We start from the raw sequence: 227,366 nt of genomic DNA, 5'->3' as shown, positions 1-227,366 counted from the left end.
CTGTTCGCCTTGTCTGCCCCGTCGATATCGAAGGGGCATCGCTGTTTTTAATCAATCTCCAGCCATGCACCTAGGGTGCGTGCGCCTATGGCACAGGAATAATTGGCCCGAAACAGATGTGGGAGCAGCCTTGTGCTGCGAAGCGCCGCACGGGCGGCGCTCGATCTCATAGGCGCTGCAAACCTGTCGGCGTACACCTGGAGGCCTTGCCTCATCAAACCAAACACCCAGCATCCCACCCCAAATCCCATGGAAACTCCCCCCCACCCATTCTGGTCTAGTCTGAAGTTATGACCGGACCTGGGCCAGGGACGTGCAATTGAGTGTCCGGGCCGGATCACCATTGGAGTCCTTGGGAGGTGCCCTCATGAGCCTGCTGCTCGAGCCTTACACCCTGCGTAAACTGACGTTGCCCAACCGCATCGCGGTCTCGCCGATGTGCCAGTATTCCGCTGTCGATGGCTTGGCCAACGACTGGCATCTTGTCCATTTGGGTAGCCGCGCCGTCGGTGGCGCTGGGCTGGTGATCACTGAAGCCGTGGCGGTTACCGCCGATGGCCGTATTACCGCCGAAGACCTCGGCCTGTGGGACGACGTCCAGATCGCGCCGCTGCAACGCATTACCCGCTTCATTACCGCCCAGGGTGCTGTGCCGGGCATCCAGCTGGCCCACGCCGGGCGCAAGGCCAGCACCCATCGCCCGTGGCTGGGCAAGCATGGCAGCGTCAAGATCGAGGACGGTGGTTGGCAGCCGGTGGGGCCGTCGAGAATTGCCTTCGACCCTGAACACACAGCACCGCGTGAGTTAAGCAAGGACGAGATCCAGGAAGTTGTAGCCGCGTTCGTCAAAGCGACCGAACGGGCATTGGAAGCAGGCTTCAAAGTGGTCGAAATCCACGCAGCGCATGGCTACCTACTGCACCAGTTCCTCTCGCCCCTGAGCAACCAGCGCCGCGATGAATATGGCAGTTGTTTCGAAAACCGCATCCGCCTGACCCTGCAGGTAACTGAGGCAGTGCGCAAAATCTGGCCGCAGGAGCTGCCGCTGTTCGTGCGCGTTTCAGCGACCGACTGGGTAGAAGACGGCTGGAACCCTGACGAAACTGTCGAGTTGGCACGGCGCCTGCGCTCGCTAGGCGTCGACCTTATAGATGTTTCATCCGGCGGCACGTCGGTCAACGCCGAGATCCCGACCGGCCCCGGTTACCAGACCCGCTTCGCCGAGCGCGTGCGCAAAGAGTCGGAAATCGCCACCGGCACCGTGGGCATGATCACCGAGCCGGCCCAGGCCGAGCACATCCTGCGTACCGGCCAGGCCGACGTCATCTTCCTGGCCCGCGAACTGCTGCGCGACCCTTACTGGCCGCTGCATGCCGACGATGACCTGGGCGGCAACAAGGCCACCTGGCCGGCGCAGTATCAACGGGCTACCAGCCGGGCTAACCCGATTCATGAGTCGGATTTGCGGGATTAGACTGAGTGGTTTGCGGGTGTCTGGCTTTGGGTGTGAGGGGGTGCTGACATCGAGCGCCGCCCGCGCGGCGCTTCGCAGCACAAGGCTGCTCCTACATTTGTTTCGGGCCAGTCACGCCTGTGCCTGCGCGCGCGACCACCTTGTTTGTACGTCTCGATATCAAGGCGGGCGCCAAGGAGCCGCGCGCCCATGGCTCAGGGATAATTGGCCCGAAACAGATGTAGGAGCAGCCTTGTGCTGCGAAGCGCCGCGCGGGCGGCGCTCGATCTCGAGGCGCTACAAATCCACTGACAAGCCCCAACTCAATGCTTGATCATCACATGCCGCACACAGGTGTAGTCCTCCAGCCCATACACCGACATATCCTTCCCATACCCCGAATGCTTCTGCCCGCCATGGGGCATTTCGCTGACCAGCATGAAGTGGGTATTCACCCAGGTGCAGCCGTACTGCAAGCGCGCCGCCAGGCGATGGGCGCGGCCTGTGTCGCGGGTCCACACCGATGACGCCAGGCCGTAGTTGGAATCGTTGGCCCACGCCAGTGCCTGCGCCTCGTCGGTGAAGCGGGTCACCGAGACCACCGGGCCAAATACCTCGTTGCGCACGATCTCGTCATCCTGCAGAGCATCGGCCAGTACGGTTGGCTCGAAGAAGAAGCCGTCGCCCTCAATCGCCTTGCCACCGGTCACCAGGCGAATGTGCGGTTGGGCGATAGCCCGCTCCACAAGGCCTGCGACCTTGTCGCGGTGCTGGGCACTGATCAGTGGCCCCAGTTCCGTGTCCTCGGCGTCCTGCAGGCCGGGCTTGAGGCTGGCCACCGCTTCGCCCAGGCGTTGCACGAATGGCTCGTAGATGCCGTCCTGCACATACAGGCGGCAAGCCGCGGTGCAGTCTTGGCCGGCGTTGTAGAAGCCGAACGTGCGGATACCCTCGATGGCGGCGTCGATGTCGGCATCGTCGAACACCAGCACTGGTGCCTTGCCGCCCAGCTCCATGTGCATGCGCTTCACACTGTCGGCGGTGGCGCTGATGATGTGCGCGCCGGTGGGGATCGAACCGGTCAGCGACACCATGCGCACGTTCGGGTGGGTGACCAGCGGCGTGCCGACGGTTTGGCCACGGCCGAAGAGGATGTTGAGCACGCCAGGCGGCAGCAGGCCCTGCGCCAGTTCGCCCAGGCGCAGTGCGGTGAGCGGCGTCAGTTCGGACGGTTTGATGACTACGGTGTTGCCGGCTGCCAGGGCCGGCGCGACTTTCCAGGCCAGCATCATCAGCGGGTAGTTCCACGGCGCGATCGAGGCGACCACGCCCAGTGGGTCGCGGCGGATCATCGAGGTGTGCCCTGGCAAGTATTCGCCGGCAGCCGAGCCGCCCAGGCAGCGCGCCGCCCCGGCGAAAAAGCGGAACACGTCGGCAATCGCCGGGATTTCGTCATTCAGCGCAGCACTGAAGGGCTTGCCGCAGTTCTGCGATTCGAGCCGGGCCAGTTCCTCGCCATGCTGCTCGATGGTGTCGGCCAGCGCCAGCAATGCCAGGGAGCGGTCCTTGGGGCTGGCTTGTGACCAGCCCTCGAAGGCCTGGTCGGCGGCACGCACGGCGCTGTCGACCTGCGCTTCGCTGGCTTCGTTGATTTGCGCCAGGGCGCTGCCCGAGGCGGGGTTGAGCACGGTCCAGGCCGGCCCCTCGCCGGCGACCAGGTGACCGTTGATCAGCATCTGCGTTTGCATGGAAGACTCCTCCAGGGTCATTTGCCACTGCCCGCGACGCTTTCGCCGCCGCGGGTCAGGTAATAGGCGCCGAGGATCGGCAGCATGGTCACCAGCATCACCAGCATGGCGACCACATTGGTCACGGGCACGTCGCGCGGGCGGCTGAGCTGGTTGAGCAACCAGATCGGCAGCGTGCGTTCGTGCCCTGCGGTAAAGGTGGTCACGATGATTTCGTCGAACGACAAAGCGAAGGCCAGCATGCCACCTGCCAACAGCGCCGAGCCGAGGTTGGGCAGGATGATGTAGCGGAAGGTCTGCCAGCCATCTGCGCCCAGGTCCATCGAGGCTTCGATCAGGCTTTGCGAGGTCCGCCGCAGGCGGGCGATGACGTTGTTGTAGACGATCACCACGCAGAAGGTCGCGTGGCCGACCACGATGGTGAACAGGCCAGGTTCGATGCCCAGGCTCTTGAATGCGGAGAGTAGGGCGATACCGGTGATGATGCCGGGCAGGGCAATCGGCAAAATCAGCATCAGCGAGATGCCCTCCTTGCCAAAAAAGCTGCGCCGGTACAGCGCCGCCGAGGCCAGGGTGCCGAGCACCAGGGCAATCAGTGTGGCCAGGCAGGCAACCTGCAGCGACAGCTTGATGGCTTCGAGCACATCCGGGCGAGCGAAGGCCACGCTGAACCACTTCAGGGTAAAGCCCTGGGGCGGGAAGCTGAAGGCCGCGTCTTCGGTGTTGAAGGCGTAGAGGACGATGATCAGGATCGGGAAGTGCAGGAACAGCAACCCGCCCCAGGCCGCCAGGCGCAAGCCGGTTGATGCGTTTTCAGAGTGCATCGAATGCCCCCAGGCGCTTGACGATGGACAAGTAGACCGCGATCAGCACGATAGGCACCAAGGTAAACGCGGCGGCCATTGGCATGTTGCCGATCGCCCCTTGTTGGGCATAGACCATGCTGCCGATGAAGTAACCGGGCGGGCCGATCAGCTGCGGCACGATGAAGTCGCCCAGGGTCAGGGAGAAGGTGAAGATCGACCCTGCAGCAATGCCCGGGATCGACAGCGGCAAAATCACCTGCCAGAAGGTTTGCCTGGGCCTGGCCCCGAGGTCCGCCGAAGCTTGCAGCAAGGACGGCGGCAGGCGCTCCAGCGAGGCCTGAATCGGCAGGATCATGAACGGCAACCAGATGTACACGAACACCATGAAGCGCCCCAGGTGCGAGGTCGACAGGGTACTGCCGCCAACGCCAGGCACTGTCAGCACCGCCTGCAGCAGGCCGTCCAGGTGCAGCACCTGGACGAACCACTGAGCCACGCCGCCTTTGGCCAGCAGCAAGGTCCAGGCGTAAGTCTTGACGATGTAGCTGGCCCACATCGGCATCATCACCGCGATGTAGAAAAATGCCTTGGTCTTGCCGCTGGTGTAGCGCGCCATGTAGTAGGCGATCGGGAAGGCCAGCACCGCGCTGGCCAGCGAGACTGCCACTGCCATGCCCAAGGTGCGCAGGATGATGTCGAAGTTCGACGGGTTGAACAGCGCCGCGAAATTGCCCAGGGTCAGGTCCGGGGTCACCGCCATGGTGAAGTCGTCGAAGGTATAGAACCCCTGCCACAGCAGGTTCAGCAACGAGCCCAGGTAGATGGCCCCGAACCAGGTCAGTGGCGGGATCAACAGCAGCATCAGGTAGAGATTGGGGCGCCGGTACAACAGGTTGGAGAACCTGCGCAGCGGGCTTGGGTTGGCGCGCGGGGCGTTCATCTCAGCGGCCCTCGTCGAGCACGGTTTCCTGCAGCGCCGTCATCGCTTCACGGGGCCAGCGCGCCAGTACCCGCTGGCCGGCCTGCCAGGTTGGCGGCTGTGCCTGCCAGCGGTCGTTGGCCTGGCTTACTGTCAGCAGCTGGCCGCTGTCCAACTGCAGCTCGAAGCGGGTGGCGCTGCCTTGATACTGCACGTCGTGCAACAGGCCACTGACTTGCACTTCATGGCTGGCAGCGGCCTGTTCGCCCAGGCGGATATGCTCGGGGCGGATGGAAAACGGCGCGGGGCTGCCATTGAGCTGCTCGGCCAACGCGCCGCGCACCACGTTCGAGGTGCCGACGAACTCGGCGACGAAGGTAGTGGCCGGCTTCATGTACAGGTTGCGCGGGGTGTCGACCTGTTCGATGCGCCCGCGGTTGAACACCGCGACCCGGTCGGACATCGACAGCGCTTCGGTCTGGTCGTGGGTGACGAAGATGAAGGTGATGCCCAGCTGGCGCTGGAGTTTTTTCAGTTCGCCCTGCATCTGCTCGCGCAGCTTCAGGTCCAGTGCACCCAGCGGTTCGTCGAGCAACAGCACCCGTGGGCGGTTGACCAGGGCGCGGGCGAGGGCGACGCGCTGGCGCTGGCCGCCGGACAGCTGCGCGGGTTTGCGCGCACCGTAACCGGCCAGCGCCACCATCGCCAAGGCCTCTTCAGCGCGGGCGTGGCGCTCGGCCTTGGCCACGCCTTTGACCTTGAGGCCGTAGGCGATGTTGTCGCGCACGTTCATGTGCGGGAACAGTGCGTAGTCCTGGAACACGGTGTTGACGTCGCGTTGGTAGGGCGGCACGCCTGCAGCTTCGACGCCATGGATGCGGATCGAGCCAGTGTTGGGTTGTTCGAAGCCTGCGATCAGGCGCAGGCAGGTGGTCTTGCCCGAGCCGGAAGGGCCGAGCATGGAAAAGAACTCGCCATCTTCGATGTCGATGCTGACCTGGTCGACGGCCTTGACCTCGCCGAAGGTGCGTGAAACGTGGGTGAACTGGACGGCTAGGGGCATGGGCGGTACTCAGCTGTGCTTGTAGTGCCTGCACCGGCCCTTTCGCGGGGCAAGCCCGCTCCCACAGGGGCCATAGCGACGCTGCCCTTGTGGCAGCGGGCTCGTCCCGCGAAGGGGCCGGTGCAGGCTCATTCGACCTTAGCGTCCACCCATGATCGCAATATAATCCTGCGTCCACCGGCTGTACGGCACGAACTTGCCCCCCTGTGCCTGCGGGGTCTTCCAGAAGGCAATCTTGTCGAAGTTGTCGAAGCCATTGGTCTTGCACCCTTCGGCGCCCAGCAGTTCGCTGCCGGTGCAGGCTGCAGGCACTGCCGGCAACGAGCCGAACCAGGCCGCCACATCACCTTGCACCTTCGGTTGCAGCGACCAGTCCATCCATTTGTAGGCACAGTTAGGGTGCTTGGCCTCGCTGTGCAGCATGGTGGTGTCGGCCCAGCCCGTGGCGCCTTCTTTCGGAATGGTCGAGGCCACCGGCTGGTTCTCCGCTTTCAGGCCGTTGACCATGTAGCCCCAGGAGCTGGACGCGGCCACGCCTTCGTTCTTCACATCGCTCATCTGCACCGTGGCGTCATGCCAGTAGCGGTGAATCAGCGGCTGCTGCTGGCGCAACAGTTCGAGCACCGCCTTGTACTGGGTCTCGTTCAGTTCGTAGGGGTCCTGGATGCCCAGTTCCGGCTTGGCCGACTTCAGGTACAGCGCCGCATCGGCGATGTAGATCGGCCCGTCGTAGGCTTGCACGCGGCCTTTGTTCGGCTTGCCGTCGGGCAGGTTTTGCGGTTCGAAGACCACGCCCCAGCTGGTCGGCGGCTGCTTGAATACCGTGGTGCTGTACAGCAGCACGTTCGGCCCCCATTGGTACGGGGTGCCGTAGGCTTGCTTGTCGACCACGTACCACCCGCCGTTTTGCAGGCGCGGGTCGATGTTCTTCCAGTTGGGGATCAGCGCGGTGTTGATCGGCTGTACCCGCTTGCCGGCGATCAGCCGCAGCGACGCGTCGCCCGAGGCGGTGACCAGGTCGTAGCCGCCCTTGGTCATCAGGCTGACCATTTCGTCCGAGGTGGCGGCGGTCTTGACGCTGACCTTGCAGCCGGTTTCCTTTTCAAAGCCGGTGACCCAATCGTAGGCCTTGTCGCTTTCACCGCGCTCGATGTAGCCGGGCCAGGCGACGATATCCAGGCGCCCTTCGCCGGCTCCCAGGGCTTTGAGCGGTTCGGCGGCCTGCAGGCTGGCGCTGGCGAGCAACGCGCCGGTCATGGCGCCGAGCAATGCGGTCTTGTGCGCTGACATGGTGTTCCCTCTTCTTGGAGATCTAGGTCGGGGCAGTCATCAAGCAAGCAGTGGAGCGATTGTTATAAGCGTAGTGCGATTGCGCGAGGTATTGGCGATATCGAGTCTAGTTGGCTTTTTGCTGGCCAATGCAACATCCGGAAGCAAATCCCCCCGTGGCGATCGCGTGGGCAAGGCTTAATCTGGCCATTCTTTTGCGACGTCTGGAGGCACCTGAATGAACACCCGCGGACTGCTCGACCAACTGCTCAAGTCCGGCCAGCAACTGCTCGAAAAACAGGCCGGCAAAGGCGGCTCAGGCAAGCCCGGCACCAGCGCCGGTGGCCTTGGCGGCCTGCTCTCCGGCGCGGGTGGCGGCGCGTTGGGGGCGGGGGCGCTGGGCCTGTTGCTGGGTAGCAAGAAGGCCCGCAAATATGGCGGCAAAGCCCTGACCTACGGTGGCCTGGCTGCGCTCGGGGTGCTGGCCTACAAGGCCTACGGCAACTGGCAGGCGCGCCAGCCGGGGGCAGGGCAGGCGCCCGAGCCGCAAACCCTCGACCGCCTGCCACCGGCCCAGGCCGAGCAGCACAGCCAGGCGGTGCTGCGCGCCCTGGTGGCAGCGGCCAAGTCCGATGGCCATATCGATGAGCGCGAGCGCGCCTTGATTGAAGGCGAGTTCACCCGCCTGGACACGGACCGCGAACTGCAACACTGGCTGCACGACGAGCTGAACAAACCGCTGGAACCGGCCGAAGTGGCGCGTGCTGCGCAAACACCGGAAATGGCCGCCGAGATGTACCTGGCCAGTGTGATGATGGTCGATCAGGAAAACTTCATGGAGCGCGCCTACCTGGATGAACTCGCCCGGCAGCTGCGCCTGGACCCGGCATTGCGCCAGGAACTGGAGAGCCAGGTGCGGCTCGCCGCAGGCCAATAGCAGGCGGCTTGGCTTGTCCATCAGGCAAGGATGCCTGAATACCCCGCATTTCAGCCGCAAAAGCGTAGGATGCCTGGGCTATACTTCGGCGATTTTTCCCGCTCGTTGTGAATTCCTGAGGGCTGAATGTGAAAAACTGGACCTTGCGCCAACGGATCCTGGCAAGTTTCGCCGTGATCATCGCCATCATGCTGCTGATGATCGTAGCCGCCTACTCGCGGCTGGTGGCGATCGAAAGTGCCGAGGAGGCAGTGGGGACCGACAGCATCCCCGGGGTCTACTACAGCTCGATGATTCGCAGTGCCTGGGTCGACAGCTACGTCACCAGCCAGCAATTGGTGGGCTTGTCCAACCGCCGTGAAATCACCTCGGCGGACCTGGAACTGTTCAAGAGCTTCGAGGACCGCCTCAAGCAGCACATGGCCAGTTACCAGAACACCATCAAGGACAGCGACGACCAGGCCCGCTTCGACAGCTTCGTGCAGCTGGAACAGAACTACATCAAGATCGTCGGCCAGGTGCTGGACACCTACCGCCAGCACAACTATGACGAAGCCGAACGGCTGATCATCGAAGCGCTCACCCCGGCGTGGGTCGATGGCCGCAAGCACCTCAACGACGTGATCGAGAACAACCGTGCCTCGGCCGACGCCGCCACCCACGATATCGTCAGCGCCGTCAGCACAGCCAAGGGCAGCATGATGGTTTCGCTGCTGCTGGCAATCGTTGCCGCCGGGATCTGCGGGTTGCTGCTGATGCGCGCCATCAGCGCCCCCATGCAGCGCATCGTCCACGCCCTCGACAGGCTGCGTTCGGGTGACCTGAGCATGCGCCTGAGCCTGGACCGCAAGGACGAGTTCGGCGCCATCGAAAGCGGCTTCAACGAAATGGCCGAGGCGCTGGCCAACCTGGTGTCCCAGGCCCAGCGGTCATCGGTGCAGGTGACCACCTCGGTGACCGAGATCGCCGCCACGTCCAAACAGCAGCAGGCCACCGCCACCGAGACCGCCGCGACCACCACCGAAATCGGCGCCACCTCGCGGGAAATCGCCGCCACCTCGCGTGACCTGGTACGCACCATGACCGAGGTCACCTCTGCCGCCGATCAGGCCTCCAGCCTGGCCGGCTCCGGCCAGCAAGGCCTGGCCCGCATGGAAGAAACCATGCACCAGGTGATGGGCGCCGCCGACCTGGTCAATGCCAAGCTCGGCATCCTCAACGAAAAGGCCAGCAACATCACCCAGATGGTGGTGACCATCGTCAAGGTGGCCGACCAGACCAACCTGTTGTCGCTCAATGCCGCCATCGAAGCGGAAAAAGCCGGCGAGTATGGCCGTGGCTTCGCCGTGGTGGCGACCGAGGTACGCCGCCTGGCTGACCAGACAGCGGTGGCCACCTACGACATCGAGCAGATGGTGCGCGAAATCCAGTCGGCGGTGTCGGCCGGGGTCATGGGCATGGACAAGTTCTCTGAAGAAGTGCGCCGCGGCATGTTCGAGGTGCAGCAAGTGGGCGAGCAGCTCAGCCAGATCATCCATCAGGTGCAGGCCTTGGCGCCGCGTGTGCTGATGGTCAACGAGGGCATGCAGGCCCAGGCCACCGGCGCCGAGCAGATCAACCAGGCGTTGGCCCAGCTGAGCGATGCCAGCACCCAGACGGTCGAGTCGCTGCGCCAGGCCAGTTTTGCCATTGACGAGCTCAGCCAGGTGGCAGCAGGCCTGCGTGGCGGCGTGTCGCGATTCAAAGTCTGACGACCATGAACGACCTGCAACCCCGCGCAGCGCAGGCAAGCGACGCCAAGGGCGCGTTGTACCTGCAGTTTCGCATCGCTGACCAGCGTTTTGCCCTGGACGTGCACGAGGTGATCGAGGTGCTGCCGCGTCGGCCGCTCAAGCCGATTGCCCAGGCGCCGTCGTGGGTCGCGGGCATCCTTGCGCACCGCGGCGCATTGCTGCCGGTGGTCGACCTGTCGGCACTGAGCTTTGGCCAGGCGGCGGCGCAACGCACCAGCACGCGGCTGGTGCTGGTGCGTTACCGGGGCGACCTGCAGCTTGGGCTGGTCCTTGAACAGGCCACCGAGACCTTGCGCTGCCGCCCCGAAGAATTCCAGCCGTATGGCTTGGACAACGGCGACGCACCGTACCTGGGGCCCGTGCGCCAGGATGCCCAGGGCCTGGTGCAGCGCATCGCCGTTGATGACCTGCTGACTGATGCCGTGCGTGAGCTGTTGTTTGCCGATGAACGCGGGGCCTCTGCGCCAGGAATGCCGACATGATTGAACAGCGTTTCTTCCGCTATCTGCACGAGCGCATCGGCCTGGACGTGGAGTCGGTAGGCGCGCCGATGGTCGAGCGTGCCTTGCGCCAGCGCTGCAGTGCCGTGAACGCCGTGGACCTGGACGACTACTGGCTGCGCCTGCAGCAGTCGGCGGACGAGCAACAGGCCCTGATCGAGGCGGTGATCGTCCCCGAGACCTGGTTTTTCCGTTACCCGGAATCTTTCACGGCGCTGGTGGGGCTGGCCCACAAGCGCCTGGCAGAACTGGCCGGCGCCCGCCCGGTGCGGCTGCTCAGCCTGCCGTGCTCGACCGGCGAAGAGCCTTATTCACTGGCCATGGCGCTGCTCGAGGGTGGCATGAGCCCTGGCACGTTCGTGATCGATGGCATCGACATCAGCCCCCTTTCGGTGGCCAAGGGTGAGCAGGCGGTTTACGGACGCAATGCGTTTCGCGGCAGCGACCTGGGGTTTCGCGAGCGCTTTTTCGATGCGCTCGGTGACGGCCACCGCTTGCATGATCGCGTGCGTCAGCAAGTCAGCCTGCAAGTGGGCAATGTGCTGGACCCGGCCCTGGCCAGCCGCGATGGCCTGTACGACTTCGTGTTCTGTCGCAATCTGTTGATTTATTTCGACGTGGCCACCCAGCAGCGCGTGTTCGAGGTGCTCAAGCGCCTGGCTCATCCGCAGGGTGTGCTGTTTATCGGGCCTGCTGAAGGCAGCTTGCTGGCGCGGCTGGGCATGCGCCCGCTGGGTATCGCTCAATCGTTCGCCTACGTGCGTCAGGAGGGCGCTGTGGCACCGGCCCGCGCACTGCCCGCGCCGCCAGCCAAGCGCGCGCTGCCGCCTTTGCCCCTGCCCGTGTACCCGCCGCCGACGCCGTCATTGGCGCGGCCGTTGCGAGCGCTTCCGTTCACTGCCAAGGCGCCACTGCCAGCGGACAGCAAAGGCGAGAACGAAGCCGAACTGCTGGCCAGTATTGCCCGGCATGCCAACGCGGGCGCCAGTGCGCAGGCGCGTGCCGCCTGCCAGCGCTACTTGAGCCAGTTCGCGCCGACGGCGCAGGTTTACTACTGGCTGGGCTTGCTCAGTGATACCGAAGGCGACGCCGGCCAGGCGCTTACCCACTATCGCAAGGCCCTGTACCTGGAGCCGCAGCACCCCGAAGCCTTGGTGCACCTGGCGGCCTTGCTCGCGGCCCAGGGCGACCTGGCAGGCGCCCAGCGTTTGCAGGCGCGTGCTGCACGGGCGGGACGGGAGCCTGAACGATGAGGGGTGAATCCGCGATGCAACTGCTTGCGCAGGCCGACGAGCGCATCGACGACTGCTGGAACCGCATCGGCGTGCACGGTGACAAACAGTGCCCGCTGCTGGAGCGGCATATTCATTGCCGCAACTGTGACGTGTATGCCGCTGCCGCCACGCGCCTGCTCGACCGTTATGCCCTGCTGCAGGATGACCACGCCGCAGTTGCGCCAGCGGCCGAGGAATCGGTTGGCCGCTCCATGCTGCTGTTCAGGCTCGGCGAAGAATGGCTGGCCTTGGCGACCGCCTGCCTGGCTGAAATCGCCCCCTTGCAGGCGGTGCATTCGCTGCCGCACCAGCGTTCCCGAATGCTGCAGGGCGTTGCCAATGTGCGCGGTGCCTTGGTGCCGTGCCTGTCGCTGGCTGATTTGCTGGGTGTGCAGCCGGCTGCTGGGCAGCAACGCAGCGGTCGCGAGATGCCGCGCATGCTGATCCTGGCTGCCGAAGGGGGGCCGGTGGTGATGGCGGTCGAGGAAATCGACGGCATTCACCGGCTTGACCCAACGTTGCTGGGCAGTGGCCAGGACGCTACCCACTTCACCGCGGCGGTGCTGCAGTGGCGCGGCCGCAGTGTGCGGGTGCTGGACGATCAACACTTACTGTCTGCGGTGCAGCGGAGCCTGTCATGACCCCAGAGCAAATGCGCGACGCATCGTTGCTCGAGCTGTTCAGCCTGGAAGCCGAGGCGCAGACCCAGGTGCTTAGCGCCGGCCTGATGGCGCTGGAGCGCAACCCCACCCAGGCCGACCAACTGGAAGCCTGCATGCGCGCGGCCCACTCCCTGAAAGGGGCCGCACGTATTGTCGGGGTCGATGCTGGCGTGAGCGTGGCCCACGTGATGGAAGACTGCCTAGTGGCGGCGCAGGAAGGCCGCTTGCGGTTGAGCGCCGAGCATATCGATGCGCTGCTGCAGGGGACCGACCTGTTGATGCGCATCGCCACGCCGGGCGACGCGGGCGCCCAAGCGACACTGCCGGTGTTCCTCGCGCAGATGGCCAGCTTGCTGGACCCGGGCGCGGCGCCGGTGTCGGTGCCAATGGCGATGGCCATGCCGTCGCCGACAGCGCCCGTGCCAACCCTGCCTGTCGAGCCCTTGCCGATGGCCCCCGAGCCCATGGACGTGGACGTCGAGCTTGAGCCCGCGCCACGGCGCAAGGCCGGTAAACGCGCCGGCGAAGGCGCTGAGCGGGTGCTGCGGGTCACGGCCGACCGCCTCAACAGCTTGCTCGACCTGTCCAGCAAGTCGTTGGTCGAGACCCAGCGGCTCAAGCCTTACCTGGCCACCCTGCAGCGCCTCAAGCGCATGCATGGCCAAGGGATGCAGGCACTCGATGGTTTGCGCATGCAACTGGAGGACAGTGGCCAGAGCAGCGAGGTGCTCGAAGCCCTGGCCCAGACCCAGCGCTTGTTGGTCGAGACCCAGCAGATTCTGCAGCAGCAGGCCGCCGACCTCGACGAGTTCGGCTGGCAGGCCAGCCAGCGTGCGCAATTGCTCTATGACACGGCGCTGGCCTGCCGGATGCGGCCCTTTGCCGACGTTCTGGCCGGGCAGAGCCGCATGGTCCGTGACCTTGGCCGGTCTCTGGGCAAGCCGGTGCGCTTAGTCATCGAAGGCGAAAAGACCCAGGTCGACCGCGATGTGCTGGAAAAGCTCGAAGCGCCGCTGACCCACCTGCTGCGTAATGCGGTCGACCATGGCATCGAACTGCCAGAGCGGCGCCTGCTGGCAGGCAAGGCGCAGGAGGGCGTGATTCGCCTGCGTGCCTCGCATCAGGCCGGCATGCTCAGCCTCGAGCTGATTGACGATGGCGCCGGCATCGACCTGGAGCGCCTGCGCAGCGCCATCGTCGAACGGGCCATGTCGCCGGCCGACACCGTGGCGCGGATGAGCGAGGCCGAGCTGATCACGTTCCTGTTCCTGCCCGGCTTCAGCCTTCGCGACAAGGTGACGGAGGTGTCAGGGCGCGGGGTTGGGCTGGACGCCGTGCAACACATGATCCGCGAGCTGCGCGGGTCGATCGAATTGACCCAGCTGGCCGGGCAGGGCTGCCGCTTCCACCTGCAGGTGCCGCTGACGTTGTCGGTGGTGCGCAGCCTGGTGGTGGAAGTGGGCGGCGAAGCCTATGCCTTCCCGCTCGCGCACATCGAACGCACGCTGGAGGTGACGGCCGAGCAGATCGTGCAGATCGAAGGGCGTCAGCATTTTTGGCATGAAGGGCGGCACATCGGCCTGGTGGCGGCCAGCCAGTTGCTCAATCGCCCAGCAGGGCAAACCGAGGAAAGCAGCCTGCGGGTGGTGGTGATTCGAGAGCGCGAGCAACTCTACGGGGTGGCCGTGGAACGCTTGATCGGGGAGCGGGTGCTGGTGGTGATGCCCCTTGATCCGCGCCTGGGCAAGGTCCAGGACATCTCCTCCGGGGCGTTGCTCGACGATGGCTCGGTGGTGCTGATCGTCGACGTCGAAGACCTGCTGCGCTCGGTGGAAAAACTGCTCAGTACCGGCAGCCTCGAGCGCATCGAGCGGGGCAACAGTGGCACTCGCGGCCTGGCGCGCAAGCGCATCCTGGTGGTCGACGACTCGCTCACCGTGCGCGAACTGCAGCGCAAACTGTTGGGTAACCGCGGTTACGAAGTGGCCGTGGCGGTGGATGGCATGGACGGCTGGAATGCCCTGCGCGGCGAAGACTTCGACTTGCTGATCACCGACATCGACATGCCGCGCATGGATGGCATCGAACTGGTCACCCTGGTGCGCCGGGACCAGCGCCTGCAATCGCTGCCAGTGATGGTGGTGTCGTACAAGGACCGTGAGGAAGACCGGCGGCGTGGTCTGGACGCTGGCGCCGACTACTATTTGGCAAAGGCCAGTTTCCACGACGATGCGTTGCTGGATGCTGTGGTGGAGCTGATTGGAGGTGCTCAGGGATGAAGATCGCCATCGTCAACGATATGCCCATGGCGGTGGAGGCGTTGCGCCGGGCGCTGGCCTTCGAGCCCGCGCACCAGGTGATCTGGGTGGCGGGCAACGGCGCCGAGGCGGTGCAGCGGTGCGCCGAGCAGCAGCCAGACCTGATCCTCATGGACTTGATCATGCCGGTGATGGATGGGGTAGAGGCGACGCGGCGGATCATGGCCGAAACCCCCTGCGCCATCGTCATCGTCACGGTCGACCGCAAGCAGAACGTGCACCGGGTGTTCGAGGCCATGGGCCATGGCGCGCTGGATGTGGTCGATACACCGGCCCTGGGCGCGGGCGATGCCCGTGAGGCGGCGGCGCCACTGCTGCGCAAGATCCTCAACATCGGCTGGCTGATAGGCCAGCAACGCACGCCGGCCGCGCGCCCGGTTGCCACGCCATTGCGCGAGGCATCCCAGCGTCGTGGCTTGGTGGCAATCGGTTCGTCGGCCGGCGGCCCGGCCGCACTCGAGGTGCTGCTCAAGGGCTTGCCGCCGGCATTCCCGGCGGCCATCGTGCTGGTCCAGCACGTCGACCAGGTATTCGCCGCAGGCATGGCCGAATGGCTCAGCAGCGCTGCCGGCCTGCCGGTGCGCCTGGCCCGTGAGGGCGAACCGCCGCAGCCGGGGCAAGTCCTGCTGGCGGGCACCAACCACCATATCCGCCTGCTGCAAAATGGTCAGCTGGCCTACACTGCCGAACCCGTCAACGAAATCTACCGGCCTTCGATCGATGTGTTCTTCGAGAGCGTGGCACGCTACTGGAGCGGCGATGCGGTGGGTGTGCTGCTCACCGGCATGGGCCGCGACGGTGCCCAGGGCCTCAAACAGATGCGCCAGCAGGGCTTCCTGACCATCGCCCAGGACCAGGCCAGCAGTGCCGTATACGGCATGCCCAAGGCCGCCGCGGCGATTGACGCGGCGGTGGAAATCCGCCCGCTGGAGCGAATCGCCGGGCGATTGATGGAATTCTTTGCAAAATGACGATATGTAATGAATCACGCCGCCTGGTCGGCGGTGATCAGGTGAATAGGCATGAATGATCTACCGATCGAAGGTTTCGCGACCACCAACGAGAACTCGGCGATGGTGCTGTTGGTCGACGATCAGGCAATGATCGGCGAGGCGGTGCGTCGTGGCCTGGCCCATGAAGACAACATCGACTTCCATTTCTGCGCCGACCCGCACCAGGCCGTGGCCCAGGCCATGCGCATCAAGCCGACGGTGATCCTGCAGGACCTGATCATGCCGGGCCTGGATGGGCTGACGCTGGTGCGTGAGTACCGCAACAACCCGGCTACCCAGGATATCCCGATCATCGTCCTGTCGACCAAGGAAGACCCGCTGGTGAAGAGCGCGGCGTTTGCTGCGGGGGCCAACGACTACCTGGTCAAGTTGCCGGACAACATCGAACTGGTGGCGCGCATTCGCTACCACTCGCGTTCCTACCTGACGTTGCTCCAGCGTGACGAGGCGTACCGCGCCCTGCGGGTCAGCCAGCAGCAGTTGCTCGATTCCAACCTGATGCTGCAGCGGTTGATGAACTCCGATGGCCTGACCGGCCTGTCCAACCGGCGGCACTTCGACGAATACCTGGAGCTGGAATGGCGCCGGGCCATGCGTGAGCAGCAGCAGTTGTCGTTGTTGATGATCGATGTCGACTACTTCAAGGCCTACAACGACAGTTTCGGGCATTTGGCGGGTGATGAGGCGTTGCGCCAGGTGGCTGAAGCGATCCGCGGCTCGTGCTCGCGGCCGACCGATCTGCCGGCGCGTTATGGCGGCGAGGAGTTTGCCTTGGTGTTGCCCAATACGTCCCCAGGCGGGGCGCGGCTGATTGCCGAGAAACTGCGCCAGACGGTGTTGGCATTGGGCATACCGCACACGGCGCCAGCGGCGGATTCGCGGTTGACGGTGAGCATTGGCCTGGCGACCCAGACACCGGCGGTGGGCGGACATTGCCGGCAGTTGATTTCGGCGGCGGACAAGGGGCTGTACCTGGCCAAGAATGGGGGGCGTAACCAGGTGGGTATTGCTTGAGGTTGTGGGGATTCGGGGTGTAAGGCGGGAGGTTTTTTGCGCCTGTAAGATCGAGCGCCGCCCGCGCGGCGCTTCGCAGCACAAGGCTGCTCCTACATCTGTTTCGGGCCAGTGAGGCCTGTAATATCTGCGCGCGACCGCCTTAGGAATAATTGGCCCGAAAAATGTAGGAGCAGCCTTGTGCTGCGAAGCGCCGCGCAGGCGGCGCTCCATCTCGCATACGGTGTACCGCCCGGCGGGTCTGCCGCCATGCGTTGGACTCGGTTATACTCGCAGGCTTTTCACCGAATTCGCACGAGAGCCGTCGCCCATGGAAATCCAACCGATCCTGAACACCATCAAGGACCTCACCGAGCGTTCCCAGTCAATTCGGGGGTATCTTTGACTACGATCAAAAGCATGACCGCCTGATCGAAGTCAACCGCGAGCTGGAAGACCCGGCCGTCTGGAACAAGCCTGAGTACGCCCAGGCCCTGGGTCGCGAACGTGCCATGCTGGTACAGGTCGTCGAGACGTTGGACAAGATGGCCAACGGCCTGGCCGACTGCAAGGACCTGCTCGACATGGCCGTCGAGGAAGAGGACGAAAGCGCCGTCGGCGACGTCGTGACCGAGCTGGAAGGCCTGGAAGAAAAACTGGCCCAGCTTGAGTTCCGTCGCATGTTCAGCGGCGAGATGGACATGAACAACGCCTACCTGGACATCCAGGCCGGCTCCGGCGGTACCGAAGCGCAGGACTGGGCCAACATCCTGCTGCGCATGTACCTGCGCTGGGCCGACAAGCGTGGTTTCGACGCCACCATCATCGAGCTCTCCGAAGGTGAAGTCGCCGGCATCAAAGGCGCCACCGTGCACATCAAGGGCGAATATGCCTTCGGCTGGCTGCGCACCGAAATCGGCGTGCACCGCCTGGTCCGTAAAAGCCCGTTCGACTCCGGCGCCCGTCGCCACACCTCGTTCTCGGCGGTATTCGTGTCGCCCGAGATCGACGACAAGGTCGAAATCGACATCAACCCGTCCGACCTGCGCGTCGACACCTACCGCTCTTCGGGCGCTGGTGGTCAGCACGTAAACACCACCGACTCCGCGGTGCGTATTACCCACGTGCCGACCAACACCGTGGTGGCCTGCCAGAACGAACGCTCCCAGCACGCCAACAAAGACACCGCCATGAAAATGCTGCGGGCCAAGTTGTACGAGCTGGAGATGCAGAAGCGCAACGCCGCTTCCCAGGCGCTGGAAGACAGCAAGTCGGACATCGGTTGGGGCCACCAGATCCGCTCCTACGTACTGGATGACTCGCGCATCAAGGACTTGCGGACCGGCGTTGAGCGCAGCGACTGCCAGAAGGTGCTGGACGGCGACCTCGACCAGTACCTGGAAGCGAGCCTCAAGCAAGGGCTGTAAGCCGCACACCACTGCCGCGATGCCTGGCTACCCGCCGGCATCGCGTGCCCTGCCCGAAAAGGGCAACGAATACCTGATGGAAAGAATGACGACATGAGCGACCTCAATAGCGCACCGCAAGACCTGCAACAGGAAGAAAACGCCCTGATCGCCCTGCGCAAGGAAAAACTTGCCGCAGAGCGCGCCAAGGGCAATGCCTTCCCCAATGACTTCCGTCGCGACAGCTACTGCAACGACCTGCAGAAACAGTACGCCGACAAGACCAAGGAAGAACTGGAAGCTGCAGCGATTCCGGTCAAGGTTGCCGGGCGCATCATGCTCAACCGTGGCTCGTTCATGGTCATCCAGGACATGACTGGCCGCATCCAGGTCTACGTCAACCGCAAGACCCTGCCGGAAGAAACCCTGGCCGCCGTCAAGACCTGGGACCTGGGCGACATCATCAGCGCCGAGGGCACCCTGGCCCGCTCCGGCAAAGGTGACCTGTACGTCGAAATGACCAACGTGCGCCTGCTGACCAAGTCGCTGCGCCCGCTGCCCGACAAGCACCATGGCCTGACCGACACCGAGCAGCGCTACCGTCAGCGTTACGTCGACCTGATGGTCAACGAAGAAACCCGCCACACCTTCCGTGTTCGCTCGCAGGTGATTTCGCACATCCGCAAATTCCTGATCGAGCGCGACTTCCTCGAAGTCGAGACGCCGATGCTGCAGACCATCCCTGGCGGCGCAGCGGCCAAGCCGTTCGAAACCCACCACAACGCCTTGGACATGGCCATGTTCCTGCGCATTGCGCCGGAGCTGTACCTCAAGCGTCTGGTAGTCGGTGGTTTCGAGAAAGTTTTCGAGATCAACCGCAACTTCCGTAACGAAGGCGTTTCGACCCGGCACAACCCCGAGTTCACCATGCTCGAGTTCTACCAGGCCTACGCTGACTACACCGATAACATGGACCTCACCGAAGAGCTGTTCCGCGAGTTGGCGCAGCTGGTGCTGGGCAGCACCGACGTGCCGTACGGCGACAAGGTGTTCCACTTCGGCGAGCCGTTCGTGCGCCTGTCGGTGTTCGACTCGATCCTCAAGTACAACCCTGAGCTGACCGCTGCCGACCTGCAAGACGTCGACCGTGCCCGTGACATCGCCAAAAAGGCCGGTGCCAAGGTGCTGGGCCACGAAGGCCTGGGCAAGCTGCAAGTGATGATTTTCGAAGAGTTGGTCGAGCACAAGCTGGAGCAGCCGCACTTCATCACCGAGTACCCGTTCGAAGTGTCGCCGCTGGCCCGTCGCAACGACGACAACCCGGCCGTGACCGACCGCTTCGAGCTGTTCATCGGTGGCCGCGAAATCGCCAACGCCTACTCCGAGCTGAACGATGCCGAAGACCAGGCTGAGCGCTTCCTGGCCCAGGTGGCCGAGAAGGATGCTGGTGACGACGAAGCCATGCACTACGATGCCGACTTCGTCCGCGCCCTGGAATACGGCATGCCGCCAACCGCCGGTGAAGGCATCGGCATCGACCGCCTGGTGATGCTGCTGACCAACTCGCCGTCGATTCGCGATGTGATCCTGTTCCCACATATGCGTCCGCAGGCCTGAGTGATCTGAGAAAGCCGCCTCTAGGGGCGGCTTTTTCTTGCCTGAAGCCTTATGTTGTCTGCACCGGCCCCTTCGCGGGCAAGCCCTCTCCCACAGGAATTGTGCTGCCCTCAGGCGCGATACGATCCCTGTGGGAGCGGGCTTGCCCGCGAAGGGGCCGGTAAAGCCAACACACCGTCCGTGAGGTAACCCCGTGACCCCCGCAATCGCTGAGCAAGGCGCCGCCGGCATCGCCACCGCCGTCGCCGAAAGTGTGCAGTACCAGGGCCGCAAGACCGCCCGCCAAGGCAGCGAGCAGCGCCGCCAGCTGATCCTCGACGCCGCCATGCGCATCGTCGTGCGCGATGGTGTGCGCGGTGTGCGCCATCGTGCCGTGGCCGCCGAGGCGGGTGTGCCGTTGTCGGCCACCACCTATTACTTCAAGGACATCGAGGACCTGCTCACCGATACCTTCGCCCAGTACGTCGAGCGCAGCGCCGCCTACATGGCCAAGCTCTGGGCCAACACCGAGGTGGTGCTGCGCCAGATGCTCGCCCAGGGCGATGGCAGCCCGCAGGCGCGAGCGCGGCTGGCCGACGAAGTGGCAAGCATGACCGCTGACTATGTGTCGCGTCAGTTGCTCAACCGGCGCGACTTTCTGATGGCCGAGCAGGCCTTCCGCCAGGAGGCACTGCTGTGCCCGCGTTTGGCCGAGCTGGTGTGCGCCCACGACCAGATTCTGCTGCACGGCACCCGGCAATTGCTGCAAGTGGTCGGCTCACGGCAACCGGAACAAGACGCCCAAATGTTGACGGCGATTATCGAGCAGATGGAATATCAGGGCCTGCTCAAGGATGCGAACGCGCAAGCCGATGGGCAGATGCTCGCTATGCTTACCCGTTACCTGCACCTGGTGTTGGCATCGGCCTGAGCTGAGACCTTATTTTCAAGGAGAACCTGATGAAAGCCTGGCGTGTGGTGCTGTTGACGCTGTCATTCCTGCTGCTGGGCGGTTGTCTGGTGACCTTCCATGAGCCCTTGCCGAGCAACCAGGCCGCGCCCAAGGCCCTGCTCGGCAAGTGGAGCAGCAAGGACGCCTGGGGCGAACCGCTGAAGCTGTCGATCAGCCGTAGTGGCGGCGGTGCCTACAAGGCGGTGGCCACGGCCAAGGGCAAAGCCCCCGAAGAGTACGTCTTCACCGTCTCGCGCCACGGCAACCGCTGGTACCTCTCAGCCGGCGTGCCCAAGCGCCTGGGTGGCAATTTCCTGATTGGCGGTTTTGAAGTCGTCGATGGCAAGGAACTGGTGGTGTACAACCTGGATGTCGAGCAGGTGCAGCAGGCCGTGAAAAACAAAGAGCTGACCGGGCGCAACACCGAAGTGCCGGAAGACAACGGCGAGGGCGTGCTCATCGACAGCTCCTCGGCGCGGGTGCTGGCCTACCTGGACGACCCGGCCAACTCCGACCTGTTCGTCGAGGTGGCACGCTTCCAGCGCTCCGGCAAGTAATGACCTCTGCCGTCCTTTTCAGGGTTTGAAACTGCAATGCGATCCCGGTAGGAGCAGCCTTGTGCTGCGAAAGGGCCGGTAAGACAACAGATATTTGTTGCCGATAAAGGCCTCTTCGCAGCACAAGGCTGCTCCTACAGGGACCGAGGCCGAGGCAGATAAGGAGTCCCCGGTGGACGAGTACCAGCAGACCATACGCGCGCTGTCAGACCGCATCGTTGCGGCGCAGACCCCCATCCGCGTACTCGATGCGGTGAAATGGGACGACAACATCCGCCACGGCTTCCTCAAGGCCAAGGGCAAAGAGCCACCCGCAGTAGACCGCGCCTATTACCAGTCGCGGCCGCTGTCGTTCGACTCCAGCGCGGTCAAGGCCGAATTCCAGAACATCGAACGTGACATCACTCGCCGGCTCGGGCAGTTCAACCCGGTCGGGCAGATCATGCGGCGCATGTGCAAGGAATACCGCATGGTGGTGCGTATGCTCGAGGCACGCGGCACCGAGGACTTCGGGCTTATCTCGCAGGAGCTGTACGGCGCGGCGTCCGACGCCTTCCACGCCGGTGACCCAACCCTGGCCGACCTGGGCCTGATGCTGTCGGACTACCTGAACAACATCGATGGCCGCGGCGACCTCAAGGACGAGCCAAAGAACCTCACCGCCAAAGAGGCCGTGGACATCCTCCAGCGCCGCCTGAACAAGGTGTTCGGCGAGGCCGAGGAAACCATCCGCGTGTTCGAATCCGACGGTATCGTCGCCGATGCGGCGGCCGGTGCCGACTACATCAAGGTACGTGCCGATGCCATGTTCAACAGCCGCGACGTGCGTGCGCTGGAGGTGCATGAAGGCCTGGTGCATGTGGGGACCACGCTGAACGGCCTCAACCAGCCGATCTGCACCTTCCTGGCCAAGGGCCCACCCTCATCGACGGTGACCCAGGAGGGGCTGGCGATCCTCATGGAGGTGATTGCCTTCGCCTCTTACCCCAGCCGGCTGCGCAAGCTCACCAACCGTACACGCGCCATCCACATGGTCGAGGAGGGCGCCGACTTCCTCCAGGTGTTCGAGTTCTTCCGTGCCCAAGGCTTTGAAATGGCGCAGAGCTACAGCAACGCCAGCCGAGTGTTCCGCGGCTCGGTGCCCAACGGGCTACCATTCACCAAGGACTTGTCCTATCTCAAGGGCTTCATCATGGTTTACAACTACATTCAGTTGGCCGTGAAGAAGGGCAAGCTCGAGCAGATCCCGCTGCTGTTCTGCGGCAAGACCACGCTGGAAGACATGCGCACCTTGCGCCAACTGGTCGAGGAGGGGCTGGTCGAACCGCCCAAGTACTTGCCCGAACAGTTCCGTGACCTCAACGCACTGTCGGCCTGGATGTGCTTCTCCAACTTCCTCAACCACCTGAGCCTGGATCGCATTGAAGCCGACTACGCGAACATTCTCTGAACGCTGCCGCCTGCTGGCCCTTGGCGTGCTCCTGCTGGGCCTGAGCGGTTGCAGCAGCCTGCTGTTCTACCCCGAGCACGGCCAACCGTTCACCCCGGAGCGGGCCAAGCTCGACTACCGTGACGTCAGCCTGACCACTTCGGATGGCGTACGCCTGCATGGTTGGTGGCTACCGGCCAAGGCCGGGGTCGAGGTCAAGGGCACCGTGCTGCACCTGCACGGCAACGGCGGCAACCTGGCCGGCCATCTGGGGGGCAGCTACTGGCTGCCGGAGCAGGGCTACCAGGTGCTGATGGTCGATTACCGGGGCTATGGGTTGTCCCAGGGCAAACCGAGTTTGCCCGAGGTCTATGAAGACCTCGCGGCGGCCATGGCCTGGCTGGACAAGGCGCCCGAGGTCAAGGGCAAGCCGGTGGTGCTGCTGGGGCAGAGCCTGGGCGGCGCCATGGCCATTCATTACCTGGCGGCCCACCCTGAGCAGCGCCAGCGCTTCAGCGCGCTGGTGTTCGATGGCGTGCCAGCCAGCTACCGTGCGGTCGGGCGGTTTGCCTTGAGCACTTCATGGATGACCTGGCCGCTGCAGGTGCCGCTGTCGTGGCTGGTGCCGGACGGCGACAGCGCGATCCGTTCGATCGAGCGCCTGGACAGCCCGCCGAAGCTGTTCTTCCACAGCATCGACGACCACCTGGTGCCGCTGGATAACGGCATCCGCCTGTACCAGCACGCGCCGCCGCCGCGGGTACTGCAGTTGACCCGAGGGGGCCATGTACAAACCTTCGCCGACCCAGTGTGGCGCCAGGTGATGCTGCGCTTCCTCGACGACCCGAGTCATTTCAACGGCCTGCGGCGGCTTGCCGAAGTGCCCAATTACCCTGACGAGAAGAACAAGCAATGAGTGAAGAACGCAACGCCATCCCGCTGATCCTGACCGGCGTCGGCAGCATCATCGTGACGGTGGGGGCTTTGTGGTACTACGGTTACCTGCATTTCGCCAAGCCTGAAGATGCCCTGTTGCTGCAGGATTTCACCATGCTCAAGACCCTGCCGGGCGAAGACTACAAAGCCTCCCTCGACCCTGCACCCCAGGTGGCCCAGTGCGTGGACGGTGTGCTGGTGTTGTTCGATACCCAACAGAAAGGCCTGACCGGCGTGTTGGTCGATAACCGCAAGCGTGCGGTGCGCTGCATGGGGGAGGAGACGCCGCAGCAGGTGCAGTGAGGGTGTGTGGCTGGAGGGCTATGCCATGCACCTCTCGCCCAATAAAAAGCCTTAAGAATGTCGGGGCCGCTCTGCGGCCCATCGCGGCACAAGGCCGCTCCCACACCGACCGCGTTATGCCCCTATTTACAGGGCATGCGCGAACATAGTGGGAGCGGCCTTGTGCCGCGATGGGCCGCAAAGCGGCCCCAATACAGGCGATGGATAACGTAAGTGAACAGCATTCCGCTTAGACAGCGAGGCTTTTCGTTCTACCTGCCAGCCTTACTGCGCCTGGCTTACCGACCGCGGTGCCACCGGCTGGTTGTCATTGGAGATGGTCACCTCCACGCGACGGTTCTGCGCACGGCCCGAGTTGCTGCCGTTGTCAGCCACCGGGTACTCCTTGCCGTAACCCTGGGCGACGATTCGCGCTGGGTCTACGCCAGCACGGATCAGCGCCATGCGCACGGCGCCGGCGCGACGCTCGGAGAGGCTCTGGTTGTAGTTGGCCGAGCCGACGCTGTCGGTGTAGCCCTCTACGATGACCTTGCGCTCCGGGTTCTCCTGAAGGAACTGGGCCAGCTTGGTCACGTTGGGGTAGGCGTTGCTCTTGAGTACGGCCTTGTTGAAGTCGAACAGCACGTCGCCGAAGGTAACCAGCGTACCGCGGTCGGTCTGCTTGGCATTGAGGCTGTCCTGCAGCTTGGCGATCTGTGCGTCGCGGGCATCCAGCTTGGCCTGGGCGCGCTGGGCGGAGGCGTTTTTCAGTTCGCCTTCAGCCGTACGCAGGGCAATGGTCTGCTTGGCGACTTCGACACGCTGGTTGGTCAGGTAGGCGAGCTGGTCGACCTTTTTCTGGTCCTCGCGGTCCATGTAGGCCTTGTCAGCTTTGTTCAGCCAATCCTGAGCATCTTTGGTTTCCAGCGCCGCGACTTTGCTCGACTGCGGGTCGCTCTGCAGCGCAGAGAAGTTGGTGCGGGCCGATTCAAGGTTGGCGTTCGGGTCGTGCGAGCAGGCTGCAAGACCGACGCTCAGGGCCAGCAGGGCGGGAATCATGACGTGTTTGCGCATAGTGTTCATCCTTTGATCGAGTGCGAAGGCTAAGGGTGGCGGGGCAGGGCTCACTGAGCGCTGCGCAGGCCTTCCTCACGTACGTCCTGAACGCCCTGGCGGGCATCCTGCACGGCCTTCTGGGCCTTGGCCGCCTGAGCCTTGCGTTCGGCGAGGCGGGCATCCCATTCGGCTTGTTCGGCCAGACGCTTGGCGTCGTCGTACTTCTTGTCGTGCATGGCGATTTCGGCTTGCTTGAACTTGTCCTGCGCCGCTTTCATTTCCACCGCGGCGAACTCGGTGCCGCCGGCACTGACCGCAGAGTTCACGGCAGACTGGGTAACGGCATACTGCTCGGTGGGCGGGTTGCCCGCACAGCCGGCCAGGACCAGGCTACTGCCCAGGGCCAGCGCGGCCAGCTTGAACCCGCGCACATGAGTGGATGACGGTTTGAAAGTGCGGGTCTTCATGGTGGTCAGCTCCATTGGATCACTCCTGATAACGACGATGTCCGTAGCAGTCCATCGCTGAATCCCTGACAGTTACCGTGCGCTTCAGCTGAACGGTGCACGAGGGCAGTGTGCAGGGTTTTAGCGTGATGGCTATTTGCTCGGACTCGGCCGTTTTTCGATTAGTTCAGAAAAAAATCCCGTAATCGGGCAAAGTTTTCTGACTGATTGGTCAGTGAGTTTTGTGCGGAACTTTCACGCTCAGGCGGGGTATTCCGGGCCTTGCAGGCCCGGAACAGTGTGCATCGTGGCTATTTTTCGCTGTCGTCAGCGGTGCTGCTCAGCTCATGCAAGTGGTGCCGGGACAACGACAGAAAACGCGGGGTGGGGCCGATATCTTCGAACAAAGGGTCGCCTTCTTCATCGGTGGCGATCACTTGGCTCCCCTTTACATAGGGGAAGCTGGCCTCGATTTCCTCGAGGGCCGCCGCCACCAATTCGCCGAGCAGTTCTTCGGCGGTGCGCTTGGGGTACATGTCGATCAGCGCGGCCAGGCGCGCCTCGGACTCCAGGTCCAGATGCAGCACATGGCCGGTACGGCTGAGGGTGCCTGCGGCATTCTGTTCCCAGTGCTGGGCGAGTTCACGGATTTTCATGATGACCTCTGTCAACGCCTCGAAAGGCTGCATTGCATCGGAGTGCTCTGCTTGCACTTTAGTTTGCTTTGCCGATCACGGCTTGCCCTTAGGCTTGCTATCGGCGCGCGGCTGGGGGCACTCTTGGCCCAGTGCTGTTTCCTGAACGAGTGCGCCAAGGCTGCGCTACAGAGAGGGCCAATGACCGATATCGATGTGCGTTTGCGTGAAGATGTCCATGTGTTGGGGGAGTTGCTCGGCGACACCATTCGTCAGCAGCACGGCGAGGCGTTCCTGCAGAAGATCGAGGGCATCCGCCACAGCGCCAAGGCCGACCGCCGGGTGGCTGGCGAGCAACTGAGCTCGACCCTTGGGGACCTGGCTGACGACGATTTGCTGCCGGTAGCAAGGGCGTTCAACCAGTTTCTCAACCTGGCCAACATGGCCGAGCAGTACCAGTTGATCCGACGCCGCGACGCCGACCAGCCAGAGCCCTTCGAGGCACGCGTGCTGCCTGAGCTGCTGGCCCGCCTGAAGCAGGCCGGGCATGGCAACGACGCCCTGGCCCGGCAGTTGGCCAAGCTAGACATTCAGCTGGTACTGACCGCGCACCCCACCGAAGTGGCGCGGCGCACCTTGATCCAGAAGTACGACGCCATCGCTGGCCAGTTGGCCGCCCAGGACCATCGCGACCTGACCCCTGCCGAACGCCAGCAGGTGCGTGAGCGCCTGCGCCGGCTGATCGCCGAAGCCTGGCACACCGAAGAAATCCGCCGCACCCGGCCGACCCCCGTGGACGAGGCCAAGTGGGGCTTCGCGGTGATCGAGCATTCGCTCTGGCAGGCCATCCCCAACCACCTGCGCAAGGTCGACAAGGCGCTGCATGACGCCACGGGGCTGCGCCTGCCGCTGGAGGCCGCACCTATCCGTTTCGCCTCGTGGATGGGCGGCGACCGCGACGGCAACCCCAATGTCACGGCGGCGGTAACCCGTGAAGTGCTGTTGCTGGCACGTTGGATGGCCGCTGATCTGTTCCTGCGTGATATCGATGCCTTGGCCGCCGAGCTGTCCATGCAACATGCCAGCAGCGCGCTGCGGGAGCATGTCGGCGACAGTGCCGAGCCCTACCGCGCAATCCTCAAGCAACTGTGCGACCGCCTGCGTGCGACCCGCGCCTGGGCGCATGCCGCCTTGGGCAGCAGCACGCCCGCCGGTGCCGACGTACTGGTCGACAACCGCGACCTGATCGCGCCGCTGGAGCTGTGCTACCAGTCGCTGCACGAATGCGGCATGGGCGTGATCGCCGAAGGGCCACTGCTCGACTGCCTGCGCCGTGCCGTGACCTTTGGCCTGTACCTGGGGCGCCTGGATGTGCGCCAGGATGCCGCTCGCCACCGTGATGCACTGACCGAAATCACCGATTACCTGGGCTTGGGGCGCTATGCCGACTGGGATGAAGAGCAGCGCATCGCCTTCCTCCTGGCCGAACTGAAAAACCGCCGGCCATTATTGCCTGCGCATTTCCAGCCACAGGCGGATACCGCCGAGGTGCTGGCCACCTGCCGGGAAATTGCCGCTGCCCCGGCCGCCTCGCTGGGCTCCTATGTCATTTCCATGGCCGGCGCCGCTTCAGATGTGCTGGCCGTGCAGTTGCTGCTCAAGGAAGCCGGGCTGACCCGCCCGATGCGTGTGGTGCCACTGTTCGAAACCCTGGCCGACCTGGACAACGCCGGCCCGGTGATGCAGCGCCTGCTGGGCCTGCCTGGCTATCGCACCGGCCTGCGCGGGCCGCAGGAAGTGATGATCGGCTATTCCGATTCGGCCAAGGACGCCGGCACTACGGCGGCCGCCTGGGCGCAGTACCGGGCGCAGGAAAACCTGGTGCGCATCTGCCGCGAGCATCAAGTGGAACTGCTGTTGTTCCATGGCCGTGGCGGCACCGTTGGCCGTGGCGGCGGCCCGGCCCACGCGGCGATTCTGTCGCAGCCGCCGGGTTCGGTAGCCGGGCGATTTCGCACCACCGAGCAGGGCGAGATGATCCGCTTCAAGTTCGGTTTGCCCGGTATCGCCGAACAGAACCTCAACCTGTACCTGGCGGCCGTGCTCGAGGCCACCTTGTTGCCGCCACCCCCACCGCAGCCGGCCTGGCGTGAGGTCATGGACCAATTGGCCGCCGATGGCGTGCAGGCCTACCGCAGCGTGGTGCGCGACAACCCCGATTTCGTCGAGTACTTCCGCCAGTCGACGCCTGAGCAGGAGTTGGGCCGCCTGCCGTTGGGCAGCCGGCCGGCCAAGCGACGCGCGGGCGGCATCGAGAGCCTGCGGGCTATCCCGTGGATCTTCGGCTGGACCCAGACGCGCCTGATGTTGCCTGCCTGGCTGGGCTGGGAAACGGCCTTGAGCAATGCCTTGCAACGCGGCCAGGGCGAGTTGCTGGCGCAAATGCGTGAGCAATGGCCGTTCTTCCGTACCCGTATCGACATGCTGGAAATGGTGCTGGCCAAGGCCGATGCGCAAATCGCCGAGGCCTACGACGAACGTCTAGTGCAACCGGAGTTGCTTCCTTTAGGTGTGCACCTACGCGACCTATTGTCGCAGTCCTGCCAGGTGGTGTTGGGCTTGACCGGGTAGCCGGTGCTACTGGCGCACAGCCCAGAGACCCTGGAATTCATCAGCTTGCGCAACACCTACCTGGACCCGCTGCACCGCCTTCAGGCCGAGTTGCTGGCGCGCTCGCGCGGCCGCGAAGCCGCTCTGGACAGCCCGTTGGAGCAGGCCTTGCTGGTCACCGTGGCGGGCATTGCAGCAGGCCTGCGCAATACCGGCTGAGGTTACGCGCGGGCCGCCAGGCAAGGGTGTACCTTTAGCCGCAATAAGGGGCGAGGAGGGCGGTTGCGCCGAGCGCAACCGCCTACCGGGCAGTGCGCAAGTGGCGCATTCCTGCAACTTTGGGACGCTTGTCTGGCTGCCGGGCGCTGTGTATCTTGAGCAGCCTTCTGACCGATTTATGGTCATACCCGATTTTCCGGACTTGGCCCTGGTTGCCGAATCCATTGAATTTCATAAAAAAATTTGAGGAGCACGAGATGCGCGTAATTCTGCTGGGAGCTCCCGGGGCCGGTAAAGGTACTCAGGCAAAATTCATCACCGAGAAGTTCGGTATCCCCCAGATCTCCACCGGTGACATGCTGCGTGCCGCCGTCAAGGCCGGCACCCCGCTGGGCCTGGAACTGAAAAAAGTCATGGATGCCGGCCAACTGGTTTCCGACGAGCTGATCATCGGCCTGGTCAAGGAGCGCATCGCCCAGCCGGATTGCGCCAACGGCTGCCTGTTCGACGGTTTCCCACGCACTATTCCACAGGCTGAAGCCATGGTCGCTGCCGGTGTCGACATCGATGCCGTGGTCGAAATCGCCGTTGACGATGAAGAAATCGTTGGCCGCATGGCGGGCCGTCGCGTGCACCTGGCTTCGGGCCGCACCTACCACATTCAGTACAACCCGCCGAAAGTGGAAGGCAAGGACGACGTGACGGGCGAAGACCTGATCCAGCGCGACGACGACAAGGAAGAAACCGTGCGTCATCGCCTGTCGGTCTACCACACCCAGACCAAGCCGCTGGTCGAGTTCTACCAGAAGCTGTCGGCCGCCAATGCCGGCAAGCCGAAGTACAGCCACATCGAAGGTGTCGGTTCGGTCGACGCCATCACTGCCAAGGTACTGGCAGCCCTGAGCTGATCCAACGCCTTGCATGACAACGGCCCGCTTGCGGGCCGTTGTCGTTTATACTGACGCTCTTTTCCCTGCCCCTGGAAACCCGTTCGATGACCACCCTGCTGGCCCTGGATACCGCCACCGAAGCCTGTTCCGTTGCCCTGTTGCATGACGGCAAGGTAACCAGCCATTACGAGGTGATCCCACGTCAGCACGCGCAGAAGCTGCTGCCGATGATCAAACAACTGCTGGGTGACTCCGGTGTAGCGCTGAACGCGCTGGATGCCATCGCCTTCGGCCGTGGCCCGGGCGCCTTCACCGGCGTACGGATTGCCATCGGTGTGGTTCAGGGCCTGGCGTTTGCGCTCGAACGCCCGGTGCTGCCGGTGTCCAACTTGGCCGCGTTGGCGCAAGGCGCGATGCGTGAGCAGGGTGTGCAGCAGGTGGCTGCCGCCATCGATGCACGCATGGACGAGGTGTACTGGGGCTGCTACCAGGCAAACGAAGGCGAAATGCGCCTGATCGGCCAGGAAGCGGTGCTGGCGCCCGAGCGCGTGGCGCTGCCCGACGCCAGCACGGGCGAGTGGTTCGGTGCCGGCACCGGCTGGGGGTATGCCGAGCGCCTGGCAGTGCAGGTCGCTGCCAGCAATGCCGCAGCGTTGCCCAATGCCCTCGACATCCTCAGCCTGGCCCGCTTCGCCTGGGCGCGCGGCGAGGCCATCGCTGCCGAGCAGGCGCAACCGGTGTACTTGCGCGATAATGTAGCCACACCCAAGAAACGCTGACGGCTACTCGTCGGTTATCGCCGATGACGATAAAACCTTTCGCGCGAACTGTGGTCTAGTTATCACTCGAGCATTAGCGACGGAACACTGATGCTGCTAAATTGCCATCATTGGTCCTGAGTGCTCACACCATGCGTATCGACGGTTTCTCCTCGCAGTCCTACCCGATCAAGCGCGCTCCGCGCAAAGCGTCGGTGCGCGACGAGGCAATCGACGATGCCGAAGTGATCGAGAATGACGCGCAAAGCGACGCCTCCCAAGAAGCCACCACTCGCCGTCGCAGCGGTGGCCTGCCAGCCCGCCAGCAAGACATGGTCTTCCCCCGCGCCCGTGATCGGCGCACAGCAACGGCGCTGGCCAGTTACCTGAGCACAGCCGGTTTTACCGATTGGGACATGGAAGTACTGGGGCTCGACCTGTACATTTGAGGGATGACTCCCTCTCTTCTGCCTTATTTTCTGGGTTGTCCGTCGTGGAGCGAAAGCGCCTGGCGCGATTACCTGTACCCCGCCGACGCCCGAGCCACTGAGTACCTGGGCCTGTACAGCCAGGTGTTCAATGCGGTCGAGGGCAACACCACCTTCTATGCCAGCCCCGCGCCCGCGACCGTGGCCCGCTGGGCGCAGGTGATGCCGGCGCACTTTCGTTTCACGGCCAAGTTCCCCCGCGAGGTCAGCCATGCCGCGGACCTTCGCGAGCAACTGGACGCGGCGACCACCTTCACCCGGTTGATGGCGCCGCTGGGTGAGCGAGTATCGCCTTATTGGTTGCAACTGCCTGCCATGTTCGGGCCTGCGCGCTTGGCAGAGTTGAGCCACTTTCTGGATGAAGTGGTGGTGCCGGTGGCCGTCGAGGTGCGTAACGACGCCTTTTTTGCGCGGGGTGAGGAGGAGCGGCAGCTAAACCGGCTGCTGCTCGAACGTGGCGTCGAGCGCATCTGCCTCGACCCACGGGCCTTGTTCAGCTGCACATCGCGCGACCCCGCCGTATTGCATGCTCAAGCCAAGAAACCCAAAGTGCCACCGCGCCCCGCAGCCTTCAGCCAGCACCCGCAGGTGCGTTTTATTGGCCACCCGCAACTGGACGCCAACGAAACCTTCCTGACGCCTTGGGTGGACAAGATAGCCAGCTGGATCGAGGAAGGCCGCAGCCCCTACATCTTCTTGCACACCTCGGATAACCGCCTGGCTGCGGCATTGGCCCAGCGCTTTCACCAGCGCCTGATGCAGCGCCTGCCCGGCCTTGCATCATTGCCGGAATTGCCACGCGCCCCTGAGGTCGAACAACTGGGACTACTCTGACCACTCCTTAATGCCTGAGGTTGAGACCATGGATGTGCAAACCCTGCGAGCCGAAGCCTTCAAGGCCCTGCATGAGCGCGACAGCGCGTTCGTCATCCCCAACCCGTGGGATGCCGGCTCTGCCAAACTGCTGGCCAGCCTTGGCTTCGAGGCACTGGCCACGACCAGCGCGGGCCTGGCCTTCAGCCTGGGCCGGCCAGACGCCGAAGGCGCGTTGAGCCTTGACGAAACCCTGGATAATGCCGGCGTGATCGTCGATGCCACGGCGTTGCCGGTTGCCGCCGACCTTGAAAACGGCTTTGGCGACCTGCCTGAGGATTGTGCACAGACCATTCTGCGTGCCGCCGAGGCGGGCCTTGTGGGGGGCTCTATCGAGGACGCCAGCGGGCGCAAGGACGCCCCCATCTATGACCACGGCCTGGCCGTGGAGCGCGTGCGCGCGGCGGTTCAGGCGGCGCGCAGCCTGCCGTTTCCCTTCACCCTCTGCGCCCGCGCAGAAAACCTGCTGCACGGGCGAATGGACCTGGACGACACCATCCTGCGCCTGCAAGCCTTTGCCGAAGCGGGTGCTGATGTGCTCTATGCGCCTGGGTTGCGCACGGTCGAAGAAATTCGCGCAGTGGTACAGGCGGTGGCGCCCAAGCCGGTCAACGTGCTGATGGGGTTGGCAGGCGTGACGCTGAGCGTCAATCAACTTCAAGACCTGGGCGTGCGCCGAATCAGCGTGGGGTCATCGCTGGCCCGCGCAGCGTTAGGGGCTTTCCACCGGGCGGCCCTGGAAATTCGCGATGAAGGCACGTTCGGCTACGGCGAACAGGCGTTGCCTTTTGCGCAGCTCAACGATCTGTTCCGTCGCTGATTGGCCATGCGTGCGTTGCTGGCGCTGCTGGTGGGCCTGTCCTTGATGGCAGGCCTGGCCTGGCACCTTGGCTGGCGCCTGCCCGATGCATGGAACCCCTGGGCGGCGCTGGACGTGCGCCAGCCACCCAACCTGCTCACTGCCTACAAACTGTCGCGCCTGCGCAATGACCCGGCGCTGTGCCGCGAAGCGCTGGCAACCAGTGGCCTGCGTTACCGGGCCCAGGCCGACAGCCCAGCCTCGGCCAACTGCCCGCTGAACAACGTGTGGCGCATCGAAGGCGGTCAGGCGCGGCTCAGCAGCAGTTTTCTCGCCAGTTGCCCGCTGGCAGTGGCCTATGCGCTGTTCGAGCAGCATGGCCTGCAGCCCGTGGCGCAGCGGGTATTGGGGCAGCCGGTGACCCAGGTCGATCACCTGGGCAGTTTCGCCTGCCGCAATGTCTACCACCGCAAACAAGGCCGACTCAGCCAGCATGCCACCGCCAACGCTCTGGATATCAGTGGTTTTCGCTTGCAGGACGGCCAGCGCATCGTGCTGGCGCAGGATTGGCAGGCGGGTGGGCAGAAGGCTGAGTTTTTACGCGAGGTGCAGCAGGTGGCCTGCGAGCGCTTCAGTACCGTGCTGGGGCCCGACTACAATGCCGCGCACCACAACCACTTCCACGTTGACATGGGCCTCTGGCAGATCTGTCGCTGAGCCGCTGTAGACTCAGGCGTAGGCGCGAACGTTGTTGAGCACCACCGGGCGCGCCCAATGGATGTCGAATTCGAGATCGTTCTGCTGTTTGGCCAGGGTGGTTTCGTCGTAGGGCTCGGGCGCCGGGTCCAGCAGGTTGGTCTCGAACTCGGCGATAGGCAGGAACAGTGGGCGTGGGGAGGGGCCTGGGCCCGGCTCGGCAAGCGGCTGGCCCTGGCTCATGACCACCGGGCGCAACCAGCTGTTGCTCAGGTCCAGCTCGCGCTGTTGTTCGATCAGCTCGATGGCACTGAACGGTTCAGGCGCAGGTTCCAGCAGGTTGGCCTCAAGCTCTGCCTTGGGCAGGAACAGCGGCTCGGGTGGCGCGACTTCGGTGTCGTGTACGGCGCAGGCGCGCTGGGCATCGATCAGCGCCAGTGCCCTGGCCCCGCCAATCGGCTCGCCGCTGTGCTGATCGTACTGCACGAACGACTCGCTGATACTGTCCGCGGGTACTTCCTGTTGCTCGGCCATGGCACGGGCAAAGAAATCCTGCCACAGGTGGCTCACGCCCCCGAGTGTCTGGGTATTCTGCTGACCGTAGTGGCCGACAGGCGACAGGTAGGTCAAACCGATGGGAAGAGTATCTGTCATGGCAGTCGCGCGCGTTGTGCTCTGGCAGAATAGCGGGATATTGCCTGTATCGGCCGTGGTTGCCGATTCATTAAGGGCTGGGTTTGATTTTTTAGGTGTGGACGATGGAAGAGCAAGGCACGGGTATCAGGGTCGAAGCGATGTCGGCTGAGTATGCGCAACAGGCCACGGCGTGGGCCGAGCGCCTGGGCCTGCCGCTGCAGGACGATGCCGCCGGCTTCGCTGTGCAGGTGGGCGCTGAAGGCTTGCAGATCCAGCAATTAGGCCCACAGGCGCCTGGGCCCGTGCGGGTGGACTTCGTCGAAGGCCAGGCTGCGCACCGGCGCCAGTTTGGCGGTGGCAACGGGCAGATGATCGCCAAAGCGGTCGGCATTGCTCAAGGTGTTCGCCCGCAAGTGCTCGACGCGACCGCAGGGCTGGGCAAGGATGCCTTCGTGCTGGCCAGCCTGGGTTGCCAGATGACCCTGATCGAGCGCCAGCCGCTGATTGCCGCGTTGTTGGAAGACGGCCTGGCACGGGCCCGTGCCGATGAAGAGGTGGGCCCGATCGTTGGGCGTATGCGCCTGCTGACCGGCAATGCCATCGAGCGCATGCGCGCGTGGGAGGGCGAGCCGCCGCAGGTGATCTACCTCGACCCGATGTTCCCGCACCGGGACAAAAGCGCACTGGTGAAGAAGGAAATGCGTGTGTTCCGGCCGTTGGTGGGGGATGACATGGATGCCCCGGCCTTGCTCGAAGCCGCCCTGGCGTTGGCCAGCCATCGGGTGGTGGTGAAGCGCCCGCGCAAGGCACCGATCATCGACGGGCCGAAGCCTAGCCATTGCCTGGAGGGCAAGTCGAGCCGGTATGACATCTACCCGAAGAAAGCGCTGAAGGCCTGATAACGAAGACGCCTGTAGGAGCAGCCTTGTGCTGCGAAGAGGCCGGTGAATTCACCTTGAATCTTCACGGCTTTCACCGGCCTCTTCGCAGCACAAGGCTGCTCCTACCGTACCGGGTTCGTGCCGGTAGGTTGAATGGATCCCGCTAAGGCCGGAACGCCCGCATGAACACCCCCACCACCTCACGCACATGCGCCTCGGCCTCGTCGCCTTCCAACGGCCCGGCGCACCCCAGCAGCAACCGGTAGTCCGGCGCGCCCTTGACCATGCAGAAGAAGTGCTCTGCCGCGCGCAACGGGTTATCGATGCGCAGCAACCCGCGCTCATGCGCTCCGCGCAGCAGTGCTTCCATACCCGCCAGCACGCGTTTGGGCCCGGCTTCGTAGAAGTACTCGCCAAAACTTGGGTCCGAGCTGCCCTGGGCCATGATCAGGCGGCTGAGCTTGACCGCTTCGTCGCTGCTGATCAGGGCCTGGAAGTTACGCGCAATGGTCAGCAGCACCTCTTCCATCGGTGCCCCCTCGGGGTACTCGAACAGCAGGTCCGGCAGCTGGATCTGGCAGGTTGCCATGACCGCCGAGCAGAACAGCGTCTGCTTGTCGGTGAAGTGGCTGTACACGGTGAGTTTTGAAACACCTGCCGCCGCAGCGACCGCATCCATGCTGGTGTTGGCATAGCCAAGGCTGAGGAACAGTGTCTTGGCCGCTTCGAGGATCGCCTCGCGCTTGGCCAGGTCCTTGGGGCGACCGGGCCCGATGGGTGCGTCGTTGGGCATTGGAGTCTGCATCTGGTTGAAGAGTCGCCCATCTTAACGGGTCGGACGCCATCCGGCCTCAAGGAATGGCCAAACGTTGATGTTGATTTTCTTTCTGGCGCTGGCTTCCCGGCTTCGGTTTGCTGATTTAATATACCCGTCAGTATAAATATTCGATGTGCTCTTCGCGAAAGGATTCATCATGTTGCGCCATGCCTTGTCCATCGCTTTGCCCGCTGCCGTCGCCGTGTTGCTGACGGCGTGCGGCCAGGAAACCGCACCGCCCGCTGCGCCGCGCCCGGCACTGGTGATCCAGCCGCAGCCTGCCGAAGCGGCAGCCGACAGCTACCCCGGCGAAGTGCGTGCGCGCTTGGAGCCGGAACTGGCCTTCCGCATCGCTGGCAAGGTCAGCAAGCGCCTGGTCGAGGAAGGGCAGCGGGTCAAGGCCGAGCAGCCGCTGGCCGAGCTGGACCCCCAGGATGTGCGCCTGCAACTGGAGGCCAATCGCGCCCAACTGGCGGCCGCCGAAGCCAACCTGGCGCTGGTGCGCGCCGAGCGTGATCGCTACCAGAAGCTGCTGGACCGGCAGATGGTCAGCCACTCGCAATACGACAATGCCGAAAACCTCTACCGCGCCGGCATGGCCCGCCTTAAACAAGCCAAGGCCGAGTTCGACGTTGCCGGCAACCAGGCCGATTACGCGGTGCTGCGTGCGCCGCAGGCTGGGGTGATCGCTAAGCGCCAGGTCGAGGTCGGCCAGGTGGTCGCCGCCGGGCAGACCGTGTTCACCCTGGCTGCGGATGGCGAGCGTGAGGTAGCCATCGGCCTACCGGAGCAGCAATTCGCCCGTTTTGCGGTGGGGCAGGCGGTCAGTGTGGAACTGTGGTCGCACCCTGGTGAGCGTTTCGAAGGGCGCATCCGTGAACTTTCGCCGGCAGCCGACCCACGCTCGCGCACCTTTGCCGCGCGCATCGCCTTCACTTCAGCCAAGGCACCGGCCGAGTTGGGCCAGAGCGCGCGCGTGTTCATTGCCCATGAGGGCCTCATCCCACTGGCGGTGCCGCTTTCTGCGGTGACCGCAGAAAACGGCCAGGCCTATGTCTGGCGGGTCAACCCGGACCACCGCCTGGCGCGCACGGTGGTGCGCCTCGGGCCATACGGCACCGACAGCGTCCCGGTACTCGAAGGCTTGAAGCCGGGCGACTGGGTGGTCGCCGCGGGTGGCCATGTGCTGCGCGAGGGGCAGGAGGTGCGCCCCGTGGACCGCACCAACCGTGTAGTGAACCTGACGGCCAAGGAGTAAGTCCCGATGGGTTTCAACCTTTCCGCCTGGGCGCTGCGCAATCGCCAGATCGTACTGTTCCTGATGATCCTGCTGGCTGCCATTGGCGCCATGTCCTACACCAAGCTGGGCCAGAGCGAGGACCCGCCGTTCACCTTCAAGGCCATGGTCGTGCGCACCCTGTGGCCCGGCGCCACCGCCGAAGAAGTGTCGCGCCAGGTCACCGAGCGCATCGAAAAGAAACTGATGGAGACCGGCGAGTACGAGAAGATCGTCTCGTTCTCCCGCCCGGGCGAGTCGCAGGTGACCTTCATGGCCCGCGATTCGCTGCACTCCAAGGACATCCCCGAGCTGTGGTACCAGATCCGCAAGAAGGTCGCGGACATCCGCCACACCCTGCCACCGGAGGTGCAGGGCCCGTTTTTCAATGACGAGTTCGGCACCACGTTCGGCAACATCTATGCGCTGACCGGCGCGGGCTTTGACTACGCGGTGCTCAAGGATTACGCCGACCGTATCCAGGTCCAGCTGCAGCGGGTCAAGGACGTCGGCAAGGTCGAGCTGGTCGGGCTACAGGACGAGAAAATCTGGATCGAGCTGTCCAACCTCAAGCTGGCAACCCTTGGGGTACCGCTGGAGGCTGTCCAACAGGCCCTGCAGGCGCAGAACGCGGTGAGCACCGCCGGCTTCTTCGAAACCCCCAGCGAGCGCCTGCAATTGCGGGTGAGCGGGCGCTTCGACAGCGTCGAGCAGATCCGCCAGTTCCCGATTCGCGTGGGCGATCGCACCTTCCGCATCGGCGACGTTGCCGAGGTGCACCGCGGCTTTAACGACCCGCCCGCACCGCGCATGCGCTTCATGGGTGAGGACGCCATCGGCCTGGCCGTCTCGATGAAGGACGGCGGCGACATCCTGGTACTGGGCAAGGCCCTGGAGGGCGAGTTCGAACGCCTGGCGCGCAACCTGCCGGCGGGCATGGAGCTGCGCAAGGTCTCGGACCAGCCGGCGGCGGTCAAGGCAGGCGTGGGTGAGTTCGTCCAGGTGCTGGCCGAAGCGCTGATTATCGTGCTGCTGGTGAGCTTCTTCTCCCTCGGCCTGCGCACCGGGCTGGTGGTGGCGTTGGCCATCCCGTTGGTACTGGCCATGACCTTTGCCTCCATGCATTACTTTGGCATCGGCTTGCACAAGATCTCGCTCGGTGCCCTGGTGCTGGCGCTGGGCTTGCTGGTGGACGATGCGATCATTGCCGTGGAAATGATGGCGATCAAAATGGAGCAGGGCTACGACCGGCTCAAGGCGGCGAGCTATGCCTGGAGCAGCACGGCCTTCCCGATGCTCACCGGCACCCTGATCACCGCGGCGGGCTTCCTGCCTATCGCCACGGCGGCCTCCAGTACCGGCGAATACACCCGCTCGATCTTCCAGGTGGTGACCATTGCGCTGCTGACCTCCTGGGTCGCAGCGGTGGTGTTCGTGCCGTACCTGGGCGAGCGGCTGCTGCCAGACCTGGCCAAACTGCATGCGGCGCGGCATGGCAGTGATGGGCACGCGCCCGACCCGTATGCCACGCCGTTCTACCAGCGCGTGCGGCGGGTGGTGGAGTGGTGCGTGCGGCGGCGCAAGACGGTCATCCTGCTGACCCTCGCGGCGTTTGTCGGCAGCATCCTGTTGTTCCGTTTCGTGCCGCAGCAGTTCTTCCCGGCCTCCGGGCGCCCGGAGCTGATGGTCGACCTGAAACTGGCCGAAGGTGCGTCGCTGGCCAACACCGCCGAGCGGGTCAAGCAACTGGAAGTACTGCTCAAGCAGCAGGACGGCATCGACAATTACGTGGCCTATGTCGGCACCGGTTCACCGCGCTTCTACCTGCCGCTGGACCAGCAACTGCCGGCCGCCAGCTTTGCCCAGTTCGTGGTGCTGGCCAAGTCGATGGATGACCGTGAGCGCCTGCGCAGCTGGCTGATCACCACCATGGACCAGCAGTTCCCCGAGCTGCGCGGGCGCGTCACCCGCCTGGAGAACGGCCCACCCGTGGGCTACCCGGTGCAGTTCCGGGTGACCGGCGAGCACATCGAGAAGGCCCGTGCGCTGGCCCGCGAGGTGGCCGACAAGGTGCGTGAGAACCCGCATGTGGTGAACGTGCACCTGGACTGGGAAGAGCCGAGCAAAGCGGTGTTCCTTGAGATCGACCAGGACCGCGCGCGCGCCCTCGGCGTCAGCACCGCGCAGTTGTCCAGCTTCTTGCAGAGCTCGCTGACCGGGACCACGGTCAGCCAGTACCGCGAAGACAACGAATTGATCGAAATCCTGCTGCGCGGCACGCACAAGGAACGCAGCGAACTGGCCAACCTCGGCAGCCTGGCGTTGCCCACCGACAATGGCCAGAGCGTGGCGCTGTCGCAGGTGGCGACCCTGGAGTATGGCTTCGAGGAGGGCATCATCTGGCACCGTAACCGTTTGCCGACGGTGACGGTGCGCGCCGACATCTATGACAAGGAACAGCCCGCGACGCTGGTGCGGCAGATCGAGCCGACACTGCAGGCGATCAAAGCCAAGCTGCCGGATGGCTACCTGCTCGAGGTAGGCGGCACGGTGGAGGATTCGGAGCGCGGGCAGAAATCGGTGAATGCCGGCATGCCGCTGTTCATCGTGGTGGTGTTGAGTTTGCTGATGATCCAGCTGCGCAGCTTCTCGCGCACAGTGATGGTGTTCCTGACCGCGCCCTTGGGGCTGATTGGGGTGACGCTGTTCCTGCTGGTGTTCCGCCAGCCGTTCGGCTTCGTCGCCATGCTCGGCACCATTGCCCTGGCCGGGATGATCATGCGCAACTCGGTGATTCTGGTGGACCAGATCGAACAGGACATTGCGGCGGGCATGGAGCGTTGGCAGGCAATCATTGAGGCCACGGTACGGCGCTTCCGCCCGATAGTGCTGACCGCGCTGGCGGCGGTATTGGCGATGATCCCGTTGTCGCGCAGTGTGTTCTATGGGCCGATGGCGGTGGCGATCATGGGCGGGTTGATTGTTGCGACCGCGTTGACCCTGCTGTTCTTGCCGGCGCTGTATGCGGCGTGGTTCAGGGTGAAGAAGGATTCAGCCGACTGAGCAGCCACTGCCCTGTGTAGGAGCAGCCTTGTGCTGCGAAGAGGCCGGTGCAGGCACCCTTGATGTCAGGTGCTTGCACCGGCCTCTTCGCAGCACAAGGCTGCTCCTACAAAGGGGCTGAGCTGCGCCCCAGATGTTGGACACCCGTCCATTATCTGGGGCGCAGTGCAGGCCAGGTGCGCTTAAAGCACGCCGAAGACTTTCTTGGCCAGGCTCGTAGCAGCCTCGGCTGGGTTCTGGCGAATGCTTTGTTCTTGCTTGCCGATCATCTCGAACAGGCCATCCAGCGCCTTTTCGGTCACGTAGTTCTCGATGCTGGCGCTCTTGGCGTCGACCACGCCCAATGCCACCGCTTGCCCGGCAAAGTTGTTGTACTGCTGGGCCAGGCCTACCTTGTCGGTGGCTTGCTTGACGATCGGCAGGAACTTGGCGCGGATCTGTTCGCGGCTGCTCTTGTTCAGGTACTGGGTGGCCGAGTCGTCGCCACCGCTGAGGATGCCCTTGGCATCGGTCACGCTCATGTTCTTGACCGCATCGACCAGGATCGCCTGGGCCTGTGGCACGGCAGCCTCGGCGGCCTTGTTCATGCTGGTTTCCAAGGCGTCGACCTGGTCACCTTTGCCGAACATCTTCATGGCTTTGGCGGCCTTGCCGAGGTTGCCCGGCAGTTCGATGCGCACGTCCGGGTTGTTGTTGAAACCGCCCGGGGTGCTCAGTTGCTTGACGGCAATCTGCGCGCCTTGGGTCAGCGCGTCTTTCAGGCCACCGGTGGCGTCCTTCTGGGACAGGTCACCCAGCGACAGGGCCAGGGCACTGGCAGACAGCAGCAAGCCGGCGCACAGGGTGGTGAAACGCAGGGAAGAGCGAATCATGAAGCTTTCCTTCTGAACAGAAATGTACGGGTGTCAGCGAACCTGATCGACCTTGATGCGCACGGGCTGGGTGTCGCTGCCGTCGAGTTTCACGCCGTGGTGTTCGGTGTTGATGAACAGCAGCTTGCCGTCGAGCTCGATACGCGCGCTGATCGCATAGCGGTGGCCGGGCTTGACCTGGGCCGGGTCATAGGTGAGGTGGAACGGCAGCGGCACGTTGCCTTTAACCGGGCCGGCCTGGCTGGCCAGGGTCACTGCGGGTGCGTCCATCAGCGACACGTCCTGCAAGCTGACGCTGAGGGTGGCGGTTGGGGGCAGGGCGATGCGCTGCAGGTAGAAGACTTCGCCGTCCAGGCTGGCCTGGGTCGATGGGGTGTGGCTGGAGCAGGCTGCAAGCAGGGATGCGCAACACAGCATAAAGAGCTTTTTCATGGAATCTCCGTAGTCCTTGGCGCTGGCTTTTGGCCAACCCCAGGGACTTTAGCGGATTTGCGCGTCAGATGAAGCCTCAGAGGGCCGAAGTTTCCAGGGAGTCGTCACGGTGCAAGGCCACCTGGCGGATCGACAAGCGTAACTCCGCCGACAACACGCGCTTGGCGACCGCTTCTGCCACCTCGGCGAGCTTGTCGTGGTAGCCCAGCTTGCCTTGCGCGTCTGCCTGCAGCACGCCTTGCTCGATCAACGTCTGGATGAAGTGGCGGAACAGGGTCTTGTCGAAGAATTCCGGGGCGTTGAGGCCATGCAGAATCGACAGGCGCTGGGCCATCATCACGCAGAGGTCTTCCAGCGCTTCGGCACTCAAGGTGTGCTGGCCGCTGTTGAGCAACAGCGAAGTGGCCATGTAGAAGCGCTGCAAGGTCTGGGTGATGTTGCGGGCCAGCAACGTCAGCAGTACGAACGGCCGAGAGCTCGGTGCCGGGCGCAGGTAGACATCGTTTTCCTGGCGCAACAGCCCTTGTTCGACCAGTGCTGCCAGCCACTGGTCGATCACCTCGTCCAGCTGCTCCGGCGCCCAGCGCAGGAACAGTTCGGTTTGCAGGTACGGGTACAGCGCCCGGACATACTGGCCAAGCAGTTCGCGGCTCATGCGTGAGCTGCTGAGGAAGAAGCTGGCCAACAAAGCCGGCAGGGCGAAGATGTGCAGGACGTTGTTGCGGTAATAGGTCATCAACACCGCATCGGCTTCATCCAGGTACAAGATGCGGCCCAAGGCGTCCTTCTGCTCGGACAGCAGCTTCATACCCTTCACATGCTCGATCAAGGCCAGGCCATCTCCCTCCGGCAAGGTGGTGTGGGGCGAATACGGCACCTTGCGCAACAGCGACAGATACAGGTCCAGTACGCGGCTCAGAGCACGTTCGTCGAGGGCGTGGCGGCTGGTGGACAGCAGCGCCAAGGCCACCAGGTTGACCGGGTTGATCGCCGCGGCCTCGTTGAGGTGGCGCGCCACGGTGTCGCCCAGGCGTGAAGTGGCCTGGTTGAGCCAGGCCGGGCGGAACTGTGGGCCGTGGTCCTGTTCACGCCAGCCGGGTTGCTGCTCGTCGAGGAAGCCCGCCAGGCGGATCGGCTCGCCGAAGTTGACGTAGACCTGGCCAAAGCGCTGCTTCAGGGCACTGAAGACCTTGAAGATGTCGAAGATCGACTCCTTCTTCTTGCTCGCGCCGCGCAGTTCGCCCAAGTAGGTGCGGCCTTCGAGCACGCGCTCATAGCCGATGTACACCGGCACGAAGACGATGGGCGTGCGCGACGAGCGCAGGAAGCTGCGCAGGGTGATTGCCAGCATGCCGGTACGCGGTTGCAGCATCCGCCCGGTGCGCGAACGGCCGCCTTCGACGAAATACTCCACCGGGAACCCTTTGCTGAACAACGTGTGCAGGTACTCGTTGAACACGGCGGTATAGAGCGGGTTGCCCTTGAAGGTGCGGCGCATGAAGAACGCCCCGCCACGGCGCAGCAGGCTACCGACGACCGGCATGTTGAGGTTGATGCCGGCCGCCACGTGCGGCGGGGTGAGGCCGTTGCGGAACAACAGGTACGACAGCAGCAGGTAGTCGATGTGGCTGCGGTGGCAGGGCACGTAGATCACTTCGTGGCCCGGGGCGATGCCTTGTACCTGCTCGATGTGGTTGACCTTGATGCCGTCGTAGATCTTGTTCCAGAACCAGCTGAGCACCACTTCAAGGAAGCGGATCGCGGTGTAGGTGTAGTCCGAGGCGATCTCGTTGCCATAGCGCAGCGCCTGGGCTTCGGCCTTGGCCAGCGGGATGCCCTCGCGCTCGGCTTCGTCGCTGATGGCCTGGCGTACCTGGGGCGCATGCACCAGGCCTTTCACCAGGTTGCGTCGGTGCGAGATGTCCGGGCCGATCACGGCTGTCTTGAGGTTACGGAAGTGCACGCGCATCAGGCGCTGGGCCATGCGCACGGTGCGCTCGTGGCCCTTGTTGTGCTGCACCAGTTCACGCAGGTGGATCGGTGCAGAGAACTGCACACGCGTCTTGCGCCCCAGGATCAGCACGGTCAGCAGCCGGCGCAGGCGCCCGGTGACCGCCCAGCTGTCGGCGAACAGCAACTTCCAGGGGCTGGACTCACTGGCGGGGCTTTGGCCCCAGAACACACTCACCGGAATGATCTGCGCGTCTTCCTCGGCGTGCTGGGTCACGGCCGCGACCAGGCGTTCGAGGGTGGGCGGGGCGCCGCTTTTGTCCTGGCGGCCCAGCCAGTCGGGGTCGGGCGTCAGGTAAAAGAACGCGGCCGGCTCGTGCAGGGTGCCTACGGCCACCGGCAGCACCGGGCGTGGCAGCCCTGCCTTGGTGCACTCGCGGTCGAGTACTGCCAGGTCGGTCAGCGAGGGCGACGGCAGGGCATAGAACACCGGGCGGCTGCGGTCGAGCTTGAGCGTCAGCGACGACTGGTTGATGGTCTCGGAGCGCACCCACAGGTACAACAGGCGACGCAGGGCGCCGAAGATCAGGCGGCGCAGGGGGGAACGGGTCATGAGGAGTGGGCCCTGGGAGTGATTTTCAGGTGAGTATCCAGCCAATTAGTCTGCCGTATGTGCGTAAGTTCAGCAAAAACCGGCAAAAATCCGGACCGTCATCAATTTTTTTTAATCTGTGTCATATACTCGGCCTGCCACTTGCAGGATATTTCGGCAAGCGGCGTCGGCACGCGGTGATGACTGCGGGCCTACAAGGCGATCTTCACAATAAAAATCCGGAGTAGTTCAGATGTCGTCTCGTGAGACTGGGAATGTAAAGTGGTTCAACGATGCCAAGGGCTATGGCTTCATTCAGCGCGAAGGTGGTGCGGATGTGTTCGTCCATTATCGGGCGATCCGCGGTGAGGGGCATCGTACCCTGGTCGAAGGGCAACAGGTCGAGTACGCCTGCGTGCAGGGCCAGAAAGGCCTGCAAGCCGAGGACGTAGTAGGGCTCTGAGCCTCATGTGGTAAGCCTCAAGCTGCAAGTCCGTGTCACTTGCAGCCTGATGCGATCAGTTTCCAGCGTGTTCAGCTGGTGCGCCAGGTGATTTCCTCTTCACCGTCGGCGCTGATGCGGATCCAGCGATCGGCATCTTCTTCACCGTCTTCCTCGACCCAGCCACCCGGTGCGCAGCGTACTTCGACGCCGAGCGCAGCATGCGCGGCGCGTGCACAGGCGACGTCATCAGCCCACGGCGTCTGATCGCTTTCCAGGTAAAGGCTGTTCCATTTCCCTACAGCCTTGGGTAACCAAGTGACTGGAATGTTACCGGCCTTGCATTTGAAGGTCTGGCCTTTTTGCTGCCATTCGCTGCACGGGCCGACGGCCTCGGCGAGCCAGGCGGCAATCTGCTTGTGGTCGACGTCGGCGTCCTTCAGGTAAATCTCGATATCAGGTTGGCGCATAAGGGCTCCGGGTGTGCTCAGTCTTGGCGCACGAAATAGTCATAACGCATGGAAACCGTGACCTCGAACGGCTCGGCCTGTTCGATCACCAGTGCCCGTTTTTCGGCGCTGGCGCGCCAGCCGTGCGGGGTCATGGCCAACAGGTCGGCACGTGCCTTGGGCGCAGCCAGGCTCAGGCGGAACTCAAGGGTTTCGCTGTGCGCATGGGCCATGCCGTCCGGCACCAGGGCCAGGTGCTTGTCGTCGGCGTACGGGCGCACTTCATCGTAGAGCACTTCACGCAGCTCCATCAGGTGGCCGCTGGTCGGGCCGACCCGCATCAGGCCACCGCCAGGGCTGAGCAGGCGCTTGGCTTCGGCCCAGTCCAGCGGGCTGAACACGCTGGCGATGAACTGGCAGCTGGCGTCGGCCAGGGGCACGCGGGCCATGCTGGCGACCATCCAGGTAACCGACGGATCACGCCGGCAGGCGCGCTTGACCGCTTCGCGAGAAATGTCCAGGGCGTAGCCGTCGGCGTCAGGCAGGGCTTGGGCCAGCTGCGCGGTGTAATAGCCTTCACCGCAGCCGATGTCCAGCCACGCACCAGGCTGGCGCTCGGCAGCGAGCTCGGCCAGGCGACCGGCCACCGGGGCGTAGTGCCCGGCGTCGAGGAAATCGCGACGGGCTTCGACCATGGCTTGGTTGTCACCCGGGTCGCGGCTGTTCTTGTGCTGCACCGGCAGCAGGTTCAGGTAACCCTGGCGGGCGCGGTCGAAGCGGTGGCCGGCAGGGCACACCACGCCATTGTCGAGCCGCGACAGGGCTGCCTGGCAGAGGGGGCAGGCCAGCATCAGGCGAGCAACCGGACCAGGGTCTGGTAGTAGATCTCGGTCAGCAGGTCGAGGTCGCTGGCCAGGATACGCTCATCGACCTGGTGAATGGTGGCGTTGACCGGGCCGAGCTCGACCACCTGGGTGCCCATGGTGGCGATGAACCGGCCATCGGAGGTACCGCCGCTGGTGGACGGGTGGGTATCCCGGTCGGTGACGGCTTTGATGCTGGCCGACACCGCATCGAGCAATTCGCCCGGCTCGGTAAGGAAAGGCAGGCCGGACAGTGCCCAGTCGACGCTCCAGTCAAGCTGATGCTTGTCCAGGATCGCCGCCACCCGCTGCTGCAGGCCTTCGACGGTCGACTCGGTAGAGAAGCGGAAGTTGAACAGCGCAGTCAGCTCACCGGGTACCACGTTGGTGGCGCCAGTGCCGGAATTGAGGTTGGAGATCTGGAAGCTGGTTGGCGGGAAGAACGCGTTGCCTTCGTCCCAATGCTCGGCCGCCAGTTCTGCCAGGGCGGGGGCGGCGAGGTGGATCGGGTTGCGCGCCAGGTGCGGGTAGGCCACATGGCCTTGCTTGCCACGCACAGTCAGTTTGGCGCCCAGCGAGCCGCGGCGGCCGTTCTTGACCACGTCGCCGAGCAGGGTGGTGCTTGAAGGCTCCCCGACGATGCACCAGTCCAGGCGCTCGTTGCGTGCTTTCAGGCGCTCGACCACGGCCTTGGTGCCGTGGTGGGCCGGGCCTTCTTCGTCGCTGGTGATCAGGAAAGCGACCTTGCCACGGTGGTCGGGGTAGTCGCGCACGAAGCGCTCGCTGGCCACCACCATCGACGCCAGGCTGCCTTTCATGTCGGCGGCGCCACGGCCGCAGAGCATGCCATCGGCATCGATCAGCGCTTCGAACGGCTCGTGCTGCCACTGCTGCACCGGGCCGGTCGGCACCACGTCGGTATGGCCGGCGAAGCACAGCACCGGGCCGTCCTGGTTGCCATGGCTGGCCCAGAAGTTGTCGACGTCTTCGATGCGCATGGGTTCGAGCTGGAAGCCCACGGCGCCCAGGCGATTCATCATCTGCGCCTGGCAGTCGGCATCGACGGGGGTGACCGAGGGGCGACGGATCAGGTCGCAGGCCAGTTGAAGGGTAGGCGAGAGCTCGGCAGGGGCCGTCATGGGGAACTCCGGGGCAAGGCAAGGCGGAAAAACGAGGGGCGTTATCTTATATCAAACGAGGGTTGTCGGCACGGGGCAATGGGGCCGCTGGGCGGCCCCGGCCTGTTTCAGGTGGCTTGTGCTTCGACGTTCTTTTCGGCAGGTTTTGGCAACGACGACAGCAACGCCATCACCAATGCCGCCAGGTACGGCAACGACTGCACCAGCAGCATCGCCACCCAGAAGCGCATGTCCGAACTTGGCAGCCCTTGCACCAGATAGATGCCCAGCGCCGCGCCCCACAACAGCAGCATGATGAACAGTTCTTCGCGCGCTTCGGAGAGGGCCACCAGCACACCATGGCTGTCGGCATTCTTGGGCGTGCGGAAGAACGGCATGCTGCTGGTGAAGAACCCGTACAGCACCGCCTTGGCGATGGTGTGCGACAACGCCAGCCCCGCCAGCGCGGCGGCGAAGGCATCCTTGAGGTTGACCCCGACCGCCCGGCGGTACAGGAAGATGATCTTGCCCACCTTGAAGAAGAACAGCGCCAGCGGGGGGATGGCGAAGATCATCAGAGGCGGGTCGACCCGGTGCGGCACGATGATCATTGCCGCCGACCACAGCAGTGCGCCGACGGTGAAGAAGATGTTCATGCCGTCGGCGATCCACGGCAGCCAGCCGGCCAGGAAGTGATAGCGCTGGCCGCGGGTCAGCTCGCTGCCCTTGCCGCGCAGCAGGGCGCCGGCATGGTGCTTGATGATCTGGATGGCGCCGTAGGCCCAGCGGAAGCGCTGCTTCTTGAAGTCGATGAAGGTGTCGGGCATCAGGCCCTTGCCGTAGCTGTTGTGGGCATAGGCGGCCGACAGGCCTTTTTCGAACACCCGCAGGCCCAGCTCGGCGTCCTCGCAGATGCACCATTCGGCCCAGCCCAGCTCTTCCAGGACTGAACGGCGGGTCATGGTCATGGTGCCGTGCTGGATGATTGCGTCACGGTCGTTGCGGGTGACCATGCCGATGTGGAAGAAGCCCTTGTACTCGCTGTAGCACAGCTTCTTGAAGGCGCTTTCGTGCTGATCGCGGTAGTCCTGGGGCGACTGCACCACGGCGATTTTCGGGTCGGCGAAATGCGGCACCATGTGCTTTAGCCAGTTGCGGTCGACGCAGTAGTCAGAGTCGATCACCGCGATCACTTCGGCATCTTTAGCGGTGTGCGGGAGCAGGTAATTGAGCGCGCCGCCCTTGAAGCCGGCCAGGGGCGCGACATGGAAGAACTTGAAGCGCTCGCCAAGCTTTTCGCAGTGGGCCTTCAGGGGCTCCCACACGGCCGGGTCCTTGGTGTTGTTGTCGATCACCAGCACTTCGTAGTCGGGGTAGTCCAGCGCGGCCAGGGCATCGAGGGTCTGCTTGACCATCTCGGGAGGCTCGTTGTAGCAGGGGACGTGCACCGACACCTTGGGCCGGTAGGCGCTGTCGGCCTGCACCGGCAGGAATTCGCGACGGCGCTTGTGTATCCATACCGCCTCGGCCAGTTCGTGGGCTTCTGTCAGCAACACGATGAACACGCCCAGTGCACCCAGCGCTAACAGCACGCCCACGGTGAGGCTGAACCAGGTGCTGTATTGCTGGCTGTAGTCGTAGGCAATCCATACCAGCACCGACCCACACAGGAAGGTGATGAAGGTCAGGAAGGTGCGGCCGCGCTGGCGCAGGGCAGAGCCGTCGATGAACAGCACCATCAGGGCAATCATCGCCAGCACCACCGAGGCGACCGCCAGGGCACGCCACTGCGGGATGGCGACTACCGGGCCATCGAAGTTGAACTTCTGCTGGCGCTCGGCGTTGAACACGCCCCAGTAAGCCCCCACCGAACCTTCGTCACTGGCTTTCCAGGGCTGGTCGTAGGCCTCGATCACAAAGTAGTTGTAACCGCGGCGGTTGAGCGTGTTCACCAGGGTGCGCAGGTAGATGGCCTGGTCAGCCTGGGTAGCATCGGCACCGCCGCGCATGCGGCCATTGCTCGGCCAGCCGACTTCCGACAGCAGCAGCGGCTTGCGCGGGAACTGCTGCTTGAGGTCGCGGGCGCGGTCGAGCACGAACTCCACCGAGTCCTGCATCGGCACGAATTCCCAGTAAGGCAGGATGTGCGCGGCGATCAGGTCGACGTGCTTGGACAGCTCCGGGTGTTCTTTCCAGATGTGCCACTGCTCACTGGTGGTGACCGGCACCTTGACGGCGGCGCGTACCCGGTCCAGGTACTGGATCAGTGCCTCGGGCGTGACTTCTTCGCGGAACAGCGCCTCGTTGCCGACCACCACCCGCACCACGCTGCGCGAGGTGTTGGCCAGTTCGATGGCGGTGGCGATTTCGCGCTCGTTGCGCTCAAGGTCCGGGCTGATCCAGATACCCAAGGTCACCCGCAGGCCGAATTCTTCGGCCAGGCGCGGGATATCTGCCTGGGTGCCCTCTACGGTATAGATGCGGATGCTGTCGGTCAGCTTGCTCATCTGCTCCAGGTCTTGGCGCATCTCGTCGTCGCTGGGGTACTGGCCCTTTTGCGGGCTCTCGCCGAGGCGGAAGGGCGAGTACGAGAAACCAGAGATCTGCTCCGGCCAGGCAGGCGCGGAGACGGGGCGGTTGATCAGCGCCCAGAACCCGGTGAACAGCGCCGCGATGGCCAGGACCACGACCAGGTTGAGGCCGAATTTGCGTGATGACATTGTCGTCCAAGTCTGTCGGATTGAGTGAACATTAAAGCAGGATTGGCCGGCAGTTTCCTAACCATGGAGGCCAGCGGCGCCATTGGCATATAATGCGCGCCGTTTTTAGCGGTATGCGCTTCGGGGTAGCAAGATGAGCACAGAAGATCCACGCTTTGCAGGCGTCGCCCGATTGTATGGCGATGATGGCCTGCAACGATTGAAACAGGCCCATGTGGCGATCGTCGGTATCGGCGGGGTCGGCTCGTGGGCGGCCGAGGCGTTGGCGCGCAGTGGCGTGGGCGAGATTACCCTGTTCGACCTCGACGATGTCTGTGTCAGCAATACCAACCGTCAGGCCCATGCCCTCGAAGGGCAGGTGGGGCGGCCCAAGGTCGAGGTCATGGCCGAGCGCCTGCGGGCGATCAACCCAGCGTGCACGGTGCACGCGGTAGCTGACTTCGTCACCCGCGAGACCATGGCCGAGTACATCACCGAAGGCCTCGACTTCGTTATCGACTGCATCGACAGCGTCATGGCCAAGGCCGCGCTGATTGCCTGGTGCAAGCGGCGCAAGATCGGCGTTGTGACCACCGGTGGCGCGGGGGGGCAGATCGACCCAACGCAAATTCAGGTGGGTGACCTCAACAAGACCTTCAACGACCCGCTGGCTTCGCGGGTACGGTCCACCTTGCGCCGCGACTACAACTTCTCGCGCAATGTCAGCCGTAACTACGCCGTGCCGTGTGTGTTTTCCAGCGAGCAGCTGCGCTACCCCAAGGGTGATGGCAGCGTTTGCCTGCAGAAGAGTTTTGTCGGAGAAGGCGTGCGCCTGGACTGCTCGGGTGGTTTTGGCGCGGTGATGATGGTGACCTCGACCTTTGGCATGGTCGCGGCCAGCAAGGCCGTGGAAAAACTGGTGGCGGGTGCCAGGCGGCCTTCTGAGCGGGTCAAACCCGAGTAACCCTGTTCCCTTTTCGCGGGCAAGCCCGCTCCTACAGGGGCTGTGCACTACTCAGGGCCTGTGCAGTTCCTGTAGGAGCGGGCTTGCCCGCGAAGAAGTCCCACTGTTCAGTGGCTGGAGGTGATTTCTGCCATCCGCAGCAATACCGCATGCAGGCCATTGCTGCGCGAGGGGGACAGTTGCCGCTCCAGGCCTAACTGGCTGAACCAGCCCGGCAAATCCACGTTGGCCAGCTCGCTGCTGGCCAAACCCTGCACCCGCACCAGTAGCAAGGCCAGCAACCCGCGCAACAACCGCGCATCGCTGCTGGCCTTGAATCGCCACTGGCCATCCTGTTGTTCAGCCACCAGCCACACCAGGCTTTCACAGCCATGCACGCGGTTGTGCTCGCATTTGTCGGCCTCACTCAGCGGCTCAAGACGATCACCCCACTGCATCAGCAGCCGCGCACGTTGCTCCCAGCCGCGGGCCTGCTCGAACTGTTCCTGCGCCTCGCGGGCAGCTGTCGATAAACTCATCGCAACATCTCCAGCCCTTGATCCAGCGCCTCGAAAAAGCGCTGCAGGTCATCGCTGTCGTTATACAGCCCCAGCGACACCCGAATCGCCCCCTCAAGCCCCAGCCCTTTGAGCAGCGGCATGGCGCAATGATGGCCGGCACGCACGGCGATGCCTTGCTCGGTCAGCAGATGGGCGATGTCGGCGTTGTGCACCCCTTCGATCACGAAGCTGGCCAAGGCCGTCTGTGGCGAGCCGAGCACGCGGATGCCATCGCGGTCGGCCAGCCCGCGCAGCAAGTGCTGGTGCAAGCTGGCCTCATGCCGTTCGACCGCGTGAGCATCGAGGCTGGCCAGGTAATCGAGCGTGGCGCCCAGGCCGATGACACCCGCGATCGGTGGGGTTCCGGCTTCGAAGCCCAGCGGGGCGGGGCGGAAGCTGGCGCTCTGGTACTCGGCCAGTTGCACCATTTCACCGCCAAATTGCCAGTGGCGCAGCAGCGCCAGCGCCTGGCTGCGACCGTACAGCACGCCAACCCCTTCCGGCCCATACAGCTTGTGGCTGGAAAAGACATAGAAGTCGCACGCCAACTGCTGCACATCATGGCGGCCATGCACCACGCCCTGGGCCCCGTCGACCACAGTCAATGCGCCTTGGGCCCGGGCATGGGCCAGCAAGGCCGACAGCGGCTGCCAGGTGCCCAGCACGTTGGACAGCTGGCTGACCGCCAGTACCCGGGTGCGTGGCCCGATCAGTTGCAGGGCCTGATCGAGGTCGATGCAGCCGTGAATGTCGAGCGGCAAGATGACCAGGCGAAGGTTGCGCCGCCGGGCCAGCTGTTGCCAGGGCAGCAGGTTGGCATGGTGTTCCAGGGCACTGACGGCGATTTCGTCACCGGCTTCGAAGCGGTGCTCCAGGCCATAGGCCAGCAGGTTGAGGGCCGAGGTGGCGCCATGGGTGAAAACGATCTGCCGCGAATCGGCGGCATTGAGCCAGGCGGCAACCTTGTCGCGGCTGGTTTCGAACGCCTGGGTCGCCAGCGCGCCGGGCAGGTGTTGGGCACGGTGCACGTTCGCCGCGCCATGGCCATAGTAATGGCTCAGGGCATCGATCAGGGCTTGCGGTTTCTGGCTGGTGGCGGCGCTGTCCAGGTAAGTCTGGTGCTGCCGTTGCAGGGCGGCGATGGCGGGGAAATCGGCACGCCAGGGGGAGGGCTGGAACATGGTCGCGGGGCCTGGAATGAAAAACGGGTCTGGCATTACGCCAGACCCGATCTTATCACTTCAAACCGAGGAAGGTTCTCAGTTGTGGGCGTGCAGCGCCTCGTTCAGCTCGATGGCCGACTTGTGGGTCTTGCATTCCACCGCGCCGTTCAGCGAGTTGCGACGGAACAGCAGATCGGTCTGGCCGGCCAGGTCGCGGGCCTTGACCACTTTGACCAGCTCGTTGTTCTCGTCGAGCAGGTTCACCTTGGTGCCAGCGGTGATGTACAGGCCGGCTTCAACGGTGTTGCGGTCGCCCAGCGGGATGCCGATACCGGCGTTGGCGCCGATCAGGCAGCCTTCGCCGACCTTGATGACGATGTTGCCGCCACCGGACAGGGTGCCCATGGTCGAGCAGCCGCCGCCCAGGTCCGAACCCTTGCCGACGAAGACGCCCGCCGAAACGCGGCCTTCGATCATGCCTGGGCCTTCGGTGCCCGCGTTAAAGTTGACGAAGCCTTCGTGCATGATGGTGGTGCCTTCGCCGATGTAGGCGCCCAGGCGCACACGGGCGGTGTCGGCGATACGCACGCCGGCCGGGACCACGTAATCGGTCATTTTCGGGAACTTGTCCACCGAGAACACTTCCAGCAGCTCGCCCTTCAGGCGTGCTTCCAGTTGCAGTTCGGCCAGCTCGCCCAGGTCGACGGCGCCTTGGTTGGTCCAGGCGACGTTTGGCAGCAGCGGGAAGATGCCGGCCAGGCTCACGCCGTGCGGCTTGACCAGGCGGTGCGACAGCAGGTGCAGCTTGAGGTAGGCCTCTGGGGTCGAGGTCAGCGCAGCGTCTTCTGCCAGCAGGGTGGCGACCAGCGGCTTGTGGCTTTCGGCCAGGCGGGTCAGCAGGGCAGCCTGGGCGGCATCGACGCCTTTCACGGCTTCAGCCAGCTGCGCCGCTTGCGCGTTGCTGAACGCAATGGCCTGGTTGCCGCCTTCGTAGCCGAGGATCGGGGTAACGGCAGCGATCAGCTCGGCGCTTGGGTTGACCAGCGGTTGTGCGTAGAAGACTTCAAGCCAGGTGCCCTGGCGGTTCTGGGAGCCGACACCGAAGGCCAGGCTGAACAGGGTATTGGACATGGGATTACCTCGTGCGAAATAGGGTGGAAGCGCAGGCGGGCTCAGGCCAGCGCTGCGGCATACGAATCAGGTTTGAAACCAACCAGGGTGCGCTCGCCCAGATCGAGCACCGGGCGCTTGATCATCGAAGGTTGGGCAAGCATCAGCTCGACGGCCTTGGCCTGGTCGATATCAGCCTTGCTGGCGTCGTCGAGCTTGCGGAAGGTGGTGCCGGCACGGTTGAGGATGACTTCCCAGCCGTGCTCGTCGCACCAGCGGTTCAGGCTGTCACGGTCGATGCCTTGGGTTTTGTAGTCATGGAATTCGTAGGCGATGGCTTTGTCTTCGAGCCAGGTACGCGCCTTTTTCATGGTGTCACAGGCTTTGATGCCGTAGAGCGTGTAAGTCATTGTGTACATTGGGGCAAAGGTTCCCCAATTTCTCCATTTTTCGAAGGTCAGTCGCGGGATTATGCGGGAACGATTCGGTGAGCGCCACGGGGTGTGGGCGAATGGGGAGGGGTGAGACTTGTAGCGCCTATGAGACCGAGCGCCGCCCGCGCGGCGTTTCGCAGCACAAGGCTGCTCCTACATTTGTTTCGGGCCAGTGCGGCCTGTGACATTTGCGCGCGACCGCCTTGTTTGTCCGACACGATATCAAGGTGGGCACCAAGGGGCCGCGCGCCCATGCCACAGGAATAATTGGCCCGAAACAGATGTAGGAGCAGCCTTGTGCTGCGAAGCGCCGCGCGGGCGGCGCTCGTTCTCATAGGCGACAACGCACTTCAGCCTTGCCCCCCGTCACCCAAACACATGCATCATTGTGTTACATATTCCCGCCCCGCCTGCGACTATCGTGCAGCGGCCCCGCATTGCCATACGCCGCTAACATATTGTTTCAATGGCGATGTTTCGCCTCGCTACAGTTATTGATTCATAAAGGAAGCTTTCACGGATGCAGTCAGCCTATACCGTCCTCATTTTGCTCACGCTGGTCAGCGTGTCGAAGCTGGTCGGCCGGATGATTCCGCTGCCCCTGCCATTGGTGCAGATTGCCGCTGGCGCGCTGCTGGCCTGGCCCACCCTGGGGCTGCACGTGGCCCTGGACCCCGAGCTGTTCCTCTTCCTGTTCCTGCCGCCGCTGTTGTTCGCTGATGGCTGGCGCATTCCCAAGCGCGAGTTGTGGCGCATTCGCGGGCCGGTGGTGGCGCTGGCCGTGGGGTTGGTGCTGTTTACGGTGGTCGGCGCCGGTTACTTCATTCACTGGCTGTTGCCGAGCATCCCGCTACCGGTCGCCTTTGCCCTGGCCGCGGTGCTGTCGCCTACCGATGCCGTGGCCGTTTCGGCCATTGCACAGGACCGTCTGCCAACCCCGCTGATGCATATGCTGCAGGGTGAGGCGCTGATGAACGATGCCTCGGGCCTGGTGACGTTCAAGTTCGCCTTGGCCGCAGCGATCACGGGGGTGTTCTCGTTGGCCGATGCAAGCTTCAGCTTCGTCCTGGTCGCCCTTGGCGGCCTGGCGGTCGGCGTTGCCCTGAGCTGGCTGATCGGCCGTCTGCGCGCCTGGATGATCGCCCGCGGTTGGGACGACCCCGCCACGCACGTGGTGTTCATGCTGTTGCTGCCCTTTGCGGCGTATGTATTGGCCGAGCGCCTGGGGGTATCCGGCATTCTGTCGGCAGTGGCGGCCGGCATGATGCAGAGCTGGCTTGACCTGCTGCCCCGCCAGACCAGTACCCGCTTGCTCAATCGCAGTGTGTGGTCGTTGCTGGAGTTTGCCTTCAATGGCCTGATCTTCCTGCTGCTTGGCCTGCAATTGCCGGACATCATCAAGGCCGTCGTGAGCCACGAGGCCACCGTGTGGCCGACCTTGGCCTGGCGCTGCCTGGATGTGCTGGCGATCTTCGCAGCGTTGATCCTGCTGCGGTTTATCTGGGTGCAGAGCATCTGGCGGGCCATTGGTGTGGTACGCCGCTGGCGGGGCAAGCCGGCGCTGGTGCTGATGCCCACGGCGCGTTCCTGCTGGCTGCTGACCCTTGGGGGCGTACGTGGCGCCGTGACCCTGGCGGGCGTGATGTCGGTGCCGCTGTTGATCAGTGCGGGCCAGGCGTTCCCCGAGCGTGATTTGCTCATCTTCATCGCCGCAGGGGTCATTCTGCTGTCGTTGATCAGTGCCTGCATTGCCTTGCCGATCCTGCTGCGTGGCGTCACCCAAAGCCCGGACGAGCGGCTGCATCAAGAAGTGCTGGAGGCTTGGCGACGCACGGCCGAGGCCGCGATTCATGCCCTGGAGGCGGAAGAGGTGATCGATGCCAACGCGCCGCAGGATGCCGCGCAGGCGACACTGGCGACCGAGCTCAAGGCACGGTTGATGGCCGAGTACCGGGACGAGCTGGACAGTTACAACGACACGGCGGAGGCACGGGCAATGGCTGAGCAGATGGACCTGCTTGAGCGGCGTTTGCGCTTGCGTGCGCTGCGGGCGCAGCGGCTGGAGTTGTACAACCTGCATCGCCAGCACCTGGTGGGCGATGAGGTGGTGCGGCAGGTGCTGGGTGAGCTGGATATGAGCGAGGCGAACCTGGGCGCTGTCCGGTAGGTCGCAGGGGCTGCTCTGCAGCCCGTGAGAATCCCTGTGGGGGCAACTGTCTTGCGCAATTTCTAAAAATTGACTCATTACGTGGGAGCGGGCTTGCCCCGCGAACACCGGCGAAGCCGGTGCCATGCACCGCGTAGCCCCATTCGCGGGGCAAGCCCGCTCCCACAGGGTCCTCACAAGGTCTGAGCCTGCGCAGTTACCTGTGGCTTGTCGGGGCGCCGAGCCGCTGCGATGGGGCGCAAAGCGCCCCCTGCCTAATCAGCGATTCTGCAGGAACGCGCGAATCCGCTCGGCGGCCTCGATGCACTCGGCCAGCGGCGCAACCAGCGCCATGCGCACTCGGCCAGCGCCAGGGTTCACGCCATCCACTTCACGCGACAGGTACGAACCCGGCACCACGGTCACATGCTGGGCTTCGAACAGGTCGCGGGTGAACGCGGCGTCGCAGCCCGGCACCTTGGCCCACAGGTAGAAGCTGCCATCCGGGCGTTGCACATCCATCACCGGCTGCAGGATATCCAGCACGGCATCGTACTTGGCGCGGTACTGGTCACGGTTTTCGCGCACGTGCGCCTCGTCCTGCCAGGCAGCGATGCTGGCCAGCTGGGTCTGCACGGGCATGGCGCAGCCGTGGTAGGTGCGGTACAGCAAAAATGGCTTGATGATCTCGGCATCGCCCGCGACAAAGCCCGAACGCAGGCCAGGCAGGTTGGAACGCTTGGACAGGCTGTGGAACACCACGCAGCGTTTGAAATCGCTGCGGCCCAGTTCGGCGCAGGCGCTGAGCAGGCCCGGTGGTGGGGCGTCTTCGTCGAAGTACAGCTCGCTGTAGCATTCGTCGGCGGCGATCACGAAATCATGCTCGTCGGCGAGGGCAATCAGCTTCTTCAGGGTGTCCATCGGCACCAGTGCGCCGGTAGGGTTGCCTGGCGAGCACAGGAAGAGGATTTGGCAACGCTGCCAGACATCTGCCGGCACGGCGTCGAAGTCAGGGTTGAAGCCGTTGTTTTCAAGGCACGGCAGGTAGTGCGGGGTGGCGCCTGCCAGCAGCGCCGCACCTTCGTAGATCTGGTAGAACGGATTAGGGCTGACCACCAGGCCATCATCGGCCCGGTTGACCACGGCCTGGGTGAAGGCGAACAGTGCTTCACGGGTGCCGTTGACCGGCAGGATGTGACGGTCGGCATCCAGCCAGCCGGTTGGCACGCCGAAACGGCGCTCGCACCACTGGCCGATGGCCTGGCGCAGCCCTGGCAGGCCGAGGGTGCTGGGGTACACCGCCAGCTTGTCGAGGTTGTCGGCCATGGCCTGGGCGACGAACGCCGGCGATGTGTGCTTCGGCTCACCGATCGACAGCGCGATGGCGCGCTTGTCTGCCGCTGGTTTCACACTGCCCAGCAGGGCGCGCAGTTTCTCGAACGGGTAGGGCTGAAGCTGGGTCAGGGCATGGTTCATCGGCGCAAGGTCTCGTCAATCGTCTAATCGTTAAAAGGTCACGCGGGTCGGGCTGGCGTCGCTTGCCTGGCCAGCCTGCAGCTGCTGGACGATAGCCTCCTGCAGGCGGCTGCACAGCTGCGGGTCGGACAGCGGCTGGTTGTCGGCATCGGTGATGAAGAACACGTCTTCCACGCGCTCGCCGAGGGTGGCGATTTTGGCATTCTGCAACGACAGGTCGAACTCCAGGAAGATGCGGCCGATCCGGGCCAGCAGGCCCGGCCGGTCGGGCGCGGTGATCTCAAGGATGGTCACCGGCCGCTGGGCATCGTTGAGGATGGTCACCTGCGGCGGGAAATTGAAGTGCTTGAGCTGGCGTGGCACCCGGCGCTGAATGATCGTCGGGTAGTCCTCGGGGTTGCGCAGCGCTTCGGTGAGGCCGTCGCGAATCTGCTTGACCCGCTGCGGGTTGTCGCCGATCGAGCCGCCGTCATTGTCGAGCACGATATAGGTGTCGAGGGTGAACTGGCTGCTCGAGGTGATGATGCGCGCGTCATGGATGTTCAGGTTCAGCTGCGACATGGCCGCCACGGTCACGGCGAAGAAGTCGTGCTGGTCGGGGGCATAGATGAAGATCTGCGTACCGCCCTCGAACTCGCGCTGGGTGGTTTCCTTGATCAGCACCAGCGGCCCGCCGTCGGCCGGCTGCTGGAGGATGGCGTCGGTGTGCCAGGCCACATCGGCCGCGTTGTGCTTGAGGAAGTAGTCGTCGCCCAGCTGCGACCAGAGTTGCTCGACGTCGTCCGGGTCGACGCCTTCGCGCACGAGGATGTCCAGCGCGGCGCTTTGGGTCTGGCGGATCTGCTCTTCGCGGTCCAGTGGGTTTTCCAGGCCGCGGCGCAGGGCGCGCTTGGTCTCGGTGTACAGCTGGCGCAGCAGGCTGGCGCGCCAGGAGTTCCACAGGCTGGGGTTGGTGGCGTTGATGTCGGCCACGGTCAGCACATAGAGGTAATCCAGGCGGGTCTCGTCCCCCACATGCAAGGCAAAGTCGTTGATCACCTGTGGGTCGGACAGGTCTTTGCGCTGTGCGGTGGTGGACATCACCAGGTGGTTCAGCACCAGCCAGACGATCAGGCGGCTGTCCCAGGCCGGCAGTTGGTGGCGCTCGCAGAACGTCTGTGCGTCCACCGCGCCCAGCTCCGAGTGGTCACCCTGGCGGCCCTTGCCGATGTCGTGGTAAAGCCCGGCCAGGTAGATCAGCTCGGGTTTGGGCAGGCGGCCCATGAGCTTGCTGGCCAGCGGGAATTTCTCGGAAACCGGCGTGTACTGCAGTTTGCGCAGGTGCTTGATCAGGTTGAGCGTGTGCGCATCGACCGTATAGATGTGGAACAGGTCATGCTGCATCTGCCCGACGATCAGGCCGAATTCCGGCAGGTAGCGGCCGAGGATGCCGTAGCGGTTCATCCGGCGCAGGTTGCGGTGGATGCCGATCTCGCACTTGAACAGCTCGATGAACAGGCTGGTGTTGCGGATATCGTGACGGAAGGTTTCGTCGATCAGGTGCCGGTGCTCGCGCAGCAGGCGCACGGTATCGGCGCGTACCCCTTTGATCTCCGGGTGCTGGGCCATCAGCACGAAGATCTCCAGCATGGCGAACGGCGTGCGTTTGAATACGTTCGGCTTGGCGGCTTCTATATAGCCGTCATGCAGGCGGAAGCGCGCATTCAAAGGTTGGGTGGTGCCACTGTCATCGTCGGCGAGGATGACTTCCTCGAAGTGCTGGATGATCAGGTCGCACAACTGGCTGATGCTCATCACCACCCGGTAGTACTGCTGCATGAACTGCTCGATCGCGCGCTTGGGGTTCTCGTCGCTGTAGCCCAGCAGGGCGGCGATGCTGCGCTGGTGGTCGAACAGCAAGCGGTCTTCCGAGCGCCCGGCCAGCATGTGCAGGGCATAGCGCACCTTCCACAGGAAGTCCTGGGAGGAGGCCAGCAGTTCGTTCTCGCTTTCCAGCAAAAAACCTTCACCGGCCAGGGCGTGCAGGTTCAGCGTGCCGTATTGGCGGCGCGCCACCCACAACACGGTCTGGATGTCGCGTAGGCCACCAGGTGAGCCCTTGACGTTGGGCTCAAGGTTGTACTCGGTGTCGTTGTACTTGTGGTGGCGGGCCTTGAGCTCGGCGCGCTTGGCCAGGAAGAACTCCTTGCTCGGCCACATGTGCTCGGTGCTGGTGACGTCCAGCATGCGCTGGCGCAAGGCTTCGGGGCCGGCGATGGTGCGGCTTTCCATCATGTTGGTGATGACCGTCAGGTCGGCACGCGCCTGCTCGGCACATTCGTCGACGGTGCGCACGCTCTGGCCCACTTCCAGGCCGATGTCCCAAAGCAGGGTGAGGAAGCGCTCGATGGCCTCGCGGTATTGCTCGTGTTCGGCAGCACCCAGCAAAATCAGCAGGTCGATGTCGGAATGCGGGTGCAGTTCACCGCGCCCGTAACCGCCCACCGCGACCAGGGCGATGCCGCTATGGTCGCCCCAGTCGAACTGGTTCCAGGCCTGCTGCAGGATGTTGTCGACGAGCCAGGCGCGGTCCTCGATCAAACGGCGGATTTCGCGGCCTTCGCGAAAACGCCGGTCGAGCACCTCGCCCGCCTGGCGGATGGCTTTCTTGAAGGCGGCGATAGGGCTCGCCTTGAGGGCCAGTTCCGCCTGGAACTGGCCGCGGTCGAACAGCTCGGGATCCACCTGGGGCATTGCGTCGCGTTCCTGTCGTGGGGTGCCTGGCGCGGACTCAGGCCGAGGTGTGCGCGATGGTGTCGTCCTTGCGCAGGGTGAAGATCTCGTAACCGGTCGCCGTCACCACCAAGGTGTGCTCCCACTGGGCCGAGAGCTTGCGGTCCTTGGTAATGGCGGTCCAGCCATCGCCCAGGACCTTGGTGTCGGCCTTGCCCTGGTTGATCATCGGCTCGATGGTGAAGGTCATGCCTTCTTTGAGTTCCATGCCAGTGCCGGCGCGGCCGTAGTGGAGGATCTGCGGTTCTTCGTGGAACACTTTGCCGATGCCGTGGCCGCAGAACTCGCGCACCACCGAGAAGCCGTTCTTTTCAGCGTGCTTCTGGATCACTTCGCCGATGTCGCCCAGGCGGCAGCCCGGCTTGACAAGCTCGATGGCCTTGTACATGCATTCCTGGGTGACCTTGGACAGGCGCTCGGCCCAGACCGGCACGTTGCCGACGTGGAACATGCGGCTGGTGTCGCCGTGGTAGCCGTCCTTGATCACGGTGACGTCGATGTTGAGCGTGTCACCGTCCTTGAGCGGTTTGTCGTTGGGGATGCCGTGGCAGACCACATGGTTGATCGAGGTGCAGATCGACTTGGGGTAACCCTTGTAGTTGAGCGGCGCCGGGATGGCCTGCTGGACGTTGACGATGTAGTCGTGGCACAGGCGGTCCAGTTCTTCGGTGGTGACACCGGGCTTGACGTGCTCTTCGATCATTTCCAGCACCTCGGCGGCCAGGCGGCCGGCGATGCGCATCTTCTCGATGTCTTCTGCGGTCTTGATGGTGACGGTCATTACAGGCTCTCTACGGCGCCGTGCACGGCGCGAACAAACGGGAAAGGCCGGATTCTAGCAGAGCAGGGCGGCAATCGGTCGGGATAAAGCCGGCCATCCTGCTGTCTATAGAGGGCATTTTGGCCTGAAAGCCTGGGTGCTGCAAAAACCGCTGACGGACGCGACAGTATTCGGGTTCCGTTCGCTCGCGGTCTGTGGTATAAAATGCGCCGCTTTCGGGGTCGACCCCGTAAGCACTAAACCCACACACGTGTCGACACGATGACCTGGGTGCCCCGGATTCTAGAATCTGTGGGTTGGTCATTGGGATGCGTGGAGGCCCAACCCGACTTATCAAGGAACTATCATGTCCCAAGTCAACATGCGCGATATGCTGAAGGCCGGTGTGCACTTCGGCCACCAGACCCGTTACTGGAACCCGAAAATGGGCAAGTACATTTTCGGCGCGCGTAACAAGATCCACATCATCAACCTGGAAAAAACCCTGCCAATGTTCAACGAAGCTCTGGCTTTCGTAGAGCGTCTGGCCCAGGGCAAGAACAAGATCATGTTCGTCGGCACCAAGCGTTCCGCCGGCAAGATCGTCGCCGAGCAAGCTGCTCGTGCCGGTTCGCCATACGTTGACCACCGCTGGTTGGGCGGCATGCTGACCAACTACAAAACCATCCGTGCTTCGATCAAGCGTCTGCGCGACCTGGAAACTCAGGCCGAAGATGGCACCTTTGCCAAGCTGACCAAGAAAGAAGCCCTGATGCGTTCGCGCGATCTGGAAAAGCTGGACCGCAGCCTGGGTGGTATCAAGGACATGGGCGGCCTGCCTGATGCCCTGTTCGTGATCGACGTTGACCACGAGCGCATTGCTATCACCGAAGCCAACAAGCTGGGCATCCCGGTTATCGGCGTTGTCGATACCAACAGCAGCCCGGAAGGTGTTGACTACATCATCCCAGGTAACGATGACGCCATTCGCGCTATCGAGCTGTACATGACTTCGATGGCTGATGCCATCATCCGCGGCCGCAACAACGTTGCTGGCGGCACCGAAGTCTACGCTGAAGAAGCGGCTGCACCTGCTGCTGAGTAATTGACGCCTGGCGTCTACTTGGCACGCAAAAAGGGGGCTTTGCCCCCTTTTTGCCACCTTGAAATCCTGCTGTCAGCAACCGCCCCGCACTATGGGCCTGCTGAGATAAAAACAGCGGATTTGCAGAATTGAACGCCCGTGATGAGCGGGTGGAATGGTTGAAAAACTTTCCAAGAGGATTTTGAAATGGCAGCAATTACTGCAGCGCTGGTCAAAGAACTGCGCGAGCGTACCGGCGAAGGCATGATGGATTGCAAAAAGGCCCTGGAAAAGGCCGGCGGCGACATCGAAAAAGCCATTGACGACATGCGTGCCTCGGGCGCCATCAAGGCCGCCAAAAAGGCTGGCAACGTCGCTGCTGAAGGCGCTATCGCCGTCAAGACCGACGGCAAAGCCGCCGTTCTGCTGGAAGTCAACTCGCAGACCGACTTCCTGGCCCTGCAAGACGACTTCAAAAACTTCGTAGCCGAAAGCCTCGAAGAAGCCTTCGCCCAGAAGCTGACCGACGCTGCACCGCTGATCGCCTCGCGCGAAGCAGCCCGTGAAGCCCTGGTCGCCAAGTGCGGCGAAAACGTCAACATCCGCCGCCTGGCGCGCGTTGAGGGTGACGTTGTTGGTGCTTACCTGCACGGCAACAAGATCGGTGCCGTTGTTGTCCTGAAAGGCGGCGACGTCGAGCTGGCCAAGAACATCGCCATGCACGTTGCTGCTTCGAACCCGGAGTTCCTGGATGCATCGGAAATCTCCGCCGAGGCCATCGAGCGCGAGAAGAATGTCTTCCTGCAGCTGAACGCCGACAAGATCGCCGGCAAGCCGGAAAACATCGTTGAGAACATGATCAACGGCCGTATCACCAAGTTCAAGGCTGAAGCTTCGCTGAAAGAGCAAGCCTTCGTCATGAACCCGGAAGTCAAGGTTGGCGAGCTGGCCAAGAAAGCCGGTGCTGAAATCGTTTCCTTCACCTACTTCAAGGTCGGCGAAGGCATCGAGAAGCCAGTCGACAACTTCGCTGAAGAAGTTGCCGCTCAGGTAGCTGCTGCCAAGCAGTAAGACAGACACGTCTGTCGCCCCAAAGAGGCTGCCCGCTCACGCGCGCAGCCTCTTTGTCAAAGCGGGAGCGGTTTTCCAAACCGCTGTTCGCTGACGCAGTCGCTGCGTCACGTTAGAGTTACACGCAGGCTCAAACAGCCCGCCAGAATTTTTTTACAAACGCCGCAGGAGAGATTCGCAATGGCTCAGCAGGGCAGTGGTCATCAGGCTCGCTATAAACGCATTCTACTCAAACTTAGCGGCGAGGCCCTGATGGGCTCGGAAGAGTTCGGGATCGACCCCAAGGTCCTGGATCGCATGGCGCTGGAAGTCGGTCAACTGGTCGGCATCGGTGTGCAAGTCGGTCTGGTGATCGGCGGTGGCAACCTGTTCCGTGGTGCGGCGCTCAGTGCAGCCGGCATGGACCGCGTCACCGGTGACCACATGGGCATGCTGGCGACCGTCATGAATGCCCTGGCCATGCGCGACGCGCTGGAGCGGGCAAACATTACCGCCATCGTCATGTCGGCGATTTCCATGGTAGGCGTGACCGATCACTATGATCGCCGCAAAGCCATGCGCCACCTGAACGCCAAAGAAGTCGTAATCTTCGCTGCCGGTACCGGCAACCCGTTCTTCACCACCGACTCCGCCGCTTGCCTGCGCGCCATCGAAATCGATGCCGACGTGGTATTGAAGGCAACCAAGGTCGATGGTGTATACACTGCAGATCCATTCAAAGACCCGCATGCCGAGAAGTTCGATCATCTGACCTACGATGAAGTGCTGGATCGCAAGCTGGGTGTGATGGATCTGACGGCAATTTGCCTTTGCCGCGACCACAAGATGCCGCTGCGCGTCTTCAACATGAACAAGCCGGGCGCCCTGCTGAACATCGTGCATGGCGGCGCGGAAGGAACCCTGATCGAGGAAGTTCAAAAATGATCAACGCTATCAAGAAAGACGCCCAGGACCGCATGGGCAAGTCCATCGAGGCGCTGGGTCGCCACCTGGCTGCCATCCGCACCGGCCGTGCCCACCCAAGCATCCTGGACAGCGTCAAGGTCACTGCCTGGGGTAGTGAAATGCCGCTGAACCAGGTGGCCGCGATTACCGTCGAGGACGCGCGCACCCTGAAGATCGTTGCGCACGACAAGAACCTCAGCGCTGCCATCGAAAAAGCCATCCTGACCTCCGACCTGGGCCTGAACCCGTCCAGCGCCGGTACCACCATCCGCGTCCCGATGCCGGCCCTGACCGAGGAAACCCGCAAGGGTTACACCAAGCAGGCCAGCGGCGTTGCCGAAGATGCCAAGGTAGCCGTGCGTAACGTGCGCCGTGACGCACTCGCCGACCTGAAGAAGCTGACCAAGGACAAGGAAATCAGCGAAGACGAAGAACGTCGCGCCGCTGACGAGATCCAGAAGCTGACCGACAAGTTCGTCGCCGAAATCGACGCTGCGTTCAAGGCCAAGGAAAAGGACCTGTTGGCCGTCTAAGGCCGAGGTTTTTTAATGGAAAAGACCAAGCCAGCGGCGCCGTCCTCGGTGCCGCGACACGTCGCGATCATCATGGATGGCAACAACCGCTGGGCGAAGAAGCGCTTGCTGCCCGGCGTTGCCGGGCACAAGGCTGGCGTCGATGCCGTGCGTGCGGTCATCGAAGTCTGCGCCGAATCGGGGGTCGAGGTACTGACCCTGTTCGCCTTCTCCAGCGAAAACTGGCAGCGCCCCGCCGAAGAGGTCGGTGCGCTGATGGAGTTGTTCTTCTCGGCCCTTCGCCGTGAGGCGCGTCGCCTCAACGAGAACAACATCAGCTTGCGCATCATTGGTGATCGCTCGCGCTTTCACCCTGAGCTGCAGGCTGCCATGCGTGAGGCCGAGGCACTGACCGCCGGCAACAACCGCTTCATCCTGCAGATCGCGGCCAACTACGGTGGCCAGTGGGATATCGCCCAGGCCGCCCAGCGCCTGGCGCGGGAAGTACAGGCGGGCCATTTGCGTCCGGACGATATCACGCCGGGTCTGCTGCAGACGTGCCTGTCCACCGGTGAGTTGCCGTTGCCTGACCTGTGCATCCGCACCGGGGGCGAACGCCGCATCAGCAATTTCCTGCTGTGGCAGCTGGCCTATGCCGAGCTGTATTTCTCCGACCTGTACTGGCCGGACTTCAAACACGAGGCCATGCGCAATGCCCTGGCCGATTTCGCTTCGCGCCAGCGCCGCTTCGGTAAGACCAGCGAGCAGGTCGAGGCTGGAGCTCGTGCTTAATGCTTAAACAACGCATCATTACCGCGCTGATCCTGCTGCCGGTCGCGCTGGGTGGCTTCTTCCTGCTCAACGGTGGGGATTTCGCCCTGTTCATCGGCTTCGTGGTCACCCTCGGCGCCTGGGAGTGGGCGCGCCTGGCGGGGTTGATGACCCAGCCACTGCGCATTGCCTACGCCGCAGTCGTCGCCGGAGCGCTGATGCTGCTGCACCTGATGCCCGACCTGGCACCCTGGGTGCTGGGTGCGTCAGTGATCTGGTGGGGGCTGGCCACCTGGCTGGTGCTGACCTATCCGCGCAGCAGCGAGCTATGGGCCAGTGCGGCCTGCCGCTTGCTGATCGGCCTGCTGGTGTTGCTGCCGGCGTGGCAAGGCCTGGTGCTGCTCAAGCACTGGCCGCTCGGCAACTGGCTGATTCTGTCGGTCATGGTGCTGGTGTGGGCCGCCGACATCGGTGCCTACTTCTCTGGCCGTGCCTTCGGCAAGCGCAAGCTGGCGCCGCAGGTCAGCCCGGGCAAGAGCTGGGAAGGCGTCTATGGTGGCCTGGCTGTCAGCCTGGTCATTACGCTGGTGGTCGGTATCAGCCGCGACTGGGGTGTTGGCCAGATCCTGCTGGGCCTGATGGGCGCGGCACTGGTGGTCATGGCCTCGGTGATCGGTGACCTGACCGAAAGCATGTTCAAGCGCCGCTCGGGCATCAAGGACAGCAGCAACCTGCTGCCCGGCCATGGTGGCGTGCTCGACCGCATCGACAGCCTGACGGCGGCCATCCCGCTCTTTGCCGTGCTGCTGTGGGCTGCCGAATGGGGTGTGATGTGAGTACGTTGCAGCGCATTACCGTGCTGGGTGCCACGGGCTCCATTGGCCTGAGCACGCTGGATGTGATTGCACGTCACCCTGAGCGTTATTCGGTATTCGCCCTGAGCGGTTACTCGCGCATCGACGAGCTGCTGGCGTTGTGCGTCCGGCATCGCCCGGAGTACGCGGTGGTGCCGAGTGCCGAAGGTGCTGCGCGCTTGCGCGACGGCCTGGCGGCCGTCGGTTGCGCTACCCAGGTGCTGGAAGGCGAGGCGGGGCTTTGCCAGGTTGCCGCAGCGCCTGAGGTGGATGCGGTGATGGCCGCCATCGTGGGTGCGGCAGGGCTGCGACCGACCTTGGCTGCCGTCGAGGCGGGTAAGAAAGTGTTGCTGGCCAATAAAGAGGCCCTGGTGATGTCTGGCGCGCTGTTCATGGAGGCGGTGCGGCGCAGTGGTGCCGTGCTACTGCCGATCGACAGCGAGCACAATGCAATCTTCCAGTGCCTGCCCGGCGACTATGCCCGCGGCCTGAGCCAGGTGGGGGTGCGCCGCATCCTGCTGACGGCATCGGGTGGCCCGTTCCGCGAAACACCGTCCGCCGCATTGGCCGATGTCACGCCGGAGCAGGCGTGCGCGCACCCTAACTGGTCCATGGGGCGCAAGATTTCCGTGGATTCGGCCAGCATGATGAACAAAGGGCTCGAGTTGATCGAGGCCTGCTGGCTGTTCGATGCCTCGCCCGCCAAGGTCGAGGTGGTGGTGCACCCGCAGAGCGTGATCCACTCGCTGGTGGATTACGTGGACGGATCTGTGCTCGCCCAGCTGGGCAACCCGGACATGCGCACGCCGATCGCCAATGCGCTGGCCTGGCCAGAGCGCATTGATTCTGGCGTCGCACCGCTGGACCTGTTTGCCATCGCACGCCTGGATTTCCAGGCACCCGACGAGCAGCGCTTCCCGTGCCTGCGCCTGGCGCGGCAGGCTGCCGAGGCCGGCAACAGTGCACCTGCCGTGCTCAATGCGGCCAACGAAGTGGCTGTCGAGGCATTTCTCCAGCGGCGTATCCGCTTCCCGGAGATCGCGGGTATGATCGAACAAGTGCTCGATCAGGAGCCTGTAGTGCCACTGGCCTCGTTGGACGCGGTATTTGCCGCCGACCAGCGTGCCCGGGAGCTGTCCCGTGAGTGGTTGCGGCGTCACGGTCGATGATGCAGGCCTGCCAGGGCTTGTGCGAAAAGTCGTTCTGCTGAACGTCATCTGGAGAAAGATATGACTGCGCTCTACATGATTGTCGGCACCCTGGTGGCCTTGGGTGTTCTGGTCACGTTCCACGAATTCGGCCACTTCTGGGTGGCCCGACGCTGCGGCGTCAAGGTGCTGCGTTTTTCGGTGGGCTTCGGTACGCCGTTGTTGCGCTGGCATGACCGCCAGGGCACCGAATTCGTGGTGGCGGCGATTCCGCTGGGCGGCTACGTCAAGATGCTCGATGAGCGTGAAGGCGATGTGCCGCCTGCGTTGGCCGACCAATCGTTCAACCGAAAAAGCGTGCGTCAGCGTATCGCCATCGTCGCCGCCGGCCCGATTGCCAACTTCTTGCTGGCCATCGTGTTCTTCTGGCTCTTGGCCATGCTCGGCACCCAGCAGATTCGCCCGGTCATCGGTGCAGTCGAAGCGGGCAGCCTGGCAGCGTCGGCAGGCCTGACCGCAGGTCAGGAAATTGTATCCATCGATGGCAAGGCGACCAGCGGTTGGTCTGCGGTCAACCTGCAACTGGTTCGCCGTCTGGGCGAGAGCGGCACCCTGCAGGTAGGCGTGCGCGACGAAGGCGCCAGCGCCGAGCAGCACTTGCAGATCAAGCTGGACCACTGGCTGAAAGGCGCCGACGAGCCAGACCCTATCCAGTCCCTGGGCTTGCGCCCATGGCGCCCGGTGATCGTGCCGGTGCTGGCCGAGATCGATTCGAAAGGGCCGGCCGCTGCCGCCGGCTTGAAGGCAGGTGACAAGCTGCTGGCCCTCGATGGCGTGGCAGTGAGCGACTGGCAGCAGGTGGTCGACACCGTGCGCGCCCACCCGCAAGCCAAGGTCGTGGTGCGTGTCGAACGCGATGGTGCTGCGCTGGATGTGCCAGTAACCCTGGCCCGCAAGGGTGAGGGCAAGGCCGCGGGCGGTTACCTGGGCGCGGGGGTAAAAGGTGGCGAATGGCCTGCCAACATGCTCCGCGAAGTCAGCTATGGCCCGCTGGACGCGGTAGGTGAGGGCTTGTCGCGTACCTGGAACATGAGCGTCCTGACGCTCGAGTCGCTGAAGAAAATGCTGTTCGGAGAGCTCTCGGTAAAAAACTTGAGCGGACCGATAACCATTGCTAAAGTGGCGGGCGCTTCAGCCCAGTCCGGCGTGGGGGATTTCCTGAATTTCCTGGCCTACCTGAGCATTAGCCTGGGGGTTCTTAACCTGCTGCCCATTCCAGTACTGGATGGGGGGCATTTGCTGTTTTACCTGGTCGAGTGGGCGCGCGGTCGTCCGCTGTCAGATCGGGTGCAAGGTTGGGGGGTCCAGATCGGTATCAGTTTGGTCGTAGGGGTGATGTTGCTCGCCCTGATCAACGATCTGGGTCGACTATAAAGCTTCGCATTGCGAACCTGCCGCCACTTCGCGGCGGGTTGTTTATTGCCAGTTGGAATAAAAGGACTTCATGAAACGTCTGCTGCTAACTGCGGTCCTCTCCGCACTGATGATCGCTGAAGTTCACGCCGAGTCCTTCACCATCTCCGATATTCGTGTCAACGGCCTGCAGCGGGTTTCCGCCGGCAGCGTCTTCGGTGCCTTGCCGCTCAACGTCGGCGATCAGGCCGATGATCGGCGCCTGGTGGATTCGACCCGTTCCCTGTTCAAGACTGGCTTCTTCCAAGACATCCAGCTGAGCCGCGATGGCAATGTCCTGATCATCAACGTGGTCGAGCGCCCGTCGGTTTCCAGCATCGAGATCGAAGGCAACAAGGCGATCAGCACCGAAGACCTGATGAAGGGTCTGAAGCAGTCTGGGCTGGCCGAAGGTGAAATCTTCCAGCGCGCCACCCTTGAAGGTGTGCGTAACGAGCTGCAGCGCCAGTACGTGGCCCAGGGCCGCTACTCGGCCGAGGTCGACGCCGAAGTCGTGCCGCAGCCGCGCAACCGCGTCGCGCTGAAAATCAAGATCAACGAAGGCACCGTCGCTGCCATTCAGCACATCAACGTGGTGGGCAACAACGTCTTCGACGACGAAGAGCTGTCGCAGCTGTTCGAGCTGAAAACCACCAACTGGCTGTCGTTCTTCAAGAACGACGACAAGTACGCCCGTGAAAAACTCTCCGGTGACCTGGAGCGTCTGCGTTCCTACTACCTGGACCGTGGCTACATCAACATGGATATCGCCTCTACCCAGGTATCCATCACGCCAGACAAGAAACACGTCTACATCACCGTCAACATCAACGAAGGCGAGAAGTACACCGTCCGTGACGTGAAGCTCTCCGGTGACCTCAAGGTGCCGGAAGACCAGGTCAAGTCGCTGCTGCTGGTGCAGCCGGGCCAGGTATTCTCGCGCAAGGTGATGACCACCACGTCCGAGCTGATCACCCGTCGTCTGGGTAACGAAGGCTACACCTTCGCCAACGTCAACGGTGTGCCACAGCCGAACGACCAGGACCACACCGTCGATATCATGTTCGTGGTCGACCCGGGCAAGCGTGCCTACGTCAACCGCATCAACTACCGCGGCAACACCAAGACCGAAGACGAAGTGCTGCGTCGCGAAATGCGCCAGATGGAAGGCGGCTGGGCGTCGACCTACCTGATCGACCAATCCAAGACCCGTCTGGAGCGCCTGGGCTTCTTCAAGGAAGTCAACGTCGAGACCCCGCCGGTGCCTGGCACCGATGACCAGGTCGACGTCAACTACAGCGTCGAGGAACAAGCGTCCGGCTCCATTACGGCGTCGGTCGGTTTCGCCCAGAGCGCCGGTCTGATCCTGGGTGGTTCGATCAGCCAGAGCAACTTCCTGGGTACCGGTAACAAGGTCTCCATCGGCCTGACCCGTTCCGAATACCAGACCCGCTACAACTTCGGCTTCGTGGACCCCTACTTCACGGCTGACGGTGTCAGCCTGGGTTACAACGCCTTCTACCGCAGCACCGACTACGACGACCTCGATGTCGACGTTGCCAGCTATGCGGTCGACAGCCTGGGCGCCGGTGTCAGCCTGGGTTACCCGATCAGCGAAACCTCGCGCCTGACCTATGGCCTGAGCGTTCAGCAGGACAAGATCAAAACCGGTAAATACACCGTTGACGAGATCTTCGACTTCCTCGATCAAGAGGGTGACAACTTCCTGAACTTCAAGGCGTCGATCGGTTGGTCCGAGTCGACCCTGAACAAAGGCGTGCTGGCGACTCGCGGTCATTCGCAAAGCCTGACCCTGGAATCGACAATTCCGGGCAGCGACCTGTCGTTCTACAAGCTCGACTACCGCGGCCAGCTGTTCAAGCCAATCAACAACGACTACACCCTGCGCCTGCACACTGAACTGGGCTATGGTGATGGCTACGGCAGCACCTCGGGCCTGCCGTTCTACGAGAACTACTACGCGGGCGGCTTCAACTCTGTCCGTGGCTTCAAGGACAGCAGCCTGGGCCCACGCAGTACGCCTAGCCGTGGTGAAGGCAACCCGGGTGGCAAACCGGGTACCATCGCCGACCCGGATCAGGATCCGCTGCCGTTCGGTGGCAACGTGTTGGTCCAGGGTGGTGTCGAACTGCTGTTCCCACTGCCGTTCGTCAAGGACCAGCGTTCGCTACGCACGTCGGTATTCTGGGACGTGGGTAACGTGTTCGATACCAACTGCGGCAGCAAGCCAGATTGCGAGAAGGTCGGTTTCTCGGGTATGGCCAGTTCGGTGGGTCTGGGTGTGACCTGGATCACTGCACTGGGCCCGTTGAGCTTCAGCCTGGCGATGCCGGTCAAGAAGCCGGACGATGCCGATACCCAGGTGTTCCAATTCTCTCTGGGCCAGACCTTCTAAGGTCGGCCCTTGCATAACGACAACGGTTTATCCAGGAGTGCATCGTGCGTAAGTTGACTCAACTGGCCATTTTGGCCGCGGCGCTGGTCGCCACCCCGGCTTTCGCCGAAATGAAGGTTGCCGTCCTGAACTATCAGATGGCCCTGCTGGAATCGGATGCCGCCAAGAAGTATGCGGTTGATGCAGAGAAAAAATTCGGCCCGCAACTGACCAAGCTGAAAAGCCTGGAAAGCAGCGCCAAGGGCATCCAGGACCGCCTGATCAAAGGTGGCGACAAGATGCAGCAGCAGGAGCGTGAGCGCCTGGAGCTCGAGTTCAAGCAAAAGGCCCGCGACTTCCAGTTCCAGTCCAAGGAACTGAACGAAGCCAAGGCCGTTGCGGACCGTGACATGCTCAAGCAACTCAAGCCGAAGCTGGACGGCGCTGTCGAGGAAGTGATCAAGAAGGGCGGTTTCGACCTGGTTCTCGAGCGTGGCGCGGTCATCGATGTCAAACCTCAGTACGACATCACCCGCCAAGTCATCGAGCGCATGAACCAAGCCCGTTGATATGACCTTGAACATGACGCTTGGCCAGTTGGCCGAAGCCCTCGGCGCCACCCTCAAGGGGCCCGAGGCGCTGCAGATTACCGGGCTGGCCACCTTGCAAGAGGCCGGCCCCGGTCAATTGAGCTTCCTCGCCAACCCGCAGTACCGCAAATTCCTGGATAACAGCCAGGCGGCAGCGGTGCTGCTCAAGGCTGCGGATGCTGAAGGCTTTGCTGGCAATGCACTGATCGTCGCTGATCCGTACTTGGCCTATGCGCGCATTTCCCACCTGTTCGATCCCAAGCCCAAGGCTGTGGCGGGAATTCATCCCAGCGCCGTAGTGGCTGAAGATGCCCAGGTGGATGCCAGTGCGAGCATCGGCCCGTTCGTCGTCATCGAAAGTGGTGCGCAGGTTGCTGCCAATGTCAGCATCGGTGCCCACTGCGTGGTCGGTGCCCGTTGCGTCATCGGTGAGGGCGGCTGGCTGGCGCCACGGGTCACCCTGTACCATGACGTGACCATCGGCAAGCGTGTGGTGATCCAGTCTGGCGCAGTGATCGGTGGCGAGGGCTTCGGCTTCGCCAACGAGAAGGGCGTATGGCGCAAGATTGCCCAGATCGGCGGCGTGACCATCGGCGATGATGTAGAAATCGGCGTCAACACGGCAATCGACCGTGGTGCGCTGTCGGACACGCGCATTGCCGACGGCGTCAAGCTCGACAACCAGATCCAGATCGCCCATAACGTTCAGATCGGTGAGCACACGGCCATGGCCGCCTGTGTCGGGATTTCCGGCAGCACGCGCATTGGCAAGCACTGCACCATTGCTGGCGGTGTCGGCATGGTGGGTCATATTGATGTCTGTGATAACGTTTTCGTGTCCGGGATGACCATGGTGACCCGATCGATCACCGAACCGGGTGCCTATTCTTCCGGCACAGCCATGCAGCCATTGGCTGACTGGCGCAAGAGCGCCGCGCGTATCCGCCACCTGGACGACATGGCCAAGCGTCTCCAGCAGGTGGAAAAGCGCATCGATACCGTGACCTCAGGTGGCCAGCCGGCATCAGAAGGCTGATACCATTCCCTGAGCAAGAGTGAACAGACGCTAGCTGGCTCCTCTTTGGACTGCAAAAGGAGCGCGTGGTCAGCACCTGCGCTCCCTATTCTTATTACAGGCTTCCCCCCGAAATGATGGACATCAACGAGATTCGCGAATACCTGCCTCACCGTTACCCGTTCCTGCTGGTGGATCGCGTGACGGATCTGGACTTCGAGGCCCAGAGCATTCGTGCCTACAAGAATGTCAGCATCAACGAGCCGTTCTTCAATGGCCACTTCCCGGCCCACCCGATCATGCCGGGCGTTCTGATCATCGAGGCCATGGCCCAGGCGGCCGGCATCCTCGGTTTCAAGATGCTCGATGCCAAGCCGGCGGATGGCACCCTGTACTACTTTGTCGGGTCCGACAAATTGCGTTTCCGTCAGCCGGTATTGCCGGGTGACCAGCTTGTGCTGGAAGCCAAGTTCCTCAGCCGCAAGAGCATGATCTGGAAATTCGAGTGCCGCGCCCTGGTCGACGGCAAGCCTGTCTGCTCGGCAGAAATCACCTGCGCGGAACGCTCCCTATGAATTTGATTGATCCTCGGGCCATCATCGACCCGTCGGCCAAGCTGGCCGACGGTGTCGAGGTGGGCCCCTGGTCGATCGTTGGCCCTGATGTCGAAATCGGGGAGGGCACCGTCATTGGCCCGCATGTGGTGCTCAAGGGGCCGACCCGTATCGGCAAGCACAACCGCATCTACCAGTTTTCCTCGATCGGCGAAGACACCCCTGACCTCAAGTACAAGGGTGAGCCGACGCGCCTGGTGATCGGTGATCACAATGTGTTCCGCGAAGGTGTGACCATTCACCGCGGTACCGTTCAGGACCGTGCAGAAACCACCGTCGGCGATCACAACCTGATCATGGCCTACGCCCACATCGGTCACGACAGTGTCATCGGCAATCATTGCATTCTGGTGAACAACACCGCGTTGGCGGGGCATGTTCATGTGGGTGACTGGGCAATTCTGTCCGGGTACACCCTGGTGCACCAGTACTGCCATATCGGTGCACATGCGTTTTCCGGCATGGGCACGGCGATCGGCAAAGACGTACCGGCTTTCGTCACGGTGTTCGGCAGCCCGGCCGAAGCACGCAGCATGAACTTCGAAGGCATGCGCCGTCGGGGTTTCAGCGACGAGGTCATTCATATCCTGCGTCGTTGCTACAAGATCGTCTACCGTCAGGGCCTGACCGTCGAAGATGCGATCAAGGCGCTGGACGAACTGGCAGCCCAGCACCCTGAGGTCGATCTGTTCCGTCAGTCGATCCTGAATTCTGCCCGCGGCATCACCCGCTGACATGGCCCAGCTTTGCGTAGCCCTGGTCGCGGGTGAGGCCAGCGGCGATATTCTCGGGTCTGGCTTGATGCGCGCCCTCAAGGCGCGCCATCCCGACGTCCGCTTTATCGGCGTTGGCGGCCCCTTGATGGAGGCCGAAGGCCTGCAATCCTACTTCCCCATGGAACGTCTGGCGGTCATGGGCCTGGTCGAGGTACTGGGACGGCTGCGTGAGCTGCTCAAGCGCCGCAAGTTGTTGATCCAGACCCTCATCGCCGAAAAGCCCGATGTGTTCATCGGCATCGACGCCCCGGATTTCACCCTCAACATCGAATTGAAACTGCGTCAGGCCGGTATCAAGACCGTGCACTACGTCAGCCCATCCGTATGGGCGTGGCGGCAGAAGCGCGTGCTGAAGATCCGCGAAGGCTGCGACCTGATGCTGACGCTGTTGCCGTTCGAAGCCCGGTTCTACGAGGAGCAGGGGGTGCCGGTGCGTTTCGTCGGCCACCCACTGGCCGATACCATTCCGCTCGAGGCCGACCGACTGGCAGCACGGGCTGCGCTTGGCCTGGGCCCAGGCCCGGTGGTCGCGTTGATGCCTGGCAGCCGCGGCGGCGAGGTCGGGCGCCTGGGGGCGCTGTTCCTCGATGCCGCCGAGCGCTTGCGCGAACGAGTACCGGGTGTGCGCTTCGTGCTGCCCTGCGCCAACGCCGCACGGCGTGCCCAGGTCGAGCAGATGCTCGAAGGGCGCGCGCTGCCGCTGACCCTGCTCGACGGCCAGTCGCACCAGGCCCTGGCGGCCTGCGATGCGGTGCTTATCGCGTCGGGTACCGCCACCCTGGAGGCACTGCTGTACAAGCGCCCCATGGTGGTGGCTTATCGCCTGGCGCCGTTGACCTACTGGATTCTCAAGCGCCTGGTCAAAAGCCCTTACGTGTCGTTGCCCAACCTGCTGGCCCAGCGCGAACTGGTGCCTGAACTGCTGCAGGATGACGCCACCAGCGAAGCCCTGGCGCAAACCTTGGCCCCCTTGGTGGCCGATGGCAGCCAGCAGACCGAACGTTTCGACGAGATTCACCGCACCCTGCGCCGGGATGCTTCCAACCAGGCCGCCGAGGCGGTACTGGCCTTGCTCAAGGACCGCTGAGATGCAAATAGGACTGGATTTCAACCTGGTCGAAGACCTGGTCGCCGGGGTCGATGAAGTCGGCCGTGGCCCGTTGTGTGGCGCGGTGGTGACGGCTGCAGTGATCCTCGACCCGGCACGGCCGATCCTCGGCCTCAACGATTCGAAGAAACTCACCGAAGCCAAGCGCGAGGCGTTGTTCGACGAAATCTGCGAGAAGGCGCTGAGCTTTTGCATTGCCCGCGCCGAGGTCGAAGAAATCGACCGCCTGAACATTCTTCAGGCCACCATGCTGGCCATGCAGCGTGCGGTCGAGGGGCTGCATGTCACGCCCAAGCTGGCACTGATCGACGGCAACCGCTGCCCCAAGCTGGCGGTGCCCGCGGCACCAGTCGTAAAAGGTGACAGCCAGGTACCGGCCATCGCGGCTGCGTCGATCCTGGCCAAGGTGACGCGTGATCGGGAGATGAGTGCGTTCGAGCTGATCTACCCCGGTTACGGCATCGGTGGGCACAAGGGTTATCCGACGCCGGTGCACCTTGAAGCCCTGGCCCGGCTTGGGCCTACGCCCATTCACCGACGCTCCTTTGCGCCGGTACGGGCGGCGTGGGAGGCCCGTGAGGGCATTACTGATTCTTTGATCTAGTGCATGGGGCCGCTTTGCGGCCCTTTCGCGACGCAAGGCCGCTCCTACAGAGGTTACGCGTTTCCTTGTAGGAGCGGCCTTGTGTCGCGATGGGCTGCGAAGCAGCCCCAAATCCTGCCCTCATTTACGCTACAATCCCGCCCTTGTCGTTCTGCTACAGGATCACCCATGTCGGTTCCCTTCGTTCACCTTCGCGTGCACTCCGAATTCTCGCTGGTCGACGGCCTGGTGCGGATCAAACCGCTGGCCAAGGCACTGGCGGGGATGAACATGCCGGCGGTGGCGATCACCGACCAGAGCAACATGTGCTCGCTGGTGAAGTTCTACAAGACCGCCATGGGCGCCGGGATCAAGCCGATCTGTGGTGCCGACCTGTGGCTGGCCGGGCCCGACCCGGAAGCCCCGTTGTCGCGTATCTGCTTCCTGGCGATGAACCCCCAGGGCTATCGCAACCTCACCGAGCTGATTTCGCGTGGTTGGGTTGAAGGCCAGCGCAATGGCCTGGTGATTTTGCAGCGCGAGTGGATCACCCCCGCCAGCGAAGGCCTGATCGCCTTGTCAGCTGGCAAGGAAGGCGACATTGGCGCCGCGCTGCTCTCTGGCCGGGTTGAAGAAGCCGAAGCGCTGTTGCGCGACTGGATGGGCATGTTCCCCGAGCGCTTCTACGTTGAAGTGCAGCGCACCAACCGTGCCCGCGACGAAGAATACGTGCACGCTGCTGTGGCCCTGGCCGACAAGGTCGGCGCGCCGCTGGTGGCGACCAACGATGTGCGCTTCATCAAGCAGGCCGACTACGATGCCCACGAAACCCGTGTCTGCATTGGCGAGGGCTGGACCCTGGACGACCCGCGTCGCCCGCGCAACTACAGCGATCAGCAGTACCTCAAGAGCGCGGACGAAATGGCCGAGCTGTTCAGCGACTTGCCCGACGCCATCGCCAACACTGTCGAGATCGCCAAGCGCTGCAACATCCAGGTTCAATTGGGCAAGCACTTCCTGCCCGATTTCCCGACGCCCAATGGCATGGGCATCGACGATTACCTGCGCCATGTCTCCCATGAAGGCCTGGAGGAGCGCCTGGCGGTGCTCTGGCCCAAAGAGACCACGCCAGACTATGAGGAAAAGCGCCAGGTCTACCTGGACCGCCTGAAGTTCGAGCTGGATATCATCATCCAGATGGGCTTCCCCGGCTACTTCCTGATCGTTATGGACTTCATCAAGTGGGCCAAGAACAACGGCGTGCCGGTCGGCCCAGGCCGAGGCTCGGGTGCCGGTTCGCTGGTCGCCTACGTGTTGAAGATCACCGACCTCGACCCGCTGGCCTATGACCTGCTGTTCGAGCGCTTCCTCAACCCTGAACGGGTATCCATGCCCGACTTCGACGTCGACTTCTGCATGGATGGCCGTGACCGGGTCATCGAATACGTGGCTGATGCCTACGGGCGCAACGCGGTCAGCCAGATCATCACCTTCGGTACCATGGCCGCCAAGGCGGTGGTGCGCGACGTGGCGCGGGTGCAGGGCAAGTCCTATGGCCTGGCCGATCGCCTGTCGAAGATGATCCCCTTCGAAGTCGGCATGACCCTGGAAAAAGCCTACGAGCAGGAAGAGATCCTGCGCGACTTCCTCAAGGGCGACGAAGATGCCCGCGAGATCTGGGAGATGGCCCTCAAGCTCGAAGGTGTCACGCGGGGTACCGGCAAGCACGCCGGTGGTGTGGTCATCGCCCCGACCAAGCTCACCGACTTCTCGCCGATCGCCTGTGACGAAGAGGGCGGCGGCCTGGTAACCCAGTTCGACAAGGACGATGTCGAGGCCGCCGGGCTGGTCAAGTTCGACTTCCTCGGCCTGCGTACGCTCACCATCATCAAGTGGGCGATGGAGACGATCAACCGCGAGCAGGCCAAGCTGAACCTGCCGGACCTGAACATCGACTTCATTCCGCTGGATGACCGCAAGACCTACGAGTTGCTGCAAAAAGCCGAGACCACGGCGGTGTTCCAGCTCGAATCGCGCGGCATGAAGGAGCTGATCAAGAAGCTCAAGCCAGACTGCCTGGAAGACCTCATCGCATTGGTGGCGCTGTTCCGCCCAGGCCCGCTGCAGTCGGGCATGGTGGACGACTTCATCAACCGCAAGCACGGCCGCGCCGAGCTGGCCTACCCGCACCCGGACTACCAGTATGACGGCCTGCAGCCGGTACTGGCGCCGACCTACGGCATCATCCTGTATCAAGAGCAGGTGATGCAGATTGCCCAGGTCATGGCCGGCTATACCCTGGGCGGTGCCGACATGCTGCGGCGGGCCATGGGTAAGAAAAAGCCCGAAGAGATGGCCAAGCAGCGCGGCGGCTTCATCGAAGGTTGCGCGAACAACGGCATCGATGGCGATCTGGCAGGTAACATCTTTGACCTGGTAGAAAAATTCGCCGGTTACGGCTTCAACAAATCTCACTCTGCCGCCTATGGCCTGGTGTCCTACCAGACCGCCTGGCTGAAAACCCACTACCCGGCGCCGTTCATGGCTGCGGTACTGTCGGCGGACATGCACAACACCGACAAGGTGGTGGTGCTGATCGAGGAAGTGCGCAGCATGAAGCTGCGCCTCGATGCGCCCGATGTGAACACTTCCGATTTCAAGTTCACCGTCAATGACGATGGCCGTATCGTCTATGGCCTGGGTGCGATCAAGGGCGTGGGCGAGGGGCCGGTGGAAGCCATCGTCGAAGTGCGTGCGCAGGGCGGCCCGTTCAAGGACCTGTTCGATTTCTGCGAGCGCGTCGACCTCAAGCGCGTCAACAAGCGCACCCTCGATGCGTTGATCCGCAGTGGTGCACTGGACCGTCTGGGCCCGTACTTCCATGACGAGATCAAGGCCTACCAGGCCAACATCGACCGTAACCGTGCAACCTTGCTGGCGGCGCTGGAAGAGGCGATCAAGTCGGCCGAGCAGACCGCACGTACTGCCGACAGCGGCCACGTCGACCTGTTTGGCGGCTTGTTCGTCGAGGCAGACTCGGACGTCTATGCCAACCACCGCAAGGTCCGCGAGCTGACCCTCAAAGAGCGCCTCAAAGGCGAGAAGGACACGCTGGGCCTGTACCTGACCGGTCACCCGATCGACGAGTACGAAAGCGAGATTCGCCGTTTTGCCCGGCAGCGCATCATCGACCTGAAGCCGTCCCGTGAGTCCCAGACGATCGCCGGGATGATCATTGCGTTGCGGGTCATGAAGAACAAGAAGGGTGACAAGATGGGTTTTGTCACCCTCGATGACCGCTCGGGGCGCATCGAGGCGTCGCTGTTTGCCGACTCCTTCATGGCGGCCCAGTCATTGCTGCAGAACGACGCCATGGTCGTGGTCGAAGGGGAGGTCAGTAACGATGACTTCTCGGGCGGCCTGCGCCTGCGGGTGAAGCAGGTAATGACCATGGAAGACGCGCGCACGCGCCTGGCCGAAAGCCTGCGCCTGAAAGTTGCCCATGATGCGCTCAAGGGCGACCGCCTGAACTGGCTGGGTGAGTTGATCACCCGTCACCGCGGCGGCTGCCCGATTACCCTGGAATACACCGGCAGTGACGCCAAGGCCATGCTGCAGTTTGCCGATGAGTGGTCAATCGACCCGGCTGACGGCCTGATTCAGGCACTGCGTGACCAGTTCGGACGTGAGAACGTCTTCCTGCAATATCGTTGAATCGACGAATTTTAATCTCGACCTGAATGCGCCCGATCCCTTAAGGTAGGGCGCCAAACGGATCAACCGGCCGGCCGCCTGGCCGTAGACCCAAGACGGATGCCTATGAACCCGAATTTCCTCGATTTCGAACAGCCGATTGCCGACCTGCAAGCCAAGATCGAAGGCCTGCGCCTGGTGGGTAACGACAACTCGCTGAACATCAGCGATGAAATTGCCCGTCTGCAAGACAAGAGCAATACCCTGACCGAAAGCATCTTCGGCAACCTGACCAGCTGGCAGATCGCCCGCCTGGCGCGTCACCCGCGTCGTCCTTACACCTTGGACTACCTGCAGCACATCTTCACTGAATTCGAAGAGCTGCACGGTGACCGCCATTTCTCCGATGATGCCGCGATCGTGGGCGGTACCGCCCGCCTGGATGGCAAGGCAGTGATGGTCATCGGCCACCAGAAAGGCCGCGAAGTACGTGAGAAGGTGCGCCGCAACTTCGGCATGCCGCGCCCTGAGGGCTACCGTAAGGCGTGCCGCCTGATGGAAATGGCCGAGCGCTTCAAAATGCCGATCCTGACGTTCATCGATACCCCAGGTGCCTACCCAGGTATCGACGCCGAAGAGCGCAACCAGAGCGAGGCGATTGCCTGGAACCTGCGTGTCATGGCGCGCCTGAAGACGCCAATCATCGCCACCGTGATCGGTGAGGGTGGTTCTGGCGGTGCACTGGCCATTGGTGTGTGCGACCAGCTGAACATGCTGCAGTACTCCACCTACTCGGTGATTTCGCCGGAAGGCTGCGCCTCGATCCTGTGGAAGACCGCCGACAAGGCTGCCGATGCCGCCGAGGCCATGGGTATCACGGCCGAGCGCCTGAAGAGCCTGAACATCGTCGACAAGGTCATCTCGGAGCCGCTGGGCGGCGCCCACCGTGACCCGGCCGCCATGTCTGAAAGCATCCGTGCCGACCTGGTGCAGCAGCTGGATATGCTGGGCAAGCTCGACAATGACGCGCTGCTGGCACGCCGTTACGAGCGCCTGATGAGCTACGGTCTCTGATACACCCCGGGGCCGCTTTGCGGCCCTGTGGGAGCGGGCTCGCCCCGCGAAGAGGCCGGCTCTGGCAACGGAGTCGTATGGCAACGGCTTCGCCCTTGTTCGCGGGGCAAGCCCGCTCCCACAGTGCCCCGGCGATTGCGAATCATGTGAGGCGCCCTTGATCAACCTCACCCCCTGGCTCCAAGCCCCCGCCTGGCACATCGCCTTCTCTGGTGGCCTGGACTCCACCGTCCTGCTGCACCTGCTGGCCGATTACGCCCGCACCCATACCGCGCCCCCGTTGCGCGCCATCCATATCCATCACGGCCTGCAGCCCGCCGCTGACGCGTGGCCAGCCCACTGCGAGCACGTCTGCGCCAACCTCGGCGTCGAACTTCGTGTGGTCCACGTCCAGGTCGCCCCCGGCGCCAGTCTCGAACAGGCGGCCCGCGATGCCCGTTATGCGGCATTCACGAAGGTAGTAGGCCCCGGTGAGGTGCTGTTCACCGGCCAGCACCGCGATGACCAAGCCGAAACCCTGCTATTTCGTTTGCTGCGCGGTGCCGGGCTACGTGGCCTGACCGCGATGCCGGCGCAGCGTCCGCTGGGGCAGGGCAGCCTGGCCAGGCCGTTGCTGGCGATTGCCCGCCAGCAGCTGCACGCGTATGCCCAGGCCCAAGGCTTGACCTGGATCGAAGACCCCTCGAACAGCGACACCGCCTTTGCCCGCAACTATTTGCGCGGCGAAGTGTTCCCGGTGTTGCAGCAGCGTTGGCCGCAAACCAGCCAGAACCTTGCCCGTTGCGCAGAGCACCTGGGCGAAGCGCAGGGTTTGCTGGACGAGGTGGCTCAGGCGGATCTGGCTAAGGCCGAGGAGGGGGCCGCTGCATGGGTGGGGCTGGATTCCCTGGCGCTTGCGGTGCTCGCGGCGTTGTCACCCGCTCGTCAGCGCAATGCCCTGCAATACTGGCTCAGCCAGCGCACCCGGCTGCCGGATGCGCGCCACTGGGCTGGCTGGGCCGACCTGCGCGATGCCGCAGCCGACGCCCAGCCGACCTGGCGCTTGGCCGACGGCCGGTTGCTGCGCAGTAACGGCCGTATCTGGTGGCTGAGCGGTGACTGGCTGCAGGCGCCGCAAGGCGAATTCGCCTGGGCAGACTCGGCTTGCGAGCTGGCCTTGCCGGGCAACGGCAGCGTTCGGCTGACTGCGCCCAAGCCCCTGGCGGGCCTGACTGTCCGCTATCGCCAGGGCGGTGAAGTGCTTGAGCTTGCCGGGCGCGGTCGACGCGACCTCAAGCGCCTGCTCAACGAGCTGCAGGTGCCGCCTTTCGTGCGTTCGCGCCTGCCCTTGCTGTATCAGGGCGAGCGCTTGCTGGCCGTGGCCAACCTGCCGGCACTGGGGCAGGCAGATTGCCAACTGCACTGGCAGTTACCGACGAACGCGCAAGGTTTGAGCTGAAGGGTACATTCCGGTAGACTACCCTCCCTTCTTGATACAACTTCTGTGGGTTCCTCGAAAACACAGCAGTTGCCGATTACCACGCAGTTTTTTGCTGGGCTGATTCTGGAAATGACGAGCGAGCTCCATGCCGGGGATACCCTGGTTTGTACAGACGCGGCAGTTTTTCGAGATGCACTGTGATTGACGCAGGTGATCGGGGGCTTCGGCCTTCCTTCGCTTTCTCCGGCGGCGCTGGCCGCCTTAACGCAGACTTCTAGGGTTTTTCATGACGCGCTACATATTCGTCACGGGCGGTGTTGTTTCTTCATTGGGGAAAGGCATTGCCTCGGCTTCCCTGGCGGCCATCCTGGAAGCGCGGGGACTCAAGGTCACCATGCTCAAGCTGGATCCGTACATCAACGTCGATCCTGGCACCATGAGTCCGTTCCAGCACGGTGAAGTCTTCGTCACCCAGGACGGCGCCGAGACTGACCTTGACCTGGGCCACTACGAGCGGTTCATCCGCACGACCATGACCCAGAACAACAACTTCACCACCGGCCGTATCTACGAGCACGTGCTGCGCAAGGAGCGCCGTGGTGACTACCTGGGCGCGACCATCCAGGTCATCCCGCACATCACCGACGAAATCAAACGTCGCATCATCAAGGGCGCCGGCGATGCCGACGTGGCCCTGGTTGAAATCGGCGGTACGGTCGGCGACATCGAGTCGCAGCCGTTCCTCGAGGCCATCCGCCAGCTGCGCGTCGAAGTGGGCTCCAAGCGCGCCATGCTGATGCACCTGACCCTGGTCCCGTACATCGCTACCGCAGGCGAAACCAAGACCAAGCCGACCCAGCACTCGGTCAAGGAGCTGCGCTCCATCGGCCTGCAGCCTGACGTGCTGATCTGCCGCTCCGACCACCCGGTCGATGCCTCGTCGCGCCGCAAGATCGCCCTGTTCACCAACGTTGAAGAGCGTGCGGTCATTTCGCTCGAAGACGTCGACACCATCTACAAGATCCCGGGCGTGTTGCATGCCCAGGGCCTGGATGACTTCGTCACCGAGCGCTTCGGCCTGCAGTGCGACAGCGCCGACCTGTCCGAGTGGGACAAGGTCGTCGATGCCAAGCTCAACCCAGAGCACGAAGTGACCATCGCCATGGTCGGCAAGTACATGGAGCTGCTGGATGCGTACAAGTCGCTGATCGAAGCGATGAGCCACGCCGGCATCACCAACCGTACCAAGGTCAACCTGCGCTACATCGATTCTGAAGACATCGAGAACCAAGGCACCAGCCTGCTCGAAGGCGCCGACGCCATTCTGGTACCGGGCGGTTTCGGCCTGCGCGGTGTCGAAGGCAAGATCACTGCGGTGCAATACGCCCGTGAGAACAAAGTGCCTTACCTGGGTATCTGCCTGGGCATGCAAGTTGCCGTGATCGAGTTCGCCCGTAACGTGATGGGCTGGAAAGACGCCAACTCCACCGAGTTCGACCGCAACAGCGGCCACCCGGTTGTCGGCCTGATCACCGAGTGGGCCGATTCTACCGGCGCCGTCGAGACCCGTACCGAAGCTTCCGACCTGGGCGGCACCATGCGCCTGGGCGCGCAGGACTGCCAGATCGTCTCGGGCTCCAAGGTTCACGATTGCTACGGCAAGGACGTGATCACCGAGCGTCACCGTCACCGCTACGAAGTGAACAACAACCTGCTGCCACAACTGGTCGATGCTGGCCTGGTGGTTTCCGGTCGTTCCGAAGACGGCGCGCTGGTTGAGGTGGTCGAGTCCAAGGACCACCCATGGTTCGTCGCTTGCCAGTTCCACCCAGAGTTCACCTCGACCCCGCGTGACGGCCACCCGCTGTTCAGTGGTTTCGTCAAGGCAGCCCTGGCTCAGAAGAACAAGGCCTGATCAATGACCCAGAAGATCATTCGCGTCGGTAACATCGAGATCGCCAACGACAAGCCGTTCGTCCTGTTCGGCGGCATGAACGTCCTGGAATCCCGTGACCTGGCAATGAAGGTCTGCGAAGAGTACGTGCGGGTCACCGAGAAGCTCGGTATCCCGTATGTGTTCAAGGCCAGCTTCGACAAGGCTAACCGTTCGTCGGTGACGTCCTACCGTGGCCCAGGCATGGAAGAGGGGCTGAAGATCTTCGAGGAGATCAAGCGCACCTTCAACGTGCCGGTGATCACCGACGTGCACGAGCCTTACCAGGCCGAGCCGGTGGCCAAGGTCTGCGACATTATCCAGTTGCCGGCCTTCCTGTCGCGCCAGACTGACCTGGTGGTGGCCATGGCCAAGACCGGCGTGGTGATCAACATCAAGAAGGCCCAGTTCCTCGCGCCCCAGGAGATGCAACACATCCTGGCCAAGTGCGAAGAGGCGGGTAACGACCAGTTGATCCTCTGCGAGCGTGGTTCGAGCTTCGGCTACAACAACCTGGTGGTGGACATGCTCGGCTTCGGCATCATGAAGCAGTTCGAGTACCCGGTCTTCTTCGACGTGACCCATGCCCTGCAGATGCCGGGCGGTCGCTCGGACTCTGCCGGTGGCCGTCGTGCCCAGGTCACCGACCTGGCCAAGGCTGGCATGAGCCAAGGCCTGGCCGGCCTGTTCCTCGAGGCTCACCCTGATCCGGACAATGCCAAGTGCGATGGCCCTTGCGCCTTGCGCCTGGACAAGCTGGAGCCGTTCCTCACCCAGCTCAAGCAACTGGACGAGCTGGTGAAAAGTTTTCCGACGGTAGAAACCGCGTAAAGCTCATTTCTCGGGTAAAGTACCGCCCGTTCTCTCCCTGACCAAACGGTCAGGGAGCGCTTTCATCAGGCCTGCCTGCTGCATACCCCGCCTGATGAAGTGCAAGGATTTCCTAAGCTGCGTTGTTTTCGTCAATTCTGGAGTGCTTACAACAATGGCAAAAATCGTCGACATCAAAGGTCGTGAAGTTCTCGATTCGCGTGGCAACCCCACCGTGGAAGCCGATGTACTGCTCGACAACGGCATCATCGGCAGTGCTTGCGCGCCGTCCGGTGCTTCCACCGGCTCGCGCGAAGCGCTGGAGCTGCGTGATGGCGACAAGAGCCGTTACCTGGGCAAGGGCGTGCTGAAAGCCGTCGCCAACATCAACGGCCCGATTCGCGACCTGCTGCTGGGCAAGGACCCTTCCGACCAGAAGGCTCTGGACCGCGCCATGATCGACCTGGACGGTACCGAGAACAAAGCCAAGCTGGGCGCCAACGCCATCCTGGCTGTTTCCCTGGCTGCCGCCAAGGCCGCTGCCCAGGACCAGGACCTGCCGCTGTACGCGCACATCGCCAACCTGAACGGCACCCCGGGCCAGTACTCGATGCCGGTTCCGATGATGAACATCATCAACGGTGGCGAGCACGCCGACAATAACGTCGACATCCAAGAGTTCATGGTGCAGCCGGTTGGCGCCAAGACCTTCTCCGATGGCCTGCGCATGGGCACCGAAATCTTCCATCACCTGAAGGCTGTACTGAAGGCTCGCGGCCTGAACACTGCCGTCGGTGACGAAGGTGGCTTTGCGCCGAACCTGGCGTCTAACGAAGACGCGCTGGCCGCCATCGCCGAAGCCGTTGAAAAGGCCGGCTACAAGCTGGGCACCGACGTGACACTGGCCTTGGACTGCGCAGCTTCCGAGTTCTATGAAGACGGCAAGTACAACCTGTCTGGCGAAGGCAAGTCGTTCGACGCCGAAGGCTTTGCCGAGTACCTGAAAGGCCTGACCGAGCGCTTCCCGATCATCTCGATCGAAGACGGCCTGGACGAGTCCGACTGGGCTGGCTGGAAGATCCTCACCGACAAGATCGGCGAGAAGGTGCAACTGGTCGGTGACGACCTGTTCGTGACCAACACCAAGATCCTCAAGGAAGGCATCGAGAAGGGCATCGGTAACTCGATCCTGATCAAGTTCAACCAGATCGGCTCGCTGACCGAGACCCTGGAAGCCATCCAGATGGCCAAGGCTGCAGGCTACACCGCGGTGATTTCGCACCGTTCCGGTGAAACCGAAGACTCGACCATTGCCGACCTGGCTGTAGGCACCGCTGCTGGCCAGATCAAGACCGGCTCGCTGTGCCGTTCCGACCGCGTCTCCAAGTACAACCAACTGCTGCGCATCGAAGAGCAACTGGGTGCCAAGGCGGTTTACCGTGGTCGTGCCGAGTTTCGCGGTTAAGCAAGAGATGGTAAAAAGACAGCAGCCGGAGCTGTAGGAGCTTTCGTACTGAATTTTCCTACACTTGCAAAGGGTTTCTGTCGACGAAGCCTGGCCTCGGCCAGGCTTCGTGCTATTCGAGGCCCCGAAGTGAACAGTAAGCGGCGGTCTTTTTAACCTGGATACCTTGATGCGCAGTCCCTATTGGTTGTTCCTCGTTCTGCTTCTGCTGTTGGGTGGCCTGCAGTACCGCCTGTGGGTGGGCAATGGCAGCCTGGCGCAAGTGACCGAGCTCAAGCAGCAGATCGCCGAGCAGCACGCCGAAAACGAGCGTCTGCTTGAGCGTAACCGCGTGCTTGATGCAGAAGTCCTGGAGTTGAAGAAAGGTATGGAGACCGTGGAAGAACGGGCTCGTCATGAATTGGGGATGGTCAAAGAGGGTGAAACCCTCTTCCAGTTGCCGCAAAAATGACTGACACATTACCGGCCTTCTGGGCCGTGATTCCTGCTGCGGGCGTGGGTGCCCGCATGGCTGCCGACCGCCCCAAGCAGTACTTGCAACTGGGTGGGCAGACACTTCTCGGGCATAGCCTCGACTGTTTTCTTGGCCATCCAACGCTCAAGGGCGTGGTGGTCAGCATTGCCGCAGACGACCCTTACTGGCCCGGCCTGCGCTGTGCCAGCGACCCGCGCATCCAGCGCGCGGCGGGCGGTCGCGAGCGTGCCGACTCGGTACTCAACGCGTTGCTGTTGCTGCATGCCCAAGGGGCTTCGGACAGCGACTGGGTGCTGGTGCACGATGCCGCGCGGCCGAACCTGGCGCGCAGTGACCTGGACAAGCTGCTGTCGGAGCTGGCAGATGACCCGGTGGGGGGGCTGTTGGCGGTGCCGGCGCGCGATACGTTGAAGCGTGCCGACAGCCATGGCCGGGTGAGCGCTACCGTAGACCGCAGCACCATCTGGCAGGCGTATACGCCGCAGATGTTCCGCCTGGGGGCCTTGCACCGCGCATTGGCCGAGTGCCTGGTGTCGGATGTGGTGGTCACCGACGAAGCTTCGGCCATCGAGTGGTCCGGCCAGGCGCCGCGGCTGATCGAAGGGCGCAGCGATAACATCAAGGTGACCCGGCCGGAAGACCTTGAGTGGTTGCGCCAGCGCTGGGCGGGGCGCCGCTGACACTGTAATCCTGTGCTGGCCCTTTCGCGGGCAAGCCCGCTCCTACAGGGAATTGCGATCTCTTGTAGGAGCGGCCTTGTGCCGCGAAAGGGCCGCAAAGCGGCCCCAGTGCACTATCAAGCCACACGATACTCCGGCAACCCCGCCAACCCTTCCTTCAGATAATCCACCAGCCGCCTTACCTTCGGCGACAGATGCCGCTGCTGCGGGTACAACGCCCACACCGCCGTATTCGGCGGCTGATGCCCCTCCAGCAGCGATACCAGTGCCCCCGTGTTCAGGTGCTCCAGCACGTAATAGTCCGGCAACTGGCACAAGCCCATCCCCTGCAGCGCGGCGTCGAGCACGGCCTGCCCGCTGTTGCAGCGCCAGTTTCCCTGTACCCGCTGGCTGATCTCGCGGCCATCCTGCTGCAGCGCCCACAAGTCCGAACTGCCAATCAGGCAGTTGTGCCGCGCCAGTTCCGACAGGCTGTGCGGCCGGCCGTAACGCTCCAGATACGCCGGTGAGGCGCACAGGTACATGCGCCGCGGCGCCAGGCGGGCGGCAACCAGCCTGGAGTCGGCAAGCCGGCCGAGGCGAATGGCCAGGTCCATGCCTTCATGCAGCAGGTCCAGCGTGCGGTTGCTCAGTTCCACTTCCACCCTCAGCTGCGGGTACAGCGCCATGAAGCGCGTCACCAGCGGCACGATGAAGCGCTCGCCGTAGGCCACCGCACAGGTCATGCGCAGCAGCCCCTTGGGCTCGCTGGCCAGGTCGCCCATTGCCCGCAGGGCTTCTTCACGGCCATCTTGCAGGCGCTGGCAATGCTGCAGGAAGGTCTGCCCGGCCTCACTCAGGGTGACACGCCGGGTGCTGCGGTACAGCAGGCGCGTCTGCAGGCGTTCTTCCAGGCGGGCGATCTGCCGGCTGATGTGCGAAGACGATACGCCCAGGCGCTCCGCCGCCGCGGTGAACTGGCCAGACTCGGCCACCGCCACGAATTCGTCGATGCCTTCCCAGCGGCTACTCATTGATTGTCCCTGTGCGGCAATAATGTTTTGTCTTGGCCTGGATTATTCATCAAAACCCCCTGAATTACACTGCAAGACTGAATTGACCCCTTGTTTGGAGACCGTTGATGATCAAGTCCCGTGCTGCCGTAGCCTTCGAAGCCAAGAAACCCCTGGAAATCGTCGAAGTGGACGTGGCCATGCCCAAGGCCGGCGAAGTGCTGCTGCGCGTGGTTGCCAGCGGTGTTTGCCATACCGACGCCTACACCCTGTCCGGCGCTGACCCGGAGGGTATCTTCCCGTCGATCCTTGGTCACGAAGGCGGCGCGATCGTCGAGGCAGTGGGCGAGGGCGTGACCTCGGTGGCCGTGGGTGACCATGTGATCCCGCTGTACACCCCTGAGTGCGGCCAGTGCAAATTCTGCCGTTCGGGCAAGACCAACCTGTGCCAGGCCATCCGTGCCACTCAGGGCAAGGGCCTGATGCCAGACGGCACCACGCGCTTCTCGTACAAAGGCCAGCAGCTGTTCCACTACATGGGCACCTCGACCTTCTCCGAGTACACCGTGTTGCCAGAAATCTCCGTGGCCAAGATCCAGAAGGAAGCCCCGCTGGAGAAGGTCTGCCTGCTTGGCTGTGGCGTCACCACCGGTATCGGCGCGGTCATCAACACCGCCAAGGTCCAGCCGGGTGACACCGTGGCCATCTTCGGCCTCGGCGGCATCGGCCTGTCGGCGATCATTGGCGCCGTCAAGGCCAAGGCCTCGCGCATCATCGCCATCGACATCAACCCGGCCAAGTTCGAGATAGCTCGTCAGCTGGGTGCCACCGATTGCATCAACCCGAAAGACTACGACCGCCCGATCCAGGAAGTGATCGTCGACCTCACCGACGGCGGCGTGGACTTCTCCTTCGAGTGCATCGGCAACGTCCAGCTGATGCGTGCGGCCCTGGAATGCTGCCACAAAGGGTGGGGCGAGTCGGTCATCATCGGCGTTGCCGGTGCTGGCCAGGAAATCGCCACCCGTCCGTTCCAGCTGGTCACCGGTCGCGTCTGGCGCGGCTCGGCGTTCGGTGGCGTACGCGGCCGCAGCGAGCTGCCAAGCTATGTCGAAATGGCCGAGAAGGGCGAGATCCCGCTGGACACCTTCATCACCCACACCATGGGCCTGGAAGACATCAACAAGGCCTTCGACCTGATGCATGAAGGCAAGAGCATCCGCAGCGTGATCCACTTCTGAGGTCTGCCATGAGCCTGGACAACATTTCTTGCCAGAAAAGCTTCGGCGGCTGGCACAAGCGGTACCGGCACCCGTCCAAGGTGCTCGGCTGCGACATGGTGTTCGCGGTGTATCTGCCTCCTCAGGCCGAACAGGGGGCCAAGCTGCCGGTGCTGTACTGGCTGAGCGGCCTGACCTGCACCGACGAGAACTTCATGCAGAAGGCCGGCGCCCAGCGCCTGGCTGCCGAGCTTGGGTTGATCATCGTTGCGCCCGACACCAGCCCGCGTGGCGAGCAGGTGCCGGGCGACCCGGATGGCGCCTGGGACTTTGGCCTGGGGGCCGGCTTCTACCTCAATGCCACCCAGCAACCGTGGGCGCAGCACTACCGCATGCATGACTACGTGGTAGAGGAGTTGCCCGCGCTGATCGAGGCGCACTTCCCGGCCTCGGACCAGCGCAGCATCAGTGGCCACTCGATGGGCGGGCATGGCGCATTGGTGTGCGCCTTGCGTAACCCGGGGCGCTACCGTTCGATCTCGGCTCTCTCGCCGATCAGCAACCCGATGGACTGCCCGTGGGGTGAAAAGGCCTTCAGTCGCTACCTGGGCGAGGACCGTGCGCGTTGGCGCGAGTGGGATGCCAGCGTGCTGCTGGCCGAGACACCCGCGGGCAGCTGCCCGCCGTTGCTGGTGGACCAGGGCGATCGTGATGACTTCCTCGAGAAGCAGCTCAAGCCTGAGGCACTGGAGCAGGCCGCGCGCAAAGGGGGGCATGCACTGACCCTGCGCCTGCAGCCTGGCTATGACCATAGCTACTACTTCATCGCCAGCTTCATCGAAGACCACGTGCGCCATCATGCGAAGGCGCTGGGCCGGGTGTAAGGCGCAGCCCCAATACCGCACAAAGCAGGTAGAATCACGCCCTGACTCAATCAGGGCGTTTTTCTATGCGTATTGGCCACGGCTACGATGTGCACCGTTTCTGCGACGGTGATTTCATTACCCTGGGCGGGGTCCGTATCCCCCACAAACACGGTCTCCTGGCCCACTCCGACGGTGACGTGCTGCTGCACGCCCTGAGCGATGCCTTGCTGGGCGCTGCGGCGCTGGGTGATATCGGCAAGCACTTCCCCGACACCGACCCGCAGTTCAAGGGTGCCGATAGCCGTGCCTTGTTGCGTCATGTGGTCGCTATCGTCCAGGCCAAGGGCTGGAAGGTGGGCAATGTCGACGCCACCATCGTTGCCCAGGCGCCGAAAATGGCGCCGCACATCGAGACCATGCGCCAACTGATCGCCGAAGACCTGCAAGCCGAGCTCGAGCAGGTCAACGTCAAAGCGACCACCACTGAAAAGCTGGGCTTCACCGGCCGTGAGGAGGGGATTGCCGTGCATGCGGTCGCCCTGTTGCTGCCAGCATGACCGAACTGGAACTGCTGGGCCCGCGTGCATCGGGTGAAGCGCTGGGCACTGCGGTGCTCAAGGCTGTGGCTGAAGACTTCCAGGTCGACGAGGTGCTGGATATCCCGCTGTCGGGCCAGGGTGAGCACCTGTGGTTGTGGGTCGAAAAGCGCGACCTCAACACCGAAGAAGCGGCCCGCCGATTGGCCCGCGCCGCAGGCGTGCCGGCCCGTTCGATCAGCTATGCCGGCCTCAAGGACCGCCAGGCCCTGACCCGTCAGTGGTTCAGCCTGCACCTGCCCGGCAAGGCCGACCCGGACCTGTCGCGTGCCGAGGATGCCAGCCTGCGCGTGCTCAAGCAGGTGCGTCACCAGCGCAAGCTGCAGCGTGGCGCGCATTCGGCCAACGGCTTCACCCTGCGCCTGACGGCCCTGGCGGCCGATCACGCTGCGCTGGACGCGCGCCTGGAGGCGCTCAAGCAGCACGGCGTGCCGAACTACTTCGGCAGCCAGCGGTTTGGCCATGGCGGCGGTAATGTCCATGACGCCCTCGACTGGGCGGCCCGCAAGGCGCTGCCAGAGCAACGCAATGTGCGTTCGCGTTTGCTTTCGGCAGGGCGCAGCTACCTGTTCAACCAGATTCTCGCCGCCCGGGTTGCCGACGGCAGCTGGGCCCGTGCGCAAGTCGGGGACCTGTTGGCCTTCACCGATAGCCGTAGTTTCTTTCCCGCGACCGAGCAGGAATGTTCCGATCCGCGCTTGGCGATTCTCGACCTGCATCCCACCGGTGCGCTGTGGGGCGAGGGCGAAACCCCCGCCGCAGGTGCCACTGCCGCGTTGGAAAGCGCAGTCGCCGCGCGGCAGCCGGCACTGTGCCATTGGCTGGCCCAGGCGGGCATGGATCACGAACGGCGCATTCTGCGGCTCCCTATTGGCGGCCTGACGTGGCATTATCCCGAGCCTGATATCCTGCAACTGGAATTCGTCCTTCCGGCCGGATGCTTCGCCACCGTGGTGGTGCGCGAAGTCGTGGATCTGGTGTCGGCAGGGCAGACGGACAGCCCATGCGTATTCTGATTTCGAACGACGACGGTGTTACCGCACCTGGCCTCGCCGCGCTGCACGCTGCGCTGGTGGATTATGCCGAGTGCGTGGTAATCGCCCCGGAGCAAGACAAGAGCGGCGCCAGCAGTTCGCTGACGCTGGACCGGCCGCTGCATCCGCAGACCCTGGCCAACGGTTTCATCAGCCTCAATGGCACGCCCACCGATTGCGTGCACCTGGGGCTCAATGGCCTGTTGCCGCAGACCCCAGACATGGTGGTGTCGGGGATCAACCTGGGCGCGAACCTGGGCGACGACGTGCTGTATTCGGGCACCGTCGCCGCCGCGTTGGAAGGCCGCTTCCTGGGCAACACGTCGCTGGCGTTTTCGTTGCTCTCGCGCCAGCCGGACAACCTGCCCACGGCGGCCTACATCGCCCGCCGGCTGGTGGAGGCGCAGTCGCGTCTCACACTGCCGCCGCGCACCGTGCTCAACGTCAATATCCCCAACCTGCCGTTGGAGCACATCCGCGGCATCCAGCTCACCCGCCTGGGTCACCGGGCGCGGGCGGCGGCGCCGACCAAGGTGGTCAACCCGCGCGGCAAGGAGGGGTACTGGATTGCCGTGGCCGGCGATGCCGAAGACGGTGGCCCGGGCACGGACTTCCACGCGGTGATGCAAGGCTATGTATCGATCACACCGCTGCAGCTTGACCGCACCTTCAACGATGCTTTCGAACAGCTCGACGGTTGGCTGGAGGGCCTGCTCTGATGCGTGAGGACGATATGTTGCGCCGGGGTATCGGCATGACCTCCCAACGGACCCGGGAGCGGCTGATCCAGCGCCTGTGCGAAGAAGGCGTGGCGAACCCCAAGGTGCTCGACGCGATCCGCCGCACCCCGCGCCACCTGTTCGTCGACGAGGCCTTGGCGCATCGCGCCTACGAAGACACGGCGCTGCCGATCGGCCACAACCAGACCATCTCGCAGCCGTTCATGGTTGCGCACATGAGCGAGCTGCTGCTTGAGGCCGGGCCGCTCGACAAGGTGCTGGAGATCGGCACAGGCTCCGGCTACCAGACGGCGATACTTGCCCAGCTGGTGGAGCGGGTGTTCTCGGTGGAGCGCATCAAGGTGCTGCAGGATCGCGCCAAGGAGCGCCTGGTAGAGCTGAACCTGCGTAACGTGGTGTTTCGCTGGGGCGATGGTTGCGAGGGCTGGCAGGCGCTGGCGCCCTACAACGGCATCATTGTCACCGCCGTGGCGCCCGAGGTGCCACAGGCACTGCTTGATCAACTGGCGCCGGGCGGGCGCATGGTGATTCCGGTGGGCCCGGCAGGCGAGACACAGCAGTTGATGCTGATCGTGCGTGAGGAGCATGGGTTCTCCCGGCGTGTGCTAGGCGCCGTGCGCTTCGTGCCATTGCTCAATGGCCCGCTGGCCTGAACCACGGAATATTTACGCCAGCGACGAATTCTTGCGCCATTGCCCTGTCTATCTGGCGGGGTGATCTGCTATAGCTCTAGTGGCCTTTGCAGCCGTCCACCCAATACAGGTGGGCTCGGTTATAATTGCAACAATATTGCATTTCTTATCGTTATTTCGGTATTCGGCACCATGAGGGGAGCGCGGGTGGGTCACACAGTCATTCGGCAGCGCAAGGATTGGGCGGGTTTCAAGCTTCTGGTGATTGCACTGGCCATGGGCACCTTGCTGGCGGGTTGTTCCAGCACCAGCTCGACAAGCGCGCGGGTGGTCGACCGTAACAATGCAGCGCCCAAGCGGCCGACGGTGACTTCCGGTCAGTACATCGTCAAGCCGGGCGATACGTTGTTCTCCATCGCCTTCCGTTACGGCTGGGACTACAAGGAGCTGGCCGCCCGCAACGGCATCCCGGCGCCTTACACCATTCGCCCTGGCCAGCCGATTCGCTTCAGCAGCGGCGCCACGGGTAGCACCACGGTGGTGTCCAACCCTTCGTCTTCGAGCAAAACCACGGTCATTCGTCGCCCCGTTGGTAGCACCAGCACCGCCCCCAGCGGTAGCACCAAGCCGGCTACGACGGCCCCGACAACCAGTGCGCCGGTGGTCGCCACCGTGCCGGCCGCAGAGCGCGCGGTAGGCGGTTGGACCTGGCCGGCCAATGGCGTGCTAATTGGAAAATTTGCTTCAAACGGTAGTTTGAATAAAGGCATTGATATCGCCGGTGATTTGGGACAGCCTGTTTTTGCTGCGTCTGATGGTGCAGTGGTCTACGCCGGGAGTGGCTTGCGGGGCTACGGCGAGCTGATCATCATCAAGCACAGCGATACCTACGTCAGTGCCTACGGTCACAACCGCAGGCTGTTGGTTCGGGAGGGGCAGCAGGTCAAGGCTGGGCAGTCGATTGCTGAAATGGGGTCCACGGGCACTGATCGGGTGAAGCTGCATTTCGAGATTCGCCGCCAGGGCAAACCCGTCGATCCGCTCCAGTTCCTGCCACGTCGTTGATTGTTGTACCTGGCCTGTTCCTCTGATGTAGAGGGGACAGGCTCCAGCGCTGCCAGGGATACAGGTGCCGCTCGAGTCTGAGTTCGAACTCAGCAAAGGACTATAACAATGGCTCTCAATAAAGAAGCGCCGGAGTTTGACATCGACGATGACGTCCTCCTGATGGAGACGGGCATCGTTTTGGAAACGGATGTGGTGTCAGACGAACCTGCTGTATCTTCGGTTCGGACAAGGGCCAAGACCGGCTCTTCGCTCAAGCAGCACAAGTACATCGATTACACTCGGGCACTTGATGCTACTCAGTTGTACCTCAATGAGATTGGATTCTCGCCTCTGCTGTCGCCAGAAGAGGAAGTGCATTTTGCGCGCCTGTCGCAAAAAGGCGACCCCGCCGGCCGCAAGCGCATGATCGAAAGCAACCTGCGCCTGGTTGTGAAAATTGCCCGTCGTTATGTGAATCGTGGCCTGTCGTTGCTCGACCTGATCGAGGAGGGCAACCTGGGGTTGATTCGTGCGGTCGAGAAATTCGACCCGGAACGTGGTTTCCGTTTCTCGACCTATGCGACCTGGTGGATTCGCCAGACCATCGAACGGGCGATCATGAACCAGACCCGTACCATTCGCCTGCCGATCCATGTGGTCAAGGAGCTCAACGTCTACCTGCGCGCTGCGCGGGAGCTGACCCAGAAGCTCGATCACGAGCCCTCGCCAGAAGAAATCGCCACCCTGCTGGAGAAGCCTGTCGCTGAGGTCAAGCGGATGCTGGGGCTGAACGAGCGGGTGTCTTCGGTGGATGTTTCGCTCGGGCCGGACTCGGACAAGACCCTGCTCGATACCCTTACCGATGACCGCCCGACCGACCCGTGTGAGCTGCTGCAGGACGACGACCTGTCGCAGAGCATCGATCAGTGGCTGGGTGAGCTGACCGACAAGCAGCGTGAGGTAGTGGTGCGCCGCTTTGGCCTGCGTGGGCATGAGAGCAGCACCCTGGAAGATGTTGGCCTGGAGATCGGCCTGACGCGTGAGCGTGTACGGCAGATCCAGGTAGAGGGGCTCAAGCGCTTGCGCGAGATCCTCGAGAAGAATGGCCTGTCTAGCGAGTCGTTGTTCCAGTAACAAGCTGTTCGCCAGCATAAGACGCCCCGATAGCCTCGGGGCGTTTTTGTGTGCGCGGTGCAGCCAGAATAACGCGCCTCCCTGTAAATGCGCCTCCCTGTAGGAGCAGCCTTGTGCTGCGAAGAGGCCGGTGGCAACAGTGCAAATTCCCGCTGGGATCACTGGCCTCTTCGCAGCACAAGGCTGCTCCTACAGGGGTGATGCACAGGGCAGAAGCCAGATTCGCCATCCAGCATTTGTGTACCGCGCCACCCCAGTAACATCGCGTGTAAGAGATCGCTTACTTGTTTTGTAAGCTATCTATGCAACCAACAGTAAATCATTGTCGTTTTCAGCTCCGCCGTAATCCCAACTCACTGAAAATCATAGATTATTTGGATGTGAGGAAAAGTGTCCGCGGTAATATCTTGAGAGGTGCCTCGGTTGTCTCACCCGCTGAAGTCGCTAGTATTCGAACTGTGCACACGGACATGCACAGGCTTTCAGGGAGAAAGCCAAGGACATCGCAAGAAGCGATTTCATCAGGATGATGTTTGGGACAATCAGGGACTACGGAAAAAAATGTGGGCGGGTCATACCGCCCCTTTTTTTTGCTTGCTGAAAATGAAAAAAGGCCCGAATGGGCCTTTTTCGTATCCGCGCGCTATCAGCGCTCCAGATCTGCAATCTTGCCAGTCTTGCCATCCCACTCTTCAGCGTCCGGCAGGGCGTCCTTACGCTCGGTGATGTTTGGCCAGATTTCCGCCAGTTCGGCGTTCAGCTCGATGAAGTTTTCCATGCCCGATGGCACTTCGTCTTCCGAGAAGATGGCTTGCGCTGGGCATTCCGGCTCGCACAGTGCGCAGTCGATGCACTCGTCCGGGTGGATGACCAGGAAGTTCGGGCCTTCGTAGAAGCAGTCCACCGGACAGACTTCCACGCAGTCGGTGTATTTGCATTTGATGCAGTTGTCGGTGACGACGAAGGTCATTTCTAGTTCTCTCCTCAGGCGACGGCGGCGGCCCTTCCTCTCGGGGCCGCGCGGTTTACGGGTATGTGGCTGCAGGCCAGGCTAATAACCTGCAGCACCAGCAAACCGCGGCGGATTCTACCAGCTTGTAGTGGGCGCCGTTATAACAGGTTCTTTAGTTGATATAGCATTTCGATAGCTTGGCGCGGGGTCATGTCGTCCAGGTCCAGCTTGCCCAGCTTCTCGATGGCCGGGTGTGGCAGGCTGGCGAACAGATCGCTCTGGTGCGGGACGTGTGGCTCATCCTTGGCCTGCTTGCCCAACGGCTGCTCGTGCGGCAGGCTCGCGGTTTCCAGGCGGCCCAGGTGCTCGCGGGCGCGCTGAATGACCGGTGTGGGCACGCCGGCCAGTTGGGCCACGGCCAGGCCGTAGCTTTGGCTGGCAGGGCCTGGCAGCACATGGTGCAGGAAGACGATGCGCTCGTTGTGCTCGGTGGCGTTCAGGTGCACGTTGGCCACCAACGGCTCGTTTTCCGGCAGTACAGTGAGCTCGAAGTAGTGCGTGGCGAACAGCGTGTAAGCACGCAACTGGGCCAGGCGCTCGGCGGCGGCCCAGGCCAGCGACAGGCCATCGAAGGTGCTGGTGCCGCGGCCGACTTCGTCCATCAGCACCAGGCTGCGGTCGGTGGCGTTGTGCAGAATGTTGGCGGTTTCACTCATCTCGACCATGAAGGTCGAGCGCCCGCCGGCCAGGTCGTCGCTGGAGCCGATGCGGGTGAAGATGCGGTCGACCAGCGACAGCTCGCACTGGGCTGCCGGCACGAAACTGCCGATGTGCGCCATCAGCACGATCAAGGCGGTCTGGCGCATGTAGGTAGATTTACCGCCCATGTTCGGGCCGGTAATGATCAGCATGCGGGTGCTGTTGTCCAGGTTCAGGTCGTTGGCCACGAACGGCGTGGTCAGCACCTGCTCGACCACCGGGTGACGGCCCTGGTCGATGCGCAAGCACGGCTCGTCGACGAAGCGAGGGCAGTTCAGGTCGAGGTTCAGGGCACGCTCGGCGAGGTTGCTCAGCACATCCAGTTCGGCCAAGGCGGCAGCGCTGTCTTGCAGCGGTGCCAGGTGGCTGATCAGGGTTTCGAGCAGGGCATCGTAAAGCATCTTCTCGCGGGCCAGGGCGCGGCTCTTGGCCGACAGTGCCTTGTCCTCGAACGCCTTGAGCTCTGGGGTGATGAAGCGCTCCGCACCCTTGAGGGTCTGGCGGCGAATGTAGTCACCCGGGGCTTGTTCGGCCTGCTTGGTCGGCAGCTCGATGAAGTAGCCATGCACGCGGTTGTAGCCGACCTTGAGATTGGCCAGGCCGGTACGGGCTTTTTCACGGGCTTCCAGGTCGATCAGGAACTGGCCAGCGTTCTCGCTGATCGCCAGCAACTCGTCCAGCTCATTGTCGTAGCCGGCCTTGAGCACGCCGCCATCACGGATTACCGCGGGCGGGTTGTCGATGATCGCCCGCTCCAGCAGGCTGGCCAGCTCTGGGTAGGTGCCGGTAATGGCGGCCAGGCGCGCCAGGTGCGGGGCTTCCAGCTCGGCCATGGCGTTTTGCAGCTCGGGCAGGGCGCCGAGGGCATCACGCAGGCGTGCGAGGTCGCGTGGGCGGGCATTGCGCAGGCCGATACGGGCGAGGATCCGCTCGATATCGCCAATTTCCTTGAGCTGCGGCTGCAGTTTTTCGAAACGGTAGCCGTCGAGCAGGCAACGGATCGAATCCTGGCGCGCCTGCAGGACCTTGAGGTCACGCAGTGGGCGGTTCAGCCAGCGGGTCAGCAAGCGGCTGGCCATGGCGGTCTGGCAGCGGTCGATCACCGACTGCAGGGTATTGTCGCGCCCGCCCGCCAGGTTGACGTCCAGCTCCAGGTTGCGGCGGCTGGCGCCATCCAGGATGACCGTGTCGTCCAGGCGCTCGTGGCGCAGGCTGCGCAGGTGCGGCAGGGCGGTGCGCTGGGTTTCCTTGGCGTAGGTCAGCAGGCATCCGGCGGCGCCGATGGCCAGGGTCAGCTTGTCGCAGCCAAAGCCTTTGAGGTCCTTGGTCGCGAATTGCTGGCACAGGGCCTTGCGCGCCGAATCGCGGTCGAAGTCCCACGGGGCGCGGCGGCGCGCGCCAGGGCGTTTTTCGGCCGGCAGGTCGCGTGGCCAGTCGTCGGGGATCAGCAGTTCGACCGGGTTGAGGCGGTCGAGCTCGGCCAGCAGGTTTTCCCAGCCTTTGATCTCTTGCACGCCGAAGTTGCCACTGGTGATGTCCAGCACCGCCAGGCCAAACAGGCGCTCATCGCCCAGCAGCGCGGCAATCAGGTTGTCGCGGCGCTCGTCGAGCAGTGCTTCGTCGCTGACCGTGCCGGGGGTGATGATGCGCACCACCTGGCGCTCTACCGGGCCCTTGCTGGTTGCCGGGTCGCCAATCTGTTCGCAGATCACCACCGATTCGCCGAGCTTGACCAGTTTGGCCAGGTAGCCTTCCAGCGAATGGAACGGAATGCCGCACATGGGGATGGACTGGCCGGCCGACTGGCCGCGCGCGGTCAGGGTGATATCCAGCAGTTTTGCGGCTTTCTTCGCATCTTCGTAGAAGATCTCGTAGAAATCGCCCATGCGGTAGAACATCAGCTGGTCCGGGTGCTGGTTTTTCAGCTTCCAGTACTGCTGCATCATCGGGGTGTGTGCGGAGAGATCTGACATTCAGGGCCTTACAGCGGGTGATCTGGTTGGCGATGGTAAAACCGGCAATGGTACAGGCTTTTTCATCCAGATGCAGGCGGCCGCAATGGGGCATGTGCGCGCAGTTCGGCGGGCCATCATGGAGGTTCGTCCTTGACTGCACTAGAATGCGCGGCCTTTTTGAATGCCCCTAGCCGTGACGTAGTGATGAACCTGTCCAGCCGTATCCCTTATGTAAAGCAGCAACTGATCTACCTCCTGTACGGTGATCGGCGGATTTACCAGCTGGAAGCCAAGCTCAGCATCCTCACCGCCCTGGCGCGCTGCAAGCCGGCGGAGCTGCCAGTGATTCGTGTGTTGACCGACCAGCCGCAGGCATTCGCCGGTTGGCCGGTTGAGGTGATCGCGCTGGATGACGCGACCCTGCAGGCCTGGACCGGGGAGGGCGGCTACACCCATCGGCGCAAGGCCTGCGCCATTGCGCAGGCTGCGCAGTGGGCGGACAAGACTGTGTTCATCGACACCGACACGGTGTTCCTGCAGTCACCGCTGAAGCTGTTTGGCCAGGTGGATGCTGGGCAGTACCTGGTGGACGAGGTCGAGATGAGCTGGGCCGAGGCGTCGCACCGTGAGGACTACCTCGGCTTCAGCGCAGGGCTTGCGCGTGCGGGCGCTGTGCCGAGCGACGACCTGCGGCTGTGCAACAGCGGTGTCCTGGGCTTCACCCGTGAGAATGCCGGCATTGCCGAACGGGCCATCCAGCGCATCGATGCGTGGACGCCTTACGCCCGTGAGTTGCACACCATCGAGCAGATCGCCTTTTCGTTCGAGTTGCAGGGCGCGCAGATCAACCAGGCGCGTGGCGTGATCAGCCACTACTTTGCGATGAAGCAGTACATCCACGCCATTCTGGAGATTTTCTTCGCCCGCCACGGCGAGCGCTTTACGCCGAAGATGCCTGGCCTGGCCTTGAAGGTACCTGCGCATCGCCCGGTGCCATCCTGGCTCAACCGCCTTTCGGTCAAGTGGAGCCTTACGCGCGTGCCCCCAGAGCTCCGGGGTGTCGGCCGCAAGCTTTTATATGGCAGTGTCATCGGCAGCGACGATTACCAGCGCGCCTGCAAGGTGGTCTGGTGGCGTTCGGCGATTGAGGACATGCGCCATTTGCGTGGCCTGGACTGGACCCAGGGCTGGCCAGCCGGCCTACCGCGTCTTGGGCGGCGCGACGAGCGTGCGTTCAGCGCCATTGCCCGCGATAGCCTGAAGGTTTCCTGAAGCCGCCCCGCGCATGGGGTGGTAGGGTAGTGCGCAGTCTTCAAGGAGCCTGACATGGACCCGATCACCGCACTTTCCGCCCGCCTGGGCGAGCACCTGCGCCGCTACAATGCCCAGGTGACCACCGCCGAATCCTGCACGGGCGGTGGCATCGCCGAGGCCATTACCCGCATCCCCGGCAGTTCGGCCTGGTTCGAGGCCGGGTACGTGACCTACTCCAATGCCCAGAAGACCCGCCAGCTGGGGGTGCCCGCGGTACTGTTCGGCCAGGTGGGGGCGGTCAGCCAGGAGGTGGTCGAAGCCATGGCCCGCGGGGCGCAGGCGGCCAGCGGCGCGCGCTTTGCGGTGGCGGTGAGCGGTGTGGCCGGGCCGGACGGTGGCTCGCCGGCAAAACCGGTGGGTACCGTGTGGCTGGCCTGGGCCGATGGCAGCCGTGTCTTCAGCGAGCGCCGCCAGTTCGACGGCGACCGTGATGCGGTGCGCCGACAAACGGTGATCGCCGCGTTAGACGGCTTGTTACAGCTTGGTGCCGAGTAAATCGACGACAGGGGTTTGCGCGCGCGCTTCGCTGTGGAATAATACTGGCTACTTATACAGGTATTCCGGCCATCAGGGCCAAGTCGAACACGTGAGGGTTTCAATGGACGACAACAAGAAACGCGCCTTGGCTGCGGCCCTGGGTCAGATCGAACGCCAATTCGGCAAAGGCGCAGTCATGCGCATGGGCGACCACGAGCGCACCGGCATCCCGGCTATCTCCACCGGTTCCCTGGGCCTGGACATCGCCCTCGGCATTGGCGGCCTGCCAAAAGGCCGTATCGTCGAAATCTACGGCCCGGAGTCCTCGGGTAAAACCACGCTGACCCTGTCGGTCATCGCCGAAGCCCAGAAGAACGGCGCCACCTGCGCCTTCGTCGACGCCGAGCACGCCCTTGACCCGGAATACGCCGGCAAGCTGGGCGTCAATGTCGACGACCTGCTGGTGTCGCAGCCAGACACCGGTGAGCAGGCGCTGGAAATCACCGACATGCTGGTGCGCTCCAACGCGGTCGACGTGATCATCGTCGACTCCGTGGCAGCCCTGGTGCCCAAGGCCGAGATCGAAGGCGAGATGGGTGACATGCACGTGGGCCTGCAGGCTCGTCTGATGTCCCAAGCGCTGCGCAAGATCACCGGTAACATCAAGAACGCCAACTGCCTGGTCATCTTCATCAACCAGATCCGTATGAAGATCGGCGTGATGTTCGGCAGCCCGGAAACCACCACCGGCGGTAACGCCCTGAAGTTCTACGCCTCTGTGCGCCTGGACATCCGCCGTACCGGCGCGGTCAAGGAAGGCGACGAAGTGGTCGGCAGCGAAACCCGCGTCAAGATCGTCAAGAACAAGGTCTCGCCGCCGTTCCGTCAGGCCGAGTTCCAGATCCTCTACGGCAAGGGTATCTACCGCAACGGCGAAATCATCGACCTGGGTGTTTCTCAGGGTCTGGTGGAGAAGTCCGGTGCCTGGTACGCCTACCAGGGCAACAAGATCGGCCAAGGCAAAGCCAACGCCGCCAAGTACCTGGCTGAGAACCCGGCCATTGGTGCCGAGATCGAGAAGCAGATCCGCGAGAAGCTGCTCAAAGCCGGTGCTGCCGCCGAAGCGGGCAAGGCTGCCGCTGCCGAAGCCAGTGCCGACGACGTGGCTGATGCCGACGCCGGTTATTGATCACTGTTGTAGATAGCGACTATGTCCGCCGTACTCGACACCCCCGTCGCCATTCGGCGGACAGCCATGGACCTGCTCGCGCGACGTGAGCATGGTCGCGTCGAGCTGACGCGCAAACTGCGTCAGCGAGGCGCTCTGGATGAGATGATCGAGCCTGAGCTCGATCGGCTCGCCGAAGAAGGGCTGCTCAGCGAAGCCCGCTACCTCGAAAGCTTCATCAGGTACCGCTCCAATTCCGGCTATGGCCCTGCGCGTATACGCGAAGAACTGGGCCAGCGTGGCCTGGACCGTGGCGATATCGATCAGGCGTTACGGGAAAGCGGTGTGGATTGGGCGCAGCGTTTGATGGATGTCTGGCAACGCAAGTTTGCCGGGCAACGCCCGCATGACCCCCGCAGCCGTGCCCAGCAAACCCGATTCCTTGCCTACCGGGGGTTCTCCCTGGACATGATCGGCCGCCTGCTTAGCGGTCGGGATCTCGACGACTACTAAAACGGTGTGAGAGCCGGCTTCGCCGGTGTTCGCTGGCACACCAGTCCCCACAGGTGCGGCGCTAGACTTGGAGGCTACACAGTTCCGGTGGGAGCGGCGGTGCGGCGATCCGACTTGTCCCGCGAATGCGGCTACGCGGTGCATGGCACCGGCTTCGCCGGTGTTCGCGGGGCAAGCCCGCTCCCACGTTACCTGTGTGCGGGCTTGCCCCGCGAAGAGGGCGGAACAAGCACCACAAGACAGTTGCTCCCACAAGGTCGCGGTGAGTCTCAACTAACCTTCAACGCCTCCCTGGCCCGCTGAGTCGTGTGCATAGGCTGAGGCTTGGCCCAGTTTTCCGGCAGGTTGATAAAGTCCACCAGTTCGCGCAGGCGGCCCTGGTCGCGGCCGTTGAAGGCGAACGACAATCGGGTCAGATGGCTGAAATTACCCACCTCGTGTTCCGCGCCGCTGTCGGCGTGCTGGTGGTATTTGCCGCTCAGGCGCAAATCGGCGAAGCCCTCCTGGATGTCGTACAGCGCCGCCTCGCTGAGCGGGTGATGCATGCGGATCACGAACTGGTTTTTCAGCCAGCGGCTGGAGTGGTAGTTGCTGTAGAACTGGTTGATTTCCTCCACCGCCTCATCGGCGCTGTGCACCAGGCGCACCAGCTTGAGGTCGCTGGGCAGGATGTAGCGGTTTTCTTCGAGCTGACGGCTGATGAAGTCGAGGCAGTCGCGCCAGAAGGTGCCCCCGGGTGAGTCAAGCAACACCACCGGCACCAGCGGGCTCTTGCCGGTCTGGATCAGCGTGAGCACTTCGAGTGCTTCATCCAGCGTGCCGAAGCCGCCAGGGCAGAGCACCAGCCCATCAGCCTCCTTGACGAAGAACAGCTTGCGAATGAAGAAGAAGTGGAACGGCAGCAGTTTGTCGGTGCCGTCCACCGTGGGGTTGGCATGCTGTTCGAACGGCAGGGTGATGTTGAAGCCCAGGCTGTGATCGCTGCCGGCCCCTTCATGCGCTGCCGCCATGATGCCGCCGCCAGCGCCGGTGATGACCATCAGGTCGGAGCGTGCCAGGGTGGCGCCCAGTTCACGGGCCAAGGCGTACATCGGGTGTTCCAGCGGGGTTCGGGCCGAGCCGAACACCGTGACCTTGCGACGGCCCTTGTAGCGCTCCAGGGCGCGGAATGAATGATCAAGCTCGCGCAGCGCCTGCAGGGTGATCTTGGCGCTCCAGCGATCCGTGTCGTCGTGGGCCATGCGCAGGATGGTCAGCATCATGTCCCGGTACAGCGGCAAGTTGGGGCTGTTTGGTGCAACCAGTTGCAGCTGTTCGTCAATCTTGCTCAGGTCGATGTTGTTGTCCCTGAAGTGATTGAACAACAGCTCGTTGGGTTGGTAAGGCATTCAACGTCTCCTTCTGCAGCAAAACCTCTGACCGGGTCGATGGTGTGTCCCGGCCGCGACACTGCGTGCGTCGCTGGCTGCTCAGGCTCGAGTGTGTACCCCGAGCATTGCAGTAGGCCTTCAAGGCCATGGTGCAGTGGCAAAAATCCATCTGGGCGTTTTTTGGCGCTCTCGCTATCAATCTAGACCGTTGCGCCTGATCGTGCCGAAGTGATGGCGAACGCCGCTCGTCGGCGCGCAGCCTATGGGGGTGAGGGTTTGATTAACTGGGAAAGCGAATCGTATCGATGCAGGAGGTGGCGGTATGCATCGCTTGACCATCGAAGTGGACCGGCAGCTGTATCAGCAGCTGGAACATGCAGCTCAGGCGCATCACCTGAGCCTTGAGGCAGAGTGCCGTCGCAGGCTTTCGGGGCTGGAGTGCCAGTCACGCTACCTGCAAGCGCTTCTGGCAGAGTTGCGCGCCGATGCCGAGGAGGAGCAGTGGCGCGCCCCTGATGACCACCCCGTGGTCTAGGTTTACTTCTTCTTGCTGCCCGCGACGCAGCTGGCGGCGTCAAATGCCTGGTCCATGACTGGCTGGTTGGTCTTGTAGACCGTGAAGCGATAGACCATGACGGCGCCCTTGGACATCAGGTTGCGGAAGCCGCTGTTACGGCAGACGCTGTCGCCCAACTGGCTGCGCACTTGCTCGGGGTTGGCCTGCATGCGCTCGGCGTGGCTCTGGCGCACGCTCAGGTGGTTGACCAGCGCCTTGCCTTCGACGGTATAACCCTGATCGAGGATGTCTTCGTTGATGGCGCGCGGCGTGCCGACGCTGCTTTCCGTAGCGACCTTCTGCAGCATCTTGTTCAGGTCGTAGTCCTGTTTGGACGCCGCCTGGGCCGCCAGGGGCAGGGTGAGCAGAAGGCTCAGGGTCGGGACGATAAGACGCAGCATGTATCTCTCCTGGTTCAATGACTGGCGGTTTGACATGCGCCGGCAGGTGGCGTTCCCTGATGCGCGCTTTTGCGCGCGTCAGGCTCGCCAAAGTGTCGATTATAAGGGGGCAGCCCGTCCCGCTGCACGGCAAATGACGCCTGCTCTGGTAGACTTGCGTTTTGTGTATCCGAGCCGTCGCAGTGTGCATTTTCAACCTGTTCAAAGGCCTGCCAGCATGAGCCACGCGGTAGCGCGCTTGCGCGCCGAACGCCTGGCCCGCAGCAACAAGCCGTTCATTGCCCGTGGTTCACGGGCCGTCCGTTGCCCGCATTGCCGGGTCATTGCCAGCCATTGCCTGTGCGCCTGGAAGCCCCGGGTGCCGGCGGAGTCGGGCGTGTGCCTGCTGATGCACGACACCGAGCCACTGAAGCCGACCAACACCGGTTGGCTGATCGCCGACCTGGTCGAGGACACCTCGGCCTTCGGCTGGCAGCGTACTGCGGTGGACGACAACCTGCTGGCGCTGCTCGAACAGCCCCAGTGGCAGCCCTATATCGTCTTCCCTGGCGAGTTCGTTGCCCAGGAACGGGTGGTCAACGAGGTGGTGCGCGAACCCGGCAAGCGGCCGTTGTTCATCCTGCTCGACGCCACCTGGACCGAGGCGCGCAAGATGTTCCGCAAGAGCCCCTACCTGGACCGCTTCCCGGTGTTGAGCCTGGAGGCCGAGCAGATGTCGCGCTACCGCCTGCGCCGCTCCAAGCGTGACGATCACTTCTGCACGGCGGAAGTGGCGGCCATGTGCCTGGAACTGGCCGGCGACCAGCGCGCCTCCCAGGCTCTGGACGCTTACCTGGACGTGTTCAGCCTGCACTACCTGAGCGCCAAGCGGCATTTGCCGCTGGATGAACAGGACGACGCGCATCAGCGTTTGCATACCTTCCTATAGTCCAAGGGGCAGTCGGGCCGGTTTGGTTCATAATGTCGGGGCTGGCAGCCAGGGTGGGCGAGGACGGCAGGGCAATTGGCTTGACCACCCCGACCGTGCTCGGCATCCTTGGCGCCGATTCGGGCACGCCGAAGGTGCCGTTACCCCGGACTTCGCCGTGCCTTTCCGCCAAGCGCCCTTAATACCCCGCAGCGCCTGGCACAGAACAGGATCCTTAGATCGATGGCCACTTACGAAATCCTGATTGCCGATGACCACCCACTGTTTCGTGGCGCCCTGCGCCAGGCTGTTACCCTCGGCCTTGGCGCCGATGTACGCCTGGTTGAAGTGGCGAGCATTGCCGAACTGGAAACCCGACTGAGCGAAAAAGCCGACTGGGATCTGGTCCTGCTGGACCTGAACATGCCGGGCGCCTACGGGTTCTCCGGGCTGGTCCTGCTGCGTGGGCAATACCCGCAGATCCCCGTGGTCATGGTGTCGGCGCAGGAAGAGGCAGCCGTCGTGGTGAAGTCCCGCGAGTTTGGTGCCAGTGGTTTCATTCCCAAATCCAGCCCGCTGGAAGTGATTCAGGACGCCGTGCGCAAGGTATTGGACGGTGAGGTCTGGTGGCCGCCGCAAGCCTTCGAGAAAGTCGACGTTTCGGCTGAAGCCAAAGCGGCCAGCGAAGGGCTGGCCAGCCTCACGCCGCAGCAGTTCCGCGTGCTGACCATGGTCTGCGAAGGCTTGCTGAACAAGCAGATCGCCTATGAGCTGAGTGTCTCGGAGGCCACCATCAAGGCCCACGTGACGGCGATTTTCCGCAAGCTGGGCGTGCGCACCCGCACCCAGGCGGCCTTGCTGCTGCAACAACTTGAATCGGTTGCAAGCCACTAACTGGCTGCTTCTTCACGCTTTTTTGACCCCAGCTGGACTAGTCTGCCTGCCTTTCATCGGTGAAGTGACGCACATGTCGCCATTCAAAGGCCAGACCGGCCTCAAACGTATCTTCAACGCCGCCGGCTATTCGCTGGATGGTTTGCGCGCCGCCTTCAAGGGCGAGGCCGCGTTCCGTCAACTGGTACTGCTCAATGTGCTGCTGATCCCGACCGCCTTCTGGCTGCCGGTCAGCCGCGCGGAGCGGGCGATCATGATCGCGGTGTGCCTGCTGGGCTTGATCGTCGAGCTGTTCAACTCGGCGGTAGAGGCTGCCATCGACCGCATTTCACTTGAGCGTCACCCCTTGTCGAAAAACGCCAAGGACATGGGCAGCGCCGCGCAGTTGGTGGCACTCACCATGGTTGCGCTGGTCTGGGGCGTTATTCTGCTCTAGGCAATAGGCGGTAGCACGATCTCATCACTGCGGGTGAAGCCCGCGGTGAAGTTGCGGCATAGCTCCAGAAACTCGCGCATGGCCGAGGTCTGGTACTTCTGCTTGTGCCAGATGAAATAGAACTGACGCATCAGGTCCAGCTCCGGGGTTTCGACCGGTACCAGGCTGCCGCGGCGGAAGGCATCGCGCAGGGCCAGGCGCGAAATGCAGCCGATGCCCAGGCCAGATTCCACAGCACGCTTGATGGCCTCGGTGTGTTCGAGCTCCAGGCGAATGTTCAGGTTGGCGCGGTGGTGGCGCATGGCTTGGTCAAAGGTCAGGCGCGTGCCGGAGCCTTGCTCGCGAAGGATCCAGGCCTCCTGCGACAACGTCTGAATGTCCGCGCGGCCCAGCGTTGCCAGTGGGTGCTGGGGCGCGCAGAACACGACCAGCTCGTCTTCGACCCAAGGCTGAACCTCCAGGTCCGGGTGGTTGCAATCACCTTCGATCAGACCCAGATCAATTTCGTAATGGGCGACCTGTTGCACAATATGCGCAGTGTTCTGCACATGCAGCTTGACCTGGCTTTCCGGGTGCACCTGCATGAAGCTGCCGATCAGCAGGGTCGCCAGGTAGTTGCCGATGGTCAGCGTGGCGCCGACTGCCAGCGAGCCGAAGGCTGACTTGCCGTTGAGCAGGTCTTCGATTTCCTTGGCCTGGTCGAGCAGGGCGACAGCCTGTGGCAGCAGCTGATGGCCCAGGGCGTTGAGGCTCAGGCGTTTACCGGCGCGGTCGAACAGCTGGCAGCTGGATTGGCGCTCGAGTTCGGTGATGGACGTGCTGGCGGCCGACTGCGAGAGCGCAAGCAGGCCAGCGGCCCGCGAGACGCTTTGATGCTGGGCTACGGCGACGAACACCTGAAGCTGACGGAGAGTGAATCGCATATCTATATAACCGATAACACATATCTTGATAATTCAGTTAACAGATATTGTCGCTGCCCCTAAACTATCGCGCAACTGCGCGTCTTGCGCGCGCTGCGTCTTTCTTCAGGAGCCCCATCGATGAGCAACATGAACCACGAACGTGTCCTCAGTGTGCACCACTGGAACGACACCCTGTTCAGCTTCAAGTGCACCCGTGATCCGGGCCTGCGCTTCGAGAACGGTCAGTTCGTGATGATCGGCCTGCAGCAGGAAAGCGGCCGCCCGCTCATGCGCGCCTATTCCATCGCCTCGCCGAATTGGGAAGAGCACCTGGAATTCTTCAGCATCAAGGTGCCGGACGGCCCGCTGACTTCCCAGTTGCAGCACCTGAAGGAAGGCGACGAGATCATCATCAGCAAGAAGCCTACCGGCACCCTGGTCCTCGACGACCTGAACCCGGGCAAGCACCTGTACCTGCTGAGCACCGGTACTGGCCTGGCGCCGTTCATGAGCGTCATCCAGGACCCGGAAACCTACGAGCGCTTCGAAAAAGTGATCCTGGTTCACGGCGTGCGTTACGTGAACGAAGTGGCCTATCGCGAGTTCATCACCGAGCACCTGCCGCAGAACGAGTTCTTCGGTGAGTCGGTGCGTGACAAGCTGATCTACTACCCGACCGTGACCCGCGAGCCGTTCGAGAACCAGGGCCGCCTGACCGACCTGATGCGCAGCGGCAAGCTGTTCAGCGACATCGGCCTGCCGCCGATCAACCCGCAGGACGACCGTGCGATGATCTGCGGTAGCCCAAGCATGCTGGACGAAACCAGCGAAGTGCTCGACAGCTTCGGCCTGAAAGTCTCTGCCCGCATGCGCGAGCCGGGTGACTACCTGATCGAGCGCGCCTTCGTCGAGAAGTAACCCGCCGCTAAGCTTCATCAGCTGGAATTGGGGCTGCTGCGCAGCCCATCGCAGGCAAGCCAGCTCCTACAGGATCGCACATACCTGTAGGAGCTGGCTTGCCTGCGATGGGCCGCGCAGCGGCCCCCTTGGCCTGTCTGGCCTATTCGACACGCGTCTCGCCGCTGTATTCCAATATCGCCCGACACCGCCTGCACAGGTAGCGCCGCCCCTGGCGCACCAGCTTGTGCCGCTGCGCAGTAAACGGAAAGTCGCTCTGCGGGCAAGGGCAGCGGTAGATGTAGCGCGTGACCACCCGCCGTTGCACTGCGTAGTTATGGCAGCGGTTGGGCGGCAATTCATACACCCCGCGCATGATCAATTGCCATTCCTCGCCATGGGCCTGGATGCGCTCGCCAAACAGCTGGTGAGCCACCAGGTGCGCCACCTCGTGGGCCACGGTCTGGCGCAGGAAGTCCTCCTGGTTTTCGCGGTACAACTGCAGGTTGAAGCGCAGCAGGTTCTCGTGCAGGTGAGCGACGCCGGCCTTCTGGCCGCGCAGCTTGAAGCTGATTTCCGGGCGCGGGAAGGGGCGTTTGAAGAAGGTTTCGGCTTGCTGGTAACAGGTTTCGACGCGTTGTTTGAGCAGCTCGGGCATGGCGGGGTAATTCTCCTGACCAGGCATTATGCCGCAAGCCCTGGCGGCTTGCCGAGCCACCGGTCAGCACACAGCCAGAAGCCGCCTTGCGGCGGCCTCTGACTTGATGCCCCAGTGTTGGTTCTGTGTCGTTATACGCGCTAGTTGGTATAGACGGGCCCCACGCCCAGTCCCCAGATGATCACGGTAGCGGCCATGATCGCTACCAGCACCACAAGGCCCACCGCCAGCACCGAGCTGGAAAACAGGAAGCCTTCATCGGACGGAATGTTCATGAACGTCGGCAAGCCGACATACAGCAGGTACACGGTATAACAAATGGCCGCAGTGCCGATCAGCATGCCCAGCCACAGGTGCGGGTAAAGGGCTGCCAGGCCGCCAAGGAACAACGGGGTGGCGGTGTAGGTGGCAAAGGCAATGCACTGCGCCATGGAGGGGTTGGCATCGTAGGTGCGGGCCATCCAGTGGATGAACGCGCCCATCACCGCCACCCCGGCGAGCATCGCCAGGTAGGACATGATGCTCATCCAGATTGCGCTTTCCATGGTCAGCATCACTGCCGGCCGGTCGCCAATCACCCAGCCCACCTGGGTAGTACCGATGAATGCGGAAACGGCAGGGATCGCCGCCAGGATCAAGGTGTGCGTCAGGTACATGTGGCTGATGGTTTCTTCTTCGCCACGAATCTCCCGCCACTCCTGATCGGGATGGGTAAACAGCCCCACAACGTGATGAATCATGCCGATCACTCCTCTCAATGTTGCCAAACGCCCCCCAGATGGAGCGCAAGCGGCCCGAGGCCCGAACACCGATGCAAGCGGTAATGTGGCCTTATGTCGCAGTATAGGAAGCGGTTACCGGCACAAACCGTGCTTTTTAGAGCAAATTGCGCTGTAAGGCGTGCTGTTGATTACAACGAAGTCTTTATCGGAATGCCTACAGCGCCGCGTAGTTTGTGCGTAAAATAGCCGGCTTTTGTCACACCTCGCGGATCCAAGCGCTATGGGCACCCTCTCGGTCAACCAGAACAAACTGCAAAAACGCCTGCGTCGTCTCGCCGGCGAAGCCATCACCGACTTCAACATGATCGAGGATGGCGACAAGGTCATGGTCTGCCTGTCCGGCGGCAAGGACAGCTACACCATGCTCGACGTTCTGTTGCACCTGCAGAAGGTGGCACCGATCAAGTTCGAGATCGTGGCGGTGAACATGGACCAGAAGCAGCCGGGCTTCCCCGAGCACGTGCTGCCGGCCTACCTCAAAGAGCTGGGCGTCGAGTACCACATCGTCGAGAAAGACACCTACTCGGTGGTCAAGGAACTGGTGCCCGAGGGCAAGACCACCTGCTCGCTGTGCTCGCGCCTGCGCCGTGGCACCCTGTACACCTTCGCCGACGAAATTGGCGCGACCAAGATGGCCCTGGGGCACCACCGCGACGACATCGTCGAGACGTTCTTCCTCAACATGTTCTTCAACGGCTCGCTCAAGGGCATGCCGCCCAAGCTGCGTGCCGACGATGGCCGTAACGTGGTGATTCGCCCGCTGGCCTACTGCAGCGAGAAGGATATCCAGGCCTACTCGGACATGCGTGAATTCCCGATCATCCCGTGCAACCTGTGCGGCTCGCAAGAGAACCTGCAGCGCCAGGTGGTCAAGGACATGCTGGTGGAGTGGGAGCGCAAGCACCCGGGCCGCACCGAAAGCATCTTCCGCGCGCTGCAGAACGTCGCGCCGTCGCAGTTGGCAGACCGTAACCTGTTCGACTTCACCAGCCTGAAGATCGACGAAAACGCCACGCCGCGTTTCCTCGATGTGCTGAACATCTGACCCCATGCGCGATTATCAGTGGCTGCATGAGTACTGCCTGAACCGCTTCGGCTCGGCCCAGGCCCTCGAGGCCTTTCTGCCGCAGCCACGCACGCCTGCGCAACTGCGCGACATCAGCGACGACCGCTACCTGTCGACCCTGGCCCTGCGCGTGTTCCGCGCCGGGCTCAAGCACAGCCTGGTGGATGCCAAGTGGCCGGCGTTCGAGCAGGTGTTCTTCGGTTTCGACCCGGAGAAGGTGGTGCTGATGAGCGCCGAGCACTTGGAGCGGTTGATGCAGGACGAGCGCATCATCCGCCACTTGGGCAAGCTCAAGAGTGTGCCGCGCAATGCGCAGATGGTGCTGGATGTGGCGAAGGAAAAGGGCAGTTTCGGTGCGTTCATCGCCGACTGGCCGGTGACCGATATCGTCGGCCTTTGGAAGTACCTGACCAAGCATGGCAACCAGCTGGGTGGCCTATCGGCGCCGCGGTTCTTGCGCATGGTCGGCAAGGACACGTTTATCCCGACCGAGGATATGGCGGCCGCGTTGATTGCGCAAAAAGTGATCGACAAGCAGCCGACCAGCCAGCGTGACCTGGCGTTGGTGCAGCAGGCGTTCAACCAGTGGCATGCCGAGAGTGGGCGACCCCTGTGCCAGCTGTCGGTGATGCTGGCGCATACCGTCAACCACTGAGATTGCTGCGGCCGCGTTGCGGCCTCTGTGGGAGCGGGCTTGTCCCGCGAAGGGGCTGCAAAGCAGCCCCTGAATCAACTCCCTTCGCCCGCCATGCGCCGCTCATACTGGAACTTCCAGCGCACAAACAGCAGCCCGCTGACGAACAAGCCCAGGCTTACCAGCACCTCGACCCAGCCAAACAGCGCCCGGGCCGGGTCGAACGCCGCCAACACGCCCTTGATGAAATAGATATTCACCACAAAGCAGGTCCAGGCATGCGCCCGGGCGCTGCCCTTCAGCATGCCCGGCAGCAGCAACAGCAGCGGCACCAGTTCGATCGCCAGAATCACTTCGACGCGCGCCCCGTGCAGGTTGGCGAACCACAGGTTGTTCACCACCAGCAGCGCGATCAGGCCAAAGAAAAACGCCAGGCTCAGCGCCCGCGTCAGGCGCAGGCGCGGTGCCAGCCATTGCAGTGGCGGCAACACCTTGGGCTTTTTAGCCACGCGCGGCCTCCAGGGCCTTGGCGGTGCTCGCCAGGCGTTGGCCGAGGGCACGGCACAAGGTGATTTCGTGAGGGTCGAGCTCGCGCTTGCCATCGGCGCCGGCGTGGTGGCTGGCGCCATACGGTGTGCCGCCGCCGCGGGTTTCGAGCAAGGCCGATTCGCTGTAGGGCAGGCCCATCACCAGCATGCCGTGGTGCATCAGCGGCAGCATCATCGACAGCAGGGTGGTTTCCTGGCCACCATGCAGGCTGGCGGTGGAGGTGAATACCCCGGCGGGCTTGCCCACCAGTTCGCCACCCAGCCACAGGCTGCTGGTACCGTCGAGGAAGTACTTAAGCGGCGCGGCCATGTTGCCGAAGCGGGTCGGGCTGCCCAGCACCAGGCCGGCGCAATGGCGCAGGTCGTCGAGGGTGGCGTACAGCGCGCCGCTGGCCGGGATGTCCGGGGCCACAGCTTCGCACTCAGTGGAAATCGCCGGCACGGTGCGCAGGCGCGCCTCCATACCGGCCATCTCGACACCGCGGGCAATGTGCCGGGCCATTTCGCTGGTGGCGCCATGGCGGCTGTAATACAAAACCAGGATGAAGGGCTGGCTCACGGCAGGATCTCCAGCACCTTCTCGGGTGGGCGGCCAATCACGGCTTTATCGCCGGCCACCAGAATCGGCCGCTCGATCAGCTTGGGGTGTTGGGCCATGGCGTCGATCAATTGCGCGTCGGTCAGGGCCGGGTTGGCCAGGTTCAGGTCTTTGTATTCGTCTTCGCCGGTGCGCAGCAGCTGGCGCGGGGCGATGCCCAGCTTGCCGAGCAGGGCCGTCAGGGTGGCGGTGTCTGGCGGGGTTTCGAGGTAGCGCACGATGGTCGGCGCCAGGCCGCGTGCTTCGAGCAGTTCCAGCGCGCCGCGGGATTTCGAGCAGCGCGGGTTATGATAGAGCGTCAGGTCAGTCATGTCGGGTCGCATCCAGCTGGGTGTGGCGGCTATTCTAACCGCAGCGACTGAACCATTTGCTTGAAACTTCGAGAAGGATTGACCCATGGCAAGGCGTTTGGCAGCAGTACTGGCCATCACCGCGGGCCTGTTGCTCGGTGGTTGCGGTGCCGACTACGGCGTGGACCAACACGGCAATACGGTAAAGGCCGAGCAGATCGAGGGGCACTGGGTAGTGCTCAACTATTGGGCCGAATGGTGCGGACCGTGCCGTACCGAAATCCCTGAGTTGAATGCGGCGGCCAAGCAATGGGCGGCCGAGGGGATCAAGGTGGTCGGGGTGAACTTCGATGGCTTGCAGGGCCAGGACCTGAAGCAGGCGGCGGACACCCTGGGCATCGGCTTTACCGTGCTGGCGCAGGACCCGGCCGAGCGTTACGAGCTGCCCCGCAGCGAGGCGCTGCCGGTGACCTACATCATCGATGACAAGGGCAAGGTACGTGAACAACTGATGGGCGAGCAGACCCTGGAAGGGCTGCAGGCCAAGATCAAGGCCCTGAAGGGCGCATGATGCCAGTTGGGGCTGCTTTGCAGCCCTTCGCGGCACAAGGCCGCTCCTACAGGTGACCGCGTCATCCCAGCGTACGCGGTTACCTGTAGGGGCGGCCTTGTGCCGCGAAGGGCCGCAGAGCGGCCCCGGCAGTCCTCAACCTTCTTCAGGCCAGAACCGCAGCGGCTTGCCCTCGGCCGGCCAGAAGCGCATCTGCTCGACAGGCGAGACATCCCAGCGTTGTACCGTCTCCAGCGCCTGCAGGAAGCGTTTTTCCTGTTCCATCAATGCCGGCGCGCACAGCTTGCGGGTCTTGCCGACCTTGCCGAAGCTCAGGTGCTTGCCTTCCAGTGTATACGGGGCAAACCAATGGTTGCAGCCGCCATTACCGTAGGCGCGGCCATCGCTGGCCAGGGTCAGGGTAAGGTGGCTGTAATCGATCAGCGGGCGTTCGCCAATCCACTCCAGTACATAGCTGCGCTCCTGCTGCAGCTTCGACGGTTGCGCGGCGCAGCCGAGCAGGCCGGTGGCAATCAGCACGCCGGTCAGCAGCTTTTTCACTCAGCGCTCTCCTGGCAACGCGGGCACAGGTGCTTCTCGCCACGGCTGGCCCAGCCCAGCTCCGCGATACGGGCGCTGGCCGCCGGCTGGCGGGCTTTCTTGCCCATCTTGGCATCGACTGCGAACTCGAAGTCCAGCACGGCGTCGCACTGGTCGCACTCGACCTGCCAGGTGAGGATTTCCAGCTCGCTGAACACCGGGCCGCTGGCCACGGCAACCCACTGGCCGCGCGGGTTGATCAGGTGACGCACGCTTTCCACGGTCAGTCGCATGGACAAGTCCTTGCTGCCCTTGAGGGTCACCAACAGCGTGTCGCCCTTGTGCATCGAACCGCCGTTGCCAGTCACCTGATAGCGGCCGGGTACCAGGGCGCGGCACTCGATCAGGGTGTGTTGCGGGTTGAAAAGGGTGTAACGGAAATCGTGCTCGACCATGGGTCCTCCAGAAATGCCGCGTATCCTAGCATTAACCCGATACCAGATTCTGGGGTTTGCCTGCCATCCAGCGGTTGATGTTGTCCAGCGTGGTGGCGGCGATGGCGTCCAGCGCCTCGCGGGTGAGGAAGGCCTGGTGGGCGGTGATGATCACGTTGGGGAAGGTCAGCAGCCGGGCCAGCACATCGTCTTGCAAGGGCTGGTCGGAGCGGTCCTCGAAAAACAGTTGGGCCTCTTCTTCGTAGACGTCCAGGCCCAGGTAGCCCAGCTGGCCACACTTGAGCGCGTCGATCAATGCCGGGGTGTCAACCAGCGCGCCGCGGCCGGTGTTGATCAGCATGGCGCCAGGTTGCAGTTGAGCCAGGCTTTGCGCATTGATCAGGTGGCGGGTGTGCTCGGTCAGCGGGCAATGCAGGCTGATGATGCGCGCCTCGCGCAGCAACTCGGGCAGGGGCAGGTAGCGGGCGCCAAGGGCCAGCAGGTCTGGGTTGGGGTAGGGGTCGTAGGCCAGCAACTGGCAGCCGAAGCCGGCCATGATGCGGGCGAACGCAGCGCCGATCTGGCCGGTGCCGACCACACCGACGGTCTTGCCGTGCAGGTCGAAGCCGGTCAGCCCATGCAGGGTGAAATCACCTTCGCGGGTGCGGTTGTAAGCCCGGTGCAGGCGCCGGTTGAGGGCGAGGATCAGCGCCACGGCGTGCTCGGCCACCGCGTGTGGCGAATAGGCCGGCACCCGCACCACGGCCAGGCCCAGGCGCTGGGCGGCCGCCAGGTCGACGTGGTTATAGCCAGCCGAACGCAGGGCGATCAGGCGCGTGCCGCCAGCGGCCAGGCGCGCCAGCACTTGGGCGTCCAGCTCATCGTTGATGAAGGCGCAGACAACCTCGTAACCGCTGGCGAGGGGCGCGGTGTCCAGGGTCAGGCGGGCGGGCTGGAAGTGCAGCTCCAGGGCAGTGCCGGCAGCGGCCTGGGTGAAGCTTTCCTGGTCGTAGTGTTGGCTGCTGAACAACAGGGCGCGCATGGTCGGGCTTCCTTTGCGAGTGTCTGGGGATTGTAGCTGGCCGTCCTGTGTGGCCGTTGTAGGAGCAGCCTTGTGCTGCGAAGAGGCCGGTGACAGCACAGTGAATCTTCGCTGCTGTCACCGGCCTCTTCGCAGCACAAGGCTGCTCCTACAGCGGCACAAGGCTGCTTCTACAGAAGGGGGCAAGGCAGCGCTGTCAGGCATTGATGTGTGCCTGTGTCGCCAGCCGGCTGATCGCGCTGTCGAGTTCATCCAATGCCTGCTGCGCGTGGGGGTGCTCTTGTTTGAGCAAGGTCTCGCTGCGCTGGCATGCCGCCCGCAGCTGCGGCACACCGCAATAACGCGAGGCACCGTTGAGGCGGTGTACCTGCTCGATCAAGGTGGTGTGATCCTGCGCTTCGCGGGCGGCGCGTATCGCCTGGCGGTCGGACTCCAGTGACGCCAGCAGCATGGCCAGCATGTCGGCCGCCAAGTCGGATTTGCCGGCGGCCAGGCGCAAACCTTCGTCGGGGTCGAGCACCTTCAGTTCGTCGCTGTTGAGCCGCTGTTCGGCCAAGCGCTCTTGCTGCGGCACGCCCAGGCTCAGGCCGGTCCACTTCATCACCACCTGGGCCAACTGCCGCTCACTGATCGGTTTGGTCAGGTAGTCGTCCATGCCGGCATGCAGCAGCGCGCGTTTCTCGTTGGCCATGGCATGCGCGGTGAGGGCGACAATCGGCAGCGGGCTGCCGCTTTGGGCGTTTTCCCAGAGGCGGATCTGCTCGGTGCAGGCGCGGCCATCCATGCCGGGCATTTGCACGTCCATCAGCACCAGGTCGAAGGGCTCATCCTGCACCGCTTGCACCGCCGCATAGCCGTTGTCGACGGCCAGTACCTGGGCACCCAGGTCTTCGAGCAGGGTCTGTACCAGCAGCAGGTTGGCTGGGTTGTCGTCGACGCACAGAATCTTCGGCTGGCGCTGGCCGCTGAGGATGTTCGGCTCGCCCAGCGGGCGACGTGGTTGGATCAGCTCCAGCAGCAGCCGACGCAACTTGCGCGTGCACGTTGGCTTGGACAGGAGTTGGCCATGGCCATTGGGCAGGTAGGGGTGGTACAGCGCCTGTTCGGTGGTCGGGCACAGCACCACGCACTGGCACTGGTAGCGGTCCAGTTGCAGGTGGTACTCACCGAGCTGCTCGGGCGTCAGGTTGCCCAGGTTGGCGCCGAGCACCGCGAAGTCGAACGGGTGGCCCGCCTGGCTTGCGGCCTGTACCGCATGCAGAAGCTGGTCGTACGAGGCAAACAGGCTGACGCTCAGGCCGCAGTCTTCAAGCTGGTGCTCCAGCGCCTGGCGCGCGAGCTCATGGCTGTCGACGATGGCGGCGCGGCGGCCCAGCAGGGGCTGCAGCGGCAGCTCTTCGGCATCGTCGTGAGCCTTGGGCAGGTTGAGGCTGATCCAGAACTGCGAGCCTTCGCCCGGCGTGCTGTCGACGCCGATCTCGCCGCCCATCTGCTCGATCAGGCGCTTGGAAATCACCAGGCCCAGGCCGGTACCCCCAGGCTGGCGCGCCAGCGAGTTGTCGGCCTGGCTGAAGGCCTGGAACAGCGTGCGCACATCCTGCGGCGACAGGCCGATGCCGGTGTCTTGCACGCTGATGCGAAGCTGCGCGCTGTCTTCGTGTTCGTCTTCAAGCATGGCGCGCACGACGATGGTGCCTTCGCGGGTGAACTTGATCGCGTTGCTCACCAGGTTGGTGAGGATCTGCTTGAGCCGCAGCGGGTCGCCGATCAGCGATGATGGGGTGTCGCGGTAGATCAGGCTGAGCAGTTCGAGCTGCTTGGCGTGCGCGGCCGGGGCGAGGATGGTCAGGGTGTCCTGGACCAGGTCGCGCAGGTTGAACGGAATGCTGTCGAGCACCAGCTTGCCGGCCTCGATCTTGGAGAAGTCGAGGATCTCGTTGATGATCCCCAGCAGGTTGTCGGCGGACTTCTCGATGGTGCTCAGGTAATCCAGCTGGCGCGGCGTCAGCTCGCTTTTCTGCAGCAAATGGGTGAAGCCGAGGATGCCGTTGAGCGGGGTGCGGATCTCGTGGCTCATGTTGGCCAGGAACTCCGACTTGATGCGGCTGGCCTCCAGGGCCTCCTTGCGGGCCATGTCCAGCTCGATGTTCTGGATCTCGATGGTCTCCAGGTTCTGGCGCACGTCTTCGGTGGCCTGGTCGATGCTGTGCTGCAGCTCTTCGTGGGCGCTGTGCAGGGTTTCGGCCATGCGGTTGATGCCGCGGCCCAGCTCGTCCAGCTCGTGGCTGCCCATGGCCGGCAGGCGCTCGTCCAGGTGGCCGTCCTTGAGCTGATTGACCGCATGCTTGATGCGTTTGATCGGGTCGTTGATGGTGCGGCTCATGCGCAGTGCCAGCAGGCCACTGAGGGCCAGGCAGGCGAGGATCAGCAACAGGCTGGTGAACAGGTTGCGGTAGCCACGCAGCAAGGTGCCGTCGTGCGACAGTTCGATTTCGACCCAACCCAGCAGGCGCTCGGCTTCGGCCGGCACGGCATCGGTGGCCAAGTCGCGGTGGTGGCCGAAGACCGGCATCAGGTAGCGGGTGGCGTCATTGCCGGTGCGTTGCAACAGTTGCGTGCCGGTACCGCCGGTGGGCGGCTGGTTGAGCATGCTCGGGCCTGCATGCGCCAGGCGCGTGCGGTCTGGGGCAAGAAAGGCGACCGCGCGCACGTCGGTTTGCTCCAGGGTCTGCGCGGCAATCCGTTCCAGCTGCGCGGGAGCCCGCTTGGCCATGGCAGGTGCAGCCAGCGGCGCCAGTTGCTCGGCGATCATCTTGCCGCGTTGCAGCAGCTGGGTGCGCAAATCGCTTTGCTGCAGCCAGGTGAAATAACTGCCCAATACCAGCGCCATCAAGCCGGCAGGCAGCAGGGCCAACAGCAGGACCCGGCTTCTGATTCCCAAACGATCGAGCACACTTGCCTCCTGTCATGTGCCTGGACGCCGTCAACTGCGTGACGGACCAAGCCGGGAAGTTACTCCGCCTGCTCGGCTATTGCACCCATTTGTCTGTCTTTTCGTGGCCATGTCGAGGCATTGGTCGCAGGGCGGTTGCCTAGAGCAGAGCGGATGCTCAATAATCGCGCAATTGAGAATGCATGGCAGTTGCCAATGAATCCCGTAGCTATTCATACTTCCACTATCCTCGCCATCGAGGACGACCCGGTGCTGGGTGCCTACCTGCACGAGGAGCTGCAGCGTGGCGGCTTCCAGGTGACCTGGTGCCGCAATGGGCTCGAAGGCCTTGAAACCGCAGGCCGGCAGGCATTCGACGTGGTGTTGATGGACATCCTGCTGCCTGGGCTCAACGGCCTGGATGCACTGGCCCAGTTGCGCACGCGCAGCGCCACGCCGGTGATCCTGATGTCGGCGCTGGGCGCCGAAGCCGACCGTATCAGCGGTTTTCAGCGCGGCGCCGATGACTACCTGCCCAAGCCCTTCAGCATGGCCGAGCTGCAGGTACGCATCGAGGCGATCCTGCGGCGCGTGGCCTTGGAGCGGCGCCATCAGCCGCAGCAAGAGGCCGCCGGAGGTGGGTTGCAGTTCGACGAAGGCCTCAGTGACGTCAGGCTCGAAGGGCGCCTGGCAGGCCTGACCCCCAGCGAATATCGCCTGCTCGAGATCCTCAACCGCAACCTGGACGAGGTGCTGAGCAAACCCTTCCTTTATCAGCAGGTCTTGCAGCGCGGTTACTCGCGGCATGATCGCAGCCTGGACATGCATGTCAGCCAGATCCGCCGCAAGCTCAAAGGCATCGGCTACCACGAACGGCAGATCCGCACTGTCTGGGGCAAAGGTTACGTGCTTAGCGCCAGCGAGATGGAGTGAGCCATGCTCGACCGCCATTCGCTGTTCTGGAAGCTGGCCATCCTGCTGGTGGGCTTCTGCCTGCTGATGATCGGCCTTAGCTACACCTGGGGCCGGCACATGGAAACCCAGAACGCCTTTCTGTCCGAACCGGCCCGCCAACTGCTGCGTGGTTATGCGGCTGAGGCCGAGCAGGCCTGGCGCAGCGATGGGCGAGCGGGGCTGGACCGCTGGGTGCAGGCCATGCACCAGCGCGAGCGTGGCTGGGTCGGCGTGCTCGACATCAGCCTGCGGCCGCTCGACAGCGCCACCCTGAACCCCCAGATCATGCAACGGCTAACGCGCCTGCGCGGCGTCGACTGGCCGATGAGCCTGCGCAGTGTCGACCAGCCATGGCTGCGCATCCCGTTCCCGGGGGCGCCGGAGCAGGGCATGCTGGTGATCGAACTGCCAGAGCGCCTCAACCCCGGCCAGTACCGCATGCTGTGGCGGGTGCTGACCAACGGCATCATCCCCGCTCTGTTCACCTTGCTGCTGTGCGTTGGGCTGTACCGCATGCTGATCGTGCCGCTCAACCAGCTGCGTGAGCAGGCCAATGCCTGGCGCGCCGACCAGCTGTCGGCCCGCCTCGATTCGCGCACCATCGCCCGGCATGACGAACTCGGCGAGCTGGCTCGCGCGTTCGACCAGATGGCCGAACGGCTGCAGGGTACGGTGGCCATGCAGCAACAGATGCTGCGCGACCTGTCGCACGAAATGCGCACGCCGCTCAGCCGGCTACGCGTGGCCTGCGATGGCGAAACCGACCTGCAGCGCCTGCGCGAACGCCTGGCGCGTGAAGTGGACTGCATGCAGCAATTGGTCGAGGGCACCCTGCAATTGGCCTGGCAGGATGCCGAGCGTGCGCCGATGAACCTTGAGCCCATCCAGGTTCAAGCGTTGTGGGACCTGCTCGCCGAGGACGCCAGCTACGAAAGCGGCTGGTCGCCCGAGCGGCTGCGCTGCGAACTGCCCGCCAGTTGCTGGGTGCAGGGTAACCTCAACCACCTGGCCCAGGCGCTGGAGAACATGCTGCGTAATGCCATCCGCCACTCGCCGACTAACGGCGTGGTGCGCTTGGGCGGGCAGCGCGACGGTAACCACTGGCGGCTGTGGCTGGAAGACGAGGGCGGTGGGGTTGCAGAAGAGGACCTGGAACGGATCTTCGCGCCATTCTCGCGCCTGGACGGTTCGCGGCCTGGGGACGGCGGTTTCGGGCTGGGTTTGAGCATTGCGCGCAGTGCCATCCAGCGCCAGGGCGGGACCTTGTGGGCAGAAAATGGCAAGCGCGGGCTGCGCCTGTGCATGCGCTTGCCGCTCCATGTGCCAGCCCCCGCCAAGGACAACCCACGGCCGCAGGTCGCCGCGTTATAGCTTGTAGCTATATGCATCACAGATTGCGTGATATGGCCCGGAAAGGATTGCCGGTATGATAGGCGCCCCTGCCGTCCGGATTGTGAAATACGCCATGACCTTGCAGTACCCAACCATCGCCGATTGCGTCGGCAATACGCCCCTGGTTCGCCTGCAGCGCATTGCCGGAGAGACCAGCAACACGCTCCTGCTCAAGCTCGAAGGTAACAATCCCGCCGGTTCGGTCAAGGACCGCCCGGCGCTGTCGATGATCGCCCGCGCCGAACTGCGCGGCCAGATCAAGCCGGGTGACACGCTGATCGAGGCGACCTCGGGCAACACTGGCATCGCCCTGGCGATGGCGGCAGCGATCAAGGGTTACAAGATGATCCTGATCATGCCAGACAACTCCACCGCCGAGCGCAAGGCCGCCATGACGGCCTATGGTGCCGAGCTGATCCTGGTGACGAAGGAAGAGGGCATGGAAGGTGCCCGCGACCTCGCCGAGAAGCTGCAGGCCGAGGGCCGCGGCCTGGTGCTCGACCAGTTCGCCAATGGCGACAACCCGATCGCCCACTACAACAGCACCGGCCCGGAAATCTGGCAGCAGACCCAGGGCACCATCACCCATTTCGTCAGTTCGATGGGCACCACCGGCACCATCATGGGCTGCTCGCAGTATCTTAAAGAGCAGAACCCAGCCGTGCAGATCATCGGCCTGCAGCCGATGGAAGGCTCGGCCATTCCGGGCATCCGTCGCTGGCCCGAGGAATACCTGCCGAAGATCTTCGACGCCACCCGCGTCGATCGCGTGGTGGACATGTCCCAGCAGGAAGCCGAAGACACCACCCGCCGCCTTGCCCGTGAAGAGGGCATTTTCTGCGGCGTGTCTTCCGGTGGTGCGGTCGCGGCGATGCTGCGCCTGTCCCGCGAGGTGGAAAACGCGGTAATGGTCGCAATCATCTGCGACCGTGGTGACCGATACCTGTCCACTGGCCTGTTTGATCCGAGCTAAATGTCCAAGAAGAAAAGCAACAGCGGCCTGCGCTTCCAGCCAGCCGGTGGCAACCGTAGCCCCCAGGTTCCCGTGGGCAAGAAACAGCGCCTGGATATCGAGCGCCTGGCCGGTGACGGCCGTGGCATCGCCTTCCATGAAGGGCGTACCTGGTTTGTCAGTGGCGCGTTGGCCGGTGAAGCCGTCGAGGCCCGCGTGCTCATTGCCCGCGGCAAAGTCGTGGAGGCGCGCCTGGAGCGCGTGCTGCAGGCCAGCCCCGAGCGGCGCGAAGCCCCTTGCCGGCACTATGCCCGCTGTGGCGGCTGCAACCTGCAGCATCTGCCCCACGAAGCGCAGCTGGCGCTCAAGCAGCGCACGCTGGCCGAACAGCTGCAGCGGGTTGCCGGCGTGCAACCCGAGGCCTGGGCCGCCCCCCTGAGCGGGCCGGAATTCGGCTACCGGCGCCGGGCGCGGGTGGCTGTGCGCTGGGACATCAAGGCGCGTCAGTTGGAGGTCGGGTTCCGTGCCGAAGCCAGCCAGGACATCATTTCCATCGACGACTGTGCAGTGCTGGTACAGCCCTTGCAGTCGATTCTGCGCCACTTGCCGACGGCGCTGCGTTCGCTGAGCAAACCGCAGGTCATCGGCCATGTGGAACTGTTCAGCGGCACCGCTGAGGCGCTGCTGGTGCGCCATGTCGCGCCGCTGCCGGCGGATGACCTGGCCCGCCTGCAGGCATTTTGCGACGAGGCCAAGGCGCAGCTCTGGCTGCAGGGCGAGGGTGAACCGGCGCCGGTAGACGCGGCCACGACCCTGGGCTTTACCCTCGAACCCTGGCAGCTGGAATTGGCCTGGCGCCCCGGTGATTTCGTGCAGGTTAACGCCCAAGTCAATACGGCGATGATCGAGCAGGCGTTAGCCTGGCTCGCACCGCAAGCCGACGAACGTGTGCTTGACCTGTTCTGCGGCCTGGGTAATTTTGCCCTGCCGTTGGCGCGGCAGGCGCGTGAAGTGGTGGCGGTGGAAGGGGTACAGGCCATGGTCGATCGGGCCGCGGCCAATGCCCGAAACAACAATGTGCATAACGCACGGTTTTTTCAGGCCGATTTATCGCAGCCTTTGGCAGGTGCCGAGTGGGCCGCCGAAGGCTTTTCTGCGGTACTCTTGGACCCACCGCGCGACGGTGCTTTCGAGGTGGTGCAAGACATCGCACGCCTCAAGGCCAAGCGGCTGGTCTACGTATCGTGCAACCCGGCCACGCTGGCGCGAGACGCCCAGGTGCTGGTCGGACAGGGGTACCGGTTAAAAAGGGCCGGGATTCTCGACATGTTTCCTCAGACGGCGCATGTCGAGGCCATGGCGTTATTCGAAGCGGGCTAGCAGACTGGCCCGTTGGTGCGGTTGCCAGGGAATGGCGGCCACACGGTGGAAGCCTGCGCACCCGCGTGGTGCGCTGTATGGAAAGGTAAAACAAAGATGGTACAGGTGAGAGTGCACCAGCCGGTCAACACTGACGGCAGTATCAATCTCGAAGCATGGCTGGATCATGTGGTAAGCGTCGATTCAGCCCTGGATCGCGCAGCGCTGAAAGAGGCCTGCGAATTCGCTCACGAAGTCGAGAAGAAGGGTAACCCTGCCAAGCATTCCTGGGCCGACGGTACGTCCAGCTTCCAGGCGGGCCTGGAGATCGCCGAGATTCTCGCCGACCTCAAGCTCGACCAGGATTCGCTGGTAGCTGCCGTCATCTACCGTTCGGTGCGTGAAGGCAAGGTGACCCTGGCTGAAGTCAGCCAGCGTTTTGGCCCGGTGGTGTCCAAGCTGATCGACGGCGTGCTGCGCATGGCGGCCATCAGTGCCAGCCTCAGCCCGCGCCAGTCGCTGGTGCTGGGCTCCCAGGCGCAGGTCGAGAACCTGCGCAAGATGCTCGTGGCCATGGTCGACGACGTGCGCGTTGCACTGATCAAGCTGGCCGAGCGCACCTGCGCAATCCGTGCGGTCAAGGCCGCCGACGACGAAAAACGCCTGCGCGTCGCGCGCGAGGTGTTCGACATCTATGCCCCCCTGGCGCATCGCCTGGGCATCGGTCACATCAAGTGGGAGCTGGAAGACCTGTCCTTCCGCTACCTTGAACCCGACCAGTACAAACAGATCGCCAAGCTCCTGCACGAGCGCCGGCTGGACCGCGAGCGCTTCATCAGCGACGTGATGAACCAGCTGCAGAACGAGTTGCTGGCCACCGGCGTGAACGCCGACATCAGTGGCCGGGCGAAACACATCTATTCGATCTGGCGCAAGATGCAGCGCAAAGGCCTTGAATTCAGCCAGATCTACGATGTGCGTGCGGTGCGTGTGCTGGTCCCGGAGATCCGCGATTGCTACACCGCGCTGGGTATCGTGCATACCCTGTGGCGGCACATCCCCAAGGAATTCGACGACTACATCGCCAACCCGAAGGAAAACGGCTACCGCTCGCTGCACACGGCGGTGATCGGCCCGGAGGGCAAGGTGCTGGAGGTGCAGATCCGCACCCACGGCATGCACGAGGAAGCGGAGCTGGGGGTTTGCGCCCACTGGCGCTACAAGGGCACCGACGTCAAGCCGAGCTCCAATCACTACGAAGAGAAGATTTCCTGGCTGCGCCAGGTGCTCGAGTGGCATGAAGAGCTGGGTGACATCGGCGGCCTGGCCGAGCAGCTGCGCGTCGACATCGAGCCGGACCGGGTCTACGTGTTCACCCCGGACGGCCATGCCATCGACCTGCCCAAGGGCGCCACGCCGCTGGACTTCGCCTACCGCGTGCACACCGAAATCGGCCACAACTGCCGCGGCGCCAAGATCAACGGGCGTATCGTGCCGCTGAACTACAGCCTGCAGACCGGCGAGCAGGTCGAGATCATCACCAGCAAACACGGCAACCCCAGCCGTGACTGGTTGAACTCCAACCTGGGTTACGTCACCACCTCGCGGGCACGGGCCAAGATCGTTCACTGGTTCAAGCTGCAGGCACGCGACCAGAACGTCGCCGCCGGCAAGACCTTGCTCGAGCGCGAACTCAGCCGCCTGGGCCTGCCGCAGGTGGACTTCGAGCGCCTGGCCGAGAAGACCAACGTCAAGACCGCCGAAGACATGTTCGCCTCGCTCGGCGCGGGTGATCTACGCCTGGCTCACCTGGTCAACGCTGCCCAGCAGTTGCTGGAGCCTGAGCGTATCGAGCAGATCGAGCTGGTGCAGCGCAAGCCCACGGGCCCGCGTACCGGCAAGCGCGGCGATATCCAGATCCAGGGTGTCGGCAACCTGCTGACGCAGATGGCCGGTTGCTGCCAGCCGCTGCCGGGCGATGCCATCGTCGGCTACATCACCCAGGGCCGCGGCGTGAGCATCCACCGTCAGGACTGTGCCTCGGTGCTGCAACTGGCAGGCAAGGAGCCAGAGCGGATGATCCAGGTGAGTTGGGGGCCGATCCCGGTGCAGACCTACCCGGTCGACATCGTCATCCGTGCCTACGACCGCCCAGGCTTGTTGCGTGACGTGTCGCAGGTGCTGCTCAACGAGAAGATCAACGTGCTGGCGGTCAACACCCGCTCGAACAAGGAAGACAACACGGCGTTGATGTCGCTGACCATCGAGATTCCGGGCCTGGATGCGCTCGGGCGCTTGCTGGGGCGGATCTCGCAGTTGCCGAACATCATCGAGACGCGGCGTAACCGTACCCCTTGAGACCGAGGTGGCTGCTTCGCGGGTAAACCCGCTCCCACAGGTTGAGTGCAAACCTTAAGCTATGCACGGTACCTGTGGGAGCGGGTTTACCCGCGAAGGGCGCACCACCGAAGGACCTGCTTAATGACCTACACCCTCGAAGACCTGCTGCACCTCATGGCCCGCCTGCGCGATCCGCAATATGGCTGCCCGTGGGACTTGAAGCAGGACTACGCCAGCATCGTCCCGCACACTATCGAAGAAGCCTACGAGGTTGCCGACACCATCGAACGCGGCGATTTCGAGCACTTGCAGGGTGAGCTGGGCGATCTGTTGTTCCAGGTGGTCTATTACAGCCAGCTGGCCCGGGAAGAGGGGCGTTTCGAGTTTGACGGGGTGGTCGACAGCATCACCCGCAAGCTGATCCGCCGCCACCCGCACGTATTCCCCACCGGCGAGCTGTATGCACCGGTAGACACGCCCAGCTTGAGCGAGACCCAGGTCAAGTCGCGCTGGGAAGAGATCAAAGCCGAGGAACGCGCCGAAAAAAGCGAACCCGAACAGCTGTCGCTGCTCGATGACGTGCCAACGGCATTGCCTGCATTGTCGCGGGCAGCCAAACTGCAAAAGCGTGCGGCCACGGTCGGTTTCGACTGGCCCGACGCATTGCCGGTGCTGGACAAGGTACGCGAGGAGCTGGACGAAGTCCTGCAGGCCATGGCCGACGGTGATGCCGATGCGCTGGAAGATGAGGTCGGCGACCTGTTGTTCGCCACCGTCAACCTGGCCCGCCACCTCAAGCAAGACCCGGAACATGCCCTGCGCCGTGCCAATCGCAAGTTCGAGCGACGTTTCCGTTTTATCGAACAGGCATTGCGCGACAGCGGTCGGCCCATCGAAGACTGTAACCTTGACGAGCTGGATGCCCTTTGGGGTGAAGCCAAACGTCAGGAAAAGAACCTGCCCAGCTGCGGCTGAGCTGTTAAGTGAGTGAACATTCATGAGCCTTTCCCTTCGCGACCAATTGCTCAAAGCCGGTCTGGTCAACCAGAAACAGGTCTCGCAGACCAACAAAGCCCAGAAGAAACAAAAGCGCCTGGAGCACAAGGGCCAGGTCGAGGTGGACGACACCCAGCAGCGCTTGGCCAAGGAAGCCATGGCCGAAAAGGCCAAGCGTGACCAGGAGTTGAACCGCCAGCAGCAGGAAAAGGCCGAGCAAAAGGCTCGCGCCGCGCAGATCAAGCAATTGATCGAAGCGACCCGCCTGCCCAAGCTCAACAGTGAGGACTACTACAACTTCGTCGACGACAAGAAGGTCAAGCGCATTGCCGTCAATGCCCTGATGCGCAGCAAGCTGAGCAATGGCTCGCTGGCGGTCGTGTCGTTTGCCGGCGGCTACGAAGTGATTCCGCGTGAGGCGGCGGTGAAGATCCAGGAGCGCGACCCGCATCGCGTACTGCTGCTCAACACCCATGTCGAGGAAGCCGACGACGATGACCCGTACGCGGCTTACAAGATCCCTGACGATTTGATGTGGTAAGCATGAAAAACCCCGCCTAGGCGGGGTTTTTTGTTCAAAGACTGTGGCATTGCAGGGTCATTGTGTAGTGCGCTGACTTTCCAGGTCCTCAAGCTCTACACGGTACTGATGGGCTTCATGCTCATTGTGGAACATCCCGACCAATTGGCCTTGCTGGTGCACATCCCAGATCCGCACGCCAGCGGCCAGGCCTTCGTGGGACATTTTCGATTCGTCGCGTTCGGTTACTTGGACTGTCATCGGTAAACTCCACTGCTAGGTTGGTTGCGACACTGTGTCGCACACCTCCTTTATAGGGTTTGTTAGCAGGCTAAGTAAATAAAACAGGGATGAAACAAGTTTCATGAAGCTCAGGGGCTGCGATTTGCTTGGCTTGGGGTTTGAGTGGGGGGGGGGCGCAAATCAAGCGCCGCCCGCGCGGCGCTTCGCAGCACAAGGCTGCTCCTACATCTGTTTCGGGCCAGTCACGCCTGTACCAACGCGCGCGACCGCCTTGTTTGTTCTACATGAGGGGCGCGCGCCTGTGTCTCAGGACTCATTGGCCCGAAACAAATGTAGGAGCAGCCTTGTGCTGCGAAGCGCCGCGCGGGCGGCGCTCGATCTCATAGGCGCTGAAGATGCTATGGCGAGCACCTCAAAAAACGAAGCCCCGCACAAGGCGGGGCTCCGGGTGCTTCAGGCTGCGGATCAGTTACCCTTCACCGGCTTGCCATCGACCGTGCCATCCTGCAGCACGATCACGTACTCCTTGCCATCGGTTTCGACCTGGCGCAGTTGTACCAGCAGGTAGTCCCAGCTCTTGGCGAACCACAGCTCGGTGATGCGCTTGCTCTGGCTAGGGTCGCGCACGCGCTCGACCTTGACCGCATCGACCTGGCCGGTCTTGGTGGTGACCTTCTCGGTGCCCAGGACGCGGAAGTCGTAGGTGTCGATCTCGTCACCGTCGACCACCTGGTAGGTCATGCTCTTCTTGCCGGCCGCCACATCATGCTGCAGCGCCAGTTGGTAGGACGACTTGTCCAGCACGCCGCGGTTGAGCGGCAGGTTGATCGCATCGCCACGGTCGCTGCCGGTGACTTTCTTGCTGGTCCAGTCGAAGTTCAGGTCGACCTTCTTCGCCTTGCCCAGGCCGCCACGCTCGAAGTGGTACTTCTGCGGCAGCAGGGTGTCGTTTTCCAAGCGCAGGGTGCTTTGCTCGGTCAGGCTGGCGATCATCATGGAAGCCTTGAAATTAAGGTCCCAGGTACCGTTGGCATTCTTCACCAGGCTGCGCTCGGCGGTGCCGCTCATGGGCAGCTGCTTCCAGTCGGCGGTGTAGCTGGCCGAAAAAGGCTTCAGATCAGCTGCCTGGAGGGGCAGGGCGAGCACGGCGAGAGCCAAGAGCAGGGCGCGACGCATAAAGTCTCCTAGGATCGAATCAAATGACCGCTGGCCGCCAGGGGCTGGCCATCCAGTAAGGCACCGTGCTCGTCCAGACGCAAGCGCCCCTCGGCGAACCAGTGCACGGCCAACGGGTAGATCAGGTGTTCCTGATGGTGAACCCGCTGGGCCAGGCTTTCAGCGGTGTCGTCCGACGTCACCGGTACCACAGCCTGTACGACCAGTGGGCCGCCATCGAGTTCCTCGGTGACGAAGTGTACGCTGCAGCCATGCTCGGCGTCGCCTGCCTCCAGGGCCCGTCGGTGGGTGTGCAGGCCCTTGTACTTGGGCAGCAGCGACGGGTGGATATTGAGCAGGCGGCCCTGATAGTGGCGGACGAAGCCGCCACTGAGGATACGCATGAAGCCGGCCAGCACCACCAGGTCTGGCGCAAAGCCGTCGATGCGCGCCATCAGCGCGGCATCGAAAGCTTCACGACCGTCAAAGGCGGTGTGGTCCAGTACGGCGGTGTCGATGCCAGCGGCTGCGGCGCGTTGCAGGCCATAGGCATCGGCGCGGTTGGACACCACCGCACGGATGCGCACCGGGCTGTCTTCACCGCGGCAGCTGTCGATCAGGGCTTGCAGGTTGCTGCCGGAACCCGACAGCAATACCACTACATTGCAGGTCTTGCTCGGCATCAGTGTGCCTTGAGGTTCTGCAGCTCGACCTGGGCGGCGCCTTCGGCGGCCTCTTCGATGCGGCCGATGACCCAAGGCTGCTCGCCTTCAGCGCGCAGAACGTTCAGGGCGTTTTCGACCTGGTCCTGAGCTACGCAGATGACCATGCCGACGCCGCAGTTCAGCACGCGGTGCATTTCATGCTCGTCAACGTTGCCTTGCGCCTGCAGGAAGTCGAATACCGCTGGACGCTGCCAGCTGGCCACGTCGACCACGGCCTGGGCGTTTTTCGGCAGTACGCGCGGGATGTTGTCCAGCAGGCCGCCACCGGTGATGTGGGCCATGGCCTTGACTGCGCCCGTCTGCTTGATCAGTTGCAGCAGCGGCTTGACGTAGATGCGGGTCGGCGCCATCAGCAGGTCGGTCAGTGGCTTGCCGTCGAGCTGGGTGTTCTCGATGTCGGTGCCGGACACTTCGAGGATCTTGCGGATCAGCGAGTAGCCGTTGGAGTGCGGGCCGGAAGACGGCAGGGCGATCAGCGCGTCGCCGGTGGCAACCTTGGAACCGTCGATGATCTCGGCTTTTTCTACCACGCCGACGCAGAAGCCGGCCAGGTCGTAGTCTTCGCCTTCGTACATGCCAGGCATTTCGGCGGTTTCACCACCGACCAGCGAGCAGCCCGCCAGTTCGCAGCCTGCACCGATACCGGTGACCACGGTGGCGGCGACGTCGACGTTCAGTTTGCCGGTGGCGTAGTAGTCGAGGAAGAACAGCGGCTCTGCGCCGCACACCACCAGGTCGTTGACGCACATGGCGACCAGGTCCTGGCCGATGCTGTCGTGCTTGTTCAGGTTCAGGGCCAGGCGCAGCTTGGTGCCGACGCCATCGGTGCCGGAGACCAGAACCGGCTGCTTGTAGCCGGCCGGGATCTCGCAGAGGGCGCCGAAGCCACCCAGGCCACCCATGACTTCAGGGCGTGCGGTGCGTTTTGCCACGCCCTTGATGCGTTCGACCAGTGCTTCGCCGGCGTCGATGTCTACACCGGCGTCCTTGTAGCTCAGGGAGGGTTGCTTGCTCATTGATCCAGGCCTTTAGGAGGGAGGGATTCTTAAAAACGACCGTGACGGCCAAGGCCGGCTTTGCTGCGGCGGCTGCCTGAAACGTCAGAGGTCTGTGAAGGCGCGCGATTTTATCAGGGTTGCCGTGCAGCGGCCATCCTCAGGCCGACGGGCAGGGCTGGAAAGCGTTAAAAAGGTGAGTGGGGAGGGTGTGGGTTGAGGGTTGTGTCGCCTGGGAGATCGAGCGCCGCCCGTGCGGTGCTTCGCAGCACAAGGCTGCTCCTACAGTTATTAGGGCCAATTATTCCTGCAAACGTCACTGGCCCGAAGCAAATTGTAGGAGCAGCCTTGTGCTGCGAAGCGCCGCGCGGGCGGCGCTCGGTCGTGAAAACACCCTAAATCCCGAGGCCTGCGCCTGGCAGTCATGCGCGCCCCTGTATAAGGTGTAAGCCATATAGGAGCATTTTTCGTTCCACCGCGGTCACAGCCTGCATGACAACGGCCGTTCCACCTTGTTTCTGGACAGGAATCCTCCATGCGTCTTTTCAACACTCTTGCAGCAGGTTGTCTTGCCCTGATCTCGCTAGCCGCGCAAGCCGAGAACGTCTCCGGGCTTTATCAGGTGCGCGAGCCGCTTCAGGGGCAGGGCGCTGAAGCCCGTACCCAGGCCACCGGCAAGGCCCTCGAGACCTTGGTCCTGCGCCTGACCGGTGACCCGAAGGCGGCGCAAAGCCCGGCATTGGCCGAGCTGCGCAAAGACCCGCAGCAAATCATCAACCAGGTTGGTACCGAAGCCGGCCCGCCCGAGTCCGTGCTGGTCGAGTTCGACCCCGGCAGCACCGAACGCGCCTTGCGCAAGGCCGGCCTGGCCCTGTGGGGGGGCAACCGGCCATCGATCCTCGGCTGGTGGCTCAACGAAAACGCCGAGGGCAGCAACCTGGTGGGTGACGGCCAATCCGCCGCCCAGCACTTGCGCCGTGCAGCCCAGCACCGGGGCCTGCCATTGCGGCTGCCGCTGGCTGACCTGCAAGAGCAGTTGGTGGCCAATGCCAAGCAGGTCGAAGGCAATGACCCAAAACCGCTGCGCGAAGCTTCCGAGCGTTACGCGGCCGATGCCCTGCTGGCGGTACACGCCCAAGAGGCGGATGGCAAATGGCAAGGCAAATGGCAGCTGTGGGTAGGCGACCAGCACGAGCAGGGCAGTGCCGAGGGCGCCGACCAGGCGGCGTTGGCCGACGCGGTGATGCTGGCCGTGAGCAGCCGCCTGGCGCCGCGCTATGTGACCCGCCCAGGCGCCAGCAGCCAGCAGCAGATCCAGGTGCAGGGGATGAACCTGCAACGCTACGCCGAACTGAGCCGCGTACTCGAACCCTATGGGCCGCGGCTTAAAATGGTTGAAGGCAGCACGCTGACTTACGGTGTCACGGCCAACCGCGACCAATTACGTGCCCAACTCGGCCTGGCCAAGTTGCAGGAGGTACCGGCTGAGCAGGCGCCCGTTGCCCCCGCCGTGCCTGCCCCTTCAACGGACGTGAGCCCCGAGCAACCTGATGTGCCCAAGCCGTTCGACGGCCTGCGTTTTCGCTGGTAAGGAGTACCCATAGTGACCGATATGCGCCGCTGGATCTGGCTGGGCGCAGCACTGCTGATGGCCGTGCTGTTATATAGCCTGCACAATATTCTGACCCCCTTTCTGATCGGTATCCTGCTGGCGTACCTGGCAGACCCGCTGGTAGACCGCCTGGAGCGCCTGGGGCTGTCCCGCACCTGGGGCGTGGTGGTGGTGTTCAGCCTGTTCACCCTGATATTCATGGCCTTGCTGCTGGTGCTGGTGCCGATGCTGGCCAAACAGTTGGTGCGCCTGTACGAACTGGCGCCGCAGATGCTCGACTGGCTGCAGCACGTGGCGCTGCCCTGGGTGCAACACCGCCTTGGCCTGGCCGACGGCTTCTGGAAGTTCGACAAGATCAAGGCTGCCATTGGCGAGCACATGGGCCAGACCACCGACATCGTCGGTATCGTGCTGTCCCAGGCCACGGCGTCAAGCCTGGCCTTGATCGCCTGGCTGGCCAACCTGGTGTTGATCCCGGTGGTGGGCTTCTACCTGCTGCGTGACTGGGACCTGATGATGGCCAAGCTGCGCAGCCTGCTGCCGCGCCACCGCGAACCGCAGATCGTGGAGTTGGCGGGGGAGTGCCATGAGGTACTGGGCGCGTTCGTTCGCGGCCAACTGATGGTCATGCTCGCACTGGGCGTCATCTACTCGGCTGGGCTGATGCTGGTGGGGCTCGAGCTTGGCTTGCTGATTGGCATGCTGGCGGGGTTGGCAGCGATCGTGCCGTACATGGGCTTTATCATTGGTATCGGTGCGGCGCTGGTGGCCGGCTTGTTCCAGTTTGGCGGTGACTTGTATCCGATGCTGGGCATCGTTGCGGTGTTCATGGTCGGCCAGGCGCTTGAAGGCATGGTGCTGACGCCCTTGCTGGTGGGCGACCGCATCGGCCTGCACCCGGTGGCGGTGATCTTCGCCATTCTTGCTGGTGGCGAGCTGTTCGGTTTCACCGGGGTGCTGCTGGCGCTGCCGGTGGCGGCGGTGATCATGGTGCTGCTGCGGCATGCACACGATTTGTACAAAGAGTCGGACATGTATGGCGCAGATGTCGATCCAGAATTGTGAGGTGGGGCCGAAAGGCCCCCATAAAGAGCCGCAACTTGTTGATTTTGTTTGCGCTCTTCTGCTCACTGATTGTGCCGCCCGCGCTCCGGGTATAGACTTTGCACACTGTTCACCAAAGGCCCCCCGTGGTCCTAGCGACCGCCCGCGAGCATGAAACCACCGATCCAGTTGCCCCTGGGTGTGCGCCTGCGCGATGACGCCACCTTCATCAACTACTATCCGGGCGCCAATGCTGCGGCATTGGGCTACGTCGAGCGCCTATGCGAAGCTGACGCCGGCTGGACCGAGAGCCTCATCTACCTGTGGGGCAAGCAGGGTGTCGGCCGCACTCACCTGTTGCAGGCCGCAACACACCGTTTCCAGCAATTGGGCGAGCCCGCCGTCTACCTGCCGTTGGCGCAATTGCTCGAGCGCGGTGTCGAATTGCTCGACCACCTCGAGCAATACGAGCTGGTGTGCATCGATGACCTGCATGTAATTGCCGGAAAGGCCGATTGGGAAGAGGCCATGTTCCACCTCTTCAACCGCCTGCGCGACAGTGGCCGCCGCTTGCTGCTGGCGGCCTCCAGCTCGCCGCGTGAACTGCCCATCAAACTGGCCGACCTCAAGTCGCGGCTGACCCTGGCGTTGATCTTCCAGATGCGCGGCATGTCTGATGAAGACAAGCTGCGTGCCCTGCAGTTGCGCGCGTCGCGCCGTGGCCTGCACCTCACCGATGAGGTTGGCCATTTCATCCTCACCCGCGGTACCCGCAGCATGAGCGCGTTGTTCGACCTGCTTGAGCGCCTCGATCAGGCATCGCTGCAAGCGCAACGCAAGCTGACCATCCCATTCCTGAAGGAAACCCTGGGCTGGTAAGCCCCTGAAATCCTTGGGCCAGAGCGGAAAAACGAAAAAGTCACATCTTTTTCGATAAAATTTGCAAATGGCCATGATAGAGGGCATAGTTTCCCCCTTCTAAAGGATTACTGACACGGTCGTGCCCATGCTAAAGCGCTTCGCACCCCTCGTGCCCCTCGCACTCGTGACCCTGCTTTTTGGCTGCGCGGCACAAGCCCCGGTATCTCAGCCCCAGGATCACACCCCGAACGCCGCACAGTCGGCGTTCAAGGCCAAAGCCTCGCCTTCGTCGGTATTCGGCGAACCGGAAGAGCTGGCCACTGAAGATGACCTGGAGGCCTTCTCCAGCAGCAGCAAGCCTTACCAGCTGCCAGTTCTGGCTGACAGCATTCTCGAGCGCGGCATGTCGTTGATCGGCACCCGCTACCGCTTCGGCGGTACCTCGGAGAAGTCCGGCTTCGACTGCAGCGGCTTCATCGGTTACCTGTTCCGCGAAGAAGCCGGCATGACCTTGCCGCGTTCGACGCGTGAAATGATCAACGTCGATGCCCCGAAAGTGGCGCGCAACAAGCTCAAGCCAGGCGACCTGCTGTTCTTCAGCACCAATGGTCGTGGCCGTGTGAGCCATGCGGGCATCTACCTGGGTGACAACCAGTTCATCCACTCCAGCAGCCGCCGCAGCGGTGGTGTGCGCATCGACAGCCTCGGTGATCGCTACTGGAGCAAGACCTTCATCGAAGCCAAGCGTGCCTTGGCGATGGCGCCGACCAACATCGCGCGCAACTGATAGCAAAATGATTTACCCTGCCACGGCGGCGATGCTTTGAAAAAAAGCTCGCCGCCGTGCGCATTTACAGAAAGCGTCTAATCTAAATTCTCAACACTTTTCGGCTGCGGTCCAGCGGTCTCAGACAGGATGTTCTGGCCATGGTAATGATGGCGCGCTTCGCATTCCTTTCCCTGGTGGCATTGCTTGCTGCCTGCTCCAGCCGCGCGCCTGCGCCGGCCCCTGTGGTTCAGCCGCAGGTTACCTACAGCCAGCCAGAGGGTTCGCCGATTGCCGACGACGTGTTGATCCGTGCGATCGGGCTGGTGGGCACGCCTTATCGCTGGGGCGGCAATACGCCCGACTCCGGGTTCGATTGCAGCGGCCTGATCAAGTATGTCTACCGCGATGCCGCCGGCATCAGCTTGCCGCGTTCGACGCGCGAGATGATCGTCATGCGCGCGCCTACCGTGGATGCCAAGGCGCTGCAGTCGGGTGACCTGGTGTTCTTTGCCACCAGTGGCGGCTCGCAAGTCAGCCATGCCGGTATCTACGTCGGGGAAGGGCGCTTTGTGCATGCGCCGTCCACCGGCGGTACGGTGCGCCTGGACTACCTGTCGAACAGCTACTGGGCCAAGGCTTACCTGCAGGCCAAGCGCGTGATTCCGCAGGGGCACCTGGCGCAGAATCCCTGAGGCCTGCGCAGTCAGCAGTTGATCGCTGACTGTGTAGGAGCAGCCTTGCGCTGCGAAGAGGCCGGTGCATATGGCTTAGATGTAGGGGCCTTCACCGGCCTCTTCGCAGCACAAGGCTGCTCCTACAAGGCCTTGCTCACCCGCCAGATCACGTTCCCCACGTCATCCGCCACCAGCAAACCGCCGCGCTGATCATTGATCACCCCCACCGGTCGCCCCATGGCCTTGCCTTCGTCATTCAGAAACCCCGTCAGCAGGTCGACCGGTTTGCCGGCAGGTTTGCCTGTCGCGTCGAACGGCACGAAGATCACCTTGTAGCCACTGTGCGGCTTGCGGTTCCACGAGCCGTGCTGGCCCACGAATGCCCCCTGCCCGAACGGCGGCGGCAACACGCCAGGCTCGGCGAACGTCAGCCCCAGCGATGCCGTGTGCGGGCCCACCGCGTAGTCCGGCATCAGTGCCTGGGCAACCTTCTGCGGGGCCTGCGGCTCGACCCGCTGGTCGACGTGTTGCCCGTAATAGCTGTAGGGCCAACCATAGAAGCCGCCATCCTTGACTGACGTGATGTAGTCCGGCACCAGGTCGCTACCGATCTCGTCACGTTCGTTGACCGCCGTCCACAGTGCGCCGCTGTGGGGCTCCCAGGCCAAGCCGTTGGGGTTGCGCAGGCCGCTGGCAAACACGCGCTGCTGGCCGCTGGCAGGATCCACTTCCCAGATCGCCGCACGGCCTTGTTCCTTGTCCAGGCCGTTTTCCCCCACGTTGCTGTTGGAGCCCACCGTCACGTAGAGCTTCTTGCCGTCAGGGCTGGCGATCACGTTCTTGGTCCAATGATGGTTAAGCGGCCCGCCTGGCAGTTCGACCACCTGCTGGCCCTCGCCGCGAATGTGCATGGCCCCGGGCTCGTAGTGAAAGCGCAGCAGTTTGTCGGTGTCGGCCACGTAGAAGTCCTTGCCCACCAGCGCCATGCCGAAGGGCGAATTGAGCCCTTCGATGAAGGTGGTGCGCACTTCCGCGACCCCATCATGGTCGGCATCGCGCAGCAAGGTGATGCGGTTGGCGCTAGGCACGCCGGCGCCGGCGCGCTTCATCGCCTTGCCCATCACCCAGCCACGCAGGCCTTTGCCATCTTCAGGCTTGGGCGGGGCGTTGGTTTCGGCCACCAGCACATCGCCGTTGGGCAACACATAGAGCCAGCGCGGGTGGTCGAGCTTGTCGGCGAAGGCCGTTACCTGCGTGCCGGCTGCAGCCTGGGGCTTGGCGCCCTGGGGCCAGCCAATGGCCGGCGCGATGTTCACCGTGGGGACCAGCGTCTTGTTGGGCGGGGGCAGTTGCGGCGAAGGGCCGCTGCCGTCCATCACGTCCAGGCGGGCTGTGTCGCTGCATCCCGCCAGGCCGGCAGCCAACACCCAGGGTAAGACGATGCCGATGCGCTTCATGGTCGCTGCTCTCCGAAAAGGAACACTCAATATTCAGAGCAGGGTTGCGCGCACGGGGTTCAGCGGCGGGAGGCATACATCTACCACACGGCAATGATGTAGGCCGCCAGGATGAACGCCCGATTTCTAGTGCCTGGAGTGGGCCATGACGGATATAAAAGCAAGGGTGATTCGCAGCCTCGAGGCATTCGATGCTGCGCGGCCGCTGGTCCGGCTGGTGGATGACGTGGTGCGGGATTACCCCGACCCTTACGCGCTGGCCAGCCAGCAGGCTGCGCGCATTCTGCAAAAACACACGGGCAGGCGAATTGACCCTCGCTTCGTCTGGTGGCACCAGTTCAATAACGAGAACTCCAGCAGCCTCAGTAAAACCGGCTGGCAACACAGCCATCCGCCGCAGAAGTCGATGTTGATGCACGAACTGGTAATCGACCGCTTCGACCTGTACTTCCAAGATGCCAGTGACGAGCTCGACATGCGTGGCGGGTTTTACCGTCAGGGGCCCCATGCGCCGTTTTACGACGAGCGCAACGAAGTGCCGATGCTGGGCAGTGACGTGCAAAAAGACCTGTGGGCGCTGGACTTCGCAGTTGAGTACCGTGCGCAGGTCGAGCGCTTCTGGTCGCTGTATGGTGCTCATTTTCAAGTGCTGGCCAAGACCAATCTGCTAGGGCAGGGCGCTGAGGCATTGGCGGAGGGTACGATTACGCCAGGGGATTGGGATCACGTGCGGGGGATGGTGACCGACGCCTTGCCTAATGGTGAATTGCCGACCCTGGAGGTTCTCGAACAGGACGCCACGCGCAGCGAGATAACGGTCCACCGCTATGTGTTCGGTGAAACGGACCGTTGGTGTTTGTTCAGCCTGAGTGCGCCCGATGGGCGCGTCATGGCCTATATGCCGTGGGCAGAAAAGACCCTCAAGGGCTTCGATTCCGAATTCTCGATGGTGAGTTGGATACGCACGCAGTTGCAGTCCAAGGTCACCCTCGATGCCTTCGTGGCGGGTGCTCATAGCAATCCACGTGATACCACCGCCAGGCGGTTGATCAAGGTGCACCTGCAAGGTATTGCCGACAGCCGTTCGAACGAAGCGGCGTTGATTGCCCTGACGCTGTTCAAGCGGCCGCTTGGCACGACCCTTTTTGCTTACCTGGTCGAACAGGCCAGGCTCGAAATGCAGGGCAATGCGCAACTGATGCAAACCAATGTCGGGCTGCGCAAGGCCATGTGCAGTGGGTATCTGGCGGCGTTCCTGGGGGTGTTTGGTGGTTTTGCGCCGTTGGGCTGGCCGGTCACGTTGATGCTGCTGGGGGCCAGTGTGGGCAAGGTGGCGCTGGATGTGGACGCTGCTTTGCACGCGGGTGATGAACAGAGCCGCAAGGATGCCCTGCGCTCGGCCATGCTCGAAAGCGTATTCGCCAGCATGAACCTGGTCGATATCAGCTTCCAGGCGAGCTTTGCCTCGCTTGCGTATCAAGCACCGCCCCATGAAACGAACCTTTCATTGGGGCGCTGGCAACCGACGACTGCTTCGGACTTGCCGGAGGAGTTGCAGGGCGCCAATGCCGTGCTGACCGGGGAGTCGGGCGAGGAGGGCCGCTTGCGCGGCATTCACGTCAATGACGACGGCAGTTGCTGGATCAATGTGCAAGGTTTGCCCTATCGCGTGCGTTACAGCCATGAGCTGGCCGTGTGGCTGGTGGTTTCGGCGGACAACCCGTTTGCCTTCAGCTCGCTGCACCCGGTGCGTCTGAACCAGGCCGGGGAGTGGGAAGTGCTGGCGCCGCCCCGATTGCTGGGGGGGACACCCTTGGCCGTTGAGGGTATGCCGAGCACAAATTCACCGTTCTGGGATACCTATACGTTAGCGAACGGCCCGCAGAGCAAAAAGCTGGGTGAATTCGCGCTTGAGCGGCAGAAGGCGTTATTGGCGTCCTGGCCGGTCGTCGAACTGCCCCGCGGGCGGGCGCCCGACCTCGATGAGCGCAACTTGGACTGCGTCAAGGTCGAGGGCCACACGCACTACTCGTATCACTACGGCCCGGAGTACTTCAACGCACTGGTCGACTACTACACCAGCGACGAGTCGAAAGTGAACGATGTGTTCCGCTCCGGGAGCTACCGGTATGGCGATGAGGATGACTATATCGCCAACCTTGCCAACAGCCTTGAGCAGTTGCCCAAAAACAATCAGGTCAGGTTGTACCGAGGGGGGCATCGCTCGCGCCGTACCGGTGGTGAGCGTTACCGAAACGGTGAGCTGCGGGTTGGCGATGTGCTGGTCAATACCGACTTCACCTCGTTCACCGAAAACCCCTACATGGCCGCGGAGTTTGCCTGCTTGCGTTACCCGAACGTGCCGGGCGGCGTGCCAGGCTTGTTCGATGACAGTTCGGTGGTGTTCGAGCTGCCTGCCGGGGACTACCACAGCGCAACGCCGATCAGCGCCTTTTCGTCGTATTCCGAAGAGGCCGAAACGCTGTTCCAGCCTGGCAACTACTTCCGCATCGATGCCTTGCAGCAGGTCTATGGCGAGTACTATCGCTTCATCAAGGTCACCCTGAAGCAGACCATCAAGCCTGCCTTGGGGCCGGTTTACGACCTGCGCACAGGGCTGGCCTTCGACCTGGCGGCCTACACGGCGCACATCAGGACGCCGGCACTGGTGACGCGGTTCTTTCCTGAATAATGTCGCAAATTGAGCCCCAACGTTGCGCCAAAGGCGGGCGCGTTCGATTGACGCTCCCGCCCCAACCCTCTAACCTTCGCGCGTGTTTCAGGTGCCCTGCCAGCCCCGTCTGGGCAGGGTGAAACTGGGAAGCCGGTGGGCGCCAGCAAAGGCGCGAGCCCGGCGCTGCCCCCGCAACGGTAAGTGAGTCAAATGCCGCGCACAGCCACTGGATGCCAGCATCCGGGAAGGCGCGCAGGCGTGGGCCAAGGCCCGCTCACAAGCCCGGAGACCGGCCTGATTCAGCCAACGGCATCACGGAGGGTGATGCGCGGTGCACCGTGGCGTCCAGCCACGGCTCCTGCGCGTTCTCCGTCTGCCTGCCTATCGACCTGTCGCCGCTTCTCGCGTGGCGTCAGCCTGCGGAGAACCCTGATGAGCGAACCCACCGAACGCGACGAACGCCACCTGGCGCGCATGCAGCGCAAAAAGGCGGTCATCGACGAGCGCATCGCCAATTCCCCCAATGAATGCGGCCTGTTGCTGGTGCTGACCGGCAACGGCAAGGGCAAGAGCAGCTCGGCCTTCGGCATGCTCGCCCGCGCCCTGGGCCACGGCATGCAGTGCGGCGTGGTGCAGTTCATCAAAGGCCGCAACAGCACCGGCGAAGAGCTGTTTTTCCGGCGCTTCCCCGAGCAGGTGCGCTACCACGTGATGGGCGAGGGCTTCACCTGGGAGACCCAGGACCGCCAGCGCGACATCGCCGCCGCCGAAGCCGCCTGGGCCGTGTCGCGCCAACTGCTGCAAGACCCGACCGTGCAGTTCGTGGTACTCGATGAACTGAACATCGCGCTCAAACATGGCTACCTCGACCTCGATCAGGTGCTCTCCGACATCCAAGCCCGCCCGCCGATGCAGCACGTGATCGTTACCGGCCGCGCGGCCAAGCCTGAAATGATCGAACTGGCCGATACCGTCACCGAGATGGGCATGCTCAAGCACGCCTTCCAGGCGGGTATCCGTGCGCAGAAGGGCGTTGAACTGTGAGTGAACTGCGACATTGCCCGGCCGTGTTGATCGCGGCGCCGGCTTCCGGCCAGGGCAAGACCACTGTGACCGCAGCCTTGGCCCGGCTGCACCATAACCTTGGGCGTAAGGTCCGGGTGTTCAAGTGTGGGCCTGATTTTCTCGACCCGATGATCCTGGAGCGTGCCAGCGGCGCACCGGTCTACCAGCTCGACCTGTGGATGATCGGCGAGCAGGAAAGCCGTCGCCTGCTATGGGAAGCAGCCGCTGAGGCTGACCTGATCTTGATCGAAGGGGTCATGGGCCTGTTCGACGGCACCCCGTCGAGCGCCGACCTGGCGCGTCATTTCGGCGTGCCGGTGCTGGCGGTGATCGACGGCACGGCCATGGCCCAAACCTTTGGCGCCCTGGCCCTCGGGCTGGCGCGTTACCAGGCCGACCTGCCATTCGCCGGCGTGCTGGCCAACCGGGTCGGCAGCTTGCGCCATGCGCAGCTGCTAGAAGGCAGCCTGACCGAAGGGCTGCGCTGGTACGGCGGCCTGTCGCGTGAGCGCGGTATCGAACTGCCCAGCCGCCACCTGGGCTTGGTCCAGGCCAGCGAGCTGAACGACCTGGATGCCCGCCTGGATGCTGCGGCCGAAGCGCTGGGCGCCAGTTGCGATGCCGCTTTACCACCGCCCGTGGCGTTTGCCGAGCCGGAACCGCAGCCGGCCGCCGCTTCATTGGCCGGTGTGCGCATTGGCGTCGCGCGGGACGAGGCGTTCGCCTTCCTTTATGGTGCCAATATCGACCTGCTGCGCAACCTCGGCGCGCAGTTGGTGTTCTTCTCGCCGCTGCACGACTGCGAACTGCCCGCTGTGGACAGCCTGTACTTGCCGGGCGGCTACCCGGAACTGCACCACCACGCACTGGCGGCCAACACGCCGATGTGCGCGGCGATCCGTGACCATCATGCCCAGGGCAAGCCGTTGCTGGCCGAGTGTGGCGGCATGCTTTACCTGCTCGACGCACTGACCGACGTAGCGGGTGAGCGTGCCGAACTGCTCGGCTTGCTGACGGGCGAGGCGACCATGCAGAAGCGCCTGGCCGCATTGGCCTTGCAGGCAGTGGAACTGCCCGAAGGCACCCTGCGTGGCCACACCTACCATCACTCGCTCACCAGCACCGAGCTGGCGCCGATCGCCCGGGGGCTGAGCCCTAATGGCGGGCGTGGCAACGAGGCGGTGTATCGCCTGGGCCGCCTGACGGCTTCCTACGTGCACTTCTACTTCCCCTCCAACCCGGACGCGGCGGCGGCGCTGTTGCGACCATGAGCGAACACGCTTTCAGCGACGCCGAACGCGCCGCGCTGTACCGGGCCATCGGCGAACGCCGCGACATGCGCCATTTTGCCGGTGGCGAGGTGGCCCCGGCGTTGCTCGCCCGCCTGTTGGCTGCGGCGCATCAGGCACCGAGCGTCGGGCTGATGCAGCCCTGGCGGTTCATCCGCATCACCCAGCGCGACCTGCGCACGCGCATCCAGGCATTGGTCGAGGAAGAGCGGCTACGCACTGCCGATGCACTGGGCGAACGCGCCGATGCGTTCATGACGCTCAAGGTCGAAGGCATCAACGATTGCGCCGAACTGCTGGTGGCCGCGTTGATGGACCAGCGCGAACCGCACATCTTTGGCCGCCGCACCTTGCCGGAAATGGACCTCGCCTCGCTGGCCTGCGCCATCCAGAACCTGTGGCTGGCGGCGCGTGCCGAGGGCCTGGGGATGGGCTGGGTATCGCTGTTCGACCCCGTGGCATTGGCCGAACTGCTGGGCATGCCGGCGGGGGCCAAGCCGGTGGCGGTGCTGTGCCTGGGGCCTGTGACCGAATTTTACCCAGCCCCGATGCTGGTGCTGGAAAACTGGGCAGAAGAACGCCCTTTGAGTGACCTGCTGTATCACAACCAATGGGGAGAGCAGCCATGAGCGTTGCCTTGCTGACCGTGGCCGGGGTGGCCCTGGATGCCTTGCTGGGCGAGCCGCAGCGGCGTCATCCACTGGTGGCGTTCGGCAACATGGCCGCCAACCTGGAGCGTCGCCTGAATGCCGGCGGGCGCGCTTGGCGCAGCCACGGCGTGAGCGCCTGGTTCCTCGCGGTGGTGCCGCTGACCCTGGTTGCACTGATCCTGTCCTGGCTGCCGTACATCGGCTGGCTAGTCGACGTGCTGGCGCTGTACTGCGCGTTGGGGCTGCGTAGCCTTGGCGAGCACGTGCTGCCGGTGGCGAACGCATTGCGCCAGGGTGACCTGGAAGAGGCGCGGCGGCGGGTGGGCTATCTGGTCAGCCGCGAAACCCGCGAGCTGGACGAGCCCGCCGTGGCCAGGGCAGCGACCGAATCGGTGCTGGAAAACGGCAGCGATGCGGTGTTCGCCGCACTGTTCTGGTTCGTGGTGGCGGGCGCGCCTGGCGTGGTGTTGTACCGCTTGAGCAATACCCTGGATGCCATGTGGGGCTATCGCAACGAACGCTTCGAGCGGTTTGGCTGGTGCGCGGCACGCATCGACGATGTGCTCAACTATATTCCCGCAAGGCTGGTGGCGCTGACCTACGCGCTGCTCGGCAAAACCCGCCTGGCCCTGGCCTGCTGGCGCAACCAAGGGCCCCTGTGGGACAGCCCCAACGCCGGCCCTGTGATGGCGGCAGGTGCTGGCGCGCTGGGGGTCGAGCTGGGCGGCCCGGCGGTGTATCACGGTGAGCTGCACGAGCGGCCGCGCCTGGGCGAAGGGCCCATGGCCGATGCCGATGCTATCGAGCGTGGCTGGAGCCTGGTGCAGCGGGGTGTGTGGCTGTGGGTACTGCTGATTTGCCTGGGAGCTTACTGGAATGCTTGAACACGGTGGTCGTCTGCTGCGTGCGGTGCGTCACTACGGGATCGCGCGCGAACATTGGCTCGACCTGTCCAGCGGCATTGCCCCTTGGCCTTACCCGATCCCGCCGATTCCACTCGACGCCTGGGCGCGTCTGCCAGAGACCGAAGACGGCCTGGAAGAAGCCGCTCGGCAGTACTACGGCACCCGCCAGCTGTTGGCGGTGGCTGGCTCGCAGGCCGCGATCCAGGCCTTGCCATTGCTGCGCCCGGCGGGCCGGGTCGGTGTGTTGACCCCATGCTATGCCGAGCACCCGTATGCCTGGCAGCGGGCAGGGCACACATTGGTCGAACTGGATGAAGCCCAGGTGGAAGGCGCGCTCGACAGCCTCGATGTGCTGGTGCTGGTCAACCCCAACAACCCGACCGGCCGCCAGGTCAGCCGGGAGCGCCTGCTCGACTGGCATGGGCGACTGGCGGCGCGTGGGGGCTGGCTGGTGGTCGACGAGGCGTTCATGGACAACACCCCCGCCCACAGCGTGGTCGACTGCGCCGAACGGCCTGGCCTGATCGTGCTGCGCTCGTTCGGCAAGTTCTTTGGCCTGGCCGGTGTGCGTTTGGGGGTTGTTGCGGCGCAGCCCAGCGTGCTGCAGCGGCTGGCTGAGTTGCTCGGCCCTTGGACTGTCAGCGGCCCAACGCGGGTGCTGGCCCAAGCCTGCTTTGCCGACCACATTGCCCACCAGGTGCAGATCGAGCGCTGCGCCGCCAGCAGCCATCGCCTCGCTGCGCTGTTGCACAGCACCGGGCTGGCGCCGAGCGGCGGCTGCGACCTGTTCCAGTACGTGCGCAGCGAGCGTGCCGCGCACTTGCATGACTTTCTTGCCTGGCGCGGCATCCTGGTGCGCCTGTTCGAGCAGCCTGCCGCCGTGCGCCTGGGCTTGCCTGCCAGGGCGGCGGACGAGCAGCGCCTGGCCCAGGCCCTGACCGACTATCAAAAGGAAACGGCATGACCACGCTCATGGTGCAAGGCACCACCTCCGATGCCGGCAAAAGCACGCTGGTGACCGCGCTGTGCCGCTGGCTGTTGCGCCAGGGTGTCGGCGTGGTGCCGTTCAAGCCGCAGAACATGGCGCTGAACAGCGCAGTGACCGCCGACGGTGGCGAAATCGGCCGGGCCCAGGCCGTGCAGGCCCAGGCTTGCCGGCTGGCGCCGCACACCGACATGAACCCGGTGCTGCTCAAGCCCAACAGCGACACTGGCGCCCAGGTGATCATCCACGGTCGCGCGGTCACCAGCATGAATGCAGTGGCTTATCACGACTACAAGGCCATCGCCATGCAAGCGGTGCTGGCGTCGCACCAGCGCCTGAGCGCCGCGTACCCGGTGGTGATGGTCGAAGGTGCGGGCTCGCCGGCAGAGATCAACCTGCGTGCCGGCGACATCGCCAACATGGGCTTTGCCGAAGCGGTCGACTGCCCGGTGATCCTGGTGGCCGACATCAACCGCGGTGGGGTATTCGCTCACCTGGTGGGCACGCTGGAGCTGCTGTCGCCGAGTGAACAGGCGCGGGTCAAAGGCTTCGTCATCAACCGCTTCCGCGGTGACATCGCCTTGCTGCAGCCTGGGCTGGACTGGCTCGAAGCGCGTACCGGCAAGCCGGTGCTGGGCGTGTTGCCGTATGTCACCGACCTGCACCTGGAGGCCGAGGACGGCATCGATGTGCGCCAGGTGGCCAAAGGAGAGCGCGTACTGAAGGTGATCGTGCCGGTGCTGCCGCGCATCAGCAACCACACCGACTTCGACCCGCTGCGCCTGCACCCGCAAGTGGATTTGCAGTTCATCGGGCCGGGCCAGCCGATACCGCCTGCCGACCTGATCATCCTGCCTGGCTCGAAAAGCGTGCGGGGCGACCTGGCGCAACTGCGCGAGCGGGGCTGGGATACCGCCATTGCCCGCCACTTGCGCTATGGCGGCAAGCTCATCGGCATCTGCGGCGGCCTGCAGATGCTCGGGGCTCAGGTGCACGACCCGCTGGGCCTGGAAGGGCCGGCGGGCTCCAGCCCTGGGCTGGGCCTGCTGGACTACGCCACGGTACTGGAGGCCGACAAGCAACTGCGCAACGTTGCCGGTACCGTGACCCTGGAAAACGTGCCGGTTTCGGGCTACGAGATCCATGCCGGCGTTACCCAGGGCCCGGCCCTGGAACGCCCCGCCGTGCAGCTGGACGATGGCCGCTGTGACGGCGCCATCAGCGCCGATGGGCAGATCCTCGCCACCTACCTGCATGGCCTGTTCGAAGGCAGCCAGTCGTGCGCCGCGTTGCTGCGCTGGGCGGGGCTGGCCGATGCAGAGTCTATCGACTACCAGGCCCTGCGCGAGCGTGATATCGAACGCCTGGCGGACCTGGTGGAAAAACACCTGGACACCGCGCACCTGCGCACGCTGTGTGGAGTCGCCTGAAATGCTCAACCTGATCCTCGGCGGCGCCCGTTCCGGCAAGAGCCGCCTGGCCGAACAGCTGGCCAGCGACAGCGGCCTGCCGGTCACCTACATCGCCACCAGCGAGCCGCTGGACGGTGAAATGAACGAACGCGTGCGCTTGCATCGCCAACGCCGGCCCGCTGACTGGGGGTTGATCGAAGAACCCCTGGCACTGGCGGCGGTGCTGCGCCTCGAAGCGGCCGAAGGGCGCTGCCTATTGGTGGATTGCCTGACCCTGTGGCTGACCAACCTGCTGATGCTCGACAACGACCAGCGCCTGGCCGAGGAGCGCGATGCGCTGCTCGACTGCCTGGCGCAGTTGCCCGGCACGGTTATCTTGGTCAGCAACGAAACCGGCCTGGGCGTGGTGCCCATGGGTGAACTGACCCGGCGTTATGTCGACCAGGCCGGCTGGCTACACCAGGCCGTTGCTGAACGCTGTCAGCGCGTGGTGCTGACCGTGGCTGGCCTGCCCCTTATGCTCAAAGGACCTGCACTATGACTCAAGCCTGGTGGCGTGATGCCTGCCAACCCCTCGACAACGCCGCCATGGACCAGGCCCGCGCCCGTCAGCAACAGCTGACCAAACCTGCCGGTTCGCTCGGCCAGCTGGAAGGCCTGGCCGTGCACCTGGCGGGCCTGCAAGGCCGCGAGCGGCCCGTGGTGGACCAACTGGCGATCACGATCTTCGCCGGTGACCACGGTGTGGTAGAGGAGGGCATTTCGGCCTACCCGCAAGCCGTGACCGGGCAAATGCTGCGCAACTTCGTTGGCGGCGGCGCGGCGATCAGCGTGTTGGCGCGCCAGCTGCAAGCCAGCCTGGAAGTGGTCGACCTCGGCACCATCGACCCCAGCCTGGCGCTGCCCGGTGTGCGGCATCTGCACCTGGGCGCCGGCACCGCCAACTTCGCCCGCCAGCCAGCGATGACCGAGGCCCAGTTGCAGTCCGCCTTGCAGGCCGGGCGCGACAGCGCATTGCGGGCCGCTGAACAGGGCGCGCAGTTGTTCATCGGTGGCGAAATGGGCATCGGCAACACGACCGCTGCCGCCGCCCTGGCCAGTAACTTGCTGGGCTGCCCAGCGCGTGAGTTGAGCGGCCCAGGCACTGGCCTGGACAACGCCGGTGTGCGGCACAAGGCCGAAGTCATCGAGCGTGCGCTGATCCTGCATGGCCTGCGTGCTGACGACCCGCTGCAGGCGCTGGCCTGTGTCGGCGGTTTCGAGATCGCCGCCTTGGCGGGCGCTTACATCGCCTGCGCGCAAGAGGGTGTCGCGGTGCTGGTGGACGGCTTTATCTGCAGCGTTGCTGCGCTGGTGGCGGTACGCCTCAACCCGCAGTGCCGCGCATGGCTGCTGTTTGCCCACCAGGGCGCGGAGCCAGGGCACAAGGCCTTGCTCGAGGCGTTGCAGGCCGAGCCGTTGCTGGCGCTGGGCCTGCGCCTGGGCGAGGGCAGCGGTGCCGCGCTGGCGGTCCCCTTGTTGCGCCTGGCCTGCGCGCTGCACGGGCAGATGGCGACCTTTGCCGAAGCGGCCGTGGCGGACCGCCCGGCATGATCCTCGACCTGTTGCGCCACGGCGAAACGGAGCAGGGCGGCCTGCGTGGCAGCCTTGATGATGCCCTGACTGAAAAAGGCTGGGCGCAGATGCGCAGCGCGGTCGCCGAAGCGGGCCCGTGGCAAGTGCTGGTCAGCTCGCCGCTGCAGCGCTGTGCGCGTTTTGCCGATGAGCTGGGAGCACGCCTGCACCTGCCAGTACAGCGTGAGGCCGCTTTGCAGGAGCTGCATTTCGGTGACTGGGAAGGCCGCAGCGCGGCGCAGATCATGCAAGACCAGGCCGATGCGCTGGGGCGCTTCTGGGCCGACCCTTATGGCTATACCCCGCCCAATGGCGAACCGGTCAGTGCGTTTGCCGAACGGGTACTGGCGGGCGTCGAGCGCTTGAGCCAGCAGCATGCCGGCAAGCGCGTGCTGCTGGTCACCCACGGCGGGGTGATGCGCCTGTTGCTGGCCCGTGCACGTGGCCTGCCCCGGGAGCAGTTGCTGCAGGTGGAAGTTGCCCACGGCGCATTGGTGCGCCTGGTGCTGCGCGACGACGGTCAATTGGGCGAGGCGCACTGACATGCTGCCGTTCTGGATTGCCCTGCAGTTTCTCAGCAGCTTGCCCGTGAGCTTGCCGGGCATGCCGGCGCCGCAGCAAGTAGGCCGCTCGCTGTTGTGCTACCCACTGGTCGGGCTGCTGTTCGGCCTGCTGTTGTGGCTGGCCAATCACCTGCTGCACGGCACGCCCGCGCCTTTGCACGCGGCGTTGCTGCTGGCGCTGTGGGTGTTGCTCAGCGGCGCCCTGCACCTGGACGGGTTGGCCGACAGCGCCGATGCCTGGCTGGGTGGCTTCGGCGACCGAGAGCGCACGCTGCGGATCATGAAAGATCCGCGCAGCGGGCCGATCGCTGTAGTGACCTTGGTGCTGGTGCTGTTGCTGAAGTTCTGTGCGTTGTGGGTACTGGTCGAGCGTGGGGCAGGGCTCGAGCTGCTGCTGGCACCGGTGGTGGGGCGTGCGGCGATGCTGGGCCTGTTCCTCTGTACGCCTTACGTACGCCCCGGTGGCCTGGGGCAGGCGCTGGCCGAACATCTGCCGCGCGCTGCTGCTGGGTGGGTATTGCTCGCCAGTGCAGCCCTGTGCCTTGCAGTGGGCGGCTGGGGCGCGATCTGGGTGCTGGTTGCAGCCGTGGCTGTGTTCGCCTGGTTGCGGCGCCTCATGTGTCGGCGCCTAGGCGGCACGACCGGTGACACCGCCGGGGCGATGCTCGAGTTGCTGGAGCTGACCGTGGTGCTGGGGTTGGCGCTGGGCCTCTGAATCACCTGCACGCGATCTCCCACGCCGCAGTCCATCCTGATGAAACTTCTTGCAACACCCATGACGCGGGTATATACACGTATCCATGCTGACCAGTGAATGCATCTGTACCCATCTGCGTCGTGCCGCCCGCGGGGTGAGCCGGCATTATGACGAGGCCCTTGCCGGCTTCGGCATCAATGTCGCCCAGTTTTCCCTGTTGCGGCACTTGCAGCGGCTTGACCGTCCAAGCATCACCACCTTGGCCGAGGCCATGGGCCTCGAACGCAGCACCTTGGGGCGCAACCTGCGGGTGCTCGAAGCCGATGGCCTGGTGGCCTTGGCAGACGGCGACGACCAGCGCAACCGCGTGGTGCTGCTGACCGACGCCGGCAAGGCGCTGCTGCAAGCAGCTTACCCGGCCTGGGAGCAGGCCCAAGGGTTGCTGGTCGAGCGCTTGGGCGTAGGGCAGCGTGACGAGTTGGTGCGTTTGCTGGAACAACTGGCTTGAGCTGATGCGACTATAAGCGGGTATATACCCGCAAAACCTTGCGATGTGCTGGAGATAACGACAATGACTTCGGTGTGGCGAACCAGCGGGTGGGTGCTTGTGGGGGCAGCGTTGATACTGGCGCTGTCTTTGGGTGTGCGACACGGCTTTGGCCTGTTCCTGGCGCCGATGAGCGCCGACTTTGGCTGGGGGCGTGGTGTGTTTGCCTTCGCCATCGCTTTGCAGAACCTCATCTGGGGGCTGGCACAACCGTTCGCCGGCGCCTTGGCTGACCGCGTGGGCGCGGCGCGCGTGGTGATCATCGGTGGCATTCTCTACGCCGCCGGGTTGATGTTCATGGGGATGGCCGACTCTGCCTGGTCGCTGTCGTTGAGCGCTGGCCTGTTGATCGGCATCGGCCTTTCCGGCACCTCGTTCTCGGTCATCCTGGGTGTGGTTGGGCGCGCCGTGCCGGCCGACAAACGCAGCATGGCGATGGGTATTGCGAGTGCGGCCGGTTCATTCGGCCAGTTCGCCATGCTGCCCGGCACCCTTGGCTTGATCGAGTGGCTGGGCTGGTCCGCCGCGTTGCTGGTCCTGGGCCTGATGGTGGCACTCATCGTACCCCTCGTCGGCCTGTTGCGTGACCGCCCGCTGCCCAGCCATGGCGCCGAACAGACCTTGGGCCAGGCCCTGCGTGAAGCCTGCTCGCATACCGGGTTCTGGCTGCTGGCGCTGGGCTTTTTCGTCTGCGGGTTCCAGGTGGTGTTCATCGGCGTGCACCTGCCGGCCTACCTGGTCGACCAACACCTGGCTGCGACCACGGGCACCACGGTGTTGGCACTGGTGGGCCTGTTCAACATCGTCGGCACCTTCACCGCCGGTTGGCTGGGCGGGCGCATGTCCAAGCCGCGCCTGCTCACAGGGCTTTATCTGCTTCGCGCAGTCGTGATCGTGTTGTTCCTCTGGGCGCCTGTGACCCAATTCAGCGCCTACCTGTTCGGCATCGCCATGGGCCTGCTGTGGCTTTCTACCGTCCCGTTGACCAACGGCACAGTGGCGACACTGTTTGGTGTGCGCAACCTGTCGATGCTGGGCGGCATCGTGTTCCTCTTCCACCAGCTGGGCGCCTTCCTGGGCGGCTGGTTGGGCGGGGTGGTCTACGACCGCACGGGTAACTACGACTTGGTCTGGCAGATTTCGATCCTGCTCAGCCTGCTGGCCGCCGCCCTCAACTGGCCGGTACGTGAACGCCCGGTCGCCCGCCTGCAGGCCCAGGCCGCATGAAGCGCTACCTGGCTCAAGGCTTGCTCGCCGTTGTCGCGATCGTGCTGCTGGCGCTGGTGTGGTGGGGGTGGCACCAGGGTGGGTTGGCGTTGATGCAACTGGGCATGGGGGTTTGTTAAGCGCTACCCTGCAAGTTCAAGGATTGTCTTGCGGGAGAAACGAACGATGCGTGCACATTGGTTGACGGTGCCTGTGCTGGCCCTGCTTGCCGCCACGTCGAGCTGGGCTGCGGATTGCCCGGCCGTGTTGCAGGGCAGCCTGCCCGAACTGCGTGGCAAAGGGCAGGTTGATCTGTGCCAGCGCTTTGCCGGCAAGCCGCTGGTGGTGGTCAACACCGCCAGCTATTGCGGGTTTGCGCCGCAGTTCGAGGGGCTTGAGGCGACGTACAAGGAGTACCACGAGCAGGGCTTGGAGATGCTCGGTGTGCCTTCTAATGACTTCAAGCAGGAAGACGCCGACAGCGAGAAGATTGCCAAGGTCTGCTACGCCAATTACGGGGTGACCTTCACCATGACCAAGGCCCAGCCGGTGCGTGGCAAGGATGCGATCCCGCTGTTCAGCGAGCTGGCGAGCCAGAGCAATGCGCCGAAGTGGAATTTCTACAAATACGTGGTGGACCGCAAGGGCAAGGTGATTGGCAGCTTCTCTAGCCTGACCAAGCCGGACGACCCGGCTTTCAGGGCAGCGATCGAGAAGGCCATCGCATCGCAGCCATAGTGCCGCTTTTTTTGTAGGAGCAGCCTTGTGCTGCGAAGAGGCCGGTGCAGGTAGCGACTATGTCAGTTGCCTTTATCGGCCTCTTCGCAGCACAAGGCCTCCTACAAAGGGTGTAGTGATTCAATGGGGGGGCGGTGATTGCCACCCGTCCAGGCCGGACGACCCGGTATTCAGAGCAGCGATCGAGAAGGCCATCGCATCGCAGCCATAGTGCCGCTTTTTTTGTAGGAGCAGCCTTGTGCTGCGAAGAGGCCGGTGCAGGTAGCGACTATGTCAGTTGCCTGTACCGGCCACTTCGCAGCACAAGGCTGCTCAACAAAGGGTGTGGTGATCAATGAGGGGGGCGTTAATGGGGGTGAACGGTAATCGCCACCAGCCGTAGCACCACCGGCCTGACCATCAGCACGCAGAGGAACGCCACCGGCATGGCCAGTTGGTAGGCCTTCAATACGTTGCTCAGATACTGCGGGTTCACCCCGGCGTTGGCCGCAGTGATCACGAAGCACATCAATAACGCCATGATCGACGACATGTAGAAGGCGAACACGTACGGTGTGGCACTGGGGCGCAGTTTGCGCCGGCTGCGCGTAGGGGACAGGTTGCTCATGCGAACTCCAGAAAGTTGAGTGGAGGCGCAGGTTAGCAATCGTCGGTGGCAGGGCTGTAGACCATCGTCATTGAGTTCTTTATAAAGAGATTCTTACGAATCCCAAGGGCTCGACATGGACTTGCTCAATGCCATCCGCAGCTTCATCAAGGTGGTAGAGGCCGGCAGCATCGCTGCCGGGGCGCGCAGCCTGGGGCTCAGCCCGGCGGCGGTGAGCCAGAACCTCGCACGCCTCGAAGCGCATCTGCAGGTGCGCTTGCTCACCCGCACCACGCGCAGCATGGCTTTGACCCCCGCCGGCACGCTCTACTACGAGCGGGTCAGGCAGGTGGACCGAGACCTTGCCCAGGCCGAACTGGCCGTCACAACCCCCGACAGCGAGCCCCAGGGCCGCCTGTGCATTGCCTCGACCTCGGCTTTCGGTCGCCATGTGCTGGGGCCCTTGATCCCGGCATTCAGTGCCCGTTACCCCCAGCTTTCGATAGAGTTGGTAACGACTGATCGACGGGTCAACCATGCACGCGAGGACGTCGATGTCAGCCTGCGCATCGCCCCGCAGCTGGAGGACCACCTGCTGGCGAGGCACATTGCCCGTATTCCATTCATCTGCTGCGCCTCTCCCGGTTACCTGGCAAGCGCCGGCGTGCCTGCCACGCCCGAGGCGTTGCGCGAGCACCGCTGCCTGGTGTTCCGCTACCCGGTCGACGGCCGCTTCCTGCGGTGGGGCTTCGTGCGCGACGGGCTGCGTTTTGAAGCGGATTTCGGCACTGTGCTGATCAGTGACGATATCGACGCCCTGACGCAGATGGCCCTGCACGATGGCGGCATCACGCGGCTGGCTGAGTTCATCGTGCGGCCTTACCTGGCGTCCGGCGCGCTGGTGCCTGTGTTCGAATACAGCGACAACGGCCAGGCCTATGCCCAGACCGAGCCGATGGATATCTACCTGTGCCTGGCCGATCGTTTTGCCATGACCGCGAAGGTGCGTGCATTCATGGACTACCTGCATGAATGCCTGGGTGACAGCTGGAAGATCCAGGCATGAAAAAACCGCCACGAGGGCGGTTTTCCATACTGCGGGGGCGACTCAGAAGCGGTAGGTGAGGGATGCACCGACGCCGTGAGCGCTGTTTTCGTACTTGGCCTGGTAGCTGCCTTTGGTCGCGCTGACCTGGTTGACCTTGGTGTCCTCTTCCCACAGGTAGGAATACGCCACGTCGATGGTCATGTCTTCGCTTGGGCTCCAACCGGCACCCAGGCTGAACACCTTGCGATCGCCAGTCGGGATGCGCGGTGAACGGTCGTGGTTGTTGGTTGGCGACTGGTCGACGGTGAAGCCGGTACGCAGTACCCACTCCTTGTTGACCTTGTACGACGCGCCAATGGCGTGTGCCCAGGTGTCGTGCCAGTTCTGCTCTTCGGAGATGGTCTGGAACGCCGAACCTGCCAGCGGTGCCGGCACATCGTTCTGCACGGTGATGTCTTCCAGGCGGCTCCAACGGGTCCAGGTGCTACCTGCGTACAGGGTCCACTGGTCGTCGAGTTCGTGGGTGACCGAAAGATCGACAGACTCAGGCGTCTTGATCTTCAGGGTGGCATCGAACTTGTTGCCGTTGAACGGCCCGATCAGCGGGGTGCTGACGCGGGTCTTGCCTTCGAGCTTGTAGTCGACCATCGAGTGGTAGGTCAGGCCGACGCGGGTGCTGTCGGTGGCCTGTACCAGGATACCGATGTTGTAGCCCACGGCAGTGTCATCGCCCTTGATCTTCACTTCGCCGTCGTTGCGGCCAGGGCTGAATGGGTTGATCAGGCTCGAGCCCAGTTCACCCTTGATGCGGTTGATGGTTGGACCGAAACCGATCGAAACCTTGTCGTTGAAGGCGTAGCTGACGGTTGGCTGGAAGGTCACCACCTCGACGTGGCTCTTTTTGCCCCAGTAGCGAGCAGCATCGTCGCTGCCGTAGTCGGTCACCAGGCCGAAGGGCACGTAGACGCCGAAACCGACGCTCCAGTGATCATCGATCGGCTTGACGTAGTAGCCCATGGGTACGCCAACGACAGGCACCATGTCACCATCGGTTTCCCCCCCGAGGTTGCTGCCAGGGCCCGAGATATCGGACTTGGCGATGACGGCGGCGCCGCCCACGGTGATCTGTTCGCGCTTGAGGCGGGACATGCCGGCTGGGTTGCCAAACACGGTGCTGGCATCTTCGGCAGAAGAAGAACGTCCCGCGAAACCTGTCCCCATGCTGCTGATGCTCTGTTCGTTCAGGGCAAAGCCGCTGGCTAGCAGTTGGCTGGAAGCAAGCGCAACGGCTACGCCGAGGGAGGTTTTGAGCATTACTTTTTTCATTATTAGAAACTCCTTGGGATCTCCGGGGCGAAAAGCTACCAACAAATTGCCCGCCGCGCTATAGCCTCAATCACAGGAGATAGAGCGGTTTTGTAGGACAATCCGACCAAAATTCCATTTTTTCCGGTAAAGCTGTAGGGCGTTTCCTAAGATGCCTGAGGCAATCTCTGATCTATGCAGGTATGCCAGGCGTGGGTGAAGTCGCGCAGGCGACCCTGAGGGTGGAAAACCTGGCGCCAGATTCGCGCCAGGCCCAGCAAGTCGTCAGCAGCAGGCAGGGGCGTGGCTTGCGCCTCGACCAGCATCCAGGCGATGGCAGTGGAATAGCGAAGGTTTACCGTGAGTTCCAGGTGGGGGCCGCCAAGAAAGGCGTGTTGGCTGGCCAGGCCGCGGACCAGGCTGGCGAGGTCAGGGTCGCGGGCGAGATACTCGTCCCAGAGCGCCTGGTGACGGGTTTCGCCGATGCGGTAGAGGCCGTGGCCACGCCGGTCGTGCAAGGCTGAGCCGAGGGCTGACTGGCTGGCGGCGATGCCCAGTAGCAATGCTTCAGCGCTAGGGCAGTGGCGGTCCAGGTAGACCAGGGTGGGTCGGATCACATACAGACACAATTCATTCGCCGCGATACCCATGATGCCCTCGAGCAAGTAAGGGCCGGACGGGCGCTGGAGCTTGGCAGCTGGTGAATGATCAGGCCCGCCGGAAGCGGTTAGCACCGCTCGAGTTGAAGTGTAGTGTGATAATCGTGGTGTAAAGAGCTGTTTTTAAATCGATTGCTGCCTGACGTTCGAGGCTATATGCCATGGGGCAATTACGCCAAGAACGATCAGGCAGGCTACCTGGGCAATGATTCAGCGCCTGAATGCCGCCGTATTCGCCGCTCACGCGGTGAGCGACTGACGGGTCCGGGCGATCACTGCCTGCAGGGGTTCCTTGCGGCTGTACTGTTCAGGGTACAGGCGTTCGGTGTGGCAGGCGACGCCGTGTTCGTCCACCAGGGTAAAGCTGAAGCTGCCCTTGCGAGGGGCAACGATAAGGCACTTCAACGGCGAGAAGGCCTGGGAAAGGGTGCCAATGGCAGCCTGAATGTGTGGATGAGTTTGCATATTATTGGAGGTTCCTGCTTTAAACACGGAGGGTATGATCCGTGCATGATAGAAACGTTCCAGTGACGCCTTTATTAAGGGACGAAACGAACCTGACTGGAACAAAGCAGCCAGAGAGAGCGCAATCAAATGTGGGCGCTTGGGCTGACTGGTAGGTACTTAAGAGGGCAGGCAGCACGCCGGGGCCAAGGTTCTAGGCCGTCGGGGTGGAATCCTGATCAATCTGCAAGGTGATTCTTGCTGGGCAGCGTTTGGCTGGCGAGGGAATCATCGAGTGTGGCCGGTCCTGGTTTCAGCAATGCCTGCTTTTGGGAGAGCAGCGTTGCAAGGACGCTTCTGGCCAGAATTGACTTTCAGCTTGGTACTAACGAGGCGCACCTTACCGCAGATAAAATGCTTTGGCAAGTGTTTGTGCACCTGCCCAGGCTAGCCGAGCAGTATGGCGCTTCTTTCGCGGGCTGGGAAGGGGGGCAAAGGGCTGTCATTACCGAGGATGTGCTGTTTTTGTGCACCCAAATGAAGGCGTGAGGGGCAGTTGTTCACATTTGGCGCGCACGCTGTAACACACCCGCAACAGCCCTCTACAGCGTCGCCAATGCCTTGACTGGTGAGTTAAGTCAATGAAAAAAAACACTAATTTTAGCTGGTGAAAAAATCGTCAGTTTGACTGGAGGCCCCATTTCACGGGGGTTTAAGGGCCACCGAAGGGGGTTGTCCACCGAGTTATCCACAGGAACTGTGGATTGTCCAAAGCGCTTGCTCTAGGACGGGTGTGCCAGCAACCCAAGGAACTGTCGGACAATCTTCGGGCGCCGCTAAACCGGTTGGTCATCCACTCGAAAACGTCAAGAAAAGATCATCGAAATTTTTTTTCAATCCTCCAGAAATCGACAGGCCATGCCAGGAAAAATGGAGTAGAGTGGCGCGCCTTTCGAGTCACCTTGCCTGTTGCTCATGAAGTTTCGCGGTAAACACCTCGCCAACCCTGCTGACGCCTCGTCAGTGCCTCCACCCAAACGCTTCTCCCTGAAAGTGGCCCTGTGGTTGCTCGACAGCCCGCGCCTGGGTGACAAGCCTCAGGTCAAGCACTTGGCAGGCCGCTTGCTGAAACAGCCAGCGCGCCAGGGCGTGGTGGTGGCCCAGAGCCGGCTGGGGCAGATGCTGTGCCGTGATTGCGGCAATGCCCGGGACCGGCGTATCGGCCACGCGCTGCTGCGCCAGGCTGCCCGCGCCGGTGATCGCCGCGCACAGCTGGAATATGCCCGGCTGTGCCAGGCCAGCGAGCCGGACCAGGCCCGCTACTGGCTGGAGCTGGCCGCTGCGCAGGGCTCGCAGGAAGCGCGGCGGCTGCTTGGGCAGTGGTTTTCCGGTTGATGGTGACGCGTGAAAAGGCGCAAGGCCAGTTCCCAGGCTGATAAGCTGCGCAGCATTCATCATGTTCGATCGGGGTAACCATGACAGTGGATCTGGCCAGCATTCTGCTGGGCTTGGTGGCAGGTGCGTTGCCCTGCCTGGTGTGGGTCATGCAGGTGCAGCGTCGCCAGGGCGCCCGGCAGGGTGAACAAGCCCTGCTCGAAGAGCGCCTCAACGCTGCCCAGTTGTCCCTGGCCGGGTTGCAGGCGCAACTGGACGCCAGCCGCGACGAAGTCAGCGACCTCAGCGAAGCCAACACCGTCAAGCAAGCCCAGCTGGCAGCCCAGGGCCGTGAGCTGGAGTTGCTGCAGATCGACCGCGACAATGCCCGCGATGCCGCCCACGCCTGGAGCCTCGAACGCGCCAACCGTGAAGCCGAGTTGCGCCGTCTGGAAGCCCAAGGCGCACGCCTGGAGGCGGAGCTGCGCGAGCAGCAGGAAAACCACCAACAACGCCTGGAAGACCTGCAAGAGGCCCGCGACACCCTGCGTGCCCAGTTCTCCGACCTGGCCACGAAAATCTTCGACGAGCGCGAGCAACGCTTTGCCCAGACCAGCCAGCAGCACCTGGGCCAACTGCTCGACCCGCTCAAGGACCGCATCCAGGCCTTTGAGAAGCGCGTCGAGGAAAGCTACCAGCAGGAGTCACGCGAGCGTTTCTCCCTGGGCAAGGAACTGGAGCGCTTGCAGCAGCTCAACCAGCGCCTGTCCGACGAAGCTACCAACCTCACCCAGGCCCTCAAGGGCCAGAAAACCCAAGGCAACTGGGGCGAGATGATCCTGGAGCGGGTACTGGAGCACGCGGGCCTGGAGAAGGGCCGCGAATACCAGACCCAGGTCAGCCTGAAGAGCGCCGATGGCGAGCGTTTCCAGCCCGATGTACTGATCATGTTGCCCGGCGACAAGCAGGTCGTGGTCGACGCCAAGGTCAGCCTCACGGCTTACCAGCAGTTTGTTGGCAGCAATGACGAGGCCGCGCTCAAGCAGCATGTGCAGTCGTTGCGCAGCCACGTCAAAGGCCTGTCGAGCAAGGACTACAACCGCTTAGAAGGCCTGCACAGCCTGGATTTCGTCCTGCTGTTCGTGCCCATCGAGGCCGCTTTTTCGGCGGCCTTGCAGGCCGAGCCCAACCTGTTCCAGGAAGCCTTCGACCGGCACATCGTGATTGTCAGCCCGACCACGCTGCTGGCCACACTGCGGGTGATCGACAGCTTGTGGAAGCAGGAACGCCAAGGCCAGAACGCCCGCGAGATCGCCGAGCGCGCCGGCTGGCTTTACGACAAGTTCGTGCTGTTCATCCAGGACCTGGACGAGCTAGGCAACCGCTTGCAGCAGGTGGACAAGGCCTACGCTGCAGCGCGCAACAAACTGTGCGAAGGGCGCGGCAACCTGGTCAGCCGCAGCGAGCAGCTCAAGCTCTTGGGTGCCCGTGCCAGCAAGAGCCTGCCGGCAGACTTGCTGGAGCGGGCGCTGTCCGATGAAGCCCTGCCGGACGAAGCGGTTACTGAACCAGGCTCAGATGCCGATTGAGCAGGGCGCGCAAGGCTGCCGGCTTGACCGGCTTGGCCAGGTAGTCCAGGCCTGAGGCATGCACCAGGGCGATGGTCTCTTTGCTGCCGTCGGCGCTGATCACCACCCCAGGCACCGGCTCGCCCAGCCGGGCGCGTAGCCAGCCCATCAGCTCGGTGCCGGTTTCGCCGTCGTCCAGGTGGTAGTCCACCAGCGCCAGGTGCGGGCGCATGCCGTTTGCCAGCAAGGCCTCGCATTCGGCGCGGTTGCGGGCGGTCCAGACCTGGCAGCCCCAACGGCTGAGCAGGCTGTTCATGCCGATCAGGATGCTGTCTTCATTGTCGATGCACAGCACCTGCAGCCCGGCCAGCGGTTGGCCCGTCTGCTCCACCGGCGCGCTGGGCGCGGGCGCCGCTTGGCGGGCGATCGGGACGCTGACGCGGAACACCGTGCCCTTGCCGGGCCATGAGCGCACTTCCAGGCTATGGCCCAGTACCCGGCACAGCCCGTCGGCGATGGCCAGGCCCAGGCCCAGGCCTTTTTCGGCACGGGTCTGGTGGCTGTCCAGGCGCTTGAATTCCTGGAAAATCTCTTGCAGCTTGTTGTCTGCGATCCCCGGGCCGCGGTCCCACACTTCCAGCCACAGGCGTTCGCCCTGCCGGCGGGCACCCAGCAGAATCGGGCTTTTGCCATAGCGCAGGGCGTTGGTCAGGAAGTTCTGCAGCACGCGGCGCAGCAACTTCATGTCGCTGTCGACCCGCAGGCGGCTGCCGCGCAGGCGGAACTCCAGCCCTTTTTCGGCGGCCAGTACCTTGAACTCGGCGCCTAGGGTGTCGAACAGCTCGTTGAGGGCGAACGGCTTGGCGTCCGGGGTGATCTTGTTGTTCTCCAGGCGCGAGATGTCCAGCAGGTCGCTGATCAGCTCTTCGGCCGAGCGCAGCGAGCTGTCCATGTGCTGCACCAGTTGCTGGGCCTCCTCGTTCATGCCCTCGGCCTGTTGCGAGAGGGCGGCGGAGAACAGCCGTGCGGCGTTCAGCGGTTGCATCAGGTCGTGGCTGACCGCGGCCAGGAAGCGGGTCTTGGACTTGCTCACCGCCTCGGCCTGGCTCTTGGCTTCGGACAATGCCTGGTTGAGCTGCGACAGCTCATGGGTACGCTCCGCCACCCGCTGCTCCAGGCCCTCGTTGGCATCGCGCAGCGCCTGTTCGGCTTCGCGGAACGGGGTGATGTCGGTGAAGCTCATGACAAAGCCGCCACCGGGCATCGGGTTGCCGATCAGCTCGATGACCCGGCCGTTGGGGAACAGCCGCTCGGAGGAATGCGCGCGGCCTTGGCGCATCCAGTGCAGGCGCCGCGCCACGTGAACCTGCGCCTCGCCCGGGCCGCACAGGCCGCGCTCGGCGTTGTAGCGGATGATGTCGGCAATCGGCCGGCCAACGCTGATCAGCCCGTCGGGGTAGTTGAACAGCTCCAGGTAGCGACGGTTCCAGGCCACCAGGTGCAGGTTCTGGTCGACCACGCTGATGCCCTGGTTGATGTTCTCGATAGCCCCTTGCAGCAGCGCGCGGTTGAACTGCAGCACCTCGCTGGCTTCGTCGGCGATGCGCACCACGTCTTCAAGCTGCATGTCGCGGCCTTCGATGGCGGCCTTGACCACGGCTCGGGTCGACGAGGTGCCGAGCACCCCGGCGAGCAAGCGCTCGGTGTGCTCGATCCAGTCACCGTCGGCGTTCTGGTTGGGGTTGAAGCCTTTGCCTTGGCGGTAGGCGAAGCGGATGAAGCTCTGCCGCGCACGTTCTTCGCCGACGAAGCGCGAGGCCAGGGTCAGCAGGTCATCGATCTGCACCGCCAGCAGCGGTTTGCTGCTAGGGCGGGCGCTGGTCTGCTGGCCGATGAAGCGGCCAGCCTGCCAGTGCTCTGACACTCGCGTGCGCGACAGCACCGACACCCAGGCAAACAAGGTGAAGTTCCCCGCCAGCGACAGCACCACGCCTTGGGTCAGTGGGCTGATCGGCAGGTTCAGCGGGTTGCCATGCAGCCACGCCAGGCCCGGGAACAGCTCAAGCGACCAACCCACGCTATGGGCGGCAATCGGCAGCACCAGGGTGTAGAACCACAGGAAGATGCCGGCGGCGAGGCCGGCGAACACGCCGCGCCGGTTGGCTTGCTTCCAGTACAGCGCGCCGAGCATGGCCGGGGTGAGCTGGGTCACGGCGGCGAAGGCGATCTGCCCGATGGTCGCCAGGCTCGCGGTCGAACCGAGCAGGCGATAGCTGACATAGGCCAGCAGCAGGATCACCACGATGGTCACCCGGCGTACCGAGAGCATCCAGTGGCGGAACGCTTCGAACGGGCGCTCGGCATTGTTGCGGCGCAGCAGCCAGGGCAGCAGCATGTCGTTGGAGACCATGGTCGACAGCGCCACGGCTTCGACGATGACCATGCCAGTGGCCGCCGAGGCGCCACCGATGAAGGCCAGCAGGGCCAGGCTCGGGTGGGCTTCGGCCAGGGGCAGGCTGATGACGAACGAGTCGGACATCACCGTGCCCGGCAGCAGCATCTGCCCGGCCAGGGCGATTGGCACCACGAACAGCGCAGCCAGCGCCAGGTACATCGGGAACACCCAGCGGGCCAGGCGCATGTCCTGCGGTTCGATGTTCTCCACCACGGTGACATGGAACTGCCGTGGCAGGCAGATGATCGCCATCATGGCCACCGCGGTTTGCACCACCATCGATGGCCAGTTGATGGTCTCCTGCCAGTAGCTTTCCAGCTGGATCGATTGGCGCGCCTGGCTGAACAAGTCGTCAAAGCCGTCGTACAGGTTGAACACCACGAAGATGCCCACGGCCAGGAACGCCAACAGCTTGATCAACGACTCGAAAGCAATCGCCAGGACCATGCCGCGGTGGTGCTCGGTCACGTCCAGGCTGCGCGTGCCGAAGACGATGGCGAACAGTGCCAGCACCAGCGATACCACCAGCGCGGTGTCCTGCACGCGGGTGCCGGTGGCGTCGGCGTTGGCGCCGATCAGCAGGTTGACGCCCAGCACGATGCCTTTGAGCTGCAAGGCGATGTAGGGCAGCACGCCGACCAGGCAGATCAGCGCCACTACCACGGCCAGGGTCTGCGATTTGCCGTAGCGTGCGGCGATGAAGTCGGCGATCGAGGTGATGTTCTGCTGCTTGCTGATCAGCACCATCTTCTGCAGCACCCAAGGTGCGAAAATCAGCAGCAGTACCGGGCCCAGGTAAATCGGCAGGAACGCCCAGAGCTGTTCGGCAGCCTGGCCGACGGCACCGAAGAAGGTCCAGCTGGTGCAGTACACGGCCAGCGACAGGCTGTACACCCAGGCACGCAGCTTCGGCGGCAACGGTGTGCTGCGTCGGTCGCCGTAAAAGGCGATGGCGAACATGATGGCCATATAGGCCAGGGCGACCACGGCGATCAGCCCACTGGACAACGACATGAAAACTCCGGAGCAAATAAAGGTAACGCGGTCCCGATCAATCAGTCTGGCACGCAGGCGCAGGTTCGTCAGCGCCGACGATGGTCGCAGTGGCGAGTCGTCGCAGGGATCGGCCTACACCTGTACCGGCCTCTTCGCGGGTAAACCCGCTCCCACAGGAACACCACCGGCTTGAGCGCTGCGCAGTACCTGTGGGAGCGGGTTTACCCGCGAAGAGGCCGGTACAGGCAACATCAATACCTGCGGGTACCCCGCCAGTAAAACACCCCCGCCAGTATCACCGACAACACCAGCAGGTAGAAGATTACCCCCGGCCACCAGTGCCCGAGGGCAAACCCGACCATCACCGGCCCCAGCGCCGCGCCCAGGTTGGACAGGTTCTGTGCACCGTAATACACCCCGCGCAGGTGCTCTGGGGCGATCAGGTCAATGAACATGTACTCGGCGGGTATCACGACGATTTCCCCCAGGGTGAACACCAGCATCGCCAGGCACCACATCGGCACCGTGCTTGCCCATGAAAACCCCAGCAGCCCGGCGATGAACAGGCCCATCCCGGCCAGCAGCCAAGGCATCAGGCGCTGGCGGCTGATACGCCGGCCGATCAGGTATTGCAGGGCAATCACCGTGATGGCGTTGGTGGTCACCAGGTAGCCAACCAGGCGCGCCGCCTCGGCCGGGCTGGTGGTCACTATCAGGTACTGCGACAGGTAGGCCCCGAACTGGCCGAACACCACGGCGCTGAGCACACCGCCCAAGGTGAAGTACACCAGCCGCCGGTCACGGGCCAGGCCTAGCGCTACTTGCGCGAAAGTGGCCCCCGGTTGCGCCAGGGCAGCGGCCTGCAGGCCACGGTCGCCCAGGCGCTGATAGGTCAGGCCAGTTCCCAGGCCGATCAATGCCGAGGCGATGAAGGGCAGGTGGTCGTCCAGCTCCAGCATGGCCACCCCCAGCAACGGGCCGGCGGCGTAGCCGACGTTTCTCAAGGTGTAGTTGATGGCGAACACCTCGGCGCGTTCTGCCACCGGCAACAGCGCGCAAAAGCCGGCTTTGGCGGCAATGTCGACCACGGCCAGGGCCAGGTTGATCAGTACCAGGCACAGGAAGAACAACGCAGCCGAGGGGCTGGCCATGGCGCCGACGAACGCCAGGGCAAACACCAGGGTGCTGACGACCACCAGCGTGTGAGTGCGTACGGTGTCCACCAGGTGGCCGCCGTATAAGCTCAGCAGCGAGGCGATGATCAGCGCGCCGCCAATCAACAGGCCGATCTGGCTCACCGGCAGCTGGAAGTTGTTTGCCAGGTATACCACCAGAAAGGGCAGGGTAAGGGCGCGGGCCAGGGTCAGGGTAAAGGTGGTAGCCAGCAGCAGGCGTACGGCCGCTGGGTAGCGCTTGAGGGCGGCGATCATTGCCACTTCCTTGTCGTTGGGGGTTGCCGGGTATCAGCATAAGTCCGCAGAGGGCTTGTCAGCAGTAAGCTTTACCCTGCAGATTTGTGGCTTTTCGCGCCCTGCGCGCCTCCAACGCTAAAAGCCCCTCAGGGAACAAGGACGATGAGTCACACCTCGCAATTCACCTTGCTCGGCAAGCGGCGCTTCCTGCCGTTCTTCATCACCCAGTCGCTGGGTGCGTTCAACGACAACCTGTTCAAGCAATCGCTGATCCTGGCGATCCTGTTCAAGCTCAGCCTGGGGGACGGTGACCGTTCGATCTGGGTCAACCTCTGCGCGTTGCTGTTCATCCTGCCGTTCTTCCTGTTTTCGGCGCTGGGTGGGCAGTTTGGCGAGAAGTTCGCCAAGGATGCGCTGATCCGTGCGATCAAGCTGGCCGAGATCGGCATCATGGCCATCGGCGCCTTGGGCTTTATCACCAATCACCTTGCGTTGATGCTGGTGGCGTTGTTCGGCATGGGTACCCATTCGGCGCTGTTCGGGCCGGTGAAGTATTCGATCCTGCCGCAGGCCCTGCGTGAAGAAGAGCTGGTGGGTGGTAACGGGCTGGTCGAAATGGGCACCTTTTTGGCGATCCTCGCCGGCACCATCGGCGCCGGGGTGATGATGTCGTCGGCCAGCTATGCCACGGTGGTGGCCGGGGGCGTGGTGGGCACTGCTGTGCTGGGCTACCTGGCCAGCCGCTGGATCCCGCGTGCCGCGGCGGTGTCACCGCAGATGCGCCTGGACTGGAACATCTTCAAGCAGTCCTGGGCGATCCTGCGTATGGGCCTGGGGCAGACGCCTGCGGTGTCGCGCTCGATCGTGGGCAACTCGTGGTTCTGGTTCGTCGGCGCCATCTACCTGACCCAGATCCCGGCGTACGCCAAGGACTGGCTGCATGGCGACGGCACTGTAGTGACCCTGGTGCTGACCCTGTTCTCGGTGGGCATCGCCCTCGGCTCGCTGCTGTGCGAGCGGCTTAGCGGGCGCAAGGTGGAAATCGGCCTGGTGCCGTTCGGCTCGTTCGGCCTGACCCTGTTCGGCCTGCTCTGGTGGTGGCATTCCGGCGATGTGCCGGCGGCGGCGCTGCCGCACGACTGGCTGGCGCTGCTGGGCATGAGCCAGGCCTGGTGGATCCTGGTGTCGATCGTCGGGCTCGGGGTGTTCGGCGGCTTTTATATCGTGCCGCTGTATGCCTTGATCCAGGCGCGCACGGCCGAAGATCAGCGGGCCCGGGTGATCGCCGCCAACAACATCCTCAATGCGTTGTTCATGGTGGTTTCGGCAATCCTCACCATCGTCCTGCTGGGGCTGGCCGAACTGACCATCCCGCAGTTGTTCCTGGTGGTGTCGTTGCTCAACATCGCGGTCAACGCCTACATCTTCAGGATCGTGCCCGAGTTCACCATGCGTTTCCTGATCTGGCTGCTCAGCCACTCGATGTACCGCGTGGAGCACCGCGACCTGGAGCGCATCCCCGATGAAGGGGCGGCGCTGCTGGTGTGCAATCACGTTTCGTTCGTTGACGCGCTGCTGCTCGGCGGTGCGATCCGCCGGCCGATCCGCTTTGTCATGTACTACAAGATCTACAACCTGCCGGTGCTCAACTTCGTGTTCCGCACCGCAGGTGCCATCCCGATTGCCGGGCGCGGTGAGGACGAGGCCATTTACGAACGTGCCTTCGCGCGTATCGCCGAGTACCTGGCGGCGGGTGAGTTGGTGTGTATCTTCCCGGAGGGCAAGTTGACCGGTGATGGCGAGATCGATGTGTTCAAAGGCGGGGTCAACCGCATTCTCAGCGAAACCCCGGTGCCGGTGATTCCCTTGGCATTGCAGGGGCTGTGGGGCAGCTTCTTCAGCCGAGACCCGGGCAAGGGGTTTTTCAAGCGCTTGTGGTCGCGGGTGACCATCGTGGCTGGCACCGCCATCCCGGTGGAGGCGGCGCAGCCGGATGCGTTGCGTGAGCAGGTCAGCCGCTTGCGCGGCGACCTGCGTTAGCGCGCGCGGGTCAGCTGGCGCTGACTTTCAGGCCGATCAGGCCACAGACGATCAGCGCCACACTGACCAGCCGCACCAAGGCCATGGATTCGCCAAACAGGATGATCCCGGCGATTACCGTGCCCACAGCGCCGACGCCGGTCCAGATGGCATAGGCGGTGCCCAGCGGCAGCTCCTTCATGGCCAGGCCCAGCAGGCCGAGGCTGATGACCATGGCGCCGACGGTGAGTACGGTGGGGATTGGCTTGCTGAAACCGTCGGTGTATTTCAGGCCGACGGCCCAGCCGACCTCGAACAGGCCGGCGAAGAAAAGAATGATCCAGGACATGCTGTGTCTCCATCGTTGTGAAGGATGGGGCCGTCCCCGGAATGGTCACGCGGTGCGTCGTGAGGTCGTCCTCACAGTGGGCAATAGGGTGCACATTTTCTGAATGCCCGGCAAGCCTGTGCCGGCCTCTTCAGGTCCCACAAGTACTCCACAGCTCTCAGGGAATGTGGGGTACCTGTGGGAGCGGGCTTGCCCGCGAAGAGGCCAGGCCAGGCAGCATCAATCCCTGGCTGGCTCGCCATTCTCAACGGCTGACGAAGGCGCTTCCAGGCGCCGGAACCAGGTTGACAGCAACGCCCCGGAAATATTGTGCCAAACGCTGAACAACGCACTCGGCACCGCGGCCAATGGCGAGAAGTGTGCCGCCGCCAGTGCCGCCCCCAGCCCGGAGTTCTGCATGCCCACCTCCAGCGCCAGCGACTTGCGTTGGGCCAGCGGCAACTTGCACAGCTTGCCGGTCAGGTACCCCAGCAAATAGCCAAAGCTGTTGTGCAGCATCACCACCGCCATGATCAGCAGCCCCGACTCGGCGATCTTCGCCTGGCTGGCCGCCACCACCGCGCAGACGATCATGACGATGCTCACCACCGACACCAGCGGCAACACCTGCACTGCGGCCTGCACCCGAGCGCCCAACAGGCGCTGGGCCAGCACGCCGAGCACGATCGGCAGCATGACCAGCTGCAGGATCGACCAGAACATGTCCATGAACGAGACCGGCAGCCAGGCCGAGGCCAGGAACCAGATCAGCGCTGGGGTCAGCAGCGGGGCGAGCAAGGTGGTGACCGCAGCGATCGCCACCGCCAGCGCCAGGTCGCCCTTGGACAGCCAGACCATCACGTTCGAGGCGGTGCCGCTTGGGCAGCAGCCGACCAGAATCACCCCGACGGCGATCTCGGCGGGCAAGTGGAACAGCTGGCAGAGCAGCCAGGCCATACCCGGCATGATCACGAAATGCGCCACCACCCCCAGCATCACTCGCCAGGGTTGGCGGGCGAGGGCAGCGAAGTCGTCGAGCTTGAGAGTCAGGCCCATGCCGAACATCACCAGCCCCAGCAGCGGCACGATGGCCACTTTCAAGGCGATGAACCACTGCGGTTGCAGGAAGGCCAGCACGGCGAACACCAACACCCAGAGGGCGAAGGTATTGCCGACGAAGCGGCTGAGGGCGGCGAGGGCGCGCATGGGAAAGTCCTTGTACTTATATAGAGGTGAGTTTCCGGGGCCCTTTCGCGGGCAAGCCCGCTGCCACTGGGTGAGCAAGCACCTGTGGCAGCGGGCTTGCCCGCGAAAGGGCCGGTACTGGCCAACGATTAACGATCAGGCCAGCACCGGCAAAGCATGAAGGTTAGACCCCTTGCGGAATCTCCTCCCCACCCAAGGCCTCGAACAGCACTGGGAGGAATTCGGTAAAGGTCATCATCATCAGCAGGAAGCTGGCATCGAACTGCTGCTGGGCCTCATCACCGCCATCCTGTTCGGCCTGCTCTTGCAGCAGCTCCTCGAACTTCAGGCGCTTGATGACCATCTTGTCGTCGAGCACGAACGACAGTTTGTCCTGCCAGGCCAGGGCCAGCTGGGTGACCACCTTGCCGGTGCTCAGGTGCAGCTGGATTTCTTCGCTGGTCAGGTCCTGGCGCTTGCAGCGCACGATGCCACCGTCTTCGGCGGTGTCGCGCAGCTCGCACTCGTCCAGTACATAGAAGCCTTCGGCCGCTTGCTGCGACTTGACCCAGTCGGTCATGGTGGCCGCTGGCGCGATCTTCACGGTAGCGGGGCGTACCGGCAGCGAGCCCATCACTTCACGCAGGGTCGACAGCAGGTCTTCGGCACGCTTGGCGCTGGCCGAGTTGACCAGGATCACACCCAGGCGCGGGGCGATGGCGGCGAAGATCATTGAGCGACGAATGAAGGCGCGCGGCAGGAAGGCCTGGATGATCTCGTCCTTGATCTGGTCGCGTTCCTTTTTATAGACCTTGCGCATCTGCTCGGTCTCGATCTCTTCGACCTTCTCCTTGACGGCGTCATTCACCACGCTGCTTGGGAGGATACGTTCTTCCTTGCGCGCGGCGATCAGCAGGAACTCGCCGCTGACGTGCACCAGGGGAGCGTCTTCGCCCTTGCCGAATGGCGCGACGAAGCCATAGGTGGTCAGCTCCTGGCTGGCGCAGGGACGGGCCGGCTTGCTGGCCAGGGCGGTTTCCAGTGCTTCGGCTTCGAATGGAACATCCTGGGTCAGGCGGTAGGTCAGCAGGTTCTTGAACCACATGAGGGGCAATCTCTCCTTAATGCATAAGGCGGGCATTATTCTCCGAGCGGTGGTTCCCGTCCAACCCTGTCAGAGGGCCAGCACCCTTATATAAAGGAAGAAAAGCCCAGCGTTGCTAGGTCTTTGAAAGGCTTCGAAAAAATTTTTAAAAAAGTCGAAAAAAGTGCTTGCCAGGGTGGGGGCTCATCCGTAGAATGCGCGCCACACCGAGACGAAAGGGTGATTAGCTCAGCCGGGAGAGCATCTGCCTTACAAGCAGAGGGTCGGCGGTTCGATCCCGTCATCACCCACCACTCGATGTATAGCGCAGCGGTAGTTCAGTCGGTTAGAATACCGGCCTGTCACGCCGGGGGTCGCGGGTTCGAGTCCCGTCCGCTGCGCCATATTCAACTTCCAGGGCCCACTGAACACCCGGAAGTTACAGGAAAAGCGACCTTAGGGTCGCTTTTTTTGTTTGTGCTGAATTTTGCTGCGCCAAGCCTATCGTATTCAGTTAGCAGGGGCCTGTGGGAGCGGGTTTACCCGCGAACAAGGCGACGCGGTGTATGGCACCGGCTTCGCCGGTGTTCGCGGGTGAACCCGCTCCCACAGGGTCTGTGCCGCGCTGCGGTATCAACGCTTGCGTTCTTCCTCCCGCAACGTCAGCACCTCAACCCCCGCCTCAGTCACCGCCACGGTATGTTCCCACTGCGCAGACAGCGTATGGTCGCGGGTGATCACCGTCCACCCGTCCTTCAACGTCCGTGTCCCACGCCCGCCCTGGTTGATCATCGGTTCGATGGTAAACACCATGCCAGGCTTGAGCGCCATGCCCATGCCGCGCTGCCCGTAATGCAGCACCTCCGGCTTTTCATGCATCTGCTGGCCAATGCCATGCCCACAATATTCGCGCACCACGCTGTAGCCCGCTGCTTCGGCATGGGCCTGGATAGCATGGCCAATGTCACCCAGCGTCGCCCCCGGGCGCACTTGCTCGATGCCTTTCCATAGCGCGTCATAGGTGGTGTCGACCAACCGCCGGGCCTCATCGCTGATCACGCCAAGGCAATACATCTTCGACGAATCGGCGATATAGCCGCCTTGTTCGAGGGTGATGTCGACATTGATGATCGACCCTTCCTTCAGCACTTCATCAGCCTTCGGCATGCCGTGGCAGACCACATGGTCCACTGACGTATTGAGCGCGTAGGGGAACCCATACTGGCCCTTGCTCGCCGGGCGTGCCTTCAGGCTGTCGACGATGAACGCCTCGGCAAGGTCGTTGATCTGCATCGTGGTTACGCCAGGGCGTATGAAACGGTCGAGCTCTGCAAATACCTGGGCCAGTAGCTGGCCGGCGTTGCGCATCACGTCGAGTTGGGCGGGGGTTTTGAGGATCACCTGGGACATGGGGGGAGGGCAGTAACTCTGGCTGAAATGTGCCCCAGCATAGCGCTGCGAGCCTGCGAGATGCCACCGCATGGTGCGCCAAACCTTCCCTGATAGCGCAGGCCCTGTAGGAGCGGGCTTGCCCGCGATAAGGCCAGTACAGCTGGCCCGGTAATTGCTGGCTTGCCTCTACCCAGGGCAATCAATGCCGATTGCCCGCACATTTTCACGACAAAGGCGCCGTGTTGCCCCGCTTGCCATGCAAGCCGGGGCAGCCGGCGCCTTTTGTGTTTTTACCAGGAGACCGGCCCATGAGCAGCAGCGAAGTACGCAGTGTCTGCCCGTATTGCGGCGTCGGCTGCGGCATTGTCATGAGCGTGGCCGATGGCAAAGTCAGCAAGATCAGCGGCGACAAGCAGCACCCCAGCAATTTTGGCCGCCTGTGCACCAAGGGCCTGACCGCGCACGTACCGCTGAGCGCGGCCGGGCGCATGGAAGACGCCTACCTGCGCCAGCAGCGCAGCCAGCAACCGGCGCGCACAGGCCTGGAGCCGGCCATCGCCCAGGCCGCCGAGCGCCTGCGCGGCATTATCGACCAGCACGGCCCTGATGCCGTGGCCTTGTATGTGTCGGGGCAGATGTCGCTGGAGGCGCAGTACCTGGCCAACAAACTGGCCAAGGGTTTTATCCGCACCCGCCATATCGAGTCCAATTCACGGCTGTGCATGGCCAGCGCTGGCAGCGGCTACAAGCTGTCATTGGGCGCCGATGGCCCGCCCGGCAGCTACCAGGACTTCGAGCACGCGGAGGTGTTTCTGGTGATCGGCGCCAACATGGCCGACTGTCACCCGATCCTGTTCCTGCGCCTGCTCGACCGGCTGAAAGCCGGCGCCAGGCTGATCGTCGTCGACCCCCGGCGCACGGCCACCGCAGACAAGGCCGACCTGTTCTTGCAGGTACGCCCGGGCACCGACATGGCCCTACTCAATGGCTTGCTGCACCTGCTGCACCAGAACGGCCACACAAACGCTGACTTCATCGCCCGTCACACCGAGGGCTGGGAAGACCTGCCTGCATTCCTGGAGGACTACAGCCCCGCCCGCGTCGCCGCCATCACCGGCCTGAGCGAAGCCGACATCCGCACCGCCGCCGAATGGCTCGGCGGTGCCAAGGACTGGATGAGCTGCTGGACCATGGGCCTTAACCAGAGCATCCATGGCACCTGGCACAGCAACGCGATCTGCAACCTGCACCTGGCCACCGGCGCCATTTGCCGCCCTGGCAGCGGGCCGTTCTCCCTCACCGGGCAACCGAATGCCATGGGCGGCCGCGAGATGGGCTACATGGGGCCGGGCCTGCCGGGGCAGCGATCGGCGTTGGTGGCCGCCGACCGCGCCTTCGTCGAAAACCAGTGGCAGCTGGCCCCAGGCAGCCTGCGCAGCGAAGGCGGCGAGGGCACCGTGGCGCTGTTCGAGCAGATGAAGCGCGGCGAGGTCAAGGCGTGCTGGATCATCTGCAGCAACCCGGTGGCCAGCGTCGCCAACCGCCAGCAGGTGATCGACGGCTTGGGCCAGGCTGAACTGGTGATCACCCAGGATGCGTTTCTCGACACCGAGACCAACCGCTACGCCGACATCCTGTTGCCGGCCGCGCTGTGGGCCGAAGGCGAGGGCGTGATGATTAACAGTGAACGCAACCTGACCTTGATGCCCCGCGCCGTGGCACCCCCAGGCCAAAGCCTGCCGGACTGGCAGATCATCGCCCGCATCGCCTGCGCCATGGGCTATGCCGATGCCTTCGACTACCCCAATGCCGAAGCGGTGTACGAAGAAATTCGCCGTTTCCACAACCCGGCAACCGGCTACGACCTGCGCGGTATCGGCTACACCGACCTGCGCGCGCAGCCGCGCCAGTGGCCCTGCGCGCCAGGGCATGAGGCCCCGCGCAGCCCGCTGCGTTACCAGAACGACGGAAGCAGCCAGCCGCTGTTGCTCGACGCCCAGGGCAAGCGCCCGGCGCTGGCGTTTCCGACGGCCAGTGGCAAAGCGCGCTTCTTCGCCCGCCCTTGGCTGCCTGCGCCCGAGCTGCCCGACGCGGACTACCCAATGGTGCTCAACACCGGCCGTGTGCAGCACCAATGGCACACCCTGACCAAGACCGGCAAGGTGCCTGCGCTGAACAAACTCGAGCCCGGCCCCTTTGTCGAGCTGCACCCTGACGATGCCGCGCGCCTGGGTATTCGCGACACGGACCAGGTGGCCATCCGCTCGCGGCGGGGGCAGGCGCTGTTGCCGGCACGGGTCAGTGATCGGGTCATGCCGGGCAACTGTTTCGCCCCCTTCCACTGGAACGATGTGATGGGCGAGCAGCTGGCGATCAATGCCGTGACCTGCGATGCCGTCGACCCGCTGTCGCTGCAGCCGGCCTTCAAACACTGCGCCGTGGCCCTGCAGCGGGTTGCCGGCGAACGTATCGACGCCGTTGACCTGAGCGCCGCCACTGCCAACCCGGAGCCTGCCCGCATGCCGACCGCCACCCTGTCCCGTCTGCTTGGCCTGGACACCCTGCCAGCCCCGGTGCTGGCCGAGGAGGAGCGTCATTACTTGCAGGGCTTTTTGCTCGGCCTGGACCAGGCCCGCGCTGAGGGGGTGCCCAGCCTGCCGGCCAGTGCGCCGCTGGCCGCAAGCCGGCGGCTGTTCGTCGATGGGCTATTGGCGGGGTTGTTCGCCCAGCCGTCGGAACTGCCCAGCTCGGCGCTTGCGGCGCCCCAGCATCAGGTGCTGTGGGCCTCGCAAACCGGTAACGGTGAGGCACTGGCCGAACGCTGTGCCGAACGCCTGCGTGGCGCCGGCCTCGCTGTGCAGCTCAGTTGCATGGCAGCGGTCAGCCCGCAGCAGTTGCACGGCGCGGCCAGTGTCGTACTGATCGCCAGTACCTTCGGCGATGGCGATGCGCCCGACAGTGCGACGGCGTTTTGGCAAGCCCTGCAAGGCGAGGAGGGCGCCCATTGTGCCGACGTGCCTTACGCCGTGTTGGCCTTGGGTGACTCCAGTTACGACCAGTTTTGCGGGTTTGGCCGCAAGCTCGATCAGCGCCTGGCCGAGCTGGGCGGGCGGCGGTTGTTACCACGGGTGGACTGCGAGCCGGACTTCGATGAGGCATTCGCCACCTGGCTCGACGCCTTGTCATCACAGTTGGGCAGCGCCGCCGCGCCCCAGGCGAGCAGCGTACCCGCGCCCGTGGAGGCGTACAGCAAGCAGCAACCTTGGTCGGCCACCTTGTTGGAAAACCGCGTGCTCAACGCCCCAGGTGCCAGCAAGGAGACGCGCCAACTGGTGTTCGACCTGTCGGGCAGCACGTTTACCTACCAGCCGGGCGATGCCTTGGGCGTATGGCCGCGCAATTGCCCGGCGTTGGTCGAGGAGTTGCTGGCACTGATGCGCCTCGATGGCCAGGCCCTGGTTGAGGTCAAAGGCCAGCCTGCGCTGCCGCTGGCCGTTGCCATGCAAGCCCACCTGGAAATCGCCAAGGTCACCCCTGCGCAGTTGCAGGTGTTCAGCCAGACGGCGGCGGACCTGCGCCGGCTGCTTCAGCCTGAGCACAAGGCCGAGCTGCAGCGCTGGTTGTGGGGGCGGCAGTTGGCGGACGTACTGCGCGAGTTCCCGCAAGACCTGCCATTGGCCACCTGGCTTGACCTGCTCAAGCCGTTGCAGCCGCGCTTGTACTCGATCAGTTCCAGCCCGTTGGCGCACCCCGGCCAAGTTCACCTGACGGTCTCGACGGTGCGTTACGGGCAGCGCAAAGGGGCCTGCTCGACCTTTCTGGCCGACCGTGCGCAAGGCATCAAGGTGGCGATCTTCCCGCAGGCATCGAAGCATTTTCGCCTGCCTGAGGACGACAATGTGCCGGTGATCATGGTCGGCCCAGGCACGGGTATCGCGCCGTTTCGGGCGTTTCTGGAAGAACGCGAAGCGCGTGGGGCCAGTGGGCAGAACTGGCTGTTTTTCGGTGAGCAGTCTGCGGCCAGTGACTTCTATTACCAGGCGCAGTTGCAAGCTTGGCAGGCGACCGGCCATGTGCGCCTGGATACCGCTTTCTCGCGCGACCAGCCCGAGAAAATCTATGTGCAGCAGCGCATGCACGAGCAGGGCGCTGACCTCTGGCGGTGGCTGGAGGCGGGCGCGTGCTTCTATGTGTGCGGCGATGCCCAGCGCATGGCCAAGGATGTGGACAGCGCCTTGCGCGCGATCGTCGCGCAGCATGGCGGTATGAGCGAGGCTGCGGCGGATGCGTATGTAGAGGCATTGAGCAAGGCCAAGCGCTATCGGCGCGATGTGTATTGAGTGCACCGGGATGGGGAGGGGTGCACCTTGGCTGTGCGGTTTGGGGTGCCTGTATCGGCCTCTTCGCAGCACAAGGCTGCTCCTACCGGTTCTGCACACTCCCTGTAGGAGCAGCCTTGTGCTGCGAAGAGGCCCAAAAGGCAGTATTTGGCACACTCCCTGCTTTATCAGCTTCACAACACGCCCCACTGATCAACGGCGATCAACCAGGGGCACACCCTGATGAGTACAGGCAAAGGCGCCTGGAGCTTCGGCTCCAGGCGTTTTTTTTTGATCGAGGATCGGCTATGAAGGCAACAGCGAACGGCGGACAACGCGAGAAACTGGTCATTGTCGGCAACGGCATGGTCGGCCACCACTGCGTCGAGCAACTGATCGAGCGGGGCGCCTTGGAGCGGTTCGAGGTGCGGGTGTTCGGCGAAGAACGCCAACGTGCCTACGACCGTGTGCACCTGTCCGAGTACTTCGGCGGCAGCTGTGCCGAAACCCTGGCCCTGTGCGAGCAAGGCTTCTATATCCGCCAAGGCGTGCACCTGCACCTGGGCGAGCCTGTGCTGGAGATCGACCGCGCGCGCCGCGAAGTGGTCACCGCCGAAGGCCGCTATGGCTACGACCAGTTGATCCTGGCCACCGGCTCATACCCCTTCGTACCCCCGATCGAAGGCTCCAGCGGCAATGCCCGCCTGGTCTACCGCACCCTCGACGACCTCGACGCCATCCGCGCCGCCGCCCAGGGTGCCCGCCGAGGCGTGGTGGTCGGCGGGGGCTTGTTGGGCCTTGAAGCAGCCAATGCGCTGAAGTCGCTCGGCCTGGAAGCCCATGTGGTGGAGTTCGCCCCTCGGCTGATGCCGGTGCAGTTGGACGGCGAGGGCGGCGCGGCGCTCAAGGCGCAGATCGAGGCCTTGGGCGTGGGCGTGCACCTGTCCCGCGCCACCCAGTCGATCAGCGCCGGTGAGGCGTATCGCTACCGCATGAACTTCGATGGCGGCGAGCACCTGGAAACCGACCTGATCGTGTTCTCTGCCGGTATCCGCCCGCAGGATGCCCTGGGCCGCGCGTGCGGGCTGGAGATTGCCGCCCGTGGCGGGGTGGTGATCGACAATCACTGCCGCACCCATGACGCCCGCATCTTCGCCATCGGCGAGTGCGCTTCATGGAATGGCAGCGTGTTCGGCTTGGTCGCGCCGGGCTACAGCATGGCGCGCAACCTGGCGGCGCTGCTGGTGGGCGATGACGCGGTGCCGTTCACCGGCGCCGACATGTCGACCAAGCTCAAGCTGCTGGGCGTGGATGTCGGCTCGATCGGCGATGCCCATGGCGCTACGCCGGGCTCACGCAGCTACCGCTTCATCGACGAAGCCAATGCGGCCTATCGCCGGCTGGTGGTGGATGCCAGTGGCAAGCATGTGCTCGGCGCGGTGCTGGTCGGTGACAACAGCTACTACGACACTCTGCTGCAGTACGCGCAAAACGGCATCGCCCTGCCTGCCGACCCGGCCGCCCTGATTTTGCCGCAAACAGGCGGCGCGCCGGCCTTGGGCGCCGATGCGCTGCCCGACAGCGCGACCATCTGCTCGTGCCACAACGTCAGCAAGGGCGCAGTCTGCGCCGCTATCGACAGCGGCTGCAGCGACCTCGCTGCGGTCAAGGGCTGCACCAAAGCGGCCAGCGGTTGCGGCGGCTGCGCGGCCCTGCTCAAGCAGGTGTTCGAGCACGAACTGACCGCTCGCGGCGTGACCGTCGACAAAAGCCTGTGCGAACACTTTGCCTACACCCGTCAGGAGCTTTACGGGCTGGTGCGGGTTGGCGGCATCCGCACCTTCAATGACCTGCTCGCGCGCCATGGCAAAGGCCATGTCGGTTGCGATATCTGCAAGCCGGCGGTGGGCAATATCCTCGCCTCGTGCTGGAACCAGCCGATCATGGACCCGGCGCTGGTACCGCTGCAGGACACCAACGACACCTTCATGGCCAACATGCAGAAAAACGGTACCTACTCGGTGGTGCCGCGCATACCTGGGGGCGAAATCACCCCCGACAAGCTGATCGTGATCGGCCAAGTGGCAAAAAAGTACGACCTTTACACCAAGATCACCGGTGGCCAACGCATCGACCTGTTCGGCGCCCAGCTGCACGAGTTGCCGCTGATCTGGGGCGAGTTGATCGAAGCCGGTTTCGAGACGGGCCATGCCTACGGCAAGTCGACCCGCACGGTGAAGTCGTGCGTGGGCAGCACCTGGTGCCGTTACGGTGTGCAGGACAGCGTCGCCATGGCCCTGCGCCTGGAAGACCGCTACAAGGGCCTGCGCAGCCCGCACAAGCTCAAGTTCGCGGTGTCTGGCTGCACCCGCGAATGCGCCGAGGCGCAGAGCAAGGACATCGGCGTGATCGCCACCGACAAGGGCTGGAACCTGTACGTGTGCGGCAACGGCGGCATGCGCCCGCGCCACGCCGAGCTGTTTGCCACCGACCTGGATGACGAGACCCTGGTGCGCCTGATCGACCGTGTGCTGATGTTCTACATCCGCACTGCCGACAAACTGCAGCGCACCTCGGTCTGGCGCGAAAGCCTGGAGGGCGGGCTGGACTACCTCAAGCAGGTGATCCTCGACGACAGCCTGGGCCTGGCCGCCGAGCTTGAGGCGCAGATGCAGCATGTGGTCGACCACTATGAATGCGAATGGGCCAATGCCCTCAACGACCCGGAGAAGCTCAAGCGCTTCCGCACCTTCGTCAACGACCACCGCGCCGACCCGGACGTGCACTTCGTCCGCGAACGCGATCAGCGCCGCCCAGCGGCACCGCTGCACCTGATCCCCACTGCCGAGGAGGCTGTCTGATGAACCTGACCAATACTGCTGTAGCCCACAAGACGAACTGGCAGACAGTCTGCCAAGCGCGCGACCTGGTAGCCGATTCCGGCGTGGTGGTGTGGCACGAGGGGGCCCAGGTGGCGCTGTTCTACTTGCCGGGTCAGGAACAGCCACTGTATGCGCTGGACAACCGCGACCCGCGCTCGGGTGCCAACATCATTGGCCGCGGGTTGGTGGGTAGCTTGCAGGGTGAGTTGGTGGTGGCGGCGCCGCTGTACAAACAGCATTTCAGCCTGCACAGCGGGGAATGCCTGGAAGATGCCGGGCAGCGGCTGCGGGTGTGGCCGGTGCGGCTGAACGGGGAGGCTGTGGAAGTGGCGGTGGCCTGATCTGCATCGTGCAACTGTACCGGCCCTTTCGCGGGCAAGTCGGACCGCGAAGGGGCCGGTACAGGCCGCTTAGATAACCAACCCCTGTGGCGTACGCCCGGCAAACACATCCACCAGGCTTGCCACCACCATTTCGCCCATGCGCGTGCGGGTCTGCACGGTGGCGCTGGCTCGGTGCGGCTGCAGCACCACATCCTCGCGCTCGAACAACGCCTCGGGCACCCGAGGTTCATCGGCAAACACATCCAGCGCCGCCCCGGCGATCTCACCCGCTTCAAGTGCCGCGATCAACGCGGGCTCGTCCACCAACTTGCCACGGGCGATATTGATCAGGTAGCCGTCTGGGCCAAGCGCCTGCAGCACCTTGCGCCCCACTAACGCCTCGCCCTGGTCGGCGGCCGCCGCCAGAATCAGCGCATCGCTGTCTTTGGCCAATTGCTGCAAGTTCGACTCGAAGCCATAAGGCACGCCCTGTGGCTGCAGGTCGGTGTAGCGAATCGGGCAGCCAAACGCCGCCGCCCGCTGGGCCACCGCGCGGCCGACGCGGCCCATGCCGACGATACCCACACGCATGCCCGACACCTGCCGCGCCAACGGCAATGGCGCCAGCGGTGTGGCGCTGGTGGCCCAGTGGCCGGCGCGGACGAACCGGTCACCGCTGCACAGCCCTCGGCACACGCCAATCAGCAAGCCGATTGCGAGGTCGGCGACATCCTCGGTCAGCGCGCCGAGGGTTGCAGTCACCTGGATACCCCGATCACGCGCATAGGCCAGATCGATGGCATCGGTGCCAACGCCATTCACCGCGATCACTTCCAGCTTGGGCAGGCGCGCCATCAGCGCTTGGCTGATACCGGTATGGCCGCCGGTGACCACGGCGCGGATGTTGTTGCCATGCGCGCTGACATAGGCGTCCTTGTCGGCTTGCTCGTAGTACCGGTGCACGGTGAACAGCGCTTCCAGGCGCTCGCGGACTTCTGGGATGAGGATCGGGCTCAGTTGCAGGACTTCAGGTTTCATCGGTCACTCCTTAAAGGCAAGGTGTCAGCCACGGCCGACGAAGGGCATGTTGCTGGCCATCACGGTCATGTTGAGCACGTTGGCGTCCAACGGCAGGGCGGCGATGTAGCGCACGGCATCCGCCACATGGCGCACGTCGAGCATCGGCTCGGCGGCAATCTCGCCATTGGCCTGGCGCACACCGCGGGTCATGCGTTCGGACAGTTCGGTCAGGGCGTTGCCGATGTCCACCTGGCTGCACACGATGTTGTAGGGGCGGCCGTCCAGGGCCAGGGCTTTGGTCAGGCCCAGCACCGCGTGCTTGCTGGCGGTGTAGGGCGCCGTGAAGGGGCGTGGGGTATGCGCCGAAATCGAACCGTTGTTGACGATTCGCCCGCCCTGCGGCTGCTGCCTGCGCATCAGGCCAAAGGCCGCACGGGCGCAGAGGAACACGCCGTCGACATTGGTGGCGATGACATTGCGCCAGTTCTCCAGCGGCAGTTCGTCGATGGGCACGGCAGGCGCGTTGACCCCGGCATTATTGAAGATCAGGTCGAGGCGGCCATGAACCTCCTCGATGGTGGCGAACAGCTGGGCGACGCTCTGTTCGTCGCGCACATCGGTGGGCACCGCAAGGGCCTCGCCACCGGCTGCACGGGCCTGTTCTACCAACGCCTGCAAGGGTTCGGCACGCCGGCCGGCGAGGACCAGGCTGAAGCCATCAGCCAGCAGCCCCAGGGCGACGGCGCGGCCAATGCCGCTGCCGGCACCGGTGACCAAGGCGATTTTCTTGTTGTGTGTTTGGCTCATCTGTTTGCTCCAGAAATTCAGGCGGCGTGGGCGGTGTGGCGTGCGGGACGAGGGCCAACGCGCAGTTGCAACTCGCCGATGCCGTCGATGCCGGCATGGATCACATCGCCAGGGTTGAGCGGGGCCACGCCAGGCGGGCTGCCGGTCATGATCAGGTCACCGGGGCGCAGCGGCAGTTGCCGGGACAGGCGGCTGATGACCTCGGCCAATGGCCAGGTCTGCTGGCTCAGCCGGGCGCGCTGGCGCTCCTCGCCGTTGACCTTCAGCCACAGCGCAGCGTCCAGTGGCCAGCCCAGTTCGCTGGCCGGCACCAGGGCAGTCATCGGCGCCGAGGCTTCGAATACCTTGGCACCCTCCCAGGGCAGCCCTTCGCTTTTGGCCTGGCGCTGGCGATCGCGCAGGGTCAGGTCCAGGCCAGCGGCAAAGCCATAGACGTGCTCCAGAGCGTGCTCCGGGCTGATGTCGGCACCGCCTTTGCTGATCGCCACCACCCACTCGATTTCATGGCAAAACTCTTCGGTCTGCGGCGGGAAGGGCAGTTCGCCCTGTGCCTCGACCACGTTGCTGGCCGGCTTCATGAAAAAGACCGGCTCACGGGGCGCTGGGTCGGTGGCCTGTGGCCAGGGGTAGTTGCGGCCCAGGCAGAACACTCGGCCAACCGGGAAGCGCGCGTCGCTGCCTTGGATGGGCAGGCTGACGATGGCTGGCGGGTCGAACAGGTAAGTCATGGGTCAATCCTCTGTGCTGGAGTGGCCAGCCTAGCCAGCGGCTGGCGGGCAAAGTTGGACGATAAAAGGGACGGTTTGGATAAAAACGGGGGATCTGCGGTGGTGCTTCCGGCACTCACCGCGCCTGCTTATGCCGCGGTCTTGAGCTCGATCCGGTACAGCTTGCCGAGCAACAGCGAGTAGGACAGCGTGCCCATCAACGCCACCCCGCCAATAAACCAGAACGCCAAGGCGAACGAGCCACTGGCCTGCACGATCGCGCCAATCACGATCGGGGTGACGATGCCACCGATGTTCGCGGCCAGGCTGGTGACCCCGCCGGTCAGCCCGATCAGTTGCTTGGGTGCCACTTCCGAAACCGCTGCCCACGACGACGAGGCGATGCCCTGGGCAAAGAACGCCAGCGTCAGCACGGCGATACACAGCACGTTGGAGTCGGTGAAGTTGACCAGCACGATCGACATGCCCAGCATCGACCCCACCACCAGCGGCAGCTTGCGTGCAAAGGACAGCGAGTAGCCCCGGCGGATCAGCAGGTCGGAAACGATCCCCGCCAGCAAGATGCCGACCGTGGCGCCAATGAACGGCATCACCGCGAAGATGCCGACTTTGATCAGCGTCAGCTGGCGCTCTTCGATCAGGTAGGTGGGGAACCAGGTGAGGAAGAAGTACAGCGCTGAGGTGCTGGCGAACTTGCCCAGGCAGATGGCCCACACCTGGCGGTAGCGGAACAGTTCGGCGACCTGGCGCCAGTCGAAACGGGTGCGCTCCTGGCTGCTTCTGACCAGCCCGCCGCCGTCCTCGATGTAGGCCAGTTCTTCCTTGCTGACCTTCTTGCAGTTGAGCGGGTCGCGGTACAGGAACAACCACACCACGCCAAACACGATACCAATCAGGCCGGTGCTGTAGAACACATGGCGCCAGTCATAGGTGGTCGCCAGCCACAGCAATGCTCCAGTGAACAAGGCCGTGCCCAGGTACTGGCCGCACACGTAGATGCTGCTGGCCATGCCCCGTTCGCGGGCAGGGAACCACACGGTGACGGCGCGGCTGTTGGCGGGGAAGGCCGGTGCCTCCATGGCACCAACGGCCAGGCGCAGGCCGAACAGCGAGGTGAAGCCGCTGGCCAGGCCCTGGGCGACAGTGACAGCCGACCAACTGATCAGCGAGACGCCGTAGGTCAGGCGCGAGCCGAAGCGGTCGGCAATGAAGCCGGCTGGCACCAACGCCAGGGCGTAGGTCCAGGCGAACGCGGAGAAGATCAAGCCCATCTCGACTTTGTCCAGGCCCAGGTCCTTGGCCATGAAGGGCGCCGCGATGGAGATGTTGACCCGGTCGACGTAGTTGATGATGGTCGCCAGCAGCAGCAGCGAGAGCATGAACCAGCGACGGCGGGTGGGTAGGCGTTGCGATGCGACCGCGTCCACTGCGAACGCAGGCGCCGCAGTGCGGGAAGTAGGCGTGCTCGACATGAGTCGACCTCGTTTGTTGTTGTTGGTAGAGGTTGGGCTGCAGTCCCTTTTTTAAGGTGGTCGTACAACATCGGAAAATCAACGGCGGTTTTAGACCGTTTTTTTCACTCGGAACGGGGTAGGGCTGCGCTGTCCAAAAAACTCAGCGGGCGGGGTTTTGGCTGCTTTTTTTGCTTTGGGTGGCGGTTTTAAAGGGCTGCGTCGGTTTTTGCCGGATACGTTTTTTGCAGTGGGCTTCAAAATTATGAGTTTCGACGTCGTACAACTCATTGCCAGGCAAGCCGCTTGCCGTTCAGAATTCCCGCATGGCAGGCAACGTCAGCGCCAAGCCCCCCGACCGGAGACCCCCATGCCCCCCAAGCGCGAAGTCCCGACCTACGTCATGCAACAGCGCAGCGAGCTGATGGATTTCTACATCCGCGACCAGCGCGGCCGGCCGGCCGAAACCGCGCCACACCGACACGAGTATTTTCAGATCCAGGTCAATTTCGGCGGCGATACGGTGCAGCACATCGGCAGCGTGCAGCGCCCGTTCAAACGCAACACCCTGGCCTTCATCCTGCCGCACCGGGTGCATGTCATCCCGCACCCGGACGACAGCGATTTCGTGGTCATCAACTTTTCCCAGACATTCCTGCTGCCGCACCTGCCTTGCGACCCCATGGACCTGGAAGAAGTGTCGATACTGCAGGCCCCTGAACTGTCACCGTTCCGCTTCCAGGAACACCTGGATTTCCACCTCGCCGAGGCCGATTTCAGCGAGGTGCGGCGTATTCTCGGGCAGATGCGTGAACTCGATGCCAACCGCCGCTTCGGCAGCCGTGAAGTCCTCAAGGGCCTGTTGCTGCAACTGATCGGCCAGGTGTGCGGCTTGTACGCCGACCCCCTGCGCGAGCTGGCCGAGAGCAATGCCGCGCAACTCAGCCGGCGCGCCGCGTTGGGGCGCATGAGCGAGTACCTGCGCAGGCACATCGACGACCCCGACCTCAACCTGCAGAAGGTCGCCGCCGCCACGTACCTGTCGCCCACCTACCTGACCCATTGGCTGCGCAAGGAAATCGGCAAGACCTTCAGCGAATTGGTGCTGGAGCGGCGCATGCACGCCGCGCGCAATTACCTGCTTAACGGCAGCCGCCCGGTCGGCGAGGTGGCTCGGCTGTGCGGCTTTGCTGATGAAGCGTATTTTTCGCGGCGCTTCCGGCAGATCCATGGCTTGCCGCCGGGGCAGTTCCGCCGCCAGCAGCGCGACCCGGATACACCGCAGGTAGCCATGCGGTAAGCTTGAGGCCATGAACCTCGACACCCGCATCAAGTACCGCCACCTGCTGTGCTTCCTGGAGATTGCCCGGCAGGGCAGCCTGGCCAGGGCCGCAGACATCCTCGCCATCAGCCAGCCCGCGATTTCCAAGACGCTCAAGGAACTCGAAGCGCTGCTGGAAACACGCCTGTTCGAACGCAGCCGGCAGGGCGTCGAGCTGACCCCGGCCGGCACCCGCTTCATGCGGTATGCCGGGCCCAGCGTGCAGGCGCTGCGCGATGGCGTCAGCAGCCTGCGCGGCGAGGCGCGGGCACCGTCGCAGGTGCGCATTGGCGTGCTGTCCACGGTCGAGGGCTTGTTGATGCCCGAGGTGCTGTGCCGCCTGCATCAACGCCATGAGGCGTTGCTGATCAGCGTGGTGACCGGTGCCAGCGCGCAGTTGCTGGGCCAGCTACGCCTGGGTGAGCTGGAGCTGGTGGTGGGGCGTATGACCGACAGCCCCCAAATTCAGGGCCTGTCGTTCGAGCACCTGTACAGCGAATCGATGAGCCTGGTGGTGCGGCCGGGGCACCCGTTGCTGGCCAACACGCCTGTCGAGCGGGCACAGGTGGGGCGTTACCCCTTGGTGTTGCCGCCCCCCGGTACCACCATTCGCCAGCACGCCGACAGCCTGTTCGTCCAATGCGGTATCCAGATGCCCGCGCAACGCCTGGAAACCCTGTCGCTGGCCCTGAGCCGCCGCTACCTGCTGGGCAGTGATGCGGTGTGGGTGGCGCCACGGGATGCGGTGCTGATCGACCTGGGCCGTGGTGAGCTGGTCGAGCTCGACTTGGGCGTGCGCGAGCCGGGCGGGTCGGTGGGCCTGTGCCGCAACGCGGCGCTGGAGCAGAGCGTGCCAGGGCAGTGGGTGTGCGAGGTGCTGCGTGAGGTGGCGGGGCAGTACCGTGAGGGGCAATACCCCTGACAACTCAGAACGAAGTGAAATTTTTGGCGCGTTAACCCAGGCGAATTCGGCATAAAGGGTCAATACTGGCCAGTGGCTCTAATGTGTCAGATGAATAACCCTTTAAGTACTGAACTTCCTTAGCAAAACCCGCTCCTATGCCGGTAGCCATTGGTCATGGCCGCCTGCTAAGCTCGCGGCTTTACCCTGATTGCCCTTATGGCGCATGAACAAGGAAATAGCATGAAACAGCATCGTTTGGCGGCTGCGGTTGCCCTGGTAGGCCTGGTATTGGCTGGCTGCGACCAACAGGCCAGCAGCCCCGAGCTGAAGACTCCGGCACAGAAAGCCTCCTACGGTATCGGCCTGAACATGGGCAAGAGCCTGGCTCAGGAAGGCATGGAAGACCTTGATTCGAAAGCGGTCGCCCTCGGCATCGAAGACGCCGTCAGCAAGAAAGAGCAGCGCATCAAGGACGAAGAGCTGGTAGAAGCCTTCACCTCGCTGCAGAAGCGCGCCGAAGAGCGTCTGGCCAAGGCCAGCGAAGAAGCCGCCTCCGCCGGCAAGAAGTTCCTCGAAGAAAACGCCAAGAAGCCGGGTGTTGTCACCACCGCTTCGGGCCTGCAATACGAAGTGATCAAGAAGGCCGACGGCCCGCAGCCTAAGCCGACCGACGTGGTGACTGTTCACTACGAAGGCAAGCTGACCGATGGCAAGGTGTTCGACAGCTCCGTCGAGCGCGGCAGCCCGATCGACCTGCCTGTCAGCGGCGTGATCCCAGGTTGGGTCGAAGGCCTGCAACTGATGCACGTCGGCGAGAAGTACAAGCTGTTCATCCCGGCCGAACTGGCCTACGGTGCCCAGAGCCCGAGCCCGCTGATCCCTGCCAACTCGGTACTGGTGTTCGACCTTGAGCTGATCGCCATCAAAGACCCGGCCCAGCTGCAGGGTGCCGAGCCAGAAGCGCCAGCAGAAGAGCCTGCCAAGTAACACTGGCTGGTTTGCGTAAAACGCCCCGTCTTGACGGGGCGTTTTCGTTTGGGGCAATCGGCTGAGAAGAACCTCTGGCGGCTGATACTGTCCGAGCAATAGCAGCGTGATGAAGTAGGATGCTTCTGACGCAAATCGTTTGCGAACCTGAAACGACTGTGTAAAAAACGCCCGATCTGACCGGGACCCTTGCCTAGTGGGCACCTGACGTCAGAAACTTCGCCCTGTTCACAAGGTTATCCACAATAAATGTGGATAACCTGTCCCTCTCGGAGGCTCCATGAGCGCACCCTGGAATTTCGCCCGTTTTCTGCCGTTGGCCGAGCGCCTGCTCAGCCGCGGGCGGTTGCCGGCCTTGCTGTTCGCCGTGGCCCGCAAAGGCCCACGGATCGGCCAGCTGCGCGAGGATGTAAAGCTGCTGCAGTCGCTGTGCCTGGCCTGGTGGCGCGGCGAGTACAGCGCCATCAGCCCCAAAGCGCTGGTGACCATCGTTGCCGGCCTGTTGTACTTCGTCAGCCCTATCGACGCCATCCCCGACTGGCTGCTGGGCGTGGGCTTTCTTGACGACATCGCCGTGCTGGGTTGGGTGTTGAAGACCGTGGCCGATGAGCTGGCGCGTTTCAAAGCCTGGCGCGACAGCCAGGCCCCAGAGCGCTTGCGCGTGGTGGAACGCTTGCCGGATACCCCCGAAGCGCTGCGCCTGGAACGCAATACGCAGTGAAATCAGCCTGAGCTGCACAGACTCCCGTACTTGGTAATATAATTGGCATAAGGATTATGCCTACGGATTACATGCCGTAATCCTAAGTAAGGGGGTTGTAATGGGTATTCAGGTTATTAGCCGGGACGGTCAGCCCGAGTACGCCGTCGTTCCCTGGGAGCAATACCAGGCACTGCTGAAGGCAGCGGGGCAGCCGCCCGTCGAGGCGGGTGTCAGTGAAGTGCAAAGCGATGCTGCCAGTTCGGCACCTTTACCGGCGTTCAGCGAGGTGGCACAGATTCGTGAGGCGAAGGGCATCGCCCCTGAGCTTTTGGCGCGCAATGTGGGTGTGAGCCCCGCGTACCTGGCCATGATCGAGTCAGGCGAGCGACAGCCGGACGCTGCCATCCGCCGCGCCCTGGCCTGGCACCTGGGTGTGGCGGGTTGGAGCGAACCCTCATGAGCCAGGTCAGGATCAGCCGCCAGCACTGGCAGAGCCTGCTGGACGAGCTTGACCTGGCCCGTCGTCAACGTCATCTGCTGACGTATCGTGCGCTTATCGAGCGCTTGCAATTGCCCAGCCCGGCCATGCAGACGCTGACCGCCGCGCTGGAGTACCTGGCGGTGCTCGACGCCCGTGCCGAGCAGCCTTTGCGCAGTTCGCTGGTGATCAGCCAGGGTGCCAGCCGCTTGCCGCGCACCGGTTTTTTCGAGTGTGTAGAGCGGCTCGGGCGTTTTGCCGGGCCGGTCGATGGCATGGAAGCGGCGTCCTGGCATGCCTCGGAAGTGGTGCGGGTGTTCGAGTACCGTTACCCCGAAGAAGCCTGATTCAGCCGAGCGCAGTACTTTGTAGGAGCAGCCTCGTGCTGCGAAGAGGCCAGTGAAAACACCAAAGATCTGCGGTGTTTTCACTGGCCTCTTCGCAGCACAAGGCTGCTCCTACATACACAGAAAAGGGCCGGGTGTTTTCACACCCGGCCCTTTTGGTTAACGCATGCCTAGCCTCAGTGCTTGGCCACCTGCGAACTTGCGCTCAAGTAGTCGAGCAGAATGCGCCCTGTCTCGGACAGGTAGGCATCGTCTTCCGGCTTGGTGTTTTCATCTTCAGCCGGCAATGCGTCTTCATCTTCCTTCTTCAGCTCTTTGAGCGGCTCTTCACCTTTGGCCTTGCGGCGGATGTTTTCCAGGGCCAACTGCTTGCCCTCGATTTCATCGTGGCGGGCACGGCGTTCTTGCTCGTTGAGGCTGACGGTCTTCTCGTTCATCAGCTTCTGGGCCAGGGCCAGGCGGTCGCGGATGTAGGTGAACTCGGCATCCTTGGCGCTGCGCGCTTCATGCTGTGCCTTGAGCTGGGTCAGGTACGGCTTGAACGGGTCGGCCGCTGGCTTGACCACCGGGCGGATGGTGTCCCACGGCATCGCCTCGGGCAGGGCGCTCTCGCCGATTTCCTTGGTGTCGATGATCGATGGGTAGTCGATGTCCGGCAGCACGCCCTGGTGCTGGGTGCTCTGCCCAGACACCCGGTAGAACTTGGCCAAGGTCAGTTTCAGCTCACCATGGTTGAGCGGCTGGATGGTCTGCACGGTGCCTTTGCCGAAGGTCTGGCCACCGACGATCAGTGCGCGGTGGTAGTCCTGCATGGCACCGGCGAAGATCTCCGAGGCCGAGGCCGACAGGCGGTTGACCAGCAGTGCCAGCGGGCCTTTGTAGAAGGCGCCCGGGTTTTCGTCCTCGAGCACGTCGACACGGCCGTCGCTGTTGCGTACCAGCACCGTCGGGCCCTTGTCGATGAACAGGCTGGTCAGCTCGGTGGCTTCCTGCAGCGAACCGCCGCCGTTGTTGCGCAGGTCGATGACTACGCCATCGACTTTCTCTTTTTGCAGTTCGGTGAGCAGCTTTTTCACGTCACGCGTGGTGCTCTTGTACTCCGGATCACCGGCACGGTAGGCCTTGAAGTCCAGGTAGAAGGCCGGGATCTCGATGATGCCCAGCTTGTAGTCACGGCCGTCCTGCTTGAGCTTGAGCACCGACTTTTTCGCCGCCTGCTCTTCAAGCTTGACGGCTTCGCGGGTGATCGAAACGATCTTGCTGGTCTGGTCGCTCGGGGCATTGCTGGCCGGGATGACCTCCAGGCGCACCACCGAGCCTTTCGGGCCACGGATCAGCTTGACCACTTCGTCCAGGCGCCAGCCGACCACGTCGACCATTTCCTTGTTGCCCTGGGCCACGCCGATGATCTTGTCGGCCGGGGCGACCTGCTTGGTCTTGGCGGCAGGGCCTGCCGGCACCAGGCGGACGATCTTGACCTGGTCGTTGTCGCTTTGCAGTACTGCGCCGATGCCTTCGAGCGACAAGCTCATGTTGATGTCGAAGTTTTCTGCGTTGTCCGGCGACAGGTAGTTGGTGTGCGGGTCGTAGGACTGGGCGAAGGTATTGATGTAGGCCTGGAAGATATCCTCGGCACGGGTCTGGTCCAGGCGTGCCAGCTGGTTCTTGTAGCGCTTGGTCAGGGTTTCCTGGATCTGCTTGGGCTCTTTGCCAGCGATCTTCTGGCGCAGCACTTCGTCTTTGACACGCTTGCGCCACAGGTCGTCGAGCTCGGCCTGGTTTTTCATCCACGGGGCGTCCTTGCGGTCGATCAGCAAGGTTTCCTTGGTGGTGAAGTCGATCTTGTCGACGCCTTTGTTCAGCTCGGCCAGGGCAAAGTCCAGGCGCTGCTTGACGCGGTCAAGGTAGCGTTTGTAGATGGTGAAGCCCGGGTCGAGGTTGCCGCTTTTGAGGAAGTCGTCGAACTGCGTCTTCCACTTGTCGAACTCGGCGATGTCGGCCGCGGTGAAGTAGCTGCGCGCAGGGTCCAGCAGCTTGATGTAGCTGTCGTAGATGATCACCGAGCGGGCGTCATCGAGCGGTGGCTTGCTGTAGTGGTGGCGCTTGAGCAGTTCCACCACATTAAGGCTGGCGACGATCTCGTCGCGGTCCGGCTGCAGGCTGTCCCACTTGTTGGCGGCCGCCGCATTGCCGCCGAGCGTAAGGCTGCCGAGGCCAATCATCAGGGCCAGGGCGGTGCTTGGGAGGAAATGCTTCATGCTGATTCGACGTGGAGGCAATTGATCACGCATAGTAGGCCGTCTTTTCCGTTGCCGGTTCCATGGAGCCGGACAAATACTGCAAAAAGCCCGGGGCGAGGGTTCCCCAGGCTCAGTCATGATTCAACTATGGAGGCACTGTGAAGGCATTGCAAGGCGAAGACGGACATGTGGAGTGGGTCGAGGCCGAGCGCCCGGCCCTTGACGCGGGCCAAGTACGCATTCGCGTGGCTGCTGCGGGGCTGAACCGCGCCGACCTGTTGCAAATGAAGGGGCTGTACCCGCCACCGCCTGGCGCCAGCCCTTATATGGGCCTGGAGTGCGCCGGCATTATCGAAGAAGTTGGGCCGGGCGCCGATTGGCGTGTGGGCGAGCGGGTGTGTGCTTTGCTGGCCAGCGGTGCGATGGCTGAAGAAGTGGTGGTCGACGCCCGCCATGTGCTGCCGGTGCCTGAAGGCCTGAGCCTGCTCGAAGCGGCGGCGCTGCCTGAGGTGTACGCCACGGCGTGGTTGAACATCTTCCAGTTGGGCGCCGTCAAAGCCGGCGAGAAAGTGCTGGTGCACGCAGGGGCCAGCGGCGTGGGTTCGGCGGCGATCCAGTTGTGCAAGGCGTTTGGCAACCCGGTGTATGTGAGTGTTGGCTCGAAGGATCGCCTGGCCTACTGCGAAGCGCTGGGCGCTGCCGGCGGCGTGGTGCGTAACGAGAACCTCGATGCACTGGAAGGCGTTGGGCCGTTCGACGTGATTCTTGACCCGGTGGGTGCCAGTTATGGGGAACTCAACCTCAAGCTGCTGGCGCGTGACGGGCGTTGGGTGATCATCGGCCTGATGGGCGGGCGCAAGTTCGAGCTGGACCTGGCACAGGTGCTGGGTAAGCGCCTGGAAATCACCGGCTCAACGCTGCGCAACCGTGACGATGGCTTCAAGGCCGAGTTGCTGCGTGAGTTGCTGCAGCAGGTGTGGCCGCTGTTCGCCGAAGGGCGGTTGTCGGCGCAGTTGGTGGATACCTACCCGGTGGAATTTGCCCAGGCGGCGTATGCCGAGCTTGAGACTAACCAAGTGTCGGGCAAGCTGGTGATGGTGATCGATCCGAGCCTGGTGTAAGCAGGCCCGGCCTCTTCGCGGGGCAAGCCCGCTCCCACAGGTAAATCACTGATCCTGAGCCTGTGATATTCCTGTGGGAGCGGGCTTGCCCCGCGAAGAGGCCAGTATGTTCAGCGCAATGATCAGCGCCAAGTCAGAGTCGGCCAGCCATTGATCTCTGCATGCTCGCGCAACACCGCATCTGGGTTCACCACAAACGGATGGTCCACCTTCAACAACAACGGCAGATCGTTCCGCGAATCGGAATAGAAACTCGCCCCTTCCAGGTTCTCCTGCTCCTGATCCAGCCACTCCAACAACCGGGTGATCTTGCCTTCACGGTAGGTCAGCACCCCATGGGTCTTGCCGGTGTACACCCCATTCACCGCCTCCAGCTCGATCGCCAGGTACTCGTCCACGCCCAACCGCGCCGCAATCGGCCCGACCAAGTGCGTACCCGAGGCGGAAATGATCAGGATACGGTCGCCACGCTTGCGATGCTCAGCGATGCAGCGGCAGGCGTCGCCGAAAATGATCGGCTCGATAACGTCCTCCACCCACGGCTCCACCAGGTGCTCGACCTCTTCCAGGGTGCGCCCGGCAATCGGCTCCAGGCTGAAGGCCATGTAGTCCTCCATCGCCAGGTGGCCCTTGCCATAGGCCTCCATCAATTCATGGTCGCGACGCAGGAAGTCCTTGCCGTCGACCCAGCCCAGCCGGGCCATCTGCTCGCTCCACAGTGACGCGCAGTCGCCGTGAATCAGGGTTTCGTCCAGATCGAAAATTGCCAGTGCCATTGTGTTGAATCTCCTTAAGCCACTTCCCGCAGCGCTGTGGGGTCGATCGACAAGGATACTCGCTGGCCGTCCGGATGCAGGTCGGCAGACGAGCGGTTGAGCACGTCGACCACCAGTTCCACCTCACGTACCCGCACCCGGTAACGGATGACGTTGCCCAGCAGGCTGTGGCTGCGCACCTCACCGTCCAGCTCGCCATTCAGGCCCAGGGTGATGGATTCGGGGCGAATGGCCAGGCGGCTGGCCACCGGGCGTTGCAGCAGGCGGCTTGCGCTTTCCGGGTCGAGCAGGTTGTAGTTGCCGATAAAGCCCGCAGCAAACAGGTCCACGGGGGCGGTGTAGAGGGTTTCGGCATCGCCGCTCTGGACGATGCGGCCCTGGTTCATCAGGAAGATGCGGTCTGACATTGTCAAGGCCTCTTCCTGGTCGTGGGTGACGAAGATGGTGGTCAGCCCCAGTTCACGCTGGATCGCGCGAATCTGCTCGCGCAGGTGCTTGCGAATGCGCGCATCCAGCGCCGACAGCGGCTCGTCGAGCAGCAGCAGGCGCGGGCGGGTCACCAGTGAACGGGCCAGGGCCACGCGCTGGCATTGGCCACCCGACAGCTGGTGCGGGTAGCGCCCGGCGAAGCTGCCCAGTTCCACCAGGTCGAGCACCTCACGCACCCGCGCCTGGCTCTCGTCGGCCTTGACCTTTTGCATGCGCAGGCCAAAGGCAACGTTCTGTTCCACGGTCATGTTGGGGAACAGCGCGTAGCTCTGGAACACCATGCCGATGCCGCGCTTCTGCGGGCTCAGTGGCACGATGTCCTGGCCATCGAGCAGGATGCGCCCCCCGTCCACCGGGGTCAGCCCGGCGATGCAGCGCAGCAGGGTGGACTTGCCGCAGCCGGAAGGGCCGAGCAGGGTGACGAACTCGCCGCGTTCGATCTGGCAGTCGATGTTTTCGAACACCGGTGTGCCGGCATAGCGTTTGTGCAGTTGCTGTACGCTGACGAAGCTCATGTCAGGTCTTGTCCTTGTTCAGGCGGTTGGCGACCCAGGTGAGTACCAGCACGAAGGCGAAGTAGGAGATCACCAGCGCGCTGTTGAAGTGGCCGCTGCTGTTGCGCATGTTGTTCAGGTACACCTGCAGCGTCTCGTAGCGGGTGCCGACCAGCAGGTTGGCGAACACGAACTCGCCGAACAGGAACGAGAACGACAGCAGCAGGGCCACCATCAGGCCTTTGCGCAGGTTCGGCAGCACCACCAGAAACGCCGCTTGCCAGGTGCTGGCCCCGAGCAGGTGGGCGGCGTCCATCAGGTCGCGCAGGTTGATCGCCTGCAGGTTGTTGGTGATCGCCCGGTACATGAACGGCAGGGCGATGGTGAAATAGCAGCCGATCAGAATCCACGGGGTGCCGACCATGGCCATGGGCCCGCTGCCATACAGTTGCAGCAACCCCACTGCGGACACCACCGGCGGCACCGCGAACGGCAGCAGGATGAGGATGTTCATCAGCGCGTCGAGCTTGGGGAAGTGGTAGTGCACCACGAACAGCAGCGGCAGGATCAGCACCACCGACAGTATCAGTGCGCCCACGCACACCAGCAGCGACTGGCCGAACGCCGCCAGAAAGCGCGGCTCGCTCCACAGCGCCACGTACCACTTCAGGGTCAGGCCGCTGGGCAGCAGGCTGGCCGACCAGCTGGTGGCCACGGAGTAGAGCAGGGTGCCGGCCAGCGGCAGCAGCAAAATCAGGAACAGCAGGTACACCACCAGGCGGTGGTAGAGGCTGCTGGCGTTGGTTTCAGCGCGCATGGTAGCTCCTTTTCAGCAGCCATTGATGGACCACCGTGACCAGCGTCATCAGCCCCACCAGCACCATGGCCAGGGCACTCGCAAGGTTGGGGTCGAGGCTGATGTCACCGGCCACCAGGCCAGCGATGCGGATCGGCAGCACGTTGAAGTTGCCGGTGGTCAACGCATACACCGTGGCATAGGCGCCCAGGGCATTGGCCAAGAGGATGACGAAGGTGCCGAGCAAGGCCGGGGTCAGCACCGGCAGGCCGATATGGCGCCAGAACTGCCAGTGGTTGGCCCCGAGCAGGGCGGCCGACTCACGCCAGTCTTCACGCAAGGCATCGAACGCCGGGTACAGCAACAGCACGCCCAAGGGGATCTGGAAGTAGGTGTACACCAGGATCAGCCCGCTTTTGGAGTAGATGCTGAAGTCTTCCAGCAGGCCGATCTGTTTAAGCAGCAGGGTCAGTGCGCCGTTGAAACCCAGCAGGATGATGAAGGCGAAGGCCAGTGGCACGCCGGAGAAGTTGCTGGTCATGTTGGCGAAGGCACTGACGAAGTCGCGCAGCCGCGAATCCACCTGGCGCAGCGAGTAGGCCCCGAGGGTAGCGATGACGATACCGAACAGGCTCGACCAGAAGCTGATCTCCAGGCTGCGCTGCAAGGCCTGCAGGTAGAACTTCGAGGCGAACACCTTGCTGAAGTTTTCCAAGCCCCAGCCCGCCTCGGACTGCACGCTGTTGATCGCCACCCAGGCCAGCGGGGCGATCTGGAAGATGATGAAGAACACAGCGAATGGCAGCAGACAGAGCAGGGCAAGGTAACGGCCGCGATGGCTGGCATTCACTTGAGCAGCTCCCGGCACACGGTCTTGTCGTGGGCCACGCCAAGCAGCTCGCAGATGGTGCCGCACAACTCGGTTTGCAGCGGCTTGGCAGCAGGGTCGAGGCTGAAGCCATCGCCAAAGACGAACAAGGGGACCTCGCGTTCCTCGGCCAGCAAGCCATTGTGCGAGCGGTCGTTGTTCATGCCGTGGTCGGCGGTGACCAGCACCTGATAGCCCTCTTCGAGCCAGCGCGGCAGGTAGTCGGCCAAGAGGATGTCGGCGCTGCGTGCCGCGTTGCGGTACTGGCTGCTGTCCAGGCCATGGCGGTGGCCGACGTCGTCGATGCTCATCGGGTGCACCAGCAGGAAGTTCGGTGCATGCCGGCGGCGCAGGTATTCGGCGTCGGCCAGCAAGTGCGAATCGGGGTAGCGGTCGTCCCAGTAGAACAGGCCGTGCTGGATCGGCAGCTTCGGCGCATGGGTGTGGCGGTCGCGCTGCGCATCGAACGGCGAGCGGTTGTACAGCTCGCTCATCCAGTGATAGGCCGCCGCCGCAGTACCCAGCCCCGCTTCACGGGCGTAGTGGAACACGCTGCGCTGGTTGGACAGGCGGTTGACGTTGTTGTGCACGATGCCGCTGTCGATCGGCGTCACACCGGTGAGGATGCATTCGTACAGCGGCCGTGACAGAGACGGCAGCTCGCATTCTACGCGGTACAGCGCGGCGCGATCGGCCTCGACGTAGGCGTGCAGGTGGCCCATGGCATGGTGGGCGACCTGGTGGTTGAGGCCGTCGAGCAGGACCAGGATGACGTTGTGTTGCATGGTGGCTCCAGTCAATAACCGCGTTGTCCTCTTCGCGGGTAAACCCGCTCCCACAAAGTCATCGCTATCCCCGAGGGCTGCGCTGTATCTGTGGGAGCGGGTTCACCCGCGAAGAGGCCGGTTCAGGCGCTAGAGATCTAGCCCCTTACTCCATCTCGATGATCACTTGCTCCTGCCACTTCTGCGGCAGTGCCTTCGAAGTCGCTTCCCAAGCAGCGGCATCCTTGATCGGCTGGGCAGCACCATACTGCTCGTTAGGCAGTAGCTTGGCCTGCACATCGGCCGGCAGCTTCAGGTGCTCGGCGCGGATCGGCCGGGCGTGGCCGATGGCGAGGTTAGTCTGCCCGGCATCGCTGAAGATGTACTCACGCGCCAGCTTGGCTGCGTTCGGGTGCTTGGCGTACTTGTTGATGATGGTGGTATAGCCCGAGGTGATCGAGCCGTCCGATGGGATCAGCACTTCGAAGCGCTTGGGGTCGATCTGATCACGGTAGCTCAGGCCATTGAAGTCCCACACCACACCCACTTCCACTTCACCTTTTTCCAGGGTCTGGATGGTCGGGTTGGCCAGCGACAGGCGCTTCTGCTGGGCCAGCTTGGTGAACAGTTGCAGGCCTGGCTCGATGTTGCTTTCGCTGCCTTTGTAGGCGATGGCTGCGGCCAGTACACCATTGGCCGCCTGGGCGGCGGTGCCGACATCGCCAATGGCAACCTTGTACTTGCCTTTCTCCAGGTCATGCCAGGTTTTCGGGCGTTCTTCTTCTTTCACCAGGTCCTTGTTGATGATGAAGGCGATGGTGCCGGTATAGGCCAGCGCCCAGTGCCCGTCCTTGTCCTTGGCCCATTCGGGTACCTGGTCCCAGGTGCTCGGCTTGTACGGTTGGCTCACGCCCTTGGTCACGGCAATCGGGCCAAAGGCGGCACCGACGTCGCCGATGTCGGCACTGGCATTGTCTTTTTCGGCCTCGAACTTGGCGATTTCCTGGGCCGAGCTCATGTCGGTGTCGCTGTGCTTGAGGCCGTATTTATTGGCCAGGTCCTCCCAGGTGCCTTTCCAGTTGGCCCAGGCATCGGGCATGCCCACGCTGTTGACGGTGCCTTCCTTGCGGGCGGCGTCTTCCAGGGCCTTGAGGTCGTTGCCGGCGGCCATGGCCGTGGTACACAGGGCGATAGCCGAACCGAGCAGTGACGCCATGAAGAACTTTTTCATCCGAAGCTCCTTGGGTGGGTGCCTGTTGCGATCGTTGTCGTGAATGAGGCAGTTGTCAGCGACCTTTGGTCTAGGTCAGCAAACCTTGAGCCAAGGTAGGCCGCTTGCGTGACAGTTTGATGTAGGGGGAGGCTTCAACCGGGGGTTCCGGCTGCCTGAAAATACAGCGTAGACCAGATCGCAGGCCCTGATTTAGCGGGCTTGGCCCGAAACTGGCAAAGCCCGTGTGGTGCCTTTGTCACAGGATGTTCATCAGCCCTGCCTAGGCTTGCACTACTCTCCAATTGCCCCGTCATGGGGCTGGCCTAGTCCAGATAGGTAACCTTTGATGCAACCGATGCCCCCGCGTGCGGTAACAGCCATCTGCCACGCCCTGCAGGAGCAGATCGAACACGGCCTGCTGGCGCCGGGTGGCAAGCTGCCGGCCGAGCGCAAGCTGAGCGAGGTGTTCGATACCACGCGCATTACCCTGCGCGAGGCCTTGGCACAGCTGGAGGCCCAGGGGCTGATCTACCGGGAAGAGCGGCGCGGCTGGTTCGTCGCGCCCCAGCGGCTGACCTATGACCTGATCGAGCGTAGCCACTTTCATGCGATGGTGCGTGACCAGGGGCGGGTGCCGAGTACCGAGCTGTTGTCGGCGCGGCTGCAGCCGGCTTCTGCCGTTGTCTGCGCACGGCTGCAATTGCCGGCGTTGTCCAGTGTGGTGCGGATCTGCCGGCTGCGGCGTATCGATGGGCGGGCGGTGCTGTATGCCGAGCACTACCTGAACCCGCGGTATTTCCCGGGCATTCTCGAGCAGGACCTGGCGCAGTCGCTGACCGAGATTTATGGGCGGGTATACGGCATCGGCTATGGGCAGGTGTGCTTCGAGATTCTGCCGACGGCGTTGCCGATCGAGGCAGCGGCCGCGTTGAAGGTGTCGGTCGGCAGCCCGGGGCTACACATCACCCGGGTCAACAGTGATCAGCAGGGGCACCTGATCGACTGTGACCTGGAATATTGGCGGCATGATGCAATCCGCATCCGCGCTCAGGCGGGGTAATGGGGTGGCTTCTTCGCGGGCAAGCCCGCTCCCACAGGATCACCACAGCTGCGAACACTGTGAGGTCCCTGTGGGAGCGGGCTTGCCCGCGAAGAGGCCCTAACTGGAGGAACTGGTTTCGCTCATACCGCCACCGCCCGCCGTCACCACCTGCACCGACAACCGCGGCGTCGCCAGGTCCAGCCCCGCTTCATCCAGCTGGCGCTTCAACGCCAGGTTGAACGCCCGCGACACTTCCCATTGCTTGATCGGCGCGGTCTTGAAGCGCGCTCGCAAAATCGCCGAGCCCGACTCGAAGCTCTCTACGCCCTGCAGCTCCAGCGGCGACCAGATATTGCGGCGCATCAACGGGTCGTTACGCAGTTTCTGCCCCACCTCGCGGATCAGCGTGATGGCCTGGTCGATGTTCATGCTGTGCGGGATCGCTACGCGGAAAATCGCGTAACCGAACTCCCGCGAGTAGTTCTTGATGCTCTTGATTTCGCTGAACGGGATGGTGTGCACGATGCCGTCGATGTCGCGCAGGCGCACGGTGCGGATGGTCAGGCCCTCGACCGTCCCCAGGTGCCCACCGACATCCACATAGTCGTCGATGGCCAGCGAATCCTCGATGATGATGAACAACCCGGTGATCAGGTCGGCCACCAAGGACTGGGCGCCAAAACCGATGGCCAGGCCGATCACACCGGCACCGGCCAGCAGCGGGGTGACGTTCATGCCCATGTTGGCCAGGGCAACGATCACCGCGATGATGAAGATGGCCACGAACATGACGTTGCGGATCAGCGGCATCATGGTTTGCGCGCGGGCGTTGGCCAGCCCGCGGCGCGAACGCACCAAGGCGTGGTGCACGGCCGTGTCGGCCAGGATCCACACCAGCCAGGCGGCGATCAGCGTGCCGGCCAGGCCCAGCAGGCGCAGGCTCACCTCGTGGCCGTCGCCTTCGGCGAAGGTGATCATCGACAAGCCCCACACGCGCAGCCCCAACTCGATGAACAGCAGCCAGATGAACAGGTGCACCAGGGCATAGGCGAAGTTGCGCAAGCGCTCGGTGTACACCGCCTGGCGCTTGTTGGCGCGTTTGGGGTTGGCCGCGTGGCGGCGCACCAGGCCGTTGAGCACCATGCACACCACCACCAGCACCGTGCACATCAACGACTGGCGCAGGGCGGTACTGGTGTCGCCGGCCGAGACGAAGGTCGCGAACAGCGAAATACCCACCAGAATCAACGCGGGCGCGAACCAGAAGCTGCCAAGGATCTCGATGGTGTCGCTCAGGGTGCGCCGGGTCAGGCGCCGGTCCAAGGGTTGGTTGCGGATCAGGTGGGCGATCGGGCGGCGGAACCGCAGGATGAACAGCCCGGTGCAGATCGCCGCGATGACGTTGGCCAAGGTGGCCAGGGCATGGGCCAGGTGGGTGCCGAGGGCGACGGTCAGCCTAGGGTCGCTCATGGCCTCACCGAAGGCGGCAAAGCTGCCGATCAGCCACAGCGGGCGGAAGGCCTGGTGCCGCAGGATATGCAGGGCGCGGTGGCGGTGCGGGCCGTCGAGCAGCGAGAAGGCGATCACGCAGATGGCCGAGAAGCAGGTGCCGACCACCAACGCATACGCCAGCACCATGGCCATCGACTTGCCCAGCGACGAGGGCAGGGCGAAGCTCAGGTACACGGTGAACACCAGGGCCACCAGCCAGGGCCCGAGCTTGCGCAAGGCAAAGCGCACCAGGTCCCAGGTGCGCGGGTGCTGGGGCAGCTCTTCGGTCAGGCCGAAGCGTAGCCGTACCCGGTGGCCAATCCAGTTGAAGGCGTATGCCAGCAGGCTCCAGACCGCGATGATCGCGGCAAAGCCGAACAGGATCGCCGGCCACTGGTGCACCGGGACCACCAGTTCGGTCAGTTCTGCCTGGGCTTGCTCGATTTCCGCCGCCCAGCGGTGGAAGGGGCTGGCATCGCCGCTGAACTGCTGTTCGAAGTCATGCAAAGCACCACCGATCAGGCCTAGCACGCCCTGTTCGACGGTGGGTTGTGATTGCTTGGTGGCGTCGCGCAGTTTTTTCAGGTCGGCCAGCAACTTGGCGCGTTGCTGGTCGTTTTCGAGGTTTTTGATCACCTCGTCCAGCGACTTGCCCAACGGCTCGGTGGCCTCAGGCTGCGCAGGCGCGCTGGAGCCGAGCAGGCTCGGCAGGCCCGCGGCCTGAACCGGGGTGATGAACAATAACAGCAGCAGGGACAGGCAACGCAGAAGGGCAGGCACCGGGAAATCTACCTCAGGTCAAACGATGGACCGAGTGTAGAGGTTTATGTGGGCAGTTTCTCCAGGATCTTCCAGCAGGTGAGGCCGAAGATGCCCAGTGTGCCGATCCACATCATCAGCACACCGATGTTGCGCTCGCGCAGGCTGAAGCCGATGGTCAGCAGCAGCAGGAACAGAAACACCGGCACGAACAGGGACAGGAAGGGGGACATGGACAGCAATCCTTTTGCAGTGGGGCCATGTAATAAGCATAGCGGGTAGCAGGCGAAGCGGGTTGACCTTGAGCAAGGTGGCCGGACGCGCTGCCTTTTTTGCCTTGTGTAGGAGCAGCCTTGTGCTGCGAAGAGGCCGGTACATAATGCCCCGTTTTATGGGGCTGTACCGGCCTCTTCGCAGCACAAGGCTGCTCCTACACGATGGCGTTACGGCAGGTCGCGGCTGCAGTAGAACGCCGTCAGCACTTTCACCAGGTGCGCCAGGTCATGGCTGCCGCACAACTCGCGGATCGAGTGCATGGCAAAGGTCGGCAAGCCGATATCGACCGTGCGCACGCCCAGGTTGCTGGCGGTGATTGGGCCGATGGTCGAGCCGCAACCCATGTCGCTACGCACCACGAAGCTCTGCACCGGTACTTCTTCGGCCATGCACAGGTGGCGGAAGAACCCGGCGGTTTCGCTGTTAGTGGCGTAGCGCTGGTTGTTGTTGACCTTGATCACCGGCCCGGCGTTGAGCTTGGGCCCGTGGTTGCCGTCGTGCTTGTCGGCATAGTTGGGGTGCACGCCATGGGCGTTGTCAGCCGACACCATCAGCGAGCGCTGAATGGTCCGCACATAGCTGTCACCCTCGGGCAGCAGGCGTTGCAAGGTCTGCTCGAGCATGGGGCCGTCGGCGCCACAGGCCGAGCACGAGCCAACTTCTTCGTGGTCGTTGCATACCAGCACGCAGGTTTCGTCGCTGTCGGCAGCCAGCAGCGCTTGCAGGCCGGCATAGCACGACAGCAGGTTGTCCAGGCGGGCACCGGCGATGAAGTCGCGGTTGATGCCGATCAGCGCGGCATCCTGGGTGTCGTAGAAGCTCAGCTCGTAGTCCAGCACCACGTCGGCGTTGAGCTCGTGCTCACGGGCCAGCTGTTCGGTGAGCAGCGCGCGGAAGTCGATGCGCTCGTCGCCGGCGACCTGGGCCAGGATGGGCGGCAGTTCGTTCTGCGGGTTGATCTGCCAGCCTTCGTTGGCGGTGCGGTTGAGGTGGATCGCCAGGTTGGGGATCACCGCGATGGGCAGCTTGAAGTCGATCAGCTGGCTTTCGACCTTGCCGTCACGGCGGAAGGTGACCCGGCCGGCCAGGGACAGGTCGCGGTCGAACCAGGGTGCCAGCAGCGCACCGCCGTAAACCTCGACGCCCAGCTGCAGGAAGCCTTGGCGTTGCAGCTCGGGTTGCGGCTTGACGCGCAGGCACGGGCTGTCGGTGTGGGCACCGACCATGCGGATACCGCCAAGCAGGGGCGCTTGCTTGCCCAGTTTGATAGCGATGATCGAGGAGTCGTTGCGGGTGACGTAATACCGACCACCCGGCACCGTTGACCAGCTGTCGCGCTCGTCCAGGCGCTGGTAGCCGGCGGCCTCGAGGCGCTGGGCCAGGCTGGCGGTGGCATGGAAGGGCGTGGGGGAGGCCTTGAGGAAATCGATCAGGCCAGTGTTCAGTGCTTCGCGCATAACTCACTCCAGACAGCAGTGGCGCGAGTTTAACGCAGATAGATCACAAATTGTGTCGGCCTCTTCGCGGGGCGAGCCCGCTCCCACAAAGACCTCGCAAACCCTGTAGGAGCGGGCTTGCCCGCGAAGAGGCCGGAACTGCCACCCATCAATCAGAACGGTGCCGGGCACTCGAACTTCAACCGCTCCCCGCTGACCGGGTGGGTGAAGCTCAGCATTGCCGCATGCAGGCACAACCGGTCATGGGCCGCCAAGGCTTCAGGGTTGGCATACAAGCGGTCACCCAGCAGCGGGTGGCCGATCGAAAGCATGTGCACGCGCAGTTGGTGCGAGCGCCCGGTAATCGGCGTCAACTCGACCCGGCAGTGGTCGCCGCAACGCTCCAGGACGCGCCAGAAGGTCAGGGCATGCTTGCCTTGCTCATGGTCCACCACATGCCGTGGCTTGGTCGGCGGGTCGTAGCGCAGGGGCAGGTCGATGCTGCCGCTGTCCAGCGCCGGCTGGCCCCAGCACAGGGCGGTATAGGCCTTTTCGGTCTCGCGGTCGTGGAACTGGCGCGACAGCTCGCGGTGGCTGTCGGCATCGCGGGCCAGCAGGATGATGCCGGAGGTTTCCCAGTCCAGACGGTGCACGATCAGCGCATCGGGGTAGCCGTTTTCCTGCAGGCGGGTGATCAGGCAGTCCTTGTTGTCATCGGCACGGCCGGGCACCGACAGCAGCAGGGTTGGCTTGTTGACCACCAGGATGGCGGCGTCTTCGTGGAGGATCTGGACGTTTGACAGCGGCATTGCGTGGTCTCGGTTAAATCGGGGAAAACCATTGGGGCCGCGTTGCGGCCCTTTCGCGGCACAAGGCAGCTCCTACAGAGATCACGCAGTCCCCTGTAGGAGCGGCCTTGTGCCGCGAAAGGGCTGCAACGCAGCCCCAACTTTCAGCCGGATCAGCGATCAGGCAAGGTAATGTTCAGCTCCAGAATCGAGCAGCTGCCCTGGTTTTCCAGCTCGATGTGCACATCATCGTTGCCGATGTTCACATACTTGCGGATCACTTCGAGCAGTTCTTTCTGCAGTGCCGGGAGGTAGTCCGGTTCGCTGCGCTGGCCGCGCTCATGCGCCACGATGATCTGTAGACGCTCTTTCGCCACCGACGCGCTGGTCTGTTTCTGTCTGCCACGAAAGAAGTCAAAAAGGTTCATGGTTTACTTGCCTCCAAACAGGCGCGCGAAGAATCCTTGCTTCGGCACTTCGATGAACCGCAGGGGCTTTTCTTTGCCCAGCAGACGGTCGACGGTGTCGCTATAGGCCTGGCCGGCATCGCTCTGGTCGTCGAGGATGACCGGGATGCCCTGGTTGGAAGCCTTGAGCACTGCCTGGGACTCGGGGATCACGCCCTTGAGCTTGATCGCGAGGATGTCGGTAACGTCGTCGATGCTCAGCATCTCGCCTTTCTCGACGCGCTCAGGGTGGTAGCGGGTGATCAGCAGGTGTTCCTTGATCGGCTCTTCGCCGTTCTCGGAGCGGCGCGACTTGCTCGACAGGATGCCCAGCATGCGGTCCGAGTCACGTACCGAGGAAACCTCAGGGTTGGTCACGACGATGGCTTCGTCGGCGAAGTACATCGCCAGGTGCGCGCCTTTTTCGATACCGGCCGGGGAGTCGCAGATGACGTACTCGAAGTCATTCTTGAGTTCCATCAGCACTTTCTCGACGCCTTCCTGGGTCAGCGCGTCCTTGTCACGGGTCTGGCTGGCGGCCAGGACGTACAGATTCTCGAGGCGCTTGTCCTTGATCAGGGCTTGCTGCAGGTTGGCTTCGCCGTTGACCACGTTGACGAAGTCGTACACCACGCGGCGCTCGCAGCCCATGATCAGGTCGAGGTTACGCAGGCCCACGTCGAAGTCGACGATGACTGTCTTGTGGCCGCGCAGTGCGAGGCCGGTGCCGATGGCGGCGCTGGTGGTGGTCTTGCCCACACCCCCCTTGCCGGAAGTAACGACGAGAATCTTGGCCAAGGTGTTTCACCCCTAAATAAGTCGGGACAGGTGTCCCAGCAATATGCAAAAAACGGCAACAGGTAAAAAAGTTGCTCTAAAAATGACGGCAAGTATCCGTTAAAGACGGGTGATGTTCAACACGTCACCAGACAGGCTGACTTGCACGCCGAAGCCCCACAGCGGGTCGCGGCGCAGGTCTTCGCAGACCTTGTACTGGCCCGCGATCGAGACCATTTCCGCCGTCATCTGCTGGCAGAAAATGCGTGCTTTGGTGTTGCCTTTGATGCCCGCCAGGGCGCGGCCGCGCATGGCGCCGTACACATGGATGTTGCCATCGGCCAGAAGTTCCGCACCCGGGCTGACCGACGCAGTCACCACCAGGTCGCCGCCTTGGGCGTAGATCTGCTGGCCGCCACGCACCGGCGAGGTAATGATGCGGGTCGGGCGGATTTCCGGTTCGGCTGCAGGCGCCGGCGCCGGTTCGGGCTTTTTCACCTCAGGCTCGGGCTCCAGCGGCCGTTCGCGCGCGCCGGACGGCGGCAGCACCGGGAGGTCGATGGCGATCGCCGCGGCGATGTCCTCGATGCGGTTGGCGCGGATCGCCAGGGTACGCAGGCCATGGTGGCGGCAGATACGCATCAAGCCGGGCAGGTCGATGGCGCCTTCGCTGGCCGGCAGCTTGTCCAGCGCCAGCACCAGCGGCGTGTTGCTGAAAAAGTTGGGTGCCTGCGCGACTTTGGCGGCCAATTGGCGGTCGAGGGCTTCAAGGTCATTGCGCGCCAGTTCCAGCACAGTGATGGCGAGCATGCTGCCCTTGAGCTGGAACACGGAGGCGGTGTCGGGGGTCTGGTTTAGGCTCATGGTCTGCATAGACGGCTTGTTGCGAAAAAAGTGCCCTGACTTATAACGAGAACACCCGTTGCCCGCAACATGCGCTGATCCGTTGTAGAATGCGCGGCCTTTGTCTTTCCGGAAGCTTCAATGGAACGCCCGCGTTTTCGCCCCTATTTCCTTCACCCCAGATTCTGGGGCCTGTGGCTGGGCCTGGGCCTGCTGTGGCTGATCGTCCAGCTGCCTTACCGGGCCCTGCTGTGGGTCGGCACTGCCCTGGGCGCAGTGATGTACCGGGTTGCCGGCGAGCGTCGACGCATCGCCGCGCGCAACCTTGAACTGTGTTTCCCTGAAATGTCCGACGACGAACGGCAGCGTTTGTTGAAGGCCAACTTCGCCTCCACCGGCATCGCCTTCTTCGAAATGGCCATGAGCTGGTGGTGGCCCAAGGCCAGGTTGGCACGCCTGGCACATATCGAAGGCCTCGAGCACCTGCAGGCTGCCCAGCAGGCAGGGCAGGGCGCGATTCTGATGGCCGTGCACTTCACCACCCTGGAAATCGGCGCCGCGCTGCTGGGCCAGCAGCACACCATCGATGGCATGTACCGCGAGCACGGCAACCCGCTGTTCGACTTCATCCAGCGCAGCGGCCGTGAGCGGCACAACCTCGACTCGTTGGCGGTGGAGCGTGAAGACGTACGCGGCATGCTCAAGCTGCTGCGTTCGGGCCGGGCGATCTGGTATGCGCCCGACCAGGATTACGGCGCCAAGCAGAGCCTGTTCGTGCCGTTGTTCGGCATCCCGGCGGCGACCGTGACCGCCACCACCAAGTTCGCCCGCCTGGGCAAGGCGCAGGTCATCCCCTTTACCCAGAAGCGCCTGGAAGATGGCAGCGGCTATCGTTTGGTGATCCATCCGCCGCTGGCGGACTTCCCCGGGGAGAGTGAAGAAGCGGACTGCCTGCGCATCAACCAGTGGATCGAGGGTGTGTTGCGTGAGTGCCCCGAGCAGTACCTGTGGGCGCACCGGCGCTTCAAGTCGCGGCCCGAGGGTGCGCCTAGGCTGTATGACAAGAAGAAACGCTGATGCCAGGCCCGGCCTCTCCTTGTAGGAGCAGCCTTGTGCTGCGAAGAGGCCGGGGAATGCTGCCGATTATCTTTAAGGCTGCACCGGCCTCTTCGCAGCACAAGGCTGCTCCTACAGGAAGGATGCCATGGCCCCACCTCCGGTAACCGGTCTGATCCTCTCTGGCGGCGGCGCCCGTGCCGCTTATCAGGTCGGCGTATTGGCCGGCATCGCTGAACTGCTACCCCCGGCCGCGCCCAACCCCTTCCCGGTCATCGTCGGCACGTCGGCTGGCGCCATCAATGCGGTCACCCTCGCCAGCGGCGCTACCCGCTTCACCGAAACCGTGCGCAACCTCACCGCCTTCTGGCAAAACTTTCGCAGCCACCTGGTGCTGCGCAGCGACTGGCCGGGGGTAATCCGCCAGGCCAGCCGCTTCGTCAGCCATAGCCTGCTGGGCCTGGGTGGCCATGCGCCGGTGGCGCTGCTCGACAGCAGCCCCTTGCGCGGCCTGCTGCAAGCGCACCTGGACCTGGACGGCATCGGCCACGCCCTGGCCACCGAACAACTGCGCGCCGTGGCGGTGACTGCATTCGGCTACGAGTCGGGGCAGGCGGTGACCTTCTACCAGGGCCGCGGCACCATCGAGGCGTGGTTGCGCCACCGCCGCATAGGCGTACCCACGCCGTTGACCATCGACCACTTGCTGGCCAGTGCGGCAATCCCGCTGTTGTTCGCGCCGGTCAGGCTGGGCGACGAGTACTACGGTGACGGCGCGGTGCGCCAGTCGGCACCGATCAGCCCGGCGTTGCACTTGGGGGCCAGCCGGGTGCTGGTGGTCGGGGTTAGCGGCAACCCTCAGCGGCCATCGCCGCCGCGGCCCACCCAGCGAGTGTTCAGTGGCCAGCAGCCGAGCTTGGCGCAGATTGGTGGGCACATGCTCAACAGCACCTTCATTGACAGCCTGGAAGACGACATCGAACTGCTGCAGCGGCTCAACCACCTTAGCCACTTGCTGCCTGCCCACCTGGATGCACGGCGCCTGGGGCTGGCGCCGGTGGAAGTATTGGTGGTGGCGCCCAGCCAGCCGCTGGACGAAATCGCTGCGCGGCACCGGCGTGAATTGCCGGCGGCGTTGCGGCTGTTCTTGCGTGGGCCGGGGGCGACGCGGACCAGTGGGGCGGGGGTGCTGAGTTATTTGCTGTTCGAGGCGAGTTATTGCAGTGAGCTGATCGAGCTGGGGCGCAGGGATGCGTTGGTCAAGCGGCGCGAACTGGAGCAGTTTCTGGGGATTTGATGCAAGCAGTGCTGGCCTCTTCGCGGGCAAGCCCGCTCCCACAGGGGTATCACTGGCCTGAGCGCAGTGGGGTACCTGTAGGAGCGGGCTTGCCCGCGAAGAGGCCAGTAGCTATTTACTCAGCAATCTGCAGCTTGCGCGCCTGGGTATACACATATCGAACCTTCTCATACTCGAACGGCGAGTTGAGCTGGCCATAGCGGAATTTGGTGGTATAGCGCTTGTCCACCACCTGCAGGGCAAAGATTTCCGGGTGATCGGTACTGGTTTCCGGCACATTGAGGAAGTTGACCGCCTGCTCGCCCGCATAGTCCACCACCAGCCCGGTGGTATCGCGCAGGTTCGAGGGGCCCAGCACCGGCAGCATCAGGTACGGCCCGTCCGGCACACCATAAAAGCCCAGGGTCTGGCCAAAGTCTTCACTCTGGCGCGGCAGGCCCATCTTGGTCGCCGGGTCCCACAGCCCACCAACCCCGATCAGCGTGTTGAACATCAACCGTGCGGTGATTTCCGCCGAGCGCTTGGCTTTCAGTTGCAACACACTGTTGAACAGGTTCGGCACATCGCCGAGGTTGTTGAAGAAGTTGCTCACCCCGGTGCGCACGAAACGCGGTGTTACATACTGATAGCCGCTCACCACGGGCAGCAGCACCCATTGGTCGAGGCGGTAGTTGAAGTGGTAGATGCGCCGGTTGATTGATTCCAGTGGGTCGTAGACGTTCAGCGCCTCCAGGGTGGAGCGTTCGAACTCGCGCTGGTCCAGGCCTGGGTTGAATTTCAATGCGCGCAACGGGTCGATGAAACCATCGGCCTCCGGTGGCAGCGGCGCGGCGGTAACCTGCGGGTCGGCCTCGACCACGCTGGCGCGCGGTGCGACCTCCGCGGCCAGGGCGTTGCCAGCGACGAGCAGGGCAGTGGCGAAGAGGAGTTTGTTAACCACGGAAGAACTCCAGCATGGCGTCGCTGTTGACGCGGTAGTTGAGGTTGCCGCAATGGCCGCCATGGGGGTAAAGGGTCAGGCGGTCACCGAACACCTTGCGCAAGAAGCCGATATCGCCTGGGCCGAGGATGACGTCGTCGGCGTTGTGCATCACGGCAATTTTCGGGCTGTCGCGCAGGTAGTCTTCCAGCGCATACAGGCTGACCTGGTTAACCAACTGCAGGATGCTGTTGCCATCGGTGCGGGCGCGCCACATCGGGATCACCTGCTCGGTCATGTAGCAGTCGAAGTCGCACTGCAGGGCACGCTTGAAGAACGGCGTGAGGCTGCTGCCCTCGGTGATCGGGAACTTCGGCGGAATGATCAGCCCGCGGCGGTTGATCAGGTCGGAGGTAAAGGCGATATCGGCTGCCGAGAAGCGGAACGAGGTGCCGATCAGCATGGCCATCTGCTCGTTGGACAGGTGCTGGCGCGACTGCTGGAAGTCGTACAGCAGGGCTTCGTTGAGGTCGATATAGCCCTTGTCCTGGAAGTAACGGGTCAGCTTGGTGAGCATCAGCTCGTAGAACGTGGTGCTGCGGTCGATGCCTTTGACCTGGGTTTGCACCAGTTTGTCGAGGTTGTTGATCGAGGTGTACAGGTTGACCGGCGGGTTGAGCAGCAGCACACGCTTGAAGTTGAAGCTGCGCCGGGTCTCGTCCAGGTGGCTGACGAACGCCGCGTCCAGCGCGCCGAGGCTGTAGCCGGTGAGGTAGAACTCGCTGATCGGCAAACGCGGGTGCTGGGCGCGCACGGCCTGCATCACCCGGTACATGTCTTCAGCGTCATCCTGGCTGATACCCGGGGTGGCGAAGCGCGACGCCGCACTCATGAAGTCGTAGCTGGTGGGCGAGGACAGTTGCACCACGTGGTAGCCGGCTTGGTAGTACAGCTTTTTCAGGTATTCGTTGATGCTGCTGGAATAAGGGGCACCGGTGCCAGCGATCAGGAAAATCAGCGGCGCCTTGTGGTCCTGACGGGCCAGGCGGTACTTGAGCTTTTTTACCGACCAGAAGTTGTCGGGCAGGGTGAACTCACGCTCGGGTCGCAGGTTGAGGCTGTAGTCGTCCTGGTCGATGTCCTCATCGCTGGGCAAGGTTGGGCGTTGCTCCGGCGGCGTGGTGGCGATGGTCGCCTCGAACGGGTTGGTCAAGGGGTAGCCATAGCTCGCGGCGTCGATATCCCGCGCCGAAGCGGCCACAGCCATGAGCAGGCCGCCGAGCAGGGCAGCGAGGCGCAAAGATCGATGCATGTAACCCCCAAAAAGAAATACAAGGTGTTGCGGTGTGCAGGCTAGGACCACGGCAGTATGGGCAAAGTTGCCAAGTGCGGTGGTCTTTGGTGTGCTTGTTATCTGCAACATAGCTGCAGGAAGGTGATTTTGCCTTACAACCGGCCTTGGGCGATCATGCACGATTTCGATTTCCGCTATTGGAGAACTGGATGTCTCGTTCGCTACCGATCATTGCCTTGCTGTTATTTCTGCCTGCGTGGCTGGCCGCCAGCTATGGCGTGCGTTATGGGTTGATGGAAGACGCGCAGTGGGTGGGTCTGTGTGCGGCGCCCGAGGCGTTCTGGCAATGCCAGGTGCGCTCGCTGCTGGGGCTGGGTATTCATTTTCAGGTCATCGCCTGGAGTGGGCTTGGCCTGGCGCTGGTGGCGCAGGTGGTTGCGGGTCGGGTTGGGTGGTGGCTGGCAGGTTTGGCGTTGGTGTTCGCGATACCGGCGCTGGTGCTGTATACCGCCAGTATTGCGGTGTTTGCCGTGGTGCTGGCCGGGTTGCGGCTGGTGCGGCAACCGCGTCGCGGCTGATAGGGTCCGCTGTGCGGCCCATCGCAGGCAAGCCAGCTCCTACAGGTCTGCGCTGTACCTGTAGGAGCTGGCTTGCCTGCGATGGGCCGCACAGCGGACCCTATCAACCTGCACGCAGCCTTAGGCTCCGCCACAACGCCGCGGCCATCAACACGCTCACCACCGCCCACCCCCAGGCCTGCTGATTCTCCAGCCCTTCCAGAAACAACTGTGGCGCCACCCCCGCCCCCACGATAAACGCCAGCAATGCCACCTCGGCCCGCCGCGCCAGCACTGGCCGCACTAGGTAAACCACTGCCGGCAACGCCAGTGCAGCTGTAGGGAAACTGCGGTAACGCGGGTCGAACACCAGCGCCAGCATGCTCACTGCCGCCGCAAAGCCCGCTGCAAGCAACAGCCAGCCAGCGCGGGCCTCAAGCCAGGCAAAAACACGCTCACGCCAGCCCTCGCGGCGGGCCAAGGCCAGGGCGGCGTGGGCCAGCACCAGCAGGTTGAGCGCCGCCAGCAGCCCGGCCCACAGCCACTCCCCAGCAAAGCGTGCGTGGCTGCGCATCAGCTCGCCCCACAGCCCCAGGCAACCCGCGCCAAACGCGGCCAGCAGCGGCAACAGCAGGGCCGCCATGGGGGTAGCGGGCTGCCCAGCCACCAACAGCATGACCAGCATCAACACCGCGCTGGCCAGCAGCCACTGTGGCCAGTAGTGCAGGTTGCTGACGGGCCCTTCGAGCACGCCTTTGTCCTGCCGGTCGGCATCGTAAAGCCCCCAGTAGCCGCCCACGGCGCCTTCGCTGGCGCGCTTCCACGGCTGGTCGAAGGCCTCGATCAGGTTGTACCGCCAGCCATTGCTTTCGGCCATCGCCACAAAGCCACGGATAAAGCGCGCCTCGTTGGCCCGGCTGGGCACGGCGGTTTCCCGTTGGCGGCCTTCGCTGGGCCAGCCGGTCTCGCCGATCAGGATGTCCTTGGGCGCAAAGCGCGTCCCGAACTCACGGCGCACATCGGCGACATGGGCCAAGGCATCGTCGATGCCGCGCGGGTCATCCTCCCAGTAAGGCAGCAAATGGATGGTCAAAAAGTCCACCTCCGGGGCCACCTGAGGGTGCTGTAGCCAGAATTCCCAGACGTCGGCGTAGGTCACCGGCACCTTGACCTGGCGCTTGACCTTGGCGATCAGTTCGGCAAGGCGCGTGCCGGTGACTTCCTTGCGCAGCAGCGCCTCGTTGCCGACGATCACCGCGCTGACGACATCGGGGTTGGCGTTGGCGGCGGCGATCAGCAGGTCCACTTCCTTCTCGGTGTCCACCGGGTTGGCGTTGACCCAGGCACCGAGCATCACCTTCAAGCCATGTTTGCGCGCAAGCTGCGGTATCGCCTCAAGGCCGGTCATCGAATAGGTACGGATGCACTGAAAACGCTCGGCCAGCAAGGCCAGGTCGGCATCCATGCGCGCCGGGCGCAGGCGAAACGGCTGGTCGAACGGCGACTGGTCCTTGTCGAACGGGGTGTACGAGGCGCACTGCAGTTTGTGCGTGGGGCTGGCCGCATCGGGCAGGTGCACCGGCTTGCCGAGCCCGTACCAGAGCGTTGCCAGCCCGATCAGGGCAAGCAGGCAGGCTAGCAGGTACAACGGCAGGTGCAGGCGGGTGGGGCTGGGCATCGGGCGGTCCATCGTCAGGCGCAAAAGGGTAGATAGTAGCCCGGCGCCAAACCTTTGGCATGCAAGGATCGCGCAGACTGGCGTGAGCCCATGGCGCTAATGGCACAGTGCTGTCGCCTATGGTTGGTTACATGTCGTACAGGGAGCAGGTCACAAGTTGTTGCAGGAAGATGATGCAATCTCCGAGACCTGACGAGGGGATGCTTTGATGGCAACTTTGAACAAGATGCGACGTTTCCTGGGTGTGGGCACCGCCCTGGTAATGGCCATGAGCGCTGCACAGGCAATGGCCAAAGAAGTAAGCATTGGTTACGTGGATGGTTGGGCCGACAGCGTGGCGACCACCAACGTGGCCGCCGAAGTGATCAAGCAGAAGCTCGGCTACGACGTGAAGTTGCAAGCCGTGGCCACAGGCATCATGTGGCAGGGCGTGGCGACCGGCAAGCTCGATGCGATGTTGTCGGCCTGGTTACCCGTGACCCACGGTGAGTACTGGACCAAGAACAAAGACAACGTGGTCGACTACGGTGCCAACTTCAAGGATGCCAAAATCGGCCTGATCGTCCCTGAATACGTGAAGGCGTTGAGCATCGCCGACCTCAAGACCGACAGCAGCTTCAAGCAGAAGATCGTCGGCATCGACGCCGGCTCCGGGGTAATGCTCAAGACTGACCAGGCCATCAAAGACTACGACCTGACAGGTTACAAACTGCAGGCCAGTTCCGGCGCTGCGATGACCGCCGAACTGGGCCGTGCCTATGCCAAGCAGCAGTCGATTGCCGTGACCGGTTGGGTGCCGCACTGGATGTTCGCCAAGTGGAAGCTCAAGTTCCTCGAAGACCCGAAAGGCGTGTATGGCGCTGCCGAAACCGTCAACAGCATCGGCAGCAAGGAACTGGCGACCAAGGCGCCGGAAGTGGCGGAGTTCCTCAAGAAGTTCAGCTGGCAGTCCAAGGACGAGATCGGCGAAGTGATGCTGGCGATCCAGGAAGGCGCCAAGCCTGAAGCGGCGGCCAAGGACTGGGTGGCCAAACACCCGGACCGGGTCAAAGAGTGGACCGGTAAGTAACCGCTGATACTGGGCGTTTGCCGTTATTTGTTCATTGCCGGTGAGATCGAGCGCCGCCCGCGCGGCGCATCGCGAGCAACGCTCGCTCCTACGTTTGTTTTTGGCCAATACCGCCTGTGACAGGCGCGCGACCGCCTTGTTTGTTCGACGCGATATCGCGCCGTGCGCCAAGGCGGTCGCGCACATTTACCCCAGGAATAATTGGCCCGAAACAAACGTAGGAGCGAGCGTTGCTCGCGATGCGCCGCGCGGGCGGCGCTCGATTGACACCCCTCTGCAAAGTTCAAGGCAAGCACCTTATAGCCCTGACCCAATCAGTGATTTCTTACCAATTCTGTAAAACACTGTTGCATCTAAGACTAAGGTCGTCTGGTTGGCGTCCAACGGCAGCATAAAGTGAGGGTGTGGGTTTCATCCCCTATCTGTGCTGCTAGGACAAAAACAATGAACGACAGCATTTACCTCTCGATACAAAACAGCCCGCGCTTCAAGGAGCTGGTTACAAAACGCGAACGGTTCGCCTGGATTCTCTCGGCGATCATGCTCGGTCTCTACTGCGCCTTCATCCTCCTGATCGCCTACGGTCCTCATGTACTGGGCGCCAAGCTCAGCCCAGAGTCGTCGATTACCTGGGGCATCCCCCTGGGCGTCGGCCTGATCGTTTCGGCATTTGTCCTGACCGCCATCTACGTGCGCCGTGCCAACGGTGAGTTCGATGAGCTGAACAAGGCCATCCTGAAGGAGGCGCAACAATGATTCGCCACGCCAAAGCCCTGGCCGTTCTGGCCTGCGGCGTTTTCGCACCCGCCGTGTGGGCCGCCGATGCCCTGACCGGCGAGGTGCAGAAACAGCCGCTGAACGTGTCGGCGATCGCCATGTTCGTGGCCTTCGTCGCCTTCACCCTCGGGATTACCTACTGGGCCTCCAAACGCAACAAATCGGCGGCGGACTACTACGCAGCCGGCGGCAAGATCACGGGCTTCCAGAACGGCCTGGCAATTGCCGGTGACTACATGTCGGCGGCCTCGTTCCTGGGAATTTCCGCCCTGGTGTTCACCTCGGGTTACGACGGCCTGATCTACTCCATCGGCTTTTTGGTCGGCTGGCCGATCATCCTCTTCCTGATCGCCGAGCGCCTGCGCAACCTGGGCAAGTACACCTTCGCCGACGTGGCCTCGTACCGCCTCGGGCAGAAAGAAATCCGTACCCTGTCGGCCTCCGGTTCGCTGGTGGTGGTGGCGTTCTACCTGATCGCGCAGATGGTCGGCGCCGGTAAGTTGATCGAGCTGCTGTTTGGCCTCGACTACCACGTGGCGGTGATTCTGGTCGGTATCCTGATGTGCCTGTACGTACTGTTCGGCGGCATGTTGGCCACCACCTGGGTACAGATCATCAAGGCCGTGCTGCTGCTGTCCGGTGCCAGCTTCATGGCACTGATGGTGATGAAACACGTCAACTTCGACTTCAACACCCTGTTCTCCGAAGCTATCAAGGTGCACGCCAAAGGCGAGGCGATCATGAGCCCTGGCGGCCTGGTCAAGGACCCGATCTCGGCGTTCTCCCTGGGCCTGGCGCTGATGTTCGGTACCGCTGGCCTGCCGCACATCCTGATGCGCTTCTTCACCGTCAGTGACGCCAAGGAAGCGCGCAAGAGCGTGCTCTACGCCACCGGCTTCATCGGCTACTTCTACATCCTCACCTTCATCATCGGCTTTGGCGCGATCCTGCTGGTCAGCACCAACCCGGACTTCAAGGACGCCGCAGGCGCCTTGCTGGGCGGTAACAACATGGCCGCGGTGCACCTGGCCAATGCCGTGGGTGGCAGCGTGTTCCTGGGCTTCATCTCGGCGGTGGCCTTCGCCACCATCCTGGCGGTGGTTGCTGGCCTGACCCTGGCCGGTGCCTCGGCGGTGTCCCACGACCTGTACGCCAGCGTATGGCGCAAGGGCAAGGCCAACGACAAGGACGAGATCCGCGTGTCGAAGATCACCACCATCGCCCTCGGCGTGCTGGCGATCGGCCTGGGCATCCTGTTCGAGAAGCAGAACATCGCCTTCATGGTGGGCCTGGCGTTCTCGATTGCTGCCAGCTGCAACTTCCCGGTACTGCTGCTTTCGATGTACTGGAAGAAACTGACCACCCGCGGCGCCATGATCGGCGGCTGGCTGGGCCTGGTGAGTGCAGTGGGCCTGATGATCCTTGGCCCAACCATCTGGGTACAGATCCTCGGCCACGAGAAGGCGATCTACCCGTACGAGTACCCGGCGCTGTTCTCGATGCTGATTGCCTTCGTCGGTATCTGGTTCTTCTCGGTCACCGACAAGTCCAAGGCGGCTGAGAACGAACGTGCACTGTTCTTCCCGCAGTTTGTACGTTCGCAAACCGGCCTGGGCGCTTCCGGTGCGGTTTCGCACTGACCGCTGAGGCCTAAAAAAACCGCGATACGGGTGATGCCCGTATCGCGGTTTTTTCATGCTTGGCCGGCTAGATCATGCCTAGCAGCAACAGCACCAGCAGAATCACCAACACCACGCCGATAATGCCGGAAGGGCCATAGCCCCAGCTGCGCGAGTGTGGGAAGACGGGTAAGCCACCAATCAGCAGCAGGATCAGGATGATGATGAGGATCGTGGTCATGGCGGAGTCCTTGCGTGGTTAGGGGTCAAGGGCCTCGGACTGCTGGCCTCTTGTTAAATCGGACCGGTGCGCTTGGCTAAAGATTCCATTTGTTCGGTACTGACCGCTTGGTCATGCCCTTTCATTCACTACCCTGATGAACCCTCCCTCTCGGCAATGCCTTGATTAGACTCGCCTGACACCCCATCAGCACAAGGCCTGCCACCATGCAAAACCGCATCATGATCACCGGCGCCGGGTCCGGCCTCGGCCGCGAGATCGCCCTGCGCTGGGCACGCGAGGGCTGGCGCCTGGCGTTGGCCGATGTCAACGAGGCCGGCCTGCGCGAAACGCTGGAACTGGCCCGGGAAGCCGGTGGCGACGGGTTTATCCAGCGCTGTGACGTGCGCGACTACAGCCAGCTCACGGCGCTGGCCCAGGCCTGCGAAGAGCGTTTTGGCGGCATTGATGTAATCGTCAACAACGCCGGCGTCGCCTCGGGCGGCTTCTTCGCCGAGTTGTCGCTTGAGGACTGGGACTGGCAAATCGCGGTCAACCTCATGGGCGTGGTCAAGGGCTGCAAGGCCTTCCTCCCGCTGCTGGAGCGCAGCCAAGGGCGGATCATCAACATCGCCTCGATGGCCGCGCTGATGCAGGGCCCGGGCATGAGCAACTACAACGTCGCCAAGGCCGGTGTGCTGGCCCTGTCGGAAAGCCTGCTGGTGGAATTGCGCCAAGTGCAGGTGGCGGTGCACGTGGTGTGCCCTTCGTTCTTCCAGACCAACCTGCTGGATTCGTTCCGTGGCCCCAACCCGGCCATGAAGGCACAGGTGGGCAAGCTGCTGGAGGGCTCGCCGATCAGCGCGGTCGATATCGCCGAGTACATCCACCGGCAAGTGGCTGCCGGCGAGTTTCTGATCTTGCCCCACGAGGCCGGGCGCCTGGCGTGGCAGCTCAAGCGCGAGGCACCTGAGCGGCTGTATGACGAGATGGCCGACATGGCGGTGAAAATGCGTGCCAAGGCGCCTGTGCGATGATCTGTCTGTAGGGCAAATTACCCATGGATGTAGGTTGCTTCTGAATTGCCCTGGAACTATTGAGTAGCCTTAAGTACCCGAGGCACGCTCCGGTTTTCCCTTACGCTGGAGGATCGGATCATGCTGGTAATAGGGCGCGAAGTAGGCGAAGTCATCACCATTGGCGATGACATCCGCATCATGGTGGTCGAGACGCGGGACGGGATGGTGCGTTTTGGGGTGAGTGCGCCCCGCGAGGTGCCGGTGCACCGCGCCGAGGTGTACAAGCGCATCAAGGAGGGGGAGGTGCGCAAGGGGCGTGGCGCGTGAGGGCGTCAGTCGAGCAGCTCGCGTGGCACATCATGTTTGGCCAGGAGCTGGCATTGCTGGCTTTCCGGGTCGAACAGGATGAACGCCTGGCCCTTGGCCAATGCCTGGCGCACCCGCAACACGCGGGTTTCGAGGGGGGTGTCGTCGCCGTTGTCGGTGCCGTCGCGGGTGACGAAGTCCTCGATCAGCAGGGTCAGGGTGTCGGCTTGCAGTTGGTCGTAGGGGATTAGCATGGCGGGCGATTCTGGGGGTTGAGTGTGGGCATGCTACGCGAAACGTTCGCGCATTTGGGGCCGCTGTGCGGCCCATCGCGACGCAAGGCCGCTCCCACAAGGACCGTGTAGGAGCGCCCTTGCGTCGCGATGGGCTGCGCAGCAGCCCCAAACTATCAGCCTTTATTCCCAACCAGGCTATCCACCGCCGGCACCCGCGTATCGCTCTCCATCTGCGCATCGTGCTCCAGCTGATGGCTGAAGCGCTCGAGCGAGGCATTGGCCGGCTGCGAATCACTGGCAAACACCGGTGGGCTCAACAAATACGCTGACAGCAACCGGCTCAGCGCCGCCAGGCTGTCGATATGCGTGCGCTCGTAACCGTGCGTGGCATCGCAGCCAAACGCCACCAGCGCGGTCCGGATGTCATGCCCCGCCGTCACCGCCGAGTGGGCATCGCTGAAGTAGTAACGGAACAGGTCGCGCCTGACCGGCAAATCGTGGTCGCCGGCCAGCTTCAGCAGGTGACGCGACAGGTGGTAATCGTAAGGCCCCGAAGAGTCCTGCATGGCCACGCTCACCGCATGCTCGCTGGAGGCCTGGCCTGGCGCTACCGGGGCAATGTCGATGCCGACGAATTCGCTGACGTCCCAGGGCAGGGCACCTGCCGCGCCGGAGCCGGTTTCTTCGGTGATGGTGAACAGCGGGTGGCAGTCGATCAGCGGCTGTCGGCCACTTTCCACCACTGCCTTGAGCGCCGCCAGCAATGCGGCTACACCCGCTTTGTCGTCCAGGTGGCGGCCGCTGATGTGGCCGCTTTCAGTGAACTCTGGCAACGGGTCGAAGGCGACGAAATCGCCGATCGAGACCCCCAAGGCTTCGCAATCGGCGCGGGTCGCGCAGTAGGCATCCAGGCGCACTTCGACGTGGTCCCAACTGATAGGCATCTGGTCGATGGCGGTGTTGAACGCATGCCCGCTGGCCATCAGCGGCAACACGCTGCCGCGGAACACGCCGGTGTCGGTGAACACACTGACCCGGCTGCCCTCGGCAAAGCGGCTCGACCAGCAGCCCACCGGCGCCAGCGCCAGGCGGCCGTTGTCCTGCAACTGACGCACGCTGGCGCCGATGGTGTCCAGGTGCGCGGAAACGGCGCGGTCGGGTGAGCTTTGCCGGCCTTTGAGGGTGGCGCGGATGGTGCCACGGCGGGTCAGCTCGAAGGGGATGCCCAACTCATCCAGGCGTTCGGCCACGTAGCGCACGATGGTGTCGGTGAAGCCGGTGGGGCTGGGGATGGCGAGCATCTCCAGCAGGACGCGTTTGAGGTAGTCGAGATCGGGTTCGGGGTGGTGTTCGGACATGGGTACTCCTTACTGGCCTCTTCGCGGGGCAAGCCCGCTCCCACACGTAAACCTGAAACCTGTGGGGGCGGGCTTGCCCCGCGAAAGGGCCATCATTGATTTACGCCAATCCCCGGCTATGCGGGAACAACAAGTCGATAAACCGCTCAGCCGTCGGCTGCGGTTCATGATTGGCCAGGCCGGCACGTTCGTTGGCCTCGATGATCACGTACTCCGCCTGCTCGGCATCACGCACCATGAAGTCCAACCCCACCACCGGAATTTCCAGCGCCCGTGCCGCGCGCACCGCCGCATCGGCCAGCACGGGGTGCAGGCGCTCGGTCACGTCCTCAAGGGTGCCACCGGTGTGCAGGTTGGCAGTACGCCGCACCGCCAGGCGTTGGCCGGCAGGTAGCACGTCGTCATAGCCCAGCCCCGCCGCGCGCAGGGTGCGCTCGGTTTCATCGTCAAGCGGGATGCGGCTTTCACCGCCGGTCGCGGCCTGGCGCCTGCGGCTCTGGGCTTCGATCAGCGCGCGGATGTCGTGCTTGCCATCACCCACTACCTGGGCTGGGTGGCGTATGGCAGCTGCCACCACTTCAAAGCCGATCACCACGATGCGCAGGTCAAGGCCGGCATGGAAGCTCTCCAGTAGCACACGGCTGTCGAACTGCTTGGCGTGGGCCACTGCGTGGGTGAGCTCTTCAAGGGTGGTGAGGTTCACCGCTACCCCTTGGCCTTGTTCGCCATCCACCGGCTTGACCACCACTGCGCCATGCTCGTCGAGAAACGCCAGGTTGTCGTCGGCGTTGCCCGCCAGTTGCTGCGCTGGTACACGCAGCCCGGCGTTGCTCAGTGCTCGCTGGGTCAGGCACTTGTCTTGGCACAGGGTCATGGTCACGGCGCTGGTCAGGTCGCTTAGCGACTCACGGCAGCGAATGCGACGCCCGCCCAGGCTCAAGGTGAACAGCCCGCCTGCGGCGTCTTCGACCTGCACTTCGATACCACGGCGCAGCGCCTCGTCGACAATGATCCGTGCATAAGGGTTAAGCCCTGCTTCAGGGCCGGGGCCGAGGAACAGACGTTCGTTGATGCCGTTCTTGCGCTTGACGGCGAAGGTCGGCAGGTTGCGAAACCCGAGTTTCTCGTACAGGCGCTTGGCCTGGCGGTTGTCATGCAGCACCGACAGGTCCAGGTAGGCCAGGCCGCGGCTCATGAAGTGCTCGATCAGGTGGCGCACCAGCACTTCACCCACGCCAGGGCGGGTGCAGTGCGGGTCCACGGCCAGGCACCACAGGCTGCTGCCGTGCTCGGGGTCATCGAACGCCTTGGCATGGTTAAGGCCCATGACGCTACCGATCACCGCGCCGCTGTCTTCATCCTCGGCCAGCCAGTAAACCGGGCCGCCGAGGTGACGTGGCGTGAGCCGGTCAGGGTCGACCGGCAACATGCCGCGCGCTTGGTAAAGGGTATTGATCGCCTGCCAGTCCCCCAGGTTTTGCGCCCGCCGCACGCGAAAACCGCGAAACACCCGCTGCGCCGGGCGGTAGTCGGTAAACCACAGGCGCAGGGTGTCGGAGGGGTCGAGAAACAACTGCTGCGGCGCCTGCGCCAGTACCTGCTGCGGCGCGGCCACGTACAGGGCAATGTCGCGCTCGCCAGGGCGCTCGTCCAGCAGCTCCTCGGCGAGTGAGACGGGGTCTGGGTAAGTATGGCCGATCAGCAGCCGGCCCCAACCGCAGTGCACGGCACGTGGCTGGTCGTGGGGCTCGCTGCCATCGCCGGCCAGGCGCGCCTGCAAACGCTCGTAGGACGGTGCCTGGCCGCGCAGCAGGCGCTGGCCGTAGGCGATTTCGTGGGCTTTCATCGGTCAGATTCCTTGTTCGCTCAGCCACAGGTTGAGCGCCGCCAGCTGCCACAGCTTGGAGCCTCGCAGCGGCGTCAACTGGCCGTGCGGGTTGCTCAGCAAGCGGTCGAGCATGGCCGGGTTGAACAGCCCTCGGTCTTGGCTGGGGTCGGTCAGCAGTTCGCGCACCCAACCCAGCGTTGCGCCTTCCAGGTGCTTCAGGCCTGGGACCGGGAAGTAGCCCTTCTTGCGGTCGATCACCTCATGCGGGATGACCCGTCGGGCGGCCTGCTTGAGCACCTGTTTGCCGCCATCGGGCAGCTTGAAGCGTGCTGGGATGCGTGCCGACAGTTCCACCAGGCGGTAATCGAGGAACGGCGTACGCGCTTCCAGGCCCCAGGCCATGGTCATGTTGTCGACCCGCTTGACCGGGTCGTCGACCAGCATCACTGTGCTGTCCAGGCGCAGGGCCTTGTCGACCGGGTCGCTGGCGCCAGGGCGGGCGAAGTGCTCGCGGACAAAGTCGCCGGCGGCATCGCTTTCCAGCAGCCAAGGGGCTTGCACGGTGTCACGGTACTCGGCGTGGCTGCGGTCGAAGAACGCGTCGCGGTAGGCGCCAAAGGCATCCTCGGCGCCATCCACCTGTGGGTACCAGTGGTAGCCAGCGAACAGTTCGTCAGCGCCTTGGCCGCTTTGCACGCCTTTGCAGTGCTTGGCCACTTCCCGCGACAGCAGGTAGAAGGCAATGCAGTCATGGCTGACCATCGGTTCGCTCATGGCGCGGAAGGCGGCCGGCAGCTGGTCGATGATTTCATGTTCGGCGATGCGCAGCTGGTGGTGGCGGGTGCCGTAGTGGCGGGCGATCAGGTCGGAGTACTCGAACTCGTTGCCGCGTTCGCCGCCGGCATCTTCGAAGCCGATGGAGAAGGTCGACAGGTCGTCCACACCGGCTTCACGCAGCAGGCCGACCAGCAAGCTGGAATCGACCCCGCCAGACAACAGCACGCCAACGTCCACCGCAGCACGCTGGCGGATCGCCACGGCATCACGGGTGGCGTCGAGCACGCGGGTGGTCCAGCCTTCGAGGTCCAGTTCACGCTCGTCGGGGTGGGCGCCGTACTGCAACTGCCACCAGGTCTGGCGTTCGATTTCGCCGTGGCGGTCGACGCGCATCCAGGTGCCGGGCTCAAGTTTTTGCACGTTGGCCAGCAGCGTGCGCGGCGCGGGCACCACGGCGTGGAAGTTCAGGTAGTGGTTGAGCGCTACCGGGTCGATCATCGGGTCGATGTCGCCGCCCTTGAGCAGGGCAGGCAGGGTCGAGGCAAAGCGCAGGCGCTCGCCGTTGCGCGACAGGTACAGCGGTTTGACGCCAAGGCGGTCGCGGGCCAGGAACAGGCGCTGGTTGTCGCGCTCCCAGATGGCCAGGGCGAACATGCCATTGAGCTTGGGCAGCAAGGCCGCGCCCCAGGCGTGGTAGCCCTTGAGCAGCACTTCGGTGTCGCCATCGGACCAGAACGTGTAGCCCAGGTCTTGCAGCTCCTGGCGCAGTTCGGGGAAGTTGTAGATGGCGCCGTTGAAGGCCAGCGACAGGCCGAGGGTGTTGTCGACCATCGGCTGAGCCGAACCGTCGGACAAGTCCATGATTTTCAGCCGGCGGTGGCCGAGGGCGATCGGGCCCTGGCTATGGAAGCCCCAAGCGTCCGGGCCGCGAGGCGCCAGATGGTGGGTGATGCGCTCCACCGCGGCCAGGTCGGCCGGGCGAGGGGCTTGGTCGAGGGGGGTGAAACGTAACTCTCCTGCTAATCCGCACATAAGTCCTTACCGGTTTTTCCGTTGGGGAGGCGGTGCCCAGAATCAGGGCGCCGTAAGGAACTGACCGGTGAGGTTTGCAGGAGTTTTAGAACGATCTGTTATATGGGGGAGGGTGCTGGGTGTTTGGTTTGGCATTTGTTGCGCCGGTGAGATCGAGCGCCGCACGCGCGGCGCTTCGCAGCACAAGGCTGCTCCTACAGGTGTATGGCGCGATATCGAGCCGGACAAACAAGGCGGTCGCGCGCCGCCTTCACAGGCGTGACTGGCCCGAAAAAGAGGTAGGAGCAGCCTTGTGCTGCGAAGCGTCGCGCAAGCGGCGCTCGATCTCACCGGCGCAACCTATCCCCAGCCATGCACCCCAGCCCTATCACTTACCCCGAACCAACCTGCGCAAGGCAAACCGGTTCGGATGGCACGCCTCAGCCACTGCCCGTGGCACCGGCAGCGGCTCCCCGCACACCCAGGCCGCAATCAATTCGCCCGACAGCGGGGCCGTGATCAACCCCCGCGACCCATGCCCGCTGTTCACATACAGCCCATCGAGCCAAGGGCACTCCACCTCCGGCACCTGGCGCGCGTCCTTGCCCAGTACGGCGAAGGCTCCGGCAAACGCCTGCGGGTCGGCCATGGGCCCGACGATTGGCAGGTAATCCGGGCTGGTGCAGCGAAACGCCGCCCGGCCCTGCAACTGCTCAGGGTCGAGTGCAGCGGTGTCCAGGCGCTGGGCCAGGTCCACAGAAATATCGTCCAGCAGCGCCAGGTTGCCCTTGTGCTCGGCAACGGTCGGCGCCAGGTCGTCACTGTGGAAGTCGAAGCTGGCGCCCAGGGTGTGTTCGCCCTCGCGCGGCGGCGCCACATAGCCGTCCGCACACACCACCGTACGCAGGGCGCGGCTGCTGTCGGTGGCCGGCAGGCGGGTGATCTGCCCGCGGATGCGCTTGAGCGGCAGCTGTGCGCAGGGTGCGAAATGCCGCACATCTGCAGCACCGGCCAACACCACCAGCGGCGCGCAGGCCAGCAAGCGTTCGCCGTCCCAGGCCTGCCACAGGTGATCGACCTTGCGCAGTTCGATCACCTCATGGTGCACCCGAAGCTGGATCCTGGGGTGTTGCAACTGCGCCTGGCACAAGGCCGGCGGGTGTACCCAGCCGCCTTCCGGATAGAACAGGCCACCTGCAGGCAATGCCACCCCGGCGATGGCTTCGGCCTGGTCACGGTCAAGTGCGTGCAGCAGGTCGTGGTCGAACGCCTCGGCCAGTTTGCCCTGGCGTTCGGCCTCCTTGCTGTCGAACGCCAACTGCAGCACCCCGCAAGCATCCCAGTCGCGGCCGCGCTGCAAGTGCGCTAGCTGGCGCCGGGTGTAGCCGAAGCCGGCCAGGATCATCTGTGAAAGGGCCGTACCATGGGCAGACAGCTTGAGGTAAAGCACCCCTTGTGGGTTGCCGGAGGCTTCCTGAGCAGGCGCCGCATGGCGCTCCAGTACCGTGACCTGCCAGCCACGCCTGGCCAGGCTCGCGGCACTGGCACTGCCCGCCAGCCCGGCACCGATCACCAGCGCCTCGCGTGGCCCCGCAGCACGGCGCGGGCGGCCATACCAGGGCAGCTGTTTACGCAGGGCGGTCGGCCCGGTGTAGGCACCGCTCATCACCTCCCACTTTTTGCCAATGCCCGGCACCTTCTTCATGGCGAAGCCGGCCTCGACCAGGCTGCGCCGCACCCAGCCGGTGGTGGTGAACGTGCCCAGTACGGTGCCTGGGTGTGACAGCTGCGCCAGTTGCGCGAACAGCTCTGGGGTCCACATGTCGGGGTTCTTGGCCGGGGCGAAGCCGTCGAGGAACCACACGTCGATGCGTGCATCAAGCTGCGGCAACTGCTCGAGCACATCGCCGATCAGCAGGGTCAGGGTCACCCGGCCGTTGGCGAAGGTGAACTGCTGAAACCCTGGGTGCACAGCCACGTACTGCTCAAGCAGTGGCTCGGTATAGGCCGCCAGCTCTGGCCACAGGCGCACTGCCCGGGCCATGTCGTCGTGGCCGAGCGGGTATTTTTCGACACTGACGAAATGCAGACGGGCGTCGGCGTGGGCGTGCTGGTCGAATAACTGCCAGGCGCAGAAAAAATTCATGCCGGTGCCGAAACCGGTTTCGCCGATCACCAGGCAGGTGTGCGGCGTTAGGTCGGCGAAACGCTCGGCCAGGCGGGTCTGGCCGAGGAAGACGTGTTTGGTTTCTTCGATGCCTTCGTTGACGGCGAAGTACACGTCGTCGTACTGCCGCGAATGGGGGCGGCCCTGGTCGTCCCAGTCGATCTGGGCATGTTGGAGGAGGGTGGACATGGTGGGCTCGGTTGCAGCGGATGCGGGATTTTATGCCATCTGCGGTTTTTACGCTGGTTGCACGAACACAGCCCCAGCACAAATCCGCTAGTCTTGGTTATCCAATGAAGGAGCCACTGCATGTTCGAATCCGCTGAAATCGGTCACAGCATCGACAAGGAGACCTACGACGCCGAAGTGCCCGCCCTGCGCGAGGCGCTGCTCGAAGCCCAGTACGAGCTCAAGCAGCAGGCGCGCTTCCCGGTGATCGTGCTGATCAATGGCATCGAAGGCGCCGGCAAGGGCGAGACGGTCAAGCTGCTCAATGAGTGGATGGACCCGCGCATGATCGATGTGCTCACCTTCGACCAGCAGACCGACGAAGAACTCGCCCGGCCACCGGCCTGGCGCTATTGGCGGGCCTTGCCGCCGAAAGGGCGGATGGGCGTGTTTTTTGGCAACTGGTACAGCCAGATGCTGCAGGGCCGTGTGCATGGGGTGTTCAAGGACGCCGTGCTCGACCAGGCCATCACCGGTGCCGAACGCCTGGAGCAGATGCTGTGCGACGAAGGCGCGCTGATCATCAAGTTCTGGTTCCACCTGTCCAAGAAACAGATGAAAGCCCGCCTAAAGGCGCTCAAGGACGACCCGCTGCACAGTTGGCGCATCAGCCCGCTGGACTGGCAGCAGTCCGAGACCTACGACCGTTTCGTGCGCTTTGGCGAGCGGGTGCTGCGCCGCACCAGCCGTGACTACGCGCCCTGGCACGTGGTCGAGGGGGTCGACCCTTACTACCGCAGCCTGGCGGTGGGGCGCATTCTGCTGGACGGCCTGCAAGCCGCCCTCGCCAACAACCCCAAGGGCAAGCACCAGGGCAACGTCGCGCCGTTGGGTCGCAGCATTGACCAGCGCAGCTTGATCGGTGCCCTGGACATGACCCTGCGCCTGGACAAGCAGGATTACCAGGAACAACTGGTTACCGAGCAGGCACGCCTGGCCGGCCTGCTGCGCCACAAGCACATGCGCCGGCATGCCCTGGTGGCGGTGTTCGAAGGCAATGACGCGGCCGGCAAGGGCGGCGCGATCCGCCGCGTGGCGGCGGCGCTGGACCCACGCCAGTACCGCATCGTGCCGATTGCCGCGCCCAGCGAAGACGAACGCGCGCAACCGTACCTGTGGCGTTTCTGGCGGCATATTCCGGCGCGGGGCAAGTTCACTATCTTCGACCGCTCCTGGTATGGGCGGGTGCTGGTGGAGCGGGTCGAGGGGTTCTGCAGCCCGGCCGACTGGATGCGTGCCTACAGCGAGATCAACGATTTTGAAGAGCAGTTGGTGAATGCCGGTGTGGTGGTGGTCAAGTTCTGGTTGGCGATCGACCAGCAGACCCAGCTGGAGCGTTTCGAAGAGCGTGAGCAGATCCCCTTCAAACGCTACAAAATCACCGAGGACGACTGGCGCAACCGCGAAAAGTGGGACCTGTATACCGAGGCCGTGGGCGACATGGTCGACCGCACCAGCAGCGAGATCGCGCCCTGGACACTGGTCGAGGCCAATGACAAGCGCTGGGCCCGGGTGAAGGTATTGCGCACCATCAACGAGGCGCTGGAAGCAGCGTTTGCCAAGGACAAAAAATAGCCACCTGTGCCCGTTGGTCATTGGGGCTGCTGTGCAGCCCATCGCCGGCAAGCCGGCTCCCACAGGTGGGGCGTGAATCTCAGCAGGCGGTGTATCTGTGGGAGCCGGCTTGCCGGCGATGGGGCGCGCAGCGGCCCTTTCGGACTGCCCGTCCAGCCATGCCGCGGTGGAATGACCTGATGAATTCTTTTCCCGGCACTTAGCCCCGCGCCAGCCGCCAAGCCCGTAGAATCCAAGCACCCCCACCACGGGCTTGATCGAGGGCTTTATGCACACCACTTCCGGACGCTGGGTCTATGGCCTGCTGTTGGCACTTCTGACCGCGCTGCTGTGGGGCATCCTGCCGATCAAGCTCAAGCAGGTGTTGCAGGTGATGGACCCGATCACCGTCACCTGGTACCGCCTGTTGGTGTCTGGCGGGCTGTTATTCGCCTGGCTGGGGGCCAAGCGCCAGTTGCCCTCGTTCGGCAAGCTCGGGCCCAAGGGCAAGGGGTTGGTCGCCGTGGCCGTGCTTGGCCTGATGGGCAACTACGTGCTCTACCTGATCGGCCTCAAGCTGCTTAGCCCTGGTACCGCGCAACTGGTGGTGCAGGTAGGCCCGGTGCTGTTGCTGGTGGCCAGTGTGTTCGTGTTCAAGGAGCGCTTCAGCCTGGGGCAGGGGCTGGGCCTGGTGGTGCTGATCGGCGGTTTCGGGCTGTTCTTCAACCAGCGCTTGGAAGAGTTGCTGACCTCACTCGGCACCTACACCACTGGCGTGCTGACCATTTTGCTGGCGACCAGCATCTGGGTGTTCTACGCCTTGAGCCAGAAGCAGTTGCTGACGGCATGGCATTCGCAGCAGGTGATGATGGTGATCTACCTAAGCTGCGCCGCGCTGCTCACGCCTTGGGTGCACCCATTGGAAGCGTTGCAACTGACGCCGCTGCAAGGCTGGCTGCTGTTGGCCTGCTGCCTGAATACCCTGGTGGCGTATGGCGCCTTTGCCGAGGCACTGGCGCACTGGGAGGCCTCAAGGGTGAGCGCGACGCTGGCGTTGACGCCGTTGGTGACCTTTGTGGCGGTGGCGCTGGCGGCCTGGGTGTGGCCCGACTATGTGCATGCCGAGGACATCAATGCCCTGGGGTATCTGGGGGCGGTGACGGTGGTGCTGGGGTCGGCGCTGGTGGCGCTGGGGCCTTCGTTGGTTGCCGGTTGGCGCGCCAGAAAGGCGCGGTTGGCGCAGGTCCATCAATAGCATGCGCTAATCACCGTCCTTGTAGGAGCAGCCTTGCGCTGGTGTAGGAGCAGCCTTGTGCTGCGAAGAGGCCGGTGCAAACACAGCGATTTTTCGCTACTTTCACCGGCCTCTTCGCAGCACAAGGCTGCTCCTACAGGGGAGGGGGGATCGGGTCAGCCTTTACCGCCCGGCGCCAGCATGTTCTCCGGCCTGACCCACTGATCGAACTGTTCATTGGTCAGGTACTTCAACGCCAACGCCGCCTCGCGCAAGGTCGTGCCCTCGGCATACGCCTTCTTGGCAATCTCCGCCGCCTTGTCATAGCCAATATGCGGGTTCAATGCCGTCACCAGCATCAACCCTTGCTCCAGGTGCGCCGCCATCTGCTCGGCATCCGGCTCGATCCCGGCCACGCAGTGCTGCTGGAAGTTGCGGCAGCCATCAGCCAGCAGTTCGACCGACTGCAGCAAGTTGTGGATGATCACCGGTTTGAACACGTTCAACTGCAAGTGGCCTTGGCTGGCGGCAAAACCGATCGCCGCGTCGTTGCCCAGCACCTGGCAGGCCAGCATGGACAGTGCCTCGCACTGGGTCGGGTTGACCTTGCCGGGCATGATCGAACTGCCCGGCTCGTTGGCCGGCAGGCGCACTTCCGCCAGCCCCGTGCGGGGGCCGGAGCCAAGCAGGCGCAGGTCGTTGGCAATTTTCATCAAGGCCACGGCCAGGGTCTTCAGCGCCCCCGCCAGGCTGGTCAACGGTTCATGGCCGGCAAGGGCGGCGAACTTGTTGGGCGCGGTGACGAATGGCAAGCCGGAAAGGGCCGCCAGCTCCGCCGCGATGGCTTCGGCAAAGCCATGTGGCGCGTTCAGGCCGGTGCCGACGGCGGTGCCGCCCTGGGCCAGCTCGCAAACTGGGGGCAGGGTAGCGCGAATGGCGCGCTGGGCGTAATCGAGCTGGGCGACGAAGGCCGAGACCTCCTGGCCGAAGGTGATCGGCGTGGCGTCCATCATGTGCGTACGGCCGGTCTTGACCAGTTTGAGGTGGCGCGCCGACAGTTCGGCCAGCCCCGAGGACAACTCGGCGATCGCCGGCAGCAGTTTTTCATGCACCGCCTGGGCAGCGGCAATGTGCATGGCGGTGGGGAAGCAGTCGTTGGAACTCTGCGAGCGATTGACGTGGTCGTTGGGGTGCACGGGCGTCTTGCCGCCACGGCCCTTGCCGGCCAGTTCGTTGGCGCGCCCGGCGATGACTTCGTTGACGTTCATGTTGCTCTGGGTGCCGCTGCCGGTTTGCCAGACCACCAGCGGGAACTGATCGTCATGCTGGCCGTCGAGCACTTCGTCGGCGGCCTGCTCGATCAGCCGGGCGATATCGGCCGGCAGGTCGCCGTTGCGGTTGTTGACCCGTGCCGCGGCTTTCTTGATCAGCGCCAGGGCGTGCAGCACCGCGAGCGGCATGCGTTCCTTGCCTATGGCGAAGTTGATCAGCGACCGCTGGGTCTGCGCACCCCAGTAGGCACCCTCAGGAACTTCGACCGGGCCCAGGCTGTCTGTCTCGATACGGCTCATTCTGCGCTCACTCCTTTGTGGTTCGAAATCGCAGTTTAGGCCCTGATTCGACAGAGCGGTTCCATCGCTCGTCGTGCCCACTTGAGCACATCGCCACCACAGCGCAGAATGCTCTACTCTGAGGTACCCGCCTCCCTCTCTTGAAGGAAATGCAATGACCCGTCTCCGTGTCCTTTGTGCCGCCGTCGCCCTGGCCTGTGCCAGCGGCCAGGTACTCGCTGCCACCGCCAGTCACAACGCTGCCGCCGAGAAGTTCCTGACCCTGGCCAACGCCGACAAGCTGGGCACCCCGGTCTATATGCAGGTCCAACAAATGTTCGCCCAGCGCTTCGCCCAAACCAAGGCGCCTGCGTCCAAGCAGCCAGTGCTGCAAAGCTACCAGGCCAAGGCCAACGCCGCCCTGGACAGCGCCATCGGCTGGAACAAGCTGAAGCCGAAAATGGTCGACCTGTACACCGCCACCTTCACCGAGGCCGAGCTCAAGGACCTGGTCAAGTTCTACGAGTCGCCGCTGGGCAAGAAAGTCCTGCGCGAGATGCCCAAGGTTACCCAGCAGTCGGCCCAGCTGACCCAGCAGAGCCTGGAGCCTGCGGTACCGGTGGTCAACAAGCTGCTCGAAGACATGACCAAAGAGCTTGACCCGAACGCTGGCAAGGCCGCCGCCCCCGCCAAGAAGTGAGTAACGCGTGATGAGCATGCAGCACCGCATCGAGCAACAACTGGCCGCGCTGGCGCCGCAACACCTGGAAGTGCTCAATGAAAGTCACATGCACAGTCGTGGTCAGGAGACCCACTACAAGGCAGTGATCGTCAGCGAGCAGTTTGCCGGGCTGAACAGCGTCAAGCGTCACCAGAAGGTCTACGCCACCATGGGCGAGCTGATGGGCCAGATCCACGCCCTCGCGATCCACACCTACACCGCTGAAGAGTGGGCCAAGGTCGGGGCCGCACCGGCCTCGCCGGTGTGTGCGGGCGGCGGGCACTGAATCCTTTTTGCCGTTCTGGTAGAATCTGCAACATCCGGGGGGCCGCTTTGCGGCCCTTTCGCGACACAAGGCCGCTCCTACAGGGGTTATGCGTTCCCTCTGTAGGAGCGGCCTTGTGTCGCGAAAGGGGCGCACAGCGCCCCCCTGCTTTTTTAACAACCCGGTCCGCCCCTTACGAGGGCAACCACCTGGAGATTCACGTTCATGTCACAACCGATCGTCGTCGCGGCGCTGTACAAATTCGTCACCCTGCAAGACTACGTCGAGCTGCGCGAGCCGCTGCTCAAGGCCATGCTCGACAATGACGTCAAAGGCACCCTGCTGCTGGCCA

208 protein-coding genes, 2 tRNA genes, 1 pseudogene and 1 riboswitch (1 of these 212 only partly in view) are annotated in these 227,366 nt (G+C 63.5%); of the genes and pseudogenes, 129 read left to right on the top strand and 82 right to left on the bottom strand.

The features are described from left to right. The first annotated feature begins 367 nt into the window (after positions 1–367). Positions 368–1,474, top strand: a complete 1,107-nt coding sequence (locus tag GIB19_RS05720; RefSeq protein WP_274884197.1) for an NADH:flavin oxidoreductase/NADH oxidase — start codon at positions 368–370, stop codon at positions 1,472–1,474. A gap of 302 nt (positions 1,475–1,776) precedes the next feature. Here the strand turns inward: GIB19_RS05720 and GIB19_RS05715 are convergent, their stop codons facing one another. From GIB19_RS05715 to ydcS, 5 genes are all read right to left on the bottom strand, one after another. Then, a complete protein-coding gene (locus tag GIB19_RS05715) occupies positions 1,777–3,201 on the bottom strand; it encodes a gamma-aminobutyraldehyde dehydrogenase (RefSeq protein WP_085272723.1) in 1,425 nt (474 codons plus the stop codon). Positions 3,202–3,218: 17 nt separating this feature from the next. After that, positions 3,219–4,025 carry an ABC transporter permease gene (locus GIB19_RS05710; RefSeq protein WP_027595737.1) on the bottom strand — a complete coding sequence of 269 codons (807 nt, stop codon included), beginning with the start codon at positions 4,023–4,025 and terminating at the stop codon, positions 3,219–3,221. Further along, a complete protein-coding gene (locus tag GIB19_RS05705) occupies positions 4,015–4,947 on the bottom strand; it encodes an ABC transporter permease (RefSeq protein ID WP_099428464.1) in 933 nt (310 codons plus the stop codon). Before GIB19_RS05705 ends, GIB19_RS05710 begins: the two co-directional genes overlap by 11 nt. Position 4,948: 1 nt before the next feature. Next, positions 4,949–5,989, bottom strand: a complete 1,041-nt coding sequence (locus tag GIB19_RS05700) for an ABC transporter ATP-binding protein (RefSeq protein ID WP_027595739.1) — start codon at positions 5,987–5,989, stop codon at positions 4,949–4,951. 138 nt (positions 5,990–6,127) lie between these two features. Next, positions 6,128–7,279: a putative ABC transporter substrate-binding protein YdcS gene (ydcS, locus tag GIB19_RS05695; RefSeq protein WP_027595740.1), complete on the bottom strand. Its 1,152-nt coding sequence runs from the start codon at positions 7,277–7,279 to the stop codon at positions 6,128–6,130. A gap of 217 nt (positions 7,280–7,496) precedes the next feature. On the opposite strand from ydcS, the gene GIB19_RS05690 reads away from it, so the two are divergent. The 15 genes from GIB19_RS05690 (at position 7,497) to GIB19_RS05620 (ending at position 23,927) form a co-directional block, all read left to right on the top strand. Next, entirely contained in the window at positions 7,497–8,195 is a 699-nt protein-coding gene (locus GIB19_RS05690; RefSeq protein ID WP_274884190.1) for a tellurite resistance TerB family protein, read from the top strand. A 128-nt stretch (positions 8,196–8,323) separates the two neighbouring features. Then, complete coding sequence (locus tag GIB19_RS05685; RefSeq protein ID WP_274884189.1) at positions 8,324–9,946, top strand: methyl-accepting chemotaxis protein; 1,623 nt, start codon at positions 8,324–8,326, stop codon at positions 9,944–9,946. A 5-nt stretch (positions 9,947–9,951) separates the two neighbouring features. Further along, positions 9,952–10,470 carry a chemotaxis protein CheW gene (locus GIB19_RS05680; protein ID WP_274884188.1) on the top strand — a complete coding sequence of 173 codons (519 nt, stop codon included), beginning with the start codon at positions 9,952–9,954 and terminating at the stop codon, positions 10,468–10,470. Further along, positions 10,467–11,741, top strand: a complete 1,275-nt coding sequence (locus GIB19_RS05675) for a CheR family methyltransferase (RefSeq protein ID WP_274884185.1) — start codon at positions 10,467–10,469, stop codon at positions 11,739–11,741. Before GIB19_RS05680 ends, GIB19_RS05675 begins: the two co-directional genes overlap by 4 nt. After that, positions 11,738–12,403, top strand: a complete 666-nt coding sequence (locus GIB19_RS05670) for a chemotaxis protein CheW (protein WP_238216430.1) — start codon at positions 11,738–11,740, stop codon at positions 12,401–12,403. Before GIB19_RS05675 ends, GIB19_RS05670 begins: the two co-directional genes overlap by 4 nt. Then, entirely contained in the window at positions 12,400–14,703 is a 2,304-nt protein-coding gene (locus tag GIB19_RS05665) for a hybrid sensor histidine kinase/response regulator (RefSeq protein ID WP_274884178.1), read from the top strand. Before GIB19_RS05670 ends, GIB19_RS05665 begins: the two co-directional genes overlap by 4 nt. Further along, positions 14,700–15,713 (top strand): Wsp signal transduction system protein-glutamate methylesterase WspF, encoded by a 1,014-nt coding sequence (gene wspF, locus GIB19_RS05660; RefSeq protein ID WP_027595747.1) that lies wholly within the window; start codon positions 14,700–14,702, stop codon positions 15,711–15,713. The genes GIB19_RS05665 and wspF overlap by 4 nt, the downstream gene beginning before the upstream one ends. A gap of 51 nt (positions 15,714–15,764) precedes the next feature. Beyond that, on the top strand, positions 15,765–16,769 hold the full coding sequence (wspR, locus tag GIB19_RS05655; protein ID WP_027595748.1) for a Wsp signal transduction system regulator diguanylate cyclase WspR: 1,005 nt from the start codon (positions 15,765–15,767) through the stop codon (positions 16,767–16,769). Between the two features lie 310 nt (positions 16,770–17,079). After that, positions 17,080–18,175 (top strand): peptide chain release factor 2 gene (gene prfB, locus GIB19_RS05650; protein WP_097151322.1). Its coding sequence is split into 2 segments (ribosomal slippage): positions 17,080–17,151 and positions 17,153–18,175, totalling 1,095 coding nucleotides; the frame shifts between segments, so codons are not numbered across the junction. Between the two features lie 93 nt (positions 18,176–18,268). Next, a complete protein-coding gene (gene lysS, locus GIB19_RS05645) occupies positions 18,269–19,771 on the top strand; it encodes a lysine--tRNA ligase (RefSeq protein ID WP_027595750.1) in 1,503 nt (500 codons plus the stop codon). 205 nt (positions 19,772–19,976) lie between these two features. Beyond that, positions 19,977–20,681 carry a TetR/AcrR family transcriptional regulator gene (locus GIB19_RS05640; protein WP_027595751.1) on the top strand — a complete coding sequence of 235 codons (705 nt, stop codon included), beginning with the start codon at positions 19,977–19,979 and terminating at the stop codon, positions 20,679–20,681. 29 nt (positions 20,682–20,710) lie between these two features. Beyond that, a complete protein-coding gene (locus GIB19_RS05635; protein WP_274884169.1) occupies positions 20,711–21,259 on the top strand; it encodes a hypothetical protein in 549 nt (182 codons plus the stop codon). A gap of 172 nt (positions 21,260–21,431) precedes the next feature. After that, complete coding sequence (locus GIB19_RS05630; RefSeq protein ID WP_027595753.1) at positions 21,432–22,709, top strand: flavohemoglobin expression-modulating QEGLA motif protein; 1,278 nt, start codon at positions 21,432–21,434, stop codon at positions 22,707–22,709. Next, entirely contained in the window at positions 22,681–23,604 is a 924-nt protein-coding gene (locus tag GIB19_RS05625) for an alpha/beta hydrolase (protein WP_085272730.1), read from the top strand. Before GIB19_RS05630 ends, GIB19_RS05625 begins: the two co-directional genes overlap by 29 nt. After that, positions 23,601–23,927 carry a hypothetical protein gene (locus GIB19_RS05620; protein ID WP_027595755.1) on the top strand — a complete coding sequence of 109 codons (327 nt, stop codon included), beginning with the start codon at positions 23,601–23,603 and terminating at the stop codon, positions 23,925–23,927. The genes GIB19_RS05625 and GIB19_RS05620 overlap by 4 nt, the downstream gene beginning before the upstream one ends. 264 nt (positions 23,928–24,191) lie before the next feature. Here the strand turns inward: GIB19_RS05620 and GIB19_RS05615 are convergent, their stop codons facing one another. The 3 genes from GIB19_RS05615 to GIB19_RS05605 all read right to left on the bottom strand — a co-directional run bounded on the left by GIB19_RS05615 (position 24,192) and on the right by GIB19_RS05605 (position 26,064). After that, complete coding sequence (locus tag GIB19_RS05615; RefSeq protein ID WP_099453108.1) at positions 24,192–24,980, bottom strand: OmpA family protein; 789 nt, start codon at positions 24,978–24,980, stop codon at positions 24,192–24,194. A gap of 50 nt (positions 24,981–25,030) precedes the next feature. Then, positions 25,031–25,444 carry a DUF4398 domain-containing protein gene (locus tag GIB19_RS05610; RefSeq protein WP_027595759.1) on the bottom strand — a complete coding sequence of 138 codons (414 nt, stop codon included), beginning with the start codon at positions 25,442–25,444 and terminating at the stop codon, positions 25,031–25,033. A 275-nt stretch (positions 25,445–25,719) separates the two neighbouring features. Beyond that, positions 25,720–26,064 (bottom strand): pilin assembly protein, encoded by a 345-nt coding sequence (locus tag GIB19_RS05605; protein WP_274884164.1) that lies wholly within the window; start codon positions 26,062–26,064, stop codon positions 25,720–25,722. Positions 26,065–26,244: 180 nt separating this feature from the next. Between GIB19_RS05605 and ppc the strand changes: the two are divergent. The 7 genes and pseudogenes from ppc to GIB19_RS05570 all read left to right on the top strand — a co-directional run bounded on the left by ppc (position 26,245) and on the right by GIB19_RS05570 (position 33,397). After that, positions 26,245–28,872: pseudogene (ppc, locus tag GIB19_RS05600) on the top strand (phosphoenolpyruvate carboxylase). A gap of 257 nt (positions 28,873–29,129) precedes the next feature. Continuing rightward, a complete protein-coding gene (gene adk, locus GIB19_RS05595) occupies positions 29,130–29,780 on the top strand; it encodes an adenylate kinase (protein WP_027595762.1) in 651 nt (216 codons plus the stop codon). An 86-nt stretch (positions 29,781–29,866) separates the two neighbouring features. After that, on the top strand, positions 29,867–30,541 hold the full coding sequence (gene tsaB, locus GIB19_RS05590) for a tRNA (adenosine(37)-N6)-threonylcarbamoyltransferase complex dimerization subunit type 1 TsaB (protein ID WP_027595763.1): 675 nt from the start codon (positions 29,867–29,869) through the stop codon (positions 30,539–30,541). 131 nt (positions 30,542–30,672) lie between these two features. Beyond that, the gene (locus tag GIB19_RS05585) at positions 30,673–30,969 is read left to right on the top strand and encodes a hypothetical protein (RefSeq protein ID WP_085272733.1); all 297 of its coding nucleotides are present in this window, start codon (positions 30,673–30,675) and stop codon (positions 30,967–30,969) included. Positions 30,970–30,972: 3 nt separating this feature from the next. Beyond that, on the top strand, positions 30,973–31,842 hold the full coding sequence (locus GIB19_RS05580; RefSeq protein WP_099428472.1) for a DUF72 domain-containing protein: 870 nt from the start codon (positions 30,973–30,975) through the stop codon (positions 31,840–31,842). 28 nt (positions 31,843–31,870) lie between these two features. Continuing rightward, positions 31,871–32,701, top strand: a complete 831-nt coding sequence (locus GIB19_RS05575; RefSeq protein WP_027595766.1) for an isocitrate lyase/PEP mutase family protein — start codon at positions 31,871–31,873, stop codon at positions 32,699–32,701. A gap of 6 nt (positions 32,702–32,707) precedes the next feature. Beyond that, positions 32,708–33,397, top strand: a complete 690-nt coding sequence (locus tag GIB19_RS05570; protein ID WP_099428473.1) for an extensin-like domain-containing protein — start codon at positions 32,708–32,710, stop codon at positions 33,395–33,397. A gap of 12 nt (positions 33,398–33,409) precedes the next feature. On the opposite strand, the gene GIB19_RS05565 is transcribed toward GIB19_RS05570, so the two are convergent. Continuing rightward, positions 33,410–34,030 (bottom strand): hypothetical protein, encoded by a 621-nt coding sequence (locus GIB19_RS05565; protein WP_027595768.1) that lies wholly within the window; start codon positions 34,028–34,030, stop codon positions 33,410–33,412. Between the two features lie 104 nt (positions 34,031–34,134). Here GIB19_RS05565 and GIB19_RS05560 point away from each other — a divergent pair, with 104 nt between their 5' ends. Then, the gene (locus GIB19_RS05560) at positions 34,135–34,911 is read left to right on the top strand and encodes a class I SAM-dependent methyltransferase (protein WP_027595769.1); all 777 of its coding nucleotides are present in this window, start codon (positions 34,135–34,137) and stop codon (positions 34,909–34,911) included. A gap of 145 nt (positions 34,912–35,056) precedes the next feature. Here the strand turns inward: GIB19_RS05560 and GIB19_RS05555 are convergent, their stop codons facing one another. Beyond that, positions 35,057–35,698: a TetR/AcrR family transcriptional regulator gene (locus tag GIB19_RS05555; RefSeq protein WP_027595770.1), complete on the bottom strand. Its 642-nt coding sequence runs from the start codon at positions 35,696–35,698 to the stop codon at positions 35,057–35,059. A gap of 169 nt (positions 35,699–35,867) precedes the next feature. On the opposite strand from GIB19_RS05555, the gene GIB19_RS05550 reads away from it, so the two are divergent. Together GIB19_RS05550 and GIB19_RS05545 are read left to right on the top strand one after the other, a co-directional pair. Next, positions 35,868–36,968 carry an efflux RND transporter periplasmic adaptor subunit gene (locus GIB19_RS05550; RefSeq protein WP_274884160.1) on the top strand — a complete coding sequence of 367 codons (1,101 nt, stop codon included), beginning with the start codon at positions 35,868–35,870 and terminating at the stop codon, positions 36,966–36,968. A gap of 6 nt (positions 36,969–36,974) precedes the next feature. Further along, positions 36,975–40,049: an efflux RND transporter permease subunit gene (locus tag GIB19_RS05545; RefSeq protein WP_274884159.1), complete on the top strand. Its 3,075-nt coding sequence runs from the start codon at positions 36,975–36,977 to the stop codon at positions 40,047–40,049. A 182-nt stretch (positions 40,050–40,231) separates the two neighbouring features. On the opposite strand, the gene GIB19_RS05540 is transcribed toward GIB19_RS05545, so the two are convergent. The 3 genes from GIB19_RS05540 to plsB form a co-directional block, all read right to left on the bottom strand. Further along, the gene (locus GIB19_RS05540) at positions 40,232–40,921 is read right to left on the bottom strand and encodes a DUF4197 domain-containing protein (protein WP_027595773.1); all 690 of its coding nucleotides are present in this window, start codon (positions 40,919–40,921) and stop codon (positions 40,232–40,234) included. 33 nt (positions 40,922–40,954) lie between these two features. Beyond that, positions 40,955–41,353, bottom strand: a complete 399-nt coding sequence (locus GIB19_RS05535) for a YbaY family lipoprotein (protein ID WP_027595774.1) — start codon at positions 41,351–41,353, stop codon at positions 40,955–40,957. Between the two features lie 76 nt (positions 41,354–41,429). Then, a complete protein-coding gene (gene plsB / locus GIB19_RS05530) occupies positions 41,430–43,916 on the bottom strand; it encodes a glycerol-3-phosphate 1-O-acyltransferase PlsB (RefSeq protein ID WP_265968637.1) in 2,487 nt (828 codons plus the stop codon). Positions 43,917–44,148: 232 nt separating this feature from the next. On the opposite strand from plsB, the gene GIB19_RS05525 reads away from it, so the two are divergent. Then, positions 44,149–44,358, top strand: a complete 210-nt coding sequence (locus GIB19_RS05525; protein WP_027595776.1) for a cold-shock protein — start codon at positions 44,149–44,151, stop codon at positions 44,356–44,358. 71 nt (positions 44,359–44,429) lie between these two features. Here the strand turns inward: GIB19_RS05525 and GIB19_RS05520 are convergent, their stop codons facing one another. From GIB19_RS05520 to GIB19_RS05505, 4 genes are all read right to left on the bottom strand, one after another. Beyond that, positions 44,430–44,807 (bottom strand): hypothetical protein, encoded by a 378-nt coding sequence (locus tag GIB19_RS05520; protein WP_027595777.1) that lies wholly within the window; start codon positions 44,805–44,807, stop codon positions 44,430–44,432. A gap of 17 nt (positions 44,808–44,824) precedes the next feature. Beyond that, positions 44,825–45,637, bottom strand: a complete 813-nt coding sequence (locus tag GIB19_RS05515) for a putative RNA methyltransferase (RefSeq protein ID WP_274884155.1) — start codon at positions 45,635–45,637, stop codon at positions 44,825–44,827. Further along, entirely contained in the window at positions 45,637–46,788 is a 1,152-nt protein-coding gene (dapE, locus tag GIB19_RS05510; protein ID WP_099428480.1) for a succinyl-diaminopimelate desuccinylase, read from the bottom strand. Before dapE ends, GIB19_RS05515 begins: the two co-directional genes overlap by 1 nt. A gap of 107 nt (positions 46,789–46,895) precedes the next feature. Continuing rightward, positions 46,896–49,487 (bottom strand): glycosyltransferase, encoded by a 2,592-nt coding sequence (locus tag GIB19_RS05505; RefSeq protein ID WP_274884151.1) that lies wholly within the window; start codon positions 49,485–49,487, stop codon positions 46,896–46,898. A 133-nt stretch (positions 49,488–49,620) separates the two neighbouring features. On the opposite strand from GIB19_RS05505, the gene tcdA reads away from it, so the two are divergent. After that, positions 49,621–50,430 (top strand): tRNA cyclic N6-threonylcarbamoyladenosine(37) synthase TcdA, encoded by an 810-nt coding sequence (tcdA, locus tag GIB19_RS05500; RefSeq protein ID WP_274884150.1) that lies wholly within the window; start codon positions 49,621–49,623, stop codon positions 50,428–50,430. Positions 50,431–50,537: 107 nt separating this feature from the next. Here tcdA and GIB19_RS05495 read toward each other — a convergent pair whose 3' ends face one another. From GIB19_RS05495 to GIB19_RS05480, 4 genes are all read right to left on the bottom strand, one after another. After that, positions 50,538–50,948, bottom strand: a complete 411-nt coding sequence (locus tag GIB19_RS05495; protein ID WP_274884149.1) for a SufE family protein — start codon at positions 50,946–50,948, stop codon at positions 50,538–50,540. After that, positions 50,945–52,150 carry a cysteine desulfurase gene (locus tag GIB19_RS05490; RefSeq protein WP_274884148.1) on the bottom strand — a complete coding sequence of 402 codons (1,206 nt, stop codon included), beginning with the start codon at positions 52,148–52,150 and terminating at the stop codon, positions 50,945–50,947. Before GIB19_RS05490 ends, GIB19_RS05495 begins: the two co-directional genes overlap by 4 nt. Positions 52,151–52,228: 78 nt before the next feature. Then, a complete protein-coding gene (gene dapD, locus GIB19_RS05485) occupies positions 52,229–53,263 on the bottom strand; it encodes a 2,3,4,5-tetrahydropyridine-2,6-dicarboxylate N-succinyltransferase (protein WP_027595784.1) in 1,035 nt (344 codons plus the stop codon). Positions 53,264–53,304: 41 nt separating this feature from the next. Continuing rightward, positions 53,305–53,652 carry an ArsC family reductase gene (locus GIB19_RS05480; RefSeq protein WP_027595785.1) on the bottom strand — a complete coding sequence of 116 codons (348 nt, stop codon included), beginning with the start codon at positions 53,650–53,652 and terminating at the stop codon, positions 53,305–53,307. A 544-nt stretch (positions 53,653–54,196) separates the two neighbouring features. Here GIB19_RS05480 and GIB19_RS05475 point away from each other — a divergent pair. Continuing rightward, on the top strand, positions 54,197–55,843 hold the full coding sequence (locus GIB19_RS05475) for a Na+/H+ antiporter (RefSeq protein WP_085272745.1): 1,647 nt from the start codon (positions 54,197–54,199) through the stop codon (positions 55,841–55,843). Between the two features lie 258 nt (positions 55,844–56,101). Here the strand turns inward: GIB19_RS05475 and dapC are convergent, their stop codons facing one another. From dapC to map (GIB19_RS05460), 3 genes are read right to left on the bottom strand one after another with little or no spacing between them, the layout of a single operon-like run. Further along, positions 56,102–57,298, bottom strand: coding sequence for a succinyldiaminopimelate transaminase (dapC, locus tag GIB19_RS05470; protein ID WP_099428484.1), 1,197 nt, complete (start codon positions 57,296–57,298; stop codon positions 56,102–56,104). A gap of 30 nt (positions 57,299–57,328) precedes the next feature. Next, complete coding sequence (locus tag GIB19_RS05465) at positions 57,329–60,031, bottom strand: [protein-PII] uridylyltransferase (RefSeq protein WP_274884140.1); 2,703 nt, start codon at positions 60,029–60,031, stop codon at positions 57,329–57,331. 37 nt (positions 60,032–60,068) lie between these two features. Continuing rightward, positions 60,069–60,851 (bottom strand): type I methionyl aminopeptidase, encoded by a 783-nt coding sequence (gene map / locus GIB19_RS05460; RefSeq protein ID WP_274884137.1) that lies wholly within the window; start codon positions 60,849–60,851, stop codon positions 60,069–60,071. A 346-nt stretch (positions 60,852–61,197) separates the two neighbouring features. Here map (GIB19_RS05460) and rpsB point away from each other — a divergent pair, with 346 nt between their 5' ends. The 23 genes from rpsB (at position 61,198) to ispD (ending at position 87,298) form a co-directional block, all read left to right on the top strand. After that, the gene (rpsB, locus tag GIB19_RS05455) at positions 61,198–61,935 is read left to right on the top strand and encodes a 30S ribosomal protein S2 (protein ID WP_027595792.1); all 738 of its coding nucleotides are present in this window, start codon (positions 61,198–61,200) and stop codon (positions 61,933–61,935) included. Positions 61,936–62,121: 186 nt separating this feature from the next. After that, positions 62,122–62,985 carry a translation elongation factor Ts gene (tsf, locus tag GIB19_RS05450; RefSeq protein WP_027595793.1) on the top strand — a complete coding sequence of 288 codons (864 nt, stop codon included), beginning with the start codon at positions 62,122–62,124 and terminating at the stop codon, positions 62,983–62,985. Between the two features lie 180 nt (positions 62,986–63,165). Further along, the gene (gene pyrH / locus GIB19_RS05445) at positions 63,166–63,909 is read left to right on the top strand and encodes a UMP kinase (protein WP_009686950.1); all 744 of its coding nucleotides are present in this window, start codon (positions 63,166–63,168) and stop codon (positions 63,907–63,909) included. Beyond that, on the top strand, positions 63,906–64,463 hold the full coding sequence (gene frr / locus GIB19_RS05440) for a ribosome recycling factor (protein ID WP_099453134.1): 558 nt from the start codon (positions 63,906–63,908) through the stop codon (positions 64,461–64,463). Before pyrH ends, frr begins: the two co-directional genes overlap by 4 nt. Positions 64,464–64,478: 15 nt before the next feature. Further along, a complete protein-coding gene (gene uppS, locus GIB19_RS05435) occupies positions 64,479–65,234 on the top strand; it encodes a polyprenyl diphosphate synthase (protein ID WP_027595795.1) in 756 nt (251 codons plus the stop codon). After that, a complete protein-coding gene (locus GIB19_RS05430; RefSeq protein ID WP_027595796.1) occupies positions 65,234–66,049 on the top strand; it encodes a phosphatidate cytidylyltransferase in 816 nt (271 codons plus the stop codon). The genes uppS and GIB19_RS05430 overlap by 1 nt, the downstream gene beginning before the upstream one ends. After that, complete coding sequence (gene ispC / locus GIB19_RS05425) at positions 66,046–67,236, top strand: 1-deoxy-D-xylulose-5-phosphate reductoisomerase (protein ID WP_099428486.1); 1,191 nt, start codon at positions 66,046–66,048, stop codon at positions 67,234–67,236. Before GIB19_RS05430 ends, ispC begins: the two co-directional genes overlap by 4 nt. A gap of 60 nt (positions 67,237–67,296) precedes the next feature. Further along, positions 67,297–68,649 carry an RIP metalloprotease RseP gene (rseP, locus tag GIB19_RS05420; RefSeq protein WP_274884128.1) on the top strand — a complete coding sequence of 451 codons (1,353 nt, stop codon included), beginning with the start codon at positions 67,297–67,299 and terminating at the stop codon, positions 68,647–68,649. A gap of 70 nt (positions 68,650–68,719) precedes the next feature. Further along, the gene (gene bamA, locus GIB19_RS05415; protein WP_027595799.1) at positions 68,720–71,083 is read left to right on the top strand and encodes an outer membrane protein assembly factor BamA; all 2,364 of its coding nucleotides are present in this window, start codon (positions 68,720–68,722) and stop codon (positions 71,081–71,083) included. A gap of 44 nt (positions 71,084–71,127) precedes the next feature. Next, positions 71,128–71,631 carry an OmpH family outer membrane protein gene (locus GIB19_RS05410; RefSeq protein ID WP_027595800.1) on the top strand — a complete coding sequence of 168 codons (504 nt, stop codon included), beginning with the start codon at positions 71,128–71,130 and terminating at the stop codon, positions 71,629–71,631. Between the two features lies 1 nt (position 71,632). Beyond that, positions 71,633–72,688, top strand: coding sequence for a UDP-3-O-(3-hydroxymyristoyl)glucosamine N-acyltransferase (gene lpxD, locus GIB19_RS05405; RefSeq protein ID WP_027595801.1), 1,056 nt, complete (start codon positions 71,633–71,635; stop codon positions 72,686–72,688). A 113-nt stretch (positions 72,689–72,801) separates the two neighbouring features. Continuing rightward, on the top strand, positions 72,802–73,242 hold the full coding sequence (fabZ, locus tag GIB19_RS05400; protein ID WP_003252314.1) for a 3-hydroxyacyl-ACP dehydratase FabZ: 441 nt from the start codon (positions 72,802–72,804) through the stop codon (positions 73,240–73,242). Then, the gene (lpxA, locus tag GIB19_RS05395) at positions 73,239–74,015 is read left to right on the top strand and encodes an acyl-ACP--UDP-N-acetylglucosamine O-acyltransferase (protein ID WP_099428489.1); all 777 of its coding nucleotides are present in this window, start codon (positions 73,239–73,241) and stop codon (positions 74,013–74,015) included. The genes fabZ and lpxA overlap by 4 nt, the downstream gene beginning before the upstream one ends. Position 74,016: 1 nt before the next feature. Then, complete coding sequence (gene lpxB, locus GIB19_RS05390) at positions 74,017–75,144, top strand: lipid-A-disaccharide synthase (RefSeq protein ID WP_085272747.1); 1,128 nt, start codon at positions 74,017–74,019, stop codon at positions 75,142–75,144. Between the two features lies 1 nt (position 75,145). Continuing rightward, positions 75,146–75,769, top strand: a complete 624-nt coding sequence (gene rnhB, locus GIB19_RS05385) for a ribonuclease HII (RefSeq protein WP_027595804.1) — start codon at positions 75,146–75,148, stop codon at positions 75,767–75,769. Between the two features lie 168 nt (positions 75,770–75,937). Further along, positions 75,938–79,462: a DNA polymerase III subunit alpha gene (gene dnaE, locus GIB19_RS05380; protein ID WP_274884097.1), complete on the top strand. Its 3,525-nt coding sequence runs from the start codon at positions 75,938–75,940 to the stop codon at positions 79,460–79,462. Positions 79,463–79,567: 105 nt separating this feature from the next. Beyond that, positions 79,568–80,515, top strand: coding sequence for an acetyl-CoA carboxylase carboxyltransferase subunit alpha (locus GIB19_RS05375; protein ID WP_027595806.1), 948 nt, complete (start codon positions 79,568–79,570; stop codon positions 80,513–80,515). Between the two features lie 157 nt (positions 80,516–80,672). Further along, the gene (gene tilS / locus GIB19_RS05370; protein WP_274884096.1) at positions 80,673–81,953 is read left to right on the top strand and encodes a tRNA lysidine(34) synthetase TilS; all 1,281 of its coding nucleotides are present in this window, start codon (positions 80,673–80,675) and stop codon (positions 81,951–81,953) included. 268 nt (positions 81,954–82,221) lie between these two features. After that, positions 82,222–83,850: a CTP synthase gene (locus tag GIB19_RS05365; protein WP_027595808.1), complete on the top strand. Its 1,629-nt coding sequence runs from the start codon at positions 82,222–82,224 to the stop codon at positions 83,848–83,850. A gap of 3 nt (positions 83,851–83,853) precedes the next feature. Then, complete coding sequence (kdsA, locus tag GIB19_RS05360) at positions 83,854–84,699, top strand: 3-deoxy-8-phosphooctulonate synthase (protein ID WP_027595809.1); 846 nt, start codon at positions 83,854–83,856, stop codon at positions 84,697–84,699. Between the two features lie 154 nt (positions 84,700–84,853). Continuing rightward, a complete protein-coding gene (gene eno / locus GIB19_RS05355) occupies positions 84,854–86,143 on the top strand; it encodes a phosphopyruvate hydratase (protein WP_027595810.1) in 1,290 nt (429 codons plus the stop codon). 169 nt (positions 86,144–86,312) lie between these two features. Then, positions 86,313–86,594: a cell division protein FtsB gene (gene ftsB / locus GIB19_RS05350; RefSeq protein ID WP_004375443.1), complete on the top strand. Its 282-nt coding sequence runs from the start codon at positions 86,313–86,315 to the stop codon at positions 86,592–86,594. Continuing rightward, positions 86,591–87,298, top strand: coding sequence for a 2-C-methyl-D-erythritol 4-phosphate cytidylyltransferase (gene ispD, locus GIB19_RS05345; RefSeq protein ID WP_274884085.1), 708 nt, complete (start codon positions 86,591–86,593; stop codon positions 87,296–87,298). Before ftsB ends, ispD begins: the two co-directional genes overlap by 4 nt. Before the next feature lie 116 nt (positions 87,299–87,414). Here the strand turns inward: ispD and GIB19_RS05340 are convergent, their stop codons facing one another. Further along, the gene (locus tag GIB19_RS05340; RefSeq protein ID WP_099428493.1) at positions 87,415–88,311 is read right to left on the bottom strand and encodes a LysR substrate-binding domain-containing protein; all 897 of its coding nucleotides are present in this window, start codon (positions 88,309–88,311) and stop codon (positions 87,415–87,417) included. Between the two features lie 107 nt (positions 88,312–88,418). Here GIB19_RS05340 and GIB19_RS05335 point away from each other — a divergent pair, with 107 nt between their 5' ends. The 8 genes from GIB19_RS05335 (at position 88,419) to rpoS (ending at position 95,559) form a co-directional block, all read left to right on the top strand. Next, a complete protein-coding gene (locus GIB19_RS05335) occupies positions 88,419–89,531 on the top strand; it encodes an S-(hydroxymethyl)glutathione dehydrogenase/class III alcohol dehydrogenase (RefSeq protein WP_186676041.1) in 1,113 nt (370 codons plus the stop codon). An 8-nt stretch (positions 89,532–89,539) separates the two neighbouring features. After that, a complete protein-coding gene (fghA, locus tag GIB19_RS05330; protein WP_274884082.1) occupies positions 89,540–90,394 on the top strand; it encodes an S-formylglutathione hydrolase in 855 nt (284 codons plus the stop codon). Positions 90,395–90,459: 65 nt separating this feature from the next. Continuing rightward, positions 90,460–90,933 (top strand): 2-C-methyl-D-erythritol 2,4-cyclodiphosphate synthase, encoded by a 474-nt coding sequence (ispF, locus tag GIB19_RS05325; RefSeq protein WP_274884080.1) that lies wholly within the window; start codon positions 90,460–90,462, stop codon positions 90,931–90,933. Continuing rightward, entirely contained in the window at positions 90,930–91,988 is a 1,059-nt protein-coding gene (gene truD, locus GIB19_RS05320) for a tRNA pseudouridine(13) synthase TruD (protein WP_099428496.1), read from the top strand. The genes ispF and truD overlap by 4 nt, the downstream gene beginning before the upstream one ends. Beyond that, positions 91,976–92,725 carry a 5'/3'-nucleotidase SurE gene (gene surE / locus GIB19_RS05315; RefSeq protein ID WP_027595817.1) on the top strand — a complete coding sequence of 250 codons (750 nt, stop codon included), beginning with the start codon at positions 91,976–91,978 and terminating at the stop codon, positions 92,723–92,725. The genes truD and surE overlap by 13 nt, the downstream gene beginning before the upstream one ends. Positions 92,726–92,760: 35 nt before the next feature. Beyond that, a complete protein-coding gene (locus tag GIB19_RS05310) occupies positions 92,761–93,399 on the top strand; it encodes a protein-L-isoaspartate(D-aspartate) O-methyltransferase (RefSeq protein ID WP_172960402.1) in 639 nt (212 codons plus the stop codon). 186 nt (positions 93,400–93,585) lie between these two features. Beyond that, the gene (locus GIB19_RS05305) at positions 93,586–94,443 is read left to right on the top strand and encodes a peptidoglycan DD-metalloendopeptidase family protein (protein WP_027595819.1); all 858 of its coding nucleotides are present in this window, start codon (positions 93,586–93,588) and stop codon (positions 94,441–94,443) included. A gap of 108 nt (positions 94,444–94,551) precedes the next feature. Further along, positions 94,552–95,559 (top strand): RNA polymerase sigma factor RpoS, encoded by a 1,008-nt coding sequence (rpoS, locus tag GIB19_RS05300; RefSeq protein WP_027595820.1) that lies wholly within the window; start codon positions 94,552–94,554, stop codon positions 95,557–95,559. Between the two features lie 646 nt (positions 95,560–96,205). Here rpoS and fdxA read toward each other — a convergent pair. Together fdxA and mutS are read right to left on the bottom strand one after the other, a co-directional pair. Next, a complete protein-coding gene (gene fdxA / locus GIB19_RS05295) occupies positions 96,206–96,529 on the bottom strand; it encodes a ferredoxin FdxA (protein WP_027595821.1) in 324 nt (107 codons plus the stop codon). 140 nt (positions 96,530–96,669) lie between these two features. Further along, the gene (gene mutS / locus GIB19_RS05290) at positions 96,670–99,243 is read right to left on the bottom strand and encodes a DNA mismatch repair protein MutS (protein ID WP_027595822.1); all 2,574 of its coding nucleotides are present in this window, start codon (positions 99,241–99,243) and stop codon (positions 96,670–96,672) included. A gap of 132 nt (positions 99,244–99,375) precedes the next feature. Between mutS and GIB19_RS05285 the strand changes: the two genes are divergently transcribed. The 4 genes from GIB19_RS05285 to recX all read left to right on the top strand — a co-directional run bounded on the left by GIB19_RS05285 (position 99,376) and on the right by recX (position 102,697). Further along, on the top strand, positions 99,376–100,497 hold the full coding sequence (locus GIB19_RS05285; RefSeq protein WP_274884077.1) for a hypothetical protein: 1,122 nt from the start codon (positions 99,376–99,378) through the stop codon (positions 100,495–100,497). Positions 100,498–100,551: 54 nt separating this feature from the next. Beyond that, positions 100,552–101,034 carry a CinA family protein gene (locus GIB19_RS05280; RefSeq protein ID WP_274884076.1) on the top strand — a complete coding sequence of 161 codons (483 nt, stop codon included), beginning with the start codon at positions 100,552–100,554 and terminating at the stop codon, positions 101,032–101,034. Between the two features lie 103 nt (positions 101,035–101,137). After that, positions 101,138–102,205 carry a recombinase RecA gene (gene recA / locus GIB19_RS05275; protein ID WP_027595825.1) on the top strand — a complete coding sequence of 356 codons (1,068 nt, stop codon included), beginning with the start codon at positions 101,138–101,140 and terminating at the stop codon, positions 102,203–102,205. A 21-nt stretch (positions 102,206–102,226) separates the two neighbouring features. Next, positions 102,227–102,697, top strand: a complete 471-nt coding sequence (gene recX, locus GIB19_RS05270) for a recombination regulator RecX (protein ID WP_099453153.1) — start codon at positions 102,227–102,229, stop codon at positions 102,695–102,697. A 269-nt stretch (positions 102,698–102,966) separates the two neighbouring features. Here the strand turns inward: recX and GIB19_RS05265 are convergent, their stop codons facing one another. Further along, positions 102,967–104,085: an LOG family protein gene (locus GIB19_RS05265; RefSeq protein WP_085272753.1), complete on the bottom strand. Its 1,119-nt coding sequence runs from the start codon at positions 104,083–104,085 to the stop codon at positions 102,967–102,969. A gap of 304 nt (positions 104,086–104,389) precedes the next feature. Between GIB19_RS05265 and GIB19_RS05260 the strand changes: the two genes are divergently transcribed. Beyond that, complete coding sequence (locus GIB19_RS05260) at positions 104,390–104,602, top strand: hypothetical protein (protein WP_274884071.1); 213 nt, start codon at positions 104,390–104,392, stop codon at positions 104,600–104,602. A 2-nt stretch (positions 104,603–104,604) separates the two neighbouring features. On the opposite strand, the gene GIB19_RS05255 is transcribed toward GIB19_RS05260, so the two are convergent. Continuing rightward, positions 104,605–105,024, bottom strand: a complete 420-nt coding sequence (locus tag GIB19_RS05255; protein WP_027595829.1) for a quorum-sensing-regulated virulence factor family protein — start codon at positions 105,022–105,024, stop codon at positions 104,605–104,607. A 217-nt stretch (positions 105,025–105,241) separates the two neighbouring features. Between GIB19_RS05255 and GIB19_RS05250 the strand changes: the two genes are divergently transcribed. From GIB19_RS05250 to GIB19_RS05240, 3 genes are all read left to right on the top strand, one after another. Further along, a complete protein-coding gene (locus GIB19_RS05250; RefSeq protein WP_027595830.1) occupies positions 105,242–105,952 on the top strand; it encodes a tRNA-uridine aminocarboxypropyltransferase in 711 nt (236 codons plus the stop codon). Positions 105,953–106,174: 222 nt separating this feature from the next. Further along, positions 106,175–106,825 carry a response regulator transcription factor ErdR gene (erdR, locus tag GIB19_RS05245; protein WP_027595831.1) on the top strand — a complete coding sequence of 217 codons (651 nt, stop codon included), beginning with the start codon at positions 106,175–106,177 and terminating at the stop codon, positions 106,823–106,825. Between the two features lie 73 nt (positions 106,826–106,898). Further along, positions 106,899–107,261, top strand: a complete 363-nt coding sequence (locus GIB19_RS05240; protein WP_027595832.1) for a diacylglycerol kinase — start codon at positions 106,899–106,901, stop codon at positions 107,259–107,261. On the opposite strand, the gene finR is transcribed toward GIB19_RS05240, so the two are convergent. After that, positions 107,258–108,184 (bottom strand): LysR family transcriptional regulator FinR, encoded by a 927-nt coding sequence (gene finR, locus GIB19_RS05235; protein ID WP_274884068.1) that lies wholly within the window; start codon positions 108,182–108,184, stop codon positions 107,258–107,260. The genes GIB19_RS05240 and finR overlap by 4 nt on opposite strands. Positions 108,185–108,304: 120 nt before the next feature. Between finR and fpr the strand changes: the two genes are divergently transcribed. Then, the gene (gene fpr / locus GIB19_RS05230) at positions 108,305–109,084 is read left to right on the top strand and encodes a ferredoxin-NADP reductase (RefSeq protein WP_016501130.1); all 780 of its coding nucleotides are present in this window, start codon (positions 108,305–108,307) and stop codon (positions 109,082–109,084) included. A gap of 142 nt (positions 109,085–109,226) precedes the next feature. Here fpr and GIB19_RS05225 read toward each other — a convergent pair whose 3' ends face one another. Next, positions 109,227–109,721 (bottom strand): SprT family zinc-dependent metalloprotease, encoded by a 495-nt coding sequence (locus tag GIB19_RS05225; RefSeq protein WP_027595834.1) that lies wholly within the window; start codon positions 109,719–109,721, stop codon positions 109,227–109,229. 140 nt (positions 109,722–109,861) lie between these two features. Further along, on the bottom strand, positions 109,862–110,461 hold the full coding sequence (locus GIB19_RS05220; RefSeq protein ID WP_027595835.1) for a Yip1 family protein: 600 nt from the start codon (positions 110,459–110,461) through the stop codon (positions 109,862–109,864). A 262-nt stretch (positions 110,462–110,723) separates the two neighbouring features. Here GIB19_RS05220 and ttcA point away from each other — a divergent pair, with 262 nt between their 5' ends. Continuing rightward, the gene (gene ttcA / locus GIB19_RS05215; protein ID WP_027595836.1) at positions 110,724–111,548 is read left to right on the top strand and encodes a tRNA 2-thiocytidine(32) synthetase TtcA; all 825 of its coding nucleotides are present in this window, start codon (positions 110,724–110,726) and stop codon (positions 111,546–111,548) included. Between the two features lie 4 nt (positions 111,549–111,552). Continuing rightward, complete coding sequence (locus GIB19_RS05210) at positions 111,553–112,224, top strand: DNA-3-methyladenine glycosylase I (protein WP_274884060.1); 672 nt, start codon at positions 111,553–111,555, stop codon at positions 112,222–112,224. Positions 112,225–112,298: 74 nt separating this feature from the next. On the opposite strand, the gene GIB19_RS05205 is transcribed toward GIB19_RS05210, so the two are convergent. From GIB19_RS05205 to arsC, 3 genes are read right to left on the bottom strand one after another with little or no spacing between them, the layout of a single operon-like run. Then, the gene (locus GIB19_RS05205; protein WP_274884058.1) at positions 112,299–112,712 is read right to left on the bottom strand and encodes a DUF2069 domain-containing protein; all 414 of its coding nucleotides are present in this window, start codon (positions 112,710–112,712) and stop codon (positions 112,299–112,301) included. Further along, positions 112,705–113,310 carry an NAD(P)H:quinone oxidoreductase gene (wrbA, locus tag GIB19_RS05200; protein ID WP_027595839.1) on the bottom strand — a complete coding sequence of 202 codons (606 nt, stop codon included), beginning with the start codon at positions 113,308–113,310 and terminating at the stop codon, positions 112,705–112,707. Before wrbA ends, GIB19_RS05205 begins: the two co-directional genes overlap by 8 nt. Beyond that, positions 113,307–113,660, bottom strand: a complete 354-nt coding sequence (gene arsC, locus GIB19_RS05195; RefSeq protein WP_027595840.1) for an arsenate reductase (glutaredoxin) — start codon at positions 113,658–113,660, stop codon at positions 113,307–113,309. Before arsC ends, wrbA begins: the two co-directional genes overlap by 4 nt. 85 nt (positions 113,661–113,745) lie before the next feature. On the opposite strand from arsC, the gene GIB19_RS05190 reads away from it, so the two are divergent. Beyond that, positions 113,746–114,210 carry a TlpA disulfide reductase family protein gene (locus GIB19_RS05190; protein ID WP_027595841.1) on the top strand — a complete coding sequence of 155 codons (465 nt, stop codon included), beginning with the start codon at positions 113,746–113,748 and terminating at the stop codon, positions 114,208–114,210. Positions 114,211–114,345: 135 nt separating this feature from the next. Here GIB19_RS05190 and GIB19_RS05185 read toward each other — a convergent pair whose 3' ends face one another. From GIB19_RS05185 to GIB19_RS05170, 4 genes are all read right to left on the bottom strand, one after another. Beyond that, positions 114,346–114,750 (bottom strand): META domain-containing protein, encoded by a 405-nt coding sequence (locus GIB19_RS05185; RefSeq protein WP_027595842.1) that lies wholly within the window; start codon positions 114,748–114,750, stop codon positions 114,346–114,348. Next, a complete protein-coding gene (locus GIB19_RS05180) occupies positions 114,747–115,184 on the bottom strand; it encodes a hypothetical protein (RefSeq protein ID WP_274884056.1) in 438 nt (145 codons plus the stop codon). The genes GIB19_RS05185 and GIB19_RS05180 overlap by 4 nt, the downstream gene beginning before the upstream one ends. A gap of 31 nt (positions 115,185–115,215) precedes the next feature. After that, entirely contained in the window at positions 115,216–116,205 is a 990-nt protein-coding gene (locus tag GIB19_RS05175) for a 2-hydroxyacid dehydrogenase (protein WP_186702966.1), read from the bottom strand. A 196-nt stretch (positions 116,206–116,401) separates the two neighbouring features. After that, positions 116,402–119,158 carry a response regulator gene (locus GIB19_RS05170; protein WP_099428502.1) on the bottom strand — a complete coding sequence of 919 codons (2,757 nt, stop codon included), beginning with the start codon at positions 119,156–119,158 and terminating at the stop codon, positions 116,402–116,404. A 195-nt stretch (positions 119,159–119,353) separates the two neighbouring features. Between GIB19_RS05170 and GIB19_RS05165 the strand changes: the two genes are divergently transcribed. The 7 genes from GIB19_RS05165 to GIB19_RS05135 all read left to right on the top strand — a co-directional run bounded on the left by GIB19_RS05165 (position 119,354) and on the right by GIB19_RS05135 (position 127,671). After that, entirely contained in the window at positions 119,354–120,070 is a 717-nt protein-coding gene (locus tag GIB19_RS05165) for a response regulator transcription factor (protein WP_099428503.1), read from the top strand. Between the two features lie 3 nt (positions 120,071–120,073). Next, positions 120,074–121,462 carry a sensor histidine kinase gene (locus tag GIB19_RS05160; protein ID WP_274884052.1) on the top strand — a complete coding sequence of 463 codons (1,389 nt, stop codon included), beginning with the start codon at positions 120,074–120,076 and terminating at the stop codon, positions 121,460–121,462. Positions 121,463–121,556: 94 nt separating this feature from the next. Next, on the top strand, positions 121,557–122,456 hold the full coding sequence (gene cysM, locus GIB19_RS05155; protein WP_027595848.1) for a cysteine synthase CysM: 900 nt from the start codon (positions 121,557–121,559) through the stop codon (positions 122,454–122,456). Then, positions 122,457–123,815 (top strand): 23S rRNA (uracil(1939)-C(5))-methyltransferase RlmD, encoded by a 1,359-nt coding sequence (gene rlmD, locus GIB19_RS05150; RefSeq protein ID WP_274884050.1) that lies wholly within the window; start codon positions 122,457–122,459, stop codon positions 123,813–123,815. Positions 123,816–123,911: 96 nt separating this feature from the next. Next, the gene (relA, locus tag GIB19_RS05145; protein ID WP_027595850.1) at positions 123,912–126,152 is read left to right on the top strand and encodes a GTP diphosphokinase; all 2,241 of its coding nucleotides are present in this window, start codon (positions 123,912–123,914) and stop codon (positions 126,150–126,152) included. 123 nt (positions 126,153–126,275) lie between these two features. After that, positions 126,276–127,109 carry a nucleoside triphosphate pyrophosphohydrolase gene (gene mazG, locus GIB19_RS05140; protein WP_027595851.1) on the top strand — a complete coding sequence of 278 codons (834 nt, stop codon included), beginning with the start codon at positions 126,276–126,278 and terminating at the stop codon, positions 127,107–127,109. A 22-nt stretch (positions 127,110–127,131) separates the two neighbouring features. Next, positions 127,132–127,671: a DUF2058 domain-containing protein gene (locus GIB19_RS05135; protein ID WP_027595852.1), complete on the top strand. Its 540-nt coding sequence runs from the start codon at positions 127,132–127,134 to the stop codon at positions 127,669–127,671. A 57-nt stretch (positions 127,672–127,728) separates the two neighbouring features. Here GIB19_RS05135 and GIB19_RS05130 read toward each other — a convergent pair whose 3' ends face one another. The 4 genes from GIB19_RS05130 to purM form a co-directional block, all read right to left on the bottom strand. Then, the gene (locus GIB19_RS05130) at positions 127,729–127,911 is read right to left on the bottom strand and encodes a hypothetical protein (protein ID WP_027595853.1); all 183 of its coding nucleotides are present in this window, start codon (positions 127,909–127,911) and stop codon (positions 127,729–127,731) included. Positions 127,912–128,358: 447 nt separating this feature from the next. Beyond that, positions 128,359–129,069, bottom strand: coding sequence for a DUF3108 domain-containing protein (locus tag GIB19_RS05125; RefSeq protein WP_027595854.1), 711 nt, complete (start codon positions 129,067–129,069; stop codon positions 128,359–128,361). Positions 129,070–129,077: 8 nt separating this feature from the next. Further along, the gene (gene purN, locus GIB19_RS05120; protein WP_027595855.1) at positions 129,078–129,731 is read right to left on the bottom strand and encodes a phosphoribosylglycinamide formyltransferase; all 654 of its coding nucleotides are present in this window, start codon (positions 129,729–129,731) and stop codon (positions 129,078–129,080) included. After that, a complete protein-coding gene (gene purM, locus GIB19_RS05115; RefSeq protein WP_027595856.1) occupies positions 129,731–130,789 on the bottom strand; it encodes a phosphoribosylformylglycinamidine cyclo-ligase in 1,059 nt (352 codons plus the stop codon). The genes purN and purM overlap by 1 nt, the downstream gene beginning before the upstream one ends. 514 nt (positions 130,790–131,303) lie before the next feature. Here purM and GIB19_RS05110 point away from each other — a divergent pair. From GIB19_RS05110 to GIB19_RS05090, 5 genes are all read left to right on the top strand, one after another. Then, positions 131,304–132,359 carry a DUF2066 domain-containing protein gene (locus GIB19_RS05110; RefSeq protein WP_274884043.1) on the top strand — a complete coding sequence of 352 codons (1,056 nt, stop codon included), beginning with the start codon at positions 131,304–131,306 and terminating at the stop codon, positions 132,357–132,359. 12 nt (positions 132,360–132,371) lie between these two features. Continuing rightward, the gene (locus GIB19_RS05105; RefSeq protein ID WP_099428509.1) at positions 132,372–133,445 is read left to right on the top strand and encodes an AI-2E family transporter; all 1,074 of its coding nucleotides are present in this window, start codon (positions 132,372–132,374) and stop codon (positions 133,443–133,445) included. Between the two features lie 150 nt (positions 133,446–133,595). Continuing rightward, positions 133,596–134,303 carry a DnaA regulatory inactivator Hda gene (gene hda / locus GIB19_RS05100; protein ID WP_027595859.1) on the top strand — a complete coding sequence of 236 codons (708 nt, stop codon included), beginning with the start codon at positions 133,596–133,598 and terminating at the stop codon, positions 134,301–134,303. A 127-nt stretch (positions 134,304–134,430) separates the two neighbouring features. Then, entirely contained in the window at positions 134,431–135,072 is a 642-nt protein-coding gene (locus tag GIB19_RS05095; RefSeq protein ID WP_274884041.1) for a C40 family peptidase, read from the top strand. A gap of 140 nt (positions 135,073–135,212) precedes the next feature. Further along, entirely contained in the window at positions 135,213–135,746 is a 534-nt protein-coding gene (locus tag GIB19_RS05090; protein WP_027595861.1) for a C40 family peptidase, read from the top strand. A 122-nt stretch (positions 135,747–135,868) separates the two neighbouring features. On the opposite strand, the gene GIB19_RS05085 is transcribed toward GIB19_RS05090, so the two are convergent. After that, entirely contained in the window at positions 135,869–137,185 is a 1,317-nt protein-coding gene (locus GIB19_RS05085) for a PQQ-dependent sugar dehydrogenase (RefSeq protein ID WP_274884039.1), read from the bottom strand. Between the two features lie 145 nt (positions 137,186–137,330). Here GIB19_RS05085 and GIB19_RS05080 point away from each other — a divergent pair, with 145 nt between their 5' ends. From GIB19_RS05080 to GIB19_RS05010, 15 genes are all read left to right on the top strand, one after another. After that, a complete protein-coding gene (locus tag GIB19_RS05080; protein ID WP_274884037.1) occupies positions 137,331–139,877 on the top strand; it encodes a dermonecrotic toxin domain-containing protein in 2,547 nt (848 codons plus the stop codon). A 72-nt stretch (positions 139,878–139,949) separates the two neighbouring features. Continuing rightward, positions 139,950–140,171: riboswitch (cobalamin riboswitch) on the top strand. Positions 140,172–140,291: 120 nt separating this feature from the next. Further along, the gene (gene cobO / locus GIB19_RS05075; RefSeq protein ID WP_027595864.1) at positions 140,292–140,903 is read left to right on the top strand and encodes a cob(I)yrinic acid a,c-diamide adenosyltransferase; all 612 of its coding nucleotides are present in this window, start codon (positions 140,292–140,294) and stop codon (positions 140,901–140,903) included. Beyond that, a complete protein-coding gene (locus GIB19_RS05070; RefSeq protein WP_274884036.1) occupies positions 140,900–142,195 on the top strand; it encodes a cobyrinate a,c-diamide synthase in 1,296 nt (431 codons plus the stop codon). Before cobO ends, GIB19_RS05070 begins: the two co-directional genes overlap by 4 nt. Next, positions 142,192–142,842, top strand: a complete 651-nt coding sequence (gene bluB / locus GIB19_RS05065; protein WP_027595866.1) for a 5,6-dimethylbenzimidazole synthase — start codon at positions 142,192–142,194, stop codon at positions 142,840–142,842. The genes GIB19_RS05070 and bluB overlap by 4 nt, the downstream gene beginning before the upstream one ends. Continuing rightward, positions 142,839–143,747 (top strand): adenosylcobinamide-phosphate synthase CbiB, encoded by a 909-nt coding sequence (gene cbiB, locus GIB19_RS05060; RefSeq protein WP_274884035.1) that lies wholly within the window; start codon positions 142,839–142,841, stop codon positions 143,745–143,747. Before bluB ends, cbiB begins: the two co-directional genes overlap by 4 nt. Then, complete coding sequence (gene cobD / locus GIB19_RS05055; protein ID WP_274884034.1) at positions 143,740–144,732, top strand: threonine-phosphate decarboxylase CobD; 993 nt, start codon at positions 143,740–143,742, stop codon at positions 144,730–144,732. The genes cbiB and cobD overlap by 8 nt, the downstream gene beginning before the upstream one ends. Further along, complete coding sequence (locus GIB19_RS05050; RefSeq protein WP_274884033.1) at positions 144,729–146,183, top strand: cobyric acid synthase; 1,455 nt, start codon at positions 144,729–144,731, stop codon at positions 146,181–146,183. Before cobD ends, GIB19_RS05050 begins: the two co-directional genes overlap by 4 nt. A gap of 1 nt (position 146,184) precedes the next feature. Continuing rightward, on the top strand, positions 146,185–146,706 hold the full coding sequence (gene cobU / locus GIB19_RS05045; RefSeq protein WP_274884032.1) for a bifunctional adenosylcobinamide kinase/adenosylcobinamide-phosphate guanylyltransferase: 522 nt from the start codon (positions 146,185–146,187) through the stop codon (positions 146,704–146,706). After that, a complete protein-coding gene (cobT, locus tag GIB19_RS05040; protein WP_099428518.1) occupies positions 146,703–147,758 on the top strand; it encodes a nicotinate-nucleotide--dimethylbenzimidazole phosphoribosyltransferase in 1,056 nt (351 codons plus the stop codon). Before cobU ends, cobT begins: the two co-directional genes overlap by 4 nt. Beyond that, entirely contained in the window at positions 147,755–148,321 is a 567-nt protein-coding gene (gene cobC / locus GIB19_RS05035; RefSeq protein WP_274884030.1) for an alpha-ribazole phosphatase family protein, read from the top strand. The genes cobT and cobC overlap by 4 nt, the downstream gene beginning before the upstream one ends. 1 nt (position 148,322) lies before the next feature. After that, positions 148,323–149,057 carry an adenosylcobinamide-GDP ribazoletransferase gene (locus GIB19_RS05030; protein ID WP_274884029.1) on the top strand — a complete coding sequence of 245 codons (735 nt, stop codon included), beginning with the start codon at positions 148,323–148,325 and terminating at the stop codon, positions 149,055–149,057. Positions 149,058–149,142: 85 nt separating this feature from the next. After that, positions 149,143–149,547 (top strand): MarR family winged helix-turn-helix transcriptional regulator, encoded by a 405-nt coding sequence (locus GIB19_RS05025; protein ID WP_274884027.1) that lies wholly within the window; start codon positions 149,143–149,145, stop codon positions 149,545–149,547. 63 nt (positions 149,548–149,610) lie between these two features. Beyond that, positions 149,611–150,813, top strand: a complete 1,203-nt coding sequence (locus tag GIB19_RS05020; protein WP_027595875.1) for an MFS transporter — start codon at positions 149,611–149,613, stop codon at positions 150,811–150,813. Then, positions 150,810–150,932, top strand: a complete 123-nt coding sequence (locus GIB19_RS05015; RefSeq protein WP_274884026.1) for a hypothetical protein — start codon at positions 150,810–150,812, stop codon at positions 150,930–150,932. Before GIB19_RS05020 ends, GIB19_RS05015 begins: the two co-directional genes overlap by 4 nt. A gap of 46 nt (positions 150,933–150,978) precedes the next feature. Further along, positions 150,979–151,530 carry a glutathione peroxidase gene (locus tag GIB19_RS05010; protein ID WP_027595876.1) on the top strand — a complete coding sequence of 184 codons (552 nt, stop codon included), beginning with the start codon at positions 150,979–150,981 and terminating at the stop codon, positions 151,528–151,530. A gap of 346 nt (positions 151,531–151,876) precedes the next feature. Here the strand turns inward: GIB19_RS05010 and GIB19_RS05005 are convergent, their stop codons facing one another. Continuing rightward, a complete protein-coding gene (locus tag GIB19_RS05005; RefSeq protein ID WP_027595877.1) occupies positions 151,877–152,137 on the bottom strand; it encodes a DUF2798 domain-containing protein in 261 nt (86 codons plus the stop codon). Between the two features lie 115 nt (positions 152,138–152,252). Here GIB19_RS05005 and GIB19_RS05000 point away from each other — a divergent pair, with 115 nt between their 5' ends. Beyond that, positions 152,253–153,182, top strand: a complete 930-nt coding sequence (locus GIB19_RS05000) for a LysR family transcriptional regulator (protein ID WP_099428521.1) — start codon at positions 152,253–152,255, stop codon at positions 153,180–153,182. 42 nt (positions 153,183–153,224) lie between these two features. Here the strand turns inward: GIB19_RS05000 and GIB19_RS04995 are convergent, their stop codons facing one another. The 3 genes from GIB19_RS04995 to GIB19_RS04985 all read right to left on the bottom strand — a co-directional run bounded on the left by GIB19_RS04995 (position 153,225) and on the right by GIB19_RS04985 (position 155,593). Next, a complete protein-coding gene (locus tag GIB19_RS04995) occupies positions 153,225–154,490 on the bottom strand; it encodes an OmpP1/FadL family transporter (RefSeq protein ID WP_099428522.1) in 1,266 nt (421 codons plus the stop codon). Between the two features lie 146 nt (positions 154,491–154,636). Next, positions 154,637–155,119, bottom strand: coding sequence for a hypothetical protein (locus tag GIB19_RS04990; protein WP_027595880.1), 483 nt, complete (start codon positions 155,117–155,119; stop codon positions 154,637–154,639). Between the two features lie 249 nt (positions 155,120–155,368). Next, positions 155,369–155,593 (bottom strand): hypothetical protein, encoded by a 225-nt coding sequence (locus GIB19_RS04985; RefSeq protein WP_027595881.1) that lies wholly within the window; start codon positions 155,591–155,593, stop codon positions 155,369–155,371. A 954-nt stretch (positions 155,594–156,547) separates the two neighbouring features. Between GIB19_RS04985 and GIB19_RS04980 the strand changes: the two genes are divergently transcribed. Continuing rightward, a complete protein-coding gene (locus tag GIB19_RS04980; RefSeq protein ID WP_085272811.1) occupies positions 156,548–156,967 on the top strand; it encodes a tetratricopeptide repeat protein in 420 nt (139 codons plus the stop codon). Between the two features lie 194 nt (positions 156,968–157,161). After that, positions 157,162–158,535 (top strand): DNA recombination protein RmuC, encoded by a 1,374-nt coding sequence (gene rmuC, locus GIB19_RS04975; protein WP_172960404.1) that lies wholly within the window; start codon positions 157,162–157,164, stop codon positions 158,533–158,535. Here rmuC and GIB19_RS04970 read toward each other — a convergent pair. Both GIB19_RS04970 and GIB19_RS04965 read right to left on the bottom strand, forming a co-directional pair. After that, positions 158,507–161,983 (bottom strand): hybrid sensor histidine kinase/response regulator, encoded by a 3,477-nt coding sequence (locus GIB19_RS04970; protein ID WP_274884019.1) that lies wholly within the window; start codon positions 161,981–161,983, stop codon positions 158,507–158,509. The two genes, rmuC and GIB19_RS04970, sit on opposite strands and share 29 nt — an antisense overlap. A 233-nt stretch (positions 161,984–162,216) precedes the next feature. Then, on the bottom strand, positions 162,217–163,395 hold the full coding sequence (locus GIB19_RS04965; protein ID WP_274884018.1) for an MFS transporter: 1,179 nt from the start codon (positions 163,393–163,395) through the stop codon (positions 162,217–162,219). Between the two features lie 144 nt (positions 163,396–163,539). Here GIB19_RS04965 and GIB19_RS04960 point away from each other — a divergent pair, with 144 nt between their 5' ends. After that, positions 163,540–165,417: an MFS transporter gene (locus tag GIB19_RS04960; RefSeq protein ID WP_027595887.1), complete on the top strand. Its 1,878-nt coding sequence runs from the start codon at positions 163,540–163,542 to the stop codon at positions 165,415–165,417. Between the two features lie 10 nt (positions 165,418–165,427). Here GIB19_RS04960 and sugE read toward each other — a convergent pair whose 3' ends face one another. From sugE to rdgC, 3 genes are all read right to left on the bottom strand, one after another. Continuing rightward, positions 165,428–165,745, bottom strand: a complete 318-nt coding sequence (gene sugE, locus GIB19_RS04955) for a quaternary ammonium compound efflux SMR transporter SugE (protein ID WP_019470182.1) — start codon at positions 165,743–165,745, stop codon at positions 165,428–165,430. Positions 165,746–165,964: 219 nt separating this feature from the next. Next, positions 165,965–166,930, bottom strand: coding sequence for a bile acid:sodium symporter family protein (locus GIB19_RS04950; protein ID WP_027595888.1), 966 nt, complete (start codon positions 166,928–166,930; stop codon positions 165,965–165,967). Between the two features lie 163 nt (positions 166,931–167,093). Further along, a complete protein-coding gene (gene rdgC, locus GIB19_RS04945) occupies positions 167,094–168,014 on the bottom strand; it encodes a recombination-associated protein RdgC (RefSeq protein WP_085272776.1) in 921 nt (306 codons plus the stop codon). 217 nt (positions 168,015–168,231) lie between these two features. Between rdgC and GIB19_RS04940 the strand changes: the two genes are divergently transcribed. Both GIB19_RS04940 and GIB19_RS04935 read left to right on the top strand, forming a co-directional pair. Further along, positions 168,232–168,307, top strand: a tRNA-Val gene (locus GIB19_RS04940). Positions 168,308–168,320: 13 nt separating this feature from the next. After that, positions 168,321–168,397: transfer RNA gene (locus GIB19_RS04935), tRNA-Asp, on the top strand. A 229-nt stretch (positions 168,398–168,626) separates the two neighbouring features. Here the strand turns inward: GIB19_RS04935 and map (GIB19_RS04930) are convergent. Further along, positions 168,627–169,403 (bottom strand): type I methionyl aminopeptidase, encoded by a 777-nt coding sequence (gene map, locus GIB19_RS04930; RefSeq protein ID WP_155951454.1) that lies wholly within the window; start codon positions 169,401–169,403, stop codon positions 168,627–168,629. Between the two features lie 290 nt (positions 169,404–169,693). On the opposite strand from map (GIB19_RS04930), the gene GIB19_RS04925 reads away from it, so the two are divergent. The 3 genes from GIB19_RS04925 (at position 169,694) to nirD (ending at position 176,927) form a co-directional block, all read left to right on the top strand. Continuing rightward, the gene (locus tag GIB19_RS04925) at positions 169,694–173,725 is read left to right on the top strand and encodes a bifunctional nitrate reductase/sulfite reductase flavoprotein subunit alpha (RefSeq protein WP_274884016.1); all 4,032 of its coding nucleotides are present in this window, start codon (positions 169,694–169,696) and stop codon (positions 173,723–173,725) included. Between the two features lie 287 nt (positions 173,726–174,012). Beyond that, positions 174,013–176,565: a nitrite reductase large subunit NirB gene (nirB, locus tag GIB19_RS04920; protein WP_274884015.1), complete on the top strand. Its 2,553-nt coding sequence runs from the start codon at positions 174,013–174,015 to the stop codon at positions 176,563–176,565. Continuing rightward, positions 176,565–176,927, top strand: a complete 363-nt coding sequence (gene nirD / locus GIB19_RS04915) for a nitrite reductase small subunit NirD (RefSeq protein WP_265969891.1) — start codon at positions 176,565–176,567, stop codon at positions 176,925–176,927. Before nirB ends, nirD begins: the two co-directional genes overlap by 1 nt. Before the next feature lie 69 nt (positions 176,928–176,996). Here nirD and GIB19_RS04910 read toward each other — a convergent pair whose 3' ends face one another. From GIB19_RS04910 to GIB19_RS04895, 4 genes are all read right to left on the bottom strand, one after another. Continuing rightward, complete coding sequence (locus GIB19_RS04910) at positions 176,997–177,947, bottom strand: 2-hydroxyacid dehydrogenase (RefSeq protein ID WP_274884014.1); 951 nt, start codon at positions 177,945–177,947, stop codon at positions 176,997–176,999. A 24-nt stretch (positions 177,948–177,971) separates the two neighbouring features. Then, positions 177,972–178,736 carry an SDR family oxidoreductase gene (locus GIB19_RS04905; RefSeq protein ID WP_274884012.1) on the bottom strand — a complete coding sequence of 255 codons (765 nt, stop codon included), beginning with the start codon at positions 178,734–178,736 and terminating at the stop codon, positions 177,972–177,974. A gap of 17 nt (positions 178,737–178,753) precedes the next feature. Next, positions 178,754–179,464: a fumarylacetoacetate hydrolase family protein gene (locus GIB19_RS04900; RefSeq protein ID WP_085272780.1), complete on the bottom strand. Its 711-nt coding sequence runs from the start codon at positions 179,462–179,464 to the stop codon at positions 178,754–178,756. Positions 179,465–179,592: 128 nt separating this feature from the next. Continuing rightward, on the bottom strand, positions 179,593–180,936 hold the full coding sequence (locus tag GIB19_RS04895) for an MFS transporter (protein ID WP_027595897.1): 1,344 nt from the start codon (positions 180,934–180,936) through the stop codon (positions 179,593–179,595). A 349-nt stretch (positions 180,937–181,285) separates the two neighbouring features. On the opposite strand from GIB19_RS04895, the gene GIB19_RS04890 reads away from it, so the two are divergent. The 6 genes from GIB19_RS04890 to GIB19_RS04865 all read left to right on the top strand — a co-directional run bounded on the left by GIB19_RS04890 (position 181,286) and on the right by GIB19_RS04865 (position 185,655). Beyond that, a complete protein-coding gene (locus tag GIB19_RS04890) occupies positions 181,286–182,215 on the top strand; it encodes a helix-turn-helix transcriptional regulator (protein ID WP_274884008.1) in 930 nt (309 codons plus the stop codon). A 10-nt stretch (positions 182,216–182,225) separates the two neighbouring features. After that, positions 182,226–183,158 (top strand): pca operon transcription factor PcaQ, encoded by a 933-nt coding sequence (gene pcaQ / locus GIB19_RS04885; RefSeq protein WP_099428531.1) that lies wholly within the window; start codon positions 182,226–182,228, stop codon positions 183,156–183,158. 222 nt (positions 183,159–183,380) lie between these two features. Beyond that, positions 183,381–184,127 carry an FKBP-type peptidyl-prolyl cis-trans isomerase gene (locus GIB19_RS04880; protein ID WP_027595900.1) on the top strand — a complete coding sequence of 249 codons (747 nt, stop codon included), beginning with the start codon at positions 183,381–183,383 and terminating at the stop codon, positions 184,125–184,127. A 280-nt stretch (positions 184,128–184,407) separates the two neighbouring features. Continuing rightward, positions 184,408–184,848: a YkvA family protein gene (locus tag GIB19_RS04875; protein WP_099428532.1), complete on the top strand. Its 441-nt coding sequence runs from the start codon at positions 184,408–184,410 to the stop codon at positions 184,846–184,848. Positions 184,849–184,948: 100 nt separating this feature from the next. After that, positions 184,949–185,290, top strand: a complete 342-nt coding sequence (locus GIB19_RS04870) for a helix-turn-helix domain-containing protein (protein WP_099428533.1) — start codon at positions 184,949–184,951, stop codon at positions 185,288–185,290. Then, positions 185,287–185,655 carry a hypothetical protein gene (locus GIB19_RS04865; protein WP_027595903.1) on the top strand — a complete coding sequence of 123 codons (369 nt, stop codon included), beginning with the start codon at positions 185,287–185,289 and terminating at the stop codon, positions 185,653–185,655. Before GIB19_RS04870 ends, GIB19_RS04865 begins: the two co-directional genes overlap by 4 nt. 176 nt (positions 185,656–185,831) lie before the next feature. Here the strand turns inward: GIB19_RS04865 and GIB19_RS04860 are convergent, their stop codons facing one another. After that, positions 185,832–187,913, bottom strand: coding sequence for a carboxy terminal-processing peptidase (locus GIB19_RS04860; RefSeq protein WP_027595904.1), 2,082 nt, complete (start codon positions 187,911–187,913; stop codon positions 185,832–185,834). A gap of 140 nt (positions 187,914–188,053) precedes the next feature. Here GIB19_RS04860 and GIB19_RS04855 point away from each other — a divergent pair, with 140 nt between their 5' ends. After that, a complete protein-coding gene (locus tag GIB19_RS04855; RefSeq protein WP_274884004.1) occupies positions 188,054–189,016 on the top strand; it encodes an NAD(P)H-quinone oxidoreductase in 963 nt (320 codons plus the stop codon). A 122-nt stretch (positions 189,017–189,138) separates the two neighbouring features. Here GIB19_RS04855 and GIB19_RS04850 read toward each other — a convergent pair whose 3' ends face one another. The 6 genes from GIB19_RS04850 to GIB19_RS04825 all read right to left on the bottom strand — a co-directional run bounded on the left by GIB19_RS04850 (position 189,139) and on the right by GIB19_RS04825 (position 194,434). Then, positions 189,139–189,792, bottom strand: coding sequence for an HAD family hydrolase (locus GIB19_RS04850; protein WP_274884002.1), 654 nt, complete (start codon positions 189,790–189,792; stop codon positions 189,139–189,141). A 14-nt stretch (positions 189,793–189,806) separates the two neighbouring features. Further along, entirely contained in the window at positions 189,807–190,796 is a 990-nt protein-coding gene (locus GIB19_RS04845) for an ABC transporter ATP-binding protein (protein WP_027595907.1), read from the bottom strand. Position 190,797: 1 nt separating this feature from the next. Further along, on the bottom strand, positions 190,798–191,592 hold the full coding sequence (locus GIB19_RS04840) for an ABC transporter permease (RefSeq protein WP_274884001.1): 795 nt from the start codon (positions 191,590–191,592) through the stop codon (positions 190,798–190,800). Next, the gene (locus tag GIB19_RS04835) at positions 191,582–192,421 is read right to left on the bottom strand and encodes an ABC transporter permease (protein WP_274884000.1); all 840 of its coding nucleotides are present in this window, start codon (positions 192,419–192,421) and stop codon (positions 191,582–191,584) included. Before GIB19_RS04835 ends, GIB19_RS04840 begins: the two co-directional genes overlap by 11 nt. Then, the gene (locus GIB19_RS04830; RefSeq protein ID WP_027595910.1) at positions 192,418–193,224 is read right to left on the bottom strand and encodes an alkaline phosphatase family protein; all 807 of its coding nucleotides are present in this window, start codon (positions 193,222–193,224) and stop codon (positions 192,418–192,420) included. Before GIB19_RS04830 ends, GIB19_RS04835 begins: the two co-directional genes overlap by 4 nt. Before the next feature lie 145 nt (positions 193,225–193,369). After that, a complete protein-coding gene (locus tag GIB19_RS04825; RefSeq protein ID WP_274883998.1) occupies positions 193,370–194,434 on the bottom strand; it encodes an ABC transporter substrate-binding protein in 1,065 nt (354 codons plus the stop codon). Between the two features lie 328 nt (positions 194,435–194,762). Here GIB19_RS04825 and GIB19_RS04820 point away from each other — a divergent pair, with 328 nt between their 5' ends. Then, complete coding sequence (locus tag GIB19_RS04820) at positions 194,763–195,476, top strand: UTRA domain-containing protein (protein WP_099428539.1); 714 nt, start codon at positions 194,763–194,765, stop codon at positions 195,474–195,476. Between the two features lie 99 nt (positions 195,477–195,575). Here GIB19_RS04820 and GIB19_RS04815 read toward each other — a convergent pair whose 3' ends face one another. From GIB19_RS04815 to minC, 7 genes are all read right to left on the bottom strand, one after another. Next, entirely contained in the window at positions 195,576–197,729 is a 2,154-nt protein-coding gene (locus GIB19_RS04815; RefSeq protein WP_027595913.1) for a mechanosensitive ion channel family protein, read from the bottom strand. 44 nt (positions 197,730–197,773) lie between these two features. Then, a complete protein-coding gene (locus tag GIB19_RS04810) occupies positions 197,774–197,941 on the bottom strand; it encodes a hypothetical protein (RefSeq protein WP_167334464.1) in 168 nt (55 codons plus the stop codon). Between the two features lie 210 nt (positions 197,942–198,151). Beyond that, positions 198,152–199,441 (bottom strand): M18 family aminopeptidase, encoded by a 1,290-nt coding sequence (locus GIB19_RS04805; protein ID WP_274883991.1) that lies wholly within the window; start codon positions 199,439–199,441, stop codon positions 198,152–198,154. A 152-nt stretch (positions 199,442–199,593) separates the two neighbouring features. Continuing rightward, on the bottom strand, positions 199,594–200,229 hold the full coding sequence (locus GIB19_RS04800; RefSeq protein ID WP_274883990.1) for an RluA family pseudouridine synthase: 636 nt from the start codon (positions 200,227–200,229) through the stop codon (positions 199,594–199,596). Between the two features lie 152 nt (positions 200,230–200,381). After that, entirely contained in the window at positions 200,382–200,636 is a 255-nt protein-coding gene (gene minE, locus GIB19_RS04795; RefSeq protein WP_003252572.1) for a cell division topological specificity factor MinE, read from the bottom strand. Between the two features lie 3 nt (positions 200,637–200,639). Continuing rightward, positions 200,640–201,452, bottom strand: a complete 813-nt coding sequence (gene minD / locus GIB19_RS04790; protein WP_027595916.1) for a septum site-determining protein MinD — start codon at positions 201,450–201,452, stop codon at positions 200,640–200,642. Positions 201,453–201,551: 99 nt separating this feature from the next. After that, positions 201,552–202,304: a septum site-determining protein MinC gene (minC, locus tag GIB19_RS04785; RefSeq protein ID WP_027595917.1), complete on the bottom strand. Its 753-nt coding sequence runs from the start codon at positions 202,302–202,304 to the stop codon at positions 201,552–201,554. A 111-nt stretch (positions 202,305–202,415) separates the two neighbouring features. Between minC and GIB19_RS04780 the strand changes: the two genes are divergently transcribed. Then, a complete protein-coding gene (locus GIB19_RS04780; protein WP_027595918.1) occupies positions 202,416–203,351 on the top strand; it encodes a lipid A biosynthesis lauroyl acyltransferase in 936 nt (311 codons plus the stop codon). Between the two features lie 127 nt (positions 203,352–203,478). Then, the gene (locus GIB19_RS04775; protein WP_099428540.1) at positions 203,479–204,627 is read left to right on the top strand and encodes a patatin-like phospholipase family protein; all 1,149 of its coding nucleotides are present in this window, start codon (positions 203,479–203,481) and stop codon (positions 204,625–204,627) included. Between the two features lie 115 nt (positions 204,628–204,742). Here GIB19_RS04775 and GIB19_RS04770 read toward each other — a convergent pair whose 3' ends face one another. Together GIB19_RS04770 and GIB19_RS04765 are read right to left on the bottom strand one after the other, a co-directional pair. After that, entirely contained in the window at positions 204,743–205,486 is a 744-nt protein-coding gene (locus GIB19_RS04770) for an MlaA family lipoprotein (RefSeq protein WP_374707410.1), read from the bottom strand. A gap of 73 nt (positions 205,487–205,559) precedes the next feature. Beyond that, the gene (locus GIB19_RS04765) at positions 205,560–206,858 is read right to left on the bottom strand and encodes a serine/threonine protein kinase (RefSeq protein WP_027595921.1); all 1,299 of its coding nucleotides are present in this window, start codon (positions 206,856–206,858) and stop codon (positions 205,560–205,562) included. Positions 206,859–207,049: 191 nt separating this feature from the next. On the opposite strand from GIB19_RS04765, the gene GIB19_RS04760 reads away from it, so the two are divergent. After that, a complete protein-coding gene (locus GIB19_RS04760) occupies positions 207,050–207,418 on the top strand; it encodes a hypothetical protein (RefSeq protein ID WP_274883971.1) in 369 nt (122 codons plus the stop codon). A 103-nt stretch (positions 207,419–207,521) separates the two neighbouring features. Here GIB19_RS04760 and GIB19_RS04755 read toward each other — a convergent pair whose 3' ends face one another. Next, the gene (locus GIB19_RS04755) at positions 207,522–209,087 is read right to left on the bottom strand and encodes a glycoside hydrolase family 17 protein (protein ID WP_274883969.1); all 1,566 of its coding nucleotides are present in this window, start codon (positions 209,085–209,087) and stop codon (positions 207,522–207,524) included. Positions 209,088–209,283: 196 nt separating this feature from the next. On the opposite strand from GIB19_RS04755, the gene GIB19_RS04750 reads away from it, so the two are divergent. The 3 genes from GIB19_RS04750 to GIB19_RS04740 all read left to right on the top strand — a co-directional run bounded on the left by GIB19_RS04750 (position 209,284) and on the right by GIB19_RS04740 (position 212,561). After that, entirely contained in the window at positions 209,284–210,144 is an 861-nt protein-coding gene (locus GIB19_RS04750) for a glycine betaine ABC transporter substrate-binding protein (protein WP_274883968.1), read from the top strand. 444 nt (positions 210,145–210,588) lie between these two features. Further along, on the top strand, positions 210,589–210,900 hold the full coding sequence (locus tag GIB19_RS04745) for a DUF485 domain-containing protein (protein ID WP_027595925.1): 312 nt from the start codon (positions 210,589–210,591) through the stop codon (positions 210,898–210,900). Further along, positions 210,897–212,561, top strand: a complete 1,665-nt coding sequence (locus GIB19_RS04740; protein ID WP_027595926.1) for a cation acetate symporter — start codon at positions 210,897–210,899, stop codon at positions 212,559–212,561. The genes GIB19_RS04745 and GIB19_RS04740 overlap by 4 nt, the downstream gene beginning before the upstream one ends. A gap of 67 nt (positions 212,562–212,628) precedes the next feature. Here the strand turns inward: GIB19_RS04740 and GIB19_RS04735 are convergent, their stop codons facing one another. Further along, the gene (locus tag GIB19_RS04735) at positions 212,629–212,781 is read right to left on the bottom strand and encodes a DUF3309 family protein (protein ID WP_003252624.1); all 153 of its coding nucleotides are present in this window, start codon (positions 212,779–212,781) and stop codon (positions 212,629–212,631) included. A gap of 206 nt (positions 212,782–212,987) precedes the next feature. Between GIB19_RS04735 and GIB19_RS04730 the strand changes: the two genes are divergently transcribed. Both GIB19_RS04730 and csrA read left to right on the top strand, forming a co-directional pair. Further along, positions 212,988–213,797 (top strand): SDR family oxidoreductase, encoded by an 810-nt coding sequence (locus GIB19_RS04730; RefSeq protein WP_274883956.1) that lies wholly within the window; start codon positions 212,988–212,990, stop codon positions 213,795–213,797. 120 nt (positions 213,798–213,917) lie between these two features. Further along, positions 213,918–214,106: a carbon storage regulator CsrA gene (gene csrA / locus GIB19_RS04725; protein WP_027595928.1), complete on the top strand. Its 189-nt coding sequence runs from the start codon at positions 213,918–213,920 to the stop codon at positions 214,104–214,106. Positions 214,107–214,111: 5 nt separating this feature from the next. On the opposite strand, the gene GIB19_RS04720 is transcribed toward csrA, so the two are convergent. From GIB19_RS04720 to mnmC, 5 genes are all read right to left on the bottom strand, one after another. Beyond that, positions 214,112–214,339: a YheU family protein gene (locus GIB19_RS04720; RefSeq protein ID WP_027595929.1), complete on the bottom strand. Its 228-nt coding sequence runs from the start codon at positions 214,337–214,339 to the stop codon at positions 214,112–214,114. A gap of 155 nt (positions 214,340–214,494) precedes the next feature. After that, positions 214,495–215,679, bottom strand: coding sequence for an osmoprotectant NAGGN system M42 family peptidase (locus GIB19_RS04715; RefSeq protein ID WP_027595930.1), 1,185 nt, complete (start codon positions 215,677–215,679; stop codon positions 214,495–214,497). A 100-nt stretch (positions 215,680–215,779) separates the two neighbouring features. Further along, the gene (ngg, locus tag GIB19_RS04710) at positions 215,780–217,525 is read right to left on the bottom strand and encodes an N-acetylglutaminylglutamine synthetase (protein ID WP_085272793.1); all 1,746 of its coding nucleotides are present in this window, start codon (positions 217,523–217,525) and stop codon (positions 215,780–215,782) included. A gap of 3 nt (positions 217,526–217,528) precedes the next feature. Then, a complete protein-coding gene (locus GIB19_RS04705; protein ID WP_099453212.1) occupies positions 217,529–219,316 on the bottom strand; it encodes an N-acetylglutaminylglutamine amidotransferase in 1,788 nt (595 codons plus the stop codon). A 367-nt stretch (positions 219,317–219,683) separates the two neighbouring features. Beyond that, complete coding sequence (mnmC, locus tag GIB19_RS04700; protein WP_274883945.1) at positions 219,684–221,651, bottom strand: bifunctional tRNA (5-methylaminomethyl-2-thiouridine)(34)-methyltransferase MnmD/FAD-dependent 5-carboxymethylaminomethyl-2-thiouridine(34) oxidoreductase MnmC; 1,968 nt, start codon at positions 221,649–221,651, stop codon at positions 219,684–219,686. A gap of 120 nt (positions 221,652–221,771) precedes the next feature. Between mnmC and pap the strand changes: the two genes are divergently transcribed. Continuing rightward, positions 221,772–223,265, top strand: coding sequence for a polyphosphate:AMP phosphotransferase (gene pap, locus GIB19_RS04695; protein WP_027595934.1), 1,494 nt, complete (start codon positions 221,772–221,774; stop codon positions 223,263–223,265). A 268-nt stretch (positions 223,266–223,533) separates the two neighbouring features. Continuing rightward, entirely contained in the window at positions 223,534–224,499 is a 966-nt protein-coding gene (locus GIB19_RS04690; protein WP_099428549.1) for a DMT family transporter, read from the top strand. Positions 224,500–224,654: 155 nt separating this feature from the next. On the opposite strand, the gene GIB19_RS04685 is transcribed toward GIB19_RS04690, so the two are convergent. Next, entirely contained in the window at positions 224,655–226,049 is a 1,395-nt protein-coding gene (locus GIB19_RS04685) for a class II fumarate hydratase (protein WP_027595936.1), read from the bottom strand. A gap of 154 nt (positions 226,050–226,203) precedes the next feature. Between GIB19_RS04685 and GIB19_RS04680 the strand changes: the two genes are divergently transcribed. The 3 genes from GIB19_RS04680 to trhO form a co-directional block, all read left to right on the top strand. Continuing rightward, positions 226,204–226,728, top strand: coding sequence for a DUF2059 domain-containing protein (locus GIB19_RS04680; RefSeq protein ID WP_027595937.1), 525 nt, complete (start codon positions 226,204–226,206; stop codon positions 226,726–226,728). A gap of 10 nt (positions 226,729–226,738) precedes the next feature. After that, a complete protein-coding gene (locus tag GIB19_RS04675; RefSeq protein WP_027595938.1) occupies positions 226,739–227,035 on the top strand; it encodes a BolA family protein in 297 nt (98 codons plus the stop codon). Between the two features lie 204 nt (positions 227,036–227,239). Continuing rightward, positions 227,240–227,366 carry the start of an oxygen-dependent tRNA uridine(34) hydroxylase TrhO gene (gene trhO, locus GIB19_RS04670; protein WP_238215166.1) on the top strand. Its footprint extends 806 nt past the window's final position, so 127 of the gene's 933 nt are visible here — the first part of the coding sequence; the start codon lies at positions 227,240–227,242; the stop codon falls past the right edge of the window.

The sequence above is a fragment of the Pseudomonas sp. ITEM 17296 genome (assembly GCF_028895205.1).
In the GTDB taxonomy this organism is placed as follows: Bacteria; Pseudomonadota; Gammaproteobacteria; order Pseudomonadales; family Pseudomonadaceae; genus Aquipseudomonas; species Aquipseudomonas kermanshahensis.
The sequence above is the reverse complement of the archived record's forward strand: the minus strand, read 5'-3'. Positions and strand labels throughout refer to the sequence as shown.

Bases quoted from the DNA above. Each gene is read 5' to 3' on its own strand.
- GIB19_RS05720 (WP_274884197.1), top strand. From the start codon at position 368: ATGAGCCTGCTGCTCGAGCCTTACACCCTGCGTAAACTGACGTTGCCC.
- GIB19_RS05715 (WP_085272723.1), bottom strand. From the start codon at position 3,201: ATGCAAACGCAGATGCTGATCAACGGTCACCTGGTCGCCGGCGAGGGG.
- GIB19_RS05710 (WP_027595737.1), bottom strand. From the start codon at position 4,025: ATGCACTCTGAAAACGCATCAACCGGCTTGCGCCTGGCGGCCTGGGGC.
- GIB19_RS05705 (WP_099428464.1), bottom strand. From the start codon at position 4,947: ATGAACGCCCCGCGCGCCAACCCAAGCCCGCTGCGCAGGTTCTCCAAC.
- GIB19_RS05700 (WP_027595739.1), bottom strand. From the start codon at position 5,989: ATGCCCCTAGCCGTCCAGTTCACCCACGTTTCACGCACCTTCGGCGAG.
- ydcS (WP_027595740.1), bottom strand. From the start codon at position 7,279: ATGTCAGCGCACAAGACCGCATTGCTCGGCGCCATGACCGGCGCGTTG.
- GIB19_RS05690 (WP_274884190.1), top strand. From the start codon at position 7,497: ATGAACACCCGCGGACTGCTCGACCAACTGCTCAAGTCCGGCCAGCAA.
- GIB19_RS05680 (WP_274884188.1), top strand. From the start codon at position 9,952: ATGAACGACCTGCAACCCCGCGCAGCGCAGGCAAGCGACGCCAAGGGC.
- GIB19_RS05675 (WP_274884185.1), top strand. From the start codon at position 10,467: ATGATTGAACAGCGTTTCTTCCGCTATCTGCACGAGCGCATCGGCCTG.
- GIB19_RS05670 (WP_238216430.1), top strand. From the start codon at position 11,738: ATGAGGGGTGAATCCGCGATGCAACTGCTTGCGCAGGCCGACGAGCGC.
- GIB19_RS05665 (WP_274884178.1), top strand. From the start codon at position 12,400: ATGACCCCAGAGCAAATGCGCGACGCATCGTTGCTCGAGCTGTTCAGC.
- wspF (WP_027595747.1), top strand. From the start codon at position 14,700: ATGAAGATCGCCATCGTCAACGATATGCCCATGGCGGTGGAGGCGTTG.
- wspR (WP_027595748.1), top strand. From the start codon at position 15,765: ATGAATGATCTACCGATCGAAGGTTTCGCGACCACCAACGAGAACTCG.
- lysS (WP_027595750.1), top strand. From the start codon at position 18,269: ATGAGCGACCTCAATAGCGCACCGCAAGACCTGCAACAGGAAGAAAAC.
- GIB19_RS05635 (WP_274884169.1), top strand. From the start codon at position 20,711: ATGAAAGCCTGGCGTGTGGTGCTGTTGACGCTGTCATTCCTGCTGCTG.
- GIB19_RS05620 (WP_027595755.1), top strand. From the start codon at position 23,601: ATGAGTGAAGAACGCAACGCCATCCCGCTGATCCTGACCGGCGTCGGC.
- GIB19_RS05615 (WP_099453108.1), bottom strand. From the start codon at position 24,980: ATGCGCAAACACGTCATGATTCCCGCCCTGCTGGCCCTGAGCGTCGGT.
- GIB19_RS05610 (WP_027595759.1), bottom strand. From the start codon at position 25,444: ATGGAGCTGACCACCATGAAGACCCGCACTTTCAAACCGTCATCCACT.
- GIB19_RS05605 (WP_274884164.1), bottom strand. From the start codon at position 26,064: ATGAAAATCCGTGAACTCGCCCAGCACTGGGAACAGAATGCCGCAGGC.
- adk (WP_027595762.1), top strand. From the start codon at position 29,130: ATGCGCGTAATTCTGCTGGGAGCTCCCGGGGCCGGTAAAGGTACTCAG.
- tsaB (WP_027595763.1), top strand. From the start codon at position 29,867: ATGACCACCCTGCTGGCCCTGGATACCGCCACCGAAGCCTGTTCCGTT.
- GIB19_RS05585 (WP_085272733.1), top strand. From the start codon at position 30,673: ATGCGTATCGACGGTTTCTCCTCGCAGTCCTACCCGATCAAGCGCGCT.
- GIB19_RS05580 (WP_099428472.1), top strand. From the start codon at position 30,973: ATGACTCCCTCTCTTCTGCCTTATTTTCTGGGTTGTCCGTCGTGGAGC.
- GIB19_RS05575 (WP_027595766.1), top strand. From the start codon at position 31,871: ATGGATGTGCAAACCCTGCGAGCCGAAGCCTTCAAGGCCCTGCATGAG.
- GIB19_RS05570 (WP_099428473.1), top strand. From the start codon at position 32,708: ATGCGTGCGTTGCTGGCGCTGCTGGTGGGCCTGTCCTTGATGGCAGGC.
- GIB19_RS05565 (WP_027595768.1), bottom strand. From the start codon at position 34,030: ATGACAGATACTCTTCCCATCGGTTTGACCTACCTGTCGCCTGTCGGC.
- GIB19_RS05560 (WP_027595769.1), top strand. From the start codon at position 34,135: ATGGAAGAGCAAGGCACGGGTATCAGGGTCGAAGCGATGTCGGCTGAG.
- GIB19_RS05555 (WP_027595770.1), bottom strand. From the start codon at position 35,698: ATGCAGACTCCAATGCCCAACGACGCACCCATCGGGCCCGGTCGCCCC.
- GIB19_RS05550 (WP_274884160.1), top strand. From the start codon at position 35,868: ATGTTGCGCCATGCCTTGTCCATCGCTTTGCCCGCTGCCGTCGCCGTG.
- GIB19_RS05545 (WP_274884159.1), top strand. From the start codon at position 36,975: ATGGGTTTCAACCTTTCCGCCTGGGCGCTGCGCAATCGCCAGATCGTA.
- GIB19_RS05540 (WP_027595773.1), bottom strand. From the start codon at position 40,921: ATGATTCGCTCTTCCCTGCGTTTCACCACCCTGTGCGCCGGCTTGCTG.
- GIB19_RS05535 (WP_027595774.1), bottom strand. From the start codon at position 41,353: ATGAAAAAGCTCTTTATGCTGTGTTGCGCATCCCTGCTTGCAGCCTGC.
- plsB (WP_265968637.1), bottom strand. From the start codon at position 43,916: ATGACCCGTTCCCCCCTGCGCCGCCTGATCTTCGGCGCCCTGCGTCGC.
- GIB19_RS05525 (WP_027595776.1), top strand. From the start codon at position 44,149: ATGTCGTCTCGTGAGACTGGGAATGTAAAGTGGTTCAACGATGCCAAG.
- GIB19_RS05520 (WP_027595777.1), bottom strand. From the start codon at position 44,807: ATGCGCCAACCTGATATCGAGATTTACCTGAAGGACGCCGACGTCGAC.
- GIB19_RS05515 (WP_274884155.1), bottom strand. From the start codon at position 45,637: ATGCTGGCCTGCCCCCTCTGCCAGGCAGCCCTGTCGCGGCTCGACAAT.
- dapE (WP_099428480.1), bottom strand. From the start codon at position 46,788: ATGACGGCCCCTGCCGAGCTCTCGCCTACCCTTCAACTGGCCTGCGAC.
- GIB19_RS05505 (WP_274884151.1), bottom strand. From the start codon at position 49,487: ATGTCATCACGCAAATTCGGCCTCAACCTGGTCGTGGTCCTGGCCATC.
- tcdA (WP_274884150.1), top strand. From the start codon at position 49,621: ATGAGCACAGAAGATCCACGCTTTGCAGGCGTCGCCCGATTGTATGGC.
- GIB19_RS05495 (WP_274884149.1), bottom strand. From the start codon at position 50,948: ATGAGTTTATCGACAGCTGCCCGCGAGGCGCAGGAACAGTTCGAGCAG.
- GIB19_RS05490 (WP_274884148.1), bottom strand. From the start codon at position 52,150: ATGTTCCAGCCCTCCCCCTGGCGTGCCGATTTCCCCGCCATCGCCGCC.
- dapD (WP_027595784.1), bottom strand. From the start codon at position 53,263: ATGTCCAATACCCTGTTCAGCCTGGCCTTCGGTGTCGGCTCCCAGAAC.
- GIB19_RS05480 (WP_027595785.1), bottom strand. From the start codon at position 53,652: ATGACTTACACGCTCTACGGCATCAAAGCCTGTGACACCATGAAAAAG.
- GIB19_RS05475 (WP_085272745.1), top strand. From the start codon at position 54,197: ATGCAGTCAGCCTATACCGTCCTCATTTTGCTCACGCTGGTCAGCGTG.
- dapC (WP_099428484.1), bottom strand. From the start codon at position 57,298: ATGAACCATGCCCTGACCCAGCTTCAGCCCTACCCGTTCGAGAAACTG.
- GIB19_RS05465 (WP_274884140.1), bottom strand. From the start codon at position 60,031: ATGCCCCAGGTGGATCCCGAGCTGTTCGACCGCGGCCAGTTCCAGGCG.
- map (WP_274884137.1), bottom strand. From the start codon at position 60,851: ATGACCGTCACCATCAAGACCGCAGAAGACATCGAGAAGATGCGCATC.
- rpsB (WP_027595792.1), top strand. From the start codon at position 61,198: ATGTCCCAAGTCAACATGCGCGATATGCTGAAGGCCGGTGTGCACTTC.
- tsf (WP_027595793.1), top strand. From the start codon at position 62,122: ATGGCAGCAATTACTGCAGCGCTGGTCAAAGAACTGCGCGAGCGTACC.
- pyrH (WP_009686950.1), top strand. From the start codon at position 63,166: ATGGCTCAGCAGGGCAGTGGTCATCAGGCTCGCTATAAACGCATTCTA.
- frr (WP_099453134.1), top strand. From the start codon at position 63,906: ATGATCAACGCTATCAAGAAAGACGCCCAGGACCGCATGGGCAAGTCC.
- uppS (WP_027595795.1), top strand. From the start codon at position 64,479: ATGGAAAAGACCAAGCCAGCGGCGCCGTCCTCGGTGCCGCGACACGTC.
- GIB19_RS05430 (WP_027595796.1), top strand. From the start codon at position 65,234: ATGCTTAAACAACGCATCATTACCGCGCTGATCCTGCTGCCGGTCGCG.
- rseP (WP_274884128.1), top strand. From the start codon at position 67,297: ATGACTGCGCTCTACATGATTGTCGGCACCCTGGTGGCCTTGGGTGTT.
- bamA (WP_027595799.1), top strand. From the start codon at position 68,720: ATGAAACGTCTGCTGCTAACTGCGGTCCTCTCCGCACTGATGATCGCT.
- lpxD (WP_027595801.1), top strand. From the start codon at position 71,633: ATGACCTTGAACATGACGCTTGGCCAGTTGGCCGAAGCCCTCGGCGCC.
- fabZ (WP_003252314.1), top strand. From the start codon at position 72,802: ATGATGGACATCAACGAGATTCGCGAATACCTGCCTCACCGTTACCCG.
- lpxA (WP_099428489.1), top strand. From the start codon at position 73,239: ATGAATTTGATTGATCCTCGGGCCATCATCGACCCGTCGGCCAAGCTG.
- lpxB (WP_085272747.1), top strand. From the start codon at position 74,017: ATGGCCCAGCTTTGCGTAGCCCTGGTCGCGGGTGAGGCCAGCGGCGAT.
- rnhB (WP_027595804.1), top strand. From the start codon at position 75,146: ATGCAAATAGGACTGGATTTCAACCTGGTCGAAGACCTGGTCGCCGGG.
- dnaE (WP_274884097.1), top strand. From the start codon at position 75,938: ATGTCGGTTCCCTTCGTTCACCTTCGCGTGCACTCCGAATTCTCGCTG.
- GIB19_RS05375 (WP_027595806.1), top strand. From the start codon at position 79,568: ATGAACCCGAATTTCCTCGATTTCGAACAGCCGATTGCCGACCTGCAA.
- GIB19_RS05365 (WP_027595808.1), top strand. From the start codon at position 82,222: ATGACGCGCTACATATTCGTCACGGGCGGTGTTGTTTCTTCATTGGGG.
- kdsA (WP_027595809.1), top strand. From the start codon at position 83,854: ATGACCCAGAAGATCATTCGCGTCGGTAACATCGAGATCGCCAACGAC.
- eno (WP_027595810.1), top strand. From the start codon at position 84,854: ATGGCAAAAATCGTCGACATCAAAGGTCGTGAAGTTCTCGATTCGCGT.
- ftsB (WP_004375443.1), top strand. From the start codon at position 86,313: ATGCGCAGTCCCTATTGGTTGTTCCTCGTTCTGCTTCTGCTGTTGGGT.
- ispD (WP_274884085.1), top strand. From the start codon at position 86,591: ATGACTGACACATTACCGGCCTTCTGGGCCGTGATTCCTGCTGCGGGC.
- GIB19_RS05340 (WP_099428493.1), bottom strand. From the start codon at position 88,311: ATGAGTAGCCGCTGGGAAGGCATCGACGAATTCGTGGCGGTGGCCGAG.
- GIB19_RS05335 (WP_186676041.1), top strand. From the start codon at position 88,419: ATGATCAAGTCCCGTGCTGCCGTAGCCTTCGAAGCCAAGAAACCCCTG.
- fghA (WP_274884082.1), top strand. From the start codon at position 89,540: ATGAGCCTGGACAACATTTCTTGCCAGAAAAGCTTCGGCGGCTGGCAC.
- ispF (WP_274884080.1), top strand. From the start codon at position 90,460: ATGCGTATTGGCCACGGCTACGATGTGCACCGTTTCTGCGACGGTGAT.
- truD (WP_099428496.1), top strand. From the start codon at position 90,930: ATGACCGAACTGGAACTGCTGGGCCCGCGTGCATCGGGTGAAGCGCTG.
- surE (WP_027595817.1), top strand. From the start codon at position 91,976: ATGCGTATTCTGATTTCGAACGACGACGGTGTTACCGCACCTGGCCTC.
- GIB19_RS05310 (WP_172960402.1), top strand. From the start codon at position 92,761: ATGACCTCCCAACGGACCCGGGAGCGGCTGATCCAGCGCCTGTGCGAA.
- rpoS (WP_027595820.1), top strand. From the start codon at position 94,552: ATGGCTCTCAATAAAGAAGCGCCGGAGTTTGACATCGACGATGACGTC.
- fdxA (WP_027595821.1), bottom strand. From the start codon at position 96,529: ATGACCTTCGTCGTCACCGACAACTGCATCAAATGCAAATACACCGAC.
- mutS (WP_027595822.1), bottom strand. From the start codon at position 99,243: ATGTCAGATCTCTCCGCACACACCCCGATGATGCAGCAGTACTGGAAG.
- GIB19_RS05280 (WP_274884076.1), top strand. From the start codon at position 100,552: ATGGACCCGATCACCGCACTTTCCGCCCGCCTGGGCGAGCACCTGCGC.
- recA (WP_027595825.1), top strand. From the start codon at position 101,138: ATGGACGACAACAAGAAACGCGCCTTGGCTGCGGCCCTGGGTCAGATC.
- recX (WP_099453153.1), top strand. From the start codon at position 102,227: ATGTCCGCCGTACTCGACACCCCCGTCGCCATTCGGCGGACAGCCATG.
- GIB19_RS05265 (WP_085272753.1), bottom strand. From the start codon at position 104,085: ATGCCTTACCAACCCAACGAGCTGTTGTTCAATCACTTCAGGGACAAC.
- GIB19_RS05260 (WP_274884071.1), top strand. From the start codon at position 104,390: ATGCATCGCTTGACCATCGAAGTGGACCGGCAGCTGTATCAGCAGCTG.
- GIB19_RS05255 (WP_027595829.1), bottom strand. From the start codon at position 105,024: ATGCTGCGTCTTATCGTCCCGACCCTGAGCCTTCTGCTCACCCTGCCC.
- GIB19_RS05250 (WP_027595830.1), top strand. From the start codon at position 105,242: ATGAGCCACGCGGTAGCGCGCTTGCGCGCCGAACGCCTGGCCCGCAGC.
- erdR (WP_027595831.1), top strand. From the start codon at position 106,175: ATGGCCACTTACGAAATCCTGATTGCCGATGACCACCCACTGTTTCGT.
- GIB19_RS05240 (WP_027595832.1), top strand. From the start codon at position 106,899: ATGTCGCCATTCAAAGGCCAGACCGGCCTCAAACGTATCTTCAACGCC.
- finR (WP_274884068.1), bottom strand. From the start codon at position 108,184: ATGCGATTCACTCTCCGTCAGCTTCAGGTGTTCGTCGCCGTAGCCCAG.
- fpr (WP_016501130.1), top strand. From the start codon at position 108,305: ATGAGCAACATGAACCACGAACGTGTCCTCAGTGTGCACCACTGGAAC.
- GIB19_RS05225 (WP_027595834.1), bottom strand. From the start codon at position 109,721: ATGCCCGAGCTGCTCAAACAACGCGTCGAAACCTGTTACCAGCAAGCC.
- GIB19_RS05220 (WP_027595835.1), bottom strand. From the start codon at position 110,461: ATGATTCATCACGTTGTGGGGCTGTTTACCCATCCCGATCAGGAGTGG.
- ttcA (WP_027595836.1), top strand. From the start codon at position 110,724: ATGGGCACCCTCTCGGTCAACCAGAACAAACTGCAAAAACGCCTGCGT.
- GIB19_RS05210 (WP_274884060.1), top strand. From the start codon at position 111,553: ATGCGCGATTATCAGTGGCTGCATGAGTACTGCCTGAACCGCTTCGGC.
- arsC (WP_027595840.1), bottom strand. From the start codon at position 113,660: ATGACTGACCTGACGCTCTATCATAACCCGCGCTGCTCGAAATCCCGC.
- GIB19_RS05190 (WP_027595841.1), top strand. From the start codon at position 113,746: ATGGCAAGGCGTTTGGCAGCAGTACTGGCCATCACCGCGGGCCTGTTG.
- GIB19_RS05180 (WP_274884056.1), bottom strand. From the start codon at position 115,184: ATGGTCGAGCACGATTTCCGTTACACCCTTTTCAACCCGCAACACACC.
- GIB19_RS05175 (WP_186702966.1), bottom strand. From the start codon at position 116,205: ATGCGCGCCCTGTTGTTCAGCAGCCAACACTACGACCAGGAAAGCTTC.
- GIB19_RS05165 (WP_099428503.1), top strand. From the start codon at position 119,354: ATGAATCCCGTAGCTATTCATACTTCCACTATCCTCGCCATCGAGGAC.
- GIB19_RS05160 (WP_274884052.1), top strand. From the start codon at position 120,074: ATGCTCGACCGCCATTCGCTGTTCTGGAAGCTGGCCATCCTGCTGGTG.
- cysM (WP_027595848.1), top strand. From the start codon at position 121,557: ATGACCTTGCAGTACCCAACCATCGCCGATTGCGTCGGCAATACGCCC.
- rlmD (WP_274884050.1), top strand. From the start codon at position 122,457: ATGTCCAAGAAGAAAAGCAACAGCGGCCTGCGCTTCCAGCCAGCCGGT.
- relA (WP_027595850.1), top strand. From the start codon at position 123,912: ATGGTACAGGTGAGAGTGCACCAGCCGGTCAACACTGACGGCAGTATC.
- mazG (WP_027595851.1), top strand. From the start codon at position 126,276: ATGACCTACACCCTCGAAGACCTGCTGCACCTCATGGCCCGCCTGCGC.
- GIB19_RS05135 (WP_027595852.1), top strand. From the start codon at position 127,132: ATGAGCCTTTCCCTTCGCGACCAATTGCTCAAAGCCGGTCTGGTCAAC.
- GIB19_RS05130 (WP_027595853.1), bottom strand. From the start codon at position 127,911: ATGACAGTCCAAGTAACCGAACGCGACGAATCGAAAATGTCCCACGAA.
- GIB19_RS05125 (WP_027595854.1), bottom strand. From the start codon at position 129,069: ATGCGTCGCGCCCTGCTCTTGGCTCTCGCCGTGCTCGCCCTGCCCCTC.
- purN (WP_027595855.1), bottom strand. From the start codon at position 129,731: ATGCCGAGCAAGACCTGCAATGTAGTGGTATTGCTGTCGGGTTCCGGC.
- purM (WP_027595856.1), bottom strand. From the start codon at position 130,789: ATGAGCAAGCAACCCTCCCTGAGCTACAAGGACGCCGGTGTAGACATC.
- GIB19_RS05110 (WP_274884043.1), top strand. From the start codon at position 131,304: ATGCGTCTTTTCAACACTCTTGCAGCAGGTTGTCTTGCCCTGATCTCG.
- hda (WP_027595859.1), top strand. From the start codon at position 133,596: ATGAAACCACCGATCCAGTTGCCCCTGGGTGTGCGCCTGCGCGATGAC.
- GIB19_RS05095 (WP_274884041.1), top strand. From the start codon at position 134,431: ATGCTAAAGCGCTTCGCACCCCTCGTGCCCCTCGCACTCGTGACCCTG.
- GIB19_RS05090 (WP_027595861.1), top strand. From the start codon at position 135,213: ATGGTAATGATGGCGCGCTTCGCATTCCTTTCCCTGGTGGCATTGCTT.
- GIB19_RS05085 (WP_274884039.1), bottom strand. From the start codon at position 137,185: ATGAAGCGCATCGGCATCGTCTTACCCTGGGTGTTGGCTGCCGGCCTG.
- GIB19_RS05080 (WP_274884037.1), top strand. From the start codon at position 137,331: ATGACGGATATAAAAGCAAGGGTGATTCGCAGCCTCGAGGCATTCGAT.
- cobO (WP_027595864.1), top strand. From the start codon at position 140,292: ATGAGCGAACCCACCGAACGCGACGAACGCCACCTGGCGCGCATGCAG.
- bluB (WP_027595866.1), top strand. From the start codon at position 142,192: ATGAGCGAACACGCTTTCAGCGACGCCGAACGCGCCGCGCTGTACCGG.
- cbiB (WP_274884035.1), top strand. From the start codon at position 142,839: ATGAGCGTTGCCTTGCTGACCGTGGCCGGGGTGGCCCTGGATGCCTTG.
- cobD (WP_274884034.1), top strand. From the start codon at position 143,740: ATGCTTGAACACGGTGGTCGTCTGCTGCGTGCGGTGCGTCACTACGGG.
- GIB19_RS05050 (WP_274884033.1), top strand. From the start codon at position 144,729: ATGACCACGCTCATGGTGCAAGGCACCACCTCCGATGCCGGCAAAAGC.
- cobU (WP_274884032.1), top strand. From the start codon at position 146,185: ATGCTCAACCTGATCCTCGGCGGCGCCCGTTCCGGCAAGAGCCGCCTG.
- cobT (WP_099428518.1), top strand. From the start codon at position 146,703: ATGACTCAAGCCTGGTGGCGTGATGCCTGCCAACCCCTCGACAACGCC.
- cobC (WP_274884030.1), top strand. From the start codon at position 147,755: ATGATCCTCGACCTGTTGCGCCACGGCGAAACGGAGCAGGGCGGCCTG.
- GIB19_RS05030 (WP_274884029.1), top strand. From the start codon at position 148,323: ATGCTGCCGTTCTGGATTGCCCTGCAGTTTCTCAGCAGCTTGCCCGTG.
- GIB19_RS05025 (WP_274884027.1), top strand. From the start codon at position 149,143: ATGCTGACCAGTGAATGCATCTGTACCCATCTGCGTCGTGCCGCCCGC.
- GIB19_RS05020 (WP_027595875.1), top strand. From the start codon at position 149,611: ATGACTTCGGTGTGGCGAACCAGCGGGTGGGTGCTTGTGGGGGCAGCG.
- GIB19_RS05015 (WP_274884026.1), top strand. From the start codon at position 150,810: ATGAAGCGCTACCTGGCTCAAGGCTTGCTCGCCGTTGTCGCGATCGTG.
- GIB19_RS05010 (WP_027595876.1), top strand. From the start codon at position 150,979: ATGCGTGCACATTGGTTGACGGTGCCTGTGCTGGCCCTGCTTGCCGCC.
- GIB19_RS05005 (WP_027595877.1), bottom strand. From the start codon at position 152,137: ATGAGCAACCTGTCCCCTACGCGCAGCCGGCGCAAACTGCGCCCCAGT.
- GIB19_RS05000 (WP_099428521.1), top strand. From the start codon at position 152,253: ATGGACTTGCTCAATGCCATCCGCAGCTTCATCAAGGTGGTAGAGGCC.
- GIB19_RS04995 (WP_099428522.1), bottom strand. From the start codon at position 154,490: ATGAAAAAAGTAATGCTCAAAACCTCCCTCGGCGTAGCCGTTGCGCTT.
- GIB19_RS04990 (WP_027595880.1), bottom strand. From the start codon at position 155,119: ATGGGTATCGCGGCGAATGAATTGTGTCTGTATGTGATCCGACCCACC.
- GIB19_RS04985 (WP_027595881.1), bottom strand. From the start codon at position 155,593: ATGCAAACTCATCCACACATTCAGGCTGCCATTGGCACCCTTTCCCAG.
- GIB19_RS04980 (WP_085272811.1), top strand. From the start codon at position 156,548: ATGAAGTTTCGCGGTAAACACCTCGCCAACCCTGCTGACGCCTCGTCA.
- GIB19_RS04970 (WP_274884019.1), bottom strand. From the start codon at position 161,983: ATGTCGTTGTCCAGTGGGCTGATCGCCGTGGTCGCCCTGGCCTATATG.
- GIB19_RS04965 (WP_274884018.1), bottom strand. From the start codon at position 163,395: ATGATCGCCGCCCTCAAGCGCTACCCAGCGGCCGTACGCCTGCTGCTG.
- GIB19_RS04960 (WP_027595887.1), top strand. From the start codon at position 163,540: ATGAGTCACACCTCGCAATTCACCTTGCTCGGCAAGCGGCGCTTCCTG.
- sugE (WP_019470182.1), bottom strand. From the start codon at position 165,745: ATGTCCTGGATCATTCTTTTCTTCGCCGGCCTGTTCGAGGTCGGCTGG.
- GIB19_RS04950 (WP_027595888.1), bottom strand. From the start codon at position 166,930: ATGCGCGCCCTCGCCGCCCTCAGCCGCTTCGTCGGCAATACCTTCGCC.
- rdgC (WP_085272776.1), bottom strand. From the start codon at position 168,014: ATGTGGTTCAAGAACCTGCTGACCTACCGCCTGACCCAGGATGTTCCA.
- map (WP_155951454.1), bottom strand. From the start codon at position 169,403: ATGTCCCAGGTGATCCTCAAAACCCCCGCCCAACTCGACGTGATGCGC.
- GIB19_RS04925 (WP_274884016.1), top strand. From the start codon at position 169,694: ATGAGCAGCAGCGAAGTACGCAGTGTCTGCCCGTATTGCGGCGTCGGC.
- nirB (WP_274884015.1), top strand. From the start codon at position 174,013: ATGAAGGCAACAGCGAACGGCGGACAACGCGAGAAACTGGTCATTGTC.
- nirD (WP_265969891.1), top strand. From the start codon at position 176,565: ATGAACCTGACCAATACTGCTGTAGCCCACAAGACGAACTGGCAGACA.
- GIB19_RS04910 (WP_274884014.1), bottom strand. From the start codon at position 177,947: ATGAAACCTGAAGTCCTGCAACTGAGCCCGATCCTCATCCCAGAAGTC.
- GIB19_RS04905 (WP_274884012.1), bottom strand. From the start codon at position 178,736: ATGAGCCAAACACACAACAAGAAAATCGCCTTGGTCACCGGTGCCGGC.
- GIB19_RS04900 (WP_085272780.1), bottom strand. From the start codon at position 179,464: ATGACTTACCTGTTCGACCCGCCAGCCATCGTCAGCCTGCCCATCCAA.
- GIB19_RS04895 (WP_027595897.1), bottom strand. From the start codon at position 180,936: ATGTCGAGCACGCCTACTTCCCGCACTGCGGCGCCTGCGTTCGCAGTG.
- GIB19_RS04890 (WP_274884008.1), top strand. From the start codon at position 181,286: ATGCCCCCCAAGCGCGAAGTCCCGACCTACGTCATGCAACAGCGCAGC.
- pcaQ (WP_099428531.1), top strand. From the start codon at position 182,226: ATGAACCTCGACACCCGCATCAAGTACCGCCACCTGCTGTGCTTCCTG.
- GIB19_RS04880 (WP_027595900.1), top strand. From the start codon at position 183,381: ATGAAACAGCATCGTTTGGCGGCTGCGGTTGCCCTGGTAGGCCTGGTA.
- GIB19_RS04875 (WP_099428532.1), top strand. From the start codon at position 184,408: ATGAGCGCACCCTGGAATTTCGCCCGTTTTCTGCCGTTGGCCGAGCGC.
- GIB19_RS04870 (WP_099428533.1), top strand. From the start codon at position 184,949: ATGGGTATTCAGGTTATTAGCCGGGACGGTCAGCCCGAGTACGCCGTC.
- GIB19_RS04865 (WP_027595903.1), top strand. From the start codon at position 185,287: ATGAGCCAGGTCAGGATCAGCCGCCAGCACTGGCAGAGCCTGCTGGAC.
- GIB19_RS04860 (WP_027595904.1), bottom strand. From the start codon at position 187,913: ATGAAGCATTTCCTCCCAAGCACCGCCCTGGCCCTGATGATTGGCCTC.
- GIB19_RS04850 (WP_274884002.1), bottom strand. From the start codon at position 189,792: ATGGCACTGGCAATTTTCGATCTGGACGAAACCCTGATTCACGGCGAC.
- GIB19_RS04845 (WP_027595907.1), bottom strand. From the start codon at position 190,796: ATGAGCTTCGTCAGCGTACAGCAACTGCACAAACGCTATGCCGGCACA.
- GIB19_RS04840 (WP_274884001.1), bottom strand. From the start codon at position 191,592: ATGCGCGCTGAAACCAACGCCAGCAGCCTCTACCACCGCCTGGTGGTG.
- GIB19_RS04830 (WP_027595910.1), bottom strand. From the start codon at position 193,224: ATGCAACACAACGTCATCCTGGTCCTGCTCGACGGCCTCAACCACCAG.
- GIB19_RS04825 (WP_274883998.1), bottom strand. From the start codon at position 194,434: ATGAAAAAGTTCTTCATGGCGTCACTGCTCGGTTCGGCTATCGCCCTG.
- GIB19_RS04820 (WP_099428539.1), top strand. From the start codon at position 194,763: ATGCAACCGATGCCCCCGCGTGCGGTAACAGCCATCTGCCACGCCCTG.
- GIB19_RS04810 (WP_167334464.1), bottom strand. From the start codon at position 197,941: ATGTCCCCCTTCCTGTCCCTGTTCGTGCCGGTGTTTCTGTTCCTGCTG.
- GIB19_RS04805 (WP_274883991.1), bottom strand. From the start codon at position 199,441: ATGCGCGAAGCACTGAACACTGGCCTGATCGATTTCCTCAAGGCCTCC.
- GIB19_RS04800 (WP_274883990.1), bottom strand. From the start codon at position 200,229: ATGCCGCTGTCAAACGTCCAGATCCTCCACGAAGACGCCGCCATCCTG.
- minE (WP_003252572.1), bottom strand. From the start codon at position 200,636: ATGAACCTTTTTGACTTCTTTCGTGGCAGACAGAAACAGACCAGCGCG.
- minC (WP_027595917.1), bottom strand. From the start codon at position 202,304: ATGCAGACCATGAGCCTAAACCAGACCCCCGACACCGCCTCCGTGTTC.
- GIB19_RS04780 (WP_027595918.1), top strand. From the start codon at position 202,416: ATGGAACGCCCGCGTTTTCGCCCCTATTTCCTTCACCCCAGATTCTGG.
- GIB19_RS04775 (WP_099428540.1), top strand. From the start codon at position 203,479: ATGGCCCCACCTCCGGTAACCGGTCTGATCCTCTCTGGCGGCGGCGCC.
- GIB19_RS04765 (WP_027595921.1), bottom strand. From the start codon at position 206,858: ATGCATCGATCTTTGCGCCTCGCTGCCCTGCTCGGCGGCCTGCTCATG.
- GIB19_RS04760 (WP_274883971.1), top strand. From the start codon at position 207,050: ATGTCTCGTTCGCTACCGATCATTGCCTTGCTGTTATTTCTGCCTGCG.
- GIB19_RS04755 (WP_274883969.1), bottom strand. From the start codon at position 209,087: ATGGACCGCCCGATGCCCAGCCCCACCCGCCTGCACCTGCCGTTGTAC.
- GIB19_RS04750 (WP_274883968.1), top strand. From the start codon at position 209,284: ATGGCAACTTTGAACAAGATGCGACGTTTCCTGGGTGTGGGCACCGCC.
- GIB19_RS04745 (WP_027595925.1), top strand. From the start codon at position 210,589: ATGAACGACAGCATTTACCTCTCGATACAAAACAGCCCGCGCTTCAAG.
- GIB19_RS04740 (WP_027595926.1), top strand. From the start codon at position 210,897: ATGATTCGCCACGCCAAAGCCCTGGCCGTTCTGGCCTGCGGCGTTTTC.
- GIB19_RS04735 (WP_003252624.1), bottom strand. From the start codon at position 212,781: ATGACCACGATCCTCATCATCATCCTGATCCTGCTGCTGATTGGTGGC.
- GIB19_RS04730 (WP_274883956.1), top strand. From the start codon at position 212,988: ATGCAAAACCGCATCATGATCACCGGCGCCGGGTCCGGCCTCGGCCGC.
- csrA (WP_027595928.1), top strand. From the start codon at position 213,918: ATGCTGGTAATAGGGCGCGAAGTAGGCGAAGTCATCACCATTGGCGAT.
- GIB19_RS04720 (WP_027595929.1), bottom strand. From the start codon at position 214,339: ATGCTAATCCCCTACGACCAACTGCAAGCCGACACCCTGACCCTGCTG.
- GIB19_RS04715 (WP_027595930.1), bottom strand. From the start codon at position 215,679: ATGTCCGAACACCACCCCGAACCCGATCTCGACTACCTCAAACGCGTC.
- ngg (WP_085272793.1), bottom strand. From the start codon at position 217,525: ATGAAAGCCCACGAAATCGCCTACGGCCAGCGCCTGCTGCGCGGCCAG.
- GIB19_RS04705 (WP_099453212.1), bottom strand. From the start codon at position 219,316: ATGTGCGGATTAGCAGGAGAGTTACGTTTCACCCCCCTCGACCAAGCC.
- mnmC (WP_274883945.1), bottom strand. From the start codon at position 221,651: ATGTCCACCCTCCTCCAACATGCCCAGATCGACTGGGACGACCAGGGC.
- pap (WP_027595934.1), top strand. From the start codon at position 221,772: ATGTTCGAATCCGCTGAAATCGGTCACAGCATCGACAAGGAGACCTAC.
- GIB19_RS04690 (WP_099428549.1), top strand. From the start codon at position 223,534: ATGCACACCACTTCCGGACGCTGGGTCTATGGCCTGCTGTTGGCACTT.
- GIB19_RS04685 (WP_027595936.1), bottom strand. From the start codon at position 226,049: ATGAGCCGTATCGAGACAGACAGCCTGGGCCCGGTCGAAGTTCCTGAG.
- GIB19_RS04680 (WP_027595937.1), top strand. From the start codon at position 226,204: ATGACCCGTCTCCGTGTCCTTTGTGCCGCCGTCGCCCTGGCCTGTGCC.
- GIB19_RS04675 (WP_027595938.1), top strand. From the start codon at position 226,739: ATGAGCATGCAGCACCGCATCGAGCAACAACTGGCCGCGCTGGCGCCG.